188 protein-coding genes, 1 tRNA gene and 3 pseudogenes (1 of these 192 only partly in view) are annotated in these 230686 nt (G+C 33.8%); 70 read left to right on the forward strand and 122 right to left on the reverse strand.

What is annotated here, in order from left to right; genetic code table 11:
• Positions 1 to 126 precede the first annotated feature (126 nt).
• From DFQ03_RS18855 to DFQ03_RS13210, 3 genes are all read left to right on the forward strand, one after another.
• The gene (locus DFQ03_RS18855) at positions 127 to 948 is read left to right on the forward strand and encodes a malectin domain-containing carbohydrate-binding protein (protein WP_166637473.1); all 822 of its coding nucleotides are present in this window, start codon (positions 127 to 129) and stop codon (positions 946 to 948) included.
• A 252-nt stretch (positions 949 to 1200) separates the two neighbouring features.
• A complete protein-coding gene (locus DFQ03_RS13205; RefSeq protein WP_133673652.1) occupies positions 1201 to 2292 on the forward strand; it encodes a GNAT family N-acetyltransferase in 1092 nt (363 codons plus the stop codon).
• Between the two features lie 177 nt (positions 2293 to 2469).
• Positions 2470 to 3609 carry a glycosyltransferase family 4 protein gene (locus tag DFQ03_RS13210; protein ID WP_133673653.1) on the forward strand — a complete coding sequence of 380 codons (1140 nt, stop codon included), beginning with the start codon at positions 2470 to 2472 and terminating at the stop codon, positions 3607 to 3609.
• On the opposite strand, the gene DFQ03_RS13215 is transcribed toward DFQ03_RS13210, so the two are convergent.
• The 9 genes from DFQ03_RS13215 to DFQ03_RS13255 all read right to left on the reverse strand — a co-directional run bounded on the left by DFQ03_RS13215 (position 3606) and on the right by DFQ03_RS13255 (position 14112).
• On the reverse strand, positions 3606 to 4742 hold the full coding sequence (locus DFQ03_RS13215; RefSeq protein ID WP_133673654.1) for a glycosyltransferase family 4 protein: 1137 nt from the start codon (positions 4740 to 4742) through the stop codon (positions 3606 to 3608). The two genes, DFQ03_RS13210 and DFQ03_RS13215, sit on opposite strands and share 4 nt — an antisense overlap.
• On the reverse strand, positions 4739 to 5389 hold the full coding sequence (locus tag DFQ03_RS13220) for a sugar transferase (protein ID WP_133673655.1): 651 nt from the start codon (positions 5387 to 5389) through the stop codon (positions 4739 to 4741). Before DFQ03_RS13220 ends, DFQ03_RS13215 begins: the two co-directional genes overlap by 4 nt.
• Positions 5390 to 5393: 4 nt before the next feature.
• Entirely contained in the window at positions 5394 to 6458 is a 1065-nt protein-coding gene (locus tag DFQ03_RS13225; protein ID WP_133673656.1) for a hypothetical protein, read from the reverse strand.
• Between the two features lie 108 nt (positions 6459 to 6566).
• Positions 6567 to 7724 (reverse strand): glycosyltransferase family 4 protein, encoded by a 1158-nt coding sequence (locus DFQ03_RS13230; protein WP_133673657.1) that lies wholly within the window; start codon positions 7722 to 7724, stop codon positions 6567 to 6569.
• A 31-nt stretch (positions 7725 to 7755) separates the two neighbouring features.
• Entirely contained in the window at positions 7756 to 8808 is a 1053-nt protein-coding gene (locus DFQ03_RS13235; RefSeq protein ID WP_133673658.1) for a glycosyltransferase, read from the reverse strand.
• Positions 8809 to 9876, reverse strand: coding sequence for a glycosyltransferase (locus tag DFQ03_RS13240; protein WP_133673659.1), 1068 nt, complete (start codon positions 9874 to 9876; stop codon positions 8809 to 8811).
• Between the two features lie 44 nt (positions 9877 to 9920).
• A complete protein-coding gene (gene asnB / locus DFQ03_RS13245; RefSeq protein WP_133673660.1) occupies positions 9921 to 11771 on the reverse strand; it encodes an asparagine synthase (glutamine-hydrolyzing) in 1851 nt (616 codons plus the stop codon).
• 74 nt (positions 11772 to 11845) lie between these two features.
• Entirely contained in the window at positions 11846 to 12934 is a 1089-nt protein-coding gene (locus DFQ03_RS13250; protein WP_133673661.1) for a glycosyltransferase, read from the reverse strand.
• A gap of 11 nt (positions 12935 to 12945) precedes the next feature.
• Positions 12946 to 14112 (reverse strand): O-antigen ligase family protein, encoded by a 1167-nt coding sequence (locus tag DFQ03_RS13255; protein ID WP_133673662.1) that lies wholly within the window; start codon positions 14110 to 14112, stop codon positions 12946 to 12948.
• An 88-nt stretch (positions 14113 to 14200) separates the two neighbouring features.
• On the opposite strand from DFQ03_RS13255, the pseudogene DFQ03_RS13260 reads away from it, so the two are divergent.
• A pseudogene (locus tag DFQ03_RS13260) lies at positions 14201 to 15435 on the forward strand (IS3 family transposase).
• A gap of 51 nt (positions 15436 to 15486) precedes the next feature.
• On the opposite strand, the gene DFQ03_RS13265 reads toward DFQ03_RS13260, so the two are convergent.
• Positions 15487 to 17331, reverse strand: a complete 1845-nt coding sequence (locus DFQ03_RS13265) for an Ig-like domain-containing protein (protein ID WP_133673663.1) — start codon at positions 17329 to 17331, stop codon at positions 15487 to 15489.
• Between the two features lie 519 nt (positions 17332 to 17850).
• On the opposite strand from DFQ03_RS13265, the pseudogene tnpA reads away from it, so the two are divergent.
• A pseudogene (gene tnpA / locus DFQ03_RS13270) lies at positions 17851 to 18311 on the forward strand (IS200/IS605 family transposase).
• A 62-nt stretch (positions 18312 to 18373) separates the two neighbouring features.
• Here the strand turns inward: tnpA and DFQ03_RS13275 are convergent.
• The 10 genes from DFQ03_RS13275 to DFQ03_RS13320 all read right to left on the reverse strand — a co-directional run bounded on the left by DFQ03_RS13275 (position 18374) and on the right by DFQ03_RS13320 (position 30438).
• The gene (locus DFQ03_RS13275; protein WP_133673664.1) at positions 18374 to 19483 is read right to left on the reverse strand and encodes a hypothetical protein; all 1110 of its coding nucleotides are present in this window, start codon (positions 19481 to 19483) and stop codon (positions 18374 to 18376) included.
• Positions 19483 to 20385, reverse strand: a complete 903-nt coding sequence (locus DFQ03_RS13280; protein WP_133673665.1) for a glycosyltransferase family 2 protein — start codon at positions 20383 to 20385, stop codon at positions 19483 to 19485. The genes DFQ03_RS13275 and DFQ03_RS13280 overlap by 1 nt, the downstream gene beginning before the upstream one ends.
• 14 nt (positions 20386 to 20399) lie before the next feature.
• A complete protein-coding gene (locus DFQ03_RS13285) occupies positions 20400 to 21938 on the reverse strand; it encodes a lipopolysaccharide biosynthesis protein (protein WP_133673666.1) in 1539 nt (512 codons plus the stop codon).
• A 1-nt stretch (position 21939) separates the two neighbouring features.
• Entirely contained in the window at positions 21940 to 22956 is a 1017-nt protein-coding gene (locus DFQ03_RS13290; protein WP_133673667.1) for a glycosyltransferase, read from the reverse strand.
• A gap of 35 nt (positions 22957 to 22991) precedes the next feature.
• The gene (locus tag DFQ03_RS13295) at positions 22992 to 24272 is read right to left on the reverse strand and encodes a nucleotide sugar dehydrogenase (protein ID WP_133673668.1); all 1281 of its coding nucleotides are present in this window, start codon (positions 24270 to 24272) and stop codon (positions 22992 to 22994) included.
• A 183-nt stretch (positions 24273 to 24455) separates the two neighbouring features.
• The gene (locus DFQ03_RS13300; protein ID WP_133673669.1) at positions 24456 to 25448 is read right to left on the reverse strand and encodes an SDR family oxidoreductase; all 993 of its coding nucleotides are present in this window, start codon (positions 25446 to 25448) and stop codon (positions 24456 to 24458) included.
• Between the two features lie 124 nt (positions 25449 to 25572).
• Positions 25573 to 26493 carry a hypothetical protein gene (locus DFQ03_RS13305; protein ID WP_133673670.1) on the reverse strand — a complete coding sequence of 307 codons (921 nt, stop codon included), beginning with the start codon at positions 26491 to 26493 and terminating at the stop codon, positions 25573 to 25575.
• Between the two features lie 3 nt (positions 26494 to 26496).
• Positions 26497 to 27930 (reverse strand): MBOAT family O-acyltransferase, encoded by a 1434-nt coding sequence (locus tag DFQ03_RS13310; RefSeq protein WP_133673671.1) that lies wholly within the window; start codon positions 27928 to 27930, stop codon positions 26497 to 26499.
• A gap of 88 nt (positions 27931 to 28018) precedes the next feature.
• Positions 28019 to 29044, reverse strand: a complete 1026-nt coding sequence (locus tag DFQ03_RS13315) for an NAD-dependent epimerase (protein WP_133673672.1) — start codon at positions 29042 to 29044, stop codon at positions 28019 to 28021.
• Positions 29041 to 30438, reverse strand: coding sequence for a UDP-glucose 6-dehydrogenase (locus tag DFQ03_RS13320; RefSeq protein ID WP_133673673.1), 1398 nt, complete (start codon positions 30436 to 30438; stop codon positions 29041 to 29043). The genes DFQ03_RS13315 and DFQ03_RS13320 overlap by 4 nt, the downstream gene beginning before the upstream one ends.
• A gap of 288 nt (positions 30439 to 30726) precedes the next feature.
• Here DFQ03_RS13320 and DFQ03_RS13325 point away from each other — a divergent pair, with 288 nt between their 5' ends.
• Genes DFQ03_RS13325 through DFQ03_RS13340 form a run of 4 tightly spaced genes read left to right on the forward strand, consistent with a single transcriptional unit; the run spans position 30727 to position 36968 of the window.
• The gene (locus DFQ03_RS13325; RefSeq protein WP_133673881.1) at positions 30727 to 31815 is read left to right on the forward strand and encodes a DegT/DnrJ/EryC1/StrS family aminotransferase; all 1089 of its coding nucleotides are present in this window, start codon (positions 30727 to 30729) and stop codon (positions 31813 to 31815) included.
• Positions 31812 to 33749 (forward strand): polysaccharide biosynthesis protein, encoded by a 1938-nt coding sequence (locus DFQ03_RS13330; protein ID WP_133673674.1) that lies wholly within the window; start codon positions 31812 to 31814, stop codon positions 33747 to 33749. The genes DFQ03_RS13325 and DFQ03_RS13330 overlap by 4 nt, the downstream gene beginning before the upstream one ends.
• 38 nt (positions 33750 to 33787) lie before the next feature.
• Positions 33788 to 34567, forward strand: a complete 780-nt coding sequence (locus DFQ03_RS13335) for a polysaccharide biosynthesis/export family protein (RefSeq protein WP_133673675.1) — start codon at positions 33788 to 33790, stop codon at positions 34565 to 34567.
• Between the two features lie 34 nt (positions 34568 to 34601).
• Positions 34602 to 36968, forward strand: coding sequence for a GumC family protein (locus DFQ03_RS13340; RefSeq protein WP_133673676.1), 2367 nt, complete (start codon positions 34602 to 34604; stop codon positions 36966 to 36968).
• A 9-nt stretch (positions 36969 to 36977) separates the two neighbouring features.
• Here DFQ03_RS13340 and DFQ03_RS13345 read toward each other — a convergent pair whose 3' ends face one another.
• Positions 36978 to 37718, reverse strand: coding sequence for a tyrosine-protein phosphatase (locus DFQ03_RS13345; RefSeq protein ID WP_133673677.1), 741 nt, complete (start codon positions 37716 to 37718; stop codon positions 36978 to 36980).
• Positions 37719 to 37912: 194 nt separating this feature from the next.
• Complete coding sequence (locus tag DFQ03_RS13350; RefSeq protein WP_133673678.1) at positions 37913 to 38665, reverse strand: helical backbone metal receptor; 753 nt, start codon at positions 38663 to 38665, stop codon at positions 37913 to 37915.
• Between the two features lie 322 nt (positions 38666 to 38987).
• On the opposite strand from DFQ03_RS13350, the gene DFQ03_RS13355 reads away from it, so the two are divergent.
• Both DFQ03_RS13355 and miaE read left to right on the forward strand, forming a co-directional pair.
• Entirely contained in the window at positions 38988 to 42365 is a 3378-nt protein-coding gene (locus tag DFQ03_RS13355) for a methylmalonyl-CoA mutase family protein (protein WP_133673679.1), read from the forward strand.
• Positions 42366 to 42474: 109 nt separating this feature from the next.
• Positions 42475 to 43056 (forward strand): tRNA-(ms[2]io[6]A)-hydroxylase, encoded by a 582-nt coding sequence (miaE, locus tag DFQ03_RS13360; RefSeq protein WP_133673680.1) that lies wholly within the window; start codon positions 42475 to 42477, stop codon positions 43054 to 43056.
• A gap of 14 nt (positions 43057 to 43070) precedes the next feature.
• On the opposite strand, the gene mnmE is transcribed toward miaE, so the two are convergent.
• On the reverse strand, positions 43071 to 44468 hold the full coding sequence (gene mnmE, locus DFQ03_RS13365) for a tRNA uridine-5-carboxymethylaminomethyl(34) synthesis GTPase MnmE (RefSeq protein WP_133673681.1): 1398 nt from the start codon (positions 44466 to 44468) through the stop codon (positions 43071 to 43073).
• Between the two features lie 111 nt (positions 44469 to 44579).
• Between mnmE and DFQ03_RS18860 the strand changes: the two genes are divergently transcribed.
• Positions 44580 to 45008 (forward strand): hypothetical protein, encoded by a 429-nt coding sequence (locus DFQ03_RS18860; RefSeq protein ID WP_166637474.1) that lies wholly within the window; start codon positions 44580 to 44582, stop codon positions 45006 to 45008.
• 73 nt (positions 45009 to 45081) lie between these two features.
• Positions 45082 to 45450: a DUF4870 domain-containing protein gene (locus tag DFQ03_RS13375; protein WP_133673683.1), complete on the forward strand. Its 369-nt coding sequence runs from the start codon at positions 45082 to 45084 to the stop codon at positions 45448 to 45450.
• Positions 45451 to 45516: 66 nt separating this feature from the next.
• On the opposite strand, the gene dnaN is transcribed toward DFQ03_RS13375, so the two are convergent.
• Positions 45517 to 46635: a DNA polymerase III subunit beta gene (dnaN, locus tag DFQ03_RS13380; protein WP_073246393.1), complete on the reverse strand. Its 1119-nt coding sequence runs from the start codon at positions 46633 to 46635 to the stop codon at positions 45517 to 45519.
• A 277-nt stretch (positions 46636 to 46912) separates the two neighbouring features.
• A complete protein-coding gene (locus tag DFQ03_RS13385; RefSeq protein ID WP_133673684.1) occupies positions 46913 to 47743 on the reverse strand; it encodes an SAM hydrolase/SAM-dependent halogenase family protein in 831 nt (276 codons plus the stop codon).
• 129 nt (positions 47744 to 47872) lie between these two features.
• Between DFQ03_RS13385 and DFQ03_RS13390 the strand changes: the two genes are divergently transcribed.
• Positions 47873 to 48826, forward strand: a complete 954-nt coding sequence (locus tag DFQ03_RS13390) for a PhoH family protein (RefSeq protein ID WP_133673685.1) — start codon at positions 47873 to 47875, stop codon at positions 48824 to 48826.
• A 7-nt stretch (positions 48827 to 48833) separates the two neighbouring features.
• Entirely contained in the window at positions 48834 to 49790 is a 957-nt protein-coding gene (locus DFQ03_RS13395; RefSeq protein ID WP_133673686.1) for a phosphoribosylaminoimidazolesuccinocarboxamide synthase, read from the forward strand.
• A 2-nt stretch (positions 49791 to 49792) separates the two neighbouring features.
• On the opposite strand, the gene DFQ03_RS13400 is transcribed toward DFQ03_RS13395, so the two are convergent.
• The 3 genes from DFQ03_RS13400 to DFQ03_RS13410 form a co-directional block, all read right to left on the reverse strand.
• On the reverse strand, positions 49793 to 50449 hold the full coding sequence (locus DFQ03_RS13400; RefSeq protein ID WP_133673687.1) for a 3'-5' exonuclease: 657 nt from the start codon (positions 50447 to 50449) through the stop codon (positions 49793 to 49795).
• A complete protein-coding gene (locus DFQ03_RS13405) occupies positions 50449 to 52374 on the reverse strand; it encodes a DUF294 nucleotidyltransferase-like domain-containing protein (RefSeq protein WP_133673688.1) in 1926 nt (641 codons plus the stop codon). The genes DFQ03_RS13400 and DFQ03_RS13405 overlap by 1 nt, the downstream gene beginning before the upstream one ends.
• 89 nt (positions 52375 to 52463) lie before the next feature.
• A complete protein-coding gene (locus DFQ03_RS13410; protein ID WP_133673882.1) occupies positions 52464 to 53888 on the reverse strand; it encodes an L-serine ammonia-lyase in 1425 nt (474 codons plus the stop codon).
• A gap of 186 nt (positions 53889 to 54074) precedes the next feature.
• Between DFQ03_RS13410 and dnaK the strand changes: the two genes are divergently transcribed.
• Positions 54075 to 55976, forward strand: a complete 1902-nt coding sequence (dnaK, locus tag DFQ03_RS13415) for a molecular chaperone DnaK (RefSeq protein WP_133673689.1) — start codon at positions 54075 to 54077, stop codon at positions 55974 to 55976.
• Positions 55977 to 56078: 102 nt separating this feature from the next.
• The gene (locus DFQ03_RS13420; protein ID WP_133673690.1) at positions 56079 to 57008 is read left to right on the forward strand and encodes a hypothetical protein; all 930 of its coding nucleotides are present in this window, start codon (positions 56079 to 56081) and stop codon (positions 57006 to 57008) included.
• Positions 57009 to 57017: 9 nt separating this feature from the next.
• On the opposite strand, the gene DFQ03_RS13425 is transcribed toward DFQ03_RS13420, so the two are convergent.
• Positions 57018 to 57569, reverse strand: a complete 552-nt coding sequence (locus DFQ03_RS13425; RefSeq protein ID WP_133673691.1) for a GNAT family N-acetyltransferase — start codon at positions 57567 to 57569, stop codon at positions 57018 to 57020.
• Positions 57566 to 58210 carry an alpha/beta hydrolase gene (locus DFQ03_RS13430; protein WP_133673692.1) on the reverse strand — a complete coding sequence of 215 codons (645 nt, stop codon included), beginning with the start codon at positions 58208 to 58210 and terminating at the stop codon, positions 57566 to 57568. Before DFQ03_RS13430 ends, DFQ03_RS13425 begins: the two co-directional genes overlap by 4 nt.
• A 64-nt stretch (positions 58211 to 58274) precedes the next feature.
• Between DFQ03_RS13430 and DFQ03_RS13435 the strand changes: the two genes are divergently transcribed.
• From DFQ03_RS13435 to DFQ03_RS13475, 9 genes are all read left to right on the forward strand, one after another.
• Positions 58275 to 58697: a PaaI family thioesterase gene (locus DFQ03_RS13435; protein WP_133673693.1), complete on the forward strand. Its 423-nt coding sequence runs from the start codon at positions 58275 to 58277 to the stop codon at positions 58695 to 58697.
• 1 nt (position 58698) lies between these two features.
• A complete protein-coding gene (locus DFQ03_RS13440; protein WP_133673694.1) occupies positions 58699 to 59811 on the forward strand; it encodes a chorismate-binding protein in 1113 nt (370 codons plus the stop codon).
• A 49-nt stretch (positions 59812 to 59860) separates the two neighbouring features.
• Complete coding sequence (menD, locus tag DFQ03_RS13445) at positions 59861 to 61612, forward strand: 2-succinyl-5-enolpyruvyl-6-hydroxy-3-cyclohexene-1-carboxylic-acid synthase (RefSeq protein WP_133673695.1); 1752 nt, start codon at positions 59861 to 59863, stop codon at positions 61610 to 61612.
• A gap of 34 nt (positions 61613 to 61646) precedes the next feature.
• The gene (locus DFQ03_RS13450) at positions 61647 to 61991 is read left to right on the forward strand and encodes a DUF2853 family protein (RefSeq protein WP_133673696.1); all 345 of its coding nucleotides are present in this window, start codon (positions 61647 to 61649) and stop codon (positions 61989 to 61991) included.
• A 95-nt stretch (positions 61992 to 62086) separates the two neighbouring features.
• Positions 62087 to 62923 (forward strand): CvfB family protein, encoded by an 837-nt coding sequence (locus tag DFQ03_RS13455; protein WP_133673697.1) that lies wholly within the window; start codon positions 62087 to 62089, stop codon positions 62921 to 62923.
• 169 nt (positions 62924 to 63092) lie between these two features.
• Positions 63093 to 63701, forward strand: coding sequence for an SPOR domain-containing protein (locus tag DFQ03_RS13460; protein ID WP_133673698.1), 609 nt, complete (start codon positions 63093 to 63095; stop codon positions 63699 to 63701).
• The gene (gene menA / locus DFQ03_RS13465) at positions 63702 to 64610 is read left to right on the forward strand and encodes a 1,4-dihydroxy-2-naphthoate octaprenyltransferase (protein WP_133673699.1); all 909 of its coding nucleotides are present in this window, start codon (positions 63702 to 63704) and stop codon (positions 64608 to 64610) included. It begins immediately after the preceding gene.
• Positions 64611 to 64642: 32 nt separating this feature from the next.
• A complete protein-coding gene (locus DFQ03_RS13470) occupies positions 64643 to 65404 on the forward strand; it encodes a LytR/AlgR family response regulator transcription factor (protein WP_133673700.1) in 762 nt (253 codons plus the stop codon).
• Between the two features lie 411 nt (positions 65405 to 65815).
• The gene (locus tag DFQ03_RS13475; protein WP_243834500.1) at positions 65816 to 67768 is read left to right on the forward strand and encodes a sensor histidine kinase; all 1953 of its coding nucleotides are present in this window, start codon (positions 65816 to 65818) and stop codon (positions 67766 to 67768) included.
• 1 nt (position 67769) lies between these two features.
• On the opposite strand, the gene DFQ03_RS13480 is transcribed toward DFQ03_RS13475, so the two are convergent.
• A complete protein-coding gene (locus DFQ03_RS13480; protein WP_133673702.1) occupies positions 67770 to 68555 on the reverse strand; it encodes an SDR family oxidoreductase in 786 nt (261 codons plus the stop codon).
• Between the two features lie 54 nt (positions 68556 to 68609).
• Between DFQ03_RS13480 and DFQ03_RS13485 the strand changes: the two genes are divergently transcribed.
• The 5 genes from DFQ03_RS13485 (at position 68610) to DFQ03_RS13505 (ending at position 74922) form a co-directional block, all read left to right on the forward strand.
• Positions 68610 to 69662, forward strand: coding sequence for an o-succinylbenzoate synthase (locus tag DFQ03_RS13485; protein WP_133673703.1), 1053 nt, complete (start codon positions 68610 to 68612; stop codon positions 69660 to 69662).
• Complete coding sequence (locus tag DFQ03_RS13490; protein WP_133673704.1) at positions 69653 to 70600, forward strand: CPBP family intramembrane glutamic endopeptidase; 948 nt, start codon at positions 69653 to 69655, stop codon at positions 70598 to 70600. Before DFQ03_RS13485 ends, DFQ03_RS13490 begins: the two co-directional genes overlap by 10 nt.
• A 4-nt stretch (positions 70601 to 70604) precedes the next feature.
• Positions 70605 to 71675 carry an AMP-binding protein gene (locus tag DFQ03_RS13495; protein ID WP_133673705.1) on the forward strand — a complete coding sequence of 357 codons (1071 nt, stop codon included), beginning with the start codon at positions 70605 to 70607 and terminating at the stop codon, positions 71673 to 71675.
• Positions 71676 to 71715: 40 nt separating this feature from the next.
• Positions 71716 to 73065, forward strand: coding sequence for a M24 family metallopeptidase (locus DFQ03_RS13500; RefSeq protein ID WP_133673706.1), 1350 nt, complete (start codon positions 71716 to 71718; stop codon positions 73063 to 73065).
• A 114-nt stretch (positions 73066 to 73179) separates the two neighbouring features.
• Complete coding sequence (locus tag DFQ03_RS13505) at positions 73180 to 74922, forward strand: carboxypeptidase-like regulatory domain-containing protein (protein ID WP_133673707.1); 1743 nt, start codon at positions 73180 to 73182, stop codon at positions 74920 to 74922.
• 124 nt (positions 74923 to 75046) lie between these two features.
• Here DFQ03_RS13505 and DFQ03_RS13510 read toward each other — a convergent pair whose 3' ends face one another.
• Complete coding sequence (locus DFQ03_RS13510; RefSeq protein WP_133673708.1) at positions 75047 to 76675, reverse strand: acyl-CoA carboxylase subunit beta; 1629 nt, start codon at positions 76673 to 76675, stop codon at positions 75047 to 75049.
• A gap of 72 nt (positions 76676 to 76747) precedes the next feature.
• Here DFQ03_RS13510 and DFQ03_RS13515 point away from each other — a divergent pair, with 72 nt between their 5' ends.
• The 3 genes from DFQ03_RS13515 to ettA all read left to right on the forward strand — a co-directional run bounded on the left by DFQ03_RS13515 (position 76748) and on the right by ettA (position 79729).
• Entirely contained in the window at positions 76748 to 77719 is a 972-nt protein-coding gene (locus DFQ03_RS13515) for a Gfo/Idh/MocA family protein (protein WP_133673709.1), read from the forward strand.
• A 76-nt stretch (positions 77720 to 77795) separates the two neighbouring features.
• A complete protein-coding gene (locus tag DFQ03_RS18865) occupies positions 77796 to 77972 on the forward strand; it encodes a CAL67264 family membrane protein (RefSeq protein ID WP_091605214.1) in 177 nt (58 codons plus the stop codon).
• 65 nt (positions 77973 to 78037) lie between these two features.
• Positions 78038 to 79729, forward strand: coding sequence for an energy-dependent translational throttle protein EttA (ettA, locus tag DFQ03_RS13520; RefSeq protein ID WP_133673710.1), 1692 nt, complete (start codon positions 78038 to 78040; stop codon positions 79727 to 79729).
• Positions 79730 to 79800: 71 nt separating this feature from the next.
• Here ettA and DFQ03_RS13525 read toward each other — a convergent pair whose 3' ends face one another.
• Together DFQ03_RS13525 and DFQ03_RS13530 are read right to left on the reverse strand one after the other, a co-directional pair.
• Positions 79801 to 80622: an MBL fold metallo-hydrolase gene (locus DFQ03_RS13525; protein WP_133673711.1), complete on the reverse strand. Its 822-nt coding sequence runs from the start codon at positions 80620 to 80622 to the stop codon at positions 79801 to 79803.
• Between the two features lie 10 nt (positions 80623 to 80632).
• Positions 80633 to 81091: a GNAT family N-acetyltransferase gene (locus DFQ03_RS13530; RefSeq protein ID WP_133673712.1), complete on the reverse strand. Its 459-nt coding sequence runs from the start codon at positions 81089 to 81091 to the stop codon at positions 80633 to 80635.
• 153 nt (positions 81092 to 81244) lie between these two features.
• On the opposite strand from DFQ03_RS13530, the gene DFQ03_RS13535 reads away from it, so the two are divergent.
• Entirely contained in the window at positions 81245 to 82132 is an 888-nt protein-coding gene (locus DFQ03_RS13535; protein WP_027066541.1) for a hypothetical protein, read from the forward strand.
• A gap of 171 nt (positions 82133 to 82303) precedes the next feature.
• Here DFQ03_RS13535 and fumC read toward each other — a convergent pair whose 3' ends face one another.
• Positions 82304 to 83704, reverse strand: a complete 1401-nt coding sequence (gene fumC / locus DFQ03_RS13540; protein WP_133673713.1) for a class II fumarate hydratase — start codon at positions 83702 to 83704, stop codon at positions 82304 to 82306.
• 172 nt (positions 83705 to 83876) lie between these two features.
• Between fumC and DFQ03_RS18870 the strand changes: the two genes are divergently transcribed.
• A complete protein-coding gene (locus DFQ03_RS18870) occupies positions 83877 to 84050 on the forward strand; it encodes a hypothetical protein (protein ID WP_091609002.1) in 174 nt (57 codons plus the stop codon).
• A 60-nt stretch (positions 84051 to 84110) separates the two neighbouring features.
• Here the strand turns inward: DFQ03_RS18870 and DFQ03_RS13545 are convergent, their stop codons facing one another.
• The 7 genes from DFQ03_RS13545 to DFQ03_RS13575 all read right to left on the reverse strand — a co-directional run bounded on the left by DFQ03_RS13545 (position 84111) and on the right by DFQ03_RS13575 (position 92078).
• Positions 84111 to 86603: a TonB-dependent receptor domain-containing protein gene (locus tag DFQ03_RS13545; RefSeq protein WP_133673714.1), complete on the reverse strand. Its 2493-nt coding sequence runs from the start codon at positions 86601 to 86603 to the stop codon at positions 84111 to 84113.
• A 4-nt stretch (positions 86604 to 86607) separates the two neighbouring features.
• On the reverse strand, positions 86608 to 87120 hold the full coding sequence (locus DFQ03_RS13550; protein WP_133673715.1) for a hypothetical protein: 513 nt from the start codon (positions 87118 to 87120) through the stop codon (positions 86608 to 86610).
• Positions 87121 to 87207: 87 nt separating this feature from the next.
• Positions 87208 to 87552 carry an arsenate reductase (glutaredoxin) gene (gene arsC / locus DFQ03_RS13555; protein WP_133673716.1) on the reverse strand — a complete coding sequence of 115 codons (345 nt, stop codon included), beginning with the start codon at positions 87550 to 87552 and terminating at the stop codon, positions 87208 to 87210.
• Positions 87553 to 87613: 61 nt separating this feature from the next.
• Positions 87614 to 88715, reverse strand: a protein-coding gene (prfB, locus tag DFQ03_RS13560) for a peptide chain release factor 2 (protein ID WP_133673717.1) whose coding sequence is annotated in 2 segments (ribosomal slippage) — positions 87614 to 88648 and positions 88650 to 88715 — 1101 coding nt in all. Because the reading frame shifts where the segments join, the coding sequence is not laid out codon by codon here.
• Positions 88716 to 88778: 63 nt separating this feature from the next.
• Entirely contained in the window at positions 88779 to 89630 is an 852-nt protein-coding gene (locus DFQ03_RS13565) for a transglutaminase-like domain-containing protein (protein WP_133673718.1), read from the reverse strand.
• Between the two features lie 27 nt (positions 89631 to 89657).
• Positions 89658 to 90605, reverse strand: coding sequence for an alpha-E domain-containing protein (locus DFQ03_RS13570; RefSeq protein ID WP_133673719.1), 948 nt, complete (start codon positions 90603 to 90605; stop codon positions 89658 to 89660).
• Between the two features lie 9 nt (positions 90606 to 90614).
• Positions 90615 to 92078, reverse strand: a complete 1464-nt coding sequence (locus tag DFQ03_RS13575; RefSeq protein WP_133673720.1) for a circularly permuted type 2 ATP-grasp protein — start codon at positions 92076 to 92078, stop codon at positions 90615 to 90617.
• Positions 92079 to 92272: 194 nt separating this feature from the next.
• On the opposite strand from DFQ03_RS13575, the gene DFQ03_RS13580 reads away from it, so the two are divergent.
• Positions 92273 to 94681 (forward strand): zinc-dependent metalloprotease, encoded by a 2409-nt coding sequence (locus DFQ03_RS13580; protein ID WP_133673721.1) that lies wholly within the window; start codon positions 92273 to 92275, stop codon positions 94679 to 94681.
• A gap of 20 nt (positions 94682 to 94701) precedes the next feature.
• Positions 94702 to 95724: a threonine aldolase family protein gene (locus DFQ03_RS13585; protein WP_133673722.1), complete on the forward strand. Its 1023-nt coding sequence runs from the start codon at positions 94702 to 94704 to the stop codon at positions 95722 to 95724.
• On the opposite strand, the gene DFQ03_RS13590 is transcribed toward DFQ03_RS13585, so the two are convergent.
• On the reverse strand, positions 95717 to 96031 hold the full coding sequence (locus DFQ03_RS13590; RefSeq protein ID WP_133673723.1) for a YegP family protein: 315 nt from the start codon (positions 96029 to 96031) through the stop codon (positions 95717 to 95719). The genes DFQ03_RS13585 and DFQ03_RS13590 overlap by 8 nt on opposite strands.
• A 185-nt stretch (positions 96032 to 96216) precedes the next feature.
• Between DFQ03_RS13590 and DFQ03_RS13595 the strand changes: the two genes are divergently transcribed.
• Positions 96217 to 97317 (forward strand): OmpA family protein, encoded by a 1101-nt coding sequence (locus tag DFQ03_RS13595; RefSeq protein WP_133673724.1) that lies wholly within the window; start codon positions 96217 to 96219, stop codon positions 97315 to 97317.
• Positions 97318 to 97770: 453 nt separating this feature from the next.
• Here the strand turns inward: DFQ03_RS13595 and DFQ03_RS13600 are convergent, their stop codons facing one another.
• Positions 97771 to 98223 carry a thioredoxin family protein gene (locus tag DFQ03_RS13600; RefSeq protein ID WP_133673725.1) on the reverse strand — a complete coding sequence of 151 codons (453 nt, stop codon included), beginning with the start codon at positions 98221 to 98223 and terminating at the stop codon, positions 97771 to 97773.
• Positions 98224 to 98264: 41 nt separating this feature from the next.
• Positions 98265 to 98591 carry a YbaB/EbfC family nucleoid-associated protein gene (locus DFQ03_RS13605; RefSeq protein WP_133673883.1) on the reverse strand — a complete coding sequence of 109 codons (327 nt, stop codon included), beginning with the start codon at positions 98589 to 98591 and terminating at the stop codon, positions 98265 to 98267.
• Between the two features lie 126 nt (positions 98592 to 98717).
• On the opposite strand from DFQ03_RS13605, the gene DFQ03_RS13610 reads away from it, so the two are divergent.
• From DFQ03_RS13610 to DFQ03_RS13620, 3 genes are all read left to right on the forward strand, one after another.
• Positions 98718 to 100775, forward strand: coding sequence for a S9 family peptidase (locus DFQ03_RS13610; protein WP_133673726.1), 2058 nt, complete (start codon positions 98718 to 98720; stop codon positions 100773 to 100775).
• 79 nt (positions 100776 to 100854) lie between these two features.
• A complete protein-coding gene (locus DFQ03_RS13615; protein WP_133673727.1) occupies positions 100855 to 101895 on the forward strand; it encodes a PLP-dependent cysteine synthase family protein in 1041 nt (346 codons plus the stop codon).
• Positions 101896 to 102011: 116 nt separating this feature from the next.
• Positions 102012 to 103271, forward strand: coding sequence for an aminotransferase class I/II-fold pyridoxal phosphate-dependent enzyme (locus DFQ03_RS13620; RefSeq protein WP_133673728.1), 1260 nt, complete (start codon positions 102012 to 102014; stop codon positions 103269 to 103271).
• A gap of 67 nt (positions 103272 to 103338) precedes the next feature.
• Here the strand turns inward: DFQ03_RS13620 and DFQ03_RS13625 are convergent, their stop codons facing one another.
• Both DFQ03_RS13625 and DFQ03_RS13630 read right to left on the reverse strand, forming a co-directional pair.
• On the reverse strand, positions 103339 to 104457 hold the full coding sequence (locus DFQ03_RS13625; RefSeq protein WP_133673729.1) for a GTP cyclohydrolase: 1119 nt from the start codon (positions 104455 to 104457) through the stop codon (positions 103339 to 103341).
• An 88-nt stretch (positions 104458 to 104545) separates the two neighbouring features.
• On the reverse strand, positions 104546 to 105631 hold the full coding sequence (locus DFQ03_RS13630) for a transporter (RefSeq protein ID WP_133673730.1): 1086 nt from the start codon (positions 105629 to 105631) through the stop codon (positions 104546 to 104548).
• Between the two features lie 87 nt (positions 105632 to 105718).
• Here DFQ03_RS13630 and DFQ03_RS13635 point away from each other — a divergent pair, with 87 nt between their 5' ends.
• Genes DFQ03_RS13635 through DFQ03_RS13650 form a run of 4 tightly spaced genes read left to right on the forward strand, consistent with a single transcriptional unit; the run spans position 105719 to position 111166 of the window.
• Entirely contained in the window at positions 105719 to 105973 is a 255-nt protein-coding gene (locus tag DFQ03_RS13635; RefSeq protein WP_133673731.1) for a DUF4834 domain-containing protein, read from the forward strand.
• A 32-nt stretch (positions 105974 to 106005) separates the two neighbouring features.
• Positions 106006 to 108441, forward strand: a complete 2436-nt coding sequence (locus DFQ03_RS13640) for a YfhO family protein (protein WP_133673732.1) — start codon at positions 106006 to 106008, stop codon at positions 108439 to 108441.
• Complete coding sequence (locus DFQ03_RS13645; RefSeq protein ID WP_133673733.1) at positions 108441 to 109712, forward strand: glycosyltransferase family 4 protein; 1272 nt, start codon at positions 108441 to 108443, stop codon at positions 109710 to 109712. Before DFQ03_RS13640 ends, DFQ03_RS13645 begins: the two co-directional genes overlap by 1 nt.
• Entirely contained in the window at positions 109712 to 111166 is a 1455-nt protein-coding gene (locus DFQ03_RS13650; protein ID WP_133673734.1) for an oligosaccharide flippase family protein, read from the forward strand. Before DFQ03_RS13645 ends, DFQ03_RS13650 begins: the two co-directional genes overlap by 1 nt.
• On the opposite strand, the gene DFQ03_RS13655 is transcribed toward DFQ03_RS13650, so the two are convergent.
• Positions 111167 to 112204: an AI-2E family transporter gene (locus DFQ03_RS13655; RefSeq protein ID WP_133673735.1), complete on the reverse strand. Its 1038-nt coding sequence runs from the start codon at positions 112202 to 112204 to the stop codon at positions 111167 to 111169.
• A gap of 142 nt (positions 112205 to 112346) precedes the next feature.
• On the opposite strand from DFQ03_RS13655, the gene DFQ03_RS13660 reads away from it, so the two are divergent.
• Entirely contained in the window at positions 112347 to 113210 is an 864-nt protein-coding gene (locus DFQ03_RS13660; protein ID WP_133673736.1) for an RluA family pseudouridine synthase, read from the forward strand.
• 78 nt (positions 113211 to 113288) lie between these two features.
• Here the strand turns inward: DFQ03_RS13660 and DFQ03_RS13665 are convergent, their stop codons facing one another.
• Both DFQ03_RS13665 and uvrA read right to left on the reverse strand, forming a co-directional pair.
• Positions 113289 to 114497: a hypothetical protein gene (locus DFQ03_RS13665; RefSeq protein WP_133673737.1), complete on the reverse strand. Its 1209-nt coding sequence runs from the start codon at positions 114495 to 114497 to the stop codon at positions 113289 to 113291.
• Positions 114498 to 114661: 164 nt separating this feature from the next.
• Positions 114662 to 117442: an excinuclease ABC subunit UvrA gene (gene uvrA, locus DFQ03_RS13670; RefSeq protein ID WP_133673738.1), complete on the reverse strand. Its 2781-nt coding sequence runs from the start codon at positions 117440 to 117442 to the stop codon at positions 114662 to 114664.
• 243 nt (positions 117443 to 117685) lie between these two features.
• Here uvrA and DFQ03_RS13675 point away from each other — a divergent pair, with 243 nt between their 5' ends.
• From DFQ03_RS13675 to DFQ03_RS18880, 4 genes are all read left to right on the forward strand, one after another.
• The gene (locus DFQ03_RS13675) at positions 117686 to 118267 is read left to right on the forward strand and encodes an RNA polymerase sigma factor (RefSeq protein WP_073246503.1); all 582 of its coding nucleotides are present in this window, start codon (positions 117686 to 117688) and stop codon (positions 118265 to 118267) included.
• A 74-nt stretch (positions 118268 to 118341) separates the two neighbouring features.
• Positions 118342 to 118485: a hypothetical protein gene (locus tag DFQ03_RS18875; protein WP_166637475.1), complete on the forward strand. Its 144-nt coding sequence runs from the start codon at positions 118342 to 118344 to the stop codon at positions 118483 to 118485.
• Positions 118486 to 118883: 398 nt separating this feature from the next.
• Entirely contained in the window at positions 118884 to 119465 is a 582-nt protein-coding gene (locus tag DFQ03_RS13680; protein WP_133673739.1) for an RNA polymerase sigma factor, read from the forward strand.
• A 72-nt stretch (positions 119466 to 119537) separates the two neighbouring features.
• Entirely contained in the window at positions 119538 to 119681 is a 144-nt protein-coding gene (locus tag DFQ03_RS18880; protein ID WP_166637476.1) for a hypothetical protein, read from the forward strand.
• A 12-nt stretch (positions 119682 to 119693) separates the two neighbouring features.
• Here the strand turns inward: DFQ03_RS18880 and DFQ03_RS13685 are convergent, their stop codons facing one another.
• Positions 119694 to 120359, reverse strand: coding sequence for an endonuclease III domain-containing protein (locus DFQ03_RS13685; RefSeq protein ID WP_133673740.1), 666 nt, complete (start codon positions 120357 to 120359; stop codon positions 119694 to 119696).
• A gap of 55 nt (positions 120360 to 120414) precedes the next feature.
• On the opposite strand from DFQ03_RS13685, the gene bcp reads away from it, so the two are divergent.
• A complete protein-coding gene (bcp, locus tag DFQ03_RS13690; RefSeq protein ID WP_133673741.1) occupies positions 120415 to 120867 on the forward strand; it encodes a thioredoxin-dependent thiol peroxidase in 453 nt (150 codons plus the stop codon).
• A 77-nt stretch (positions 120868 to 120944) separates the two neighbouring features.
• Here bcp and DFQ03_RS13695 read toward each other — a convergent pair whose 3' ends face one another.
• A complete protein-coding gene (locus DFQ03_RS13695; protein WP_133673742.1) occupies positions 120945 to 122399 on the reverse strand; it encodes a TonB-dependent receptor in 1455 nt (484 codons plus the stop codon).
• 170 nt (positions 122400 to 122569) lie between these two features.
• Here DFQ03_RS13695 and DFQ03_RS13700 point away from each other — a divergent pair, with 170 nt between their 5' ends.
• Both DFQ03_RS13700 and DFQ03_RS13705 read left to right on the forward strand, forming a co-directional pair.
• Positions 122570 to 123346: an MBL fold metallo-hydrolase gene (locus DFQ03_RS13700; protein WP_133673743.1), complete on the forward strand. Its 777-nt coding sequence runs from the start codon at positions 122570 to 122572 to the stop codon at positions 123344 to 123346.
• 2 nt (positions 123347 to 123348) lie between these two features.
• Complete coding sequence (locus DFQ03_RS13705) at positions 123349 to 123843, forward strand: hydrolase (protein ID WP_133673744.1); 495 nt, start codon at positions 123349 to 123351, stop codon at positions 123841 to 123843.
• Here DFQ03_RS13705 and DFQ03_RS13710 read toward each other — a convergent pair.
• The 5 genes from DFQ03_RS13710 to DFQ03_RS13730 form a co-directional block, all read right to left on the reverse strand.
• Complete coding sequence (locus DFQ03_RS13710) at positions 123840 to 124499, reverse strand: alpha/beta hydrolase (RefSeq protein WP_133673745.1); 660 nt, start codon at positions 124497 to 124499, stop codon at positions 123840 to 123842. The genes DFQ03_RS13705 and DFQ03_RS13710 overlap by 4 nt on opposite strands.
• A gap of 4 nt (positions 124500 to 124503) precedes the next feature.
• Complete coding sequence (locus tag DFQ03_RS13715; RefSeq protein ID WP_133673746.1) at positions 124504 to 124833, reverse strand: hypothetical protein; 330 nt, start codon at positions 124831 to 124833, stop codon at positions 124504 to 124506.
• A gap of 1 nt (position 124834) precedes the next feature.
• Positions 124835 to 126094 carry a dihydroorotase gene (locus tag DFQ03_RS13720; protein ID WP_133673747.1) on the reverse strand — a complete coding sequence of 420 codons (1260 nt, stop codon included), beginning with the start codon at positions 126092 to 126094 and terminating at the stop codon, positions 124835 to 124837.
• 26 nt (positions 126095 to 126120) lie between these two features.
• Entirely contained in the window at positions 126121 to 128037 is a 1917-nt protein-coding gene (locus DFQ03_RS13725) for a BatA domain-containing protein (protein WP_133673748.1), read from the reverse strand.
• 82 nt (positions 128038 to 128119) lie between these two features.
• The gene (locus tag DFQ03_RS13730) at positions 128120 to 129127 is read right to left on the reverse strand and encodes a glycosyltransferase family 2 protein (protein WP_133673749.1); all 1008 of its coding nucleotides are present in this window, start codon (positions 129125 to 129127) and stop codon (positions 128120 to 128122) included.
• A 158-nt stretch (positions 129128 to 129285) separates the two neighbouring features.
• Between DFQ03_RS13730 and DFQ03_RS13735 the strand changes: the two genes are divergently transcribed.
• Positions 129286 to 129370 (forward strand) — tRNA-Ser (locus DFQ03_RS13735).
• Positions 129371 to 129455: 85 nt separating this feature from the next.
• Here DFQ03_RS13735 and DFQ03_RS13740 read toward each other — a convergent pair.
• From DFQ03_RS13740 to DFQ03_RS13835, 20 genes are all read right to left on the reverse strand, one after another.
• Complete coding sequence (locus DFQ03_RS13740) at positions 129456 to 132713, reverse strand: RNA-directed DNA polymerase (protein ID WP_133673750.1); 3258 nt, start codon at positions 132711 to 132713, stop codon at positions 129456 to 129458.
• A 125-nt stretch (positions 132714 to 132838) separates the two neighbouring features.
• Positions 132839 to 133672 carry a hypothetical protein gene (locus DFQ03_RS13745; protein WP_133673751.1) on the reverse strand — a complete coding sequence of 278 codons (834 nt, stop codon included), beginning with the start codon at positions 133670 to 133672 and terminating at the stop codon, positions 132839 to 132841.
• A 42-nt stretch (positions 133673 to 133714) separates the two neighbouring features.
• Entirely contained in the window at positions 133715 to 136681 is a 2967-nt protein-coding gene (locus tag DFQ03_RS13750; RefSeq protein WP_133673752.1) for a type I restriction endonuclease subunit R, read from the reverse strand.
• A complete protein-coding gene (locus DFQ03_RS13755) occupies positions 136671 to 137366 on the reverse strand; it encodes a nucleotidyl transferase AbiEii/AbiGii toxin family protein (protein WP_133673753.1) in 696 nt (231 codons plus the stop codon). Before DFQ03_RS13755 ends, DFQ03_RS13750 begins: the two co-directional genes overlap by 11 nt.
• Positions 137360 to 137878 carry a hypothetical protein gene (locus tag DFQ03_RS13760; protein ID WP_243834501.1) on the reverse strand — a complete coding sequence of 173 codons (519 nt, stop codon included), beginning with the start codon at positions 137876 to 137878 and terminating at the stop codon, positions 137360 to 137362. Before DFQ03_RS13760 ends, DFQ03_RS13755 begins: the two co-directional genes overlap by 7 nt.
• A gap of 121 nt (positions 137879 to 137999) precedes the next feature.
• Positions 138000 to 138956: a hypothetical protein gene (locus DFQ03_RS13765; protein ID WP_133673754.1), complete on the reverse strand. Its 957-nt coding sequence runs from the start codon at positions 138954 to 138956 to the stop codon at positions 138000 to 138002.
• A 9-nt stretch (positions 138957 to 138965) separates the two neighbouring features.
• The gene (locus DFQ03_RS13770) at positions 138966 to 139784 is read right to left on the reverse strand and encodes a GIY-YIG nuclease family protein (protein ID WP_133673755.1); all 819 of its coding nucleotides are present in this window, start codon (positions 139782 to 139784) and stop codon (positions 138966 to 138968) included.
• 29 nt (positions 139785 to 139813) lie between these two features.
• Complete coding sequence (locus DFQ03_RS13775; protein ID WP_133673756.1) at positions 139814 to 141772, reverse strand: hypothetical protein; 1959 nt, start codon at positions 141770 to 141772, stop codon at positions 139814 to 139816.
• Positions 141773 to 143494, reverse strand: coding sequence for a hypothetical protein (locus tag DFQ03_RS13780; RefSeq protein WP_133673757.1), 1722 nt, complete (start codon positions 143492 to 143494; stop codon positions 141773 to 141775).
• A 7-nt stretch (positions 143495 to 143501) separates the two neighbouring features.
• Entirely contained in the window at positions 143502 to 143861 is a 360-nt protein-coding gene (locus tag DFQ03_RS13785; protein WP_133673758.1) for a hypothetical protein, read from the reverse strand.
• A 4-nt stretch (positions 143862 to 143865) separates the two neighbouring features.
• Positions 143866 to 145149, reverse strand: coding sequence for a 5-methylcytosine restriction system specificity protein McrC (locus DFQ03_RS13790; RefSeq protein ID WP_133673759.1), 1284 nt, complete (start codon positions 145147 to 145149; stop codon positions 143866 to 143868).
• Complete coding sequence (locus DFQ03_RS13795; protein ID WP_133673760.1) at positions 145150 to 147060, reverse strand: AAA family ATPase; 1911 nt, start codon at positions 147058 to 147060, stop codon at positions 145150 to 145152.
• 2 nt (positions 147061 to 147062) lie between these two features.
• The gene (locus tag DFQ03_RS13800) at positions 147063 to 148244 is read right to left on the reverse strand and encodes a restriction endonuclease subunit S (RefSeq protein ID WP_133673761.1); all 1182 of its coding nucleotides are present in this window, start codon (positions 148242 to 148244) and stop codon (positions 147063 to 147065) included.
• Entirely contained in the window at positions 148245 to 149702 is a 1458-nt protein-coding gene (locus DFQ03_RS13805) for a type I restriction-modification system subunit M (RefSeq protein ID WP_133673762.1), read from the reverse strand.
• A complete protein-coding gene (locus DFQ03_RS13810) occupies positions 149703 to 151226 on the reverse strand; it encodes a type I restriction-modification system subunit M (RefSeq protein ID WP_243834502.1) in 1524 nt (507 codons plus the stop codon). It lies immediately after the preceding gene.
• A gap of 1009 nt (positions 151227 to 152235) precedes the next feature.
• Positions 152236 to 153453, reverse strand: coding sequence for a primase-helicase family protein (locus tag DFQ03_RS13815; protein ID WP_243834503.1), 1218 nt, complete (start codon positions 153451 to 153453; stop codon positions 152236 to 152238).
• Entirely contained in the window at positions 153450 to 153779 is a 330-nt protein-coding gene (locus DFQ03_RS13820) for a hypothetical protein (RefSeq protein WP_133673763.1), read from the reverse strand. The genes DFQ03_RS13815 and DFQ03_RS13820 overlap by 4 nt, the downstream gene beginning before the upstream one ends.
• Positions 153776 to 154072, reverse strand: a complete 297-nt coding sequence (locus tag DFQ03_RS13825) for a helix-turn-helix domain-containing protein (RefSeq protein WP_166637477.1) — start codon at positions 154070 to 154072, stop codon at positions 153776 to 153778. The genes DFQ03_RS13820 and DFQ03_RS13825 overlap by 4 nt, the downstream gene beginning before the upstream one ends.
• 190 nt (positions 154073 to 154262) lie before the next feature.
• Complete coding sequence (locus DFQ03_RS13830) at positions 154263 to 155000, reverse strand: hypothetical protein (protein ID WP_133673765.1); 738 nt, start codon at positions 154998 to 155000, stop codon at positions 154263 to 154265.
• Positions 155001 to 155008: 8 nt separating this feature from the next.
• A complete protein-coding gene (locus DFQ03_RS13835) occupies positions 155009 to 156262 on the reverse strand; it encodes a tyrosine-type recombinase/integrase (RefSeq protein WP_133673766.1) in 1254 nt (417 codons plus the stop codon).
• Between the two features lie 898 nt (positions 156263 to 157160).
• On the opposite strand from DFQ03_RS13835, the gene DFQ03_RS13840 reads away from it, so the two are divergent.
• Positions 157161 to 158633 carry a cryptochrome/deoxyribodipyrimidine photo-lyase family protein gene (locus DFQ03_RS13840; protein ID WP_133673767.1) on the forward strand — a complete coding sequence of 491 codons (1473 nt, stop codon included), beginning with the start codon at positions 157161 to 157163 and terminating at the stop codon, positions 158631 to 158633.
• Between the two features lie 484 nt (positions 158634 to 159117).
• Here the strand turns inward: DFQ03_RS13840 and DFQ03_RS13850 are convergent, their stop codons facing one another.
• From DFQ03_RS13850 to DFQ03_RS13860, 3 genes are all read right to left on the reverse strand, one after another.
• A complete protein-coding gene (locus DFQ03_RS13850; RefSeq protein ID WP_133673769.1) occupies positions 159118 to 159639 on the reverse strand; it encodes a glutathione peroxidase in 522 nt (173 codons plus the stop codon).
• A 289-nt stretch (positions 159640 to 159928) separates the two neighbouring features.
• Positions 159929 to 160630 carry a GTP cyclohydrolase I FolE gene (folE, locus tag DFQ03_RS13855; protein WP_133673770.1) on the reverse strand — a complete coding sequence of 234 codons (702 nt, stop codon included), beginning with the start codon at positions 160628 to 160630 and terminating at the stop codon, positions 159929 to 159931.
• Positions 160593 to 161003: a 6-pyruvoyl trahydropterin synthase family protein gene (locus tag DFQ03_RS13860; protein ID WP_133673771.1), complete on the reverse strand. Its 411-nt coding sequence runs from the start codon at positions 161001 to 161003 to the stop codon at positions 160593 to 160595. The genes folE and DFQ03_RS13860 overlap by 38 nt, the downstream gene beginning before the upstream one ends.
• A 419-nt stretch (positions 161004 to 161422) precedes the next feature.
• Between DFQ03_RS13860 and DFQ03_RS13865 the strand changes: the two genes are divergently transcribed.
• On the forward strand, positions 161423 to 162754 hold the full coding sequence (locus DFQ03_RS13865) for a GAF domain-containing sensor histidine kinase (RefSeq protein WP_133673772.1): 1332 nt from the start codon (positions 161423 to 161425) through the stop codon (positions 162752 to 162754).
• On the opposite strand, the gene DFQ03_RS13870 is transcribed toward DFQ03_RS13865, so the two are convergent.
• From DFQ03_RS13870 to DFQ03_RS13955, 18 genes and pseudogenes are all read right to left on the reverse strand, one after another.
• A complete protein-coding gene (locus DFQ03_RS13870; protein ID WP_133673773.1) occupies positions 162741 to 163760 on the reverse strand; it encodes an adenosine deaminase in 1020 nt (339 codons plus the stop codon). The genes DFQ03_RS13865 and DFQ03_RS13870 overlap by 14 nt on opposite strands.
• A gap of 111 nt (positions 163761 to 163871) precedes the next feature.
• Positions 163872 to 164255 (reverse strand): DUF3037 domain-containing protein, encoded by a 384-nt coding sequence (locus DFQ03_RS13875; protein WP_133673774.1) that lies wholly within the window; start codon positions 164253 to 164255, stop codon positions 163872 to 163874.
• On the reverse strand, positions 164245 to 165024 hold the full coding sequence (locus DFQ03_RS13880; protein WP_133673775.1) for a HipA family kinase: 780 nt from the start codon (positions 165022 to 165024) through the stop codon (positions 164245 to 164247). Before DFQ03_RS13880 ends, DFQ03_RS13875 begins: the two co-directional genes overlap by 11 nt.
• 43 nt (positions 165025 to 165067) lie before the next feature.
• Positions 165068 to 165403 carry a hypothetical protein gene (locus DFQ03_RS13885; protein ID WP_133673776.1) on the reverse strand — a complete coding sequence of 112 codons (336 nt, stop codon included), beginning with the start codon at positions 165401 to 165403 and terminating at the stop codon, positions 165068 to 165070.
• A gap of 29 nt (positions 165404 to 165432) precedes the next feature.
• Positions 165433 to 166110: a hypothetical protein gene (locus DFQ03_RS13890; RefSeq protein WP_133673777.1), complete on the reverse strand. Its 678-nt coding sequence runs from the start codon at positions 166108 to 166110 to the stop codon at positions 165433 to 165435.
• 308 nt (positions 166111 to 166418) lie between these two features.
• The gene (locus DFQ03_RS13895) at positions 166419 to 166733 is read right to left on the reverse strand and encodes a hypothetical protein (protein WP_133673778.1); all 315 of its coding nucleotides are present in this window, start codon (positions 166731 to 166733) and stop codon (positions 166419 to 166421) included.
• Between the two features lie 56 nt (positions 166734 to 166789).
• A complete protein-coding gene (locus DFQ03_RS13900; RefSeq protein WP_133673779.1) occupies positions 166790 to 167263 on the reverse strand; it encodes a hypothetical protein in 474 nt (157 codons plus the stop codon).
• 6 nt (positions 167264 to 167269) lie between these two features.
• The gene (locus DFQ03_RS13905) at positions 167270 to 169567 is read right to left on the reverse strand and encodes an aminotransferase class III-fold pyridoxal phosphate-dependent enzyme (protein ID WP_133673780.1); all 2298 of its coding nucleotides are present in this window, start codon (positions 169565 to 169567) and stop codon (positions 167270 to 167272) included.
• Positions 169568 to 170017: 450 nt separating this feature from the next.
• A pseudogene (locus tag DFQ03_RS19265) lies at positions 170018 to 170451 on the reverse strand (prolyl oligopeptidase family serine peptidase).
• 223 nt (positions 170452 to 170674) lie between these two features.
• Positions 170675 to 171445: a methanethiol S-methyltransferase gene (gene mddA, locus DFQ03_RS13915; RefSeq protein WP_133673781.1), complete on the reverse strand. Its 771-nt coding sequence runs from the start codon at positions 171443 to 171445 to the stop codon at positions 170675 to 170677.
• An 11-nt stretch (positions 171446 to 171456) separates the two neighbouring features.
• Entirely contained in the window at positions 171457 to 172038 is a 582-nt protein-coding gene (locus tag DFQ03_RS13920) for an OsmC family protein (protein WP_133673782.1), read from the reverse strand.
• 102 nt (positions 172039 to 172140) lie between these two features.
• On the reverse strand, positions 172141 to 173007 hold the full coding sequence (locus DFQ03_RS13925) for a helix-turn-helix domain-containing protein (RefSeq protein WP_133673783.1): 867 nt from the start codon (positions 173005 to 173007) through the stop codon (positions 172141 to 172143).
• A 162-nt stretch (positions 173008 to 173169) separates the two neighbouring features.
• Complete coding sequence (gene rsgA, locus DFQ03_RS13930) at positions 173170 to 174231, reverse strand: ribosome small subunit-dependent GTPase A (protein WP_133673784.1); 1062 nt, start codon at positions 174229 to 174231, stop codon at positions 173170 to 173172.
• 40 nt (positions 174232 to 174271) lie between these two features.
• The gene (locus DFQ03_RS13935; protein ID WP_243834505.1) at positions 174272 to 174994 is read right to left on the reverse strand and encodes an acetolactate decarboxylase; all 723 of its coding nucleotides are present in this window, start codon (positions 174992 to 174994) and stop codon (positions 174272 to 174274) included.
• Positions 174995 to 175262: 268 nt separating this feature from the next.
• Positions 175263 to 175877: a hypothetical protein gene (locus DFQ03_RS13940; protein WP_133673785.1), complete on the reverse strand. Its 615-nt coding sequence runs from the start codon at positions 175875 to 175877 to the stop codon at positions 175263 to 175265.
• Between the two features lie 236 nt (positions 175878 to 176113).
• Entirely contained in the window at positions 176114 to 176602 is a 489-nt protein-coding gene (locus DFQ03_RS13945; protein WP_133673786.1) for a hypothetical protein, read from the reverse strand.
• 185 nt (positions 176603 to 176787) lie between these two features.
• The gene (locus DFQ03_RS13950) at positions 176788 to 177207 is read right to left on the reverse strand and encodes a hypothetical protein (RefSeq protein ID WP_133673787.1); all 420 of its coding nucleotides are present in this window, start codon (positions 177205 to 177207) and stop codon (positions 176788 to 176790) included.
• An 81-nt stretch (positions 177208 to 177288) separates the two neighbouring features.
• Positions 177289 to 178125 (reverse strand): helix-turn-helix domain-containing protein, encoded by an 837-nt coding sequence (locus DFQ03_RS13955; protein ID WP_133673788.1) that lies wholly within the window; start codon positions 178123 to 178125, stop codon positions 177289 to 177291.
• Positions 178126 to 178597: 472 nt separating this feature from the next.
• Between DFQ03_RS13955 and DFQ03_RS13960 the strand changes: the two genes are divergently transcribed.
• The 3 genes from DFQ03_RS13960 to DFQ03_RS13970 all read left to right on the forward strand — a co-directional run bounded on the left by DFQ03_RS13960 (position 178598) and on the right by DFQ03_RS13970 (position 183182).
• The gene (locus tag DFQ03_RS13960; protein WP_133673789.1) at positions 178598 to 180100 is read left to right on the forward strand and encodes an ankyrin repeat domain-containing protein; all 1503 of its coding nucleotides are present in this window, start codon (positions 178598 to 178600) and stop codon (positions 180098 to 180100) included.
• Between the two features lie 52 nt (positions 180101 to 180152).
• Positions 180153 to 180638 carry a DUF2271 domain-containing protein gene (locus DFQ03_RS13965; RefSeq protein WP_133673790.1) on the forward strand — a complete coding sequence of 162 codons (486 nt, stop codon included), beginning with the start codon at positions 180153 to 180155 and terminating at the stop codon, positions 180636 to 180638.
• A gap of 348 nt (positions 180639 to 180986) precedes the next feature.
• Positions 180987 to 183182 carry a PepSY domain-containing protein gene (locus DFQ03_RS13970; RefSeq protein WP_133673791.1) on the forward strand — a complete coding sequence of 732 codons (2196 nt, stop codon included), beginning with the start codon at positions 180987 to 180989 and terminating at the stop codon, positions 183180 to 183182.
• A 108-nt stretch (positions 183183 to 183290) separates the two neighbouring features.
• On the opposite strand, the gene DFQ03_RS13975 is transcribed toward DFQ03_RS13970, so the two are convergent.
• From DFQ03_RS13975 to DFQ03_RS14030, 12 genes are all read right to left on the reverse strand, one after another.
• Complete coding sequence (locus DFQ03_RS13975) at positions 183291 to 185258, reverse strand: heavy metal translocating P-type ATPase (RefSeq protein ID WP_133673888.1); 1968 nt, start codon at positions 185256 to 185258, stop codon at positions 183291 to 183293.
• 44 nt (positions 185259 to 185302) lie between these two features.
• Positions 185303 to 185719, reverse strand: a complete 417-nt coding sequence (locus DFQ03_RS13980) for a Fur family transcriptional regulator (RefSeq protein ID WP_133673792.1) — start codon at positions 185717 to 185719, stop codon at positions 185303 to 185305.
• A 393-nt stretch (positions 185720 to 186112) separates the two neighbouring features.
• Positions 186113 to 187084 carry a succinylglutamate desuccinylase/aspartoacylase family protein gene (locus DFQ03_RS13985; protein WP_133673793.1) on the reverse strand — a complete coding sequence of 324 codons (972 nt, stop codon included), beginning with the start codon at positions 187082 to 187084 and terminating at the stop codon, positions 186113 to 186115.
• 106 nt (positions 187085 to 187190) lie between these two features.
• A complete protein-coding gene (locus DFQ03_RS13990) occupies positions 187191 to 189128 on the reverse strand; it encodes a sialate O-acetylesterase (RefSeq protein ID WP_208295926.1) in 1938 nt (645 codons plus the stop codon).
• A gap of 35 nt (positions 189129 to 189163) precedes the next feature.
• Positions 189164 to 190183 carry a glycoside hydrolase family 43 protein gene (locus tag DFQ03_RS13995; protein ID WP_133673795.1) on the reverse strand — a complete coding sequence of 340 codons (1020 nt, stop codon included), beginning with the start codon at positions 190181 to 190183 and terminating at the stop codon, positions 189164 to 189166.
• A 2-nt stretch (positions 190184 to 190185) separates the two neighbouring features.
• Positions 190186 to 191637: an MFS transporter gene (locus tag DFQ03_RS14000; RefSeq protein WP_133673796.1), complete on the reverse strand. Its 1452-nt coding sequence runs from the start codon at positions 191635 to 191637 to the stop codon at positions 190186 to 190188.
• A gap of 23 nt (positions 191638 to 191660) precedes the next feature.
• Positions 191661 to 192815, reverse strand: coding sequence for an endo-1,4-beta-xylanase (locus DFQ03_RS14005; protein WP_133673797.1), 1155 nt, complete (start codon positions 192813 to 192815; stop codon positions 191661 to 191663).
• Positions 192816 to 193025: 210 nt separating this feature from the next.
• The gene (locus DFQ03_RS14010; protein ID WP_133673798.1) at positions 193026 to 197186 is read right to left on the reverse strand and encodes a hybrid sensor histidine kinase/response regulator transcription factor; all 4161 of its coding nucleotides are present in this window, start codon (positions 197184 to 197186) and stop codon (positions 193026 to 193028) included.
• Positions 197187 to 197250: 64 nt separating this feature from the next.
• Entirely contained in the window at positions 197251 to 199425 is a 2175-nt protein-coding gene (locus tag DFQ03_RS14015) for an alpha-glucuronidase family glycosyl hydrolase (protein WP_243834506.1), read from the reverse strand.
• Between the two features lie 209 nt (positions 199426 to 199634).
• Entirely contained in the window at positions 199635 to 202943 is a 3309-nt protein-coding gene (locus DFQ03_RS14020; RefSeq protein WP_133673799.1) for a VCBS repeat-containing protein, read from the reverse strand.
• A 113-nt stretch (positions 202944 to 203056) separates the two neighbouring features.
• Positions 203057 to 204541: a RagB/SusD family nutrient uptake outer membrane protein gene (locus DFQ03_RS14025; RefSeq protein WP_133673800.1), complete on the reverse strand. Its 1485-nt coding sequence runs from the start codon at positions 204539 to 204541 to the stop codon at positions 203057 to 203059.
• A 20-nt stretch (positions 204542 to 204561) separates the two neighbouring features.
• Positions 204562 to 207555, reverse strand: a complete 2994-nt coding sequence (locus tag DFQ03_RS14030; RefSeq protein ID WP_133673801.1) for a SusC/RagA family TonB-linked outer membrane protein — start codon at positions 207553 to 207555, stop codon at positions 204562 to 204564.
• 341 nt (positions 207556 to 207896) lie between these two features.
• On the opposite strand from DFQ03_RS14030, the gene DFQ03_RS14035 reads away from it, so the two are divergent.
• The 3 genes from DFQ03_RS14035 (at position 207897) to DFQ03_RS14045 (ending at position 212078) form a co-directional block, all read left to right on the forward strand.
• Complete coding sequence (locus DFQ03_RS14035) at positions 207897 to 210023, forward strand: thioredoxin domain-containing protein (protein ID WP_133673802.1); 2127 nt, start codon at positions 207897 to 207899, stop codon at positions 210021 to 210023.
• Positions 210024 to 210089: 66 nt separating this feature from the next.
• Complete coding sequence (locus DFQ03_RS14040) at positions 210090 to 210845, forward strand: sulfite exporter TauE/SafE family protein (protein WP_133673803.1); 756 nt, start codon at positions 210090 to 210092, stop codon at positions 210843 to 210845.
• 39 nt (positions 210846 to 210884) lie between these two features.
• Positions 210885 to 212078, forward strand: coding sequence for a DegT/DnrJ/EryC1/StrS family aminotransferase (locus DFQ03_RS14045; protein ID WP_133673804.1), 1194 nt, complete (start codon positions 210885 to 210887; stop codon positions 212076 to 212078).
• 4 nt (positions 212079 to 212082) lie between these two features.
• Here the strand turns inward: DFQ03_RS14045 and ribB are convergent, their stop codons facing one another.
• From ribB to DFQ03_RS14100, 11 genes are all read right to left on the reverse strand, one after another.
• Positions 212083 to 213219, reverse strand: coding sequence for a 3,4-dihydroxy-2-butanone-4-phosphate synthase (gene ribB, locus DFQ03_RS14050; RefSeq protein WP_133673805.1), 1137 nt, complete (start codon positions 213217 to 213219; stop codon positions 212083 to 212085).
• 2 nt (positions 213220 to 213221) lie between these two features.
• Entirely contained in the window at positions 213222 to 214709 is a 1488-nt protein-coding gene (locus DFQ03_RS14055; protein ID WP_262711594.1) for an LptF/LptG family permease, read from the reverse strand.
• 26 nt (positions 214710 to 214735) lie between these two features.
• Positions 214736 to 215380 carry a LolA family protein gene (locus DFQ03_RS14060; RefSeq protein WP_133673807.1) on the reverse strand — a complete coding sequence of 215 codons (645 nt, stop codon included), beginning with the start codon at positions 215378 to 215380 and terminating at the stop codon, positions 214736 to 214738.
• Between the two features lie 12 nt (positions 215381 to 215392).
• On the reverse strand, positions 215393 to 217771 hold the full coding sequence (locus DFQ03_RS14065) for an FtsK/SpoIIIE family DNA translocase (RefSeq protein WP_133673808.1): 2379 nt from the start codon (positions 217769 to 217771) through the stop codon (positions 215393 to 215395).
• A 64-nt stretch (positions 217772 to 217835) separates the two neighbouring features.
• A complete protein-coding gene (locus DFQ03_RS14070; RefSeq protein WP_133673809.1) occupies positions 217836 to 218201 on the reverse strand; it encodes a diacylglycerol kinase in 366 nt (121 codons plus the stop codon).
• 15 nt (positions 218202 to 218216) lie between these two features.
• Positions 218217 to 218720 carry a thiol peroxidase gene (gene tpx / locus DFQ03_RS14075; RefSeq protein ID WP_133673810.1) on the reverse strand — a complete coding sequence of 168 codons (504 nt, stop codon included), beginning with the start codon at positions 218718 to 218720 and terminating at the stop codon, positions 218217 to 218219.
• Between the two features lie 119 nt (positions 218721 to 218839).
• On the reverse strand, positions 218840 to 219097 hold the full coding sequence (locus tag DFQ03_RS14080) for a DUF6952 family protein (protein ID WP_133673811.1): 258 nt from the start codon (positions 219095 to 219097) through the stop codon (positions 218840 to 218842).
• Entirely contained in the window at positions 219078 to 219392 is a 315-nt protein-coding gene (locus tag DFQ03_RS14085) for a thioredoxin family protein (protein WP_133673812.1), read from the reverse strand. The genes DFQ03_RS14080 and DFQ03_RS14085 overlap by 20 nt, the downstream gene beginning before the upstream one ends.
• 71 nt (positions 219393 to 219463) lie before the next feature.
• Positions 219464 to 220108, reverse strand: a complete 645-nt coding sequence (locus DFQ03_RS14090; protein WP_058105832.1) for a peroxiredoxin — start codon at positions 220106 to 220108, stop codon at positions 219464 to 219466.
• A 223-nt stretch (positions 220109 to 220331) separates the two neighbouring features.
• On the reverse strand, positions 220332 to 221810 hold the full coding sequence (nhaC, locus tag DFQ03_RS14095) for a Na+/H+ antiporter NhaC (protein WP_133673813.1): 1479 nt from the start codon (positions 221808 to 221810) through the stop codon (positions 220332 to 220334).
• A gap of 75 nt (positions 221811 to 221885) precedes the next feature.
• A complete protein-coding gene (locus DFQ03_RS14100; RefSeq protein ID WP_133673814.1) occupies positions 221886 to 223106 on the reverse strand; it encodes an aminotransferase class I/II-fold pyridoxal phosphate-dependent enzyme in 1221 nt (406 codons plus the stop codon).
• Between the two features lie 150 nt (positions 223107 to 223256).
• On the opposite strand from DFQ03_RS14100, the gene DFQ03_RS14105 reads away from it, so the two are divergent.
• Together DFQ03_RS14105 and lpdA are read left to right on the forward strand one after the other, a co-directional pair.
• Entirely contained in the window at positions 223257 to 223715 is a 459-nt protein-coding gene (locus tag DFQ03_RS14105) for an Lrp/AsnC family transcriptional regulator (RefSeq protein ID WP_133673815.1), read from the forward strand.
• A gap of 48 nt (positions 223716 to 223763) precedes the next feature.
• On the forward strand, positions 223764 to 225170 hold the full coding sequence (gene lpdA, locus DFQ03_RS14110) for a dihydrolipoyl dehydrogenase (protein WP_133673816.1): 1407 nt from the start codon (positions 223764 to 223766) through the stop codon (positions 225168 to 225170).
• Between the two features lie 70 nt (positions 225171 to 225240).
• On the opposite strand, the gene DFQ03_RS14115 is transcribed toward lpdA, so the two are convergent.
• Complete coding sequence (locus tag DFQ03_RS14115) at positions 225241 to 226425, reverse strand: heparan-alpha-glucosaminide N-acetyltransferase domain-containing protein (protein ID WP_133673817.1); 1185 nt, start codon at positions 226423 to 226425, stop codon at positions 225241 to 225243.
• 128 nt (positions 226426 to 226553) lie between these two features.
• Here DFQ03_RS14115 and DFQ03_RS14120 point away from each other — a divergent pair, with 128 nt between their 5' ends.
• The 5 genes from DFQ03_RS14120 to DFQ03_RS14135 form a co-directional block, all read left to right on the forward strand.
• Positions 226554 to 226937 carry an NADPH-dependent FMN reductase gene (locus DFQ03_RS14120; protein ID WP_243834508.1) on the forward strand — a complete coding sequence of 128 codons (384 nt, stop codon included), beginning with the start codon at positions 226554 to 226556 and terminating at the stop codon, positions 226935 to 226937.
• Positions 226938 to 226940: 3 nt separating this feature from the next.
• Entirely contained in the window at positions 226941 to 227090 is a 150-nt protein-coding gene (locus DFQ03_RS19110) for a hypothetical protein (protein WP_243834509.1), read from the forward strand.
• A gap of 77 nt (positions 227091 to 227167) precedes the next feature.
• Positions 227168 to 228478, forward strand: coding sequence for a tRNA lysidine(34) synthetase TilS (tilS, locus tag DFQ03_RS14125; protein ID WP_133673818.1), 1311 nt, complete (start codon positions 227168 to 227170; stop codon positions 228476 to 228478).
• A complete protein-coding gene (locus DFQ03_RS14130; protein ID WP_133673819.1) occupies positions 228475 to 230439 on the forward strand; it encodes a protein-disulfide reductase DsbD family protein in 1965 nt (654 codons plus the stop codon). The genes tilS and DFQ03_RS14130 overlap by 4 nt, the downstream gene beginning before the upstream one ends.
• A 107-nt stretch (positions 230440 to 230546) precedes the next feature.
• On the forward strand, positions 230547 to 230686 hold the 5' end (the start) of the coding sequence (locus DFQ03_RS14135) for a penicillin acylase family protein (protein WP_133673820.1). It continues 2254 nt past the right edge of the window; the window shows 140 of its 2394 coding nt (coding positions 1-140); the start codon lies at positions 230547 to 230549; its stop codon lies off the right edge, out of view.

Here is a 230686-nt window from a genome sequence, read left to right on the forward strand (position 1 = left end):
GGGGGTCCAAACAACGACGGTCTATATCCTGTCGCGATAACGGTGGAAAGAGGAACGGAAACGGTAACGACCGGTTTTGTCTGGACAATACTGCCCCAACCTCCCGTATCGGCCTACCATTACCGGTTGAACGTAGCTGGTCCGTCGGTCGCATCCACAGATGGCGGTCCTGACTGGGCTGCAGGGGCAACGTCCAACGGTATGTTCACTGGCGGCGGTTACACGGTAACCGCGGGCAACGTTGGCGGTACTAACCCTGTACTCGATTATGGTCTTCGCGACGCTTCCATACCCTCTTGGATGGATGCGGGCACGTATGCATCGATATTCACGAACGAAAGATGGGATCCGGGCAGTGCGCCCGAAATGGGCTATCGCTTTACCGTTCCCAACGGGTCGTATACGGTGAACATATTTGTGGCGAACAACTGCAGCTGTACCGAGAATCCGGGCGAGCGGATATATTCCATATCGATGGAAGGTTCTGTCGTAGAGGCCGACCTGGACCTTGCCGCACGCTACGGGCACCGGGTAGGCGGTATGTTGAGCTATGATATCAACGTGGCCGACGGCGAACTCGATATTACCTTCCTTCACGGAACGGAGAATACACTAATCAATGCTATAGAAGTAAAAAGTATGACTAGTGTCAGTGCCAAAACTAGATTCTTAATAAATGATCCAAGTACCAAGTTTGAATTTACGATATCTCAGAATCCAGTGTTGCAGAATAAGCCAATTCAATTAATGATCACCAGCCCTAATAAAGTTAATGGCGAAGTAACAATTTTTAGTTTAAATGGTAAGGTGGTTAAGACGTTTACTACAAACCTTGAAAAGGGTGCAAATGAATTGCTAATTGTTGATTTGTTGCTTCAAAAAGGGTTCTATTTGGTGCAAGTTGAAAATAATGGCGATGTAGTGCTTAGAAAATTATTAGTGAACTAATATAGATTGTCAGGTACTACAAATTTAACATTTGTCGCATTTATTTACAATTAATGGACTATTAGTGACTATCTTGATAAGAAATTTTATATTTGTTTCGAATTAAAAATTAGGATTTACAAAGTTTAATTTGTGCTATTTAATAGTAATATTTTTTCTTTATAAATACTAAGTTTTAATTCTGAGCTTAAAAGTAATTGTAGTAACAATTCTTTTCTATTAAAAACGTTCTATTTTACAAATTAACCATACATGCAGTCTACTCAGACCTACAAATTAACTGTACAAGCGTTAGATTCTGAAGAAACATTAGATTTATATTCGAAATCTTTAGATAGTCTAAATTGTATTTGCCCATATTATGCTTATGAACTTTTATTAAGTGATGAAAATGAAATTCAAAAACTTCATTTTTTTTCATTTAATGATAATGATGGTACGTTGGTGGCAATTATGCCTTTCTTGATAAGGGATATTATTATCCATAATGAAAATACGGGCCTTAAAGATGTAAGTAGTCCTTGGGGTTATAATGGTCCTTATTTTAAAGAAAATACTTCTTCAGAAATTAAAACCAATTTCTGGCTGCAAGTTGATGATTGGTATACAAGCGAGAAAATAGTTTCTGAATTTGTTCGTTTTAATTTGTATGGTCATTATACAGAATATACTGGAGAAACAGTACATACGCTACTTAACGTAAGAGGGAATATTACAGATTGGGAGCAGTTTTGGTCTAACCTTAAATCAAATACTAGAAATCAATTTAGAAAAGCTGAAAAATTGGGTCTTTCTTTTAAATTGGTTTATAAGGATATTGAAAAGGAGCATATTGCTGCATTTTATGATTTGTACATAGGTACGATGGATCGTAGAGATGCAAAGGATTTTTTCTATCATAAATTAGATTACTTTGTTCATTTATGGGAAATGAATAAAGATAAATGTGCTATTGGTTTGGTATACAAAGACGGAGTAGCTATTTCTACAGAATTATTCCTATTAACAGATGATACGGTTTATTCTTTCTTAGGGGGTACAGACGCAGAATATTTTAAGTTAAGACCTAATGAATATCTAAAAATAAATGCCATTCAATGGGCTGGTAATGCAGGTTTTACTTATTATAATATAGGAGGAGGCTTGTCTAACAGTAAAGAGGATAATCTATACTTGTATAAAAGAAAATATTTTCCACTAGATGAAGATGTGGACTTTTATACGGGAAGAAAAATTTTAGATGAAAAAAAATATAGGTTCCTTTTAGAGCAGACTGGTAAATGGACAAAATCTCAAGAATCATTGCCGAATATCGCTACAAATTTCTTCCCTTTATATAGATGATAATATTACTCTAATCAATAATCATAATTATTCTAATAATTACAAGGTTATTTTTTAATAAAAATAATTGTTAAACGAATAACTTTCAGAAAAGTATTTCATTATAAATTTTTATATTTCTTTTAAGACTGCGATATTATTTAATACTTTCCCCGAATGATAAATTTTCCCGTTTAAATGAATAATAAAAAATTAAAAATAGTAATGCTTTTAAGTAGAATTGATCAAAGTGGTCTTACTAAACATACTATTGATTTAGCCAAGGGTTTAACAGATTTAGGCCATCAAATTTTATTGATAACAGGTGGCATTTCAGAAGATGAGAAGAGTGAACGCGTTTTTGCTTTTTATAACATGTTCGAAACTATGGGTGTTGAAGTTAAAACTTTTAAAAAACCAAGTGGTAGTATAATTAAAAAGGGTTTTAAAGGAGTTTTAGATTTAATACGAATGTTGATATGTATTAAAAAATACAATCCTAACGTAATTCATTCACAATCACCTTATATGACTTTCATACCATGGTTGATGGGGAAAAAATTTACGACTACCATACATCAAATGGGTTTAAAGCGAAATATATTTTATAAAAATCCAACTCATATTATTGCTATTAGCGAAGAATCAAAACAAGATAGTATTGATAATTATGGTATTCGTGAAGATGAAGTTACCATAGTACATCATGGAATACCAGATGAATATGCCCAAACGATTTCAGAAGGTGAGAAACTCAACTTAAAAAACGAACATAATATACCTCATGATAAGTTAATTTTGGGTAGTGCCAGTATTCTATCTAAAAGAAAAGGTATAGATCTTATCGTTAAAGCTTTAGAGGCTTTAAGTTGTAAGGCAAAATCAAAAATATATTTTATTTTTCTTGGAGATGATGTTGATTCTGAAAGAACAAAAAAATTACATAAAATGATTGAAACTGCGAATATAGAATCTATTACGACTCATATACCATTTCAAAATCCAAAACCTTTTTATGATATCATGGATGTGTTTGTTTTACCATCTAGACAAGAGTCATTTCCTTTAGTAGCTTTAGAAGCAATGATGAGTGGTTGTTGCCCGATAAGAAGTAATACAGAAGGTTCTTACGAGCAAATTAATCATGGAACGAATGGTTTGTTATTTCAAAATAAGGATATTCTTGGTCTTAGGGATGCTTTTGAAAAAGTAATTTTAGATGATGATTTAAGGCAGACTTTTCAGAAAAATGCAAAGAAAGATGCATTAGAACGTTTTACAATTCCTAGAATGACAAAAAATACTTTAGAAATATATGAAAAGATTAGAATTCATTAATTCATGTTTATTAGTTCTTCATAAACCTTAAGTGTATTGTCTACCATTGCTTTCTGAGTAAATTGAGTAAGTGCTTTTTGTTTACCGTTTACAGAAAGTTTATTCCTTAATTTTTTATTGTTTAATACCTTATCTAAGTAACTGGCTAAACCTTTCGCGTCATCCATTTCAAAAATGAAACCATTTTCTCCGTGATTTATTTGGTCATATGCTCCGTTAGAATCAGAACGAATAGTACAGCAACCACTCATCATGGCTTCAACGGCCACCAAACCAAAAGTATCTGATCGGGAAGGAAGCACAAATATGTCGAACATTTGGTAGTACGGTTTAGGGTCTCTAAAAGATAATATCGTGATTTGGTCTTCTACCTGGTTAGCTTTGATAAAATTATCTAACCAAGAAACGGTATGTTTAGATTCATAATCTCCAACAAGAACAATATGTATTTTTTGCTTTAAATCAGGGGAAAGATATTGGCCTATTGCATTTAGTAATACATCTTGCCCTTTCATTGCTATTATTCTTCCAACTGCCCCAATAATCAATTTGTCTTTTGGTATGCCATTTTTTTCCTTAAGTGATAAAATAGATTCTTTTGTTTCAGGTATTGAAAATCTCTTATCTATACCGTGGTAAACCATACGTATGGTTTTTTCTGGCGAATGCATAACACGTTTGGTAAATTCTTTTGATCCTTCACTAACAGCGATTAAAAGTGTGGGGTGTTTGTATCTAAAATTTGGGGTAATGGTATCGGCATGTACGGTAGATACAAATTTTTTACCCATTAAATAGGGAACAAAAGTCATATTAGGGGAATGAGAATGAATAACATCTGGGTTTATCTTTCTTATATAACTTATAACTTGAACAAATCCTTTTATGGCGTTATATACTTTTTTTAAACTATTTCCCGTAGGGTTTGCCATATAATGAATATGTACTCCTAAATCCTTAAATTCTTTTTTTAGATCATCAAAAAAACTAGTGTCTGTTACATCCTTTCCCCAAAAACCGGTTGTTACGATATGCATTTCATGACCATCTTCAATCATACCTCTGGTAAGATCTCTAATATTGGTAGAAAGGCCATTTTTAGCAAAGCGCATGTTCAAATATAGAATTTTCATGAGATAGGTTGTATGTGTTGAAATTCTGGTTGTCTTTGACGAATAAGATCCATGGCTTCGGTAGTTGGGTTTGCATTAGGATCTACTTCAATGTCGGCAGATTTCAATACTTTTTGAAAAGTCATCCATAAAATTTTCACGTCATTGGCAAAGGTTAAATTTTCAACATAAGTAACATCGTTTTCAAATTTGCTTTCCCATGTAATTAAATTTCTTCCAGAAACTTGAGCAAGTCCGGTAATACCTGGTCTAGCTGAAAATCTTTTACGCTCTTCTGTCGTATAGTAGGGTAGGTACCTAATTAAAAGTGGTCTTGGGCCAATTAGGCTCATTTCCCCTTTTATTACATTCAATAATTGTGGTAATTCATCTATTGAAGTTTTGCGAACAAAAATACCTAATGGTGTTAAACGTTCACTATCTGGCAATAAATTGCCTTCGGCATCACGTTTGTTATTCATTGTCTTCAATTTTAGAATTGAAAATATTTTTTCATGTCTGCCAGGTCTTCTTTGAATAAAGAAAGGACTTTCTTTAAAACTAATGGCCAAAATAACGGCGGTTATAAAAACAATGGGTAAAACCAAAAGAAAGCCAAATAGGGCAAGAAAAAAATCTAAAGGTCTTTTAAAGTATTTTTTGTACATGATATTATTTATTAGAAGTAATCCAATTATTAATTGTTGTTATAATGTAATCTAAATCGTTAGTGTCAAACCTATAATCCATATGAATGTTAAGCAAATAGGTGTATGTTGTGGTCAAATCGTTTTTAGGCCATAATAAAGCCGGGTAAATTTGATTTGTTACTAAGTGTTTTTTTAATTCATTCAGAGTATCTAAGCTTTTAAATGCCAGTAATAACCCAAAAGGAGCCTTTGTCTCGTGCCTAACTATTTTAAAAGCATTGTTTTTATGAAGCTTAGAGAAGGTATAATCCGCATTTCTTTTTTTGAAACTATTAAAGTCGGTATGTATATGTTGATTGATGAAATCTGCATGTGGGGCAGAGACTTCATATACATCATAAATAGACCTAACCATCAGTTCTCCATTCATGTATTGTTCTAAGTAACGTTCTTTTTGATGGTGCTCAGAACAGTTCTCTTTTAATTGCATAGAACCTACAATAGTATTCCAAGCATTGTTCATTGGGTTTACACCAGCGTAGCCATCAAAAATATCAGATTTATTTAAGCAGATATTACTTTTAGATGCTTTAGGTTTCCATGCAATACCGCCCATAGGTATAGGTAAGGTTTTTCGTAAGGATGCAAAACAAAAGTCGGCCTTACTGTTTAAGCTGCCTTCGCTTAACCACCCGTGAGAATGGTCTTCAATAATTATCGGTCTATCGCCATCTGGTATGTCCGTGTCTTTCAAACCCCAATAATTATTCACCATTACAACATCATTTGTTGATTTAAATTGAGACCAATCAATTTTCGATGAAGCATCAAAGGGATCTACATAGTAATATTTTATGGTATCAAATTCATGATGCATCCATTCTTTAACAAATGGGCAGTAGTATTGAGGCATCCAAATAGTATCAATATCGGTATCGGCGCTAATACGTTTAATCAAATATTTAAGCGCATATCTGCCAGCATAAAATAATATGGTTTCACCAAAATCTGGTTTAGTTACTTGAGGTAGTTTTCTACCATAAGTACCTTCAATAAAAGATCCATAACCGATAATATCTTTTTGCATAGTACAAAGAAACCAAATTCAAATGATAGTTAATGCCGTATTCGAAGAAGTTCTAATTTAATTGTTGAAAGTTATAAATACCTATAAAACTATAAAAGTGTAGCTGCTTTAATTGTCTTTCAGTAATGCTTCATATTCACTGTGCAATAGTTGCCAAATCAACTTCTGATCATACCTATCTATAATCATTTGCCTACATTTTTCAGGTGAATATGTATTTAAATCTCTTTCAATAAATTCAGCCATTGCTTTTTCAAGTAATTGGGTGTTTTTAACAGGTACTATGACTCCATTTTCACCAGAAATTATAATTTCATTGCTACCATTAATGTCACTGGCAATGACAGGAACACCCATAGATCCAGCCTGCATTACTACATTGGGAAAGCCTTCTCTGTAACTTGGAAAAACCATAGCGTCAGATATAGCTAAATAGGGTCTAACATCTTCGATCCAGCCTGCTAATTTTATTTTTGGGTGTGTATTTAATATTTCTTCAGTCTTTGGTTTTATAGGGTCTAGCTCTTTTTCTGGAGTACCACCAACAATTAAAGTGACATTTTTAAACTTTTTTGCAACATTTACAAAAGCATCAACCAATTCGTGAATTCCTTTATCATTGACAATTCTGCCCAAAAAGATTAGGACTATTTCATCGGCACCAATGTTTAGAGAATTTTTTAAAATGTTTTTATCATTTTCAGAGAACAGGGCAGGGTCAAAGTGTTCAATACTTACACCGTTAGAACTGCCTTCACCTATAACTTTTAGTTTGCTAGGTTTGGTAAATTTTTCTTGTTTAACAAAAGTGTCTAAACCTTTTGAATTTGGGTATACTTTTGTAGCACAGGCATAGGTTATTTTTTCGACAGTGTTTAATAATATTCTCTTTTTTCCAGTAGCTTCCATTAATGGTAGACCTGCAATGGTATGTAATCTATTAGGTACACCTGCGAATAGTGCAGCTAGAAGCCCTAATGTACCAGCTTTAGGTGTGTGCGTATGCACAATGGCTGGTTTTTCTTTTCTAAAAAAAGTGTATAGTTGCCAAACAGCCAATAGATCTTTGATAGGGGTGATCTTTCTGGTCATGTCTATGCCTTTTGTTCGTACACCCTCTATTTTAGTAACTTCAGCTAATACCGGGTCTTTTGATGATACACCAATAATATCATAAAACTGGTTCATGTAAGACAGCTGCCCCTTAAGTAATATTTTAAGAGATGATGCTACTGTAGTAACTCTAATTATTTTTTTATTGGACATGTTACTTTATTCTAAATATTTAAAACTTAATCTAGCACTGGGAATATAGCTGTTGGTGGCGATCGTAAATTTTATCGATGTCAAATTCTGTATGTACCTTAATTTTAAATTTCTGAGCTTTTTGTTGTGCTTTTTGATAATCAGACATCAAATCTATTACTTTTAAGTGGAAGCTATCTAAGTCAGCTAGATATCCGGTAGACTCATCTAAAAAATCTGGAATACTACCAACGGGAGTAGTAATAACGGGTAGACCTACCGATCCTGATTCTAATATGGAAATAGGCATTCCTTCCCACAAAGAAGGCATAATTTGAGCACTAAAATCTTTTAGTATTTCAGGTACATCATTTCTAAAACCCATAAGCTCAATGTGGTCTTGAACCTTAAGCGTATCTATTTTTTGAACCAATGAATCTTTGAGCGGACCACTACCAAGAAAATAAACCTTAAAATTAGTGTGTCCACTAACTTTTAATTTAACCACCAAATCTGGTATAAAAAGAGGATTTTTTTGCTCCGTTAAACTTGCTAGAAATAAAAATTTAAAAATTTTAGGTTGGTCTATTACAAGCTCTTTATTACTTTTAAATTTAACAAGATTAATACCATTAGGTAGAACCACTCCTTTTTTTAAATACCATTTTTCGCCTCTTTCAGAGAAAATAATGTCTTTGGCTCTAAGTGGTTTGGTTACGAACAATAGCCATCTGCGAATAACACTACTTACTATATTGTTATGTAAGGTAAATATAATCTTCAACGAAAAACCAGTAAGCTTTAATAGTATTGCCACCCATAAAGCATGGAACATATGGCAATGAACCACAGGTTTTGGTTGAAAAGGCGTTAGAATTGTTTTTAGTTTTTTAAGACCTTGACCTAGTTGTGAAAAAGAATCAATGTTTAAAAATTGGCATGTAATGCCTAATTTATTGAACTTATGTTCAATATCATTTAAACTGGTAACAGAAATAACTACAACTTTTTTATCGTCGTTTTTAGCTCTTTGACTTAAGTCTAAAACTAAATGCTCTGCGCCACCACCAGATAGACCAGTTATGATATGAATATTATAGGTCATTTAGTTATTTGTTTTACTTAGAAATAGATTTTCATAATCTGCAATAATCTTACTTTCATTATATCTAGAAACTACAGCATTTCTTATTTCTTGAATATTCCAATCTTTGTTTGCCGATACCGTTATTTTATCTAAATATTCCTTTTGATCTTCTGCAATAAAACCATTTACATCTTCAATTATGATTTCATTTATACCACCAGGAGCATTAAATGCGACAACTGGTGTGCCTACTGCGCAACTTTCTAATAACACATTTGGAAAACCTTCTACAAAAGAACCTAAAAGAAATATATCGTGTTGCTGTAGTAAAGTAGAAACTTCGTTAGAAAAAGGAATATGGCTTACTTTTTCTGTTAAACCATATTTTTCTATAACACTAAAGATTTCATCTTTTAGTTCTCCATTGCCAACAATAGTATATGAGAAGGGTATTTTCAAATCTTTTAGAACTTCTAAAATTCTCAAATGCCCTTTCCTACCAGAAAGACTACCTACAGTTATTAGTTTGACCGGTTCACTTTTATCCCGTAATTCTTTTTTTAATTGGTATTTATCGGAAATAGGATTGTTAATAATTGCTATTTTAACTTCTGGAAAATTAGATAACTGCTTAATATCTTCAGCCATATCTATAGATTGGCAAACCATTACATCTAATTTGTGCATTAAATATTTATTGATCCAAGGCGGTAAAGTGGCTTTTATGTGCTGAACTTCTGCCAACTTACTAATTACGTTTACTTCCCTGCCAATAAAAATAATTCTTGAGAAGAATATTTTACAAAGACCAAGCATAATATTTACATGACCAATGGTACCAAAGACAATATCTGGTTTCCCTTTTTTTATGGTTTTGAATACTGTACCAAAGCTTCTTGATACTCTATCATGATTCAAAAATTCAATTTTAACATCAGGTACTTTGAACGTAGCATCTTTATCAGATCCTATGACAAATAGAGTAGTGTCAAATTTAGATTTATCAATTTTTTGGGCAACAAAAGATACTACGCGCTCAGCACCGCCAGCTCTAAGCGATGGGATGAAAAAGAATATTCTTAACAAATCTATTTTTTTTAAATCATTAAAATTAAAAATATCTGAATCAATTAAACGATTCTTAATCCATTTGCATTCTTATCTAACCATTGTTTTAATACTAATAAACTCCATATCATTTGATAATGATTCCATTTACCTAGCATATGTTCATCAATCATCTTACATACTTCTTTAACATTAATACCAGGAATGTTTTTGAGATTATTATGTGATAATTCACTTAAAACGTAATCCTTTAATTCATTTCGAAACCATTTTTCAAAAGGCATGGAAAAACCTGATTTAGTACGATTAAATAATTCCTTTGGAACATGATCATATAAAATGCTTTTAAGAATTCGTTTTTGATTGTCTTTTTGAAATTTATACTCTAATGGAAGACCTCTAGCAAATTCGATTACTCTATAATCTAAAAAAGGTGACCTAGCTTCTAAAGAATAAGCCATTGTAGCTCTATCAACCTTGGTGTTAATATCCCAACTTAAATATGTTTTTAAATCAAAATCACTTACTTGTTCATGAAAATTTTTATTTGGATTATTTAAATATTTTAGTTCTGGAATTTTATGGATATTTAGATTTGAAAGAAACCAGCTTGAATTAACATCAGAAATTAAATCTAAATAAGCATCACCTGATGACTTCGCTGAAATTAAGGCTTTTAAAGCATTAAATCTTTTATTATTTGTGCAGGAAATTAATTCTGAACTTAATTTCCGCGCCGAATACGGAATTTTAAGAGTTCTTTTGATTTTATCCAACTTAGCATATCGCCTGTATCCCATAAATGCTTCATCAGCACCGTCACCTGATAATGCAACCGTTACATGTGGTTTTGTATATTTTGCAAGTAACATTGATGGTATGGCAGAAGCATCGGCAAAGGGTTCATCATAAAATTCACTAAAATTTTGAATTAGATTTAAGCCTTCTTTATAATTACAATCAATTATATGATGGTCTGTGTTTAAATGTTGAGCAACTTTTTGGGCATAAATACTTTCGTCGAAATCTTTTTCACTAAATCTTACAGAAAATGTTTTTACTTTTGTTGATGAACTTTTGGCTGCTAATGCGGCTATAAGAGAAGAATCAACTCCGCCGGAAAGGAACACACCTAATGGTACGTCAGCAATCATTCTAAGCCGTATGGAGTCTGTTAGTAAATCTTCCAACTGTAATTTAGCTTCATTAAATGAGAGATTTAAATTGATATTGGAAGTGTATTTTATATCCCAATACTGCCAATCTGAATACTTTTTACTAATTAAATCAAATTTAAAACAATATCCATCTTTTAATTTTTTAATCTCATTAAAGATGCTTTGCTCACCCGAAACGTTGTACCAAATAAAAAAATTTTTAATAGATTGGGAACTTACAGTTAAATCTTTGTTAAATAATTGAATTGAGGATATCTGGCTGGCAAATTCAAAACCTGATGGGCCTAAATAATAATAAAATGGCTTTTGACCTAAACGGTCTTTAGCTCCGAATAATAAATTTTTATTATAATCGTAAATAACAAAGGCAAACATGCCATTAAAATATTTAACACATTCTTCACCATATTCTAAATATGATGCACATATAACTTCGGTGTCGCTCTCTGTACTAAATGAATATCCCTTTGAGATTAACTCTTTTTTTAAATCTAAATAATTATAAATTTCGCCATTAAATACAATGCTAATTTTATCGAAATAATTGAAAGGTTGATTTGATCTTTGGTCTAAATCAATAATAGATAATCTATTATGTCCTAATATTACATTACTATATTGATTCCTATATATTTGTATACCTGATTGATCAGGACCCCTAAAATTTGTTCTTTCTAATTTTTTTTTTACTTCTTCTTTGCTATATCCTATAGTAGATCCATATATTCCACACATAATTTTCTCAATAAATTTAATTACAACATTTAAACGTAAGTAAACGTTAAGGATTGTATTAACTGATATTTTCTTTACAATTCAATGGATTTTATTAAATCATGCCATTTAGTTCCAATGTTTTTAATTTCGTATTTTTTACTTAATTCAATGGCTGCAGTTGAAAATTGTTGTCTAATTTTTAAATTATTAATTAAATATTCCATCTTGTTTTCTAAAACTGTTTGATTACCTACAGGTATCAAGTAACCATTTTTACCACAAGTTATTAAGTCTTTAGGACCATGTGGGCAATTAGTAGAAATTGTAGGAATGCCAAAATATAAAGCTTCTAATAAAGCATTGGGAAACCCTTCATGCTCAGATGTGAAAACAAACATACCTGCTATATTATAATATTTAGCAACATCATTTTGTGCTCCTAAAAATTCTATTCGATTACTAACTTTAAGTTCTTTTGCAAGTTCAATACATCTGATTAAATTTGGGCCTTTTCCAAGAAAAACAAGTTTCCATGTTTTATTTTTTAAATTTGCAAATGCTCTTATTAATAAATCCTGGGCCTTCCCTTCTTTAAAACTACCAACATTTAAAATAATATTTTCGCGTGAATTCTTTAGTGTCCTTTGTCTTTGTAAATTTTCTCCGATAGCATTGGGTATTATGTCTATCTTTAAATTGTTAAAATATTGCGAATAAAAATCTTTATTGCCTTGAGTTTGTACTACTAATTTTTGGGCATATTTATATGTTAGGTTTCTTGCTATTTCTTTTATTTTAGATAATTTAAAAACAGCGTGATTTGCTCGTTCACTAACCACAATAGGTTTATTTAAAATTTTACAAGCAATAATAGAATTAATATTAGCAATGGTCATAAAACTGATAACTACATCAGAATTTTCGTTGTCAATAATTTTTTTGAGCTCATTTATTCTATAAAAGCTATCATGTAGACTTTTAAAAAGATTTGTTTTAGTTTTTATTTTATCAAAACAGTATTTTAAGTTGACTATTGGGTCAATTTCATAGAAAGACTCCCCCTTGTTTAATGTAATTATTGTTGTATCATGATTTGAACATAAAAAGTTAGCTAAACCGGTAACGGCACGCTCAGCACCACCGGAAGCATTTAATCCATATATAACTAAGGCTATTTTCATCGCTTAAATGTTTATGTTAACTTAGAATCTAAATTAGTTGTATCACTAATGATTTTGTATTGTAACCACATTGAGAAAAATAGAAGGTACTCATTTGTCCAATAACTATGATTGGTTGATATAAAAAGACAAAATGAGACAAGCATTAAAAATAGACTAGGATATTCTTCAAACTTACTCCATGCTTTTTTTATTAATACTCCATAAAAAATTAACATTATAGAAATTGGGATAATACCGCTTTCACCCCAGGTTTTAATATATGCATTATGAGGACCCATGGTTGAAACTTTCGCTCCGCCATCAAAAGCTAAATAACCATTTCCGAAAAATGGTTTAGAGAAAAGTGCAGGATAATAGACTGCCCAAGTTTGTGTTCTGCTATCCTTTTTTAATGCATTGGAATTATTTGACTTGCCATTGCCAGTAACTAAATTGCTCATAGCTTCTAACCGAACATTTTTTTTCGGTAAAAATTCATTATAAGTCAAAAGAGCAAGGAAAAGACCTAGTCCAATAGCTAATACCCTGATGTTTTTTATCGAAATTTTAATGGACAACAAATTTATTAATAACCATACAACTAAGAATGTCCTTGAAAAAGTTATAAAGCCAATAAAAGTAAAACTAATTTGTGATATTAATTTCCATTTTTTACTAACACCAAAACTAAGAGCATAACCCATCATGCAAATAAAGCCTAATGAATTGGGATTCAAATAAAAACCACTATATCTTCCTCCGTCTTTATACGGGTCTATAAAAAAGAACATTTGAATAAACACTGTGAAGGCTCCAATCAATAATGGTATAAGTAATTCCTTGTTAGTAGTATTTTTTACCACTTGGTACCCTCCAATGATTATAATGAAATACTTAATTATGGCAACATAATAATCTCTGTCTCCAACAAGATATGCTTGATCGGATAAACTGCCAATTAAAAAGTATGATATGCCTAATATTAGCATCCATACATTAGTTGATTTATTTTTCTCTATAAAAAAATAAATCAACATTAATAGAAAAGAAAAGTAACTTAAAATACTAGAAATAACTGGACTTATATGCTTTAAAATAAATCCAGGTAAATTTAGCATCACTAATATCAGTAGTGTAATTTTTATAATTTGTTTAATCAATATGGATTTTTTTTCAAAATTAGTTATTCTACTCAACTATTTTGTTTTTTTAAGATAAAAGAATCATTTTTATCTTTAAAAAGTGTCCCGTCCTGAAATAAGTTGACACAAAATCGACTTATTTATGAAACATTCAATTATTACGGTAAACAAGCGTACTCAACGCGATTATAATCTGGGCTTTAAATTAAGTGTTGTCCATCAGGTCGAAAAAGGCGAGATGACCTATTAGCAGGCTCAAAAGGCCTATGGTATTCAAGGTAGAAGTACTGTTTTGGTTTGGCTGAGAAAACATGGTACATTAGATTGGAGCAAACCTATACGCCGTCAAATGCCAAAATCAAAAGAAACACCAGCCCAAAAAATCAAACGCCTGGAGAGAGAGCTTTCCGATGAAAAACTGAGGAACAAGATTCTCAACACCATGATCGACATCTCCGATAAACAGTATGGTACCGCTATCAGAAAAAAGCATTTGCCCGATCAATCCAGCGCATCCGACAAGAACAACGATTAAGTCTATCTCGTTGTTGTCGATTGTTTGGGATAAGTAGACAAGCTGTCTACCAAGCAGAAAAACGTATCATAAAAAGAGAAGAAGAGCTTGTAAAGGTAAAGAACCTGGTCGAAGGTGTTCGCAAGGATATGCCCAGGATCGGTACACGAAAGTTGTATTACCTGTTAAAGCCCGAATTCGCAAAGCACAACTTAAAAATAGGAAGAGATGCCCTGTTTGGATATTTACGCTCGGAATCGATGCTGATAAGGCCAAGGAAGAATTAAACCAGGACAACAGACTCCAGGCATTGGCTTAGAAAACATCCCAATCTGATGAAAGAAATATAGGTTTCCAGACCGGAGGAGTTCTTCGTCAGTGATATTACATACATTAAAAGCAGGGAGCGGACACATTACTTATCCTTGGTGACCGATGCCTATAGTAGAAAAATAATGGGGTATCATCTTAGTGATGACATGAGTGCCGAGAATGTGGTAAAGGCAGTAAGAATGGCGAACGGCAATAGACTGACGAGCGAAGAGCTAATTCATCATTCCGATAGAGGATTGCAATATTGCTTCGCCATATACCAAAAGGAACTACGGCAAAGTAATATGACCCCATCAATGACGGATGGGTATGATTGCTACCAAAATGCATTGGCGGAACGAATCAACGGCATATTGAAAGGGGAATTCTTGATATATAAATGTAACAGTGGCAAAGAATTGAAAAAGCTCATAGCAGAATCCATAAGAACGTATAATAACAAAAGACCGCACTTGAGCCTAAAATATAAAACACCTAACTTTATACATAACAAAAAACCAGAGAAGCTAGCTTCTCTGGTTTTTTGTTAATTATTTAAAAACTGTCAACCTATTTTAGGACGACTCATAGTTCTCAAGTGATTAATTATCAACTTGATTCATATACTCCTCAATATTTTCATATCCATCACCGTCATAATCACCTCTATATGATTCATTTAGGCTTCCAAATTCCCGTAATTCCCACGAATCAGACATTCCATCCATATCTGTATCATATGATTCAGGGCGCATGTTAGAGGGTATACTAGGAAGTGTCCAATTATTTTCTGATTTGGTTTGATACTGTAAGTTTTTGGAAACTATTTCTAACTGTGAAGTGTCAAAACTATCTCTGAATTGATTTATTCGACCATTGTTATCTAAATACTTGAACGCACCAACATTACCGTTTTGAATCAATTCTGTATATGTTTCTTGCGGTGTTAAAGGTTCTATGGGGTTCGGGAAACCAATATGTGGATTGTTAGTAAAGAAATTTGATGGCGCGGGTATATGACTATCTTTTAATGACCAAATAACAGAATTATCTTCATTTAAATCACCTGTCAATAATTTTTCAAAATAATTTTCTCTAGTATACACAGAAGGGGATTCATAACTATATTCTACATTTATATAATCCAGAATTTTATTTGGGGAATCATCTCCACTATAATAATTTCCTATTTCATTTAAATTTAAACCCATAAATATGCTTGATTGCTTAGAAGGTATACTTTGTATGACATTATTAACCTTTTCAGCTAAACCATTGAATGAAAGATTGGGTGTTCTATTTGATCCAACGATTACATTCTTATTAAACGATATTAAATTTACTTTATCTTCTGGATTACCCGGTCTTCCTGGATTAATGGCTATATATGCTGCGGTATGGCTATCTTGAATAAAATTATGTGAAAAAGTAAAATTTTCAATTCTATCCACATTATCATGTATGTATGCACCAATAGCTTTATCTTGAGCAAAGGATACAGAACAATGGTCGATTATTACATTATAGCCACCATAAAATAGAAATCCCCAAGTGTAACTATCATCTTCCATTGATTTTTGACCTGTTTTGTTATAAATAGGTCTGCTTCTTAAATATCTTATAATTAAGTTATTAGAGCTATTATTTTGACCATTAATTCTAAATGCACCACCAGTTAAGGTAATGCCCCCTAGTGGTGCAGATTGACCAAATATAGTTTTTTGGTTTACATTCGGAATGCCGGCGCTACCAAAACGATTTTCCGTACCGCCTTGTCCTAATTCAATATTGCCTGAGACATTAAAAATGATGTAACCAACATTTTCATTTTGTAATGCTGAATATAAGCCTCCAACATAATATTCGTCATTTTCATCGGACTTTTGGTAATAAGTTAATTCTTGGTTTACATTTAAAGTATTAATTATTGCCAAAACTTTTCCTCTACCTCCAGTAGAGTTTGAACCACCTCCATAAGCGCTAGGAAAGGCTTTTACTGGTCCATTATCACTAATAGATATAGTAACTGTTGCTTGTTCTTCAGTTTGTTCACCCGTTTCTTCATTAACAACTTCAGCAGTATACGTAAAGGAATCTTCTTCGGGTGTTGTTTCATCTGGAGTTGCTTCTTCAGTTCCTATTTTATACGTTAATGTATTGTCGTCATTAATAGTGACAATACCATTAATTGGTGATGAAGTTTCTATAATAGTTATATTACTATTGGAACTTACATTATCATTATTTAAAACATCCATTAATATGGTAGTTTGACCTTCAGCCATGTAAAAACTATCATTGATTAGTAATGAATTTTCAAATCGAGTATCATCGGTAGTAATTACATACTCAGATAATAAATCGGCATCTTTACTACAAGAAAAAAGAAAAATGGTGGCGAAAATTGACAGCGTCAATTTAGTGGAGAAACGAATAAACTTGGACATAAGTAGGTAAATTGCTTTTGAATTAAAAAAAATACTATTTGGGTTACAATAATAATCTATTAATTTAATTAGTCGATGAAATAACCAATATTTTCGATGAACTGCACATGTTGTTTTGGGGTACCTGATGTTCAACGTTGTATGTCATATTTTATTTCTTGATATTTTACTTTTTCTTTTAAAGTTAAACCGACTTTTTAATGTTAGATTTTTATTTATAACCTTATGGTTACGTAATTATAAAGACGATTGGATGTTTTTAATCGATGAAACGCACCATTTTTCTAAATAAATCGTTGAAATACCACTTTTAAAAACAATTTACATGATAATTACATTAAATAATTGATTCTATTGCTTGTTTTTTTAATTCGAAAATTATTGATAATAAACAATCAAAAACCATTAATTTCTTTGAAAAATTTTAAATGCATAAATTTTTTAATATGATATTTTATCCTAGGAGGGTAAATGCCTTGAGGCTTGCTTCGCGTGAAAAAAAAATAGTAATTTTTGAGCTTGAGCTCAAGTAAACACCTTCACAAAAGTCAAAATGCATCTTTGTTGCTGTATCATCTGGTATGTTCAACCAAGTATCGTCGTTTTGTATAAATTCCTAAAGTTAATCGAATACTGAAGAAGACTTGTATTGCAATTGAAGTTAGATATGAAATACATTTTCTAGAAATAGGCGATGACAAAAATCACGTACATTTTCTTTTACAGAGTGTGCCGACTTATAGTCCTACGAAAATCATGAGAATAATAAAAGTATTACGGGAAGGGAGATTTTCGCTCAGGCTCCTGGCGTTAAAAGAGCTTTTTGGGGTGGAGCATTTTGGGGCAATGGCTTTTATATCAATACTGTTGGTAGGCACGGTAATGAAAAAATAATCGCCGCATATGTAAAAAATCAAGGTTCGGAAAAGGATTATGAGATTTTGCACAAAACTGATGATATTCGATTTAACCTGTTCTAAATAAATGCCTCGGGGCTTGCCCCGAGGATTATTTACTAAGTCTATATGTAAAATAGAATTTTTTAATCTAAAACCTTGTCAATTTGGGTTAGACTCCAATCAGAAATAATATGTTGTTTATTAATAGTATCTGAAATTACATTAAATTTTCCATCGTTAAACAAGGTAATTTTATGCGCTACAATATCGCTATATTGAAGATACTTTGTCCCATTAAAACAACAAGGGTCATACTTATTTAAAATTTGTAATTGACTTCTGTTTGCTCCTGTTGAACCAAGGATATACATATCTAAGTAATTGATTTGGGATAGAAGTGGTTGGTAAGTTTGTTCAAAATCACCATAATTTTTTGAATATTCTTGAAATTTTATAAAAAGTGGTAAAGAACCAGCAACAGGAAAACTATTCATGATTCTATTATCAGAAGCTGCCGCCAAGGTAGTTGTCCATCCCCCTCCACTAATGCCTATCATATTAATTTCTTTAAAATGAAACTTTTCAGAGTAATCAATCATTATTTTGACTGGATTTAAGAAATATTGAATAGGATTATTTAGATATTTTAATTCTTCGTGATTGTTGAGTTGTACTTTACCTAAATTTTCAATATTTACAATTGGATTATTGTTAGGTCCATCAAGCGGCATTGAAAAGGCGTAAATTGTGAAACCCTTTTCTAAAAAGTGTGAAATTGTATTCTTACCTAATAAAAAGTCACCATCATGCCCTTGATGATAAAGTATTAGTCTGCTGTTATTATTTTTGGGATGGAAAATATAACCTACAGACTGAATATTATATTTTTGCGTTATATTAAATTCTTCAATCTTTTCAAGATTTTTTAAATCAGAGTAATTATCATCTATTATTTTATTTATAATCGGATTTATATTTTGTATTAATGAATCCTCGCCATATATAAGATTTCTTAATATTGATTGAATAGAATCTCTGTTAGAATTATTTACATGTATTAAGTTTTCAATTGACTTAGGATTATACTCAAATTCGGATATAGGATAGTCAAACTTTTCCTCTGTTCCGTCTTGTAACTGTTTCAAATAATTGTATGGAAATAATTGATATTTTCCAATTAGAATGCCATAAGCTAGACAGATTAGAATTAAAGAAAAAAAGAAGAATACCTTTAATATTTTTTTAAAAATCATTATTTTTTTAATTTAAACTTCATTAATAAATGCTTCGGTAGCTTATATAGAAAAAGAATTAAAACAATAATTTTTTTCAATCCCCTCAGTCTTAATTTTTTATCTGTATATTTTAGAGATGAACGAATATAGCTGAAAGCCATTTCTTGATAATAATTATATTTTAAGATGTCTTTTATTTTACCATCATTAATTTCAAAAAAGGAACTGTAGTAAACTCTTTTTAAGATTTTTAATTGGGATTTCTTTTGATGACTAATACCTTCAGAATTATGGAAATAAGTTCTATGTATTAAATTAACACAAAGAAAATCATAATCTTTATTAATTCTATTCCAACTAATACTTGGACTAACTCTAGAATTAGGGTTAGTGTATTTTTTATATTTACGTAAAACATCTGTTCTCCAACTATGCCATTTTTCACCTTCTATATTTTTTTTTCTTAACAATACACGTTCATTGAATCCAACCTGCCAGAAATTTTTCGGCCATTTTTCTCCAATTAAGTTATTTTGTTCATCTTTTGTTAAAGTCCAAATTGATCCAATTTTCTCAGGATTAATGCCTCTGTCTATCACATCCCATAAATGTTTCAGATCTGAAAGTGTACTTTCTGAAAAAGTGTCATCAGCATCAGCATTTATAGTTATTGGTCTTTTGCATAAATCAATACCGTAATTGATGCATGAAGCCTTACCTTGATTTCTAGGCATTTTATAATAGATTATTTCAATATTACTTTTACTCTTCCAAAGGTTTATTAATTCCTCTGTATTATCAGTACTTGCGTCATCTATAACTATCCACTCAAAATCTAGATAGGTTTGAGAATTTAAGGATTCGTAAACCCTATGAATTAAATTTTCACAGTTATAGGTTGTTGTTAAAATACTAAACATATATAGTTTTTTAATTATTTTTTAAAAAATTGATTTTTAAGTCTTTTAAGCACAGCTCTGTAATAAGAACTACCGCTGTATAAACAAGTTATATAGCAAATACCCGTTATTAATATTATCTTAATGGTTGAAATCATTAAGTCAATGAAGTCATGAAATTTTAGATTAAAAAATTGATCGGTTATAAATTTGGAACTTAAAAAAGCTAGTGAGGCAAGTATCATTAATTTTATAAAACCTAATATGTAGCCAGCGATTGGTTTTTTAAATCCATCTCGGTAAACATAATAAGGTCTCCAGATGGCAACAATAAAAAACAAACTAACATTTGTTCCGAGCAATATTCCAATTAGACCATATTTTTTTGCAAATAAAATTGATATTATTAGGTTAAGAATTCCTTCAGTAATTGGAGCCCAGGTATCATCATATAAGCCATAAGCTTGTTTAAATGCTTCTATTGGATTTACGATTTGTTTAATAAAAAATATTGAACAAAATAAAGCTACAACTATTGGGTTAAGTATATATTCTTTACCTAACCATAACTCAATAAATGGATTTATTAATAAAATTATACAACTAACAGTAAAGCCGCCGATAAAAAATCTTAAAGCCATCATTTCCCATAATACTTGATGAATTGATTTCTCGTTATTTTCAGCAACCAAATTACCAACGCTAGCTTTACTGCCTGCAAATAGTTTTTCAACTAAAGTTCCAATGTTTAAAATTATTAATTGATAATTACCGAAAAAAGCAACACTTTGAGCATTTATAAAATAGAAAATTAATATATTATCTGTTCCAGAATTTAGAAAGCCACCTAATTTATGTATACTTATTTGTTTTATTTTAGCTAGTAATAAAATTCTATTTTCGAAATCGATTCTCTTATTTAAAGAAAGAAAATTTAGTTCAAGCCATGGATACATTTTTTTAACTTTTTTTCTAATTATTATAGAGAATAGTGAACTTGATATCCATTCTAAAGATATCCATATAATAAAATTTTGAAAAAAGTAAACGGAAAGTGCTTGTAGAACTATTTTTGAAATTGCAAAACTTTGGTAATACTTTGAAATTACGTAATCTTTTTGGTCAGCTTGTATTAAAAATATATGATAGTTAAAAAAATATCCTAAAATAGAGCTAAATAAAAATGTATAAAATGCATAATATATTATGCCTATATTTATGTAAGATTCATTAAAGATGAGCGGAAAAAAAAATGATAATATAAGTCCTGCAATTATAACTATTATTCCAATTTTTTTATAAAGATTTCCGACAAATTGTATAATTAAATTTATTTCTTTATAATCTTTTTTAAATATTGGTTTGTACAAAGCAAAACCTATTGCAGACCCGATACCTAGTTCAGCAAGGTTTAAGAAGCCTAAAAAACTTTGTAAAGTTGAAGTTGTACCTATGAATTCATCACCTAGATTCTCTAAAAATATTTTCCTAGAGAAAAACTGAACTAATATAAATATAACGTGGAATAAAACACCAATTTTTGCATTCTTTATCGTATTAGATAATCTAGACATTTTAGAATCTTTGTTTGTATTTTATTCTTAATTCATTTATTTGGAGGAAAAATTTATAAATAATTATGGGGGTATAATTCACTAACAATGCCTTATACCAAACAAAATCATGCTTAATATTCATACCATTTGCAATCTTAAATTGAGAAATAACTTCTTTTTTAAACTTTTTCCTATATGAATTATTAATATCTAAATCTCCATGAAGCAAAATTCTTTGATAGTGATATATTAAACCTCTTAAAAGCAGGTAGTTGGCTCTTTTTTTAATTTCTAAGTTATATTTTTTTGTTTCTGAAACGGGATAAAACAACGCATCTTTTGCAGCTATTTTTTTTAAACTGTATGGACTTCTAGTAATACTAATGTTTTCGGTATTATATACATATAAAGGCTCTCTTATGCAACCTTGTTTATCTATTTTATTTATGCAATCTATTGTGAAAAAGACATCTTCACTAATTTTGCCAGGTATGAAATACAAATTATTTAATAGCTCTTTTTTGTAAATTCTTCTCCAAACTGAAAAATTAGTTTCTTGTAACAATCTAAACATTGCTTCCGATTGAGACTCAATAAAAGACAAATATGTATGATTGTTATCTTCCTTCTTTAAATCTTGGCTTTTGATGACGCCACACTCAACCATACTTAGATTATTTGCAATTGCAAATTGCAAAAGCTGTTCTATCATATTTGGTTTTAACCAGTCGTCACTATCAACGAAGGTGATAAAATCACCAGAACAATGTTTTAATCCGGCGTTTCTAGCTACGCTTAAACCTCCATTAACTTGATTAATTAAGTTAACAATTTTAAATTGACTCCTAAAATATTCACATATGTCTCCACTAGAATCAGTAGACCCGTCATTAACTAAAATGATTTCTAAGTTATTGTAAGTTTGATTTAGAATGCTGTTAATACATCTTTCCAAATAATCTTTTACATTATATACGGGTACAATAACGGATACTAGTGGTGAATTATGTTTTGATTCTATTATTTTTTCTGGCATAATCCAAGTTGATGTTTTTATGGGAGGTTAAATTTTTATAACCTAGCGTCTACATCTTTTGTAAGAATGCCTTTAACGTCGTATAAGACACCATCTGGTTTCAATAGACTCTTTAATTCCATTTCTAAAAACTCTTTATGTGCTACGGTTAAAACAATGGCATCGAATTTATTAGTAGGTAATTCTTTAACTACCTCCATTTTATATTCATGTGCTACTTCTTTTGCGGAGGCCCATGGATCATAAATGGTTACATTGGTGCCGTAAGATTTTAAGTTACTGATAACATCTACCGCTTTTGTATTTCTAACATCGGGGCAGTTCTCTTTAAACGTAATGCCTAAGACCAGTATATTACTTCCTTTGATCTTAATATCTCTTTGAACCATCAATTTTATGACCTCTGAAGAAACGTATTTTCCCATGGTGTCGTTCATACGTCTACCGGCCAAGATAATTTCTGGGTGATAACCAAATTCTTGTGCTTTTTGAGCTAAATAATAGGGATCAACTCCAATACAGTGACCACCTACCAAACCTGGTTTAAAAGGTAGAAAGTTCCACTTTGTCCCTGCGGCTTCTAAAACATCATGCGTATCAATACCCATTAAATTAAATATTTTTGCCAACTCATTGACAAAGGCAATATTAATATCGCGTTGCGAATTCTCTATTACCTTTGCAGCTTCCGCTACTTTAATAGTAGGTGCTAAATGGGTGCCGGCGGTAATGACCGATGCATATAAGGCATCCACTTTCTTGCCAATTTCTGGTGTAGAACCAGAAGTGACTTTAAGTATTTTTTCTACGGTATGTTCTTTGTCACCCGGGTTGATACGTTCTGGCGAATAGCCGGCAAAAAAGTCTTGGTTGTATACCAAACCACTTTCTTTTTCTAATACCGGAATACATTCATCTTCTGTTACCCCAGGATATACGGTAGATTCATAAATAACGGTATCTCCTTTCTTTAATACTTTACTTACAGTTTCAGAAGCTTTGTATAAAGGAGTTAAAATTGGTCTATTGGTACTGTCAACAGGTGTAGGTACGGTAACGATATAATAATTACAATCTGCGATATCCTCTAATTGGTTACTGCAAAATAAACCAGTTTCCATCTTTGGACCATCTTTTAGTACCGCTTGTAAAACGTCATCTTCAACCTCTAATGTGCTGTCATGACCTTTTCTAAGTTCCTCTATACGATCGGTATTAATGTCGAAACCTATAACGGGATATTTGGTTGCAAACAACCTAGCAAGTGGTAAGCCTACATAGCCTAAACCAATAATAGCAATTTTAATGTCTTTCATAATCTTATTTCTTCGGTTATCAACAGTAACCTTAATTTATTAGAGTGGTTGCGAAAGGCAACCATAATATTTATATTTTAACTCCTAACTCCTAACTCCTAACTCCTAACTCCTAACTCCTAACTCCTAACTCCTAACTCCTAACTCCTAACTCCTAACTCCTAACTCCTAACTCCTAGTATATTACTTCAAATTCTCCCAATACCATTTCACCGCTTCTTTTAGTCCGGTTTTAATATCATACTGAGGGTCATAATGTAATAATTCTTTGGCTTTATCTACAGAAGCTAAGGAATGTGGTACATCACCAGCTCTTGTTGGCCCGTAAACATTTTTCACTTCTTTAATTTTTGGGTCGTATTCCCCTAAATACTCTTTTAACAGTTCTGTTAATTCGTTTAAATCTGTTCGCTCACCGTAAGCGGTATTATATACGGTATTCATAGCATTTTGGTTGTCGGAAACCATGGCGCGAACATTCATTTGAATAACGTTATCGATATAAGTGAAATCTCTTGAAAAAGAACCGTCACCATTAATGACAGGAGATTCATGCTTCATCAGTTGCATTACGAATTTTGGAATTACCGCGGCATAGGCTCCGTTGGGATCTTGTTTTCTGCCAAAAACATTAAAATAGCGTAAACCTATTGTCTCTATACCATACGTTTTACTGAAGACATCTGCGTATAACTCATTAACATATTTTGTAATAGCATAGGGGGAGAGTGGTTTTCCTATGATATCCTCTACTTTGGGCATATTGGTAGAATCGCCATACGTAGAGGAGCTTGCTGCGTAAATAAATCGTTTTACTTTGGCATCACGTGCCGCAACCAGCATATTTAAAAAACCAGATACATTAACATCGTTACTGGTGATAGGGTCATTAATTGACCGTGGCACTGAACCTAGGGCAGCTTGATGTAAAATGTAATCTACACCTTCACATGCTTTTTGGCAATCGCTCAAATTTCTGATGTCACCTTCAATCAATTTGAACTTTGAATGATCTGCTAAAGGACCCACGTTTTCACGCTTTCCGGTGGCAAAATTATCTAAACAAGTGACTTGATTGCCATTTTGTAATAAGGCGTTACACAGATTAGAACCAATAAAGCCGGCACCACCTGTAACTAGAATGTGAAAATTTGAATTAAGATTGAATAAACTCATGAACTGTTTTTGAAATTGCAAATATGTTAATTAGAACTTTAAAACATCATTATTATTATATGAAATTCATATATATTCGATGAATAATTTTTTTGATTTACTAATCTAAATTTTTATCTGTAGTTTATTTAGAATTTAATATGTAGTTAGATATTTGTTTGGCGGCTTCTTCATGACCAATACAGGTCCAATGTGGGTCGTGCTTAAATGACCATTCTTTTTGTTTATTGTCTTTAAGTAATAACATATTAAAGTTTAGATCTTTTAGAATGGTAATTATTTTAGGATCAGCATTAGGTCTAAAAACTAATGTTATATTTTTATGGTCATAGTTATTTTTAGAATAAGTTAATAACTTAGTTAATTCTGTTATTTGTTCTTCTGTTAATTTCGGTTTGTCAGAAACTTGTACTTCAGGTTTTGTGGTTGTATTTTCTTTTTTTGTAAATGAATAATTTATGTAGAGGTAGTATATAAATTTCCAGTTATATAAAAATTTTTTAACTAAAGGAGAGTTCAGTTTTCCTGGAATAATTGAATTTGTTTTACTGTTAAATTGAGTAATATCTCCCATTTTATGAATTATAGAGGAGCTTTCTGTGAAATCTGCATCGTGAACATAAATTAATTGATGAATTGGATTTAAAGAGTCTAAGCTAGCAGCTATTTCCATTGCCCCAATAAACGAGATACCAGATCTAGATGCTTCGTAATAATTAAATGAAGGAGAAAATTTATCTAGAAAATTAGATTGATGGCAAGAATCTGGATTCATGAAATTTTCAATGTAAGAATCACCTATAATGGTAATTAAATTTTCTTTTGATTTTGGTAAATGACCAGGCCATCCATCTTCATTAATAATCCATGTATGTGTTCCCCCTGTCCAATGACCTTTTTGATTTGGGTTGTATTTTTGAATGCTGTTACTATCAATTATTCTGCTAGGTATATCAGAGGTAACATAGGCTAAACGGCAAATGACTTCACCAAAAAATAAGCCAACAATGCAAAATAAGACGATGTTTTTAATAAATGAGCTCATGATTTAAAATTGAAAATATATAAATTCTTGTTCTTCTCCTGCAAACATGAATAGTAGTAAGATTAGTGCTAGATAAAACATCCACCTAAGAATTTTAGGTATAAATTGAAGTTTTTCAATTGCAAATTTTGAAGACCTTCCTAACCACTCAATAACAAGGAATAAAGTGATTAGATAAAATATTTCATTGGGAATTGATAATGATATAGCATTTATGTAGTTAATAAAAATGCTCGAAATGTAATTGTAGGCATGGGTGATAGAATCTGCTCTAAAGAAAATCCAAGCGAATACAGTCAATGAAAAGGTAAATAGCATCTGAATCGTTTCCTTTAAATTAGGTAACCATTTTCCTTCGGCAACAATATTAGTATTTACACGATTTTTGCTTCTTAATAGTAAGGGAAGAAAATAAAGAGCATTTAAAAAGCCCCAAAAAACAAACGTCCAATTTGCACCATGCCAAAAGCCACTAACTAGAAATATGATAAAAGTATTTCTAATTTTCATCTTCATGCCTCCTTTGCTGCCACCTAAGGGTATATACAAATAGTCTCTAAACCATGTAGATAGCGATATATGCCATCTTCTCCAGAATTCAGCAATATCTCTGGAAAAATATGGAAATGCAAAATTCTGCATTAGGTTAAAGCCAAACAAACGAGAGGTGCCTATTGCAATATCTGAATATCCGCTGAAATCACCATATATTTGGAAAGTGAAAAATAATGCACCCAAAATTAGGGTGCTTGTATCATAGATTTCATAATTGTTGAAAATGATATTCGCATATTTAGCACAGTTATCTGCGATGATTACTTTTTTAAATAAACCCCATAAAATTTGCCTTAAACCTAAAATTGCTAAGGAATAATCAAATTTTCGTTTTGTGTAAAATTGAGGTAAAAGATTTGTAGCCCGTTCGATAGGCCCGGCAACCAACTGAGGAAAAAAACTAACGAATGCTGCAAAAGCTATAAAATCAGTTGTAGGCTCAAGTTTCTTTTTGTAAACATCTATTGTATAGCTAAGCGTTTGAAAGGTGTAAAAACTAATACCAACTGGCAGAATAATATTTAAAGTATTGGGTTTTATTTCTTTACCCAAAAACAAGAACGCTTCTGTGAAACTTTCAATAAAGAAATTGTAGTATTTAAAAAAACCTAAGAAGCCTAAATTAATTGTAATACTTATCCATAAATAAATTTTTCGTTTTAAAGCAACTTGTTCTTCTTTTAATAAACTGCCAATTGTATAATCAACAAGGGTGCTGAAAATAATTAAAGTTAGAAATCGCCAGTCCCACCAACCATAGAAAAGATAACTGGCGCAGACGATTAATAGATTTTGAAGTCTTATCTTTTTTTGGAAAATGAACCAGTATAAAACAAATGTAACTGGTAAGAAAATCGCAAAATCTAAAGAATTGAAAAGCATTTAATGTTAACAGGTATTATATAGTGAGAATGAATTTACTTCAAAATGTAAAATAAATAATGCGTGGGTTAATTATGTATGTTGATTGTTATGGCTGGTAATAACCTTTATACCATTCGATAAATTTTTGAACACCTTCTTTAATAGGTGTATTGGGACGGTAGTCATAATCAGCAATTAAGTCATCTACATTAGCCCACGTTTTTTCAACGTCACCAGGTTGCATTGGGTACATGTCTTTTTTAGCTACGGTACCTAAACTTTCTTCTATAGCGGTAATAAAATCCATCAGCTTCACAGATTTACTATTGCCAATATTGTAAATTTTAAAAGAACCTTTTTTCTCTAATTGTTCAGTAACCGGTTTTTGAATAATACGCACTACACCTTCTGTAATATCATCGATATAGGTAAAGTCACGTTCCAATTTACCGTTATTGAATACCTTTATGGGCTTGTCATTTACAATGGCATCTGTAAATAAAAACATGGCCATATCTGGTCTGCCCCAAGGGCCATATACCGTGAAGAATCGTAACCCTGTTGTTTTAAAACCGTAGAGGTGACTATAGGAATGTGCCATAAGTTCATTGCTCTTTTTAGTGGCAGCATATAAACTTACAGGGTGGTCAACTGCATCAGTAGTTTCGAAAGGTATTTTTTCGTTTAAACCATATACACTAGAGCTACTGGCATATACTAAATGTTTGATCTTGTAATTACGGCAACATTCTAAAATATTCAGAAAACCGACCAAATTACTATCAACATAAGCTTCAGGGTTTTCTAGACTATAACGAACACCTGCTTGTGCGGCTAAATTGCAAACCACATCAAAATTTTGAGCTTTAAATAACTTTGGTAGGTTTTCACGATCTTCTAGAGCTAGCCTGATAAATGAAAAAGCAGCACTTGTAGTGCTTTCTGCCAAAACATTAAATTGTTCGGCATTCGCTCTTTCTATACCCAGTTCTTTTAACCTGGCATATTTTAGATTAATATCGTAATAGTCGTTGATATTATCTAAACCAACAACCTCATGACCTTTTTCTACTAAACTTTTTGAAACGAAAAAGCCAATAAAACCAGCAGCTCCAGTTACTAAAATTTTCATGATTGCCCTATTTTGTAATAATTGAACCCTATTTCTTGCATGGTGTCATTATCTAATAAACGTCTACCATCGAATACAAATGCAGGTTTAAGCATTTGCTTATAAATTGTTTTCCAGTCATAGGTTTTAAACTCGTCCCATTCGGTCAAAATAGCAATGGCATGTGCATCTTTCGTAACTTCTACAGGATCTTTGGTTACTTTTAATAACCGTCTATTTTCTTCTGGTGATCGCGTATTTAGATAGTCTAAATCTGCATAAATACGTTCTTCTGAAACCTTAGGGTCATATACTATAATTTCGGCACGTTCTTCTAATAATGCATCTGCAACAGCAATGGCAGCAGATTCCCTGGTATCATTGGTGTCTTTTTTAAAGGCCCAACCATATATGATGATTTTTTTACCAGAAATGGTATTGTAAAGACTAGAGATGATGTTTTCTGCAAAGCGGCTTTTTTGATAGTCATTGGCAATAATAACCTGTTCCCAATAATCGGCAACCTCATTTAAACCATATGACCTAGCAATATAAACCAAGTTTAAAATGTCTTTTTGAAAGCAAGATCCACCAAAACCAACAGAAGCATTTAAGAATTTTGGACCTATTCTGCTATCGAAACCAATGGCTCTCGAAATTTCTTGAATATTGGCATCTGTTTTTTCACATAATGCCGAAATGGTATTAATAGAAGAAACACGTTGCGCCAAAAAAGCGTTGGCAACTAATTTTGATAACTCTGAAGACCATACATTGGTTTGTAATATGCGTTCTTTGGGTAGCCAATGCTCATATACCGCACTAAGGGCGTCTTTTGCCGCTTGACCACTTGGGGTGTCATTACCACCAATTAGTACACGGTCTGCATGAATTAAATCTTCAATAGCGGTACCTTCTGCCAAAAACTCTGGATTCGATAAAATTTCAAACTTAACTGAGTTGCCAGTGTTATCTAAAATATTTTGAATCGCTTGTGCTGTTCTTACAGGAAGTGTAGATTTTTCAACAACTATTTTGTCGTCTTTTGCCACTTTTGCAATATTACGGGCACAAAGTTCTATAAATTTTAAGTCTGCGGCTTGCCCTTTACCTTTACCATAGGTTTTGGTAGGGGTGTTCACAGAGATAAATATCATTTGGGCTTCGTCAATAGCTTTGTCAACTTCAGTAGAGAAAAAAAGATTTTTCCCACGTCTTTCGCCTACAATTTCTTTTAACCCTGGCTCATAAATAGGTAAGGTATCTAAATCGTCTGTGTTCCACTGGTCAATACGGTCTTGGTTGATGTCTACAACCGTAACCTGTATTTCTGGACATTGTTTCGCTATAACCGACATTGTTGGGCCGCCAACGTAGCCAGCACCAATACAACATATTTTTGTAATCTTCTTCATTTATGGTTTATTGGGATTAAAAACGCAAAGATTAAAAAATAACGCCCGATTAGGAAATATATTTTAGATGAAGTCGTTATTTACAGGGTTAAAAAGCCTGTAGGAACGATAAATGACGTATGCCATTTCCTTTAACCGATAATTTACACGTATTAAACGAATTATACTATTAATTCAATGATTTGGTTAAATGTATAGTTAATTTTGAATCTTATATTTGTAATCCTAAATTGACAACTATTGAAAACCGTTTCAACTCCTACTAAAATATGGCTATCCTCTCCGCACATGGGAAGTACAGAGCAAGACTATGTTAATGAAGCCTTTGATACGAATTGGATTGCGCCCTTAGGGCCAAATGTGAATGCTTTTGAGCAGGCTATAAAAGATGAACTAGGCAATGCCGTTCATGTAGCCGCCTTAAGTTCTGGGACAGCAGCCATTCATTTAGGGCTTGAGTTATTAGGTGTAGGCAAAGGAGATGACGTTATATGTCAAAGCTTTACTTTTTCTGCGTCTGCAAACCCGATTTCTTATCTAGGTGCAGCGCCAGTATTTGTAGACAGTGAAACCGATACATGGAATATGTCTCCTGGTTTATTAAGAAAAGCAATAGAAAGTGGTATCGAAGAAGGTAAGAAACCTAAAGCCATAATTGCAGTACACTTATATGGTATGCCTTATAAGATTGCTGAAATAAGAGCTATTGCCGATGAGTTTCAAATTCCTATTTTAGAAGATAGTGCAGAAGCATTAGGTAGTTCATATCATGAAATACCTTGTGGAACTTTTGGTGATATAGGTATTTTGTCATTTAATGGAAATAAAATTATAACGACCTCTGGAGGAGGCGCTCTGGTTTCTAAAAATAAGACCTATGCTGAAAGAGCTATATTCTTAGCGACACAAGCAAGAGATGAAGCCCCACATTATCAACATTCTAATATAGGTTACAATTATAGAATGAGTAATGTCCTAGCAGGTATAGGCCGTGGTCAAATGGAAGTTTTAAAAGACCGAGTAAACGCACGTAGAGCCAATCATCAATATTATCTAGAGACATTAAATCAATTTGAAGAAATTGAATTTCTTTCTGAGCCAAAAGGGTATTTCTCCAATAGATGGTTAAGTTGTATCTTAACACCATCTTTTGAAATGAGAGAAAAACTTAGGTTAGCCCTTCTAGAAGAGAATGTTGAGTCTAGACCTTTATGGAAACCACTACATCTACAACCGATTTTTAAAACTTCGAAGCAGTTTGTAGATGGCACCTCGGCATCATTATTCGAGAGAGGTCTTTGTTTGCCTAGTGGTTCTAATTTAACAAATGAAGAATTAGAACGAGTTGTAACAACCATCAAAAACGTTTTATCATGATTCAGAAATACCTAAATTACAATGCACAGCGCTATGCCTCTAAATGGCTCGTGTTAGGCATTGATTTACTTACGGTAGTTTTCTCTTTTATTCTATCTTATTTTATTCGATTCAACTTAACCTTAAATTTTGATGTTCATAATTTTTTGGTTCAAATACCTTTAATTGCACTAGCTGCGCTATTGGCCTTTATTATTGTAGGTTCTTATAAAGGTGTGGTACGACATACAGGTGTTAGAGATGTATACAACATTTTTAATGCGGTGTGCTTTTTTAGTATACTCGTCATTTTTGTGGTTTTGGTGAACAGACAATTAGATGTGTTGAGCCAATTTACCATACCATTGTCTATTATCATTATTAATAGTCTTATCGCTTTTATAGGTTTAGTTGCCTCTCGTTTTGTTTTTAAATCTTTTTATAACAGAATGAACAGCAATATTAAGGTGACCAAAAATATTATCATTTATGGTGCAGGTGATTCTGGTGTACTTACGCACAGTGCTATTGCTAACAATACCAAGAGTAGATATAGGGTTATTGGTTATATTGATCGCGATGTAAAGAAAATAGGAAAAAATATTAACGGTGTACCGGTTTTTGGAAGAAAAACTTTGACAGAAGCTTTCATTGTTAAGAACAATATTTCAGAAATTATTTTCTCTATTCAGAATATAGATTCTAGAAAACTAAGGAAGACCGTTGAAGGTTTGGTCGATTTGCCTATTGTGGTTAAAATAGTACCGCCTATTGAAGATTGGATCAATGGAGAATTAAAAGTTTCTCAAATAAAACAAGTACAAATTGAAGATCTGTTGGATCGTGCCCCAATTACTATTAAGAATAGTAAAATTGCAATGGAGTTAATGAACAAGACCGTAATGGTAACTGGTGGGGCTGGTTCTATTGGTAGTGAGATTGTTCGCCAAATATGTAACTACGGATATAAATCTTTAATTGTTATCGATTCTGCAGAATCGGCATTATATGATCTACAACAAGAATTAAAGCAAAACGGATTTCATAATTTTATTCCGATCGTAACAGATATTCGAGATAAAAATAGAATGAATGCTCTTTTTGGAGAACACAGACCAAACGTTGTTTTTCATGCAGCAGCTTATAAGCATGTGCCATTAATGGAGTACAATTCTTATGAAGCCATAAAAATTAATATTGGTGGTACTAAGAACGTAGCAGATCTATCTATTATACATGGGGTTGAAAAATTTGTTTTCGTTTCTACTGATAAAGCAGTGAACCCAACCAATGTAATGGGGGCTACCAAGCGTATTGCAGAACTTTATATTAGCTGTATGCAAAAAGAAAACAAAACTAAATTCATTACCACCAGATTTGGTAATGTACTTGGGTCTAATGGCTCAGTAATACCATTGTTTAGAAAACAGATAGAAAATGGTGGTCCGTTAACGTTAACTCATAAAGATATTACACGATATTTTATGACCATACCAGAAGCTTCTCAGTTGGTTTTAGAAGCCGGTGCAATGGGTGAAGGAGGTGAGATATTTATTTTCGATATGGGTGAATCGGTGAAAATATTTGATTTGGCAAAGAATATGATCAAACTTTCTGGTTTAAGATACCCAGATGATATCGATATTAAGATTACTGGTTTACGACCTGGTGAAAAATTATATGAAGAATTGTTGGCCAATGGTGAAAATACCTTACCAACCTATCATCAGAAAATTAAGATCAGTAAGGTACGTGATGTAGAATATGCCAAAGTAAGATCGAAAATTGATGAGCTGTGTATTACCAATATGTTTTTTAGTGGTAATACGGTTAAGTTAATGAAAGAGATCGTGCCAGAATATGTTTCTAAAAATTCTGATTTTTGTGAACTGGATAAATCAACTGACAGTACAGACGGTCAAGATAAAGCGCCTCTTAAAATCGTACAACCTTAATTAGAATAACATTAACCATTATTAACATTATTATAAAAATGAATACATTGAAAACGAAATTCAATCACTACGGATTAGTAGTATTTTTAGGAGTTCTTATTGCTTCTTGTGGCTCAAAAAAGGATGTGGTATACTTTCAAGATGCAGCAGACTATGAAACCATTGTAAGTGATAATACACATACAAATACTTTTAAAGTAGATGATGTTATCGGTATTAATGTATCAACCTTAGATCCTTTGGCTAGTACACCTTTTAATTTATTTTCGGGAACGCAAGAAGGAGGATTTGGGAGACCCCAACAATTAGATTACATAGTAGATAAAAACGGCGAAATTGATTTTCCGGTAGTTGGTAATATTAAAATTGTTGGACTTACCCCAGAAGAAACAAAAGACTTATTAAAACAAGAATTACAACCATATTTAAAAGATCCAATTATTAATATTCGTTTAAGAAACTTTACGGTAACCGTTCTAGGTCAAGTAAATAGACCTGGTACATACCAAGTAAATGGTGAGCAAATCACCGTTTTAGAGGCTATTGGTCTTGCGAATGACTTGAATATTAAAGGAAAGCGTGATAATGTTTTGGTGATCCGTGATTTTAACGGAACCAAAGTATATACGCGTATCGATTTAACCAAAAAATCAGCATTGAATTCACCTGTGTATTATTTAACGCAAAATGATGTGGTTTATATAGAGCCAAACCAGTCTGCCGTTACGCAATCTACCTTAGATAATAGAGCAGGTTTAACGGTGTCTATTGCATCTTTAATCATTACTACAGCTGTAATTATTTTAACTAGAAACTAGAATTCTATTTTAATTACCCAAATCAATATATTTTATGAATATTTCTGATAGAAAAGAAGATATTAAAAATGTGATTTCCACCTATGCAAAGCAATGGAAATGGTTTTTACTCTGTGGATTTTTAGCGCTGGTTGCAGCCTATATTAATATACGTTATACGGTACCAGAATATGCCGTTAAATCGCAAATACAAATTGTTCAAGAAAAGAATGCCCCAACTGGTATGAGTGTGTTTCAAGATTTGGACATGCTTGGCGGTGGTAATAAGCAAGTGGAAGATGAAATCGAAATCATCGCTTCTAGATCTAATTTTATTGACGTTGTCGATGAATTAGGAATCAATAAAAAAATAATGGCTTTAGGGAACGTTATTAATTCTGAAGTATATAAGAACCCGCCATTTAATTTGAATTTTATAGCATCTGATTCTATTGTTAAAAATGCCAATTTTAGTTTTTTTATTGAATTTTCATCTGCCAGTACTTTTGGCTATGTAGAGACGGAGGGGCAACCGGCCAAAATATATTCTTTTGGTAACGGTATAAAAACACCAGTAGGTGATATGGTTATTACCCCAAACGTAAAAGATGCAAAAACCTTAATTGGTAAGAAATTTCAAATTGTTATGAGTCCGGTAGAAATGGTTGCTAGGTCATTAAAGTTTGCGGTTCAAATTTCCGTAACGGACGAATTTTCAAATATTCTTGATGTTACCATGACCAGTGCGATACCAGAAAAAGCAAAGGATATTATTGATAAGTTAATTGAAATCTATAATAGAAATGCCGTAGAGGAAAAGAAACGTATTGCAGATACCACATCAGATTTTATTAATAATAGAATACAATTAATATCAGGTACCTTGAGTAATGTTGATAAGGATGCACAAGAGCTATTGACCGAAAAAGGAATGACTGGTTCTGGTCTTGAGGTCGGTGCTGCCGTACAAGTTAGTGCAGGTAGCCGTCAAAACCTTGAGAATGCCAAGGTGCAATTGCAAATGGTTAGTGGTTTAAAAGATTATGTTAGTGGTGAAACGGGTTATGATGAAATGCCTGTGGTTGATGTGGGTAGTGGTGCATTAAGTCAAGCGACCGTGCAATACAACACCTTAGTTGCCGAGCGTAAAAGATTGTTGAAAAGTGCAGATGAGCAAAACCCAATGATCGTAAACTTAGATGAGCAATTAGATGGTTTAAAAAATACCATGTCATCTAGTTTGAATTCGTTAGAGCGAAATGTTGGTATGAACGTAAGTACCCTTCAAAATCAATTAGGAAGAATACAAGGTACTATATATTCTGCACCACAAAATCAACGTGAATTAAGAAATATTACTAGAAAACAAGAGACTACAGAAGCATTATACTTGTATTTATTACAAAAACGAGAGGAGTCTCAAATTACATTTGCCTCTGCTGCACCAAAATCTAACGTGATAGATACGGCCTATGTTTCTAGCCCTACACCTGTAAAACCTAAAAAAGCAATTACCTATTTAGCAGCTTTAATGCTAGGTTTGTTATTGCCGTTTGGTGTTATTTATGGTAAGGGTCAGTTAGATACTAAGATTCATAATAAGCATAGTCTTGAGAAATATACGAAAGATGTGCCTGTTTTAGGGGAGCTGCCCAGACTTTCTAAAAAAGATAGTAAGATTATTATTAACGATGACCGCTCTGTATTAGCAGAGGCATTACGAATTATAAGAGCTAACCTCGACTTCTTGATTAAAACGAAGCGTGCCAGTGATAGTAACAAGAACAATGTAATTTATGTTACCTCTAGTACACCTGGGGAAGGTAAAACATTTGTTTCCTCTAACCTGTCAATGATTTTGGCAAGTACAGATAAGAAAGTGTTATTGGTTGGTGCGGATATTAGAAACCCTAAATTATATACGTTCTTTTCAGGAGATTCTGTAGATAAGTTAAAAACACCATCTAGAAATAAAGATGCTGGTTTGACAGAATTCTTATTGGACGATTCTATTGAAGTTAAAGATATTATTAGACCGATGTTGGTTCATCATAATACTATAGATGTTATATACTCAGGAAAAATACCGCCAAACCCAGCAGAACTTTTAATGAGTTCTAAAATTGAGGATTTATTGGCAGAAGTTTCTGAAATGTACGATTATGTAATTGTCGATACAGCACCAATGATGGTAGTTAGTGATACTTTATTGATTGCGCCTTTTGCAAATCATATTATATATGTAACTAGAGCAGGAGTAACCGATGAAACCGCAGTGAAGTTTCCTTTAAACCTTCGTGACGAAGGTAAGTTGAAGGGAGTTTCTTTTGTAGTGAACGATGTTACCTTAGACGAGTTAGGTTATGGAGGTAAGTACGGTTACGGTTATAGCAAGACAAGTAAAAAATGGTGGAAATTCTAAATCATTAGTTTACTTAAAATTATAAATTGTCTTTTCAATTATAGGCTTAATAAGCATCAATGTTTTTTCATTGATGCTTATTTTTTTGAGGTAATTCAGTTGTGTAATCTTATGTACGTCACTGGCAACAAAATCTATTAGGTTATTCTTTAATAACCAAAGCGCTGTTTGTTTTACTTCTTTACCGTAATATTCACCTAAGGATAAAATGTTCAACTGAAATAATAATCCTTCATTTTTATATCTTGAATATGCATTAAGTTTTTTATGCAAATACGCATACCGCTCTGGATGTGCGAATATTGGAAACAAGCCGGCGCTTTTTATTTTTTGAACCGAGCTGTCAAAATTAATGGACGCCTGTAAATACGACATTTCTATTAAAAGATAGTCTTTAGCTAAAGGCATGATGTTTTTATCTTCTAAGATTTTTTCAAAACCTGAATCGATCATATGTTCTGCAGCCGCTTCAATATGTACATGCTCTAGATTGTTTGTTTTTAAAGCATTCTGAAGTAGCGATAACGAGCTATTTATAGTATTAGGATTGTTAGGATAATAATTTTCCATTATGTGAGGAGTACAGATAAAATCTGTTACTCCGAATTCATTAAAACCTTTAATAAGTTCAATAGAATCTTCAACAGTTTTTGCTCCATCATCAATACCAGGTAAAACGTGATTATGAATATCTATAAAACCATCTAAATGGTCAATTAAGAAATGTTTTTTAGAGAAAAAGCTGAACATAAACTGAAATTAGGTTTTAGTTATCTGAGGAAATAATATGTGTCAAAGTTACTATTTATTACCATTGTAAGATTTACAAATGCTACAAATGGAATCGCTTAACTTTTATTACCTGTATAATACAGTATCTTCAAAGTGGATAACTATAATAGATCTTTATTATTTTTCTATTTGTACCTATTGAAAAATATAATTTAAGAGTTCTTGGGCGAAAGATGTAATAGCCTAGAGCCATACCAAGAAAAGAATTCTCCGTCAGCTAATCTTACTTCTGTATTTTTTAGAACACTCTTAATAGTTTTTAGATGTTCTTTTTTGAAAGGGTAGGGTTCAGATGATAATAGTACTACATCAGGATTGTAATCGCTAATTTGTTGTAAAGTTACAACAGGGTAGCGATTTTGCTCGGAGAATACGTTTATGTATCCGCACCTATTTAACATGTCATTGATATAGGTGTCGCCACCAACAGTCATATATGGGTCTTTCCAAATAAGATAGACGACTTTTATTGATGGATTTTTCGGTTTTAAAGTACTATTTAGTTGATTGACAACCTCCGCCGCTAGTTTAGTACTAGCTGTAATTTGACCAATTTGTTCTATCATTCTAAGACTATCATCAAAGGTCTTAACATCACTTATCCATACTGGAGTAGATTCACTTAAAAATTCAATTTGCTCTTTAATATTTTCCTCTTTGTTGGCAAGAATCAAAGCTGGCTCAAGTTGTAGTATCTTTTCCAGCTTTAGGTCTTTTGTACCACCAATCATGCTTTTTGTGAGATATGGTTTATTGGGGTGTGCACAGAACTTAGTACAACCAACTACTTTGTCCCCTAGTCCTAAATCGAACAATAATTCTGTAATGGACGGAACAACAGATACTATTCTAGAGGGTGTGCAACTAATTTCAATTTGATTTCCTAATTGGTCATTATATATCATGAATATAGCAGTAAAAAAGGTCGTAAATCTACCCTTTTTTATATAAAATAGGTATTAAAGAAACTTAATTCCTAATCTCCAAAATATCAATTCATCAAATTTCAGGTAAATATTTATCAATAAATTATAATCTCAGCTCAAGATTGAAGAAAACTGAAATAATACTAATTAAAATCTTTATTTTCGTATCAGCCTAAAATTGATGTTGCAACAACAATATTGATAAATGCTGTAACGGTATGAATGACGATTTGTTAAAACGAATTGATTCATCGTATCTTAAAAAAAATAGCTTGTCAAAAAAATAATTTGAACATATAAAATGAACGATATCCTACAAACCCCTTACAAACCTCAAAACCATATTCGCATTGTTACAGCGGCTTCCCTTTTTGATGGTCATGATGCAGCAATTAATATAATGCGTAGAATTATTCAATCTACAGGTTGTGAGGTTATTCATTTAGGTCATAACCGATCAGTTCAAGAAATTGTTGATTGTGCTATTCAAGAAGATGTGCAGGCAATCGCTATTACTTCTTATCAAGGCGGACATGTAGAATACTTCAAGTACATGTATGATTTGTTGAAGGAGCGTGGAGCTTCGCAAATTAAGTTGTTTGGTGGTGGTGGAGGAACAATTCTTCCTGAAGAAATCAAAGAATTACATGCCTACGGTATTGAGAGAATTTATTCGCCAGATGATGGTCGTGAAATGGGACTTCAAGGTATGATAAATGACCTAATTCAGAAAAGTGATTTTCCTGTTGGAGAACATCTTAATAGTGAATTAAATAATGTAGAAGAACTTAGTTATGCAGCTATTGCAAGACTTATTTCATCTGCAGAAAACTTTCCAGAAAAGCATCAAGAGGTTCTAAATACAATTCGGAAAAAAGTTGAAACAAAAAAGGTAGCTCCAGTATTGGGAATTACAGGAACAGGTGGCTCAGGTAAATCATCTTTAGTAGATGAATTGGTGCGTCGTTTTCTTGCTGATTTTGATGATAAAAAAATTGCCGTTATTTCTGTTGACCCATCTAAAAGAAAAACAGGCGGTGCATTATTAGGAGATCGTATTAGAATGAACGCTATTTTTAATGATAGAGTTTATATGCGTTCTTTAGCCACGCGCCAGTCTAATTTAGCATTATCAAAATATGTGAAAGATGCCGTTGATATTACCAAAGCTGCGGGTTTTGATTTAATTATTTTAGAAACCTCGGGTATAGGTCAATCAGATACTGAAATTACCGAGCATTCAGATGTTTCGTTATATGTGATGACTCCTGAATATGGTGCGGCCACGCAGCTAGAAAAAATTGACATGCTAGATTTTGCCGATTTGATAGCTCTTAACAAGTTTGATAAACGAGGAGCATTAGATGCATTGCGAGATGTAAAAAAACAGTACCAGCGTAATCATCAATTGTGGGATACTCCGGCAGAAAAAATTCCCGCTTACGGTACTATCGCTTCCCAATTTAATGACCCGGGGATGAATCAATTGTACAGGGCGGTTATAGATACCTTGGTTGATAAGACAGGGGCGGAGGACTTAAAATCTTCCTTTGAAAGTTCTCGAGAAATGTCTGAGAAAATTTACATCATTCCACCAAAGCGAACTAGATATCTTTCTGAAATAACAGATACTATTCGCGATTACAACGAAAGGGCAGAACATCAAAAAGCGGTTGCTCAAAAACTATTTAGTCTTAAAGAATCTTCTGAAATTTTAAAAGACAAGGAAGATGTTTTAAGTGCCATAGAAGCTGCAAAAAAAGAATTGCAATTAGACCTTGATCCACATAATAAAAAAATAATAGATGAGTGGAATGAGAAGAAGTCTAATTATGAGGGTGATTTTTTTGCTTATGTAGTTAGAGGTAAAGAGGTGAAGGTAGAAACGACGACCAAATCTTTATCGCAGACACAAATACCAAAAGTAATTTTACCAAGATATGAAGGCTGGGGAGATATTTTAAAATGGTCTTTGCAAGAAAACGTACCAGGAGAGTTTCCTTTTACGGCAGGTGTATTTCCATTTAAAAGGCAAGGTGAAGACCCAACCAGAATGTTTGCTGGTGAAGGCGGACCAGAAAGGACTAATAAGCGTTTTCATTATGTATCTAAGGGATTGCCCGCAGCTCGCTTATCTACAGCTTTTGATTCGGTGACCTTATATGGTGAAGACCCGGGTGATAGACCTGATATTTATGGAAAAATCGGAAATTCCGGAGTGAGTATTTGCTGTTTAGACGACGCTAAAAAATTATATTCCGGATTCGATTTATGTGCTCCTACCACTTCGGTCTCAATGACTATTAACGGTCCTGCAGCAACTATTGCCGCATTTTTTATGAATGCCGCTATTGATCAACAATGTGAGAAGTATATTAAGGCAAACGGACTTACAGTTGAAGTAAACAAAAAGATTGATTCAATTTATAAGAAGTTAGGGGCAAAGCGCCCAACCTATGCCGGTGAATTGCCAGAAGGTAATGATGGTCTTGGTTTGTTTCTTTTGGGTGTAACCGGTGATCAAGTATTACAGGCTGATGTCTATGCAGAGCTAAAGTCTGATGCATTGTCCAAGGTAAGAGGTACGGTACAAGCTGATATTTTAAAAGAGGATCAAGCGCAGAATACCTGTATTTTTTCAACTGAATTTTCATTACGCTTAATGGGTGATGTACAACAATATTTTATAGATAGGAAAGTCCGTAATTTTTATTCGGTGTCCATTTCTGGGTACCATATTGCCGAAGCAGGGGCGAACCCGATTAGTCAGTTAGCCTTTACGCTAGCCAATGGTTTTACATTTGTAGAATACTACTTATCTAGAGGTATGCATATTGATGAATTTGCACCTAACCTTTCTTTTTTCTTTAGTAACGGACTTGATCCAGAATATGCTGTAATCGGTAGAGTAGCAAGAAGAATTTGGGCAAAAGCCATGAAGTTGAAATACAACGGGAATGAACGTTCACAAAAACTGAAATATCATATTCAAACATCGGGTCGCTCTTTACATGCGCAAGAAATTGATTTCAATGATATTAGAACGACATTACAGGCGCTCTATGCCATTTACGACAATTGTAATTCATTGCATACCAATGCGTATGATGAGGCAATTACCACGCCTACAGAACACTCCGTAAGAAGAGCTATGGCAATACAATTGATAATCAATAAAGAGCTTGGGTTGGCTAGAAACGAGAACCCTATGCAAGGATCTTTTATTACCGAAGAGCTAACAGATTTGGTGGAAGAGGCTGTAATGGTAGAGTTCGATAGAATTACAGATCGCGGGGGAGTGCTTGGAGCTATGGAGAGCATGTACCAGCGTAGTAAAATTCAAGAAGAGAGCTTGTATTATGAAACTAAGAAGCATACTGGGGAGTTGCCGATTATAGGGGTAAATACCTTTTTGTCTTCTAACGGGTCACCTACTATTATACCAGAAGAGGTAATTCGTGCAACGGTAGATGAAAAGAAAGCACAGATATATAATCTTGAAGATTTACAGAAAAGAAATGCAGCTATAGCAGAAAAGTCTTTAAAAACATTACAAGATATTGCCTTAAAAAATGAGAATACTTTTGAGCAATTAATGGAAACAACTAAATATTGTTCTTTAGGTCAAATTACACATGCCATGTTTGAAGTAGGAGGGCAGTATCGTAGAAATATGTAGTTTTTTTAAGGATAAAGGTTAAGCTTTAATTTCTTATTTCATAAATATATAAGATGTTGATTGTTGTAGTTCCTTTGCTGAAACCTATTTTTACAAAAAGAAATAGCCCATGCTCCATTTAAAATTAGCAACTGACCCACGTTGGGTTAATATTGTAGAAAAGAATTTAGAAGAGATTTTAACGGATCACGCATGTTGCGAACAAAAGGCGGCAACTAATGCAATTACCATAATTACATTAAATTCCGAATATCCTGATTTAGTAACTGATTTACTTCTGTTGGCTCAAGAAGAATTAGTGCATTTTCAAATGGTTCATGATATTATTAAAGAGCGCGGTTATACACTTGGTAGAGAGCGTAAGGATAGTTACGTAAACGAACTTTATAAATTTATGAACAAAGGTGGTAACAGGTTACAATCTATGGTAGATAGGCTATTGTTTTCTGCCATGATAGAAGCAAGAAGCTGCGAACGTTTTAAGCTACTTTCAGAAGAAATTAAAGATCCAGAACTATCTAAGTTTTATCGAGATTTAATGATTAGCGAAGCGGGGCATTACACCACATTTATTGGTTTTGCTCGTAAATTTGGTCAGGATGTTGATGTCGATAAGCGCTGGCAAGATTTGGTTGAGTTTGAAGCAGAAGTAATTAAAAACTACGGTAAAGATGAAACCATACACGGCTGATATTTTTGTTATAGTTATTTGCCGATACAAAAATTAGCGAAAATATTCCCTAGCAATTCATCATTGGTCACTTGACCTGTGATTTCCCCTAGATGGTATAAAGCTTCTTTAACATCAATTGCCATGAGATCGCTTGAAAGTTCTGCTTTCATTCCGAATTGTACCTTTTCTATTTCTTCTAATGCTTTTAGTAATGAATTGTAGTGGCGGGTATTGGTTACAATAGTTTCGTTGTTACGTAATGCTCCGGTATTTACAAATTCTAAGAGGCTGTTTTGTAATTCCTCAACACCTTCGCCTGTTTTGGCTGATAGATATTTTACATCGTCTAAATAAGTACCGATTTTGTTTTTATCGTCTTCAGAAAGGGTATCTGCTTTATTAACCAATAAAACTAATGGTTTTAGCGGATTCTGGTTTTTTATTTTTTCATAATCGATGACAATATTCTTCAGCTTTTTATCGTCGCTTAAAAGTTTAGATCCATCAACCAATAACAAAACTACTTGGGCCTGCTCTATCTTTTCAAAAGTTCGTTTAATTCCCATGCCTTCTACAACATCTTGTGTCTCACGAATTCCTGCGGTATCAATAAATCGAAACCCTATTCCGCCAATAGAAATTTCATCTTCAATTGAATCACGGGTTGTTCCTGCAATATCTGATACCAATGCGCGCTCTTCATTTAAAAATGCATTTAAAAGTGTTGATTTACCTACATTGGGTTCACCGACAATAGCAACCGGAATGCCGTTTTTAATCACGTTTCCTACTGCAAAAGAATCTATTAAGCTTTGCAATACTTTTTGAATACGAGTAAGTAGTTCTTTGAATTGAGTACGGTCTGCGAATTCTACATCTTCTTCAGAAAAATCGAGTTCTAGTTCTATTAGAGAAGCAAAGTTTAGCAACTCTGTTCGCAACTGTTTTATCTCATTACTGAATCCACCACGCATTTGTTGTACAGCTATTTGATGGCTAGCGGCATTATCACTAGAAATTAAGTCGGCAACAGCTTCTGCCTGACTCAAATCCATCTTACCGTTTAAAAAGGCTCTTAGAGTAAACTCTCCTGCATCGGCAGTTCTACAGCCATTTCTAAGAAACAACTGAATAATTTGTTGTTGTATATATGGCGATCCGTGGCAAGATATTTCTATAACGTTTTCTCCTGTATAGGAATGGGGATTCTTAAAAATAGATACAAGTGCTTGGTCCAGTATATTTTCGCCTTCCTTAATAAATCCTAAATGAATAGTGTGACTTTTTTGATTTTCAAGAATTTTACCTGAAACCGATTCAAAATGCTTGGAAGCAATTGTAATTGCATCGTGACCTGAAAGTCTAATAATTGCAATGGCTCCCGCACCTGCCGGAGTTGCTAATGCTATTATGGTATCGTTTTGAATCATGCTACAAAAATAATCAATTATTAACTGTTGTAGTTTTCTTAATTTAATGACAATTTGTTTTCAGTATATAATTATATAGTAATTTCGCGTGGTATAAAATGTAATTAAAAAATGAAAAAAGTAGTTGTATTGTTGGCGTTTATGTTCGTTTCTTCTTTTGGTATCGCTCAAAGTGATACTCCTGAAACTACAGATGAGATTTCTGTAATGAAAGAGAAAGAAATGGAAGAAGTCAAGAAAAAAGTTGATAAAGCTGAAGCTGACGCGAAAAAAGAAAAAAAAGAAGCTGCCGAGCAAAAGAAAAAGGATGCAGCGAAAAAGAAAGAAGAGAAGCTTCAAAAACAAATAGATTCTAAAACCAAATCTATTTCTAAAGAAGAAAAAAAGGTTGAAAAGTTAAAAGCTCAGCTTGAAAAAGGAAAACTAAAAGGAACACTTTCTCCGGTAGATATTCAGAAAATAGAAGATAAGGTTGCTAAGAGTCAAATGAAGATTATGAAGGAGCAGGAGAAGCTTACAAAATTGAACAGAAAACTATAATTTCTCTAAAAGCTGTAACAATTTGCGACTTTATGCGTCTTATTTGTAGTATTCATCATTAAATCAATCAAAAATGGAACTAGTAAATAAAAACGCAGTAGCTGTTCGTGAAGACCGTAATTTGTTGGTCATTACTCATTTGTCTCAATATTTAGATTTTGTAACAGGATTTGGGGGGCTCGTAGTACCGTTGGTAATTTGGTTAACGACAAAAGATTCGGTTGTTGGTATGGACGAGCACGGTAAATCGGTAATCAACTTTCAGTTAACGTTAATCTTATATCTAGTAATTGGAATTCCCGGAATCTTATTATTCGGACTCGGAATCTTATTATTAATATTTGCAGGAATTTTATCAATTGTAATGCCTGCAGTAAATGCTATAAAAGCTAGTAACGGAGAATCACCTAGCTATTTTGGAACCATACGGTTTATATCATAAACAGATTATAAAACAAAAAAGGGTCAGTTTAATAACTGACCCTTTCTAATTTATGATTAATGAGTTCTAGCTGTTAAGCATAACAGGCATTACTAACATAGTTACAAATTCGCCTTCATCTAAACCATCGGTTGGGGTAAGTATACCTGCACGATTTGGTAAGCTCATTTCTAAAGAAACTTCATCAGAACCTAAGTTGTTCAACATTTCAGTTAAGAACCTTGAGTTGAAACCAATTTGCATGTCATCACCTTGGTAAGAACATGTTAATCTTTCTTCTGCTTTATTAGAGTAATCAAGATCTTCTGCAGAAATATTCAATTCTGCACCCGCTATTTTTAAACGTATCTGGTGTGTAGTTTTGTTAGAGAAAATAGAAACCCTTTTTACCGAACTCAAGAACTGATTCCTGGCGATAGTAAGTTTGTTCGGGTTCTCTTTTGGTATTACCGCTTCGTAGTTAGGGTATTTACCATCTATTAATCTACAGATTAGTTCAGTTTCTTCAAAGCTGAATTTTGCATTGCTTTCATTGTATTCAATAAGTACATCAGACTCACTACCTGCCAATATCCCTTTTAACAAAGTCAAAGGTTTTTTAGGCATAATGAACTCAGCTACTTGAGAAGCTCTTACATCTGTACGTTGGTATTTTACCAATTTATGTGCATCTGTTGCTACAAATGTTAAGTTCTCTGGTGAGAACTGAAAGAAGACACCGCTCATTACAGGTCTTAAATCATCATTACCAGCAGCGAAAATTGTTTTGTTGATGGCTGTTGCTAAAATATCTCCTAGTAAGGTTGTAGAACTAGGGCTAGTTAATTCAACTGCTTTCGGAAATTCTGCACCATCAGCGTATGCTAAGGCATATTTACCGTGGTTAGAACTAATTTCTACCGTATTGTTATCCTCAACAACAAAAGTTAGTGGTTGCTCAGGAAAAGTTTTTAAAGTTTCTAAAAGTAATCTTGCCGGTACAGCAATGGTACCTTCATTATCAGAATCTACTTTTATAACAGAACTCATGGTGGTTTCCAAATCGGAAGCTGACACGGTTAGTTTGTCCTTCTGCAAATCGAACAGAAAATTATCCAAAATTGGTAACGTGTTACTGTTGTTGATTACACCTCCTAATATTTGAAGTTGCTTTAGCAAATAGGTACTTGAAACTATAAATTTCATTCTTTAAATTTTATTGATAGTAATCTTGAATTCACAAGAGAAATAGGTTTAAACTCCTTATTGTTGGCAGTTTTCGTTACCAACAAAGATATTTTAATTGCCCTTTTTAAGGAAACAAACTTATTAACAGTTTGTTGTCGGTCAAGGTAGTGTATAACACTAGGTATTACTAACTTAAGCTTTTAATATTTGTATTTGACCATTAGTTATTAACTTTTGCTGATTTAATATCATTTAAAAATACGCTTAAATTTTCAAGAAATTGAATTTGCTATCGCTATTCGAAATCTACCATAATGGTATCTCGGTAATCTAGCCCTAATAGGGTAGAGGCACCGCCAACTGTGGTAAGATTACTTTTGTAGATTGCCAATTCAATATAGTCTGATGAATTAAATATAGCCAAAAGGTCACCGGCACTTTTACGGTGGTTTTTTTCTAAGCTATAATCTATAAAATCATTATATGCTTTGTGAATCTTGTCTAGCTTATGATTACGTGCTATGAGGGTATAATTACGATCTTTTCGATAGGCGTCAAATAGATTTTTACGAATATTGGTAATAACGTTACCATAGTTATCAATATAGATCACACTGCCAATAATCTTTTTACCGTCCTCTACAATTCTTGGAGCAAACTCTCTTAGGTCATTTAGTTCTGTAAACGGTTTGCCAACAATTTCTAATGTGCCACCACGAGCTATATGACAGGCAACTTGTATGAAAACATTCAACACAGGGAATGAGTTTGCAATAGAGTCCGGTAAATTTATTTCAAAAACTTTTTCCGGAGTCATTTCAGAGGTAATGAGCCCAATGACACCGGTATTTGCGCTAATAAAGTAATGTCCGTTAACAAGGGCTACAATATGCTTGTTGTCTGGCGTCTCTTCAGAATCTACACCTACAATATGTATCGTCCCTTTTGGGAAGCTTTTATAAGAGTTGGAAAGTATGTATGCACACTCATGAATGTTGAACGGCATGATGTCATGCGAAATATCAACAATTTTGGCATCGGGCAGTTCTGTATATATAGAGCCTTTCAATACAGCTACAAAGTGATCTTTTAATCCGAAATCTGTTGTTAGGGTAATTATTGCCATACAGCAATGTTGATATGTTTTTGGTTAGTCGAACTTAAAATTTGCTTAAATTTGATATACAAAACTAAACAAAAAACAGCGATTAGAAACTAATCTACGCTAACTATAAATCATTATAAAACCGACTGTTTGAACGAGATAATTCTAGAACTTACCGAAATTAGCCCGAGAGAGTTTTTTGGCCAGCAAAATGAACATATTGATTTATTAAAAAAGTACTTTCCGAAATTGAAAATTGTTGCCCGTGGCAATAAGATCAAAGTCTTTGGAGATGAAGAACTACTGGAAGAGTTTGAGAGGCGTTTTGATATGTTGACCCAGCATTTCATTAAATACAACAAATTAGATGAAAACAGCATAGAGAGAGTTTTGACAAGTTCTGAAGATGATGAGTTGAAATCATCGAAGAATAGCGGAGAAACCTTGGTTCATGGTGTAAGCGGGCGGTTGATAAAAGCTCAGACTGCCAATCAACGTAGATTAGTTGATGCCTCTAAAAAGAACGATATGGTTTTTGCTATCGGTCCTGCTGGTACGGGTAAAACCTATACTGGAGTTGCTCTTGCGGTAAAGGCTTTAAAAGAGAAGCAGGTAAAGAAAATTATTTTAACGAGACCAGCCGTTGAAGCAGGTGAGAACCTAGGTTTTTTGCCTGGGGATTTAAAAGAGAAACTGGATCCTTATATGCAGCCATTGTATGATGCGCTTAGAGATATGATCCCTGCAGAGAAATTGGTACATTATATTGAAAACGGTACCATACAAATTGCCCCTATGGCATTTATGCGCGGTAGAACTTTAGATAATGCCTTCGTGATTTTAGATGAAGCTCAGAATACTACGCATGCACAAATGAAAATGTTTCTAACTAGAATGGGTAGAAATGCAAGGTTTCTAATCACCGGAGATCCCGGACAAATAGATTTGCCTAGAAGAACAATTTCAGGTCTAAAGGAGGCTTTGCTAATTTTGCAAAACGTACCGGGTATAGAAGTCATTTACCTAGATGATAAAGATGTTATTCGTCATAAACTTGTGAAAAAGGTAATTGAAGCTTATAAAACTATAGAACACCACAATTAAAATATAGATGTCAAATAATACTATTTACGAAACAGAATTCAATTTTCCAGGTCAGAAGAATGTCTATAAAGGCAAAGTTAGATCTGTATATACTCTAGAAAATGATATGTTGGTCATGGTGGCGACTGATAGGTTGTCAGCTTTTGATGTGGTGATGCCAAAAGGTATACCTTACAAAGGGCAGATTCTAAATCAGATTGCGACCCAAATGATGGCCTCTACAGAAGATATTGTTCCGAATTGGTTAACTGCTACGCCCGATCCTAATGTAGCTGTTGGTGTAGCTTGCGAACCATTCAAAATTGAAATGGTTATACGTGGGTATTTATCTGGTCATGCTGCTAGAGAATATAAATTAGGTAAAAGAATACTTTGTGGTGTTGCAATGCCCGACGGAATGAAGGAGAATGATAAATTCCCTAGTCCGATCATAACCCCTGCAACCAAAGCTGAAATGGGTGATCATGATGAGGATATTTCTAAAGAAGATATTTTAAGTAAAGGAATAGTTTCTGCCGATGATTATGCTGTTTTAGAAAAGTACACTTACGCACTTTTTCAAAGAGGAACAGAAATCGCTGCCGACAGAGGATTGATTTTAGTGGATACTAAATATGAATTCGGAAAAACAAAAGAGGGTAAAATCGTTCTAATTGACGAAATACACACACCTGATTCTTCCAGATATTTTTATTCTGACGGATATAAGCAGAGACAGGATGCTAACGAACCTCAAAAGCAACTTTCTAAAGAGTTTGTTAGGCAGTGGTTGATCGCTAATGACTTTCAGGGTTTAGAAGGTCAGACGGTTCCAGAAATGACTGATGAGTATATAGAATCGGTTTCTGAGCGCTATATTGAACTTTACGAGCATATAACTGGTGAGCCATTTGTAAAGGCTGATACTACTCATATTAATGATCGCATTAATAGAAATGTTTTGAATTATTTAGAAAGTCTTTAAGGCTATCTAAGTAAATATTTAAGTGAGAAATCTTTCTTTTCTTTTAAGCGAGAAATGATTTTTAAAAAGGCGACTGCTGTAATGTAGGCGTCGCCTAATGCTGTATGCCTATCTTTTCTTGAGATAGAAAATTTTTCGGCGAGTTCATCTAATGTATAATTAGATTTTGGTTGCACTAAGTAAGATTTAATAAGCGTTTTTTTATAGATAACGCCTGTATCTAATACCGTGTTTTTTAGTTTCGATAGACCATTTCTTTCCAAAGCGGTATTGAGCATTCCCATATCAAAACCGGCGTGATGTGCTACTATGATAGCATTGCCTACATACTCAAGAAATTTCTCCAGTGCTAAAACTTCACTAATACATTCTCGTTGCCCATTCTTCAACAGTCCATGTACATGAACAGTTTCTTTATTGAATTTTTCTTGCTCTAAATAGATATCGAAAACTTCTTGTACTGAAATAGTTTCTTTCTTGATTTTTACAGCGCCAATTGACAGTATACGATCATCTTCAAAACTGAAGCCTGTAGTTTCTGTATCTAATACTACAAATACTAAATCAGAAAAGTTTTTACTGGTTGACTCTTTAAAAAGGTCGGCATATCTTATCCAGTAATCGGGTAAGTTTTTAGGTGTTCTATTGAATAATCCCATTATCCTAAAATATTAGTGACCTTAAAGCGAAGTGTTATCAATTCTTGAATTTCCTTAATGGCTTTAAAGGTGCGCTTTAATTTCATTTTTTCTTGTTTAGTCAATTGTTCCAGTTCAATAAATCTACCAGAATCATGATTAGCCAAACCTTGTCGCGTTCTAAATTTCAATAATGCCTTGGTGGCATAAGAGCAAGCCAAGTATAACTCTTGATTATTGGGTTCAAGTTCTGCTAATTTCTCATAACGTTCCCAAGTGTTGCTAATCGCCTTTACAGAATGCGATAAAATTAAGACACGAGCAGCATCAATCAACGGTCTTAATGCCCTACTTTTTAGGTCGAAGAAATCTTTGTGTTGCCCATCTTGTTCTACTACAAATTGTCTAAAGAATCCTGTTGGTGACGGACTCTGTAATGCTCCTTTTGCCAAATGCACTAAGAAAATAGGGTATTTCTCAACGGTTCTAAATATATGGTCAGACATACTATCTAACAACCTGCGTTCGCCATAAGCTAAGCTGTAATCGAAAAATATGGAGGACATTAATACCTCGTTCGGTCCGGGGTTGCCGATCCAGTACGATAGTTTGCTTTTCCATTCTTGCAGGCTTAAGCACCATTGTGGGTTAGAAGCCATCATATCTGCGGGGCAATATTCGTATCCTATCGTATTTAGTCCTTTGGTAATAAGTTTTGAAAGTTCAAGAAAGTAAGTGGTGGTCTTTGGTAAATCTTCTTCTGGTACATCTTCAAATACCAGGGCATTATCTTGGTCGGTATGCAAGAGCTGCTCACTTCTACCTTGGCTTCCTAAAGCCAACCAGGCAAATTTTACTGGTGGTGGTGCATCCATTTTAGCAATAGAAATTTCCACTACCTGTTTAATGCAAGTATCATTCAGTTCAGCAATAATCTTAGCAATTAATCCTAAAGGAATATTTTGTTCTAAATATCCAGATAACAGCACCATCACACTTTTTCTAATCTGTTTTATTTTTTTAATACGAGAGGTACGTTTAATCGCTTTTACTAAAACGGCAGGGTTATCGCCCAAGGAGACCATTACGTCATGCTTAGATAAAATACCTAATGCAGAAGAATTTGGCGTACCGTCTTCAGTAATAATTAAATGGCTGATGTTACTTTTCATCATGGCCATTTGTGCCTGGGTAATGGTAAGGTTCTTTGGGTAAGTGATGACGGGAGTTGTCATTATTGATTTCACTGAAGCGGTGATTGGTTGCTCGCCAGATATCACTTTATTTCTAAAATCTTTATCAGTTATTATACCTACAGGTAAATCTTTGCTTGTCACTAGAATAGAACCAATTTTCTTTTTAGACATTATATCAGCGGCCTTCTTTATAGTGGTTCTTGTAGAACAGGTCACTAATTTTTTTGAATAGCTGGCTAGTTGTAAATCTGGTAGTACCACCTCTTTATTAACTTCTTCTTCCTCTTCACCTTCGTTGTCAAAGAGCTGCCCTTTTTGGCTTTTGGCATACGGATTTCGGGTATTGGAGGCAAAACTCTCCATCAGAAAAATAGTTACTTGTTCGTTCTTCTTTGCAATAGGTTTAAAAATGTCGATTGGAATGCCGTAGAGAATACACTCTTCATGAGCTCTAGCTTCAAGCTTATAATTTTCATTGGCAAAAAGTGGTCGTAGTCCAAATATGTCACCTTCATCGCAATAGTCAAGAATATTTGAAGTAGAGGGATTATTCAATGTTACAGCGCCCTTATGAACCAAATAAAAATGTGAATGCTGAGGTTCGTCTACGTTGAAAATAATACTATTTTTTTCTTTGTAAACGATAAGTACTTGCTCAGCTAACTGGAATAATGATTTGCTATCAAGAACATTAAAAGGAGGGTAGTGTTTTATAAAGTCGGCTACCCTTTCTGAAATCAGGTTTTTCATAAATTAAAGTTAGCGGAATATACGCGTATAACAAAGGGTACTTCATTTATACAACTACAAATGAAAAGAAACTTCGTTTTGAAACAGATTTAACAATCACTCAAGAAAACACCAACCGCTAATCCGCCTTCAGAGGTTTCCTTATATTTAGAACTCATGTCTTTTGCAGTTTCCCACATGGTCTGTACCACCTTGTCCAATGGTACTTTTGCTGCTGATGGGTCAGAGCCCAATGCAAGTTCAGCGGCATTAATAGCTTTTATGGCACCCATAGAGTTTCGTTCTATACAAGGTATCTGTACCAGTCCGCCAATGGGGTCACAGGTAAGTCCCAAATGATGTTCCATGGCAATTTCTGCCGCCATAAGTACCTGTTCAGGTGTGCCACCTAATAGTTCTGTAAGTGCACCGGCGGCCATAGCCGACGATACGCCTATTTCTGCTTGGCAGCCACCCATAGCGGCCGATATGGTAGCTCCTTTTTTAAAGATGCTTCCTATTTCGCCTGCAACCAATAAAAATTGTTTTACATGCTCAAAATTACCTGCATGGTTTTCAATAACCATATAATACATTAATACAGCAGGTATAACGCCAGCACTACCATTTGTAGGTGCAGTAACAACTCTACCTAAAGATGCATTTACCTCATTTACGCTTAAAGCAAAACAACTTACCCATTGCAATATTTGACGAAATTTCACTTCTGTCTGTCGAATGGTCTGTAGCCATTCTTGGGGTGTGGAGTAGGGCAGCTCACTTTTGAGCTTGTTGTGCATTTCAAAAGCCCGACGTTTTACATTTAATCCGCCAGGTAACGTGCCTTCTGTATGGCATCCGGTATACATGCATTCTAACATGGTAGACCAAATGCGATTTAATTCATAATCTATTTTCTCATCGTCTCGTAAGGATCTTTCATTTTGTAATACCAGTTCAGATATTTTAAAACCTTCCTTATTACAAAAATCCAGAAGCTCGGTTCCTTTCTGTACAGGAAAAGGAAACTTATTGAACATGTCAACTTTGCGTTTGGCATTTTTTCGTTCTTCGCTAATGACGAATCCGCCACCGATGGAATAATAGGTTTTCGATATTTTTCTGCCAGATTTCAATTTCGCCTGAAACTTTAATCCGTTTGCATGAAAAGGAAGAAATTTTCTGTTGAAAATAATATGTTTGTTTGGGTCGAAGTTGATGCTGTATTTACCATCTAAAAGTAATATATGCTCCTTTTTGATTTTATTAATTAAAGGGTCAATAGTATCAATTGGCACTGATTCTGGATCGGCACCCAATAGACCTAGCATAACGGCATAATCAGTGGCATGCCCTTTACCTGTTAGAGATAGCGAGCCATATAAGTGTACTTCTACTTCTTCAACTTTTTCAAGATTGTCTTTAGAGTTTAATCGAGCCAACCACCTTTCGGCAGCGCGCCACGGACCAAGGGTGTGGGAACTTGAAGGACCAACGCCAATTTTTAGCATATCGAAAATGCTTATACTCTCTATTTCCAAATCGATCTTATTTTAAGGCTAAGGTACAATGTTTCATAGACCTATTAACTATACTAAAATGGCATAATTTTCATCATTAAATGACGATTAATGACATCATGTCAGTTTTTCTTGCTTGGCATATTGTTTGTCATTTACAAAACGATTGTAAAATAAAGCACTTAATTTAAAACATATAAAATGAGTAAGATTATAGGAATAGATTTGGGTACTACCAACTCCTGTGTTTCCGTAATGGAAGGTAATGAGCCAGTAGTAATTCCGAATGCAGAAGGAAAAAGAACAACACCATCTGTTATCGCCTTTGTTGAAGGTGGTGAAATTAAAGTTGGTGACCCAGCTAAAAGACAAGCAGTAACAAACCCTACCAAAACCATTTATTCTATTAAAAGGTTTATGGGTAACAAATACTCAGAGTCTAGTAAAGAGGCTGGTAGAGTACCTTATAAAGTAGTAAAAGGTGATAATGATACACCAAGAGTTGATATAGACGGTCGTTTATATTCTCCACAAGAATTATCTGCAATGATTCTTCAGAAAATGAAGAAAACTGCAGAAGATTATTTAGGTCAAGAAGTTACTCGTGCGGTAATTACTGTACCTGCATACTTTAATGATGCGCAAAGACAAGCTACGAAAGAAGCTGGTGAAATTGCAGGTTTAACTGTAGAGCGTATTATCAACGAACCAACCGCTGCTTCTTTAGCTTACGGTATGGACAAAAAAGATACAGAACAAAAAATAGTTGTTTTTGATTTTGGTGGTGGTACGCATGATGTATCTATCTTAGAATTAGGAGATGGTGTTTTTGAAGTATTGGCTACTGATGGTGATACTCACTTAGGTGGTGATGATGTTGATCAAAAAATTATCGATTGGTTAGCCGATGAGTTCAAGTCTGAAGAAGATATGGACCTTAGAAAAGATGCGATGGCTTTACAACGTTTACGTGAAGCTGCTGAAAAAGCTAAGATTGAATTATCGTCTTCTGCACAAACGGAAATCAACTTACCATACGTTACAGCTACTGCTTCAGGACCTAAGCACTTAGTAAGAACATTGACTAGATCAAAGTTCGAGCAATTAATTGCCGACTTGGTAAAAAGAACGATTGAGCCATGTGAGACTGCTATGAAAGCAGCGGGACTTTCTAAAAGCGATATCGATGAAATTATATTAGTTGGTGGTTCTACTAGAATACCTGCAGTACAAGAAGCTGTTGAGAAGTTTTTCGGTAAAAAGCCTTCTAAAGGTGTAAACCCAGATGAGGTTGTTGCAATTGGTGCAGCGATACAAGGTGGTGTTTTAACTGGTGATGTAAAAGATGTATTGTTATTAGATGTTACCCCGCTTTCATTAGGTATTGAAACTATGGGTAGTGTAATGACTAAGTTAATTGAGTCTAACACAACAATACCAACTAAAAAGTCTCAGGTATTCTCTACTGCTGCTGATAACCAACCGTCGGTTGAAATTCACGTATTGCAAGGAGAAAGACCAATGGCAAACGATAACAAAACGATCGGTAGATTCCATTTAGATGGTATTCCACCAGCGAAGAGAGGTACTCCTCAAATCGAAGTAACTTTTGATATTGATGCTAACGGTATTATTAAAGTATCTGCAACTGATAAGGCTACGAACAAAACTCAGGATATTCGTATTGAAGCTTCTTCTGGTTTAACTGAAGAAGAAATCAAAAAGATGAAAGCTGAAGCTGAAGCAAATGCTGAATCTGATAAAAAAGCGAAAGAAACTGCAGACAAGTTGAATGAAGCTGACGGAATGATCTTCCAAACTGAATCTCAACTTACTGAATTTGGAGATAAATTATCTGATGACAAGAAAAAACCAATTGAAGATGCTTTGGCTGAATTAAAAGCTGCATATGAAACTAAAGATTTGGCTGTTATTACACCGGCTTTAGATAAAATCAATGAAGCTTGGAAAGTTGCATCTGAAGAAATGTACAAGGCGCAAGCTGATGCACAAGGTGGTGCTGCTCAAGGTGAGCCAACTGCTGATGGCGGTGCTTCTGAAGGTGATAACGTTGAAGACGTTGATTTCGAAGAGGTTAAATAATATAACTTTTAGTTATTATAAAAAAGGGACGGTATATACCGTCCCTTTTTACTTTTACATCATATTTTTTTAAGCTTAGCTTTAATAAAGTAATTTTACATTATGAATAAAAAATACTTTTACATACTAATTCTGTTTTTTATTGCTATTTCTAATGTAATGAGAGGGCAAGAAATTCAAATATTCACTCTTGAAGATTTCGACTTAAAAGGAAATGTAAAATTCTGTTTGGTAGGTACCGATTACGGAAAAGAAGAATATGACTTTAATAGAAACGGATTATTGACCAAATCGGTAACTAGGTATAATGAAACAGATTATGATGTTATTTATTATAAATATAGCAATGGAGAACTTTTAGAGAAAAGAGCAGAATCTTATAGGAACAACACCTTTGACCCAAGCACGTCAATTGCCCATTTTTATGAGATTGACTCAACCGATAATTTAAAAATTCAAGAGCGTATATTTTCTTATGACAAGCAGTTTTTAGATCAGTATATATACGGTTATGATGAATATGGAGATTTAGCCAGTATTCAAAGAACTAATAATGACGGTACAGATGTAACCCAAATAGAGCACAAGAAATTTAAGGGAGAGAATACAATTACGTATTTATTGAATGAGGTTCCATTAAAATCTATTCGTACATCTACCCTAAAACCTAAAAATAAGCCAGCGCAAAGAGTTGTGTTGACCAAAGAGTATTTAAAAGGTGAAGAAAATGATGCTTTTGAAGAAGTATTTAGTGTGGACGGTAAATTAATGGCACAACAAGAATTTGAGTATAATTCAGAATTGAAAAAATTTGAGCCAACTACGCGTACAAGTTTTGAATATGATGAAAAGGGTATGTTGATTGCTGAAACTGCTAAAAGAGGTGCTGGAATTATAAAAAAGGAATACATTTATCAATATGATAATTCTGAAGTTGGTAATTGGATCAAGCAGATTGTAACTCCTGATAATACCTATACTACTAGAAAAATCACCTATTACTCAGCTGAGGCGAAAGTTATTGAAGAGTAAAAATTATTCTTAATTACTTTGCCATTCTTCTCTCAAAAGACCATAACAGCAGGTGTTTCTTTTAAAACCATTTAGTAAGTAAACATCTTTACGTAGAATACCTTCTAAGGTGCAGCCTAGCTTTTCAACAGCCTTTCTAGAAGCTAAATTTCTTTCATCTACACGGAATTCTACTTTTTCAAAATTCATGGTAGTAAATGCATAATCTAGCATTAATTTTTTCATTTGGGTATTAAGCCCTGTACCTTGAAATTCACGACCGATCCAAGTAGAACCAATATGTAGGATTTTATTTTTTGTGTTGATATGCATAAACCGGGTGCATCCTGCAAATGCGTTATGCTTTCTATCATAAATAATAAAAGGTATACTTGTGCCTGCTTTTTGTTGTTCTAATGCGATTTCCACATAGTTTTTTAAACTTGCAGGTGTTGCAATATCAGAAGGGGAATATTGAACTAATTTATCTTGTGATGCAATAGAAATAAGCTTTTCATAATTATCTAATGTTAGCGGACTCAATATAACCCGCTCATTTTCTAAAGTTGGTGTGTTGTTCATTGTGCCAATTGGGTTATAATTTCTTTTTTTACTTCGTGTCCGCCATCAAAACTTAAATATCGAACATTATCTCCAAAAAGGATTTTAAGTTTATTGTTTTCTTCTATTAATCTATCAGGAGTGATGAATTGATCCTGGTTTCCAAAAACTGAAATAATTTCAGTATCTTTTTTAAAATGGGTGAAATCTGACTTTTTTAATTCCTTTGGTATTCCGCCTGCGTAAAGAATCAATTTCGAGCAAGTTAATTTTGAATACGCTATATATCGTAACGCTATAGAAATGCCTTGAGAAAATCCGAAGAAAACAATTTTACAATCCAACGGTAGGTTTTCATGTGCTAAAACGGCATCTAAATAATTATAAAGGTTAGCTGTTTCAAGTGCCGTATTTTCTTTTGTTAACCAACTTGCACCTACATGCTTATATTCATTTTTTAAATAATATTTAGAAGGAGCTTGTGGTGCAATAATATAATTTTCTTGCTCTGGTAGTTCGTTAAAATATTTCAGAAAAAAACGACTCAAAAAACCTATGCCATGAAAAACTATCCAAACGCGTTTTGTTTGGCTAGTTAATTCATTTAAAGTCTCATAGGTATTCGTAGTTTTATAAGTGACATTTTTTATTTTGTTTTCCATAAATCGATCATTTGGTTTAGGCTTTTCTTTTGGTAATGTAATGCTTAATTTTACAAAAAAAAGGATGAACGACTACAAAGAAAAAATTCTAAAGATTTGTAACGAAACTTCTAAGAATACCTTGATGGAGACCTTAGATATTGAATACATAGATGTAGGGGAAGATTTTCTGTTAGCCAAAATGCCAGTAACACCTAAAGTTCACCAGCCTGACGGAGTTTTACATGGTGGTGCAACAGCTGCTTTGGCAGAAAGCGTAGGTAGTGCCGCGTCTTATGTTTTTTTAGACGGAAATAAGTATTTTGTTAGAGGATTAGAAATCTCTGCAAATCATGTTAAAAGTGTAAAAGAAGGATTTATTTATGCAAGGGCTACTATCTTACATAAAGGTAGAACTACCCAATTATGGGAGATTAGAGTTACAAACGAAGATGATCAATTGGTCTCTCTGTGTAAATTAACTACTATCGCATTACCTAAAAACTAGTATGGTACAAGAACTTTTTGATCGAGCAGCAAATTGCTTGAAAGAGCAGTTGCCGTTTGTATTGTATTGCAGACCTAATGAGACAGAATTGGTCGGAGTTTTTCAAAACAACGATGAGGTGCATAAGGTTAAGGATTTTACTGAAACCGGATTCGTTTTTGCTCCGTTCGATTTGAGCTCAGAAGCTATACTATTGAAAATGGATGCTGTCGAAAAGGTTCCTTTAAGTTTGCCTCATGAGGAGCTGACTGCATCGAATAATTCAATTAAAAACAACATTGAAGAGAAAGCGAGATATACTAAGTTAATATCGAATGCTATTGATAGCATCGATAAAGGCAATTTCAACAAAGTTGTTTTGTCAAGAAAAATTGAAGTTGATTTTAAAGAAAATCACTTTCAAGTTTATCAGCGAATTCTTAACGTATATAAAAAGGCATTCTGTTATTTCTGGTACCACCCAAAAATAGGAACTTGGATGGGTGCTACACCAGAAATCTTAGTAAAAAGTAACGGTTCTCAATTTACAACAATGTCTTTGGCAGGCACACAGAATTCAGTAGGTAATGATGAACCAAGATGGACAGAAAAAGAATTACATGAGCAACAATTGGTCACCGATTATATTTTCGATGCCTTAAAAGATAAGGTGATATCGCTAAATAGTTCTGAGCGAGAATCGGTAAGAGCTGGTCAGCTTTGGCATTTACGCACAGAGATGAAGGGTACTTTTGCCCCGAACAAATTTGGTGAAGTATTGAAAGCACTACACCCAACGCCTGCTGTTTGTGGTAGTCCGTTAAAAAATGCAAAGAAGTTTATTTTAGAAAACGAACTTTATGAGCGATCTTTTTATACCGGATTTTTAGGGGAGCTGAACACAAAATCAGAATTGTCAAGAAATCGAAACCGAAGAAATCAAGAGAACAGTGCCTATAGAAGTGTGATGAAAACTTCTGAGCTTTTTGTAAACCTGCGTTGCATGCAATTGTTTAAAGATAAAGCTGAAATATATGTAGGTGGCGGAATCACCAGTGATTCTATACCTGAAAAAGAATGGGAAGAAACGGCTTTGAAAAGTAATACTATGTTTCGTGTTCTAGCGGGTAAATAGATAGCTAACTTTTGGGTAATAACCGGGTTTGGTCGTATTTTTGAACTACATGAAATACTCCGCAATACCTACCGCACAATCTATTGTTCTACATTGCCAGGCAAAGAATATTTCTAATATAGTGATATCGCCAGGATCTAGAAATGCACCGCTGACAATAGCTTTTGCTGAGAATCCTTTTTTTACTTGTTACAGTATTGTAGACGAGCGTTGTGCCGCCTTTTTTGCTTTAGGTATGGCACAACAATTAAAAGAACCTGTTGTAGTTTTATGTACATCTGGTAGTGCGCTTTTAAATTATTACCCAGCAGTTGCAGAAGCATATTTCAGTAATATTCCGCTTCTGGTTATTTCTGCGGATAGACCGGTTTATAAATTAGGAATAGGGGATGGGCAAACTATTAATCAGCGAAATGTATTTGAAAACCATATTAGATATTCAGTTAACCTAAAGCAAGATGTTAGTCACGCTACACCAAAGGTTCTAAGATACAGATCAGAGTGGCTTTCTGATAGAGATGTAAATGATGTACAACAAGAAGTGCAGAATTATAATGATGGCGAATTAAACCTTGCTTTAGAAATTGCGTTGACTACAAATAGTCCTGTTCATATAAACGCACCTTTTGAAGAGCCATTGTATGAAACGCTTTCAAAACCGTCTATATCTCCACAAATTAGTGCAATACCTACTAATATAGATAGTGTTATAGATTTAGAGCAGCACAGAAATATATGGAAAACTTCGGTTCGAAAAATGGTATTGGTAGGGGTTAATACTTCTAATGCTATTAAAGATGTTATTTTAGAAAAGTTAGCTAATGATCCTAGCGTTATGGTGTTGACCGAAACAACATCTAACATTCATCATCCTAATTTTTTCAATAGTATAGATTCTCTAGTTGCGCCCATTGAAATGCATGCCGATACGGAATTGGAATTTAAAAAATTGAAACCAGAAGTACTAATTACTTTTGGCGGACTAATAGTTTCTAAAAAGGTAAAGGCATTTTTAAGAAATCATGCACCAGAACATCATTGGCATATTGGTGGTCAATTTGCAAACGATACTTTTTTCTGCTTAGAAGAGCATATTAAAGTTTCTGTCAATGATTTTTTTGATGAAATGTATTCAGATAATATGGGATTAAAAAGTGATTATTTTTCCCATTGGAATTTGGTAAAACAGAATTATGAGGTAAAAAGAGAAGCTTATTTAAGGGAGATACCGTTTTCAGACTTCTTGGCTTTTGAACATATTTTGGCGTCTGTACCCAATGACTATATGTTACAATTAGCTAATAGTTCTACCATAAGATATACCCAGTTGTTCAATGTCAATCCTACACTAAAAGTATTTTGTAATAGAGGTACAAGTGGTATAGACGGTAGTACATCTACAGCTATAGGCGCTTCTATAGTAAATAGTACACCAACACTTTTTATAACAGGTGATTTAAGCTTTTTTTATGATAGTAATGCACTGTGGAATAACTTTTTAAAGCCTGATTTTAGAATTATTGTTATTAATAATAATGGTGGCGGAATTTTTAGAATACTTCCGGGAAAGGAGAATTCTGTAGTTTTTGAAACCTATTTTGAAACCAGACATACCTTATCGGCAGAGCATCTTTGTTCGATGTATGGTTTCAATTATTTAACGGCAAATTCATCCGAAGAACTTGAAGAAGAATTAAGTACATTTTTTAATGAAACTGGTCGTCCGCAATTACTGGAAATTACTACGCCTACATTAAAAAACGATAAAATTTTGATTGATTATTTTCGTTTCATATCTTAGTAGGGTATTAACCATTAATTATAACCCATTTAACATGAGTAAAAGAGACGATTTAATCGAAAAGTATGCTGCTGACATTAAAGATAAATTTGGTGAAAATGCAGATATGGACTTGCTTAAAAAAGTAACTGTTGGTCTTGGACCATCTATTTACAACATCGATGCTTCTAAAGTATCTGGTAGTGATCAAAAAGAATTGGATACTGTAAAGAACAATTACTTAATCAAAAAGTTAGGTCTTCCTGACAATGCTAAATTGGATGAGGCGATTGCAACTGTTATGGACAAGTACGGTTCTTCTAACAGAAACAAGCATAGAGCTGTTATCTATTACAAGCTTTGTCAACATTTCAAAAAAGAATCTGTTTACGATAAATAGTCAGATGATAAATAAATTAAAGACCGTTACCATTTTTGGTGACGGTCTTTTTTTTTACGCGAAGATTTTTAATATATAAAATGTAATTTTGCAACATGATAGAATTAGGACGTATAAACAACCTTGAGATTTTAAGAGACACCAGTGTAGGTCTTTTTTTGGGTGATGAAGAAGGAAATGATGTATTGTTACCAAATAAATATGTGCCAACTGCATATGAAATAGGAGAGAAAATTAAAGTTTTCTGTTATTTAGATTATGATGAAAGACCTGTTGCAACTACTTTAGAGCCAGACATCATGCTTGGTGAATTTAGATTGTTACAAGTTGCAGAAGTCAATGAGTTTGGTGCATTTTTGCAATGGGGACTTGAGAAACATCTTTTAGTTCCTTTTCGTGAGCAACGTGTTAAGATGAAAGAAGGGCAGTGGTACGTAGTTCACTGTTATTTAGATGAACGTTCTGGAAGATTGGTTGCTTCAAATAAGCTGGACAAATTTTTAAGTAATGATATCATCGACCTTAAAGAATGGGAAAAGGTTGATTTAGTCGTTACCAGACAAACCGATTTAGGTTGGGAGGTTATTGTTAATGAAAAACACAAAGGACTAGTTTATTTTAATGAAGTTTTTAAGCCAATTAATATCGGAGACGTTATACCTGGTTGTATTAAGACCATTAGAAAAGATAATAAATTAGATATTTCGCTTCAGCCATTAGGTACAAAGGTTTTAGAACCTGCTGCTAAAAAAATATATGAAGTTTTAGTAGAAAGTGGTGGTTTTTTACGGCTACATGATAAATCTGCACCAGAAGAAATTAGAGATGTTTTTCAAATGAGTAAGAAAACATTTAAAAAAGGTTTAGGTACCTTATATAAAGACAGAAAAATAAAAATAGAGTCTGACGGAATCAGTCTTTTAGATGACTAAAAAAGCTGTAGGAAAATTCTTTTGCTGTTTGATTTTCAGCTGAATATCTTAAATAAAGGTCTAGTTTTTTGTAATACTTTACTTTTAATTTTATTTTTGTGTCAATTGAAAAGTTATTAACAAATTTTAACTTACATTTAGGTTTTAAGCGTAAAAATAACCCCTGTATATGCCCTTTATAGAAGAAAGCGATTTACTAGAATTACATAAAGACGTCGATAAAGCACAGATTATCAATGAGCGTTTATTAGATCAAATAAAATTCAAGAACAAAGAATTAAAAAAGAGTAAGATCCAGCGTAATATTTTGGCAGGAATCACAGGTCTTTTTTTAATAGGGGGTTTGGCATTCACCTCGTTTACAGCAGGGTTGTCAAGTTCAGGTGGGTTTAATAGAAAGGCTTCAAATGATTTGGTTTTGACATCTATAGACAGTGTTGATGCGTATAGAACTCGTTTAGAGAACTTAAAAGAACAAAACGAAGAACTTAGTTTGGTGAAGGAGTTTTATTTGGCTAAAGAATTCTTGCAAAAAGAAAAAATATATTCGGTACAAGTAAAATCATTCGTAGATAACAATGTCACTTTGGCTTCTGAAGCTTTGACAAATACACTCTTCGTTAAAACCAATCCTTTTTACTCGTATTCACTAGGTAATTTTGAGACTTTGGAAGAAGCTCAATCTTTTAGAAAACAATTGGTAAATATAGGTTTTGGCGATGCTTTTGTAGCTTCTTACCAAGACGGTAAAAGAATTCAAATAGAAGATCCTTTTTAAGTGACAAAAGTTAAAGCTTGGCTCAACGCAGCAAGACTTAGAACGCTTCCCTTATCAATTTCAGGAATACTTGTTGGTACTGCTATGGCAGCGTATTATGGAGTTACGAATGTCAGTATCTTTATTTTGGCAATCTTCACTACTATTGGTTTACAGGTAACCTCTAATTTTGCCAATGATTATGGTGACGGGGTCAAAGGTACTGATGGTGATGATAGACTAGGACCAAAACGAGCATTACAAAGCGGACTTTTAACTGCTGCGCAGTTAAAATCTGGAATCTATATCAGTATTGTTTTAAATGCGATTCTCATTATTGCTTTAATCGTAACTTCTTTCGGTTTAAAAGACATTCTATATCCAATCTTATTCTTATTGTTAGGTGCCTTCGCTATTTGGGCTGCAATCAAATATACCGTAGGTAAATCTGCTTACGGGTATAACGGTCTTGGCGATATTTTTGTTTTTATTTTCTTTGGTCTGGTCAGTGTTTTAGGTTCCATGTTTTTGTACCTAAAAGCAATTTCTATTATTACAGTGTTACCTGCAGTTTCTGTGGGATTGTTAAGTGTCGGTGTTCTGAATCTTAATAATATGAGAGACCTAAAATCTGATGCTGCAGTTGGTAAGAATACTATGGTGGTAAAAATGGGTTTACCTAAAGCAAAGAAATATCACTATGCACTGTTAATTGTTTCGTTTTTGTGTCTGTTTTGTTTTTTACTTACAACAAATGGATCGCAGTTACGTTATGTATGTCTTGCAGGCTACCTACCAGTTTTTATTCATTTAAAAAAAGTAGCCAACACTAATAACGAGGCAGAACTTGATCCAGAGCTAAAAAAATTGGCTTTAAGTACCTTTTTTATCGCCTTGTTGTTTTTTATTAGTTATTATTATTTTTTGTAATTTTGAGTATAACCCACAAACCAATTTAAATCTTGGAACAACCCATAAAAATTCTAATTGTTGAGGATAATGTAATCATCGCAGATGATATGCAGTCTATGCTAGAGGAAATAGGATATGAAATAGTTGACAACGTAATTGTTTACGAACAGGCTGTTGAAGTTTTGAAAACGCAACAGGTAGATTTAGTTCTTATCGATATCATCTTAGCTTCAGATAAAACGGGTATAGATTTAGGTAAACACATCAGAGATAATTACGATATTCCTTTTATTTTCGTAACATCGAACTCTGATCGTGCAACGGTTGAAAATGCTAAAACAGTAAAGCCTAACGGTTACCTGGTAAAGCCTTTTGAGCAACAAGATCTATATACTTCTATTGAAATTGCATTGTCGAATTTTATTTACGGAAAGCAAAATGCCAGCAATGGTGTAGCACCTGAAAGCAATACCGAAGATGTTGCAATGTCTAATTCAATATTGAAGGACTCTATATTTGTTAAGAAACAGCATCTTTACTACAGAATACAATTTGGTGATATTCAATTTATCAAAGCTGATAACGTTTACTTAGAAGTAAATACGGTAGATAAAAAGTTTTTGGTTCGTTCTCCTTTAAAAGACTATTTAGAGAAATTGCCACAGAACAAGTTTTATAGAGCGCACAAATCATATATCGTAAATGTGGATCATATTGATGCCATCAATTCTAAAGATATTATGATTAACAATACGTTGATTCCAATTTCAAAAGATTTTAAAGAGTTTATAATCTCGGCTATGAATTCTTAATCCAAGTTATCATATTTAAAAAACACCTTTTTAAGGTGTTTTTTTGCTTTTACCTCAGATGAAATGTATTTTTTCATCGATAAAGTGTGTTTTATTATAGATGAAATACACAATTGTCTAGTCTTAATTCGTTTCACAACAATAATTGAGAGTTACACAACAAATAATCCTAATACTTATGGCTTATTTATAATTTTGAGATATTATTAATTGAATGGATTTTAATCTAGAATTTGATTTTAAGTCAAAATAAGGTTCAATTTTTAATGAAATAGCAAAAAGTACGTAGAACACGCTTTTTGGGCTTTTGATTAATTGATAATCATTTAATGATGGCTCACAACAAAAATTTAGTAGAATCGCTTTTAAGTTTGATTCTACTTATATTGAGATATGAAAAAACCTTTTATTTTGAGAATAATATGCACTTTGTTTTTAAGTGTATTTACGTGCCTTGTTTTTGCGCAAGACGATGTAGAAACTCAGAATGAAGATTATTACAAGCAATTTCAAGATTTAGAGAACGGCGAATTACGTTCTTTCTTCTTTTTTAATACCCCCAATCGCTACAATCAAAATTCGCCTTACGATTGGTTAGATACTGTAAAAGTTTATTTAAACAGTTCTGAAAAAACAAAAGATTCCATTTCAATTAGAAACTACCAACTTATAGAATCTCAAATCTATTACGATTTGGGTAACTACGAGAAGAGCTTGGCAATTGCAAGACCTCTATATGATATTCTATTAAATTTAGATTTAGAGTCTAAACAGACTATTCTAAACATATTAGATAATAATTATGCAATGCTCGAGTTGTATGACAAACAAATTGAGATAAGAAGGGTAAAACGTGAATTAGGATTAACTGATAAAGTAGCCTTTTATGATATTTACGCAAGTCTAGGTCAGTATAGAAAGGCTATGCGTGATTATATGACCGAAGAGAAAAAAGAGCTTAAAGACGATGATTACTATGGTCAGGCAATTTATAACAACACCATTGGTAATTATTTAAGGTTAGATAAGTCTACGCCAACTGCATTGAGTTATTTTAAGAAAGCAGAAGGGCTTATAAAAGTTTTTCTAAGCGATGTTACTAACGAGCATTCTGATAAGGAAATTGCAGACGGCAGAATTCTAAATGGATTGATTATTGGTAATATTGGGAAAAGTCACGTACAGCTTGGTGAATACGAAAAGGCCATTCCTTTTTTAGAAGAGAGTAGAGAAATCATTAAAAAATATAATAAGAGTAAATTTTCTTCAGATATTATTGAGAACACGCTTGCCTTAGCAGAATGTTATCTGAAATTAGATGATTATGCTAAAGCAACAGATTATTTAAGCGACGATCTTAATCCGATAAAATCAGAAAATATTTTAAAAAGAAATAGAATCTATGCAGATTATTATTTTAAAACTGGTGATTTCAAAAATTCCACGGTTTATCTTAAAAAGAATATTAGAATTAGAGATTCTATTGATGCAATGGCGTCAAATATTAAAAATCAACAACTAACTTCTGTTGTAGCCCAAGATTTAGAGAATTCTAGAAAAACAATGGAGCAACAAAAAGTTCAGTTAGAAGAATCTAGAAAAGATATTAAGGCAAGAGATGATAAAATTAGTTTAGTGTTTGTATCCTTGATATTTACACTAATTGGTTTTGCAGGTTTAGTATACGCTTACTTAAAGAGTATTAAAAATCAGCGTTTAATTGCTGAGCAGAAATTCATAATCGAAAATTCATTAGTAGAGAAAGATTCGCTGCTTAAAGAAATTCACCATAGAGTTAAAAACAACCTGCAAATGGTTTCTAGTTTGTTGAGTTTGCAAACTAAAAACACTCGAAGTAAGGCAGCAATAGCGGCATTAGAAGAAGGTAAGAGTAGGGTGAAAGCAATGGCATTAATACATCAGAAATTGTATCAAAATGACGATTTATCTGTTATTGAGATGCAGGGCTATATAGAAAGTTTAATCAATAGTATTCAGTCGGTTTATAAAAAAGGCGGACATAATATCAATATTACTATTGATGCCGAAGGTGTAGAATTAGATATTGATAGGGCGATTCCGTTTGGTCTTATATTAAACGAGTTGGTTTCCAATTCATTTAAGTATGCTTTTCCAAATGATGATAGCGATGGTAAAATATATATTCATTTACGTAAAATAGCTGGTCAAGAAGGCTTCTTTGAATATACCGATAACGGTATTGGTCTGCCAGAAGATTCAGATGAACGAGCAAGTTCTTCTATGGGTATTCGTTTAATGAGTCGATTGGCAAATCAGCTTCAGACTTCTTTGAATACTGATAAAACACAAGATGGAGTTCGTTTTTGGTTTAATTTTAAATAAGTTATCTCACTTTACTTTTCAACACAACCTTATGCAATAGTTTAGGGAAAAATCGTTTCAGATAAATACCGAACTTTTCTTTTCCACCTATATAAGTTTCAAAACGTTTCTTTCTAATTGCCGATATAATTTCACGGGCACATTTCTCAACCGGCATTCCGTTTTCCGTAGCACTGTCTTCTTTTTGTAAAGCAGATCCGTCACCCGTTAATGCATTTTTTGCAACATTGGTCTGTATAAACCCTGGACAAATGATAGATACATCAATATTGTCTTTTTCATGTTCCATTCGCAATGCATCAAAGAAGCCGTGTAATGCATGTTTTGCTCCGCAATAACCAGAACGATACGGAGAGGAAAATTTACCCATTAAACTCGTAACAGTTACAAAATGACCACTTTTTTGAGCTATAAAGTGTGGTAATACATGTTTTGTTAGCTTGATAGTACCCAGATAATTTACATCTATCATTTGTTGATATACTTCAAATTTAGTGTCAATGATAAGTGAACGCTGGCTTAGACCGCCATTATTGATTAAAACATCAATTTTCCCAAATAATGAGAAAGCTTTTTCGGTGATTCTTACCAGGGATTCAAAATTGGTTAAATCAAGCGGGAGTACGGTTACATTCTCTGGTGATTTACAGTTTTTCTTTACGCATACTAGCACTTCTTCGCGTCTTGCCGAAATAATAACTTTTGCACCTTTCGCATTCAATTGATACGTTAATGCTTCTCCAATTCCTGAAGATGCGCCTGTAATCCAAATTACCTTATTTTCCATTCTTTTAAATCCATCGGTATTAAAGTGAAAATATAGCTAAATTTGAAGGATTATATGAAAGCATCATTTAAAAAGTATATTCTCAATTTTAAAAACCCTAGCGGAACCTCTAGAGGGGTATTGCGAACGAAAGAGACTTGGTTTCTAATTTTAGAGGAAAATGGAAATTGGGGAATTGGTGAGTGCGGACTATTCAGAGGGCTTAGTTTTGATGATGTACCTGAATACGAAGAAAAATGTACTTGGGTTAAAGAAAACATTAATTTAGGAGAAACGGAGTTATTGAAACAATTGCAAAATTTTCCTAGCATTCAATTCGGGGTAGAGCAGGCCTTTTTGTCAATTCGGTCAAATAATCCCTTTCAACTATTCGACTCTTCTTTTTTGGACGCCCAAAAACCGATTTCAATTAATGGCTTGGTCTGGATGGGCGATAAAGAATTTATGTATCAACAAATTGAGCAAAAGCTAAAGGATGGCTTTTCATGCATAAAAATGAAAATTGGTGCTATAGATTTTGATACGGAAATTGCGCTGCTTAAATCTATAAGGGAACGTTATTCCAAGGAAGAAATTGAACTTCGTGTAGATGCTAATGGTGCCTTTTCTACAAATGAGGCTCTCACTAAATTAGTAGTGTTGTCTAAACTAAATCTACACTCTATAGAGCAACCTATAAAACAAGGGCAATGGAAAGAAATGCAAAATCTGTGTAGAGCTACACCATTGCCAATTGCCTTAGATGAAGAATTAATTGGGGTGGTAGATGTAACAAAGAAGGAAGAATTGCTACAAACTATACAGCCACAGTATATAATTTTGAAACCAAGTTTAGTAGGTGGTTTTGCTGGAAGCAATGAGTGGATTGAAATTGCCGAAAAGAATAATATAGGGTGGTGGGTAACCAGTGCATTGGAAAGCAATATCGGCTTGAACGCTATAGCGCAATGGACGGCAACTTTAAATAATAAAATGCCACAAGGTTTGGGAACCGGAGCTTTGTTTACAAATAATATTGATAGCCCTTTAGAGGTACAAAATGGAGGCTTGTTTTATAACACCTCTAAAGAATGGAATTCAAATTTAATTGATAGTTTATGTATATAGAACAGGCGTATAAAGGTCTAATTGACAATTGGAGATACTTAATTGGAATACTATTAATCATTGGTGTTTGGCAGTTTCTAGGCTCATTTCCTTTGTTGGCGGCCTTGGCTTTAAAAGAAGGGGGCATGTCCGCAATGATGAGTGGTAGCATTGGCAAAATGTCTGAAGTACTGGGTTCTAACACGTTTTTGTTCTTTATGCTCCTAACTTTTGTTTTCGGACTCATTGCTGTTTTTCTAGTGGTTAAATTTTTACATAAACAATCGCTTACCGATTTGACCACTTCAAGACCTAAAATTGATTGGAAAAGAGTTGCTTTTTCATTTTTTCTATGGGGTTCAATTTCTGTGCTATTTATTTTTATAGATATTTATTTTGCACCTGAAGATTATGAGTATAATTTTCAGTTGGTACCTTTTTTAATTTTAGCGGTCATTGCTATAGCTATGATTCCGTTACAGACTAGCATGGAAGAGTATTTTATGAGGGGGTATATGATGCAAGGGCTGGGTATTCTTACTAAGAATAGATGGTTCCCACTTTTATTTACATCGCTGCTATTCGGTCTATTGCATATAATGAACCCTGAAGTGGATAAATTGGGTTATGGCATATTGATTTTTTACATAGGAACAGGGCTCTTTTTGGGCATCATTACACTAATGGACCAGGGTTTAGAATTGGCGTTAGGTTTCCATGCCGCTAACAACTTAACCGCAGCACTTTTGGTAACTGCAGATTGGACAGCGTTTAGTGTAGATTCTCTATATAGAGATATTTCAGAACCTGTACTTGGTTGGGATATGCTTGTTCCTGTATTCGTTGTATTTCCTATCTTACTTTTAATTTTTTCTAAAAAGTATGGCTGGACCAATTGGAAAGAGAAACTAACGGGGAAAGTATTATCTGAAGAAGAGTTTTTGAAGCTAGATAATTAATGTAATGAATAAACTTTCTTTGCACCAAGATTTTTCCATTCATGGTAAATCAATTTCTTATGATGATTTAACAGAAGTAAGTTATAGCTTAATTAAGGAAGGTGAAGAATTTGAAAAATATATAGGTGAATTCCTTTTAGATTGGATCGATGATTCGCAAACGTTATTCGTAAAATCTTCTGGTTCAACGGGTCAACCAAAGACTATTTCCTTAAAGAAAGAGCACATGATTAATAGTGCTCTGGCAACAGGTAGCTATTTTGACCTGAAGCCTAAGTCCACTGCTTTACTCTGTTTACCAGCTTCATACATTGCAGGTAAAATGATGTTGGTCAGGGCTATGGTTTTGGGCTTGAATATTCATTTTTTGCCACCAAGTTCGTACCCATTGGAAGGTATCTCAGATTTTTTTGATTTTGGGGCTATGGTGCCTTTGCAGGTGGGTAATTCTATATCTAAACTACATCAAGTACATAAATTAATTATTGGTGGTGCACCCATTTCTAATTCAATAAGAGAGAAATTAAAGGGTGTTGATAATAACAGTTATGAAACCTATGGTATGACGGAAACCATAACTCATATCGCTGTAAAATCATTAAACAATATAGAAATAAAAGATGCTCCTTTTACGGTTCTGCCAAATGTAGAACTTACCAAAGATGATAGAGGTTGTTCGGTAATTAACGCACCAAAAATTACAGATGAAATTGTTAGAACTAATGACGTTATTGAATTGGTGTCAGATAGTGAGTTTAAATGGCTAGGGAGAATTGACAATGTTATAAATTCAGGTGGAGTAAAATTACATCCTGAGCATATAGAAAACGTACTTTCAAAGTATATTGATACACCCTTCTTTGTAACGGGAGTTCCAGATGAGGAATTAGGCCAAAAAGTAGTATTGGTAGCCGAAAATGTGAATGAACAAAGAATTCAAAAAACAATAGATTCCATTATCGATTTCAAGAAATTTGAGAAACCTAAGAATATTTTGGTTTGTAAAGAATTTATAAGAACCGAAAGCGGAAAAGTTCAGCGTGCTAAAACTCTTGAACAAATTTTGAGGGCATAATTAATTCAGCTATTTTCATCATTAGAAAAACCACAATCTAATGACCAAACAACTAATTATTCTATTTATTTGTGTTCAGGGCTATGTGTTGAACGCCCAACAAATTCTCAACGAAAAAGAAAGAGCACAGGTAATCGATGAAATTTTAGATGACCGCTTTAATAATCTGCTACCAGAGCTTATGGATGCTTCGGGTTTAGATATGTGGGTGGTCATTTCTAGGGAATACCATGAAGATCCTGTAATGAAGACTATGCTTCCGGCTACGTGGTTGAATGCACGTAGAAGAACTATCCTATTGTTTTATAGAGACAAGGCAAAGAATACGATAGAGAAGTTAGCTGTTGCCCGCTATAATGTTGGTAAAAACATTATTTCTGCATGGGATAAGGAGAAAGAACCTAATCAATGGGCACGGTTAATGCAATTGATATCAGAAAGAAATCCAAAGAAAATCGGACTCAATTTTTCAAAAGACCACAATATTGCAGATGGCTTGGTAAAAACCGATTATGAAGAGTTTATGTCTAATCTGCCTAAGAACTATACTTCAAAAGTGACTTCTGCTGAACAACTTGCTGTTCGCTGGATCGAGACTAGAACAGAACGTGAAATGGTTATTTATAATCAATTGGTAGATATTACTCATGACATTATTGCTGAAGCTTTTTCTGAAAAGGTCATTACTCCGGGAGTTACCACAACTTCAGATGTTGTTTGGTGGATGAGACAAAAAGTTACCGATTTAGGACTGGAGACTTGGTTTCACCCAACTATAGATGTACAAAGAACCCAGAATAATGAAAAAAGCGAATTTTATTCATTTGCAGATAAACCAGAAGATATGGTAATACTACCAGGTGACTTGGTACATTGCGATTTTGGAATTACATATCTGCGTTTAAATACTGATTGTCAAGAGTTGGCCTATGTACTAAAGCCAGAAGAAATATCAGCGCCTGACTTTTTAGTGAACGGATTAAAAGATGGTAATAAAGTCCAAGACTTTTTGACTGCCAATATGATAAAAGGAAGAACCGGAAATGAAATCTTGGCGAAGTCATTGAGCCAGGCAAAGAAAGCAGGGTTAAGACCTTCAATTTATACACACCCTTTAGGTAGTTACGGTCATTCTGCTGGTACTACAATTGGTATGTGGGATTCTCAAGGTGGCGTCATGAAAGATGATGGAGAGTACTATCCGTTAAATCCAAACACTGTTTATGCAATTGAATTGAATACCACCATTAATATTTCTGAGTGGAATAGAGATATTCGAATTATGCTTGAAGAAGCCGGTTTTTATGGTGAAGATGGATTTAGGTACGTAAATGGTAGACAGACCGAATTATTATTGATTCCACGTGTAAAGAATAATCAAGGTAATTAATATTCGTTACGTTTACATGATTAGTATCTATTTTTCTTAAAATCAGTTGATTATGTTGTTTTTGGAATAATTTTTGATACCATTAGTATCGTATAACCATTAAAATTCTATTTAATGAAAAATTTTCTAATTCTCATATTATTAGCATCTTTTGCCTCTAATCTTCAAGCGCAAGACAGAACTATTAAAGGAAAAGTTAGTCAATTAGAATCTCCTTTGGCAAATGTTCAGATTTCTATTATAGATTCTGATATAGCAACTAGAACAGATGCAAATGGATATTATCAAATAATTGCTGAACCTAAAGATATGTTACTATATGAATATCCTGGTCTTAGCGATGTTCAGATAATGGTTGAAGATGTAACACGAATCTTAAATTTTGAAATGACTCAGAAAATTGAGCAATTAGATGAGGTTACTGTAAAGGGGAGCAATAGAAAATCACAGAATGAATTGTTGCAAGAATATGCGTATAATCCAAATCTTATAAAAACAGCCTATGGTATATTAGATAGTGAGACAGCGCCAGGTAAAATTAGATTTTTACAAGAGAATCAGATTAATGATGTTGGTGTTTGTATCCTAGATTTGATGAGAAATGAGTTTCCTGGAGTAAATGTAGTAGGAGATTGTGTGTATGGGGGACTTATATATATTAGGGGGCTAAATTCTGTTAGTCAAGCACCACCTGCAGTTTATGATGTTGACGGACAAGTATTGACCCAAACACCTACTTGGATTGCACCCGCCGCAATTAAACGATTGGCTGTATTAAATAATCTAGCTATGACTACAAGATATGGCTCAATTGGTGCTGGTGGCGTAATTGTTATTAATACTAAAGCTAGTGAATATTCTAGAACTGTAGATGGTAAACCTATTGACTATGCAAAAGTTAAAAATAATAGGTATGATAACTCAGCATTAAGTTCAATACAATTTAAAGAAGATAAACCTTCGTACTTGAATGAACTTTTAAATGCGAATACCGAAGAAGAGGCAAAGATGATTTACGCAAATCAAATCAAAAAATACAGTAGTTCATATTACTATGTTTTAGATGCCTATGATTATTTTTCTAATAGATGGAAAAATCAAGAATTCGCAGAAATGATTATTCATGAGAATGATAGAGTTCTAAGCGGAAATCCTAATGCATTAAAATCCCTAGCATACATTTATCAAGCTGAAGGAAAGTTTAAAGAGGCAAACAAACTTTATGAAGATGTTTATACACTTAGAGCAGATTATGCACAATCGTATTTAGACTTGGCAAATAGTTATAGAGAATTAGGTTTAAATCAAAAAGCTGCCGCTATGTACTTGCGTTATGATTACTTACTGGCAGAAGAGCTATTGGAAAAAGAAGAGCCAGTGAAAGTTATTATGGATCGGGATTTAAATAATTTGATTTCTCTAAAAGGGGCTGATTTAGTTTCAACAGATAAGGTGAATGAAATTAAACTTGATGATGATTTTAAAGGAACACGTTTGGTTTTCGAATGGAGCGATAGTGAGGCTGAATTTGTGTTACAATTTGTAAACCCAGAAAAGCGATACTATAAAAGTGAGCATTCATTAGTTGCAGATGCAGAGCGAATTCAAAGCGAAAAGCGCTCAGGTTTCTCTAGTGAAGAATATTTAATAGATGATACGCTTCGTGGTAATTGGTTGGTGAATGCAACTTACTTAGGTAATAAAAGTTTAACTCCAACATATTTGAAAGCTACGGTATATTATAACTACGGTAGTGCTTCACAACGTAAAGAAACGAAGGTTTTTAAACTTGGTTTGCGTAATGTGAATCAGCAATTGTTTACCGTTTCAAATGCGGTTAGTGTTGTTTCCAACTAGATTTCTAAATATTTATTAGGTGTTAAAGAGAATTGACAATGCCCATTAAATACGCTAAGTATATAATGGGCATTATTTTATACCTTTTTTTATGCAATCATTTTCTTAGTACCTAATCTTGAAATTAAACCTGCAACACCCCCATATTAAAAGGCTTCTCGATAGGCGCATGATCAGCGGCTTCTATACCCATTGAAATCCATTTACGGGTGTCCTTTGGGTCAATGATAGCATCGGTCCATAATCTTGACGCTGCATAGTATGGAGAAACTTGATTGTCGTAACGCTTCTTGATTTTATCGAATAGCTCAGTTTCCTTTTCTTCGGTAATGGTTTCACCTTTCTTTTTTAAAGATGCCTTTTCAATCTGTAATAATACCTTTGCTGCCGAGTTTCCGCTCATTACGGCTAATTCTGCGCTTGGCCAAGCAACAATTAACCTAGGGTCATAAGCTTTACCGCACATGGCATAATTTCCTGCGCCGTAGCTATTTCCGATTACAATGGTGAATTTTGGTACGACGGAGTTACTTACCGCATTTACCATTTTTGCGCCATCTTTTATAATACCACCATGTTCACTTTTACTGCCTACCATAAAACCGGTAACATCTTGTAAAAATACTAACGGAATTTTCTTCTGATTACAGTTTGCTATAAAACGGGTGGCCTTATCCGCAGAGTCAGAATAAATTACTCCGCCAAATTGCATTTCGCCTTTTTTGGTTTTTACAACTTTTCTTTGGTTGGCAACAATACCAACTGCCCATCCGTCTATTCGTGCATATCCCGTTAAAATAGTTTGTCCGTAACCAGCTTTGTATTCTTCAAATTCAGAATCATCTACCAATCGCTTTATGATTTCCATCATATCATACTGCTCAGCTCTTGAGCTTGGTAGAATTCCGTAGATATCATCCGGATTTTCTTTTGGCTTCAAACTTTTCTTACGGTTGTATCCCGCTTTAGGGAAATCACCGATTTTATCCATAATATTCTTTATGGTATCTAGAGCCGCCGCATCGTCTTTCGCCTTATAATCGGTTACGCCACTTATTTCACAATGTGTAGTAGCTCCGCCCAACGTTTCATTATCTATACTTTCACCTATCGCCGCTTTTACCAAATAGCTACCCGCCAAGAATATACTGGCAGTTTTATCTACTATCAAAGCTTCATCGCTCATAATAGGTAAATATGCGCCACCGGCAACACAGCTGCCCATCACTGCAGATATTTGGGTAATACCCATACTGCTCATTACCGCATTGTTTCTAAATATGCGACCAAAGTGTTCTTTGTCAGGGAATATCTCATCCTGTAATGGCAAGTACACTCCTGCGCTATCTACCAAGTATATTATTGGAAGCCTATTTTCTATGGCTATCTCTTGTGCTCTTAAATTTTTCTTTGCAGTAATTGGAAACCAGGCACCGGCTTTAACCGTAGCGTCATTTGCAACGACGATACACTGTTTTCCTTTTACGTAACCAATTTTTATAACTACTCCGCCAGAAGGACATCCGCCATGTTCTTCGTACATACCATCACCTACAAAGGCTCCGACTTCTATTTGTTCAGATTTAGGATCTAAAAGATAATCAATACGCTCTCTGGCGGTCATTTTACCTTGATCGTGCTGTTTGGTTATTTTGGCTTTTCCTCCGCCTAAATAAACCTCATTAAGCTTTCTTCTAAGGTCTGATAGTAGCAACTTATTCCTATCTTCGTTTCGATTGAATTTTAAATCCATTCTATATAATTTCTTTTCTTTCGATAAAGATAAGGAGTTAATTTTGGTGTTTATGCAACAAAAACAAAAAGTATGATTAAGTGGGGTATTGTAGGGGCAGGGAACATTGCTCATAGTTTTTCAAAAGATTTAGCCTTGGTAAGTGGCGGTGAGTTGGTCTCTGTGGCTTCAAGAAGCTTAGAGAAAGCTAAAGATTTTGCTAATGAATATGGCGCGCCAAATGCCTATGGTAGTTATGAAGAGTTATTTAACAGTAATACGGTAGATGTTATTTATTTAGCTACACCACATACTTCTCATGCAGATTTAAGCATTACAGCGATGAAAGCTGGTAATGCTGTACTGTGCGAAAAGCCAATGGGTGTTAACAAAAGAGAAGTGGAGCAAATGGTTGCTGTTGCTAAAGAAAATAATGTTTTTCTGATGGAAGCATTATGGTCTCGTTTTAATCCGACAATTAAAAAGGCGAAAGAATTGGTAGATAATGGTGCTATAGGAACAGTAGTGTATGTGCATTCAGATTTTGCTTTTTATGCACTTGATAGGGATGAGGAAGGAAGATTGTTGAACCCCGATCTTGCCGGTGGATCTTTATTGGATATCGGTATCTACCCTATATTTTTGGCTTATTTGATGTTAGGTAAACCAAAGGATATTAAGGCAACGGCCAACTTCTATAAAACGGGAGTGGAGATACAGTGCAGCATGATTTTTAATTACGAAAATGCCCAAGCAATCTTATATAGCGGACTCAATTCAAATTCAGAAAAGAAGGCGGAGATTTCTGGTAGCGAAGGTACTATATTTATTCACCCTAGATGGCATGAAACTACGGGGTACACTTTAGAGAAAGATGGTGAAAGTACCGCAAATGAAATCGGTAAAATGGGTAAAGGCTATGTTCATGAAATTGAGGAAGTGCACGATTGTTTAAATTCAGGTAAGAAAGAAAGTGATTTATGGAGCCATCAAAATAGTCTGGATTTAATTGAGATTATGGATTCCGTTCGTAAAAAAACGGGAATTGTGTTTCCGTTTGAATAATAGCAGGGGTAATTATGGACAAATATCTTAAAATTTACGATATTTGATGTTCGCTTAAATTTTAATTGATTCGACAATGAACAAGAATACAGTGCTCACTTGGGCAACTTTTATTATGATTTTTGTAGGTCTGGCCCTAATTGCATTAGGTGCTTTTCGCTATGATGATGTTGCCGGTTGGGGTTTTGCATCCGTAGGTATAGGATTTTTTGCCATTGCATGGGTGTTTAACGCACTTAAAGGTAGAGTATAATATATTTTTAGAACCGGCAGTGAATTCTTCTGTTCGGCTTTAATTTCACTAAAAACTATAATTTTATGTCAGACGATAAGAAGGTAATCTTCTCCATGTCAGGAGTTACGAAAACCTATAAAAATGCGAATACCCCAGTTTTAAAGAATATATACTTAAGTTTTTTCTACGGTGCCAAAATCGGAATCTTAGGTTTAAACGGTTCGGGTAAATCTACTTTGCTGAAAATCATTGCCGGAGTTGATAAAAACTTTCAAGGCGATGTTGTTTTCTCTCCTGGTTACAATGTTGGTTACTTAGAGCAAGAGCCAGAATTGGATGAGAATAAAACTGTGCTTGAAATTGTAAAGGAAGGGGTTGCGGAAACTGTGGCAATTCTTGATGAATACAATAAGATAAATGACATGTTCGGTCTTCCTGAAGTATATGAAGATGCCGACAAAATGCAGAAGTTGATGGATCAACAGGCTGTATTGCAAGATAAAATTGATGCCGCAAATGCTTGGGAATTAGATACCAAGTTAGAAATTGCTATGGATGCCTTGCGTACTCCTGATCCAGATAAGAAAATTTCAGTATTGTCTGGAGGTGAAAGAAGAAGGGTCGCATTATGTAGATTGTTACTTCAAGAGCCAGAAATCTTATTATTAGATGAACCTACCAACCATTTAGATGCAGAATCTGTACATTGGTTAGAGCATCATTTAGCGCAGTATAAAGGAACTGTAATCGCCGTAACGCACGATAGATATTTCTTGGATAATGTTGCTGGTTGGATTCTTGAACTGGACAGAGGAGAAGGTATCCCTTGGAAAGGAAACTACTCTTCTTGGTTGGATCAAAAATCGAAACGTTTAGCTCAAGAAAGTAAAACTGCTTCTAAGAGGCAGAAAACTCTTGAGAGAGAGCTTGAATGGGTGCGTCAAGGTGCTAAAGGAAGACAAACTAAGCAGAAAGCGCGTCTAAAGAACTACGATAAGTTAATGAGTCAAGATCAAAAACAGCTTGACGAAAAACTTGAAATCTATATTCCGAACGGACCGCGTTTAGGGACTAATGTAATTGAGGCGAAGGGTGTAAGTAAGGCTTATGATGATAAGTTGCTTTATGAAGATTTAAATTTTAAATTACCTCAAGCAGGTATTGTTGGTATTATTGGTCCAAACGGTGCTGGTAAGACTACAATCTTTAAAATGATCATGGGCGAAGAAACGCCAGATAAAGGTGAGTTTGAAATTGGTGAGACTGCTAAAATCGCCTACGTAGATCAAAGTCATTCTAATATTGACCCTGAAAAAACCATTTGGCAAAATTTCAGTGATGAGCAAGAGATGGTGATGATGGGTGGTAAGCAGGTGAATTCTCGTGCATATTTAAGTAGGTTCAATTTTACGGGTAGTGAGCAGAATAAGAAGGTAAGCATGTTATCTGGTGGTGAACGTAACCGTTTACATTTAGCCATGACATTAAAAGAAGAAGGAAACGTTCTTCTCTTAGATGAGCCGACCAATGATTTAGATGTGAATACATTAAGAGCCTTAGAAGAAGGTCTGGAAAACTTTGCAGGTTGTGCAGTAGTAATCTCGCATGATAGATGGTTTTTAGATCGTATTTGTACTCATATCTTAGCTTTTGAAGGTGATTCTCAAGTTTACTTCTTTGAAGGTTCTTTTTCTGATTATGAAGAGAATAAGAAGAAAAGATTAGGCGGAGATTTAATGCCGAAACGAATCAAGTACAAGAAACTGATTAGATAATAGAGTAGTTATAAAGAAAAAGCCCGCAATCGCGGGCTTTTTTATTTTCAGCTAACAGCTAACAGCTAACATTAATATTCATCATTTGGATACCAGTCTAACTGCACAACTTCAATATCTTGATTACCTGCATCGACCAGTTGCTTGAATTTTGCAACATCGCTTACATCTGGTTGACCTCTATAATGATATGGATAAACTTGTTTTGGTTTAAAATCCAATACGGCAGAAGCAGCGCTTTCAACCGTCATGGTGTATGGTAAATTCATACATACAAAAGCTTTGTCAATATTTTTTAATGAACGCATTTCAGGAATATCTTCCGTATCGCCTGAGAAATAGATTCGCTGATTGTCAATGTTAAGAACATAGCCGTTACCACGTCCTTTTTCATGAAATTTTAAAGCTTCTTTTCTAAGGTTGTACATTGGTATGGCCTCAATTGTAATTCCGTTAAGTTTCTTGCTAGCTCCATTTTCCATAATTTCTAAGTGCGTTGCATACTTTTCAGGCAATTCATCGGCAACTGCTTGTGGTACTATAAATGTAACGTTTGTGGTGTCTAGAGCATCTAGCGTTTCGGTACTTAAATGATCACCATGAATATCTGTGATCAATATTAAAGTCGGATTTTTTTGACCTTCAAAAGCGGCTGCTCCTCCTGTAGGATCTATGTATATAACAACATCGTTCCATTCGATTATTGTGGTTGCATGTTCTATAGGTGTTATTTCAATTTCTTCAGCTTTGCGCTCTTTGATGATATCGGTTACTGACATATTATCTTCCATTTCTTCAGAAGTATCAGTTACGGTATCAGATTTTTTTACCTCTTTGCATGAAAAAGCCATTGTTGCAACGAATAGTAAAACAAGCAATTCTTTTATTTTCATTATGTTATGTTTAAAGTGTTAGTTCCATTTTAATATCAGATCGAAGGTACTCTAAATTATCTTCCAGTGGCACATTTTTAAATCCGAATTTCTTATATATATGCAGTGCGGTGTCTAATTTAGTACTTGAGTATAATTCAAGAGTTTTCCATTTTTTGTTTTTAGAAAAATTAATGGCATACGTTAACATTTTTTGACCGATCTGCAAGCCATGATGTTTTTTGTTAACGGCCATCTTACCTAACTCAAAACGATTATCAGTCTTTTTTATCAAAGCAAAGCATCCTACTGGCTCATTATTCCATAATCCCATGAAAATATATCCACCTTTATCGATAATAATAGATTGACTGTGATTTAATAACTCCTTATCTTTCGTTTCAACCTTGAAATATTCAGTAATCCAAGCGATATTCAAGTCTCTAAAGTTTTGAGTATATTTAGGCTCGTAAGGTACAATGCTAAGCATGATCTCTAATTCATATTTAATATGTCATCTAAGTTATATCATATTATATAGTCCCTACCAAGGTTTAGAAATTATTTTAACATTAAAAAATCTAAAATTTGAATTACCACGTATATAAACTGAACAAACAGACACTTTATTAAATTTACAATTATGACTGAAACAAAAAACAACAATGGTTTAAAAGTTTTGACCGCTCTTTTAGGTGTTGTGCTTTTAGGTACTATCATTTACACAGTAAGTCTTTACCAAGATAAAAAGAAGACCGAAGTTGTTCTTTCGAAAGAGAAAGAATTGGTAGTAGAAGATTTAAATAGCTTAAAATCTGAATATGATAAGGCTATTTTAGAAAGCAATGCTACTAACGAAGAGTTGGTGAGCGCAAGAGATAATATTGCAAAATATATTGACTCTGTAAAAACAATGAAAGCTGATATCGGATCTTTATCTAGATACAGAAGACAAGTTGGTGTTCTTAAAGCTGAGAGAGAACAATTATTGAAGCAGGTTGATTCGTTGACTCGTTCTAACTCTATGATTGCTATGCAACGTGATAGTACGTATGTTGAATTAGAAAAGCAAACTGTTTTTAATGATTCATTAGTAGTACAAAACACAAACTTGGCACAAGTAGTTGAGAAAGGTTCTGCTTTGAACTTGTCGAAATTCAATGTTGATGCAGTAAAAGAACGTAACAGTGGTAAATTAGTTTCTACACAAAGAGCTAAAGCGACAGACAAGTTTAAAATTTGTTTTACCGTTGCCGATAACGTAATCGCACAAGCAGGTGACAGAGAATTTTTCTTAGAAGTATTGGATCCTCAAGGCAATGTACTTGGCGGTAGTAACTCTATGACAAATGATAATGGTGCCTCTATTACTTATAGCAAGCAAACAGGTTTCTACTATGAAAACAAATCTTTAGATGTATGTGATTATATCAGTAAGCCTTCTGGTGATTTCAAAGATGGAAATTACATGGTAAACGTATATGATGACCAATTAAAATTATTGGGTACGTCTAAATTCATGTTGAAATAAGACTTACTTATTACATATAAAAAATGGCGACCAATTGGTCGCCATTTTTCGTTTAATCAATAATCGAGATTTAAATGCTTTAAAGCTTATATCGAAACCCTAATTTAATTTTAAATTAATTGATTCATGAGCTTATCCCGAGGTTGTCAGGTTGTCTACTACTAATTGGTCTTAGTCTTTTAAACTACCTACCATGTTTTCTGGTTTTACCCATTCATCATAATCCTCTGCGGTAACATAACCTAAGTTTACTGCTTCTACTTTCAGAGTGGTACCGTTTTTATGCGCGGTATTTGCAATTTCAGCAGCTTTGTAATATCCTATTTTAGTATTTAAGGCAGTAACCAACATTAAAGAGTTATTCAATAATTGTTTTATTACTTCGTGATTTGGTTCTATACCTGCAGCACAATGCTCTTCAAAACTTACACAGGCGTCACCAATTAATTGTGCTGATTGTAAAATGTTGGCAGCCATCATTGGTTTGAAAACATTAAGTTCGTAATGACCTTGCGTACCACCAACGCTAATAGCGACATCGTTACCCATAACCTGAGCACAAACCATCGTAAGGGCTTCACACTGCGTAGGATTAACTTTTCCAGGCATAATTGAGCTACCAGGCTCATTTGCAGGAATAACGATTTCACCGATACCTGAACGCGGACCAGATGCCATCATTCTAATATCATTGGCGATCTTATTTAAAGAAACAGCCAATTGTTTTAATGCGCCGTGACTTTCAACAATTGCATCATGTGCTGCAAGTGCTTCGAATTTATTTTCTGCAGTAATAAAAGGTAAGCCAGTAAATTCTGCAATATATTTTGCTACCAACACATCATATCCTTTTGGAGTATTTAATCCGGTACCTACTGCGGTACCACCTAAAGCCAATTCACTTAAATGCGACAATGTATTGCTCAAAGCTTTTAGACCATGATCTAATTGTGAAACGTAACCAGAAAATTCTTGACCTAAGGTTAGGGGAGTGGCATCCATTAAATGGGTACGACCAATCTTAACAACATTTTTAAACTCAACTGACTTTTTGTGAAGTGCATCTCTTAATTGGGTAACTCCTGGTATAGTTACTTCTACAATCTTTTTGTAGGCTGCAATATGCATACCGGTTGGGAAGGTGTCGTTTGATGATTGCGATTTGTTTACATCATCATTTGGCTGAATGGTTTTCTCCCCTTCACCGATTACCTTACCGGCAATTTCATGAGCTCTGTTTGCAACCACTTCATTAACGTTCATGTTGCTTTGTGTGCCCGAACCCGTTTGCCATATTACTAATGGAAATTGGTCATCAAGCTTACCCTCTAAAATCTCATCACAAACCTGCGCAATTAAATCTCTTTTTTCAGCAGCTAAAACACCTAGCTCACAATTCGCGTAAGCTGCGGATTTTTTTAAATAGGCAAAGCCATAAACAATGTCTAAAGGCATAGAAGCCGACGGACCTATTTTAAAATTGTTTCGAGAACGTTCTGTTTGTGCACCCCAATATTTGTCTTTGGGTACCTCTACATTACCCATAGTATCTTTTTCGATTCTGAACTCCATAATATTATAATTTATATGAATCTTAAGTTAACTTATTAATCTAGCATCAAAAATAAGGTTTACATTTATTTTTCTTGTGACAAGAATGTGATCAAAAATGAAATTAATTTTGCAGAACGTTTGCAAAAAATAATTCGTTTATGGTATCTTTGTAATATATAAGTAAAAAGATATGTTTGATTTTGACCAATATTTAGGATTTTTAGCGTTTTTAACCATATTAACCATTGGTTTTTGGCTAATGATGTTTTTGTTATTATTTGTTGTTCCTTACTGGTTAGGTGGTAACATTATAGAGTTATTAAAAGAAAGACGCGACAAGAAAAAAGCTGCAAGAGAAGCTTAAAATAATATCATATAAAAAAAGGAGCCTATTGGCTCCTTTTTTTATGTCTTGTTTTCTGTTTTATCCTTCTATTTCATCACCACCATCATCACCACCATTTCCTCTAGAACCTTTATTACGTTCTTTTGGTTGGTTGAAACGATATACAAAGCCCATTGTTATTTGTCGTCTTCTCCATTGAAACTCACTATCTGAAGTAAAAAATTCTGTTTCTGTATATGAACTTCTTTTTCTAGAGTTCAATAAGTCACTTACATTTAAAGAAATTGTTCCATTGTCTTTCAATATATCTTTACTGAAAGCTAAGTTTAAAGAGAATATACCGCTATTTTCTGTTTGGGCAGTAGATGAGGGTCCTCTATAAAAAGCATTCGTTTGCCAATCTATCTTTGCTGGTAAAGATACCTTTGAGCTGAACCTTGCAAACCAGCTGTTATTTGTGGTGCCATAATCTACACCGTTAAATATACCTTCTGTTGAAAACCTGAAAAAGTTGAAACTAGAATTTAATCTTAACCATTTAGTAGGATTATACATTAAACCAGCTTCTGCACCAATTCTGTTGTTTGTAGAAAGGTTGATAGGAATAGTTCTAATAATCTCTATACCGTCTGTAGTAGTTTGCCCTGTTTCTTCTTGTACACGCTCAAAAGAATCAGTTTCTCTTTGAAAGTAGATAGATGAGGTTAGGGTTATTTTATCCCATCTTTTTAAGTATCCTAAGTCAAAGGCATTAGAGAATGCAGGATTCAAATCTGGATTACCTTGAAAAATGTTTGTTCTACTTGATCTAGACGGAAAAGGATTTATGAACCAACCTCTAGGTCTGTTTATCCTTCTGTTGTAGCCCAATGAAATATTCTCATTTTCGGCTATTTCATATATGAAATTAACGGTAGGGAATAAGCCTAAGTAATTTTTATCAAAATTGACATCAACATCAACCCCTAATTGTTCTTCTAGTTGACTGGTGTCAAACTCAGAATCTAATTGGCCTTTTAACTGCGTATTTTCTAATCTAAGTCCTAATAAAAATGAAAACTTTCCAATTTTGTTTCCGTATTGGGTATATAAAGCATTTACATTTTCATTGTATGTGAACTTATTGGTCAAGTCTTCATTGATGTTAAATTGACCTGTAGCTTGGTTTAAAGAATCTAACCTATAATCTGTAACTTCTTCTTCAAATGTGCCTCTATAACCTATTTCAAATTGGGCGTCTCCCATTGGCAGTACATAGTCTGCCTGAACTAAATACTCATCTTGTAATTCAGTTTCAAAAACATTCTCTAAAACTATTAAGTTCTCATTTGGGATAGTGTTGTTTTCTTCAATGATCGATGTTTTTATTTCCTCTCCTTTAGAATATTGAAGGTCTACCGTAAGTTTTTGTCCATCGTCATTTAAATTGTTAACATAGTTAAGTGAAAATTGATAATTATCATCATCTTCACTCTCATCTTCAGTTCTAAAGGTTTCGCTATTTAGAGAATTATTAATAAATCTTTTGTTGGTATTTTCGGTGATATCTTCACTTTTAGATGTTCTATAAAAAATACTACCTGTTAAGGAAGATTGTTCGGTCAAGAAATATTCTAAACCTAAGTTGGTGTTGAATCCTTTACGTAATCTATTGTATTCTCTATCTTCAAAAATTCTGTCAAAAGATCCTGAAGAATAGGTGTTATCGAAAAAGGCATTTCCAGGAGCATCTCTGTAGCTGTATCCCGTAGTATTAAATAAGTTGAATTTATCTGTACGTAGATTTGAATTGACAGAAATACCACTATTAACAGGGTAACCTATAGTAGTGTTTACTGAACCATTAAAACCAAGTGTTTTTTCTTTTTTAAGTACAATGTTTAATATACCGGCAGTACCTTCAGCATCATAACGCGCAGACGGACTAGTAATTACCTCAACTTTTTCAATGGCGTCTGCGGGTAATTGCGTTAAGGCGTCGGTAGAACCAAAACCGGCAAGGGCAGATGGTTTTCCATTTATTAATATTCTAACGTTTTCATTACCTCGCAGACTGATAGCACCTTCAACATCAACATCAACAGATGGTACGTTGTTTAGTGCATCAGTAATGGTGGCACCACTATTAGTTAAGTCTTTACCAATATTGTAAATCTTTTTATCTAAGCGAACTTCTACGGTAGTTTTTTCGCCAACGACCTCAACAGCTTCTAATTGAGCCACATCTAAAGCCAATTTTACGGTGCCTAAATCTTTAGACGCTGTTAGCGTTTGGTTAGGTAATTTGTATGTTTTATATGAAATATATTCTATGGAAACATTATACTTGCCAGGTGTAGTTTCTACCTTGAAGTTTCCATTTATATCAGTAATACCCCCAGTAATTTGATCTGGGTTATTTACACTTTGTAGTACTAGTGTAGCATATTCTAGAGGTAGGTTATCATCTTTGTCTACAACCTTACCTGTAATAACAATTGGACCGCTTTCCCGGTTTCCTCCCGGTCTTTGACTATATGTGTAATTGAATGATAGTGCTAGGATTAGGAGTAAAGGGAAAAGTTGTTTCATTTAATTAGTTTTTAGTTTTCTTTCGTTTGTCTTTTTTCTTCTTTTTATTCTTCTTGATAGTTTTTGAAACACCATCTTTTTGTAGTGCTACAAAAGCTTCATACTTTTCTAGTGGCAAGCCTGCTTTCAATTCTTCATCTTGCCTTTTAGTAATATTCTCATAAACTTCAGCCATTTTTTCTGGCGGTAGCTTTAATATTTGAGCTTCTATGCGCTCTTGTACATATTTCTTTAAAACAGAGCTTAATACAGCCTGTTCAAATTCATTTAGTGCAAGTGCTTCAGAAATTTTTGGCATTTCGTCATCGACCAATTCTTCGGCAGTTTTAGGTTTTGGTGGTTCCGCTGGTGTTTGAGCCTGCGGTATAGAGCTTCTTTGTCTTCCATAACCGTAGCCGCCACGTGACCCATAACCGTTATTACCATAACCGTATTGTGCGTAAATTTCAGAACTTCCTAAAAGAATAAATAACAATGCCAATATATTTAGATTGCTATATTTTATTACTTTTTTCATATGTTTAGATTATAAAGTTATACTATGGTTTAACCGAAAATGGTTAATTGTTTGTTAAGAAAATTTTCTAAGCAATTATAGTGAATTCTAATTAATTAGAGAATCTATGTTAGATGCTGGCCTACCAATGACCGCTCTATTACCATTTAATACAATTGGACGTTCTATTAATTTAGGATATGTTACCATGGCATCTAATAATTCTTCATCTGATAGTGGCAGGTTTTTAAATTTCTCTTTCCAGATTGCTTCAGATTTTCTAATAAGATTTATCGGCTTTATATCTAAGCAGCTAATAATATTTCTTAGTTCATCTTTAGTTGGTATTTCTTCCAAATACTTTACTACTTCAAATTTCTTGCCAGAATCTTCAAGAACTTTAAGTCCTTCTCTAGATTTACTACATCTAGAATTATGGTATATTTTTATCATAATATTTAATTTTAAAACTAGAAATTCCAATTCATTTATGAATGAATTGAGATATTCTATATTATTCTTCATCTTTCTGACCCATCATCATTAGAAAGGCTTTAAGAAACTGATCAATATCGCCGTTCATTACATTATCGACATTTCCGGTTTCTTCACCTGTTCTTACATCTTTCACTAATTTGTAAGGATGCATTACGTAGTTTCTAATTTGAGAGCCCCATTCAATTTTCATTTTAGAAGATTCAATTTCTTGTCGTGCTTCCATTTTCTTACGCAGTTCTATCTCATACAATTGCGACTTTAGCATTTTCATTGCCGTAGCCCTATTGTCGTGTTGACTTCTACTATCAGAACAAGAAATTTGAATACCTGTAGGGTGGTGGGTCAATTGTACTTTGGTTTCTACTTTGTTCACATTCTGTCCACCGGCACCACTAGATCTAGCAGTTGTAATAGTAATGTCGGCAGGATTCACATCTACCTCTATACTATCATCTACCAAAGGGTACACATATACAGATGCAAAAGAGGTATGTCTTTTTGCATTACTATCGAAAGGAGAAATTCGTACCAATCTATGTACGCCGTTTTCACCTTTTAACCATCCGAAGGCATACTCACCGTCAATTTCTAACGTAACCGTTTTAATACCTGCAACATCACCTTCTTGATAGTTGAGTTCTTTGATTTTATAACCGTTCTTTTCTGCCCACATCATATACATGCGCATAAGCATCGCCGCCCAATCGCAACTTTCAGTACCACCAGCTCCTGCAGTAATTTGAAGTACAGCTGGTAATTCATCACCTTCTTCAGAAAGCATATTTTTGAATTCCATCTTCTCTAGAGTGTTCAGAGCCTTTTCATATTGGCTTTCAACTTCAGCTTCTGTTACTTCTCCTTCTTGTTGAAACTCAATGAGCACCTCTAGATCTGCAATCAAAAGTTCTGCCGCATTAAAATCGTCTACCCATTGTTTTTTAGATTGGATAAACTTCATATGTGCTTGTGCTTCTTGAGGATTGTCCCAAAAATCAGGTGCTAAGGTTTTTTCTTGTTCGTTCTCTATTTCTATTAATTTGGCATCAATGTCAAAGATACCTCCTTAACGCACCAAGGCGATCTATAAGACCTTTGTAATGGTCTAAACTTATGTTCATACAATTCTATTTTGGGTAAAAATAATACTCTTTTAATTAGGATCGAAGATATTTTAAGAATACCTATTGTTGGCTTTCAACAGATACAGAATGTACTGTCTTATGCTTGCCATGCGAGTGTATTATACCTTTTAAAGGTGCGCAATCATTGTAGTCTTTGCCGTGACAAACTTTTATATGGTTCGTATTGGCTAAAATATTGTTTGTAGGGTCAAAACCCTTCCACCCGATACCGGGTACGAATGCCTCTACCCATGCGTGCATTTGAGAATCGCCCATATAGCCACTTTCTTGGTCAAGATAACCAGAAACATATCTTGTTGGTACCCCGTTAATACGTGCCAATGCAGCAAACAAATGAGCAAAATCTTGACAAACGCCTTTTTTCTCAAAGATTACGTCTTTGAGCGGTGTGCCTACTTCGGTTACACCAGTGGTAAATTTAATGTATTCAAAAACCCAGTGATTCAGTGCTTCAAGATTATCGAAAATTGAAATTGAATTATTGAATTTAAATAGTCCTTTTTGTTCACTATCTAACGTTGTAAACGAAGTAAACTTTAAATAGCGTTCATGCGTTATTTTAAAATCTAAACTCTGCATTTCATTGTAGGCTATCGAAATATCTGGATTTATATAAAAATTATACGGGTCAACTTCTTCCTTTTTAAATTTGAACTTTGCTTCAAAGGTGATTTTCTTAAATTTCTTTTTTGGATGTATACGAAGGGTTTTAAAACCGAACCCATTAATAGATTCTTCGGTATGGGCAAATAATGAGTTTTCGAACTCGATTTCGACCTCGTACTGACTTTCGTTTTCTACGGGAATTATTAAAAATTGCCAATGTGCATCATGCACCCAATCGTCATAAACATTTTCCGCATTATAGGTAATCTCAAATTCTCTGGGCATAGAACAAATATACCTTATTTAACCCGTCTAATAGTTAAAAAATTCCTCATCTACCTTATCACTTATGTCCACAAGACTTCTAAGAATATTCTCTATAAATGATTTAATGTCTTTGTCTATTTCTTCAATGTATTTAAACTCATATTCAGACCTGACCCTGCCAATTAAAAAAGCCGTTGAATCTTTATTATATCTCTTTTCTGGATTAAGCATTTTTACATGCTGATTAACTTGATTTAAGGAATTCATTACAGATCTAGGGCAATTAGGGTTTAAAATTAAGAACTCTAATGTCGAGATACTTGTTGGGGTCTTTTTGTAGAACCTGCGCATCATATCATAAGACTCTGCACATTTCAATAATGTGGTCCATTCAAAACTTTTACTGAACCTATCGTTTTCACCATCTTGAGAAAGTAATGCATCATTGTATTTTGCATTGATCATTCTAGTAATTTGAGTAGCTCTCTCGATATTAATGCCCATAGAAATAACAGCATACGTAGCATCATGTAAAAGGGTACCTCTTATTTTTCCTCTTAAAATATCTGTCATTTCTGCCACATGTGTCGTAAAATCATGCAGTCCATTTTTAACAAATATCTCTTTAGGGTAGTTTATTACAAAATGATAAAATTTGTTGATGGCCTCATATAGCTCTGTAGAAATTAAATCACGTGCGCTATTAGCGTTTTCTCTTGCAAATTTTATGTTACTTATTATAGAGGCACCATATGTTGGGTCAAGCCCAATTTTATAAAGTACATCTTCTTCTTTTAAATTTTTTTTTGCATCTTTTTCTGGATCACCTACCATAAATAACATGGAACGCAAAACAAACTGCCTGTCTTGAGATTTTAGATTCGGCGCATCTAATGATGAAAAATAATTTACATTTAAATATCTTGCTACGTGTTCTGAACGTTCAATATAACGTCCCATCCAAAATAGGTTATTGGCTACTCTTGCTAACATATAGTATCTTTATTTTTTTAGTACCCAAGTATCTTTTGATCCTCCGCCTTGTGATGAGTTTACAATTAAATTGCCTCTTTTTAAAGCTACACGAGTCAATCCTCCTTTTAATACAAATTCTTTATCCTTTCCTAAAACAGTAAATGTTCTCAAATCTACATGTCGTTGTTCAAAAGACTCTGTGTCGTCTATATATGTAGGGTGTACAGATAAGGACATTATAGGTTGGGCAACATATTTTCTAGGATTTGCTTTTACTTCGGCTTTTACCTTTTCAATTTCTGCTTTGGTAAGTTTGTTTCCTATTGAAATGCCATAACCGCCAGCCTCATCAACCGGCTTAATGACAAGTTCATGAATATGATCAAGAACATACTGTAATTCATCTGGTCTACTACAGTGATAGGTATGTACATTGTTTAAAATAGGTTCTTCGTCCAAATAGTACTTAATTATCTTTGGCATATAGGTGTAAACCGCTTTGTCATCGGCTACACCTGTACCAGGAGCATTTGCCAAAGTAACATTGCCTTTTTTATAGGCAGCAAATAATCCAGGTACGCCAAGTACAGAATCGGGGTTGAATTCTAAAGGATCAATAAATTGATCATCTATTCTTCTATAAATAACATCGACCCTTTCTGGTCCTTTAATGGTCTTCATATATACAAAATCGTTTTCTACAAAAAGATCACGACCCTCGACCAATTCAACACCCATTGTTTTCGCTAAATACGAATGCTCGTAAAATGCCGAGTTATACATGCCAGGGGTAATGACTACTACATTAGGTATATCGACTCCTTTAGGTTTAACCGATTCTAAAAGCTCTAAAAGGTTTTCAGCGTAATTGGTGACTGTATGAGTTTGATAATGATTGAACACCCCAAAAAGTGCTTTTTTTAGTGCAGTACGGTTGCATATAACATAGCTTACACCAGAGGGACATCTAATATTATCTTCTAATACATAATACTTACCGTCTTTATGTTTGATAACATCTGTGCCAGAAATATGATTGTAAATTCCGCCAGGGGGATTTACTCCGTTCATTTGATCTAAGTAATTTGCAGAAGATGTTATAAGGTCTATAGGAACAACTTTATCTTTTAGAATTTTCTTGTCATGATAAATATCCCATAGAAATAAATTTAAAGCTTTACTTCTTTGTATAGATCCACGTTCTATAATATCCCAATCTACCGGATCTATTATTCGAGGGAATAAATCGAAAGGAAAAATCTTCTCTTGTACATTATTGTCGCCATATACTTGAAATGTAATTCCTTGATTAAAAAAAGAAGATTTGGCTTTATTGTTTAATGAAACATAATCAATTATAGAATGTTCACCATAAAGCTTAAATAGCTTTTGGTACACCTCCTTGATTTTTCCATTCTTATCGTAGATTTCATCATATAACTCTGGATTTCTTTGATAGGAAGAAAAAATTTGATTTTCAATGTTGGTCATAGATATTCTTTTGTTAAAAGGTACATGATAAAAAGCAATAAACAAATGACATTTTTATAATAATCGACAGTATTTTTCTTTATTCTGTAAATATTCGATAGCTTTTTTAACAAGTATAGTATTTATAATTTAGTTAGCTATTGCTGTTTTACGTTCGTTAGTTTTTCTATACTTTTAAGCAAAAATTATAGAAAATGAGAAAGAATTACGCACTTCTGGTCGGGTTGGTATTACTATCCTATAATATATTATCGGCACAATTTAATGATCAAAAGAAAAATTTTGTCAAGTATGAGGGCCTTTATGATTTTTATTATGATGGCGATACCGACAAAATATATTTAGAAGTCGATAATTTAAATGAAGAGTTTTTATATGTCTATTCATTAAGTAGTGGTATCGGTAGTAATGATATTGGTTTGGATCGCGGACAATTAGGAGATGAACAAGTAGTATTTTTCAAGAAAGCAGGTAACAAACTATTGTTAGTTCAGCCGAATATGAAATATAGAGCAATTACCAATAATGAATTAGAGCGTAAATCTGTAGAGCAGGCTTTTGCCAAATCAGTTTTATTCGGTTTTCCTATAGTAGAAGAGAAAGGTGGTACGTATATTATTGATATTACCGATTTTTTAATGCAAGATGCGCATGGTGTGTCTAACCGCTTAAAAAGAACAGAACAAGGTTCGTATAGTTTAGATAAATCTAAAAGTGCATTTGCTCTTGATAGAACTAAAGCGTTCCCTAAAAATGTGGAGTTTGATGTCACCATGACTTTTAAAGGTGAAGCTAAAGGAAGTTTTATTAGAAGTGTTGCACCAAATGCTAATTTGGTTACGGTGGCCGAGCATCATTCTTTTATCGAACTACCAGATGATAAATATGAAAAACGTGAGTTTGATCCAAGATCAGGTTCTTCTCCTTTTAATTATTACGATTATGCTACACCGGTAGAGTCTAATATTTTAAAGCAATTTATAAGAAGACACCGTTTAGAAAAAAAAGATCCTTTGGCAGAAGTCAGTGAAGCGATTGAACCTATTATTTATTATTTAGATAATGGTACACCCGAACCTGTTCGTTCTGCACTTTTAGAAGGTGGTCGTTGGTGGAACCAAGCATTTGAAGCAATTGGTTATAAAGATGCTTTTCAATTAAAAATGTTACCAGATGATGCCGATCCTTTAGATGTGCGTTACAATGTCATTCAATGGGTACACCGCTCTACAAGAGGATGGAGCTATGGTAGCAGTATTACCGACCCAAGAACTGGCGAAATAATGAAAGGTCATGTAAGTTTAGGTAGTTTAAGAATTCGTCAAGATTTTTTAATCGCCCAAGCATTAATGAACAAGCCTTTTGCTGAGCGAGACGATAATTATCAACCTATGTTAGAAATGGCAATTGCACGTATTCGTCAGTTATCGGCTCATGAAATTGGTCATACATTGGGTTTTGCACATAATTATGCAGCTAGTACGACAAACAAGGCATCGGTAATGGATTATCCGCATCCGCAGTTTTCATTAATAAATGGTGAAGTTGATTTTGCAAAAGCCTATGAAGTCGGTATAGGGGATTGGGATAAGGTAACGGTAGCTTATTCATATCAGAATTTTAATGAAGGTGAAAATGAAAAAGAAGGTCTGAACAAGATTTTAGATAAAGCCAAGGCTGACGGACTCCGTTATATTACAGATCAAGATGCTCGCCCACAAGGTAGTGCTCATGTATTAGCTCATTTATGGGATAACGGAACTGATGTTAGTAAAGAATTAGATGATATGTTGAAGTTACGAAAAGTAGCAATAGCTAATTTTTCTGCGGATAATATTCAGGATGGTACTCCATATTCAGTTTTAGAAGATGTATTTGTACCACTTTATTTCTTTCATAGATACCAAACGGAAGGTGTAGCAAAAGTTATCGGTGGATTAGAATATAACTATGCTGTGAAAGGTGACGGACATGAAGTTGTTGCAATTGCAGATAAAGCGATGCAAGAACAAGCGTTAAAAGTTGTTTTAAAAACTTTAGATGCCAGTGAGATTGCCATACCAAAAGATAAATTAAGCTTGTTTCCGCCACGTTCTTTTGGTACGCCAAGAACAAGAGAATCTATTAATGGTAAAGCAGGGGTTTCTTTTGATGCCTTGTCAGCTGTTGAAACTGCTTCAGATATGACATTGAAGTTTTTGTTACACCCAGAGAAAGCATCGAGACTAATTCAGCAAAAGGCAATTGACACCGATAATGTTGGGTTAGATGAGGTGTTGGAAAATTTGATAACATCAACTATAAATAAGAAACAGAAAGATGCTTACCTAAAGGAAGCACAGACTATTATCAATTTCAGAGTATTATTTCATATCATGAACTTGGCTGGGCATACTAACGTGCATCCACAGGTAAATGCTATTGCATCTCAAAAATTAAAAGAGTTGAGTCTTCAATTTAACAAAGATTCAGGGTCAAATGCAATTAGTGCAGAAATAGTGAAAAGAATTAAAACATTTAGTGATCATCCAGAATTGTTCAAAGTAATACCTTCGCCTAAGATTCCTGATGGTTCGCCTATTGGAACAAGTTGTTTTCATTAATTCAATTTTTATAATTTTTTATGCTAATTAATCTTATCAGTGATACGGTAACTAAGCCTACACCAGGCATGCTAGATGCAATGATGTCTGCAGCTGTGGGTGACGATGTTTTTAAGGAAGACCCTACAGTAAATGCCTTAGAAGAAAAAGCTGCCAAGCTATTTGGAATGGAATCTGCGTTGTTTTTTCCAAGTGGTACTATGACGAACCAGACTGCCATAAAATTACATACACAACCGGGCGAACAATTGATTTGCGATAAATATGCCCATATATATAATTATGAGGGTGGAGGAGTCAGTTTTAATAGCGGAGTTTCGTGTAGATTGGTAGATGGTAGTCGAGGTACTATGACGGCCGCTCAGGTTACTTCAGCTATCAACCCTCCAGATTTTTACCATAGTCCGCTATCAACATTAGTATGTGTAGAGAATACTGCAAATAAAGGAGGTGGTACTTGTTGGGATTTTCAAGAGCTTCAAAAAATAAGAGAAGTTTGCGATGAGCATAAGCTTGGTTACCATTTAGATGGAGCACGTTTATGGAATGCCATGGTTGAAAAGAATGAAACTACACATCAGTACGGTCAGTTATTTGATACAATTAGTGTCTGCTTAAGTAAGGGATTGGGTTGCCCGGTAGGTTCGTTGCTTTTAGGTACAAAAGAGCATATGGATAAAGCCCTGCGAATTCGTAAGATTTTTGGTGGAGGTATGCGCCAGTCTGGCTTTTTGGCTGCTGCAGCGATATATGCCTTAGATAATAATATCGATAGATTGGCTGAAGATCATAAAAGGGCTAAAGAAATAGGAAAGACTTTAGCGGCAAAATCTTTCATAAAAAAGGTAGAGCCTATTGAGACCAATATTGTCATTTTTGAGATAGATGAATCTTATATGACCAGCAATCAATTTGTAAATACCTTAAAAGAAAAAGATATTTTAATTATTGGAATGGGGCAGGGTAAATTGAGGATGGTTACTCATTTAGATTACACAGATGACATGCACGAAGAACTGTTGAGACAATTAGCTGCTATTTAATGGCTAAGTCGATACTGTTAGAAATATTCAATATTCCATTTTCCATACCGGCTTCAGAAGAGTAAAGTCCGCTGGAGCCAATTATTTTTCCAGTTGAATTTTTTAATTCTACTAAAAATTTACCATCGGTATTTGTTCTGCGTTCAAAGAATTTGCCGTTGGCATTTTTCAACGCTTTAATATCTTTTATGGTGTTATCTAATTCGTTTTCAGTGCTGAACGATACACTCTTCAATAGAATACTACCATTGTCAGACTTCAATATGAACTGATAAAACCCATCTTCCTTCTTGTTAATTTTAATCATATCATTAAAGATAAATAATATTTTCTCTGCTTTTTAGTGACTTTTTAAATAATTGTGTGTCTTAATTATTGAGGCGTTATACTAGTTGGTTTCAAATTAGAGCTCGACACTAAGATGAAATTGCTAAACAGGAAACCTCAAACAAAATATTATAATAACCAATATTAATTTTAAACACTATCAAAATGAAAAAAGTATTATTTCTAGCAGTTGCATTTTCAGCTTCTTTTGCAATGGCACAAGACTTGCCGTCAAATCCAGAACCTGGTAAATGTTATGTTCGTTGTACAACTCCAGATGTTTATGTAAACGAGTCAACAACAATTACAACAAACCCGTCTTACAAGATTTTAAAAACGGTTCCTGCTACATTCAAGACAATTACAGAACGTGTATTAGTGAGAGAAGAAGAAAAAGTACTTACAGTAGTTCCTGCTAAGTGGGGAACAGAAACTGTAACGTATGTATCTAAAGGAGGTGGAAATTCTTTACAGGTTATACCTGCTTCTTTTTCTCCTAGCACACAAACATTAGAGATAAAGCCAGCTTATGCACAATGGGAATTAGGAGTTGCTGCTCCTGATTGTGAGTCAGGTAATCCTGATGATTGTAGATACTGGTGTTACAAAGGGTATCCTGCACAATTTGAGACTGTTTCAACTCAGGTTCTTGCAAGTGCTGCCTCAACAACTAGTACTCCATTAGGTTCTAAAAATGGATCTTATACTAAATCTGTTTTAATTTCTCCTGCACAAGTTGTTGAAAAAATTATTCCTGCTGAGTACAGAGAAATTACTAAAACTGTTTTAGATAAAGATGCTTACACGGTAGAAGAAATAATTCCTGCTAAAACCACTACTATCTCCAAAGAGGTATTAAAAGAAAAAGGTGGATTAACTACTTGGAAAGAAGTAGAGTGTGCATTAGTTGAATATCAAGCTTTACCTATCAACTGGGATTCTGGTAGCGCAACATTAACTTCAGAGGCAAAAAGTATTATCGATAACAGATTGTTGCCTGTATTAGCTCAAAACCCAGGAGTAAAAGTTGAATTAGCTTCTCATACAGATTCTCAAGGTGGTGCAGCATCTAACCAAGACCTTTCTGAAAGAAGAGCAAAGGCGGTTGCAGATTACTTGATTACTAAGGGGGTTAACTCTAGTCTTTTAGTAGCAAACGGTTATGGTGAAACTAAATTATTAAACAGATGTAGTGATGGTGTTTCTTGTACTTCAAGAGAGCATGCTGCAAACAGAAGAACTCAATTTAGATTAATTAATAACTAGTAATTAGGTTATTTTTTGAAAAGGGCTTACGTAAAGTAAGCCCTTTTTTTATGCGTAAAACTTAAGACCAAGAATCTTAAAAATACGTTTTAGGGCATGGGGAGGGTCTCTAAGGTTGCAGTGTTTAATATTGATGTTGCATGATTTAATAGAGGTTGTTGCTAATTTGATAGAGCATTAAACTCTTCTCCATTTAAATATCAACTAAACGACTGCTTACTTCGCACTGTTAATAATGAGTGATGAATTTTTTAAGACTAAAGGTGTTGAGGTTGGTATTGGAGGTAGTTGTTATAGGCGACTGCTTATAACTGCTGGGTTTTCTGTCTAACTGTTGATGTTGGTTTTGTAAACACCACATACTATTGAATCACAATAATACAGCAGTGTATTGAAAGTAAAAATGGCTTACATCATGTAAGCCATTTTATATAATACTGGTAATTATTTAAATTATTTATTCTTTTCTAAAAGCTTTAGATGAGAATCTATAACACCGTTCATGCTATAGCCTGATAATTTATCTAATTCGTTTCCTTTTGCATCTATTACCTTAAACATCGGAAATACCTTTTTCTTATTCAATTTGGTCAACAATTCTTTGTTATGAACCATTTGCTTCTCAGATATTAAATCTCTATTTCTAGGAACATCAACATACAGAAGTATATAATTACTTGATAATTCTTGAAATTCGCTTGTGTCAAATAAATCCGTTTTTAGCATTTTACAAGGCGGACACCAGTCACTACCCGTAAAATAAACTAAAACGTTTTTATGTTGCTTTTTCGCTTTTGAAATAGCAGAATCATAATTTGTAAGCCATTTAGAATCATCTACACTATTAAAATCTGCTTGAGCAGAAGCAAATAGCGGAATCATGAATAATAAAATAATATACTTCATAATTAAAGTTTAAAAGGTTAACTACAAATAACTTGCCAATCTTACTTAAATAACGAATCCATACCCGGAATATTGGGCATACCGTCTTTTGCGACAGCAGCTAATTCTGTTTCGTTAACGTTAGTTGCATTTTTTATAGCCTTATTTAAAGTTAGTATTAAATAATCTTCTAACTGTTCTTTGTCTTGCAAAAGACTGTCATCTATTACTATTTTTTTAATTTCTCGGTTCGCAGTTATGGTAACTGATATTGTACCGTCATTTGACTTTTCTTCTAATGTTACAGTATCTAATCTGTTTTTAGTTTCTTCTACTTTTTTTTGGGTCTCTTTAAGTTTTCCCATCATACCCATCATATCTCCAAACATAATTTCATTTTTAGATTTAGGTTGTAAAAATACTAAAAATAGCAGCATTTCAGTTTTTCACCCTAATAAAACGGGTGTCTATGAATTAGTCTTATTTTTGCCGTCTTATTAAATAAAGAAGTTCATATGGCTCTTAAGCATCCGCCAAAGGCGAAAAAAATTCCTAAAGAATTAGTTATACATGATGATGTTCGATTAGATAATTATTATTGGCTAAATGATAAGGAGAATAAAGATGTTATTTCATATTTAGAGGCAGAGAATACGTATTACGATTCTTTAACAAAGCATACCAAAGATTTTCAAGAGTCTCTATTTCAAGAAATGAAGGGTAGAATTAAAGAAGACGATTCTTCGGTGCCTTATAAACTAAATGATTATTGGTACAGTACCCGTTACATAATAGGTGGGGAATATCCATTATATTCTAGATTTAAGCAAAATTTAGAGGCAGTTGAAGAAGTTATGTTCAACTGTAATGATATGGCTAAAGGTCATGACTATTTTAGTCTTGGTGGTATAGCTATTAGTCCTGATAATAAATTGGCAGCCTTTGGGGTAGATACGGTATCTAGAAGGCAATATACACTTCAAATTAAAAATCTTGAAACAGGTCTTATTTTAGATGATAAAATAGAAAATACTACTGGTGGTGGTGTTTGGGCAAATGATAATAAAACGTTGTTTTATACCCGTAAAGACCCTGTTACTTTACGTTCAGATAAAATTTACAAGCATAAATTAGGCACACCGACGTCTGAAGATGTCTTGATCTTTCATGAAAAGGACGATACATTTAGCACATTTGTATACCGAACCAAATCTAAAAAGTATTTGGTAATTGGCTCATTTAGTACCTTGACTTCTGAATTTCAAATTCTGTCAACGGATAACCCTGATGGGAAGTTTGAAGTATTCTCGCCTAGAGAAAGAGGGTTGGAGTATACCATTTTTCATTACGAGGAAAACTTCTATATTTTAACGAATAAGGATAAAGCAGAGAATTTTAAGCTCATGCGTACTTCAGAAGAAAAAACGTCGTCTGAGCATTGGCAAGAATTTATAGCCCATCGAGAAGAGGTACTTTTAGAGGATATCGATATTTTTAAAGAGTATTATGTGCTTTCTGAACGTGAAAACGGACTTAATAAAATTAGAATTATCAGGTGGGATGGAGTAGAAGAGTATTTTTTACCTTTTAAAAGCGAAACATACACAGCTTATGTAAGTAGCAACCCTGATTTTGATACCGAGATTTTGAGATACTCTTATAACTCTATGTCAACACCTAGTTCTGTCATTGATTTTAATATGCGAACCAAGGCGAAGGAAATCAAGAAAGAACAAGAGGTTCTTGGTGGTCTATTTGATAAAGAAAACTATAAAGAGGAACGTTTGTGGGCAACTGCTAGAGATGGTGTAAAAGTGCCAATGTCACTTGTGTATAGAAAGGATACTGACTTAAATGTAAATACACCTATTTTGCAATATGCCTATGGTTCGTACGGTTCAACAATTGATCCGTATTTTTCTACTGTTAGGTTGAGTTTGCTAGATCGCGGATTTGTGTTTGCCATTGCCCATATTAGGGGAGGGGAGTATTTAGGTCGTAGATGGTATGAAACAGGAAAATTGTTGAAGAAGAAAAATACGTTTACAGATTTTATTGATTGTTCTAAATTTTTAATTGCACAAAACATGACAAGTGCCAGTCATTTATATGCTATGGGCGGTTCTGCAGGAGGTTTATTAATGGGCGCGATTATAAATATGCAACCAGATATCTATAATGGTGTTATAGCCGCAGTGCCTTTTGTAGATGTTGTAACAACTATGTTAGACGATTCTATACCGTTAACTACGGGTGAGTATGATGAGTGGGGCAACCCTAACGAAAAAGAATACTACGATTATATGAAATCGTATTCCCCTTATGATAATGTTGTTGCTCAAGAATACCCGAATATGTTGGTAACAACAGGACTGCATGATTCTCAAGTTCAGTATTTCGAACCTGCAAAATGGGTTGCCAAACTAAGAGAGTTGAAAACTGATAATCATATATTACTAATGTATACCAACATGGAAGCTGGTCATGGCGGTGCTTCGGGCAGGTTTGAGTCTTTGCGAGAGGTAGCTAAGGAATATGCATTTCTTTTAGATTTAGAAGGAAAAATCGCATAGTGGAAAAAAAACTGTAAATTTGCATCAGAAATTTTAACAAATTTCGTTCATATAATAACTTAACATTGATATCCCCCTTATGAAAAATGAGATCAGGGCTTACAACAATATATTAGAACTAGTTGGTAATACACCACTAGTTAAGTTAAACAAAATAGCAGAAAACCTTACTGGTAATTTTTACGCCAAGGTAGAAGCATTCAACCCAGGTCACTCTTCTAAAGATAGAATTGCGATCCATATTATTGAGCAGGCGGAGAAGGCAGGTATTCTTACCGAAGGAAGTACAATAATTGAAACGACTTCAGGTAATACTGGTTTTAGTATTGCAATGGCAAGTATCATCAAAGGATACGATTGTATACTAGCAGTTAGCTCTAAATCATCTCCAGATAAGATAGATATGCTTCGCTCTATGGGCGCAAAAGTATATGTATGTCCTGCGCACGTTAGTGCAGATGATCCAAGATCTTATTATGAGGTTGCTAAGAGATTGCATAAAGAAACTAAAGGTTCCATATATATTAATCAGTATTTCAATAAGCTGAATATGGAAGCACATTATAAGTCTACCGGTCCTGAAATCTGGGAACAAACTGGCGGACAAATAACGCACCTTGTTGCTTGTAGCGGTACAGGTGGTACTATTTCAGGTACAGCTCGTTTCTTAAAAGAACAAAATCCGAATATTAAAGTTATCGGTGTAGATGCTTTTGGTTCTGTATTGAAAAAATATCACGAAACAGGCAAATTAGATGCTAACGAAATCTATCCGTACAGAATAGAAGGTTTAGGCAAAAATCTAATTCCTGGAGCTACAGATTTCAGTACTATAGATGAGTTTATAAAGGTAACTGATGCCGAAAGTGCACATACTGCTAGAGAAATCTCTAGAACAGAGGGTATCTTTGTTGGGTATACTAGTGGTGCGGTTATGCAAGCTATTAAGCAACTTGATGAACTTAATACATTTGACAAGAATAGTAATGTAGTTTGTATTTTTCCTGATCATGGTTCTCGCTATATGAGTAAAATATACAGTGACCAGTGGATGGAGGATCAAGGTTTCTTGAATACTGAAACAGTTGAAGAGGCACAAGAGATTCAATATATAAAGTAATTCTTAATATCATAGTGTATATAAAAGTGGGTTTATAGCCCACTTTTTTGCGTAATAAATAATTTATGAACTTTTATCAAAATTATTTACTTTTGCAGACAGATCCAAATTAAACAATGAAAGACTTATTTGATAGAATTTTAGCGAATAAAGGCCCTTTAGGTAAATGGGCTTCACAAGCAGAGGGGTACTTTGTGTTCCCTAAATTGGAAGGTCCTATTTCTAATAGAATGAAATTTCAGGGGAAAGATGTTATCACCTGGAGTATCAATGACTATTTAGGCTTAGCAAATCTTCCAGAGATAAAGAAGGTAGATGGTGATGCTGCAGCTGAATATGGTTCTGCATACCCAATGGGAGCAAGAATGATGAGTGGTCATACTGAGTTTCATGAGCAATTAGAGCAAGAATGTGCTGCTTTCGTTCAAAAGGAAGCTTCTTACCTTCTAAATTTTGGTTACCAAGGGTTTATGTCTGTAATTGATGCCCTTGTTACTAAAGATGATATAATTGTTTACGATGTAGATTGTCATGCTTGTATTATTGATGGTGTGCGTTTACATATGGGTAAGCGTTTTACGTTTGTACATAACAATCCTGAAAGTTTAGAAAAGAACTTAGAGCGTGCTACTAAATTAGCTGAACAAACTGGTGGAGGTATTTTAGTTATCTCTGAAGGTGTATTTGGTATGCGTGGTGAGCAAGGTATCTTAAAAGAGATTGTTGCTTTAAAAGAAAAATTCAATTTCAGACTTTTAGTTGATGATGCTCACGGTTTTGGTACTTTGGGTGAAACTGGTGCTGGTGCAGGTCAAGAACAAGGTGTACAAGATGGTATAGATGTTTACTTGGCTACTTTTGCTAAGTCTATGGCTAGTATTGGTGCATTTGTTGCTGCTGATCAAGAAATCATAGATTATTTAAAATATAACCTACGTTCTCAAATGTTCGCTAAATCATTACCAATGGTTTATGTAAAAGGAGCATTGAAACGTTTAGATATGTTGCGTACTCAACCAGAGCTTAAAGCCAAACTTTGGGAGAACGTAAATGCATTACAAAACGGACTAAAAGAAAAAGGTTTCGATATTGGTACAACAACAAGTTGTGTTACGCCAGTATATCTTAATGGTAGTATTCCTGAGGCAATGGCGTTAGTGAAAGATTTACGTGAAAATCACGGAATCTTCTGTTCTATCGTAGTGTATCCGGTAATACCTAAGGGATTAATTCTTTTACGTTTAATACCAACTGCTACGCATACTTTACAAGATGTAGAAGAAACGCTAACGGCTTTCTCTGCAATACGTGAGCGTTTGCAAAATGGTACTTACAAAAGATTATCAGCGGCAGTTGCTGCTGCAATGGGAGAATAAAGTCTCATTTCTACATATTAAAAAAGCCCGAAATCAAATGATTTTGGGCTTTTTTATTTGTGCTTTATTAAAGTGATTTTCTATACGTTCTTCTTCGTTTGTACACTACAGGGTCAAAATGTTTCCACATTTGCTTGATAGCCAGGTTTTCTTCTAATTCAGGAGTTCTATAACACATATCGATACCTTTTTCGCTAAATGTTTTATGGTATTCGTTGAATATTACAGCCGTGACACCCTTATTTTGATATTCGGGGTCTATGCCTATCAGATAGAAAATAACGTCTTTGCTACTTTTCTTTGCCTTTAGTAAATGATACAGACCAAAAGGGAATAACTTTCCTTTTGCTTTTTGTAATGCTTCTGAAAATGATGGCATAACAATGGCAAAAGCAATTAGCTTATCATCTTTATCCTTAACAAACTTTATATATTCAGGATTTATAAAGCTGATATATTTTTTCTTGAAGTATGCTTTCTGTATTTCAGTAATAGGTACAAATGACGAAAGGTTGGCGTAAGTTGCATTAAAGAGGTCGAACATTTCGTCTGCCATAGGCATTACCTCTTTTGTCTTTGTGAAATTTACTTCTTTAAGTCCGTAGCGTTTTTTCACCAAATCGTTCAATCTTGTAAACAAAGCTGGATCGGCATTTTTTGCAGGGAACTTATTCTCCATGTATTCCTTTTCCTTTACAAAGCCTAAATTTTCATAATGACCTTGATAATAAGAATGGTTATACCAAGTAATCATGGTGCCAATATGGTCAAAGCCTTCTACTAGAACTCCAACCTTATCTAGGTTTGAGAATCCAACAGGACCTTCCATGTATTCTAGGCTGTGTACTTTCCCTATTTCGGCAACTTTGTCTAAAAGTGCTTTTGAAACTGCTGGGTCATCAATAAAATCGAACCAGCCAAATCGCATTTTCTTTACATTTTGTTGATTGATTTCTAGGTGATTAATCACTGCAGCTACACGACCTACAATTTTATCTCCGTCTTTTGCTAGAAAGAACCATGCCTCGGCATCTTTAAAAACCGAATTTTTATCTTTATCGAAGCTTTCTAGCTCATCATTGATAATGGGTGGTACCCAATACTTGTTGTTTTTATATAGCGAAAACGGAAAGGTTACAAAGCGTTTTAAGTCTTGCTTTGTTTTAGCTTCATGTAGTGTGATCATTGAACTTCTTTAGAAGTGCCAATATTAGTGATATTAATCAACAAATTAAAGTTGTTCAGAATGAAAAATTGGGTGGAGTAGTAGTTCACTAAAAGTCTATCTCGCTACTCTCTTTCTTTTTCTTCTTTTCTGCTTTCCTTAATTTTTTAAGTTGCTTTTTAGAAGGTCCAAGGTCGATATCTTCTGCACCGCTTCCTTTTTCTTTGTTTTCCTTCTTTTTCTTTTTCATAGCCTTCTTGTCAATAGCTCCACCATTTTGGTCAGCTTCTTGATCTTCAATTGGTTTAAGGCTATCTTTATGAAAATCCATTCTATATGAACCTCCTATTCCGAAGAAAATACGGGTTGGAGTATTTTTTAAACTAGCACCCATATTAAAATCTAATTGAAGATTTTCTTTAAGCAAATGTGCGATACCACCACGAATTAATAAATCTGAATAGCGATCGCTGCCTATACCTTGGTGCTCAACAAAAACACTCCATTTAGGGTTTCTAAAGGCGTGAGACAACGAAATTGTATAACTCAATTCTGGGTCTTCTGTGCTAATACGGTCATATGCCGTATTTGTAATCAAAACAAACCTTGGTGTTAATCTACTCTGAGTAGCAATCATACCTCTATAAGAAATGGTTGGTTCACCAATGTAAAACGGATTATCACCTAGTACGAAGTTTGCGCCACCATAAAGTGATACCGCAGGTAAAAGGTTTTTAAATTGAAATTTGTTATTTGCTCTCCAGCTGTAAAGATTTGGTTTATTTGCTTCCGGATTTTTAAATGGATCATAAACAAGAAACTTCAATCCTAATCTATTTCTAGAAAAATCTCTGCGCTTTGCAACTAAGTCAAAATTTATATAAGTAAGGTTCTGGTTTTGGAAAGTACCTTCGTAATTCAATTCTAGTTTTTCAAATAGTAATCCGTATCGTAATGAAATATCGGTTCCCCAAATATTTGATTCCGTATTTAATAGCGTATGATCTTTCTGCTCATAAAACAAGCCCATTTCTGCCTGTACCACATTTTTACCAACAGCATAGGCACTTACAGAAACACCAGGTCTGTTAGAGTTAATAACATCTGTGTATTGAGAAATAGCTACAAATGGTAGAAGAAAAATTAAGCTTAATATATATTGATATGATTTAGAGTAGGCAAAAAGACTATTCATGAACACGATTTTATAATTTTTTTAATAGTATGATTCTTTATATACAACGTGATAATTGTATTTTTGATATATCTTAAGTAAGAATAAATGGCTTTTTTAAAAACTATATTAATTATTCTTTTGGTGTATTACTTGCTGAAATTTTTGGCAAAGTTATTTGCGCCGAAAATATTGAACTACGCCGCCAAAAAAACTGAATCTCATTTTAGAGAAGCTTTTGATAATCAACGTCCCTTTAATCAAGAGGAAGATGAAAGTGTAATTATCAATAAAAAACCATCTCGAAAAAAGAACGATTCTGAAAAAGTAGGTGAATACATTGATTTTGAAGAGCTAGACTAGTTATCTTTGTCAAAACACTACTTATTTAGCAAATGAAGCAAGGCTTAAAATTCTTTTTCATCCATTTTTTTGTTGTCGTATTTTTTATCATTGCTGCATTAGCATATTTCAGCCCAGTACTACAGGGTAAAGTAATGTACCAGCATGATATTGCCCAATATACGGGTATGGCAAAGGAACAGAACGATTTTAGAAAATCTAATGATCAAGAACCGTATTGGACAAATAGTGCATTCGGTGGTATGCCAACATACCAACTTGGGGCAAATTATCCACACAACTATATTAAAAAACTAGACCGTTTAATTCGGTTTTTACCAAGACCTGCAGATTACCTCTTTCTATATTTTATAGGATTTTATATTCTTCTTTGTTGTCTTAAAGTAGATTATAGATTAGCTATTGTAGGTGCTTTGGCCTTTGGTTTTTCTACATACCTCATTATTATTTTAGGAGCCGGCCATAATGCAAAGGCACATGCTGTGGCATATTTACCGGTGATATTAGCGGGTATTGTTCTGGTTTTTAGAAAAAAATATCTTTGGGGCTTTGTTTTGACAGCCCTGGCAATGGCTCTTGAAATTACTGCAAACCACTATCAAATGACGTATTATTTCATGTTATTAGTGCTCGTTTTGGGTGTGGTGTATTTGGTGTATGCGATTAGAGATAAGCAATTAAAACATTTCTTCTCTGCTGTTGGTATATTATTTTTGGCTGTTACTTTAGGTATTGCTGCCAATGCCACAGGGTTAATGGCCACTAAAGAGTATGCTGATTGGAGTACACGTGGTAAAAGTGAATTGACCATAAACCCAGATGGTTCACCAAAAGAAGATACTGGCGGTTTGAGTAAAGCCTATATTACAAATTGGAGTTACGGCATTACAGAATCTTTAAACTTATTTGTACCAAGGCTTTTTGGCGGTGCAAGTCAAGAGAATTTGGGTGAGAATTCTAAATCTTATAATTATTTAATTGATAAAGGCTTGGCTAGATCAAGTGCTTTAGATTTTGTTGGCGGTTTACCATTGTATTGGGGCGAACAACCGGGTACTTCGGGTCCGGCATATTTAGGTGCAGTTATATTTTTTCTATTCATTTTAGGACTATTTTTAGTAAAAGGCAAACATAAATGGTGGCTGCTTTTCGGTTCACTTATGTCTCTGGTATTATCATGGGGTAAAAACTTTAGTGTGTTAACCGATTTCATGATAGACTATTTTCCTTTATACGATAAGTTTAGGGCGGTATCATCTATACAAATCGTTTTAGAACTTTGTGTACCTGTATTGGCAATTTTAGCTTTAAAGAAATTATTTAAGGATAAAGTTCCGCAAGCGGATAAATTGAAATCGTTAACCATGGCAGCGGCAATCGTTTTAGGCTTAGGCGTTGTTTTATTCATATTTAAAGGTGCTTTCCACTTTATAGGTGTCAATGATGATAATTTAAGAATGACCGGTCTAGAAGAATTGCCAGAAATGCTTCGTTTAGATCGTAAGAGTGTTTACACCAGCGATTTATTACGCTCATTAGGTTTTGCACTTGGTACAGCCTTATTGATTTGGTTGTATTTAAAAGAAAAATTGAAAATGAACCTGTTGATAATAGTTATTGGTTTGTTGGTTGTGGTTGATTTAGTAGGTGTTGATTTACGATATGTAAACAATGACAATTTTGTGTCTAAACGTAAAATGTTAGAACCTTTTAAAGAAACTACGGCAGATAAAATTATTGCTAAAGATGACGGAGTATTTCGTGTTTTTGATCAAACGGATGGATTTGATTCAGCTAAAACAGCCTATTTTCACCAGAGTATAACCGGGTATCATGCGGCTAAACCTGCTGGTATGCAAGACTTGTTCAATTTTCATGTGTACAATGGCAACTTGTCGGTTTTGAATATGATGAACATTAAATATGTTATTAGGCAAGATCAAGAGGGTAATGCTTTTCCTATTGAAAATCCCAATGCTAATGGTAATGCTTGGTTTATTTCTGAATTACAACCAGTTGCAAATGCCAATGAAGAAATAATGGCTTTAGATAGTTTAGATACTAAGAATGTAGCGGTTGTCAATTCTTCTAAGTTTGCTGGTATTTCTCCATTTACTTATCAGGTAGATTCTACGGCTTCAATTGCTTTAATTGATTATGAGCCCAATCATTTGACATATACATCTAAGAATAGTAATGAAGGTGTTGCTGTATTTTCAGAGATGTATTACGAAAACGGATGGAATGCTTATATCGACGGTAAAGAAAGTAATTACTTCAAAGTTGATTACGTACTAAGAGCACTTAAAATTCCATCAGGTGAACATAAGATTGAATTTAAATTTAAGCCTGAAGTAGTAGTGACTGGAAGTAAAATAACTTTAGCTAGTACTATTTTATTAGGTCTTGTTATCGTTGGCGGATTTGGTTTCTCTTTTTGGAGATCTAAAAAAGAAGAGGAAGCATAATGAGAAAGGTGCTGGTCATTACTTATTATTGGCCACCTGCTGGCGGACCGGGAGTTCAACGTTGGCTGAAGTTTGTAAAATATCTTAGAGACTTTGGTGTCGAGCCAGTACTGTATATTCCAGAGAATCCTCATTATCCACTTTTAGATGAATCTTTTTTACAGGATATTCCCGATGATTTAAAAATCTATAAGCATAGTGTAAAAGAGCCATATCGTATTGCGGCCATATTATCTAGTAAGAAAACAAAGCGTATTAGTTCTGGAATTATTCAAACTAAAAATCAGTCTTTTTTAGAGAAAACTCTTTTATGGATTAGGGGTAATCTGTTTATACCTGATGCCAGAAAGTTCTGGGTAAAACCTTCCGTTATTTTTTTAAAAGGTGTTTTAGAAAAAGAGGGTATTGATACCATAATAACTACAGGTCCACCACATAGCGTGCACCTTATTGGATACTATTTAAAAAAATCTATATCATTAAAATGGATTGCAGATTTTCGTGATCCATGGACCACGATAGGGTATCATAAAAAACTAAAATTAACATCTTCTGCAGAAAAGAAACATAAGCAGCTGGAGTTTGATGTTTTAAATACAGCCGATAAAATTATTGTAACTAGTAATACTACGAAACAAGAATTTCAGCAGCTTACGAATAAACCAATTAAAGTCATTACAAACGGATTTGACGGTGATATAGCTGCCAGTGATAATCTAGACTCAAAATTTACTATTGCTCATATAGGGTCATTATTAAGTGGGAGAAACCCTAGAAATCTCTGGAAGGTATTGTCAGATTTAGTCAATGAAAATATTGACTTTAAAAATGCTATGCAGTTACGTTTTATAGGTGTTGTTAGTGAAGAAATACTTGCATCGATTGCTGAATTTGGTTTGCAAGATTTTATTGAAATAGTAGGTTATGTTTCGCATCAAGAGGCTTTAGCTTATCAAAAGTCTTCGCAAGTTTTAATATTGGTAGAAATAGACTCTCAAGATACTATTGGTATCATACCTGGTAAGTTATTTGAATATATGGCGGCAAAGCGTCCTATTTTAGGTGTGGGACCTAGAAATTGGGAAGTTGCAGGTATCATTGATGAAACTGAAACAGGTAGAATATTTGACTATGCTGATGATATTGCGTTGAAAAATGTACTTTTAAATTGGTTTCAAGATTTCCAGAAAGGAGAATTACAGATAAGTTCTGGTAGTATTGAGCAATACAGTAGAAGGGAACTCACCCGAAAATTGGTCGAATATATTTAATGGGTATAGTATTAAAACAATCGTTGAATAATACAATTGTAACCTATTTTGGTTTTGCAATTGGGGCGGCGAACACCTTATTTTTGTATACCAATTTTATGCTGCCAAGTAATTACGGATTAATACAAGTAATCTTATCTGTATCAGCTGTGCTAACGCCTATTTTAGCATTTGGTGTTCCTAACAGCTTGGTGAAATTCTATTCTAGTTTTAAAAACGAAAAATCTCAAGATTCTTTCTTAACCTTAATGCTGTTACTACCTTTGGTGCTAATTATACCGGTAGCTTTAATAAGTTATGTGGCAAATGACGCAATCGGAAATTTACTTTCAAGACAAAACGATATCGTTCGAGATTACGTTTGGCATATTTTTTTAGTGGGTATGGCGATGGCATATTTTGAGGTTTTTTATGCTTGGGCAAGAATTAGAATGAAATCTATGTTCGGCAATTTTATGAAAGAGATTTTTTGTAGAATTGGTCAAACCATTTTGTTACTCCTTTTATATTTTAAAATTATTGATATTGAGTTTTTTATCAATGCATTGGTCGGTTTTTACTTAGTGCGTACCTTAATTATGAAACTGTATGCATATTCTTTGCGTAAGCCAAAGTTAAACTTCTCCCCGCTGCAAAATTGGAAAACTATTGTAAAATATAGTGCTTTAATAATACTAGGTGGTTCTACGGCAATTGTACTTATGGAGGTTGATAAGGTAATGTTGAACAACTTTCTAGAATTGGAGAATGTGGCTTTTTATGCGGTCGCAGGTTTTATTGCATCGACTATAGCAGTGCCATCAAGAGCGATGCATCAGATTACGTACCCACTTACGGCAAAGCACATCAATGAGAATGATAGAGCTGCACTTTCGCAATTGTATCAAAAAAGTTCACTAACCTTATTTATAGTCGCCGGTATTCTTTTCTTGCTGATATTATTGAATTTAAATGAACTGTACGAGTTGTTGCCAAATAAATATGCAGGCGGATTCATGATTGTCTTTTGGGTAGGATTGATAAAAGTATATGATGCGCTGTTGGGTAATAATAATGCTATCTTATTTAATTCAGATTACTACCGTTCTATCTTGTTTTTCGGAGCTTTATTGGCTGTAATGGCTATAGTATTCAATCTTTGGTTGATTCCGAAATATGGTATCGATGGTGCTGCTATTGCTAGTTTTAGTGCTTTTTTTATATACAATACACTAAAATTAGGGTATGTAAAATCGAAATTTAAAATGTTACCGTTTACCAATGAAACTCTGAAGGTGCTTGCGTTGTTGATAGCTCTTGGAGTTATTTTTTCAACTTTTTCATTTTCTTTTCATCCTATGCTAAACATAGTGTTAAAAAGTATTTTGATGATTGTTTTTTACGTTGGCGTTCTTTATCGTTTCAAAATATCTGAAGATGTCTATGGGGTTTTGAAAAAGTTCTTAACTCGTTAGTTACATTTGTTGCTCTTTTGGTTTGCTAGATTTTTGAATGCCATATTGTTGCTTGTAAATTTTCACAATTATTAGGAAAAGATTTATAATTAAAGGACCAAAAATCAATCCTACAAATCCAAATAATGGAATACCGATCAATACTCCGATCAAGGTTATTAATGGATGTGTACTATCTAATTTGTTAAGCACGAATAATCTAATCACATTATCGGTCATACCTACTACTACAATACCATAAATTAAAATTCCCCAGGCTTGAAAATCTTCTCCGCTAGCTAGGCTCAAAACAAATACAGGGAAAATACCTATAAATGTTCCTATAAACGGAATCATAGAGCCTATAGTCACTATTACAAACCAAAAAAGAGGATTTTCTACACCGAATATAAAGAACCCGATAAGTGCAATGATTCCCTGCGCTATTGCTACTAAAGGAATTGCAATCGCATTAGATCGAACCACATTATCTATTTCTTTACCTAACGCAACGAGGTTTTTATTACTTAGAGGAATATATTCCAGCAAAGATTCTTTTAATTGTTTCGGGCTTTTTAGCATGTAATAAAGTAGAAATAATAGTATACCAAATGAAATCAAAATATTAAATGTACCACTTGCAAAACCTGAAAGATTATCGGTTAACCAACCAGAAGCTTGTTCTGGATCGATAGTTGATGAAATATCATATTGGACATATTTTTCCACTTGAAATAACTGATCTTTTAAGGCTTTTGTAACTTGTTCAGATTTATCTGCGAAATCTCCTAATTGTGAACTTAGCATAAGACCTGCACCGGTCAATGGAATAAAAATACCAATGAATGCCGCTATAATTAATAGCATGGCTGCCCATGATCGCTTTAATCCTTTTTCGATAAGTTTCAGCATCCACTTTCTTAGTACTACATATAATGTTAGCGCTCCAAGTACACCAGAGATGTATGGTAGCATGTATTTTATAATCAACCCGCCTAGAAAAATAATCAATGCCAATATGATTAGCTGTCTAAGGATTTTGTGGTTTATCTTTTTCATTATGGTAGTTGCTATAGGAATTTAGAATCGGTTGAAATTTAGGAGTATATGATTAGGATCATTAACTCACTTCAGTTTTTTAATAGTCCTATAGTATATCTAGTAGAAATCACCTAAAACCTAATTAACTTTGAGGGGTACTATGCAGCAAAAAGAAATACATATAGTTAATGAAAATGTAACTCCAATGAGACTGCAAGAATATGGGGTAGGGGTGTTTCAGCGTATTTTGACAAAATCTGCTTTGAAGAAAGCGATAAAGAAAAAGTTGATTTTAGTTGATGGGGTAATTGCTACTACCGCAACTATGATTATTGGAGGAGAAACTATTATATATCAACATCCTCAAGAGAATGAAAATAATACTCGGCTTATTTTAAAACTAGATGTGGTTTATGAAGATGAATATTTGGCGGTTATCAATAAACCAGCAGGGATTTTAGTAAGTGGTAACGGATTTAAAACCGTAGCAAATGCACTAGCCCAAAATTTAAAAAAGAGTTTAGCAACAGATGCCGTTAGCCCGCAACCTGTTCACCGTTTAGATTACGCCACAACGGGTTTGCTATTAGTAGGTAAAACAAGTAGCGTTATTACCGACCTTAATCAGTTATTTGAAAACAAGAAAATTCAAAAGGAATATTTTGCGGTGACTATACGTAGTATGGATACCGTTGGAACTATTAAATATAATATAGATGATAAGCCAGCTAAGTCTTCGTTTGAAGTTTTAGAATCAATTGTTTCTGAACGCTTTTCATACCTAAACTTGGTAAAACTGAGTCCGCATACCGGTAGAAGGCATCAATTAAGAAAGCATTTGTTATCTATAGGGAATCCTATTTTAGGAGATGCCACTTATTTTTTAACCGGACTCCAATTAAAAAGGAAAGGATTGTATTTACATGCGAAGACACTTTGCTTTCAACATCCTGTTACTAATAAAGAAATATATATTGAATCTAAGCTGCCTAAAAAATTCACTAAACTTTTTCCTGACCAATAAATCTAAACTAATAGAAAAAGCGCCGCAATGAATTAAATCACTACGGCGCTTTACAACTAACCAACCTAAAAACTTATTTTAATTTCTTCTACTACTTCTAGTCGCTGAACTTGTTCTTGAACTTGAGCTTCTAGCAGGAGCTTTACTCACTGATCTTGAACTAGAACTTCTACTTACAGTACTTCTAGACGGACTACTAGTCGCTTTTTTAGATACACTACTACGTTGAGTTCTTGTATTTGTTGCAGTTCTAGTGTTTGCACTTCTGCTAACTGGTTTTTTATACGTAGTAGTACTTCTTTTTACAGTAGTACTTCTAGGTGTACGTGTAATTTCTCTTTTAGTAACTGTTCTACTAGGTGTGTTACGAACCGATGAGCTATTGCTTCTCTTTACCGTACCGTTATTAGAAGAGCTTCTTGTAACTGTTATGTTTTGAGTAGTTCTACCGCTATTCGTATTGCTACGTTTTACTGTAGTTGATCTATTTACAGTTGAGTTTCTATTTGCTCTTGTTGTATTATTAGATGCCAACGTTCTGTTTGTTCTTAAACCATTATCTCTCTTGGCAACAGTTCTATTACTTCTATAGTTGTTGTTTCTTACCGCAACACGCTTATCATTTCTGTAAATGGTAGATCTGTTATTTCTAACCTTGTTGTATCTATGTTGATTTCCAACATTTACATAAGCCTTTCTATAGTTATTTCTATAAGGACTATAGTAAGAATATCTAACAGGAGTGTAATATCTTCTGTAAGGGCTATTGTATACAAAGCTAAATCCTATTGCAGGTCTTACGAACCATCTATGAAATGGACGGTAAACATATCTTCTGTTGTATATGTTGATATAACCTGTATGGTAATCATAAAAACCACGGTTGTTATAATAAACATTCATGTTACCTACACTACGAACTCTGTTGTTCGCATAATTGATATTTACATCACCTATTTCACTTACACGACCATAATAGTCATAAAAGATAGGCACATTCTCTACCTGAATTACTGCACCATAATCATCGTACTGAGCAAACGGACTATAATCGTAACCAGAGTTAAATGTTACTCCGTTTTTTCTTCCCGATACCTGATTTTCGATATAAAAATCGAATTCACCATCTGGGTAAACAGAAAATGTAATTCCGTTTTCTATAAAAATAAATGAGTTGTCGTATCTATAAGAATTGCTGGTTGCAACCTTATCTTCGTTAATACCTGTAGCGAATACACCTGTGGTGCTAAAAATCATCGCTGTAAAAAGTAGTACTAAGTTCTTCATAATATAAGGTTTTAAATCTGCCCCCTTAGGCAGTTGTTCTAAATGTAATTATTCACATTCTCTTAGTGTATTACAAACAGCGTGCCAAAAAATGAAACCCTTGATTATACTGTTGATAATCAATGGTTTATATATAAATGTAATATTTTGTTTATTGAGTTGTTTTATTTTAATTTCTCTTTTAGGTAGCTAGCGGTATACGATTTTTTATTTTTTGCAACCTCTTCTGGTGTGCCCTCGGCTAATAACTGTCCGCCATTTTCACCACCACCTGGTCCGAGGTCGATAATATAATCGGCACATTTTATTAACTCTATATTATGCTCGATGACCACAATCGAATGTCCTTTTTTAATAAGGGCATTAAATGATTTTAATAATTTCTGAATATCGTGAAAGTGTAATCCGGTTGTTGGCTCATCAAAAATGAAAAGCGCTTTATCTTTGGTGCTACCTTTTATTAAGAACGATGCCAATTTAATACGTTGCGCTTCACCACCAGATAGGGTAGAAGAAGATTGCCCTAGGGTTACATAACCTAAACCTACATCTTGTAATGGTTTCAGTTTGGTAACTATTTTAGTCTGCTCTCCGGTTTCAAAAAACTGAATTGCATTGTCAATGGTCATATTAAGAACATCATCGATATTGGCATTATTGAAAGTAACTTCTAAAACTTCTTTCTTAAATCGTTTTCCACTACAAGTTTCACACTCTAAGTGTACGTCGGCCATAAACTGCATTTCTACAGTAATTTCACCTTCGCCTTTACATTTCTCACAACGACCACCATCAACATTAAAAGAAAAATGCTTTGGCTGGTAGTTTCTAATTTTACTTAGTTTTTGCCCAGCATACAAACTTCTAATATCATCATACGCCTTTATATAAGTAACAGGGTTAGAACGTGATGATCTACCAATAGGGTTTTGATCTACAAATTCTACATGCTTAATGTGTTTAAATTTACCTTCTACAGAAGTATGCTGACCTGCTTTCTCACCATAGCCACCTGTTTCTTTTAATATAATAGGATATAACAATTTCTTAACCAAGGTACTCTTTCCACTACCGGATACTCCTGTAACTACAGTAAGCATATCTAGCGGAAAAGTAACATTGATGTTTTTAAGGTTATGCTCTCGTACACCATTTATGGTAATATGATTTTTTGATGTTCTTCTTTCTTTCGGAACTTTAATCTCCATCTTACCATTCAAATACTGTGCGGTAAGCGATTTTGATTTTAGTATTTCTTTTAATGTTCCCTTCGCCACAACTTCACCACCATGTGTACCAGCTTCCGGACCTATATCGATAACCATATCTGCAGCTTTCATGATATCTTCATCATGCTCTACTACAATTACAGTGTTGCCTAAGTTTCGCAACGATATTAAAACTTCTATTAAATTTTCGGTATCTCTTGGGTGCAAACCAATGCTAGGTTCATCTAATATGTACATAGACCCCACCAAGCTACTACCTAATGAGGTAGCCAGATTTATTCGCTGACTTTCTCCACCAGATAAAGTGTTCGATTTTCTATTTATGGTCAAGTAGTTCAAACCTACTTTGTCTAAAAATCCTAGTCTTGTATTTATTTCAACTAAAAGTCTCTTCGCAATTGTAGCATCATTTTCATTTAGTTTAAGCTCATTAAAGAAAACAATCAATTTTTCAATAGATAAACCTACTAACGATGAAATAGATGCTCCGCCAACTTTTACGTAATCGGTTTCTGGGCGTAGACGTTTTCCATTACAAACATTACATTTTGTTTTACCTCTATACCTAGAGAGCATCACTCTGTTCTGAATTTTATAGCTTTTCTCCTCTAACATTCCAAAGAACTTATGAAGACCTATAAAATGGGCATTGCCATCCCAAACCAATTGTTTTTGCTCTTCAGAAAGTTCAAACCATGGTTTATGAATAGGAAAATCATACTTGTAAGCAGAGTTTACCAATTGATCGCGATAAAAACTCATGCTTTCACCTCGCCAAGGGAAAATGGCATTTTCAAAAACAGATAAAGCAGTATTAGGCACCACTAAATCTTCATCTATACCTATGACATCGCCATACCCTTCACATTTAGGACACGCACCATACGGATTGTTAAAACTAAAAAGGTGAACATTAGGCTCAAGAAAAGCCATACCATCCAACTCAAATTTATTGCTGAAAGGTGTTTGTTTGCCATCTGCTAATTCTTCTATGATACATTCGCCCTTTCCTTCAAAGAAAGCAGTATCGACGGCATTTGCCAAACGATTGTAAAAGTCCTCATCATTTTTGGTGATAATTCTATCGATAACCAGATCGAACTTTTTACCAATATCCTCAGGAGCTTGGTCTATACGTAGTACCTTATCATTATACTTAATACGTGCATAACCTTGTTTAGAAAATAACTCTAAAGACTTTAGAGCATCTCGGTCTTCACGAATAACTATTGGTGCTAGTAATAGTAGTTTGGTTCCCTCATCATATATTTTTACATGATTTACGACATCTGTGACGGTGTGCTTTTTTACTTCTTCACCAGAAATAGGTGAGAAGGTTTTACCAATACGTGCGTATAACAGCTTTATGTAATCATAAATCTCGGTTGTGGTACCCACGGTAGATCTTGGGTTGGTAGAATTAACCTTTTGCTCTATGGCAATTGCTGGCGCTATACCTTTTATATAATCTACTTTTGGCTTGTCAAGCTTACCTAAGAACTGCCTGGCGTACGAAGACAGACTTTCTACATATCGTCTTTGACCTTCGGCATACAGGGTGTCAAAAGCTAAACTAGATTTACCAGAACCGGATAAACCAGTAATTACGACAAGTTTATTTCTAGGGATTACGACATCAATATTTTTAAGATTATGCAATTTTGCACCTTTAATTATGATGTTTTCTTTCGGATTTACTTCGGTGAGTGTAGGCATACAAATATCTAAGGATACAAAGATACGCTTTGCCTTTTTTCTGAACTAAAAAATGCGGTTTATCTAAAAATAGTAGAAGAAATTTTCACATTTTTATAAGAGTATTTATTTTTTTATATCTTTGGAATCTCATTAAAATTCAATTAGCCTATAACGCAACATTACTTTTAAAAGTTAGAATTTAACCATTAGACCCTTATTCATTAGAATTTGGGGCTGCTTTTTAACCCTACAAGTAACGTTATGGTAGTACAAATTGAAGATTCCCAATTAGTAAAAAAATACATTCAAGGAGACGAAAGAGCTATTGAAGCTCTAATTAATCGTCATAATTCTCGTCTTACAGGTTTTATCTATTCTAAAGTAGGTGACCGCGAACTTACCGAAGATATTTTTCAAGATACATTTATGAAAGTTATACGTACTCTGAAAAGAGGTGCATATAATGAAGAAGGTAAGTTTTTACCATGGGTAATGCGTATTGCGCATAATCTTGTAATCGATCATTTTAGAAAACATAATAGAATGCCAATGTATAATAGCAAAGAAAGCTATAATATATTTTCGTTATTAGGTGATGATAAGTTGAATGCAGAAAAGCAATTGATCAAAGAACAAATAGATTCTGATTTGTTACGTATGATCAAAGAGTTGCCAGAAGATCAGCAAGAAGTTTTAGAGATGCGTATATATAAGGATATGAGCTTTAAAGAAATTTCTGATAATACAGGTGTAAGTATTAATACTGCTTTAGGTAGAATGCGTTATGCATTAATTAATCTTAGAAAGCTGGTAGAGGCCAATAACATAGTTTTAACGAATTAATAGGTCGCAGGTCGAGTGGATCTACTATCTTCATGCATCTGTCGTTCTTTAGATGAACCTAAACAACACGTAGCATGGAAAAATTATACACGAAAGACCAGAATAAAACTAAATTAGTAAAAGCTAAGTCAGAAACTATTCAGTTTTTGCTTTCTTATTCTAAGTCTTTAAATATTACAGAAGTTGACGGTTTGCAGTTTGAGAGTAATTTAAACTAGAACAATCTTTAATTATATATAAACCCTTAGGCGATGCTTGAGGGTTTTTTTTGTTTAAAATGGGTTTAATGCCGTTATTTAACCTTTGTAGATACCTAATTACGTGTAGGAGAACAATGTTTTCTATACTACCTTATATATAGTTATAGTAATGCCGGGCTAATAATTAAGGGCTTTTAGGTCATTTTTACCTTTCCTACATTTTTCTGCCGAACTTTCTGAAATTGTTTTTATTGTGTCGAAATATACTTTTTCGATGTTTCACATCATAAATACGTGTTTTGACAACATACTTTTTCCTACAGCGACCCTTTTATCTAGTTTTATATCAGAAATAAAAAACAAACCAATTAACTAAAAGATTTCCCAATCTTAACCAATTAAAGAAAGTAACTCGTATGAAACTACAAATTGAAGACTCAGAATTAGTTAAAGATTATATCAGCGGTAACGAAGGGGCCCTTGAAATTTTAATTAACAGACACAATCAGCGTATTACTAGTTTTATCTATTCTAAGGTTTTAGATAGGGATATCACAGAAGACATTTTTCAAGATACCTTTATTAAGGTTATTAAAACTTTAAAAAGAGGTAAGTATAGTGAAGAAGGTAAATTTTTACCATGGGTAATGAGAATTTCTCACAATCTTATTATCGATCACTTTAGAAGAAACAAAAGAATGCCAATGTTTGAAGGTAGCGATGACTTTAATATTTTCTCTGTAATAGGTGACGATAAGTTAAATGCCGAAAAACAATTAATAAAAAATCAAATAGATTCTGATCTAAGACAATTAGTTGAAGAATTGCCAGATGATCAAAAAGAAGTTCTTTTAATGCGTATCTATAAAGATATGAGTTTCAAAGAAATCTCTGAAAACACTGGGGTTAGCATTAATACTGCTCTTGGTAGAATGCGTTATGCATTAATCAATCTTAGAAAAATCATAGAAAAAAACAATATAGTTCTAACCAATTAAGATGGAGTAGAATTTAGAATAAACAATATTTCCAATTTTGCGGCGTTATTTTAGTGTAACAACGTAGGAAGTATGGAAAAAATTTACTCTAATTACCAAGAACAGACCGGATTTAACAAAGTTTGTCCGAAGACAATCAACTTCTTATTAAGCTATTCACAAGCTTTATTTGAATTTGAATACGAAGATTTAGAATTCGAAACATTTTTGAATTAATAAAAAAGCCCGCTATTTGCGGGCTTTTTTATTCTTATAGTATTCGTTAAGTACTGTTTTTCTTCCAATTGTCTTTGTAATAATGTCTTTCTCCAAATCCCAGCCTCTTGCTGGTGAATATTCACGACCATACCAGATTATTTGTAAATGTAGATCGTTCCATATTTCTTTAGGAAATAAACGTTTTGCATCTTTTTCTGTTTGTACCACATTTTTTCCGTTCGTAAATCCCCATCTATATAATAATCTATGAATATGAGTATCTACAGGAAAAGCCGGTATACCGAAAGCTTGTGATATTACAACACTTGCCGTTTTATGACCAACAGCTGGTAATTCTTCTAAATATTCTAACTCTTGTGGTACTTCACCATTATGTTTATCAATTAAAATTTGCGATAAACCATGAATACCTTTTGCTTTCATGGGCGATAAACCAACGGGCTTTATAATTTCACGTATTTCTTCTACGCTTAATTTAATCATATCATACGGGTTGTCAGCTTTTGCAAATAGGAGGGGAGTGATTTTATTTACCCTCACATCTGTACTTTGTGCTGACATCAAAACTGCGATTAATAAGGTATACGGATCTTTATGATCTAAAGGCACAGGAATTTCTGGATAAAGCTCTTGAAGTGTAGAAATTGTAAATGCTATTTTTTCGGCTTTCGTCATTAATTGTTTAATTTTGATTCAAAATATTTAAACACAAATTTATAAAACTTCATTTATGAATACGTTAAAAGTTGGTGATAAAGTTCCGTCATTTTCTGCTAAAGATCAAGATGGCAATACTATTAAATTGGAAGATTATGCTGGTAAAAAACTAATTGTTTTTTTCTATCCAAAAGCAAGTACACCCGGTTGTACGGCTGAAGCATGTAATTTAAGAGATAATTTTAAAGAATTGCAATCTGAGGGCTATGACCTTTTAGGGGTTAGTGCAGATTCAGAAAAGAGACAGGCTAAATTTAAAGAGAAATATGAATTTCCTTTTCCTTTATTGGCAGATGAAGACCATACCGTGATCAATGCTTTTGGAGTATGGGGATTAAAGAAATTTATGGGTCGCGAATATGATGGAATTCATAGAAAAACCTTCGTTGTAGATGGTGATGGTATTGTTGTCAAAGTGATTGACAAGGTGAAAACTAAAGATCACGCAGCACAGCTACTAGACTGATATTTAGCATTTGTAAAAAACAAAAAAGCCCATTTAAAATGGGCTTTTTTGTTGCTAATATTTTAAGAATCAATTATTTATTCCGTTTCTTGGTCTTCAGTTTTTCTAGTAAATAATTGCTTTTGTTTAATGATTTCAGCAATTCCTTCTGGTAGCATTTTTTCCCAACCTTCTTCATTGTTCATTAATTTCTTAAGAACATCTCTAGAGAAAATATGCATTACTTCTGGTTCGTAATCTATAATATCCATAACCTTGCCGTTGTACTTAAAGAACTTGTATAATTCTTTCATACGCGGGTGAACCTTAACATTGTTACTTGTCATGATCTGACCAGTATCGGCATTTTTCATTGGGTATAGATACACCTGTAAATCTTTAAAGAATAATTTACCGAACGCCTCTAATATACCACCACTCAAATGACGGTAATATTTTTCATCGAATATGTCTACCAGGTTATTTACACCCATGGTCAAACCAATTCTGTTTTTTGTATAATTATTAAAATACTCTACTAGTTTATAATATTCTTGAAATTTAGAAATCATTACCGAATGACCAAGAGAACAAAGCAATTCTGCCCTATCCATAAAATCTTGCTCGTCAATTTCACCAGATGCTTTTAAATTCGAAAGCGTTATCTCGAAAATAACAATAGTATTGTTTTGGTCAACGCCTTTATCACGAATGAATATATCGTATGATTTCTCAAACATATCTAAATTCACCTTGGTTACAGGTCTAAAACTACCACGTAATGCTAAAATGTTCTTTTTGTAAAGTATAGCTGCAGGCAAAAGGTTATTACCATCAGGACCGAACATTACAGCATCTGTCATGTCATTTTTAATAAGCTGTAAACTCATTAAACGGTTATCTACTTCTTTAAAATTTGGTCCAGAGAAGTTGATCATATCGATTTCCAAAGTATCCTTATCTATATGGTCATATAGATATTTCAACATTTTCTTTGGCTTATGGTACTTGTAAAATGCACCGTATATTAGGTTAACACCAAGAATACCTAGAGTTTCTTGTTGTAATCGTGCTTCGTTTTGCTTAAAACGAATATGAAGTATAATTTCATCGAATTCTTTCTGGTTTGGGTCCAATTGATATCTAATACCGATCCAACCGTGACCTTTGTAGCGTTTAGAGAAATCTATGGTAGCTACTGTATTTGCATATGAGAAGAACAATCTATCAGGGTGGTTTTCGCGACTAATACGCTCTTCCATCAATTGCATTTCATAATCAAGCATGGTTTTTAATCTCGCTTGGGTTACATATCGCCCATCTGTTTCAATACCATAAATTGCATCACTAAAATCTTTGTCATAAGCACTCATTGCTTTTGCAATAGTACCCGAGGCACCACCTGATCTAAAGAAATGACGTGCGGTTTCTTGTCCGGCGCCAATTTCTGCGAAGGTTCCGTATATATCCGGATTCAGATTTATACGTAGGGTTTTTGCTTTAATAGAGGGAATATTTTCAAAAACACTATCTCTTTTTAATACCGATGCCATTTTTTACCTGTTTAGCTTTTAACAAAGTTATAAAGAATGGTTGTGACAAAGGGCAATAGCGCTAAAAAAATGGCATAAGTTTCGGTTATTGTTTTTATTCCCTTTTAAATACGGCAATCTTATAATTTTCAATCACCGATTTTATTAAAAAGGAATTAAATTTGTAGCACATGACGAATAAATTACGTGTAACATTTTTAGGAACGGGAACTTCTCAAGGTATTCCAATTATTGGTAGTACGCATCCGGTTTGTTTAAGTGATAACCCAAAGGATAAAAGACTACGGGTATCAGTTTTACTTTCTTGGGATGATTATAACTATGTTATTGATTGCGGTCCAGATTTTCGTCAGCAAATGCTTACCCAAAATGTTAGGCATCTTGATGGTATTTTATATACGCACGAACATTCTGATCATACCGCTGGTTTAGATGATATTCGCCCTTTTTTCTTTCGACAAGGTAATATTCCTATTTATGCCCATAAAAGGGTAGTGCAGTCTATAAAAACCCGTTTTGCATATATATTCGAAGAAAAGAACAAGTACCCTGGCGCACCAACGGTCGATATCAATCTTGTTAAGAATAACGAGCCTTTTACCATAGGTAATAGTGAGGTTACACCTATTAATGTCTTGCATAACCAGCTTCAGGTATTTGGTTTCAGATTGGGTGATTTTACGTATCTAACTGATGTAAAATCTATTGATCCAAAAGAGTTAGAGAAAATAAAAGGCTCTAAAGTTATTGTTGTTAATGCATTAAGACTAGAGCCCCATATTTCTCATTTTAACTTAGAAGAGGCACTGGATTTTATAAAAGTAGTAAACCCAGATAAAGCATACTTAACACATATTAGCCACTTGCTTGGTTTTCACGAAGAAGTTGAAAAAATACTGCCGAAAAATGTACATTTGGCATTCGATAATTTAACAATCATTATTTAACTATGAAGAGCAAAATATACCTTTACTTATTTCTATTTGTATCCTTAATCTGTTTATACCTAGTGGTTAGCAGTGGTAATATGACTAAAGCTAATGCTGAAACAATTACAAGGCTAGAAAGTAAGGTTGAAAATTTGAAAGACTCTGTTCAGAAATCTTCTTTGAAAGTACTTGATATGCAATATTTTTCATTAGAGAATAATGACGATGCACTTGCTTATTTTGAGCATTTAAATTTGAACGATCCTGCAGGCTATGTTGCTGATAAATTATTGGAAACCAATGCTCAGAAAGGTGATAATCCTTTGGTTCCATATGAAGGAATGCAGAACGAATTTAAAATCAATAAAATCAAAGTATTAAACCATAAATGGATACTTACCGATTTCTCTGACGGAAAATATTGGGGTGAGCTATTGATCAAGTATGAATTAAAAGATGATCTAGGCGTAGATTTTACCTTAATTGATCACCTACTATATACACAAAGCAATTAGATTTTATCTGAAATCCATTTTTTAAGGGAATAGAAGTTCTGCGGTGCAACACCATGCCCTGCCGGAAATTCTTCGTACACATGTTTTATACCTAACGCTGTCAATAGTTCTGGTGATTTTCTAGCCCAGTCTACCGGTATAACTTGGTCCATGTCACCATGCGAGCTGTAGAAATTAAGGTTGTCAAAATTATTATCCTTATAAGAATTTATCAGTATATCCTTATTAATGTATCCGCTCAAAGCGATAATATTCTTTACTTTATCAGGATACGATAATGCCACTGCATAACTAAGAATAGTACCTTGGCTAAAGCCTAAAAGGTTAACGTTATTTTCATCTAACCCATAAGTAGAACAGGCTTCATCTATGAAATTCTTGATTTTGTCGCGAGATTCAATGGCTTGATCATCATCGCTCCATTTTCCGTTTTCATCATCAAAATTAATGGCATACCATGCATAACCATAAGGCTGTAATATATAAGGAGCACGAACGGCAATTATGCATAGTTCTTCTGGTAATTCTGGTGCGAAAGAAAATAAATCTTCTTCATTACTACCGTAACCATGCAGCATAAAAAGTACAGGTGGTTTTTTATCGGTTAAGGTAGAAGGTCTAATAATGTGTTCTAAAGATAGGGGAGCTGTTGTCATTATATTATTTTATGAAAGTAAACCATTTTTGAAAATACGGACCTACAATAGGTACAATTTGTTCTTTGTTACTCAATGCACCAATAAAGCCATATACCCAAAGTACAATGTAACAAAGGTATAAACCGTAAAGTCCATATTGATTGAACCATACGCTTGAAAATAGGGCGAAACCATGAAACATTAAATGCAGACCGAAGGCTTGGCGTGTATGTATTCTTGCAAAACGATATTGTGGCTCGTTATTCATTGAAAGTGCAATAATTGCACCTAAAATGGTTAAATAAGAGATGATTGCTATGTTTTTTCCAGGTATTTCGGGAGATTTCTCCATGTTATTTATTTAATACTAATTGGTTATTTGCAATTGTTCCAACTACTTTTCCTTTCATTGGTTTGCCGATTGCGATGGAGTTTTTACTGGAGCTAAGAATTTGATCTTCTGAAAATTCATAAACGTCATCTGTAGTAAAAAGAGAAAGGTTTGCTGGTTGCCCAACTTTTAATTCTGGCTCTTTCATTCCGAAAACTGATCTTCCTTTCGTAAGCAGTTCAATGGTATCTTCAACATCTAATAGTTCGTTCAGCATACCAAAGGTGCTTTCTAGACCAATCGTACCAAAATCTGCATTATCGAACTCTACATGCTTCAATTCTACATTCAATGGTGTGTGATCAGATGTTACAAAATCTATAGTTCCGTTTTTTACACCTTTTTGTAGTGCCTTCATATCTGTTGCTGTTCTCAGTGGCGGCATTACTTTATATTGTGTGTCAAAATCTTCTAAGGTACTATCGGTAATAACAAGGTTGTGAGCTGCTACACTACAATAAACTTGTAATCCTTTTTTCTTGGCATCGGATATTAGTTTTACAGAACTTGCCGTTGAAATGGTCGGTATAAACAATTTTCCACCAGTGTATTCCAATATAAATAAATCTCTTGCTATCTGTAATTCTTCCGCCAAGGCAGGTATTCCTTTTAAACCTAATTTGGTACTCGTAATACCTTCATTAACGATGCCTTTACCAGATATGCTTTTATCCGAAGGAAAAGAAAATACTAATCCCTCAAAATTCTGGGCATATTGTAATGCTATTTTCAATAGGTTGGCATTTTGCATCGGGTGTTTGTAGTCATAAAAGCCTAATGCACCTGCATTCTTCATGTCAAAAAGCTCTGCGAGTACTTCGCCGTCCCCTTTTACAGTTAGGTTAGCTAAAGGATGCAAACCTGTCAATTGATTTTTGGCTGCATTTTTTAGATAGACAATATCAGAAGCCGAATCTGGTGTAGGGTAGCTGCTGGTATTTAAGATGACATCTGTAAATCCGCTTTTGGCAGCAGTTAACAATCCGTTTTCAATGGTTTCTCTCTCTTCATACCCAGGCTCACCAAAACTAACTCCGCTATCGAACCATCCTACTGAAACATGTAAGTTTTTTATATCGATAACCTTTGTATTACCACTTGGCTCAATTTTGGTATCAATAGCATCTATAACTCCGTTTTTAATAAGAATATCCCTCCTCTTTAAATGAAGACTCTTTGTATTCCCATTTACTATCGTAACTGATTTTAAAAGTATATTCATAGGGTTATGGCTGGTTCATTACTAGTTTATTTTAAGAATCTTTGAAGTAGCGTTTCTATTAAAACAAATGCCAACGCTAAAATAGCAAACCATTTCCAAAACTCGTTTATGGTATTGTTTTTTTGACTTTCTAAAAAGAAATTCGATAGTGATGTGTCGCTGTTGTTTTCTGGTAATGGAGTGTAAATTAATGCACTCTCTTCTCTGTTATTATTAAAACTGATGTGTCTGATGTTTTTCTCATTATGCATAATTTTATAGATGCCGGCTTCTTTCGGGTTCTCTATAAAATTGATCTGTACTTTTTTGGGCAATACCCGCTGTTGCGGTATAAACTCATTGGTTTCGTTGGCGATTTTAATAATATCATCTTGTTGTAATGTGATCGGTAATTCTATTTCTACGTCCGAGCCTATAGTTGCATACAGCGGCGGAAGCTTTAAGCTGTTCATGCCCATATTGTAAAAGGCGGGTACTATTAACGGTGAATTTTGAAAATTTGAATTATCGCTACTGATAGCGGCAGTAAAAAAATATCCATTCTTATTTCCCACTAAAAAAGGCTCTTTATTCTGAAAAGAAAGTGCTGTTGGTGCTTTGGAGTTTATTTTGAAATATTTTTTTACGGTCGGAAATTGAAAATCGCTAACCTTCTTATCAAACACATTTACAAATAACGGATGTACTGTTTGTACCCCGGAAATTGCAATCTCTTGAGTTACCCCGTTTGAGAATTTGCTATTGAAATATGCGGATGCTAATTCGTTATAAGAAATTATGTCGCCATCAACTGACGGAATCAAAACAAAACTACCGCCATTGGTACTTAGAGATTTAAGAGCTGTTATAAGTGAGCTAGGTATTTTTTGTACCTCGTTCAGTATCACTAGATCTTGATTCTCAATAGTGCTATAGTTTAATCTTTCTAAAGTACTTACGGTAAAGTCAAAATCATCTTCGGTATAAATACGAGATAAAAAGTTTGCCGATGTATCACCGATCCCTAATACTTTAATTTTTGATTTCTTATCAATATTAAAGAAGAATTGGTTGTCATAATCCAATCCGGTATCTGAAATGGTGATTTTCCCTAAAATAACATCGTTTGCGTTGATGGTAAACCGGACTTCAGCGGTACCACTAGTATCAAATTTTGCTGATGTTTTAGCGATTAATTTTTTATCGTTGAATAAAGAAACAGGTATAGTTTCATCTTTAGCATTTGTCGATAAAAGTGCTACCAATTCTATATTGTCATTAGTGCGATCGGCAATAAAGATAGAATCAATTGCCGTATTCGTAATTGTTTCGTTAAAAGGCTTTATGTACTGAATATTGATATTCTTTGTCGAATCAACCTCGCTAAGGTCTCCCATACGTTGCTGAAAATCAGAAATAACCACTAGGTTTTTTTGAGATGCAGCATTATCGCTGAAATAGGTGTTTCCTTTTAGAATAATTTCTGTAACGCCCAATTGTTCGGCAGCTACATTAAGGTTCAATAACTCGTTTTGAATATCTTTTACTTCAACATCTTTATACACTTGCTTGTTCGTGAATAACGTAAACCGTTGATCGTTGGGTATGTGCTTTATGAAATCTTGTATCGTATTTTTAAAGAGATTGCCGTTTTCAATTTGCCCGTTCATACTAAAAGAATCGTCTAAGTAGAAAACAGTTTCTTTTTCTTGAAGTGCAAGGTCATTGGCTATAAACGGCTGTGCAAATGCAAATACTAAAGCTGCTAACAAGCCCATTCTAGTAAAAAGTAATAACCATTTTTTTAATGTGCTGCTTTTTCTTGATTCAGAAACTACTTGTTTTAAGAACTTTACATTGGTAAAGGGCGTTTTCTTAAATCGACGTAATTGAAAAAGGTGAATAATGACAGGAATAAGTAGTAGTAAAAGACCCCAAAGAAGTTCTGGATATTTAAATTGCATTCCTGATTTTGCTTATGCCAAAGATAATTATTTTGAAATTAGAAGCTTGTGAGAATATAACTATTATTTTTATTAAGGTTCATTAGCAAAAGAAGAAATAATCTACAGCTGGCTTTAAATTCAATTCCTTGAAAAAAGCGGTAATACTCATTTGGTCTCTTTCATTGGCTACGGTTATAATACATCTTATGTTTTCTATATTTTGTAGTTCTGAGAAATGTTGAAGTCTTACACCATAAATATCTTTACCTATTTTCTTTTCGTTATCGCAAACCCAACTAAAGGGAATATTTTTCTCAACTAATGAGTTAGCAATAGTTTTCCCTTTTTTGCCAGCGCCCCAAACCACTAAGTCGTTACTTGGTTTGAACTCTAATTTTAAAAAGTAATGTAATTTTATATCTAAAAAATAATTTTGGGCATAGTGTTCGCTGGTTCGCGATGTTCTGTTATCGTAATCTCGCCAATAGTGCAGGGTAGTGGAGCAGGGTATACATGTTAATCCGAATTCATAGAAACGGAAAGCAAGGTCATAATCTTCAGGATATCGGTCTGGCATAAACGCTCCGCATTTGTCGAAGTCACTTTTATGTACCATCCAACATGGCGATGGTATTACACACTCTTTATAAATCTCTTTAAAATTTTCTCCGGTAGCAGTCAATTTGTTTAACCACTTCTCATAGCGCTCGTAGCCATCTTTTACTCCTGCTTTAGAAAAATATTTTACCTTTCCAACGGCAAGAGTTCCTTGACCTTCATTTACTAATGATTCGACCATTACTTTAATACGGTCTTTGGTCATATGGTCATCGGCATCCATACGAGAGATGAAGCCACCTGTACTATGTTGGCATGCTTTTCTAAGAGCAGTTATAATGCCTGATTTATCATTAGAGAAGATTTTAAATCGATGATCTTCAGTAGCAAATTGGTTTGCAATTTGTACGCTATTGTCACTAGAATTATCATTTACGGCAATTACTTCCCAATTTTTATAGGTCTGGTTTTGGATGGATTTTAGACATTCTTCAAAATAATCTTCGACATTCTTAAAAGGAATCAATATGCTTACTAGCGAATTTACCATTGCGGCAAGGTAATAAATAACTGAATTTCAACCTTTTCATTTCCTTTAAAAAGTATAGAAATACATAGGATGAAAAATAATTAAGAAAAGGCTTTAATAGATAAGAAAACCTTTCTATATTTGCACCCGCATTCAGGGAATACCTGATGAGGCACTCAGGAGAAATGGCAGAGTGGTCGAATGCGGCAGTCTTGAAAACTGTTGAGGGTCACACCTCCGGGGGTTCGAATCCCTCTTTCTCCGCAGAAAAGCCCCGTAAGCTAATGTTTACGGGGCTTTGTTTTTTAGGTGACAATTTAGGTGACAGTGTTGTTGTTTTGCTTAATCATCAATTCTTTCTAAAAGATTTATTTTCTTGCCTTCTTCTTGCATCTTCATGTTTGTAATCAGCGGGGGTAGGTTTAAATTCTTTATCATCACGTTGTAAGCCGAAACCCTTGTATTGAAATGCTCTTAGTTTTTTAATATCTAACTCATCAACCAAAAGAGTTGTGTTTAAACCTCCTTTAATTCTTAAGCTATCTCTACTTTCGGTTTTTTTGGGTCTAGTAACTCTTGAGTCGCCATAATCACTTGTATTAACCTGTATAAAATAACAATGTAAATCTCTACTTGTAGTTTCCGTAATATTAGAGTAGAAATTAACATCCTTGTTCCATTCCGATGCTATTAAAAAATCTATTTTCGAACGAAATATAGATCGGTGTATGATATCAGCTAATTCAAAACAGTAGTAGTTGGTGAAATACAAACCTTTCCATCTTAATAAATGATATCGAAAAGGGGCTGGCTTAGGAATAACTCTTCTATACTCATTAATCCAAAACTCTTCTGAGGGTGCGTAGTGATTTTTTAATCTTAGAATTGGTACTGTATCTTTAATTCCTCTTATCTCACAAGGAAGTAACGTTAATATGAAATTAAATACAACATTATTATGAGTCCAGTGTTCAATACCAGAAACAATAGCCCTTTGGTGATTCCAGGATTCTTCCATAACTGTTTTTACTAATCCATGCGGTAGTGATAATTCCGGTAATACAACCAAATCGCACTTTTCAGCTTCTGCTTCATTTAAGATTTTTGCAAATTGCAAATACCTATTTGCTAGTTTTGGTTTACCAAGCATACTGGATTCATAGTTTGAGCTTTCAACTTTCATATTAGCTAAGCCAACTTTTAATTTTTCTAGCTTTTCATTTTGATTGACCGAAATTTCGTGACCCAATAACTTCCAATCTTTCTTGTTGTTTGTTTCTTCAGAAATGTGAAATGCTTCTCCATAATTAAAAATTTCTTTTTTCAAACATTCTTTAAAAGAAATGTCTCCCAACTTGTACCAATAATTTATTTTGAAGTAAATTTCAAATGATTCATCGAGATACTGGTTATTACCTTCATCTTCATTATATAAGGAATCATTATTAATTCTATTTTGAAAAGGAGTAACCTCTCTTGTATTATGAACTCTTTTTATACATTCCATCCAGGCCACTTCGCAGAATCTCACTCTTCGCGGAGAGTATTTAAGTAAAATTTCAGAAAAATCAATTTCATCCATATTTATTTTTGAAAAATTAGTTTCAAGAAGCGTGGTTTCTATATTAACTTTTGTGTAATTCAGTAAAGGAATGTTTACATAATTATGTCTTAACATGTTAGATAGGCGATATTTTTGCCAATTACTAAAGATTTTTAGTGGTCTTGTGTTACTATGGTTGAAATCATGATAGAACCTCTTGAATACCTTTAATATTCTATCTTCTACTGGTTTGTAGAATGTAGGATTTAATGCAATAGCCATTTCCATTGCAATCGAATAATGTTCCAATAAATCTACAGCTATTCTAGTATAGTTTAAATTATATCGTTTAAACCTTGTTCCCATAGGTAAATTGAAAATTTGCTCAAAAGTATTAACTGAGAATTCAATAAACTCTTCCTTATTATCATTAACTACAAAGTATGTTAGTAGCCTTTCCCATTGTCTAAAATGTTCTAAATTAGTTGTGCCTTTGAAAAATTTCAATATTTTTTTAACATCTTTTTTATTATCTGTTTTACCGTTTCTTAAGCTGTAAAAAATTTTTTTCGATAAATGAGAAGCAATACCATACCTATTTTCTTTATAATCCTTTAGAGTTTTTACTTTGTGTAGTGAATCGTCAAAGACTAGTTCATAAGCTTCGTCATCAAAACCATTTTCAGCTAGTTTTTCATCAGGTAAAAATCTGAATTCACTAGATCTCTTTTCTATTTCATTTTTAAATTTTTCTAAAAGTGCTAATGAAGAGTTATGGTCAAAAAAGTACACCAAAGTCTTAGAAGGTTGTATGTAAAGGTTTTTGTAACATTGTATTTTAAATATTTTATTGCCAATAGTTTTATCTATTCTTAATAATTCTTTTGGGGTATTTTCTAAAGTTATTACTGGGTGTAATGTTTTTATTATATGTTTTTCCTCTATAGTTAAATTTTCAAAATATGAATCGGGAAATTTTTCATCAAAACCAATTTCAGCATTTTTGCAATTATCTTCAGAATCGAATTTGGGGTCTGGATTAGCAGTAATAATAAAAATATCATCTACATATCTACTATAGTAGATAGGTCTTATGTTCTGATGTACTCTTGAATCAAAATCTTTTAAATACCAATTAGCCAAAATATATGAAGATGCTAATCCTATAGGAAGAACAGTTTCATTATCCGCTACATCTTTTATAAAATCATTTGGATATTTGGTTTTCTTTAATTTTTCAGTGTAAACAGTATGAATTTTTTTAAATACATCTGACAAAGTAGAGTAATCTTCAAGTTGTTTGTTTTCTAATCTTTTTTCTAAATCATTAAAATTAAAACGAATGGAATAATAGTAATCTTTTATATCAATATTTAAAAAAAGTACATCTTGTTTATTTTCTAAATAACTCTTTGCTACGGAAATACCTTCATCCCTCCATTTTTGATATTGATTATAATATGGTTTAAAAAGACTAGAATCATCCGTAACTTTGTTCTCAGTACTATTTGCTTTCTTTTTATTTAAGATTAACCTATTGCCATAGCATTTTTCATGTAAGTCAGTTTCCAAATGATAGCCAAGTTTCATAATCCATAAAATAGAAACTATGTGAATTTCTACTGGTGCTTCGAAAAAAAAAGTTAGCTTATCAAATTCGTAATTTTCCTCATCTTCAATTTCTCTAATATTTGTAAATACACTTTCAATCAGGTGCTCTTCATTTTTTCTTTTTTTATTATTGTAATCGTTATATGATTTTACTTTTTTCGGTAGTATTCTATAATCTATTTTATTGTATAAATTCTTCCAATATTCTATAAAATTCTCTTGGACATTTGAAGTTAGGGCTTGATGTAAATTATCTAACTTTTCTTGAAAATCTATCAATTCATAATTTAAAGCACCTGAAGCCCGTAGTCCGAGTTCTATACCTGTTTCAAATGATGCAATTCTTGATTTAAGATATAAATCATGTGTGTCGTAATAAGCCATAGATTTTAATTTTCTATATGCTGTTTCTATATCGTTAATAGTTAAATCATTTTCTAATATATTTATCATTTGATGAGAATTTATTTACTCCGTTTAAAAGCTATTGACTCAATTTTTTTTTAAAAAGTTTTTATATTTTATTAAATATTTTTTGGCAATTAGTTTTTGGTAACTAAGCCTTTTTTGAAATTATTTTATTTTTTCAATACATCAATCAAAGGGTCATATGAATCTACTTTTTCCTTAGACCATTTAACCCAGTTGGAAATTTCTTCTTGGTTGTCATTCTCTGATGTCATTTTTTTTTCAATAGCATTTATATAATTTCTGATAATTTGAGCTTGTTGCCAGCGATTTGCATCGTCTACTAAATCATTAAATTTTTTCAGATCTAATTCACGCTCTTTAATTAGCTCTTCTTCCTTTTTCCTTTTTAATTCATATTCCTTGTGCCAAGCTTCTCTTCTGATTTTCTCTTTAATTTCTTTTTTTGCCCTTATCTCACAATAAGCTAAAATTGTAGACAACTTGTCTTCCAACTTCAGGATTTTTGCATCGCTCCATTGGTATTTATTTAATTCTTCAATTCTAAGTGATAAAATCCCTGTAGGTTCATAAACTGAATAATACCAACTAGCTGTAGACTTGACTTTTACCCTTTTTCTAGTTTCTCTGATACAGATGTTAAAAACTCTGCCTTCTACAATAATTTTAGTTCCGTTATAATTCTCATACTTTTCATTAGTTCTTACTTCAATCTTGTGACCTCTATGAATGAAAAGTTTGATTAGGCTGTCAGTAAAGATTAATGCCCGTTTTATTAATTGCTTGGATACATAGATGTTAAAAATATCTTTGGAGGTATAAATTAATTGGTCCTCTGATTGAAATCTTTTATCTCTTGGTTTTGAAAGGTCTTCTTTAGCAGCTGTAATTAGTTTATGTGGCTTTATTAACTTTTTAGGTACTTCTATATATTCGGGTAGTTCGCTTTCTATTTCTTTTATTAAACTTTTAAGTTCTGACATTGAAATAAACTTATTTTGTTACTTCTGGTATAAAAGAATCTATTAATAATATTCTTTAATATAAGCATATGCTCTATCAAATAAAACTTGATCTTTAATCTTGTATTTCACCCATAGTATCTTCCTTAAAGAACTTTGAACTTCACGTTCTCCTTGATTAGATTGTTGCCAGCCAGGAAAGCTTACCATTCTTACGATGGTATCTATATCTAATACAATTCGTTCTACTACGGCTGGAGTTTTATCTGTTTTAAGGTCTAAGAACAATTCTGTCAACGCCGCTTGGGGTGTTTTTTCTTGAATAAGTTCTTCCAATTCCTTTTCTGCTTGAACAGTTTCCTTAGCTAACTTGCAAAGTTCTTTCACAAATTCAATAGAGGTAATTAGTCCCTGTTCTGCTTTATCTCTTAATTCTTCAAGGCGATCACTTAATTTTTTGAACTTAGGGTTTCCAGCGTGTTTCTTAAATCTTTTTGCTAAAATTTTTTCCAGTTTTTTAGCGTTTTTCGGGTCTGGATTATTGAATATTTCTTCAATTACATCGGCATCTAGAACAAATTCATCTAATTGATGCACATCGCCTACATGAATATTTTCATGTATTAATTTAGTTGTTTGGGCTCCTAATGAAAACCATAAAAATTTGCCCAAATTATCACCTGCCGGTTTTACAGATTCAAAAACTTGAGATAACCATTTGTAATCTTCATTGTAAATATCTAAAATCCTATCTGGGGATAATGATTCCCAAAGTTTTGATAGAAATTTATAATCTCTTGCAAATGCATCTTTTTTGACATCAGTGTTTATTGCATTTTGGGCAGCTTCAAGACCTTCAAAGCCACTTATTTTTCTGTTTACATCGATAAAATGACCTAAGGTGTCACGCATAGCTTGCGGTAACTTTTCTTTTAATTCAGATAGGTTTGATATTATTGTTTTTACACTTTCTTCATCAAATTGTAAAGCTTTTGCAGCATCATCAAAAACCCCAAAATAATCTACAATTCTACCGAAATATTTCTTCGGAAAAAGTCGATTGGTTCTACAAATTGCTTGTAGTAATGTGTGGTCTTTTATTGACTTATCCAAATACATGGTTTGTAATATTGGAGCATCAAAACCAGTTAATAATTTTGCTGTAACAATAATGAATTTTAAATCTGATTGCCTATCATTAAATTCATCCACCATTTTTTCTTGTTGGCTTTTGTCCATTCCCCACTTTTGCTTGAATTCTAAAGCGTCATTGGCAGAAGTTGAAATGACAACTCTACTAGCTTTTTCTGGAAAATAGTTATCTAATTCTTCTTTATATTGTACACAGGCATAGCGATCTGGGGTTACTATCATACCTTTAAAACCATGAGGATTTACCTTTTCATTAAAATGTAAGGCAATATCAGCTACAATTTTTGAAACACGTTCTGGAGATTTTAAAAAAGCAGCCATTTTTGCAGACTTTTTATTTAGTGCATCTGCTTCTTCATCTGTTAGAGCAGCACTTTCTTTAAACTCTTTAAATGCCTTGTCAATATTTTCTTTATCTACATGTACATCTACTAACCGAGGTTCAAAGTGGAGTGGAAGAGTAGCATCATCACGAATGGAATCTTGAAAGGTATAACGTGACATATATCCTTCTTTATCTTCTTTTGAACCAAAAGCCCAAAAAGTATTCTTGTCTGCTTTATTTACTGGTGTTCCGGTAAGTCCAAAGAGGAAAGCATTAGGAAGGGCTGCACGCATTTGTCTCCCTAAATCTCCTTCTTGTGTTCTGTGTGCTTCATCTACTAACACAATGATGTTTTCTCGTGCATTCATATTAGGTTTGGCATCCCTGAATTTGAAAATCATCGAGACTATAATTTTACGGGTATCCCGTTCTAACATCGTTTGTAATTCCTTAATGTTATCTGTGGTTTCAACGTTTGCTATATCTGCTGCATTGAAAGTGCCGCTAATTTGAGTATCTAAATCGGTTCTATCGACTAGAATGATTACTGTTGGACTTTTTAATTCTGGAGTACGCCTTAGTTTCTGTGCTGCAAAAACCATTAAGAAAGATTTTCCTGAACCTTGAAAATGCCAGATCAGCCCTTTTTTAATCTTACCTTCTTTTACGCGTTCTACTATTTTGTTAGCCCCTTCATATTGCTGAAAGCGGGGTATAATCTTAATTCTGCGTTTTTTCTTGTCTGTAGAGAATAAAGAAAAATTTTGTAGAATATCTAGTAATCGTTCTGGACTTAATAAATCTGAAAGTTCTTTGCCAACTTCACCTAAGCCCAATCTTTTTGCTAAAGTATCATCATCGTTTTCTAATCTCCAAGGTGCCCAGAACTCTAACGGACAACGTATGGCTCCGTAATACAATTCTTTTCCTTCTGTGGCAAATGAAAGAATATTTGGCACAAATAATTGAGGTACATTATCCTCATAGACATCGTGTATTTCATGAGCGCCATCTAACCAACTAACTGAAGGTCTAATTGGAGTTTTTGCTTCGCCGATAACAACAGGTATACCATTTATCATCATTACGATATCGGGAATTTTGGTTTCACGATGACGAATACGATATTGGTTAGTTATTACATATTTGTTATTTGTTAAATCATCAAAATCTAATAATCTAACTGGTACATGTCGGTTGTTTTCCCCAAAAGGCATTGTTTTTTCACCTGTAAGCCACTTAAAGAACTCTTCGTTTGCTTTCACCAACCCTACTTGGTTAACTGCTAATAGAACTGCTCTTAATTTATAGATGACTTCATCTGCTAAATCTGGATTAGCAGTAATCTCTGGATTAAGTCGAACTAATGCAGCTTTAAGTTCGTTTTCAACTAAAACTTCGTTGATACCCCTTTCTATTTCTGTAGAAGTTTGAAATTTCCAAGATGCTCCATATTTTATTTTGGTTTCATCAAGTCGATTTTCATTTAAATTAACTCCGCTAAGTTGGTGAATGATATAATGCTCTACGCTATTGAGTTCGTTAAATGCCATCAATTATATTTTGAAAACGTTCTTTAATAATTTCCATACGTTCATCTGCCTGTTCATAATACAAGCTACCGCTAATTGCAGTCATGACACTACGGTTTTCCGTAAATGCCTTTAATTTTTCTGCTAGGTATAATTTTATATCGCTATTAGAGGCTAAAACCTGAGCATCAATATCTGAGGTATAGTTAAATAAATACACTAAATCTTCTAGGTCATGACTTGCATACAAGTCCTTTATACCTCGATCAAGAAAAGCTTCGATTTTAGTAGCTAAGAAGTAGGGTAGAGGTAATACTTTAATAATGATGTCCTCTAGATTTACTGCTATACTCTTATCAAATCCTTTTTCAAACCAAGGGTTAGAAGGTGCCCACCCAACAGATTGAGTTGACATAACGTCAATTTTTAAATCTTCATATAAAAATCTACAGATAACATCTTCTTCTGAGCTTTGGTAAAACCCTTTTGCATTTAAATCTTGGCGTAATTCTTCCAACTTGCTTGGTGTTGCTATCTGAAAGGTAAGGTCTATATCTTTTGTAGGGCGAACATCTTCTGCTGCTGAGTCATTTATATAAAGACTTACTACTGCACCACCTACATAAACTACTTGTTCGTTTAAACTTCCCAATGCTAAGGCGACTTTCTTTGTTGCCTCCTTATTTATTAAGGTATATTTTAACATAATTTTTGTTCTAGAATTTCTAATGCTTTGTTTTTCTCGCGCGCACGACCAACGCGAACGGCATCAAATAACGCTAGTAATTTATGAAGGTTTGAATCTAAATGGACAGCTTTTGGTACTGTTGGATATAATGGAATTATACTTTGACCTCTGTCTTTACCTTTTGCATATGGCCATACATATTTTTCATCACTTAAAAATTCCTTGTCTAATGGAGGTGCACTATGAGCTGTTAAAGTACCTCGTACAATCGCTCCTGGGTGTTGTGGGAATGAGACAGCCAAGCCATATTTTATAAAATCGAAAAATAGCTTTCGATTAACTTCTTTTCCATTATTAACTAAAAGACCCGCATAAGTGGACCGGGATAAAGAACTGCTTATTTCTGATTGACTCATTTCTAAGCTTAACGCTAGATCTATTTGAGTATACGAAGGGTCGTTTAAAGAAATTAACTTTGCTAATACCACGATATCTTGTGGTTTCATTTGATGTAAATTGCTTTTTTTCATAATTATCGTGTATCGCGATATGCAATAATATGATATAACTTTCATAAATACAATTTATTATGAGTAAATATTGCATATCGCGATATGAGATATTATTAAAGGTTTTACACTTTGGTATCGTTTAATTCCAGCAATTTTGGTAAGTCAGTTCTTCAATTTTCCATAAAGCTTCGCGGGCGTTTAATTGGTTAAATTCCCGTTTTTCGTATTCGGTTAAAGATTCCCAATCCCTTTCATACTGTTTCCATACTGGAATATTTTCTGGATTTACATTTGGATATATGTGAATAGCATCTCCATTTATATCTTTACCTGTGATTCTGTGATTGTCAATTGAGATTTTTGAAAAACCAATCACTAAGGGTGTGTGGTCGTAGTTTTTTATGGCTGAAACCACATCCTTTAATACGGGTTGAATAAATACCAGAGTAATCTCTACGCTTCCCAATTTTAGAAACTTTGTTTGGTAAATAGTTGTAAAAAGGATTTTTCTTTGAGTCAATTCCAAGATAAAAAGGCCATAATCGAATTTTTTAATTTTTTCTTGCAGCTCCTTTTGTTTGCTTGCTATTTGGGATAACTGCTCATTAGACATAAAGAGCTTATTGATAATATTGACAAAAAGCTTAGCATTTCTATGAGGATAACCTATTGGGCCGCTTACGGTATGTTTTTTAGGATGCATTTTGGTATTTCTCCATTGCCTGGCCCTGTTTAATTCGGGTTCTAGAAAAGAGAGTTCCTTTTGTTTACAAACTTCGCGGATAAGGGTATTTAAGGATTTGTCATAAACCACTTCTTTCTTATTAGGTTTTTGCTTTAAAGGAATTTTCAGCTGATGCGCTTTTAGTTTCAATGCTAATTCCATTATAAGTAGCGCTTTTTCCACCGCAACATCCAACATCTCATAATGGTAATACGCATGAGCCATAAGGTAGGTTACCGTTTCAAACGCCTCAATTACATCTTTTGGTACCTTATCGTGAAATTTGCCTGGTACCACATATTTATCTACAAATTCTTCCTTGGTAGTTATACCCCAAATTTCCCATCTCTTATCTGGCTGGTACCATTTCATTTGTTATTTCTATTTTATGCCTCTGGCAATTCTCTTACATTCATTACGCAAATCAATTACTTCATTAAGCTTGCCGGGGTTTCCTGCTATATTTAATAAAGGTGAATACGCATTAAGTAATTTGCTTTCTGTTTCGCTTAAGTGAGTCTCAACAGCTACCCAGTTAATAATTAAGTTAGTGTTTATCCAAGAGATAATTTTTTGCTCATTCGCTTTGGAAAACTTGTAATTATTTTGATTTCTCATGCCCACTAAGGAACCTGTTTCTGGTCTATACCCTAGAACGGCACCTAGACTTCTAAAAAAGGTACCATGACCTTTTGCACGTAATTCTTGCCCTAAAAACCTTTTCTTTAAACTTTTTGAGGCTAAACCTATGTATATAATATTATGATTTCTTTCGTGTAGGATTTTAGTGAAGTTAGAACTCAACGCTTTTATATTTTTTATTCTAATACAATATAAGCCAGGTTTGTCGGGAATATTAATTTCACTCTCTTTAATTGGTTTGAAGTTTTTTTGACTCATTAAAACTTTCATAAATAAATTTGAGTTAGACAAAACTCTATTTGCAGAAACTTTATTTAATTTTTTTACAGCCTTTTTAGGCAAAATACCTGTCTTACTTTTTAAGTTAATTAGACCATCTATTTTACTAAATAAATGTGGATAGTTTTTAACTCTTGCACCAATTTGACTGCTAGCTATTTGTGAACCATTTTTTTTAGTATACCAACTATTCTTATTCAGAATAGTAGCAATATCCTTTGCAGATAAAGATTTATTTGACTTTACTAATACTTGTTCAATGGCTTCGTGTAATGTCATATGCTAATTATATAAATTTAGAATAGTAATCAAAATCTAAGATTATGGTTAGTCTCAAAATTTCTCTCTTGTTCAATCAATAAATCAAATTTGGCAGACATTTTTGAGGAAAAAACCCGTACTTCTTCTAAGGGATGATTGCTCAGAGTTTGAACCAGTTCTTTTCTTCTCAAATAAAGTAATTCAGCACTGTTTGTGTGAATAGTATATGATGTTAATGATTCCTCCAACTTTGCAAGCATTTTTCGATTATTTCCATAATTATCAATTAAAGAGATTACTTCAGGTTCAAATTTTAATTTACTGTCGTCTTGGTTATATTTTTGAAAAATTTTAAGGCAATGCATAGCAACTACTTCTCGGTTCCCAGGTTTTTCTTTAACCCACTCTAAAAGTTTTGAATTATCAAAAGAAATAGATGATAAGAGGTAGCTAAAGGTAAGGGGTACGTTTTGTTTTTCAATAATATAATCTCCAATTAACGGCCAGGATTTATCCCAATATTGGTCTAGAAAAAAATATACTAAAGAATTTAATAAGGTGCTATTTTGGAAGCTAAAGTCTTCATAGCATTCAAATATCTCGCTAAGAATAAAATTAATATTTTTTATATTTGGATTATCAATAACGGACACCTTAATCAGTTCTTCGATGTGTAAAGAATTGTTTATAAAGCTTGTGTTGTATAGTATTTCCTTTTGATATATTAATGGATTAACAATCTCTTTTAAGGCAATCCATCGTCTAGGTTCGTTTCTTATTACTCGATCTAAAATTTCTAATGTAAATGATAAATTAATATTATTTAACCAAGATGTTAGTTCAATTAATTCATCATTAGTTAAGTGCAGAATATCAATGTATTCTAACAGTCTTAAGTAATTTGGATTTTGAATTAGGAAAGGTTTTATAAGTGCTAAATCGCTTAGTAGAATAGGTTTTAAAAATCTTGTTAAATGAATTCCAATTTCAATCGTATTTTTATTATTTAAAGCTAGGTCGATTGCTTTTCTGGTAAAATCATCATTATCGACTCCATGTACCAAACCATTTATAAATAAAATATTATGCTGTTCTTTATCAATTCTATCCAAAAAGGAGAATGCGTTTTCAAGCAAAGAATGATGGTTGTAATCTGATTGTCCTATTTTTTCTGCAAAATGATATGTTTGCTTTTGTTCATTAACTAACAAATTAGGAAGTGAAGTTTCCCAATCAACCTTATTTTCAATATACTTTTTCGCAAGGTCCTTTGCTCGCTTTTGAGATAAATCATTGTAACTGCCATTTTCATTTCGCTCACTTAAATACGGAGCATCAATAATAATCGTTTTAAGTTCTTCTTCTGTCGTTTCTATTTTAAACTCTTCTAGGAATGCTTTAAGGCTCAAAATATCTTCTTTGATTAATTTAGGTTGTGATATTATTAAGGCATCAATATTACTTCTCAACTTAATAGGGAGATTTCCTTGTTTAACAACTAGTTTCCTTATTAAACTAAATATTATTTCATAATTGCCGTATCTATATTGTTCTTGTAACCTTTCAATTATTTTTTGTTCTATTAATTCTAAAAGATAAGAGTCATTGGTGTTTAAAGCGTCAATTAAAGCTTCAAAAGCATATTTATAATATTCTTTAATTTCATTATAATTTTTAATATCAACATCCTGGTAATTGTCAACTTCTGACTCACCGTTTGTTGTACCAAAAAATCTTTCTGTTTTTAAAATTGAACCATATATATGGATTAGAGATTCAGTTATGCCAAAATCTTTTTTTAGACTATCTAATAGTTCTATTCGCTTTTCTAAATTTAATGCGTTGTTAGATAGATATATATAAAACTTGTTTCTAATACTAATTAAAGCATCGTGCTTATAATCACCGTCAGAAATGGATAATTGGTATAACAAGGCTATAGCTTTGTAGGCAGTTATTTTATATCTCGCAAGCTTATTAAGTATATCTACAATATCATCATTCATTTAAATATGCTTTTTAACTATTGACTCTGATAGGTTGAGAACTTTTTCAGGAAAAATATGGGCAAAATCATTTAGGAATTTTTGTCCTATAGAGGTTTCGTAAAAGTTGTTTTTAGTAAGAAATTTATCATTTCCAAATAAGTTGTGTTCAAGTGATGGTATTGGAATTCTTTTATGTGTTTTAAGTAGCTTATCAATTAATCTATAAAAAAGACTATTGCTTTCTAAATTATGAATCTGATCAATTTTTGTTGAATCAATATCTTTCCACCATTCGTAAGTTAATTCCTCATCGTCTGTATTAACTTGAATAAAATCACCCTTGCGATTAATTAATTTATGTTCTATTAATAAATCAAGGATTTGTTTAACTTCTTCTGGTTTAGTGTCGGGGTAAAATATCTTCAATAATACATTTAAATCATGCTCATGACCATTTTTAATGCCTATATATTTAAATAAAGAAATATTAGTTAATAATTCGACAGCACCTTTTCCAACATTACCTTTTCCAATCTCCTGTTTTATCAATTCTAGAGAAGAAGTTTGACCTTCAAAAGAAATTTTATCACTAAGATTTAGTATTGCCATTTTAATATTGCCATTTAGCTTATTTGCTAATTCAACTGATTTGTTATATGAAAATTTTGTTTCAAGTATTTCGGTACACATATCAATTTGATCACCTTTTGTAATAATAATTTCATTACGGCTGTTCTGGCTATTGATACTAGTAGTAATAAGTTTTATTCTTGAACCCATGAAAAGCTCCTCTAGACTTTCGATTTTATGTTCAGGACAATTATCCAAGATTAAAATTGTATCGATATTTCGTTTTTTTAGAATATCTAATTTTTGAGCGATATCTCCATCCAAAGCGCCGTTATAGTCATGGTATACCATCCTGTTTTTAGACTCGGTAATTTCTTCTAAATCGTCATTTTTTCTAAATAGTTCAAATAAAAGTCTAGACTTACCACTTTTAGCAGGTGCGATGATTCTTATAGGTTTGTCATCTTTAGATATTGTAAGTCTTAACCTCTTTATTATTTTTTTCATTGTTTTTATTAAAATATATGGCGGTCGACTTATTTCTGCTAAAGAGGTATAAAGTTGTAAAGGGCTTAATATATCTGACTGATGATTAATACTTGACTTAATTGAATTTCGAATCGCTATTTCGAATGCTTTCACAAGATTTTTTTGTTCTTCTGATTTGATATCTGATTGATTTGCTCTCTCTTCTGATAAATTATAAGTAATGGGGTATCTAAGACCTTTCATATCTACAGGTAGCATTTCTGGCTCACCAAAAGCAGTATTCATAACCAAAATAGTTCTATCAAAATTTTTAAGTCCCCAGGAATAGCCTGTTTCTATGAGCACATTAGGATTAGGTGCGGGTTTGAGATTTGAAATTGGTTTGTCAATTTCGATTAAAATTTGTTTGCCATCATCATGGAAGCTAACTCCTTTTGACTGCCAAATTTTTGAAGAGGTAAAGGTCACATCACCAATAAACACATCTGCATTAGAAGAATGTTTAAGCATGGTTTCAAGTAAAGGCGGATTTCCACCTACCTCCCCAAACCCATCAATCAAAGGTTCAATATCAAACTCCTTAATATTCCTAATTGCTTTTTTGATTGCATTTTTAATGAAACCTAAATTAAGTTTGGAGTTAATATCAGTTTGAAATGAATAAAAAACTTTATAACCCATTTTTTCTTTAAAATTTTATAATCTCTTTTACAAACTTGTTAAAATCAAACCCAGTACCGCCAGATTTAACATCCCGTAAATACATATAACTTTTATCTGCTGAAATCTCTAAATCAACGGCATTCCTATCTGGTCTAATTTTAAAGCTAGCGTTTATATCTTTGGTGAATTTATTGGTTAGATAAATCCAAATAACTTCTTGGTCAGTTTTTAAAAGTAAATGCACATCATCATGAAATTTATGTGTTTTAATGTTCAACCACCAGACTTCTTTAGATTTATTAATCTTGGAATAACTAGTATTACTATTTGTTAGCGTCGTATCATATTTACTATTAATACGGTCGATTAAATCTTTTTTAGTCATATAATTAATTTTCACCAACTTTAGTTTGAATACTAGGCACGTAAAGACCTAAACTATAGAACCCGTTATATTTATTAATTGATACCTTTTGTTCTAAGTTTAATAAACCATAATGTTGATTTTCTTTATCTCTAATAGGATATATGATTAGGCAGTCAATAATTTCATTTTTTTGCTTCCTTAGTTTTTCATAAACTTTATCCATTCTAGCATATCCTGCTAGTTGTCTAATATCTTCCTTATTATTTTTACCTCTTCCATATTTTGTTTTATACTTGGTGTCAATTACCATTTCTTCACCTTTAAGAGTCAATAAGAAATCTAACTCTTGATAATTTGACTTGTATTGATAATGTATATCAATACCATACCTTTTTCGTAGAAAGGTAAATGCATATAACTCAAATAATAGAGGCATATTAATCCAAAATGGTTGTGTTTGAATTTTACTGGCTTCTATGGCCCTTACGTTATGCCCAAAACGTTTTAGAATTAGTTTTACAATATTAATTGCTTCCTTATAACTGCTAAAAAAAGGTGAGGTTTTAAAGTTTTGTAAGCTTGATATGTTTTTGGGAACTGTAACTTCTTCAAAAGCAGGCAGGCAAAATTGCAAAGCGTTTGATGCTAAAGCAGCATATTCCGGATAAGAGCTTAAATATTTTTGAACAAATAAAAGTCCAGCTTTTAATAATTGATTCTCAGGATGATTTAAACCAAATGTATCAAATGCGCATATTGTTTTTAACGGCTCATTCTTATAAGTATATTTTTTAAGAGTTTGTGAAACTAACAGCTTCCCTTTTATACGAGCGTTTAAATGTTTCTCTTCGCGATAATATGATTTCTTCAATCCTTTTTCTACTAATTGTTTTACTAAATTCAGAAATTGAATTACTAATAGAGGTGATAATAGGTCTAACGATTGATTGATTTCTATAGGGTCATCTTGACTTTTAATTTCATAAATACTATTAATATGTTTGGATGCTACCGCATCATTTAAACAGGTTAACAGCATTTTTAAGTAATCAGTTTCAAAACCATCATTATTTAGTTTTGGTGAAATACAAATGGCACGATTACTAGTTTTGCATAACCAATCTACACCAATAAAATAATGAGAGGATACTACATTATTGTAAATTGAAAAGCAGGGTTTATTTTGAGATTTATATTTTCCAAATTTTTGGTTTTTGAAATAGTATGTATTTAGAGTTTCACTATCAATGATAGCGCAAGTTCCTTTATGCTCTCCAATTGTTATTATTTCAGTTGTATTCGGCATTTATAATTTCTCTATCTCTAATATTGCATCTTCAGTCAAAACCCCATCCTTTACATATTCTTTAAGAATAGGAACAACTTCAAATTTTATTTTAATCTCCAATTCTTCAATAGTATTTGCCATAAAATAACTATGACCTATTTGAACATCATCTCTTTTAAATTCGGAAGACAAAAATTCCTTTTCAAATAAATTACTAACGCTCTGAAATTTGTCTTTGGCAAAATCAGGTACATACATTTCATTAGGTAACACATCTATGAAAGAAAATCTACGTCTAATAGCATAGTCAATATGACCTACAGAACGGTCTGCAGTATTCATAGTGCCAATAATATATAGGTTGTTTGGTAGTTTAATTTTACGTTCACCTTCATATTCATATAATGAATTAATAGTTTTACCTCTATACTCGAGTGCATAAATTAACTCTCCTAAAACTGCGGGTAAATTGGCTCTATTAATTTCATCAATGATTAATACAAATTTTGCTTTTGGATTATCTATAGCCTTTTCTGCAAATTTGGCTAGAATCTTATTCTTTACGGAAAACATTGGTTGCTTATCTATTACTTCTGCAACTATACCTCTCACAAAATCTTCATAAGAGTAAGCAGGATGAAACTGAACCAATTCGAAAGCACCTTTTGTGACAACCTGATTTGCATCTAGTTTTTCACCTTCTTTTATATTGAAGTTTTCAAATAAAAACCGCATAAACTCATGAGGCTCTACATCTGTGTTAAACTCAATATTCTTTTGTTGGTGTAATGCTAATAATCGTTGGTTAAGCTGAACAAAATTTAAATTTCCTAGTTCAATACTAAAAAGAGACAAGGCATTTTTTATATAGTTTGCAGCGTTTATAGGGGCATACTCTTCTGGGTAGTATGTGTTTAAAATTTTTAAAATATAACTTTCACCAAAATATTTTTTTGCTTCATTATAATTTTTTGATTCAACAAGATTATATATAGCTTCTGCTATAGCTTTCATTGCCTCAGATTCATCTGTAATATCTTTTACGAAACCACTTTTTACGTATTCGTCTTTAGATTTTGACCAATATAAACGATAAGATAAAGAGCTGCCTGGAAAATAGTAACCAAGTATTTTTAAACCACGTTCAATCCACCAACAAAAATTATCACGTTCTCCTGTACCAATACAATAGTTTTCTAATGATAATTCTTTCAGGTTTTCCTTAGGGAATTCATCTAAAAATTGCTCTCTTAATTTTTTTCGTTCAATTCTGTAATTAACTACTTCTTTATTCTCACGATTAAAGTTTTTATAGAACTCATCCAACATTTCTTTTGGATTACTAAAAGTTTCAACTTCTGTTAGTTGTTTTGCAATAGCTTCTGCGGAATAAGTTTTCCCTGTACCCGGTGGTCCTTGTAATATAATCTGTTTTTTGTGTTCTAAAACGTTTATAATGTTTTCAATTTCCATTTGATTATTTTCTTTATTGCTAGAATTAACAATGAAATTATAAAGTGGGTGAATCTGGTTAATTTCTTTTATTTTTTGAACTGCAAATTTTGTAGAAATAGTTTTGACAGTTCCATATTTACCACCTGCCTCAGTAGCCTTGTCTATTCCGTAACGTGGTGTGCCATCAGTAAAGTCTTTATCATCTTTAAAAATCCATTCTTCAACAGATGCCCAGTGATTAAAACCATCTTCATTATTAATAAATCTGTTCTTTACTTTGCCATAAGCAACAAAATTTCGATGATATTTTAATATCAAAATGTCTCCTGTGGAAATATCAAAGTAGCTTCCCTTTTGATTTGTATTTTCATGTAAAACAAAAGCCTTTTTTTCAATTATCCTTTTAAAGTTTTTCTCTATGTAATCTTCGTCAGGTTGACCAGCACTTACTACATGAAATTTTAAATGACTCATATTTAAAACAGCTGATTAATTAAACTTTTTTGTAGGGCTTTGGAACTTGAGATTTTTGATTTGACAATTTTTGTAGAATCATCAAGTTCTTCTAATTTTTCAGCTTCTTCTGAAATTAAATCTTTGTTTTTCGGTAAAGCAACTTTAAACTCTTCTACATCTGTAGGTGTAATTGCTGGATAGCTAGTTCCAGTCATTCTATCTTCACAATATCTAGTAAATTTTTTGGAAAAAAATTGATGAAAAATAATTTTAGAATTAATATCATCAGAAACATTAATGACAGCTGTTCCTGTTGAAGCAATAATGTCCTTTCCTTCATCTATGTAAGCAAATGCTTGTTGGTAAGGTCTAACCATAGCTAGTATTATAGAATTATCATTTACAACTCTTTTTGCTCTACTTGGTGCATCAGAAAATTTCATTTTTTTTAGTTCACCAATAACTTTTGGCTCAATTATACCCGCTAAATCTAAATACCTAAATTCATAGTCTGGATTCGTGTTAGATTTCAGAGAACGAGCATTTATTTTAGCAATTTTATCAAGTCTTATATATTCCCAATTCTCTTTTTTCTTCGAGAACAAATTATCAACTAATGTAAAATATGCATGTTCTATTTTATTCAAAACCTCCTTCTCCCCCTCAATAACATCATCCATAGCCCAAAGTAATTCAGCAAGTTTGACTTGTTGGTCTTTTGGTGGTAGCAGAAATTCGTACTTAGCAATATCCTTCCAATTTATATATGGATTTACAGAGCCTTTAGAGTTTTTAATTGAGTTTTCGGTAAAACCTTCCGACATCATAACAAATGGAAGTAATCGTTTGTCTATCTTTTCCTCATTAGCCTTAATGACTAATGTTGTATTAGAAGTTATTCCATCAAAATCTGCAATAGCAACCTTTCTTAAATATGTTCTTCGTGAACCATAAAGAATATCTCCTTTTTCAAACTTTCGTATAAATGCAGGACCTAAATATTCATCTGTCAAATCTCCCCATTTTCTGATATGAAGGTCCTCCGAGCCCATGTGCTCACCTTTAATATATCGTGTTAGCGTAGTATTATCACGATCTACTTTACCTTTTTCCTGAATAGCAACGTCACCAAACTTAGTTAGCTTCCACTTACTTTTATCTAAACGAAGCTCTTCAATTGTATTTTCTATTATTTCACTCATTTAGTTAAGGACTTCAAATAGGTTATTCATAGATTTTTTCAGTTTTTCCCCATCTTCATTCCATTTTTTAAATGCTTTAGGAAATGAAATTTCATTTTCTGAATTATCTCTCTTCACATAAAAATTGATATTCATATTACCATCAAACCCAAGAATCTCTTCAGTTGTTGCAACTTTTGCATAATGAGGTATGTCTACAAAATCTTTATAAGTTTTATATATTTTATTAATATGATTTTCTTGGAGATAAGCCAAACCTTTATTATCTATAACATCGTCTTTTCCGTTTACAAACAATATTTTGCCTTTTCTTTCTTTTGACTTATTAGTTTTACCGACGAGTATCATTGCCTCCATTGGCGAATTATAAAACAAATTTGCCCCTATACCAATTACCGCTTCAATCTGATCTTCGGCAACCATTTTACGTCTCATTTCTGCTTCCATATCTCTAAATAAAATTCCATGTGGCCAAAGAATAACAAAGCGACCGTTTTTCTTATCTAAACTTTTATGAATATGCTGCTGAAAAGCATAATCAGCACAACCTTGTGGTGGTGTGCCCCAAAGATTACGTCCATAGGGGTCGTTGACGAAACTTTTTCGATCCCATGCTTTTATACTGTATGGTGGATTAGCTAAGATTACATTGAAGGTTTTTAATTCGTCATTTTGTAAAAAAGCAGGGTTTGCCAATGTGTCGCCACGTACTATACTAAATTCTTCTATGCCGTGCATAAACATATTCATTCGGGCAATGGCACTGGTAATCAAATTTATTTCTTGACCATATAATTTTAAGGTTCTGTATTCCTTGCCTTCATCACGTAAATGCAGAGCACAGTTTAGTAACAAACCTCCAGAACCACAGGTTGGGTCGTAAACAGATTCTCCCGATTGTGGGTCCATAATCATGGTCATTAGTTTTACTACGGTTCTATTAGTGTAAAACTCTGCTGCGGTATGTCCGGAATCATCTGCAAACTCTTTAATAAGGTACTCGTAAGCATTACCTAATTGATCGTCAGGTACGTTTTCTAAACTTAGTTTGTGTTGCGAGTAATGTTCAATTAAGTTCGTTAAGGTTTCATCACTTAACCTATTCTTGTTGGTCCAAGAAGCATCACCAAATATGCCGTACAAGGTTCCTGGGTTTGCCTTTTCAATGCTACGCATGGCATCTTGTATAGCAATACCAACGTTTGTTGTGGTTTCACGAACATCGTTCCAATGTGCACCATTTGGCACCAAGAAATGGTGGTGTTCTGCAAAGGCAGCGTATTCTAAATCTCCATCGCCTTCTTTTAGAGCATTTTCAAACTCTTCGTCATAGACATCGCAAATACGCTTAAAAAACATCAGCGGAAAGATGTACTGTTTGTAGTCTCCGGCATCTATTGTTCCGCGTAATTGCGTAGCAGCACCCCAAAGGTATTTTTCTAATTGCTGTTGGGTCATTTATATAAAATCTTTCAAAATTGTTTTAAATTTCTTTTCAGCTTTTAAGCTTTCATTCCAAGCAGTTTTTAAATCTGCCAAAGCCTCTTCAATAGAAGGCAAGTTGTCTTCAATGTTTTTTTCTACGTATAGAGGAATGTTTAAGTTGTATCCATTTTCTAACAAATCTTCTTTTGTGGCTACTTTAGCATAATTCTCAACATCTTTATAAGATATTAGCCAATTAAAAATTTGATCTATATGTGTAGATTCTAAATGATTCTGTGCCTTACCCACACGAATATGCTCTGAGGCATCTATAAAAAGTACTTTGTCCTTTTTGGTTTCGTCTTTATTCTGTTTGAAAACCATAACGCAAGCCGCCAATTGAGTGCCATAGAAAATATTTGGTCCTAAACCTATAACAGCCTCCAATATATCTTGCTCTAATAGTGCTTTTCTAATTTTTCCTTCTGCACCTTTTCTAAATAGAGCACCATGTGGTAATACTACGGTCATGCGCCCGGTACTATTCATAGACTTAATCATATGTTGTACCCACGCCATATCTCCGTTGCCAGAAGGAGGAACACCTGCAATGTTTCTACCAAAAGGATCATTAGCCCAATTTTCGGCTCCCCATTCTTTTAAAGAGAAAGGTGGGTTGGCTATAACACAATCAAAGGTTTTTAATCCGTCCGCTTCAAAAAAAGCAGGGTTGCGTAACGTATCTCCACGAACTATCTGAAAATCTTCAATACCATGAAGAAACATATTCATTCTGGCAATAGAACTAGAGGTCAGGTTTTTCTCTTGTCCATAAAGCTTTAGGGTACGGTAATCCTCATTATTGTCTTTTAGGTGATCTACACATTCTAATAACATACCACCCGTACCACAAGCGGGATCATAAATGGTTTCTCCTTCATGTGGGTCTAAAATTAAACCTAGTAAATGCACTACAGACCTAGGAGTATAAAATTCTCCTGCCTTCTTATTGGTTAAATCTGCAAAGTGTTTAATTAGGTATTCATATGCATTACCTAACAAATCAGAATCAACTTTACTATTGCTTAAATTAAATTGTGAGAAGTGTTCTATGAGGTCTATAAGCAAATGGTCAGGCAGTTTGTTCTTGTTGCTCCATTGCGCATCACCAAAAATGCCATATAAGTATTCTTGATTATTCTGTTCAATACCGCGTAACGCTTTTTCTATTGCTAGACCTACATTCGTAGTTGTTTCCCTAATATCGTTCCAATGACAATGTTCAGGAATAATAAATCTGTGAAATTCAGGTAGATTGGCATAATCTTCATCACCTTCAGATTCTTCAAGAGCTATTTTGTATTCTTCATCATAAACATCAGAAATACGCTTGAAAAATAGAAGAGGGAAAATATAAACTTTATAGTCAGACGCATCTACAGGACCTTTTAAAATCCAAGCTGCTTTAGCTAAATATTGTTCTAATTGAAAAAGGGATAATTTTGTTTTGGTCATTGAATATGTAAGAAATTCTTGTTGATGTGTAAAAATGTTCAATTTAAGGATTTGGCTTTGCTATTACATGCTTCATTGTATAAAAAAAATCTAATATTCTAAATATTTTACTATAGATTATTGAAGTATGTCATAGCATATAAAAACCCTCTATTTATATTTATAGTTAACAATTACTAAAGTCTTAAAACATTTTCTATTTGATTTACGGATAACCGTAATGCACTTAGATTATTTGTCAGTAATAGCTTAATCAGGTACTAGTCCTCTATAATAATATTCTAGCCAATTAAAAACATTGATATGAATGCTCAAGATGTTAATCATTATTTGCTTAAAACGGTATTTAATAAATAAAATTGGTCGACCCTTACAATCAATATTCGCAAATAGCTTATTTGGTACGATTAAATTTATTTCGATTGTTATTTATATTAAATATGAAAGGGTAGCACTTAGGGTAGGCTAGGGTTAGTGATGGTTGTATCAGGGTAGAATTTAGGGTAGGTAATGGTTATTTTAGGGTAGAACTTAGGGTAGGCTAGGGTAGGTGATGGTTGTTTTAGGGTAGAACCTAGGGTAGGCTAGGGTAGGTGATGGTTATTTAAGGGTAGTACATAGGGTAGGCTGGGGTTGGTGATGGTTGTTTTAGGGTAGAACTTAGGGTAGGTGATGGTTATTAAAGGGTAGTACATAGGGTAGGCTGGGGTAGGTGATGGTTGTTTTAGGGGTGAACTTAGGGTAGGCAATGGTTTTCGAGCGTGAAAACTAGGGTAGGCTTTGATTGTTAGAAAGAAATTGTAAACATGTGTGTCACGTACTTAATTATAATAATGTGAGTTTAAAGTTTAAGATTTTATTGTCGAATTGTTGAATAAGACAATGAGAGTAATGAGATAAGGAGTTTTTAGATAAACTTTAAGTCAACAACTTGTCAACGCACAAATTATTAAAACGTGTTTTTGGTTGTTGATTCATTGTTGACTAAAAGTTATGTTTTAAGTATTTGGCGTACATAGTTTTAAGATTTAATTCAACACTGCGACAAGTATTATTGTTGCATTTCTTCTAACTCTTTTTTCAGGAAGGTAAAATATCTACCTTTTGACTTATCTGCTACTACGATATATTCATTTTTGGTGTTCAGTATCAAACTGTATTTGTTATAAGAACCGTTCGTACTTGTAAGCCCGAATTTTGTTTTTAACGCATCTGAAATTTTAAAAGTAGATGTCCTTATATTATTTTTAGAGAGTTTGTCCACTAAATCACCAAGTGAATAACTTATCTCATCAACTTCATATCTAATAAAGTCATCTAATACTATCTCTTGTATTTCTTTATCTAAATACGTTCTGTTTCCATTTACAAGTTTTTCTAGAGCAGCAGTGTGTATCTGTTGTTTTGTAAACCACATTCTAGTTTTATTAGGGGAGGAAATTTTTCGCTTGTTTAGATGGTCGATAAAATGTGGCAACTCTAAACGAAGCTTATCCAAATATTTTGGGTCTCCATTAACCTGCGGTAGGGTGTGGACTTTAATCACCCAATATCTAATTTCTTTTTCATCAACTTGAATAAAATTTGTCTCATTATTAGAACATAATATGAATTTACCGATGAAGAACGATTCTACCTTGTCTACACCTTTAGACTCTGTCTTGTAGCTAACTGCTGTTGATAGGTTTTTAATACGTTCACTGTCCTCTTTTTTGTCCAGGAGTACTTCATCTACTGCGACTATTGATTTAGACGCCCAATCAGCATTAAATCGACTTCTAAAGTCTTCATTTTTATTAATGGTCATATTACCTTGGAAAATGAGTTTTAGCCAATTGAGAAATGTTGTTTTACCGGTATGTCGCTCATCGCTAACAAGGCATAGAATGGGTAGTATTTGTGTGGGATGACGCCATATAATTGTCAAATAATCCAACCCTATTTCTAATTGATCTCCAAAAATATGTGTTAGAAAATTTATTGTCTCAGTGAAATCCCCCGGTTTAGGTTTTATGTCTATTTCCTCATACTGATTGTAAAAATTCTTAATTTCTTGCTGATAGTTTGTATGTGAAGGAATAAAACAAAAACCGTCATACTTTTTAATACTGCTCAATGCATCTCTACCTTCGTCAGTAATGATTTCGGATTTTTTCCATTTTTTAATGGTTTTTAAACTATCACCACTAAATAATGGGATTTCAACTATTTTGTAATATTCAGTGCCAATACGTATATATGTTGGCTTTTCTGTAATTTGCTTATTCATAATTTTAAAAAATTTCTTTCTATTAATGCTCTTTTAGGTTTATCGGTGTCTACAAAATCTAAATTCAATTGAAATCCTGTCAAGCCATTGTCTAATCGAAATAACCTGTCCATTTCTTTTTGAATTTCCGACCATCCAAATCTTGGATTAAATCTTACTAGTCCAATTATTATATCAAATCTTTTAAGACACCAGTCAAAGAATAGATTAGCTTCAACATCCAATGGGTATTTAGCTTTATTATATTCGATTTGACCGTTGATTTGTCTTAATTGGATTTCAATGTTTTCAATTGAAAAACCGTTCTGCTGGAAAAATGAATTCATAATCTCTTGTATTTAAGTGATTTGATTTCGGTTAAGGATTTTTCAAGCTCAGAAGCATCAATAAGTACTCTTCTACCAATTTTGTCAGCTTTGATATAACCTTTCTGGATATAATTCCTGGTAGTTAATTCTGTGACATTGAGTTTTTGAGCAACCTCCTTGACGGTAAGTTTTTGTTTTGAAGGATTTACTTTGTTCATGATGAGCTCTCGTAATCCGTCTAATTTTTTACTAACGGACTTATCAATAATAAGCGTTAGTTCTTCCTGTGTTGTGATAATAAATTTGTGCATAAATCTTATATGTTTAAAGTTCATACAAAGAATGCAAGACCACGTCGGAGGATAAAACGGGTAAAAGTTAAATTTTAAGCTAACATAAATTACTGGTAATAAGAGCTTTAGATGTGATATGAAGTGATTTTAGGAAGATTCGATGGGTAAAAAGTGGGTATTTCTAAAATATCCTATTAAAATTTCTGATTTAATGATGCCGCTTAGCGATATCTAAAGCTATTTGATTAATTTCCTCAAGCTTCAAATTAGTTGGAATATCACTTTTTTTATAGCCACATATACGTTTTGTTAAGAAATTATCATCTAATACTTTTCCATTAAGTAAGAATTTTCTTTTAATAATAGCGATATATCTCTTGACGGTATTATTAAATTCACTTAAGAAGAATGGTTTAATTGTATAAAATAGATAACCTAAATCTTGCTTAGAGAGTACACCTGTATTTAAATTTATGACTTCTGTATTCCCATAGTTCATAAGATTAGTAAAATGACTCCAATTAATATTAAGACAATTCATTTTTTGTAAGTAATCGAAAAATACTTTTAGAGAAGGATAATTGTCTCCCCATAGTAACTTGTCAAATTGATTTACATATACATAGTCTACTTCACGCACCAAAGTTTCATATTGCTTTTTATGAAAATCACTATCTTTTAAGGTGTCTTTAAGTTTGCGAATAATAGATAAAACTTCTTCTACGTTTGTCGCCTTAACTTCGTCTTTTATAATTTCAATTTGTACTCTTAGTTTACCATTTTCGATAAAAATTTCATTGTACTTATTTTGTTTTAATTCAATTTTTTCTAGTAATTCCTCATTTATTTTATTTTGTCCTTCTATATCAATTTTAAGCATTGTATTCTCAAGGATTATTTTAGCGATGTTGGTTAAATCATCTATTTTTTTTTGTTCGTTATCCATTATTTATTTTAGTTATTCCAAACAGAAGACATAAAATCATTTTTATCTTCCTCGTTAGGTTTGTAGTATTTATTAAAAATTTCTAGGCTCTTATGCCCTGTAAATTCCATAATAATTTTATCAGGAATTTTTTTGTTTTTCATAATAGTAATAAAACTTCTTCGTGCTGTGTGGCTAGATATCCTGTCGCAGAACATTATGTCTTCCTCAATTATTTTATTGCCAATTTTTGTAGTTTTCTTTATTTCTTCTTTATATGAGTCATCTACATCCCCAATTGCTTCTTTGATGTAAACATTAAATTTTTGACTTGAAATTACAGGAAGTTGATAGTTATACTTTTCAAGTATAGCTTTTGATATTTTGTTTAGCGGGATTTTTAATTGTTTATTTTGGTCTTTGTTATCTATAACTGAGATACAATTATCAATTATATCCTTAGCTCTTACTTTTGAATAGTTACCGTATCTCATTCCTGTAGAACATCCAAACACAAATAAATCTCTTACTTTTTCTAATTTTTTATTCTTGGAAAAGTCTTTCTCATAAATCTGATTAACCTGGTCCATTGTTAATGCTACTTCATCCGTGACAAAAGCAGTTGGCGTTTTGAAACTTTTAAATGATATATTATGGGTGTAGGCATTCTCTAAAGCCCAGTTTAAAAAAGTTTTTAATAAACCTACATTTCTTCTAAGTGTGTTAGAGGAATGATTTTTAACCGTAATACAATAGTCTAGGAATAAATTATACGTATTACTGTCAAACTTATTTAAGTTTAAATTTCTCTTAGTGTGGGCTTGAAAGGTTATTAGCAAATCCTTATTGTATTCATATCTTTTAATAGTACTAGAAGTATTTGCGTCACCTGATTTATCACTCTTCTTAGATTCTAAGAAAATTTCATAGACTTCGAAAAATCTATTTGATTTAGGCTTAGTCTTCTTAAAGTATTTGTCAAAATGATTTCTAGTGGTTTCTATATCTAAAGGCTCGTTAATATTCTTGTATCTGCCAACGAGGTCTAAAAAGTAACTAGAGTATCTGTCTAATTGTTGTTTTATAGTTCTATGTTTTTCAGCTTCGCTAGACCTTCCTGTGGTGTTATTTGGAATTCTTAACTTGAAGTCCCATTCTTTTGGGTTAATCTTTTCACCAGTAGAATAAACAAATTTTCTTCCCTCATCTTTGAAATAAGTGGAAAAGAAAATTGGGGTGTCACTTGATGATTTCGAATTTTTAAGATTAAATGTATATCTCATATTACGTTATTAGGTGACATTTTAGGTGACAGTAAAGATATATTTAATTATGTTTTAAGCTTATAATTTAGATATAAATATTTTGGATAATCATTGGTATGTACTGTATTTATTGTGATTAAGTGTGTTTTAGTATAAAAAGGTTCAATAACCTCTTTCTCCGCTTAGAGCAAAGCTCAATATCGTTAAGATATTGGGCTTTTTTCTTTTACGACATGTTGAAAACATAGTTTTCATAAATCGAGTGAAAGAAAAAAGACCTAAAATTGTTTTTACAATTTGAGCTTTATTGTCATGTTCGGAGATTGAGGGATGCACGGGGTGAATCCCTCGTTAGTAAGATTTAAAGTCAAAAGCAAACTTTTGTAAAGGTGGAAAAAGAAAAAGCTCAAAGGCTGCAATAGTAGACTTGGGTTTTATTATCAAGTTCGGAGATTGAGGGATGTACTGAGTAAATCCCTTGTAATAGCGTTTTAAGGTTAAAATCTATCCTTTATAAGAACTTAAAAAGAAAAAGTCCATATGGCTGCGGGAGCAGACATAAGCCTTATTTTCAGTTTCGGAGTTTTACATTAATACTTACTTGTAGCTCATAAACTTCACTTTTCTAATATTCCTTACATCAAATAACTATTTCGTGTAAAAAACTACGTCATCGTTCGATCGTTTTATTAGTTTCTAAAACTAAGCTTTCAAATTACGATTGTTTTAGTCTGACTTTTAATTGTTATCACATACTTCATACACTAAATAATAAAATTGTCTTATTATGGAATTTTCAATTAATAATCCTAATCTTTTTAAAGTATAATTGAAACTGAAAAATTATTTAAAAGATTAGTTGAATGGTATCTTTACCAAAGCTATTTCTTATTAAATAAATAAAATTAAAGTAATCTTGCGTAAAAAAAAGCTAAATATTGTATGGTTAAAACGTGATTTACGTTCACAAGATCATGAACCATTATTTAATGCGGAAATAGCAGGTATTCCTTACCTAATTATCTACTTATTTGAGCCATCTCTAATTCAATATCCAGATACAAGCATAAGGCATTTACAATTCATTTATAAATCTATTTTAGCTTTAGATTTAACTTTGAAACCATATAATAGAAATGTGGTACTATTTTATGGTGAAGTCGAATTTATTTTTGAATATCTTAATGATCATTTTGAAATTAATTCACTTTTTAGTTATTGCGAAAGTGGCATAAAATTAACATGGCAACGAGATAAAAAAGTAAAGGAAATTTGTAATACATACGGTATAAATTGGCAGGAATTTCAGCGTGACGGTATTCTAAGAGGTATTAAAAATAGAGAGGATTGGAGTAAACAATGGCACTTGAAAATGCATCAACCTATTATTAGTAATAAGTATTCGGTATCTGATTTAGAGCCATTAAAACATCCTTTTTTATTACCACAAGAGTTTCAAACTAATTTAGAAAAAACCAATAGTAATCTTCAACCTGGTGGCGAACAGAATGCCTTACGATATTTAAAATCTTTTGTCGCCAAAAGGGGGAGTAATTATCAAAGACATATTTCGAAACCAACTGAAAGTAGAAAAGGGTGTAGTAGACTATCGCCATATTTAGCTTGGGGAAATATAAGTGTAAAACAAGTCTTTCAATTTATAGGTACCCATCCCAACGGAACAAAAAATGACCGAGCATTTTCAGCCATGTTAACTAGATTATTTTGGCATTGCCACTTTATTCAAAAATTTGAGGTGGAATGTAGATACGAAACAGCGTGTATTAATAAAGGTTATGAATTATTAGTACATGAAAAAAATGATGCATTTATTAAAGCATGGAAGTTAGGGGTAACGGGTTACCCTTTAGTTGATGCTTGCATGCGAGCTGTAAAGCAAACTGGGTGGATAAATTTTAGAATGAGGGCAATGTTAGTTTCATTTTTGACACTAAATTTAGATCAAGATTGGAGAGAAGGCACCTATCATTTGGCAAGGCAATTTTTAGACTACGAGCCTGGTATACATTATCCTCAATTTCAAATGCAGGCCGGTACAACAGGTATTAATACTGTACGTTTATATAACCCAGTAAAGAACTCTCAAGAACATGATGCTGAAGGTGTTTTTATAAAAAAATGGGTTCCAGAGCTTACAAACGTTCCTATGGCCAATATTCACGAACCCTGGAAAATGACAGTTATGGAACAATCGTTTTGTCAAGTGATAATTGGAGAAGATTACCCGTTACCAATTGTTGATTTGCAAGAAAGTGCAAAGCTTGCAAGAGAAAAAATTTGGTCACATAAAAACCATCCTGCCGTTCAAAAAGAAAAGTACCGTCTACTAAAAACTCATGTAAATAATTCAAAGACTGATTTAAGGTGAAAATAGTTAGTGTTGTCAGCCATTTGCCGTAACTCAGTTTTAAATTTTTGATTGTTATTTTTTACACTTTTTAGCTTCTAAATAAATACGCATTCTATAAAAAGTATAACCGTCCACAATGTAGTTCTTGACCAATTCTTTTGAACCAGAGATAAGATTACTTTATGGTCAAATTCATTATTGGTAATACGGTTGTGTAGTGGTACAAATTGTAACATTGTAATCACCCAAACAAAGATTATTAATATCAATTTTATTAACTGATAGGGTTGGGCTTCAATCATACAATGGTAAATCGATAGCGCTAATTGACCAACCATCAACGGACCAACGATATAGGCAATTAACCTAGTATATTTTTTATGCCATAAGACTAGATTCTTATGATTGTAAAACGTAAAACTCGGATAAATGATTAATTGCACTATCCAAATGAGTACTACTAATACGAAATCAATAAGTATCCCTATAATATTAATTGACATTATAAATGCTTGATGATTTTTGAACTAAAAGGTTTCGTTATAGAATAAAAATAATCAATTAAGTTCCCTTCTTTGTTTATCAAATATTTTTGAAAATTCCACCTTACAGTAGAATTGGTTTTACCATTTAGTTCTTTATTGGTCAACCATTGATATAAAGGGTGCTGTTTGCTACCTTTTACATCTATTTTTTCTGTGAGTAAAAAATTAACGCCGTAATTGCGCTCACAAAAAGTTTTAATTTGAGAACTATCACCAGACTCTTGACCCCCAAATTGATTACAAGGAACTCCTATAACCGTTAAGTTTTTATAAGTATCGCTTAGTTTTTGTAAATCTTTATATTGAACTGTAAAACCACATTCTGATGCCACATTCACAAATAAAATATGGTTGCCATTAAATTTATATAGGTCAATAGCCTCGCCCTCAAGTGAATTTATTTTTATATCATAAATAGAAGTTTTGGCGATCGTTGTTTTTTTGATGGGAGCCGTTTTTGCTTTCTCTATTTTTTTCATTGATTAAATTTTAAAAGAAATTATCTAACACTAATTACCCGACTTGTTGTGATGAAAAATTACTAGTATTCATAGGTTTTTAAATTATCAAGCCAGCACTAATCACCTCTACAATAAAATTAACTAATCTATTTAATACAAAAATTTATAACTAATTATTTGACTACACTTTTCAAACATTTTTTGAAAGTATGTAACTTAATACCATTCTTATATGAATGGTATTAAGCTAAAATAATATAAGATTGATTCTGTTTGGTTTATGGTAATGTTTTACGATTGAGCTTATTTAGTGATTTAAATAATTTTGTAATTCTGTGATTTTATTTGATGTATTAAATACACCACCATAGAAAGAAGTTACAGTCGCTGAGGTATCATCTTTAATGCCACGCGACGAAACGCACAAGTGCTTTGCATCTATTATTACGGCAATATCATCAGTTTCTAGTATTTGTGAGAGTTCGGCAGCTATTTGATTTGTAAGTCTTTCTTGTACCTGCGGTCTTTTGGCGTAATATTGAACAATTCGATTAAGCTTTGAAAGTCCAATTACCTTACCAGAAGATATATATGCGATATGAGCTTTGCCTATAATCGGAACAAAGTGGTGCTCACAATTTGAATAAAAGGTTATATTTTTTTCTACCAGCATTTGATTATACTGATATTTATTATCAAATAATGCTACTTTAGGTTTGTTAGCCGGATTTAAACCTGAAAAGATTTCATCTATGTACATTTTTGCTACACGATTAGGGGTCCCTTTTAGAGAATCATCTTCAAGATCTAGACCCATAACATCCATTATTTCTGAGAATAAATGTGCTATTTTATCTTTTTTTTCTTCATCAGATATCTTAAAAGCATTCGATTTCATAGGGGTTTCAAGACCTGTGTAGATATGATCATCACCTATTTCTTCTTCTGAAAATCCATTTAATTTGTTTGTTTTAATAAGGGTATTCAACATAATTTCTTGGTGTTTCATATAGTTTAATCTTTAATTCTAAATTTGGTTCAATCTCAGTTTTTAAAATATCGTAAATGACTATTGCAATATTTTCAACAGTCGGGTTAAGAGTTTTAAATTCTTCTGTGTCTAGATTTAGATTTTTATGGTCAAATCGATTTAAAACTTTTTCTTCAATTAAATCCGATAAGACTTTGGTATCTATTACGTAACCAGTATCCTTATTACAAAATCCAATAACTTTTACTTCAAGTTCGTAGTTGTGACCGTGATAATTTGGGTTGTTACATTTTCCAAAAACTTCTTTATTTTTTTCATCGCTCCAATTTACATTGTGCAATCTATGTGCTGCATTAAAATGTTCGCATCTTACAATGGCTAGTTTATTCATGATTTAAAGAAAGTTTTTTTGAAAATTTCGTTATTCAAAGGTATTTAATTTTGTTTAAGTAATTATGTTAAATATTAAACAAAATTTATTTTTTTGTAAAACGTTAAAACCGAATAACAATTTCGGTAAACCATATTAGGTCAACTTTGGTTGTTGAAAACATAGTTTTCAGAAAAGGAGTGAAAGAAAAAAGATCTGAAATTGTTTGCGTAATTTGGTCTTTCTTTTCAGGCACGAAGTTTGAGTGATGCTCAAAGTGAATACTATGTCGTTCTATTTATATCTATCATAATTCCATTTTATTTTCAAGACTATATCCTAGGCTACATATTTTATTACGATTATATTATATTTAGCTTATCAAAAGTAGCAAGCGCCTTATATTTGCAGCTGTTAAAACCACTTCTCTTAGATAGACTATGATAAAAGCCAAAATTCATGATAGGGAAAAAGAACGTCTAGCGCTTCTTAATTCATATTCCATTTTAGACACATTGCCTGAAAAAGATTATGATAACCTTACCAAACTTGCGGCAGAAATTTGTCAGACACCAATTTCATTAATTACATTACTTGATGATAAAAGGCAATGGTTTAAATCTCATTACGGACTAGGAGTTTCTGAAACGCCGATCGAGGATGCCTTTTGTGCACATGCTATTACTGGCAATGATCCTATTTTTACAACAGAAGATGCTCGTAAAGATGAGCGATTTTATAATAATCCACTAGTGACCGGTGATCCTAACATTGTTTTTTACGCTGGTATTCCTTTAAAAAACGCAAGTGGTCTGCCTTTAGGTACCTTATGTGTTATTGATAATAAGCCAAGAAAACTAACTGAGAGTCAAAAAGAATCTTTGAATATTTTATCTGAGCAGGTTATAAATTTGTTGGAGCTTAGAAAGAATAAATTAGAACTTGAAAGGGCACATAAAAAATTAAAGAAATTCTCTAAAAAACTAGAGAGAAAGGTTTTTCAACGTACCAATCAATTAGAAATCAAGACTATAAAGTTAGAGTTAATGATTAATGATTTGGAATCTTTTAATCATATCTGTAGCCATGACTTACAAGAGCCTTTACGTAAAATTCAAATGTTTATTTCTCAGGTTAGTGATACTGAATTCAATAACTTATCTGACGGCGGCAAACATAAATTAGAAAGAATTGATCGGTCTGCAGCTCGTATGAGAGATCTTATCCAAGATTTATTGACTTATGGTGCTACCGAAACTATTGACAATAGTTTAACCACTGTTTCGCTAAAAAAGTTGGTCTTAGATGTAAAAGATGTTTTATGTGAAGAGCTTAAGCAGTATAAAACAGTTCTTAAAATACCTAAAGATTGTGAAATTACGGTTAGACCAATACAGTTTAAACAATTGCTGTTCAATCTATTCACTAATGCAATTAAGTTCACTAAAAAAGAAGATAAACCTGTTATAAAAGTAATGGGCAAAATTGTGGATGGTGCAGATTACCCTGAAATGGATTTAGCGGAAGACAAACGTTATTCTCATATAATGGTATCTGACAATGGTATTGGTTTTGATCAAAAATATGAAAGTAAGGTTTTTGAAATTTTTCAACGATTACATAGCGATGAAGAATACCAAGGCACCGGAATCGGACTCGCCATTGTAAAACGTATTGTGACTACCCATAACGGACAAGTTAGGGTAGAAAGTTCTCTTGGCAATGGTGCTTCTTTTGAAATTTTTATTCCGCTCGCAGTTAAAGCGATTTAAAATAATCTTTTACTTCTTGGATATGCTGTTTTTTAGATTCATCGCTCAACCAACTCGCTTCAAAACCATTGATGGCTAGTTGCTCTATTTGTTCTAAACTTAAATTCAAGGCTTTTGCAGTTTGATAGTAGTTCTCGTTCATATACCCACCAAAATAAGCAGGATCGTCTGAGTGTATGGTGGCTACGATTCCCTTATCCAACATTTTAGCGACCGGATGCTCATCCATATTCTGAATTACTTTTAGAGCAACATTGCTAGTAGGGCAGAGGGTCAAAGCGATTTTTTCGTTTACCAATCTTTTTACTAAAGCCTCGTCTGTTAAACAGCGATTGCCATGATCTATACGTTCTACTTTTAAAATATCTAGTGCTTCCCAGATGTAATCTGCCGGACCTTCTTCCCCTGCATGAGCAACTAGTTTATAGCCTTGTGCAGCAGATGCTTTAAATACTTTTTCAAATTTACTTGGCGGATTTCCCATTTCTGATGAATCTAAACCTACGCCATCAATAATGTCTTTAAAGGGTAATGATTCTTCTAAGGTTTTAAAAGCGTCTCCTTCACTTAAATGACGTAAATAGCTCATTATGAGTTTGTAAGAAATATTTAATTCGTTTTTTCCTTTTTCTAAAGCACGGTGAATTCCTTTTATCACAACGTCAAAAGCAACACCTCTTTCGGTATGTGTTTGTGGGTCAAAAAATACCTCTACATGCTTTACGTTTTCACTGTGTACTTTGGTTAAATATGCCCAGGTTAAATCAAAGAAATCTTGCTCATGTAACAGCACTTGCGCGCCGGCATAATAGATGTCTAAAAACTCTTGAAGGTTGTTGAATTTGTACGCTTCCTTAACCGATTCAATAGAATCATAAGGTAAGGTGATGTTATTTCTCTTTGCAATTTGGAACATTAATTCTGGTTCAAAACTCCCTTCTAAATGTAAATGCAGTTCCGTTTTTGGAATGCCTTGAATTATTCGTTGTAGTTCTGATGATTGCATATTATTGGTTTTTTTTAAAAAAAGTAATCTCTTTAATTATTGTAGATATTAGCCTGTCTGATTAACGTAAATTCTAATAATTTATATAACAGTAAGGTAAAGTAATTAACCTTACAATACGTACTTATTAAATATGTCTTCAAGCTCTTTTTCTGGATCTGTACTTAGTCCGGATCGGGTAGTGGAGCTTTGTATAACTGTGCTTCTGCATGCTGTTAACCAACCAAATCGGTCAGGTAAATCTAACTTTCCTATCGGTCCGCTAGCTTCCTTACCTTCACAAATCAATTTCCAGGCTTTTAGATAATCATTCAGAATTTCATATTCTATTTCCGGGGAAAAGGCTTTTAACTTATCCTCATTAATATGATATTTGATATCTAGAAATTTTGTCCGCTTACAGAATAAAATAACACCTACATTAAAAAACTCTTCTCGTTCCACTTTGGGTACAATTCTAACTATCGCAAATTTGAAGGTATGTCTATCTTGCATCTTCCGCTTCTTTTACTAAAACATCGATCATAGATAGCTTAGTGTTTATAAATTTGATATAGGCTGCTCTTTTTTCATTCGCATTAATTACATCAGATTCACTTGTCAACCAATCTTCTGGTATTTTAGTCACAATCTCTGTTATTTTTTCTAATGTGATGATTTTTTGTATTTCTTCTGCAGCTTCGGGTAGGGCAGTGGCTTGTTGTAAAAGCACATGGTCTTTTATAAACGGAAATGTTCTGGTTAGGTGACTCTCCCAAGTCTCCCAATTATGATGAAAATAGAAACTTGCACCGTTATCTATCACCCATAATTCATTATGCCAATATAATAGATTTGCATTTTTAGCGGTACGGTCTATGTTGCTTATTAAACTATCGAGCACCACAACCTTTGAAGCTGTCATGGCATCGGCTCTTGAAATTAAAGGATCGAAAGTGATAGCACCAGATAAAAAGTGCAAACCGAGGTTAAGCCCTACACTAAACTTCAACAAATCTTGAATTTCTTCGTCAGGTTCGGTCTGCCTAAAAGAATCTTCTAAATTCATAAATACCAACTCAGGCACTTTTAATCCAATGGCTCGCGCCAATTCGCCACCAATGAACTCAGAGATAAGAGATTTTTTTCCTTGCCCTGATCCTCTAAACTTCAATACATAGAGAAAATCGTCATCGGCTTTTACTATAGCAGGCATTGAACCACCTTCTCGTAAAGGCTGTAAATATTGAACAACGTCTACTGTTCTAATATGAATTGTATTCATTCTGCTAAGATAGTATTTGTGGTAAGATCATTAGCATACCGTCTCATACGACGTTTGCAATTTTTTCTAAAAAGTAGTGTGTTGAGCCAACAATAATGGTAATGATAGTGATAATAATAAATCTAAAAATAGTTGCTTTGTTATTGTTTTGAATCTTTTTGTTGAAATAGAAAACATCGAACAAAATAAAAATAACTGCAATGATACTGCCAATTATTGTCCCTACATACAATAGCACAAAGTCATGAATTCCATTTAAAAATTGAATTCCGTTATTGTCAGATTTTGGACTTGGACCTAAAACTATGCGCATGTGTAGAAACCCCAATAGAATGGCTACAATATACCACCCAAGGTAATTTAGTATTCGTTTGATCATTTATAATGAATAATTTTTGGTTCAATTTTTTACTCTATTGCATTTTCTAATGGAGAAATCATAATATGTGCTCTGTGCGTACCAGGATTCATAATCCAAGGGTGATTTGGTGCAGACGGAGTTTCTGGTAAGCCAATTGATGCTGATGTTGCAAAAGGTGTGTATATCACATAACGTAGTTTTGCGCCATCTACTTTTGATGTTTCTACATCATAAGCAGAATTCGGACCGTAGTAAATATGTAATGCAGAACCGGGAGTAATTTTAATTTTACCAGATTTCACTTCTGCTTCTCGAACAGCAAATATCTCATCGGCAGATTTACCTTCGGCACGTAATGCTCTACCTCTTGCCATAAAAGCATCTAAGTCTTTATGGTAGCAAGCAGCGTTGAAACCATCTTTCTTTGGGTCATCTGCAAGTACAATATATTCGCTATCACCTTCTTTTAAGGTAACAAACTCACCAGCCATATTATAGCCTATTACTTTACTTGTAGCCCTGCTTTCTGCAGGTGCCGCCATTAGTGCCGTAGCAATAAGGTCTTCATCTGTTTCTATCTTTTTTAATTGCTTTTCAATTTTCGCAACGGCTTCTGTTGTTGTGTCTACATCTGTACTTTCTGCAGATGCTGATTTAGATTTATCAGATGAATTACAGGAACCTAATAGTGCGGCGATAAGCAATGTGGAGAGTACATGTTTCATGTTTTTGATCTAGTTTAGATTATGTTAGAGATAAAAGGGTGGAGAACTTCTTTTAAAAATACGAAATCTTGCTAGAAGAATATCGCTACATGCTTCATAAGAATAACTTATTCTCAGGGTTCGGTATATTTTCTTTTTATACGTCTAAATTAATATCTAAAATCATCATCGCATATACATGCCGATATTATAAGTGCACTAGTAATTAGCGTTTTCAATTTTAAGTTGAGTTTTAGTTAAAGAAATCTGCCGATCATTCCTCCGAGAAAGAAGAAGTACCCAAAAAAGCAAAACAATTTAGTTGGTTTTTACATCAAGTATTTAAGTACTTCTATTGAAGTAGATAGTAATAATAATCCAAGTAAAATTGTAATTACCGAATTGATTATCAATGCTGTTATTTTCTTAATACTATTGGGCTCTCTAATACCTATTATGGATTTTACTAAACCAATTACAGCAATAAAAGTACCTGCAAGAATTAAAAAACCTAGTATTATTGATTTAAGACCTGCATCTTCTACATCTAAAACTAAGTCAGCAAATATGAAAACAATAATAAATGCTATTGCTAGTATAGCATATTTAAATGCACTGTTAGATGTTAGCTTTGTTGATGACATATTTTTTTTCAATTTCAAGAAATACTATAATTCGTACTTGCTTATGATGATTTCTTTTATTCCCAATCGGTAATTTCTAATTCGATACCTCCATTATTAAGTGTAACTATTTTGAGCTCCATAGCATTATATTTTTCGGGTAAGCCGAAGCTATTAAAATCTTCAGGATTTTCTTCTTTAAATTGTTTTAAGAATATTTCAGAATGATAGATATTGATTGTGCCTAAATCTTTGTCAAGCGACCAACTGTAATCTTTAAATGCTTCGTTGCCACAAAAACCTGAGGTTCTATCGTAGTTGACCTTGCATTGATCTAACTCAAGTAATATCACTATTATATTTAATTTCTCCTCTTGATTCTTTGATGATTTCTCCCTTTCGAAAGTGTATATGTCATCATCTAAATCAAATTTATTGAGGTCTAATACCCAAGTGCCATAGACGTCAGATTTAGTGTAGGTTTTATTCTGAGCCAAAGCTGTCAATGCAAAGGCAAAGTATATAAGAGTTATGCAGATCGCTTTTTTCATAAATATTTAATCATAAGAAATTGCTCCATCAGCATAATATGCACCTAGAATATCACTGACTGTTGTAACTACTGTTTCTGCATTTTTTTTACTAAAACATAAAGGTGGTTTTGTCTTAATTACATTATCGAAAGGTCCATCGGTACTCACTAAAATATGCCTGTTTCTTAATTCATTTTTGATATGGCTAGCTAGAGCCGTGTTAGGTGTTTTGCTATTATCTTCAACGATGTCAAAACCGATAAATAACCCAGATCCGCGTACATCGCCAATGCAGCTATATTTTTTCATCATATCTTTTAAAAGAGACATGTAATAATCGCCAACAACTTTTGCGTTTTCTTGTAGTTTTTCTTCTTCTATAACATCTAACATGGCACTTGCAATGGCACAAGAAACAGGATTGCCACCAAAAGAGCTGAAAAATTCTACACCTTTCTCAAATGATTCTGCAATTTCTTGTGTGCAGACAACCGCTCCCATTGGGTGACCGTTGGCTATGGGTTTTCCTAAAATCACCATATCTGGTATGACACCGTGGGCTTCATATCCCCAAAAATGGTCTCCTAATCTTCCAAAACCCGTTTGTACTTCATCACTTATACAAACTCCGCCTTGAGCTCGAATAGCAGGGTATACTTCTTTTAAATATCCATCCGCTAAGGGAACTTGTCCTGCACATCCTAAAATTGGTTCACTTATAAAAGCAGAAATTGGTTGTTTAAATTGTTCTATTTGAGCAATGGCATCTTTACCGTATAATGTTCCAGCATTTGGATTATTAGCACTGTATTTACCTCGGTATGTATCTGGAAGCGTCGTTTTGATTATATGGTTTTTTTGACCATCCCCTTTAGGGTTATTAAACTTGTAATCACTAATATCTATGGCTATTTGGGTATTGCCATGGTAACCAGATTCCATTACCATCATGGTATTACTTTTGGTGTGATTGTTTGCCATGCGTACCGCTAAATCACTTGCTGCGCTACCTGAATTCACAAAAAATACTTTATTCAACTGTGACGGAAAATGTTTTAATAATTTCTCTGCATATTCCGATAACTCATCAAAAATATAGCGTGTATTGGTATTTAGTTTCGCTAGTTGCCGTTGGGCTGCTTCCACGACTTTAGGGTGCGAATGCCCAACATGTGGAATGTTGTTATAAGCATCTAAAAATGTATTTCCTTCTGCATCATACATATATTGAAAGGCAGACCTTACCATATAAATGGGGTCTTTGTAACTGGTGGATAAAATAGGACTAATATGTTTGTGCCTTCTTTTTAGAAGACTCAAGGTTGATGCTGGTTTTTCAATAGGAAGATTAGCTGCTTTTTTAAATTCTTTTTCTACGTGTATAGGGTTTATTGCCAACCATCGGTATAGCATTTTCCAGGCAGATTGCTCGCTTACAGATGCATAGCTGTTATCGGGATTCACCTTTTTTGCATGTGCCGAATTACAAACACTAGTACATAATCTGGCAGCTATTAAGTAATATAATATACTTATTTCTTTAGCTTCAAGCGGAAGTTTTTGATGGTAAGACTTTAGTAATAGTACAGCCCACTGTAAGGGATTTTCCTTATTGTAGCACGTATAGGTGATGGCAATAGCCAATTCATTAATAAGGAAAGAATGAGCCAGGTCTCCGAAATCTATAATGCCTGTAACTTTGTTTTGTTGCACTAGAACATTCCATTCGTTGGCATCGTTATGTATAATCTGCTTTCTTAATTCAGGAAAGAGCGGTCTAACATTTTCTTCAAATTGATTGAAAAAGTAGCGGACAATATTTCTATCTGTGGCATCGGTAATATCAGTTAGATACTTTCTGTTAAAATCAAAATATTGAAGGTCCCATTCCCACTGTCTGCTCTGTATGGTGTAATTTTTAAACTCTTTGAGTTTTAGGTCTAATTCGGCTAGAAAAGTACCCAAAGATTCCATTATTTGCGCTGAGTGTGATACATCGCCTAAAAAGTCACCTTCTAAAAATGAAAGCATACGGCATATTGAAGGTTGCTCGTCTATGGAAAATGTAGCTAGATAAGAACCATCTTTAAACGGAATCGGTTTTGGAATTTCTTTCTCAAAATCGCTTTGTAGAAATAGTAGAGTATCGTTCTCTGCTTTAACCAAATCAAATGATATATCAGAGTATTGATAGGTTTTATAAACATAAGAGTCATCTGAAGTGGTAATGCGGTAATTTAAATTATCGTATCCATCAAGTTGTTTGCGGTCAACAACTTGAAGTCCGAATTCCTTTTTTAAAAAACTATTCAACTTAGACATATTATCAACTTATATTCTCGTTAAAATTCAATCAGGGTCTAGCTACCTTATAAATATACAAACCCTAGGGTTACCATTGATTGAGATATATATTATATGATTTTATGAATTTGTACGATTTTCTAAATAGGGTAATACCATAATTTCAATTTTAAAAATGTGCTTAAATTATGGGGAAAGAAGTAGTCTGTAATGAAAAATTTGAAATAAAAAAGCAGCAAAGGCATGGAGCTCTTGCTGCTTGGGATAACAGTTTGATAAATCAACCTATTTCCTAAATTATTGGAGAAAAAGCTTTTTTTTAATACAGTACTTATGAGTAGTTACGTGGATTAGCACTTAATTTTGCATGTGCACACCAAACTGAAAATCTGCGAGAACAAGCAAATACTTATAGTGATTCATAAGTGAGTGTTCTATTATTTTTTTAAGTAGTTAATTGCTTTTCTATTACTTCAACTTCATTAACAAATATGAAAAAGTTAAAGCATTTGATTTTGCGCTTTGTTCGTTGGTTGCCGAACCTGCGTGACCACCTTCGGTATTTTCGTAATAGTAGATTTTATAGCCCATGTCATTCATTTTAGCTGCCATTTTTCGCGCGTGTCCTGGGTGTACTCTATCATCACGGGTAGAAGTATAAAAGAATACTTCAGGATATTTTCTTCCTTCTTTAAGGTTATGATAGGGCGGGTATTTTTTATGTATGCCCATTCTTCAGGAATATCTGTATTTCCGTATTTATCTTTCCAACTGGCACCTGCCAATAATTTATTATACTGTTGCATGTATAATAGAGGTACTTGACAGACTATAGCATTAAACAAGTCAGGTCTCTGTTTGAAAGCAACGCCAACCAACAAACCACCGTTACTTCTACCCATAATTCCCGGTCAAATTGTTTTTATAGCAGCTAAACATCCAATGGCGCTTTACTTTGTCGCTTTTTTGCATTCTTCCAAGCTTAAATACTTTCCAAGATTACCTTTTTTTATTATTCCATTTTCCACAGGAATTTGCCCTGCAGCATAAATTAGGTTTACAGTCCGTTTCGCAGGTATGTAATTGGCAACGGGTTTCTTTGCTGCTGGCAATTACATACCCAATTCAATTAATTTTGACGCTATTATCCTCATTTGCCCTTGAATTTGTTTTTGTAAAAGGAATAATCATAGGCACTTCTTTTTGGTACGTTTCATATTTTTTTCCGATAGCTTTTTTTAAGTCTTTTTCTTCTAAATATTTTACGGCAACGAAAATATAGGTGGTAGTTACTATGGCAAACAATAAATGACCTGCAGACATGGATGGTGTTGCCCAAAAAGCGATTAGAAACCCTAGCATTAGCGGATGCCTTACAAAGGCATATAAATAGTTGGTTTGAAATTCGGGATTCGGTGTCTTTTTATTTTTTAGATTATCAAAAATTTGGGCTAGACCAAAAAGTTCTAAATGATTGATCATGAATGTAGATAACAGTACAATACCCCAACCTAGAAAGAAGATTGCCCTCAGTACATAAATTGCAATTTTGCTTTCGGTTTCCCATACGATAGTTGTCATGGGTTGCCATTGCCAATAAATGAAAAGCAGAGCTAGACTTGATAAAAGTATGTATGTACTTCGTTCCATTGCTGGACTAAAAATAGTAGTAAACCATTTTTTGAATTGCGGTCGAGCCATTATGCTATGTTGTAAAGCAAATACACTTAATAAAAGCACATTGATTAATAGGGAAGAAAACAATGTCGATTCTGCACCTGAATCTATCGATTTCGGAACAATAATATTACCTACAAAACCTATCGCATATATAAAGGCTATTAGAAAAACGATATATGATATTATACCGTAAATAAAGATGATTGATTTTTTCATAATGTATGTTTTTAGTTATTAATCTTAATGTCTGCATTTAATGTAATTGGAGTCCCTTTTTTTATAGTTTGATACACAATACAACTATGTTTTGCTCCTTTTAACAAGGTATTGAGGAGTTTTTCATTTGTGTTTTTAGCAATAATTAATGCATCTATGTGCAAAGATTGAAATCCAACAGGTACAGATTTATCAATCATTAAAGTGCCTCTTACATCTACTTGGGCATTCGCTCTTATTTTTGTTTCTATGAGTTCTATCCCTAATTTTTCACAAATCAATCTAATAGTACTTTCAAAACAAGAAGCCAAAGAAGCACATAGTAAATCGCCCGGATTTGGAAAATCGTGATCGCCACCAACAGCTTTATGAACTCCAATTTTGAATGGAACTTTCATTTTATCATTGATGGCAACTGTTGTTCTAAATGGATCTTGTAGATTTAATCCAATTACTTCTGCACTATCAGTAATCCACGCTGATGCAGGATCGGCATAATATTTTTCATTTAAAAGTATATGTCTTTGGTGAACGACAGATCCGCCTTTATTGGAGTTTGCATTTTTGGTTGAATAATCTTTTCGAGACATCATATTAATTCGTTATTAATTAATGATGTAAAGGTTGGATATATAATGCCTTTCAAGATTTCTTAAAAGTCCAAATAATGTTCTTAGAGGTTCAAAAAAGTAAAACTATGCTTCCTTTTTAAATGTTCTAAATTTATTGGGAGTAACGCTTACCTTCTTTTTAAAGGCTTGAATAAAATGCGAACTGTTTTTAAAACCACATTCATAACCTATCTCACTTACAGTTAGGTTTGTGCCGAGTAAAAGCATTTTGGAGTGCTCTAATCTCTTATTGATTAACCATCTATTTGGTGTTGTGTTGAAACAGGCTTTGAATTCACGTTTAAAAGACGATAAACTTTTGCCACAAAGTTTAGCAAAATCAACTATTTTCAAATCGTATTGAAAATTTTCTGTCATTATGTATTCAATGGTTGCTTTGGTGTTTTGAGTCAATGAATTGAAAAAAAAGAGTATTTCATTATTGTTTGAATTTAGAACTATATTAAAGAGTAGTTCTTTAAATTTAATTTCGACTAGTTCTTTCGGAATTTCTTTTCCTTGTTTTAAATAATGAAATATACTTTCTATTAATGTTTTAAATACATCATTTGTAGTAATGTCGAAAATTTGATTATGTTCTATCTTTTGATTTAATTCCCTTTTAAAAGATGGATTTTCTGTAATAAATCTTTTGATGAATTCATCATTGATAAAAAACAGCATCACGCAATAATCACTTTCTAAATATTGCCTTGTAGTGTATACACCCTTTCTAACAAACAATGCGTCTCCTGTCGAAAGCTTATGTGTTTTTTTTGATGTAATCCAATCCTTCTTACCACTTATAACATATGTTATTAAATGATTCTCTATCCATAATTGATATTCTTCAATATTTATAGGACATTTATATTCTACGAATAAAAATTCATTGCCAACGAGTTTGTTGAATTTTGGATGATTTTTAAAGTATTCGTATGCATTAATCACTATGTTGTTTTTAGTTTTAAATTATTGCCAATGTGCGGTATATGATTAGTTGTATCCGCTAGGAACTAATTTAGTTAAAGGAAACCGAACGTTAAGGAGATCTTAAGGATTTTCTGAGTACACACAGACCCAAACAATTAATAATACAAGTTGTTGTGTTCACTACTTATTTGATTTTCTTGTTTTCTTGAAGTGTTTTATCATTTTTCCAAAATCTTTGTCTTTTTTACGTTTTTCAGCAACTGTCAATTCAAAATGCTCTTTTTCCTTTTTCATTTTTAGGTAGTTTTCATAAGAGTCCATGTCAATTTCTCCTTTGCTAACAGCTTCTAAAATGGCACAGTCAATTTCTGTTGTATGGGTACAATCCTTGAATTTGCAATTTTTGGATAACTCAATTATGGATTTAAACGTCTTTTCCAATCCACTAGTCGAATCAGCAATTCCAACCTCTCTCATTCCTGGGTTGTCAATTAAGATACCATTTTGAAGAACTAATAACTCTCGGTGACTTGTAACGTGTCGTCCTTTGTTCGTACTTGTACTAATCGTATTCGTTTTCATCAATTGACTTCCTGACAGATTATTTAAAAGGGTAGATTTTCCTACACCTGACGAACCTAACAAACAGTATGTTTTTCCTTTTTGCATAAGTTTTTTGAGTTTTTCAATACCTTTTTTGGTCTCATTACTTATTTCAATTAATGGCACTTGTTTTACCCTGTCTTGCACTTTAGAAATCAACTTTTTTAACTCAATCTCATTTATCAAGTCAATTTTATTTAGAACGATAATGGGCTTTACATTGGCTGTATTGCAAATTATCAGATATCTTTCTATTCGGTTAATGTTAAAATCCCTGTCAACCGACTGTACAATAAAAGCAAAATCAACATTTGTTGCTATGATTTGTTTTTCTCCTTGTTTTCCAACAGCATGTCTTTCAATGATTGTCTTTCTTGGGAAAACAGAATGTATAAGTACTTTTTCTTCATCATATTCTGAAATCGCAACCCAATCCCCAACGGCAGGAAAATCGGACCTTTTTTGTGCTGAAAATCTTAAATTCCCAATTATCTCCGCATCATATTCATCTTCTGTGGTTTTTACAACATATCTTTCCTTGTGTTCAGAAATAACTCGTCCCACTCCGAATGACTCAAGGTTTTGACTTCTTCGGTAGCTTTCCAAATCTTTATTATATCCTAAGTCTTCTAGTGTCATTAGACTTTTTTTGTATTATAAACTGTGTTGCCAGCAGTTTTTATTTTTTAGGTAAATACAATTTCATATTCTCAATTTCCAGCTCGTCCAAATGCCCCATTTTACTTTCGTCTTTCGTTATCAAGTGCAAATGGATGTTAGAATCGTGATGAGTAAAAATTCCTTTATGTTCTGTTGAGAAAAAACCTATTATTTCTACAGATTCATTATTTAATTCGTAATTCATTTGTCCTTGATGCGCCTCGGCTGGTGAAGAAACTTTTGTTCTTTTTGGTAAATTTTGAATGTGAATTATAGCTTTAGATACTTTTCCGCTCAATTTGAAAGCAAAAGGTCTTTTTGAGTTAGTTGTTTTTTCGTCAACAAGTTTCTCTAAATCTTGAATAGTTTTAATTTCTGACGTTAATTCAATTTCGTTCCATTCGTTCACGTTTGCATAAACAAAGAAAGGTGCGGAAACGTTAAAACTTTTTTTGACTACCATAGTTGAATCTGAAGTCACCTTTGAAACGTAACTCATTCCATTATTAATCAATAATTCGCCTGTCAGATAACTAACAGGTCCTATTCCATAAAGTCCTTTTTTGTTCGAAATAGTGTCTAGATTAATTATTTCGTTTAATTCTCCTTTCCACATAACATTTTTCATTGAACCTACAATATTAATGTCAGGATAAGTTTCATTCAAGTTATTTTTCTTTTGCTCAGAATTGCAACCAAATATTCCGATTATTAGAACTCCAATTATTATTTTTTTAATCATAGATTTCGTTTTTTTCAAATTGCTGGCATTGTTTTAGCTACGAACAGTACGGGCGCAAACTAGCATTTGCTTTCCGCCACGCACATAGCGAAATCTTTTTGTTTTGTTTTTTCTTTTCCTGTTTAAAGCAAAATCTCAAAGATTTTGCTGTCACTATAAAATACGCAAACCATTCGTTTATGCCCGAAGCCCTCATTGCTTATAGGTTTTGATGTAAAACGTTTTATATGGTTTTAAGAGTATTTTTATACTTATTTAAGAAAGGTCTTTAACGAAAAGTTATATCTTTTACCTTTTGGCAACCATAATAAAGAGAAGCTTTTTTTATTCCCCTAGGAACTAAGAAAATTAAATTAGCTTTCCTCTTTTTAAATCCTCTGATTTCATAATAATACTTGATTTTCTTTGCGTTTTTGGACCTACCCCATTTATAAGAGTGTGTAACGTTTTCATAGTCTTTATAAGTGTAGTTTTCAAAAGTGTCTATTATTTTAGGGTCATAAACATAGCCTGCTAAACTAACAATATCTTTATCGTACTCCATTAGCACTCTGTTCATACTGCTATTCAAATGTGCTATTGGATAATCAAAATTTGTTGGTCTAATTCTTTTTTTGCTATCATCTAAAATAAATGAGATTGGATTAGGGTCAAATTCAGCTTTCTTACCATTTTTGGATGTTAATCTAATTCGAACATTTATAAATTTAGCTTCACTTGATGTACGATGCTCTGTTCGATGTGCAAAGTTTGAATTATTCTTTGTTCTAATGAATTCGATATTAAAAGGACTGTCATCTAAGTTTAGATTTTGGCAAATTATGTGATTATTAAAAAATAAACCAATTATAATGCTGGTAAAGTATAATTTTCTTGTTGCCATCTGGATGTTTTTGATTAATTCAAAATATTGACCTAAATGTAGCACAACGGTTGGGCAAAGCGTAGTGCGGAGGCAAGGAAACTTTTCTTTTCCGTCTGCGCACGAAGCTATAGCTTATAGTTTAGTTTTATTTTTTCTTGTCCAAAGCTAAATCCCAAAGATTTTGCGACCTCCTAAACCTGCCCGCAGGCAGGCAGGTATACACAGACCTTGGCGTAAAAAACCTAAACCCCGCATTAATTATAGTTATTGTTGTGCCTCGTTTTTATTTCGATGGTTTTTGTCAATTTATTCAGACCAGTTTTTGAAATAAAGCGAAAACTTAATTCTATAAAAACAAACCTTATAAAAAGTAATACTGTTATATGAACTGGCAGGAATATTATTCCCTCTTCAAATCCTTGATTATATGTAATTAAACCAAAGCCAATAAGCGGATATGATAAAAGTATAGAAAACATTACTTTAAAAGCATTATGAATTCTTATTTCTAATTCTCCTACAGAATCTTGAAGTTCTCCAGTAAAAACACAAACCGCTCCACGTCCAATTTCAGATGATATTATTTTAAATCCGCTTTCATTTACTTTTCCAATAAATTTTTTGTCAGTATAACTAGAAATTAGATTATCAGTCAGTTTTGTGTTGCGCTTTAATTCATTCAACGTAGCTACTCTATCTTCTCTTAATTCTACCGTAAAGTATTTACTTGGGAATAATTTCATACAGTTTTCGTTGTTATTGTCAAATGACGCAAAGCGTGTTTGTGTATGATTTCGTTGCGTGTTTCTGTACTAAATTTAGTAAATAAATCACAGATAGAAAGTCTGCGGGCCTTCGTAAGTAGGCTAAAACAAGCAATTAATTTAATACATTGTTGGGGCACGTTTTCTTCAATATTAGCTTACAACTAATAGAAGTTACCACCCTTTTTAAGGTAAAGATTTAAGATTGCTAAAAATAAAAAAATTCCAGGAATATAAGGAGGGCTAATTTTCAAAGGTAAGACTTCTGATGGCACATTTGGATGAAGATGTACATAAAAGGCTATAACCATAATTATTACTATGCTTAGATTGCTTAATGTGAAAATTCTTTTGAAATTCTTTTTTGAAGTTTTAGAGTCGAAAAATAAAACAAAAAACAGTGATAATCCTATAAGGATTTCTCCCATTTGTCCACTCCAATATGAAAGTGTAGGAAAGGGTAATTCACTTTTTATTATTTGTGTTGAATACCAGTATTTGAATGGGTTTATAAATTTTAGTACTCCAAACGTAAACATTGATAGTCCAAGAATTCCAGTTATAATTTTATTTGCTTTAGTCATTATATTGAATTGTTTAATATTTACAAATATCTATTAAATCAAAACAGACAAAAAGGATAATTAGTCCATTATCTAGTATAATTAGCTTTGCTTCTTTCTGAAGGAGGAAGGTGTAATTCCCACCTTTTTTTTGAAAAAACGGGTGAAATATTGAGGATCTTGAATACCAATATGAAATGAAATTTCGCTAATAGAATAATCTGATACTTTCAGAAGTTCTTTAGCTTTTTCAATTCTTCTATGATTGATATAATTGGTAGGACTATCTTGAAATATAGTCTTGAATTGTCTTTTAAAAGAAGATAGACTCAGGTTACATAATTTTGCCAATTCTTCAAGAGATAGATTTTCATATAAATGAAGCTTTATAACTTTTTTTATACTCACAACATTTGGTGAATATAAGTCAGAAATAATCTCCAATATAGATTCGGAGTTTTTTGTTTGAACTAATAATAAAATAAGTTCTTTAATTTTTAATTCTAATAAGTCCTCATTAACCAATGCTGGATTCTGAAAGTAAAAATTGAGAGAGTCTACAAATTTGGAAATGGTATTATCTGGATCAATTTTTTTAATTTGATTTTTTCTGTTTTTTTGGGTTAGTGATTTAGGTAATTCTTGCAGATATATTTTCTTTAGAATTTCTGGGTATAAATGAAAAGCTATGACTTCAATAGTCTGCTTTGATTTTTCAAGCCATTCTACAAAATAGGTTCCGCAATTTAATAAGACTGCTTGATTTTCGTTCAGGTTAAGATTGTTTTCGGAAGATAAAAACTTACTGTCTGATCCTTTTACATAAATAAAACATCCTTCATTCTGGAATATAGCTTCATATTTATATGGAGGATTGATAGTAACTCTTTCAATCAAGGTTTTGTTTTGATATTCAAATTTCTCTCTTTTTAATATCATATTATTCTTGATTTCTAATGTGCCCTAACAATTTTATATATAACATATGTTATAGATCTTTTATAAATTTCCGAATGTGTCAATTTAATTTCATATAAATACTTTACCAGTCGTTGAACCATAGTAATAAAGATATTGATCAAACTTAAAATTTGTCTATAAAAATTAGAATTAGCGTAGACTATTGAAAAAAGCAATGTATTTATTTTGGCTATACTCATGGTTCAATTTTAACAAGGGTAGTTGTACCAAGTTTAATTTCGGTATTTAGTAAATAAATTAATTCTTGAATTAAAAAAAACAACTCAATTCTTATTTAGAATAAATAAAAATAATTATTTTTGTTAACTAAATTAATTAATGATATGACTAGTTAACTAGTCATTTTTAATTGTACTGCTAATATTTAGGAGTGTTATTTCAAAGAAGATTAAAAATAAAAAAACCACATCATTTGTTAAAAAATAAGAACATGAAAACCGTAAAACAAATAGCCCTAACTGCACTGTTGTTTATTAGCTTCACTGGTATAGCACAGCAGAAGAATGAATTGTTGGATCGTAAATTTTGGAAAAGTAACCCCGATGTTGCTGCCGTAAAGCAAAAAATTGCCGAAGGTAACGATCCATCTGCATTAGACAACAACTCTTTTGATGCCACGACATTGGCAATTACCACTAAACAAGATACCGAAGTAATTAAGTATTTATTATCTCTTGAAGGTAACGGGGTAGATAAAAAAACTCACGACAGCCGTATTTATTTACATTGGGCCAGTTACTCTGGCGATGCCGAATTAGTTCAATATTTATTGGACAACGGTGCTTCGGTTACGGCTTTAGATAGTCACCGTTTTACACCACTTGCTTTTGGTGCAAATGCGGGACTAACAAACCCTACGGTTTATAACGCCTTTGAAAAAAAAGGCGTGAATTTGGCTGACGAGAAAAATGACCATGGGGCTAATGTATTACTACTTGCTTCAGCATCGTTAAAAAGCGAAAAAGAATTAGATTTCTTTTTAAGTAAGGGTCTTGCCCTTGATAGTAAGGATAATGACGGTAACGGAATTTTCAATTACACTTCTAAAAAAGGAAATATCGATTTTTTGAAATTGCTTGTTGAAAGGGGAGTTGATTATAAATCTTTGAACAACAATGGTGGTAATGCCTTTATGTTTGCTTCTCAAGGCGGACGCGGATTCAGCAATGGTCTACCGGTTTATACCTATTTAAAAGGTTTAGGGTTAGAACCTAATATTATAGAAAAAAATGGAAGCACCCCTTTACACCGTTTAGCTTATGGTACTAAAGATGCTGCCATTATTGAGCTTTTCTTAAATGCTGGTGCAGATGTAAACCAGGCAGATGAAAAGGGGAACACTCCGTTCTTGAACGCTGCTGCGAGAAACGAGCTTGCTATGGTTCAATTATTGGCAAAAGATGTAGCCGATGTTAATGTTGCTAACAATAGTGGTGAAACTGCGCTTATGCTTGCAACTCATGACAATTCAGCAGATGTAGTAGCATTTTTAATAGAGAAAGGTGCAGATATCAATGCGAAAGATGCTACCGGAAATACTGCGGCTTTTTTCTTGGCAGATTCATTTAGCAAAAGAAATGCAGCTGCTTTTGATGCTAAATTGGCTTTGTTGAAGTCTAAAGGATTAAAATTTAATACTGTTCAAGGCGAAGGGAACACCTTGTACCACGTTGCAGCTAAGAAAAATGACCTTGAGTTATTGAAAAAGGTATCTGATTTCAATATCGATATCAATGCTAAAAACGATGAAGGGATAACGGCATTGCATTTGGCGGCTATGAAAGCAGAGAATGATAAGTTACTTAAATTCTTGTTAGCTAAAGGTGCAGACGCAAAGAGTACAACTGATTTTGAAGAAACGGTGTACGATTTGGCAAGTGAGAATGAAGTGTTGCAGAAAGAGAACACATCGCTAGATTTCTTAAAGCAATAACTTAATTAACCGATAATTATACATATTTATTAGATTACAAACTTATATATAGATGAAAAGATTTTTAAAATACATTCCGGCAGTGCTATTGGTCTGGGCTTTGTTAACAGCATTTACTCCGGTAGATAAAACTCCTGTAAAGTGTCTTATTCAATTAACAAATTATTCTGGCGAAGGTGCTTACTTGATCGTATCTATTGTTGATGCCGATAATGAGTATGTAGAGACCATATACGTTCAAGGTAAAGACAGCGAGTGGTACAGTGAAATTACCGAATGGTGGAAATTTTATGGAAAAAATCGTCCAAATATAGATGCTATTTCTGGTGAGACCATTAGTGGTGGAGAACGCGCATTGAATGTTTTGCAAATTCCTACGGATAAGATAGATAAAGGATATAGCCTTCGTTTTGAAACTTCTGTTGAAGATCAAGGGTATTATGCAGATGATATTCAATTTCCGTTGACCACAGCGAACTTAACAACAAAGGTAGAGGGTAAAGGATTCATTCGTTACGTACGTATGCTACCTCAGTAATAGCTTTAAATTGAAAACGTCATTGCGAGGAGCTTTTTCGCGACGAAGCAATCTGTTGAAAAGTGGCAATATTTAAGTTTAAGGTTACCATTTAGCAGAATGACGTCTTTGCGATGAGCTTTTTCACGACAAAGCAATCTGTTGAGTAGAGTCAGTATGTTAACGTGTCACATTAAGCGCAGTCAAAATTCAAGGTTTGCGAGATACTAACTTAAGAGTTCTCTACTGCGCTCAATGTGACGTAGGTGTGTTTATTTTTACAATCACAATCAATCTTCCAGAATGTCTTAGTACAGGTGTTCTGGAAGTTTTTAAATAATATAAGGTTACATAATTACATTACTTCGTATGACAATTTCTATTTGGCGCTATAGTCATCTTACCCTCGCTCTGGTTTCTTCGTTATTCTTAATAGTGGCTTCGGTTACTGGAATAATTTTAGCGGTTGAACCCATTTCTCACCAAACAAAAGGCTATGCAGTAGAAAATTTAGAAGAGGTTTCATTGGCTACTACAATTGATGCTTTAAAGAATACTTATGACGAAGTGTTGGGCCTAGAAGTAGAATCGTCAGGGTTCGTAAAGGCTTCGGTACTGACGATGGATATGGAAACCTTAGATGTATATGTGAATCCCATAACTGGTAAACAGTTGGGTGAAGTGGAAGAGCGCCCGTCAATTTATACCTTTGCGACTAATGTACATAGGTCTTTGTTTTTAAAAAGTATAGGTCGATTCTTTGTTGGTCTTATTTCACTACTCTTGGCTATTATTGCTATTACAGGTTTGGTTTTGTTAGCTAGGCGCCAAGGAGGATTCTTGAAATTATTCTCAAAAGTTCAGAAAGATTATTTTGAATTACGATACCATGTGGTGTTGAGTCGTTGGTTCTTTATTCCTATTATAATTCTTGCCGTAACAGGGGTTTATTTGTCTGCCGAAAAGTTTAATCTTTTGCCAGATGCAATTGTTGAAAAACAAGAAGTTGTAGTCAATGAAAATGCCAAGGCGTATGACGACATAAAAGAAGTGCCCTTTTTTAAGGAAACTACATTAGCAGCTGTTCGACAAGTTGAATTTCCTTTTTCAGATGATCCAGAAGAATACTACTTAATTGCTTTGCAGGATAGGGAAGTAGCCGTGAATCAGCTAACTGGAGCCATAGTGCATAGTGGAGATTACCCTTTTGTGACATTGGCATCGCGTTTGAGCTTGGTATTGCACACGGGCGAAGGCAATGTTATTTGGTCCATCATATTATTGCTTGCCAGTGCATCTATTTTGTTTTTTATGTATTCTGGCTTCGTAATGACCTTGAAGCGTAGAAAAAAAGGAGAACGAATTACCCAATTATTAGACAAAGATGAATGTGAGTATATAATCTTAGTAGGGTCGGAGAGTGGTACTGCATTCGATTTTGCACAACGATTTTATAATGGATTAACACAGGTTGGTAAGAAGGTCTATTTAACTGAGCTTAATACATATACCGCCTACGAGAAAGCAAAAAATATACTAGTATTTACATCAACCTACGGAGAAGGAGAGCCGCCAACGAATGCTCGAAAATTTCCAGCACTATTTTCGACCATACAACAGCCGAATAAAATTGACTTTTCGGTTATTGGTTTAGGGTCGTTAGATTATCCAGATTACTGTAAGTTCGCTATTGAACTAGATAATCAGATAGCATCGGCAAAGAATTTTCAACAGCAGTTGCCACTTTTTAAAATTAATAACTCCGATTTTGATTCTTTTGAACTGTGGATGATTCAATTTTCTGCTAAAGTCGGATTTACAATTCCCCTAGAAAGACCACTCGTTAAGAAAAAGAAATATAAGAAAGTAGATTTCGAAGTTGTTGAACGAACAGAATTGAATTGTGATGATACTTTTCTGTTGAGATTGAAACCTAAATCTAAGATTGTTTTTACATCGGGAGATCTGTTAGCTATTTTTCCGAATGCAGATGATACGGTTCGTCAATATTCCGTAGCTCGAATTGAAGATGAAATTTTATTGAGTATTAAAAAACATAAACTAGGAAGAGGTTCTAATTTTCTCTTCGGGTTAAAAGTTGGTGAAACTATAAAAGCAGCCATAGACCGAAACGAACATTTCCATTTTCCGGAAAAATCAAAGAATTCAATTTTCATCTCAAATGGCACCGGCATAGCTCCGTTCTTAGGGATGATCTCAGAGCATACAACTCAGAATATATCGATGTTCTGGGGAGGGCGATCAGAGGCTTCTATGTCGATTTATAATTCTGTTTTACAAAAATCAGGAGCATTCAATGAAAATATTAATGTATTCGCCACCTTCTCTCGAGAAGGAAAAAAGCAATATGTTCAAGATGTCATTTTAGAGCAAAAAGATTTGGTTTTGGAAACCATCACCCAAGGTGGTACAATTATGATCTGTGGTTCATTAGCCATGCAACATAATGTTCTCGACATAATAGAAATAATATTAAAAGGAAACCAAACCATCACTTTCGAAGCCTTTGAAAAAAGTAATCAGCTAAAAACGGATTGTTATTAAACGAAATTGCGAGGAGCTTTTTCGCAACGAAGCAATCTGCCGAATTTCTACACCAAGTGAGTTTTAGTTTATCAAAAACAGATTACTTCACTACGTACGTAATGACGGTTAACTCCACTGCATTTTCTGCAATCGTACCGCATTCAAAATCGCCAATAGCGCAACACCCACATCGGCAAAAACTGCTTCCCACATGGTTGCTAGTCCGCCGGCGCCCAATGCTAGAACAATAAGTTTTACTCCGAATGCCAAGGCAATATTCTGCCAAACAATTTTTCGTGTCGAATTTCCGATTTTAATAGCCGTGGCAATTTTAGAAGGTTGGTCGTTCTGTATAATGACGTCGGCAGTTTCAATGGCAACATCACTGCCTAATCCGCCCATGGCAATACCGACATCACTAATGGCAAGTACGGGAGCATCATTGATTCCGTCACCCACAAAAGCAATTTTGGTATTCGGTAGTTTCTTGAGTTTTTCAATCTCTTCCAGCTTTTCTTCTGGTAGTAATCCGCCTTTTGCCCAATCGATTCCCAATTGCTGTGCTACTTGTTGGGTGATGGAATTTTTATCGCCAGAGAGCATAATAATTTTATCAATTCCCGATTTACGAATATTTGCAATGGCTTCTAGGGCATCGTCTTTTAATTCATCGGCAATGGTAACATAACCAGCGAATTTTCCATCGATAGCCATCATTACAATAGATTCTACAATGCTGTCGGTCTCTGATGGAACATTGATTTGATTCGCAGTCATCAGCGCTTTATTGCCGACCAAAATCGATTTTTGATTAACTGTTCCTTGTAGTCCCTTACCGGCAATTTCGATGACATCTGTTGCTTTAAACTTTTTTCCTTCAGTCTTATATTCTAAAATTGCCTTAGCGATAGGATGTGTAGATTGTGATTCTATAGCGATCAAGTACTTCATGAAATCTGCCTCGGTAAAGATCTGATCTTTAACAAGATCCTTAATTTTAAAAACACCCTTGGTAACGGTGCCTGTTTTGTCCAGAACCACTGTATTTACTTTGGTCATGGTGTCTAAAAAAGATGCGCCTTTAAAAAGAATTCCGTTACGTGATGCAGCTCCTAATCCGCCAAAATATCCTAACGGAATTGAAATAACTAAAGCACACGGACAAGAAATTACAAGGAATATTAAAGCACGATATAGCCAATCTTGAAAGACATAATTCTCCGTAAAAAAGTAGGGTAGAATAGTCAATGCAATAGCCAGATAAGTAACAATTGGAGTATATACCTTCGCGAATTTTCTAATAAAGAGTTCAGTCTTCGATTTTCTAGCTGTGGCATTCTGCACCATATCTAGAATACGGGCAATAGAACTGTCCTTAAAAATTTTTGTGGTTTTAATTTCAATTACTCCGTCTAAATTGATACTGCCTGAGTATATAGGTTCTCCTTTTTTAAGGGTATTTGGCTTGCTTTCTCCTGTTAAGGCAGCTGTATTGAATGACCCTTTTTCTGAGAGTAATATTCCGTCTAGCGGCACTTTTTCGCCTACTCTTACTTGTATGATTTCTCCAATTTTGACCTCTTCTGGTGAGACTGAAATAAAGTTATGATCTCGGAAAACCAAGGCTTGATCCGGTCGTAGATCAAGTAAAGCTTTAATATTGCTTTTAGCACGCTGAACCGCAGCACTTTGAAAAATTTCACCCACTGCGTAGAAGACCATTACCGCCACACCTTCTGGATATTCGCCAATACCGAATGCCCCGATCGTGGCAATGCCCATTAAAAAGAATTCTGTAAAGAAATTTCCTTTTTTGATGCTTTCCCAACCTTCTTTTAAAACTGGCAAGCCAACGGGAATATATGTCGCGATATACCAAGCTAAACGTATGTAGTTTTTGAAGAATGGTACTGCATTAAAATAATCTAAGGTAATACCAATGACCAGCATGATAAAACTGATAATTGCCGTTACGTATAATTTAATACTGGTTGAAGGTGCAGCTGTTTCGTGTGTATGTTCTTCGTCGCTACAATGAGCGCAAGTACTTTGGGGTGTTGTAAAGGCTTTTAAATCTATTTTCTTCTTCTTCATAATACCTGCAAGGTCTGAAAAGAGATCGTGCAACAGAAGTGCATTTAATGCTGGCTACACGAATCGCATATACCTTTAATGACCAAATTGGCATCTTCGGCAATATAACCTGCCGGTAGATTTATATGCGGAATTTTATGTTCGGTCAAACATACTGTTTTGTCGCAATGGCTACAATGAAAATGTAGATGTAGGTCTTGGTCTATTTCACAATTACAACCTGGCTGACATAATGCATATTTGGAAACATTTGTACCATCATCTATTTGATGAACAATACCTTTTTCTTCAAAGGTTTTTAATGTTCTGTACAACGTTGTTCGCTCAGCTTTCTCGAAAGCGTTCTCGATATCGGTAAGTGCGACCGCATTTTGCTTGCCTGCCATAAATTTGTAAATAAGTATGCGCATAGCAGTGGGGCGTACACTTTTTTTATCTAATTTTTTTTCTATTTCGGTCATGCAAAACGGAGTTTAAAAATTCTCTTAACACTAATGTAATCAATGTTTTAGAAGATTTCAACTTGAGAGGATCTTTAACTTTTAAATTATGCAGTTTGACCTAGTAAAAAGTACTTAGTTTTTGTTATAAAGTGCTGAAAGTTTGACAAATAACGTGTTGAAGATTGATTTTTTGAAAATAACGATCGTCGATTATAAAATATGCAATCTATAATCTTTCTTTAGCTAAGAAATGATGATGTTTTATGTGTAGTTACTTGAATTTTAGTAATAATCAACTTGTTTTTTGTTGAAAGGTTAATGATCCTTCAGTCAGTAAGATAGCTAGTTTTAATTGCAGGTGATCTTTAACTTTTTAGCCTGTAATTCTTAAAATTTAAATGTCTTGGAAACCTATTCTACTTCGTATGCAATATGGAAGATTGCGTCGCCTTGATTCACGATCGGTGATTCGTTGATGCAAATTATATATCCGGTTTCTTTTGCTTTTATTTTCTTTTCAAAATACCCGAACGGACCAGAAATACTTCCTATTTCTTCTCCTTTTTTTACTGCTTGTCCAATTTTGATTGTAGGGTGAAACATACCTGAATGTTTTGCTCGAACCCATTTAGAGGCATGAACCAATTTCGGAACTGTTTCTTTTAAGGCATAGTGAGAAAGTTCTTCTTCAAAATTTCGCATGCCTAGATGATGCATCATCCGCAGTGCACCAACAATACCTGTATCGGTTATTTCGCTATCAATATGAAGCGATTTTCCGCCTTCGTATAACAATACTTTTTTGTCAAGTTGATGTAACGTCTCACGAAACGATTTTTCTCTTCCGGCAGATTTAACAATGAATTCTGCACCAAAAACTTTGGCTAACGCCAACCCGTCTACATCATCACTGTCAATTCTAATCTGCGGAGCATTAAAACGGCTGTCACCACCTGTGTGATAATCTATACAGTAATCTATAACCGGAGCAATGTCTTTCACCAAATGATGTGCAAAACGGCTCGCTAAGGATCCTCTTAAGCTTCCGGGAAAAACTCTGTTCAAATCTCGACCGTCAGGAAATTGACGGGTCTGGTTCAAGAACCCGAATATGTTTACTACTGGAATACAAATAACCATACCACATTCTGGACGGTTGAATTTTTTGGAAACAATTTGTCTGACAATTTCTACACCGTTAATTTCATTACCGTGAATACCACCAGTAATCAATAGGGTAGGACCGTCTTTTTTACCACGCTGTACTATTACCGGAACTTCAATTTTGGTTCTGGTATGTAGTTTCGCGATATCTAAATTCAATTGGGCACCTTTGCCTTTCTGAATGGTTTCACCTAAAACTGTATATTTTTTATTAAACATCTCGTATTACCTATATTAAGATTTCTACTATAACCTAAAAGGTTGCAGTTTGGTATATTTCAATCGGTAAAATTAGTGTTTAAAATTGCATTTAATTGGTGATTCTTTATTCTGTAGTAAATGGACTTGCAGGTAAGCCTTCTTTATTATATAAGTTTGGATTGTCTGGGTTATCTGCCCAAGCATAGCGTGCGTATTTCGGATTTGGGATATTTTCGTTCCATATCACCACTTTGTTGTCCTCGATTTTTGCATCTGCCCAAACCCATTTTTTATCTGAGCCAGCAATAGCGAAATGGTGAGGAGCCAAATTATCTTTAGTAATTAGTGCTGACCCAATATGAGAAAACGATATAATTATCTTGTTTCCTTTGATTGTATGGCTTTTATACAAAGGTCCGGAATAGACTACATCTTCATTATAAGCTAGTCTAAATGCCGCTAATGCCATACGTTCACCAACATCTTTTTTGTTGTCAGGGTGAATATCGTTCCATTCACCAAGGTCTATATTTATTGTCATTGCCGTATTTGGTTGATGTAAACCATGCATTTGTGCGGCTCTAAATTCTGCCCATTTGCTTTCTTCAGGTGTATAGTTAACATCCATAAAGTTTGGTAACTGTGCGTATATAAACGGAATATTTGGTTGTTGAAATTGCTTACGCCAATCTTTTATCAATGTTTCTTGAAATGCACCATACTTTTCTGGTTCACCAGTATTAGATTCACCTTGATACCAGAGCAACCCTTTAAAAGTGAGTTGGGTGTAAGGGGCTATCATCGCATTATACAATGCTGCTGGTTGGTTCTGAGTATTAATAGGGCTATCGAAAGATGGTATAGGTTTTGGTTCAAATACTTCACCGACCTTGTAGTGCCAAGTTCCTTTTAAATCAACCGTATCATTTCCTGCAAAAAGGTAATAGGGTTTATCTGGTACAAATCCGCCTTTGTTATTGTAATTGGTGACTTTAATCACAAAGGTGTTTTTTCCTGGTTTCAATACATCTGAAGCAATGGGATACCTACGCTGTGGATATTGGTAGGTCGTCTCAGCTATTTTTTTGCCGTTGATATATAAGGTGTTGGCATCTATGATTCGTCCTAAAAATACTTTTGCTTGTTTACCGACCATTGTTGCCGGAATATCAATTTCTTTTCTGTACCAGACCGTTCCATCTAGGTTTCGAATTCCCTGGTCTTCCCAGTAACCAGGAATGTTTATGCTTCGCCAATTTTTTGGTATAAAATCGGACTCATACCATTTTACAGGTGCGGCTATGCCTTTGTCTATAGTAGTTTTAGGGTGTTGAGTTTCAAATTCTTTATTCTTTCGAATTAAGTCATTTAAAAACGTGGTGTCCTTATTTCTATCGATAGTCTTTAAAACATCAGGGAACTCTTTGAATCCTTCTTCGCTAATCCAAGATTCAATAGGTGTTCCCCCAACGCTGGCATTTATGAGTCCGATAGGTACTTTATTTTTCTCATAAATTTTCTTGGCAAAAAAATAGGCAACAGCAGAAAATGAACGGACTTCTTCTGAAACCGCTTTATTCCAAGCACCGCCTTCAAAATCTTTTGCCGGGGCATTTAAATTTGTTTGAGTAGGTATTTTAAAATGCCGTATTTCATAATAGTTTGCATTCTTTATCTCATCGGCATAGGTAACATCGTGAATATCTAATTGATGCACCATATTAGATTGCCCTGCACAAAGCCATATATCGCCAATTAATATATTATCTAGAGTAATTTCATTGGATGCCTTTATGACCATTTTATAAGGTCCACCTGCTTTCATTTTAGGGAAATCTACTTGCCAATCGCCTTTAGAAGATGCTACCGTAGAACGTGTTTTTCCATTAAATTTCACAGATATCTCTTCACCTTGGTTAGCCCAGCCCCATATTCTAATCGTATTATTGCGCTGTAATACCATGCTATCGCGAATAATCTGAGGTAGCTTTACCTGTGCCTGACATACTTCTATGGCTGAAACCAGTAGTAGTACTAACAATATTGTTTTAGAGATTTTCACAGCTATCTGTTTAGACATCAAATTACTAGAGATGGTTATTCTTTGTACGGAGAAAGTGTTTTTATGTGACCATCTGCCAAGTGTTCTATTTCTGCCATTTTTACAGAGCGTAGGTGTGTTACACCTTTAGATAAGCTACTGTCGTGATAGAACAAATAGAATTTACCTTCTACCTGACAGATAGAATGGTGGGATGTCCAACCCACTACAGGTTCTAATATTCTACCACCATAGGTAAATGGTCCGTAGGGGTTATCTCCAATGGCGTAGCATATAAAATGGGTGTCTCCCGTTGAATACGAGAAGTAGTATTTTCCGTTGTATTTATGCATCCAAGAAGCTTCAAAGAATCTGCGGTCATTATCGCCTTCTAGCAATAATTCTCCGTTTTTATCTAAAATTTGAATTTCTTTTGGAATCTCTGAAAACTCTAAAAGGTCATCGGTCATTTTTGCTACTATGGGTAGTAGTGCGACTTCTTCTGGTTTTGGAAGCTCATTGTTGGCACCATATTCATTTTTACGGTATTTCTGTAGCTGACCGCCCCAAATACCACCAAAATACATGTAAAAGCTTCCGTCTTCATCTTCAAAAACAGCTGGATCAATAGAGTAACTTCCTTTTATAGCCTCTGGTTCTGGTATAAAAGGACCGGTAGGACTATCAGAAACAGCAACGCCTATTTGAAAAATACCATCGGCCTTTTTCGCTGGAAAATACAAATAGTACTTGCCGTTTTTATGGGCCGCATCTGGTGCCCACATCTGCTTCTCTGCCCATTCAACATCTTTGACGTGAAGTGCAACCCCGTGGTCAGTGGTTGTTGAATCTACATCATCCATTGAAAGTACATGATAATCTTCCATGGCAAAGTGACTACCTAAATCATCGAACGGAATATCGGACTCTATATCGTGCGACGGGTAGATGTAGATTTTTCCATTAAAATAATGGGCAGATGGATCTGCGGTGTATATATGATTTACTAAAGGCTTTGAAATAGCCTTTTCGTTTAACTCATCAAAATCTATATGTTCAATACTATCTTCTGGCATGCTTATACTTTTCTTCTTGTTATTAAATCTTGTTCTATCTGGTTCTCCATTTTTTTATTTATTTCATAAAAAAACAATAATCCTATGGCTGCAAAGAAGGCTAATGCTGGGTATACGCTTACCAACATTTTGGTGCCCTCAACAGCGTTATCTGGTTGAATAATAGCTTCTGTAGTTGCGAATTTTTTTGGTATGTAATCATATAATCCTAAAATCCAAGTAACCAATGAACTACCAATGGTGAGTCCTAATTTTAAGCCTATCATCATGGCAGAAAATATAATGGCCGTTGCTCGTCTATTATTTTTCCACTCAGAAAAATCGGCAACATCGGCAATCATAGCCCATAATAAGGGTATGGTAATACCATAGAAAAACCCGTGTAATATTTGAGATAGAAACATCAGTTCTACAGATGTTGGTGCAAAAAAGTAAAACACAGCGATGAACAATGTCGATACAAATAATGCTGAGCCAAATACATCACGTTTTCCATATTTATCTGCGAGTCCTTTAGATAAAGATATGCCTACGATCATAAAAATGATTCCGCCAGCATTAAAAAGTCCGAAACCAGCAGAGATAGGGTTGTCTCCAAAGAAATCTACACCTATGCTTTTCAATCCGTTTAAAATTGGACCTATAAAATCAGCTAAACTATTGGCATCTACATAATTTTCAAAATAGTATACATACGAACCACCCTTCATAGCCAACGTAATAAAAACCAAAGTGGTCAAAAGCAACATGATTATCCATGGTCTGTTTTTAACCAAATCGCCCAAATCTTCTTTGAAGCTAGATTTTTGTTCAATGGTAGGTATGACCCTCTCTTTGGTAGTAAAAAAGGTAATTAGTAACATTATCGTACCTATAATGGCTAAATAGGTCATGACAACTTCAATACCCATTGCCTTGTCTCCGTCACCTGCATATTCTATAATAGGCAACATGAAAACCTGAACAAAGAACTGCGCGAACATTACCGCTACAAAACGATATGATGAAATACTGTTTCGCTCTTTCATACTGCCCGTAATTACTCCGCTTAAAGCAGCGTAAGGCAGATTGTTCGCAGCATATAACAGTAATAATAGGGTATAGGTGATAGCGGCATAAACGACTTTACCGGAATAATCAAAATTAGGAGTACTAAAAGCTAGTAATGCTACTATACCCAGCGGAACAGAGGTAAACAAGATCCAAGGTCTGAATTTTCCCCATTTACTACGGGTTCTATCTGCCAATGCACCTATTATTGGGTTGAAGGCGAATGCGGCTATCATACCAACTATGAAAATGATTAAAGAGGCATCGTTGGTTTCTAGACCGTAAATATCGGTGTAGAAGTATGCTAAATAGGTAACTAAAGTTTGAAAAACCAAGTTTGCGGATAGATCTCCTAAAGAATATCCTATTTTCTCTTTTAAAGATATTTTAAAATCGTTGCTCATGTAAGTTAGATTTGGTTAATTAATTATAATGTACTGTCATTGGCAACTTCCAATACGCTGTAATAAGCTGCTTTTGGTTGATAATTTCTGTCAAATAGAAGAGGGTAGTTGGTTCTGTTTCTAATAGGCCAGTTGTTTAACCATGAACTGTTATCGTTAACACCCCAAAAGGTAACCCTGCTAATTTTATCGCTATGTTTTTTAAATAGCTTGAAAATATCTTTGTATCTATTGGCAAGTTGGGTAGCTACAGAATCGGGCATTTCTTTGGGATAAGGATTCATGTATTCACTTCCCTCAAAGTTTTGACTGACCTCGGCGCCTACTAGGTCCCAAGGGTTTGGTAAAACCGTTATATCTAATTCAGTAATCATTACTTGAACACCTAAAGCAGAATACTCTAAAATACTTGTCTCTATTTCTTCTAGAGTAGGGTCAACCAAATTCCAATGTCCTTGCATACCGATAGCATCAACTCTAGCGCCTTCCTTTTGCAGTTTCTTCACCAATGCTATAGCACCTGCTCTTTTTTCGCTATTCGTCATATTATAATCATTATAGTAGAGCTCTGCATTGGGGTCGGACTCCTGTGCCCACTTAAAAGAATTGACCAAATACTGCGGACCCAATTTTTCTAAAAATAATGAGTTTCGTAACGTACCATCCTCATTTAATGCTTCATTGACTACATCCCATCCGTGTATTTTACCTGCATATCTAGAAGCAATGGTCTGTACGTGATTTTTTAAACTAGTATTAAGCTCTTCCTTGGATTCTATTTCTTCTACCCAACTCGACAACTGACTGTGCCAAACCAAATTGTGGCCAATAAAGGCGATATTGTTATTTTTGCTGAAATCAACATAGCTATCTGAAGTTTTAAATTCAAATACACCTTGTTCTGGTTCCATATGCTCCCACTTCATGGAATTCTCAGGTGTTATGGTATTATATTCTCTTTTTACAAGTTGAGCACCAATACTGTCACTTTCAAAAATAAGATAATCATTTACTGCAACTCCAATCAAAAATTCATTTTTAAACACATCTTTCATTGTAGCAGGTTCACTGTGTTCTGTTGATACTTGTTTTTCACTACATGCTACCATCAAGAATAATGCGGTTGTGTAAATTAAACTAAACTTGAATTTTGGGTAAATAGATAAGCTGTTTTTCATATGATCGGTCTATAGTTTTTATTTAGTAGAGTGGGTGTTAAAATTACAATCTACCTCTATGTTGAATTAGCAGATTTGACGCATTCGTTGAAAATTTTGTTGCATTTTAGAAGAATAAAACGTCTAAAAATGACAATCTGCTATTTTGGTAGCTGTTATATTGAAGAATTGAAAACTTATGACCTAATATAAGAACTGTTTTGTAGTTCTTTAATTTGTGGTTTTAATTTCAGTCGGAAGGATGCCAAACTCGTTCTTAAAGCATTTGCTAAAATAAGATGCAGAAGAAAAACCAACCTTAAAACCAACTTCACTAATAGATTCGCTACCACTTTCTATCATCTGTTTTGCTTTTTTTAAGCGTATTTTTCTAATGAGTTCATTTGCGGTCATACCTGTTATCGCTTTAATTTTACGATATAGTTGACTTCTACTTAAAGACATGTCGTCTGCTAAATGTTCTACTTTTAAATCTGGTTCGCCTAAATTTTCGTTTACATAATCTAAAACCCTTTGCATGAAGGTCTTATCTAGACTTGTGGTATTATCTAATAGGGTGATTTTGTTTTTATCATTTATATTTTTTTCTATAAACTGTTGACGACTCTTAATAAGACGGTTAATGTATGACTTTAGTAATTTCATCTCAAAAGGTTTGTTGAGGTAGGCGTCTGCGCCTGAGTCAATACCCTTAATTTTGTCACTGCTCATAGCTTTTGCGGTAAGCATTAAAACTGGAATATGGCTGGTCTTTAGGTCTTCTTTAATTTGTTTACAGAATTCAAATCCGTCCATCTCTGGCATGATTACATCGGTAATAATTATATCTGGAATTCCCTTCAATGCTATTTGTAATCCTATTTTACCGTTCTCAGCTTCTACTACGGTGTAATCAACTCTCAGTTTATTCTTTAGATAATTTCTTAGTTCAGTGTTATCCTCTACAATGAGTATGGTCTTTTTGTTTTTAGTTTCTAAGTTTAAAAGTTGATTTTTAGATTCTTCATCTTCAATGGGTTCTTCTGTAATATCCTTATTTTCTTTTCCCGTTGGGATTGATAGTTCTGATGATTCTAAATGCTCTTTTCCTAATGGAAATAACAATGTGAATTTTGTGCCTTCACCTATTTCACTTTTGACTTCTACGATGCCTTTATGTAATTGAACAAAACTCTGAACCAATTCTAGACCTATGCCTGTACCAGAACTACCAAAATACTGTTGGGTCTTATCGGATGCCTGATAGAACCTTTCAAAAATATGTTCGATATCCTCTTTATTAATGCCAGACCCTGTGTCTTCTATACAAATTTCTAATGCATGATATGGAGTTGCATCATCTATTAGTGGAAAAATAATTTTACTGTTATGGGCATAAACACCTAAAGTGATAACTCCGTTCTCTGGTGTAGCCTTAAAAGAATTGGATAGCAAGTTGAAAATGACCTTCTCCAATAACCCTGGATCTCCCCAGAATTCTATTTCATTGTTGTCATCTGTTTCTATGTTAAGTAGAATGTTTTTCTCAAAAGCTTCTTCTTCAAAGTGTTCGGTAATTTCTTTCACGAATTTATGAGCATTTATTCGTGAAGTATTTAAGGTCATCTTATGTAAATGGAGTTTTCTGAAATCCATTAATTCATCGATCAAGTTTTTAAGTCGATTTGCATTTCGGAATATAATTCTATGTTTTTCTTTTAGCCCTTTATTTAATTTATAATTATTGGTGTCCATGATATCCATAATGGGATTCATAATCAACGTTAAAGGTGTTCTGAACTCGTGAGATATATTAGTAAAAAATTGAATTTTCTTTTCGTTTAACATCTCTTCTTGTTGACGTTGAGATCTTTCAAATTGAATGGTTCTACGTTCTTCTCTTTGTTTATTCAAGAACCAGTTGATTAAAAAGATAAAAGTTATGAATGCTATTATATAACCAAATATAGCCCATGTGGTAGCCCACCATGGTGCTAGTATGGTAATAGGCAAAGCAAGAGGTTTTTCCGTCCAAACACCATCATTGTTAGATGCTTTTACATGAAAGGTATAATTACCTGGAGATAGATTGGTATAAGTTGCAGATCTTGAGTTTCCCACATAATTCCAGTCATTTTCAAACCCTTCTAGGTAGTAGGCATATTGGTTATTGTTAGCTCTGGTAAAATTTACCGCAGCATACTCTAGTGTAAATACAAATTGTTTAGGTTTTAAGGTCAGATGGTCGACTTCTGAAATATTTTTTTGAATAGGCACCCCTTTTTCTGAAGGGATTACTGATTTGTTAAATAGTTTTAAATCAGTAAAATAAACTAATGGTTTGTTTGTGTTTCGTAAAATATTATTAGGATTGAAATAATTAATCCCTTCATAATTACCGAAGTAAAGAATGCCATTTTTACCCTTAGTGACAGCATTGTAGTTAAAGTTATTGGCTAGTAATCCATCTTCTTTGTTATAGTTTAAAAATTTCTTGGTTCGGCTATCGAGCATAGAAAGTCCTGTTTCACCACTAACCCAAATATTCTTATTATCATCTTCTATAACAGATGAGATATTATCTATTAATAAACCATCATCAGAATTAAACCAGTTTATTGTATTTTCTGCGATATTGATTTTGCCTAATCCCATTCCGTAAGTGCCTAACCAAATATTGTTGACACTATCTTCATATAAAGATCTGGCATCGATGGTACCCTGAATATTTGAGTCTTCAGAAATAATATTGGTGAATACTACAGTTTTGTGTTCATCATTTGAAAAACTTACTCTTAATATACCGTCGGGTCCACCAATCCATATTTGATCTTGGTGATCTACTAATAGCGTTCTAATATGCCCTTCTTTTCCTAAAAGTTTAGTAAAAGTATCACTAGAGTGGTGGTGAAATTCTCTTGTTTTAGGATTGTACGAATGTAAACCGCCATAGTACGTGCCGATCCAAATAGTACCCTTAGAATCTTCAGAAAAGGTAGTAATGCTGTTAGAGGTAAGAGTTCGGTTGGTCGTTTCTATTGAAAAGTTTTTAAACGATTTATCCCCTTTGGGCAAATAAAATATACCGGAACTCCAGGTGCCTACCCATAAGTTTTCTTTTTTGTCTAAATGGATGGTTTGAACATCTAAGTTTTTTAGTTCTTCAGAATTAGTAGTGACGATATCGGAGATATGTATGAATTCTTTAGTTTCTAAATTGTATTTGTCAATACCACCACCGTCCATTCCAATCCAAAGTTGATTGTCGCCTCCTTCTGCAATGCCGGTTACAGATGGGGATTGTAAGGAATTCTCGCTATATGGTAGACTTTCTAAATCTGAGAATTTATCATAATACTTGTCGTAAACACTAATGCCCTTATTGTAATAACCTAGCCAAATGCGTTCGTTATTGTCTATAAAAATTGACCAAATGGAATTTGAACGAATTCGTTTTGGGTCAGATTTGTCATAGGTGTAATTATGAATCGGATTTCCTTTGATGTCTAAAACAAAAAGCCCATCATTCTCTGTAGCACATATGACGGTATTGTTTGCTAATATTTTTACTGCAAAAATACGTTTGTTGGTAAAATTAAAAACATCAACAGCATAGTGTTCGTCTATATCGTTTCGTACTTTTAATAAGCCCTTCGTAAAAGTTCCTATCCATATATTATTATCGGTATCTATGGTTATTGATTGTATGGCATAATCAACAAGTAAAGTTCCATTTTTAGTACTTATTTGTTGTGGCTTTAATTGGTTATCTCGAGTGTCGTATTTGAATAAACCATCGGTAGAACCTACAAGCATATCGCCATTTTTCAACGGAACAATGACATTTATAACTGACTGTGTTCCATTTGAACCTTCTTCATCTTTTATTTCTTCTATTGAATAATCAGTTACGTCTAATTTATAAAGTCCGTTGGCAGGTGTGCCAATGAAAATAGACCCGGTACTATTTTCACTTATTGCAAAGACGGGTATATCTTTATTGGTTAAGGTATTCTTAGAAATACTTATGCTGTGGAATATGTCTAATTCTTTATCGTATTTATTTAGGCCTTCGTTTGTACCTACCCAAATATTATCATTGGAATCTATAAATATGGTATTGACTATAGAAGTATTTATTGATTTGCTATCGTTCTCATTTTGTTTGTATGCTTTTAAGTCTGTACCATTATACTTGAACAGACCTTCGCCATTGGTAGCTATCCAAATAAGCCCATCTTTGTCTTGAACAATTTTGGTAATTGCACTTTTAGGTATGCCATCATCAATAGTCACAAAATTATATGCATCAGCAACTTTTTGAGCAGTAGCGGTAAACACTAAGCTCAAAATAAATTGTATCACTAGTATGTATCGTAGACTGTTTTTCATACTACCAAAAATCCATGTTTTTGTAATGCTATAATTATCCCATTTGCTTTAGTAAAAAAACACACTAGTCCCATTTTGGTTTAATGCCAGGGGCAAAGGGGAATTTAAGCGATTGATAATATTCTAAAGTATGGGTAGGTTTTTCTACTTTGTCAGGCAATGGTAATTTAGAGAATGTCTGAAAATACAATAGGCAAGCATCTCGCCACCATTGAGCTTCTTTTAATTGAATTTGCAATAACATTTTTACATCGTTGTACTCTTGTTCGCTCACATATGATTTTGAAGCATCCCAAGTTTTTATCATAGTCTTTACCTGATCAACCCCTTCTTGATATTTAATGGCTATTCCATCCCATAAAATTTCTCCATTTTTTAATTTATAGTTCCAAGGTAAATGATGGAACCAAAGAAGGTACTCCTCAGGTATGGCGGTAACATCATTGTACATGTCTTGTACATGTGGAGCATATTGCTCTGTTGCATTACTACCTGATGTTGTACGGTCAAAACCAATACCTTCGGTGTCTGTTTGGTGGTAATAAACGGGGTTCCAATCTGGTCTTCCTAAATTATCTACCCAAGGACCAGGACCATAATGATGTCCGGTATCAAAAATATGGTGTAACCCGATCGGATTCATATAATTTACAACTGCTTCACGAGAGGTAAGCATCATTCTTTTAACAGGCTCAACAAAAGCATCGTCAGTATTATAAGTTAAGCGTAGCCATTCATCTGCAATTTGCTCTGAACTTATATAAGGATCCCATGCTAATCGTCCAAAACCATACCAGTTTGCTTGTGCAAAAGGATGTCCTGTCCAGTTTATATCTGTTCCAATGTTAGAAACACCAGCCATTACAGTGATTTTATTACGATACAAACTACCGTCTATAATTTTTGCTATAGTAGAGCCTTTTCCTTTTTGGTAGGTATCGGTATCTAATACTTCTTCAAATAATTTAGGCAAGAAAACCAAATGACTGCTAAACCCTAAATATTCTTGCGTAATCTGAAACTCCATCGCTAAGGGAGTTTTCTTTAAAGCGCCGAACATAGGGTGAAAAGGTTCTCTTGGCTGAAAATCTATAGGTCCGTTTTTAACCTGTACTACTACATTATCCTTAAACTTTCCGTCATAGGGCAGGAATTCATCATAGGCTTGTTTAGCTCTATCTGTATCATCATGCTCTGAGTACACAAAGGCTCTCCAAATTACATTTCCGCCAAAAGGCTCTAAAGCAGTAGCCATCATGTTGGCACCATCCACATGGTTGCGACCGTAGTTCTGAGGACCAGGTTGTCCTTCGGAGTTTGCTTTAACCAAGAATCCACCAAAATCAGGAATTCGCTTATATATTTCAGAAGCTTTATTTGCCCACCACTTTTGTACTTCTGAATCAAGTGGATCAGCTGTTTCTAAGTTTCCAATTTCAATAGGTGCGGAAAACCTTGCTGTTAAATAAACTTTAATTCCGTAGCCTCTGAATACATTAGCCAACGCTTCTACCTTCTCCAAATACATAGGCGTTAATACCAATGCGTTGGCATTTACGTTAGTAAGAACTGTAGCATTGATACCTATGGATGCATTTGCCCTAGCATAATCTATATAACGCTGATCTATATGTTCCGGTAGTTTTTGCCAATTCCAAAGTGAAAATCCTGCATAGCCACGTTCTACGCTACGGTCTAGATTATCCCAATGATTAAGCATTCTTAGTTGGATTTTAGGACTATCAACCACATCAATGTCAGTTAGTGGTTTGTGCAACTGCATAAACTCTAAAAGCTTGAAAGTACCATACAATAATCCGACCTCTTTTTTTGCAGTAATAATGGTCAACTGTTTATTATTAAATGCTATGGACTTTATAATAAAGCCTTCTTCATTTACCGAATCTATACTCTTCTGAATTTTAGGTTTTAAGTCTGTGGGTAGATTTTTGAAAGTATCAATTAAAAGCGTTGTCTCATTTGTAAAGCCATTTTGAAACTTGGTTTTATTATTTAGTATTTTCGGTAATGCTAGGGATAATTCTTTTTTCAAATTTTTAAATACCTCACTTTCAGAAGAGATACTAATGGAGTTTGTTATCTTAGAATAAGAATCTGATAGTTCTGAGTTTTCTATGAGGTTATACTTTAACCAAAGGTCGTAATCACTTAGCTGTTGACTTTGTGCAACAGTAATCATTAAAAAAAAGAATAGAACTAATACGTTTCTCTGTTTCATATATGATAATTGTGTTATAAGGGGCTACCTTTAAAAATAGCCATATTTCTACTGAAATGCAGCTGATTTAACTATCATGGAATGATGCAGACCTTCATGAAAGTGTACACACTTCTTCCGTGATTTTTAAATCAGTCACGGTATACAATAGGCTAGGGGCATAATTCTTTAAATATTTTATCGATAAAGTAATTACGATAACCTTTTCGTCAATTCCACCTTACAAATTGCAGGTAGTCATTGTTTTTAGCAGCAATTAGGTAAGGTGTTTTCTTATTTTTATGAATAATGCTCATTGTTTTTACATCACCAGGAATAAATAATCCGCTTTCGTCGGCAGTAACACTTTTAAAATCTCCTTTACCGTTACCTTTTAATAGCAATCCATAACCCGCATCGTTTCTTGGAGTTTCTACCTCAGAAACAAATAAGTTACCTGCAATAAGGATGTCTAAAAATCCGTCTTTATCATAATCATTCACCAAAATTGCATTGATGCTTGATATTTGTGCTTCTACAGGTAGTTTGTGAATAATTAATTTTCCGTCCTTGTTTTCCAAATACACACTTGCAAAAGACTTCACTTGATAATGCAAAGCGGACTCAAGCGATTTTTCTGTGTATACATCTTCAAGTGTAGCTTCTGCAAAGCTTTCGTAATTCTGGAACTTTTGTTTTATTGCCGGTATTTGTTGAGAAGAGCATTCACGCCCTCTTAATGGATATTGTTTACCATCATTATAATAGCTTAACACAATATCTTCTTTACTATCCTTATCAAAATCGTTTACGAAAATATCGAAGGTTTCATCTTTGGTTGCCTTGTATTTGTAGTTTAATCCATTATTGCCAACGATGTAGTCCATGTCACCATCTTGATCAAAATCACCTTGTTCTATACTCCACCACCAGCCGGTAGTGTCTGTAGTTAAGCCCATGTCTTTAGAAACTTCAGTAAATCCTGTTGCGCTATTTTTAAATACTCTAATAGGCATCCATTCACCAACTACAATAATATCTTGCCAACCATCATTGTTGTAATCTGTAACAACAGCGCTGGTAGCCATACCTAAGTTTTTAAATGCTGTAGGTTGTAATTTTTCATTTATTTGAAACGCCAATTTGTCCTTAGTGCTGATGTTTTCTAGTATGTAACTATCAGTTGGGCTAGGATAATTACCTGGTACTTGTCTGCCTAGAACCAATAGGTCGTCATCACCATCTTTGTCAAAATCTGCATTATAGACTTTAGAGCCGCTAATGGTCAAATTTGGCATGTTTTCATCAGTTACTTTACTGAAATTACCTGTGCCATTGTTGACATACAATCTATCTTTCAATTTTTTGTCGTTTAGAGTAAATTCATATCCGCCGCTTGCTATATAAAGATCATTGTCACCATCACCATCTGCATCAAAAAATAAGGCACCAGTATCTTCGCTTAATATATCTTCATCTAAAAAAGAGGTATCTGCTTTTATAAATCCGTTAGATTCTTGTAGAAAAAGACTACCGGTTGAACTTACAGAACCGCCAATGAAATAATCTTCTAAACCATCTCCATTTACATCGCCAACCGCCAAAGCCGGACCAAAAGCTGACATTTGATGGGGCAGTAGTACTTGGGTTGCAAAGTCATCATAATAATTTTCTTGGTGTCTATAGTTAGGAAAGACTTGGGTAGTATCTGTTTCAAAGATTCTAGCAGCATTTGAAACTTCGGTCAGGTTCGCGTTGGCATCTGTACGAGACAATATTAACTCTTGATTACTATCTATATTATTTAGCTTTTGAACACTGCCATCTGTCCAGACTATTTTTATTTCGTCAACTTTAGCATGTTTTCCTAAACCAAAGTGCAATTCAGGTGCAACAGATGATTGAAAACCTCTAGAAAGGGTTAACTCTTGTGTTTGGGTTATACCTTCTGTGGTAACAAAGACCCTATTGCCCAAGCCAGAAGTGTTTCCTTTTTCACCTGTGAATTTGATTGATAGATAATTATTTGTTTCTGAGCTTTTATTCTCAAATAGAGATGCTTTGTCGTCAATATTATTTGTGATTATTTCAAGATCACCGTCATTATCCAAATCGGCATAAACAACTCCGTTAGAAAATCCCTTATATTCTATGCCCCAAGTTTTATTGGCCATTTCAAAATCTAAATTGCCATTATTCTTAAAGATGAAGTTTTCTATTTTTTCAGACGGTATGCTCTTACTTAGTTCTAATAATGTGTCTTTTTCAATTTTAATATCGTCTAGTTTATTGAAATAATCATTGTTATTGATTTCTTTTCTAGTTCCGTTTGAAACAAATAGATCTTTGTTTCCATCATTATCAAAATCGGCAAATAAAGGTCCCCAGCTCCAGTCGGTCGAAGAGGTACCCGTGATTCTTGATATATTAGAGAAGTGGGGAATGCCATCAGTAAATATTCCGGAATTTAATTGCATGCAATTGTGCATGTATTGATAGTGAAAACCAGCATTTACAACATCCCAAAATAAACTAGGATTCATACTTGCCATGTTTGCCTTTTTTCGCCTATTGCTTCTGGCATCCATATCAACTTGAAAAATATCTAAGTTTCCGTCATTATTAATATCCGCAATATCAGTACCCATGCCGTAGAATGCTGTATGCGCCGTTGCCTCTTTTATAACCTCTTTGAATGTACCATTTTGGTTGTTGAGGTACATGAAATCTGGAGAATTGAAATCATTTGAAACATAAAGATCTGGCCAGCCGTCATTATTAATATCGCCTACTGTCGCACTTAATGTAAGTCCGAAATTCTTTAGACCTGCCTGTTCTGTAACATCTGTAAATTTGTTTCCGTCATTTCTGTATAAGTGATCAGAATCATTATTCTCTAAATTATTCATCTTAAAAGAATAGTAAAATGTTGGTGACTTAAAGTTTGTAGGCGGGTAATTGGCAACATACATATCTATATCACCATCTTTATCGTAATCTAAAAATGTGGCTTGTACGCTATTGCCTGTATCAGCTATACCGTATTCTTCTGCTCTTTCTGTAAATGTGCCATCTGTATTATTAATATATAATTGATTTTCTTTTGGTTTGAACTTACCGCCAACAGAGCAATAAATATCCAAAAATCCGTCTCCGTTTACATCTGCCATGGTAACACCTGTATACCAGCGATTATCACCAGAAACGCCCGCTTTATCAGATATATCTTCGAATTGCAGATTACCTTTGTTGAGGTATAATTTGTTGGGTACTTGATTTCCTGTGAAGAATAGGTCGAGAAGGCCGTCATTATTGATGTCACCCGTGGCAACACCGCCACCCATATACAAGTACGAGTAAGTGAAGTAATTTAATGAGTCGTTTTCGGTAAGAATATTACTGAAATCGATACCGGTTTGGTTAGCAGCTATACTTGTGAATATTTTACTGTTTACCGGTTCTGTTTTTTTTGAGCAATTGATGAACGCCAATAAAACTATTGAGAATATTAATGGTCTAAGCACAATTGTAAATTTCATGTTTTATAAGTTTGATAGTTAAATATACCACACTAATTGTTATTATTGAAAAAGCAGCATGACTGCACATGCTGCTTAATGTAATTCAACTAAACTAACTTAATAATAAAATTTTAATAACCAGGGTTCTGGTCAGCAGCAGATACATTTTCATTAGATGTTATTTCTCTATCTGGAATTGGCCAAAGCTCATTTTTACCAACTTGAAAGTTGGTTCCCGCCAATTCAGTTGAAACTAAGTTCCATCTAAGAATATCGTTAAAACGAACTTGTTCACCAGCTAATTCTACTTTTCTTTCATGAACAATAGCATCAAAAACTTCAGCTTTTGAAAGTCCGTAAGGCAAATCGACAAGACTTGCTCTTTCACGAACTTCGTTGATAAGATCTACGGCATTATCTTGCGTGCCGATCTCATTTTCACATTCTGCCATCATTAATAGAACATCGGCATATCTTAAGTATTTAAAATTGATACCAGACTCTTGATCTTCATTAGCATCTTTGTAGTAATTCTGATATTTTTTCCAGCCGGCACGTCTCTCATCACCTGCAGTTAGCATTTCTGCGGTTACTGTACCACCTCCAAAGGTGTCACCAACAGAATAAAAGCTATCGGCATATCTTGTATCTCCAACTTCAAATTCATCTAAAAGATCATCAGAAGGAAAAACATTGAACCAGTCATTGAAACCATATTCTTGACCTCTAAATGTTGCTTCGTTTGGTCCGGCACCCGTAACAGACGAGTCCCATTTTGCACCAGCTCCAAGCGCATCATCATATTCGATTTCGAATATTGATTCTACACCGTGCTCTGTTTCTTCAGTAAAGTTGTAAAAATAGTTAGGCTCTAAAGCATAACCAGAAAGTTTATTAAACTCGGTTAACGCCAATGAATGCTCCCCTAAAAATAAATATACTTTACCTAGCAAGGCAATAGCTGCACCTTTTGTAGCTCTACCATTATCTTCGTCACTTTTATTGAATAAGCTTGAAGAAGCTGATTGAAGATCAGAAATAATCAAAGCATAAACTTCGGATGCCGAAGACTTGGCAATACCTTCTGTTGTAGTTGGTATTTCTGTTATTAAAGGTATATCTCCAAATCTAGTGACCAATAAGAAGTTATATAGTGCACGTAAAAATTTAGCTTCACCTATAAACTTTTGCTTGGTTGCATTGCTCATTATCGATTCTTCGATTTCGTTGATCAACTCTTCGTTACCAATAACGAAATTAGCTTTATTGATACCTCTGTAGCAACTTTCCCAATAGTCGGCAATAGGGCCATGACTTGAATCAAAAGAGAAATCTAAATATTGTCTCTTATCTGCTTCTAATTGAGGGTTACCATCATTCTCGTGAGACATGTTGTCTTGTGAGAAAAACATGTGTCTAGAATACAGTCCTCTAGTTTGTAAATTGGCGTAAGCTGCATTTACAGCGGATTGTACTTGTGCTTCTGTCTTAAAAAATGTTTCTGGAGATAACCCATTTGGGTTTACCAACTCCAAATCATTTTCGCTACATGCATTTACTATTACCATTATGGTAAAGAGCATAAACATTGAAAAAATTATTCTTGTTGCTTTCATATTTCTTTTCTTTTTAGCAATTAAAATGATACTTGTAGACCTATTAAATACGTCTTAGGTTGTGGGTAGGCACCTCTATCGATACCAAATTCGAATAAATCGCCATTACCCACTTCTGGATCTAAACCAGAGTAATCAGTAATGGTAATCAAGTTTTGTCCACTAACATAAACTCTGAATTTTGAGAATAAATCTTGACCAAACGTATCACTAGGTAGTGTGTACCCTATAGTTAGGTTCTTAAGTCTTGAGAAAGATCCATCTTCTACAAAACGATCAGATAATTGAATGTTCTGTGGTGCGCCGCCAGCTCTTGGTACTGTAGTAGATGGGTTACTGGTAGTCCATCTATCTAACACACCAACACCTGCGTTGAACAGTCTTGGCATACCTTCAAGGTCATAAATATTTGTGTTATATAAATCTCTGCCATAAATACCTGTCCAGAACATATTGAAATCCCAATTTTTATAATCGGCACTTAAATTAAGACCGTATGTAAAATCTGGTAATGGGTCACCAATAATGGCTCTGTCTTCTGATGTGATATCGCCATCGTTGTTCAAATCTTTAAATCTAATATCACCTGGTTGTACAGTTGTTTGACTTGGGTTTGCGGTAAACACAGCGTCAACCTCCGCTTGGTTTTGATAAATACCATCTGTAACCAAACCAAAGAAATGGAATAGCGATTCACCTTCGGTGACTCTTGTAATTTGTTGAGTTTCAAAACCACCACCGTTTAATTCGTCTACACCACCTAAAGATAGCGCCTCGTTAGTGCTAGTAGATAAATTTAAGTTGGCAGACCATTTGAAATCACCTTCAAAATCGTTGTATCCTAAGCTCAATTCAAAACCTGTTGTTTCAACTGCACCTACATTTCTTACTTGACTACCTTCATTAATACCTAAAGATGTGGAAGTAGGTACACTAATTAACAAATCATCACTTCTATTTTCATAGTATTCTAAGGCAGCAGTGAATTTATCATTTGCAAAACCTAAATCAACACCAACGTTCATTTGTCTTGTTTCCTCCCATTTTAAATCAGGATTGGCCAAACCGAAAGCGGTCGTTCCTACAGCGTTAGACCCAGCTATTGGATATAAAAAATTGTTGACCAAGGTTGCACTATATAGGTAATTTGCTATTCTGTCATTACCGGAATACCCTAAACTACCTCTTAGTTTTAATGTACTTACATTGGTATCTAACATGAAGTTTTCTTTGGCAACGTTCCATCCTAACGCATAAGAAGAGAACCATCCCCAGCGATTATTAGAACCAAATTTAGAAGAAGCATCACGTCTTAATGATACCGCAGCAATATACTTGTCATCATAGTTATAGTTTAACCTTCCTAAGAAGCCTAATCTATTGTATTCAAATGATGTACTCTCTAAGCTCGAGTCTTCATTAGACAATTCATCAATTTCGTCAGAAACCGAATTTCTACTATTGGCATTTAAACTTGTTCCTTTACTTTCGAACTTTTCTGCTAATAATAATGCTTCAAAGTTATGTACATCAGCTATTGTCTTATTATATGTTAAACTATTTGTAAATATTATAGTTTGACCGTCAGAAGAGTTCTTGGTAATAGCTGCAAAAGCTTGTTGGTGCGTACCGCCTAAACTATCATCGTTATATGAAGGTATAAATTGGTTGCTGTTACTTTTAAAATAATCTAAACCAACTTGAGACTTAAATTTAAGACCGTCTATTATAGAATATTCTGCAAAAATATTACCTACTAAGCTAAAAGTGTTGTTAACGGCATTACCATGCTTTAGTACCCTTACCGGGTTTTCAGCATCTTGTCCATCACCCGCACTATTTGGACCTTGAAAACCACCAAGATTGTTGGCGTTATAAACTGGTAAATATGGAGCAGCTTTAATTGCATGCTCTAATAGTGAACGTCCGCCGGAGCCATTATCCGGATTTTGTTTGTTAAAATTGATAGACATATTCTGTCCTAACTTCAATTTTCCAAAAGTAAAATCGCTATTTGCTCTAAAAGAGTATCTCTGAAAACCAGTTTCGATGATGATACCTTCTCTTTCAAAATATCCTCCAGAAATTCTGAAATTGCTGGTTTCGCTACCACCGGAAGCTGCCATGTCGTAACTTCTTATAAGTCCCGTAGTGTAAATTTCATCTTGCCAATTGGTATTTAAGCCAGAAGAAGATAAAGGAGTGTTTGGTACAATACCAAAAGCATCACTGGCATATTGTAAATATTGCTCAGTGTTCAACACATCATATCTCTGGGTATTTTGCTGAAAACCTGTGTGTGCGTTAAAAGATAATTGGGTTTTACCACTTTTTCCTTTTTTTGTAGTTACGATAATTACACCGTTAGAACCTTGTGCACCGTAAACAGCTGTTGTTGATGCATCTTTAAGTACGTTAATGGTTTCAATATCATTTTGGTTGATACCAGAAAGATTACCAACGATCACTCCGTCAACTACAAATAGGGGAGAGTTGTTACCAAAAGTACCTAAACCTCTAATTGTTATAGAAGGTTCTGTTCCCGGTGCACCTGTGTTAACTACAGAAATACCTGCAGCACGACCTTGTAGTGCTTCTGTTGCATTAGCTACGGGCACAGCATTTAGATCTTCAGATTTTACACTGGAAATTGCGCCAGTTACTGCAGCTCTACTTTGAGCACCATAACCAACAACGACTACTTCGTCTAGAGCTTGCGCGTCTATTTCCAAAGTTACGTTGATAGATGATTGTCCGTTAACCTGTATCTTTTGTGATTGATACCCTATGTAGCTAATCGATATTGTTCCATTGGATGGTACGTTTGACAGTGAAAAATTTCCATCAAAATCGGTTTGTGTACCATTTGTTGTGCCCGATACCACAACAGATGCTCCTGGAAGAGGTGCACCGGTTTCATCAGAAACAACACCTGTTACGGTAGATGTTTGTGAGTAGGCAAATTGCCCCAACATTGCAATAATTGCAATGAATGTCATTTTGAGTTTAGTCATAATTAATTAAGTTTTAAGTTGTTATTTGTAGCGAATGAGTTTTGAAAAACACTACGTAACAAATATAAAATGAGGGCTTTGTAGAGAATAAAACAAATGAAGCGAACACTGGTAATTATGATGCATAATCATTGTGAACAATAGTAATACGGTAATTTTAGGGTGTAAAATTTGTCATTGTAGTATTTTAAGCTTTAGTGAAGTGTGTATTTCTTAATATTGTTTGTAAATATTGTTTATTTCATAATTTCTAGTGTTGTTACTTTCTGTGATTTTGAAAGAATTATAGAATTATGAGATAGATAAATTAAATATATCTTTGAATCTATTATTTGAGACTTATGAAAATTAATAGCTTATTTTTTGTTCTTATCGGTATACTGGTTTTCAGTTCTTGTAATGATCAAAATAAGAAGGAAGGTGATGTTTTAGCGCAAGATGAACATAAATACACCAATGAATTAATCAATGAGACCAGCCCTTATCTTTTGCAGCACGCACACAACCCTGTTGATTGGAAAGCATGGTCAGATGATGCATTCAAGAAAGCAGCAGATGAGAATAAATTGGTCGTTTTAAGTGTAGGGTATTCTACGTGTCACTGGTGTCATGTTATGGAAGAGGAATCATTTGAAGATGTTGAAGTGGCAAAGCTTATGAACGATAAGTTTGTCAGTATTAAGGTGGACCGCGAGGAACGACCGGATCTTGATATGGTGTACCAAACAGCACTACAATTAGTAAACGGAACAGGTGGGTGGCCAATGAACGCCATTATTATGCCCAACGGGAGTCCAGTTTTTTTGGGTACGTACTATGAAAAAGAAGAATGGAAGAGTATACTGGTCAAATTTAGTTCTGAATATGAAAAGAACCCTGAAAAAATGAAACAGTACGCCACAATGCTCGCAGATGGCGTTCAGGAGGTTTATGAACAGCCAGCAAAACAATTGGCAGATGCCATTACACCAAATAAGTTTGTAAACGGAATTACGGAGTGGGCTACCGTGTGGGATAAGCAATGGGGCGGTAACCTGGGTCAGCAGAAATTTATATTACCTGCCAATTTAACCATGTTGTTAGATTATGCCGTGCTTCAGCAAGATAGTGAGGCAAAAGAGCATGTGCTTACCACTTTGGATAAAGTGATGCATGGGGGAATTTACGATTACGTAGATGGCGGATTTTTTAGATATAGCACTGATAATACATGGAAAGTTCCGCATTTTGAAAAGATGTTATATGATAATGCACAACTGGTGTATCTGCTTTCGAAGGCATATAAATTGAATGAAAATGAGGAGTACAAAAAGAAAGTAGAAGAAACACTCAAGTTTTTGAAGGCTGAAATGCGAAATGAAGATGGTGGTTATTTTAGTGCTATGGATGCTGATACCAATGGTGAAGAAGGAGTGTATTATGTTTGGAAGAAGCAAGAATTAGGATCATTGCTTGCAGATGATTTTGCTATGTTTTCAAAATACTTCAATATTGAGGATAGTCAAGTATGGGAAGATGAAAATTTTGTATTGAACAATACCATATCTAAAGGTGAATTTTTAAAGGAGTTCAAATTAAGTGAAGAAGGCTTTGATGAGAACATGACAAATTGGAAATCAATTTTGTATCAAGCGCGGCAAAAAAGGGAGAAGCCCACCAAAGATTATAAGATTTTAACATCTTGGAACGCACTTTTAGTTGACGGACTATTAGAGGCCTATAAAGCTTTTGGCGAAGATGCATATTTAAGCGAGGCAGTGTCGGTATTTAATTATTTAAAAAATAATAATTATAAAGATGGAGAATTAGTGCATTCTTATACCAAAGATAGTAAGCGTAAAGAGGTATTTTTAGAAGATTATGCTTTTCTTGCCAAAAGTGCTTTTAGCTTGTACGAGGTTACACTAGATGTTTCATATCTAAAGACTTCAAAAGAGTTGATGAATATAGGCTCAGAAAAATTTAAGAGTACTTCTGAGTTGTTCTATTATAATGTTTCTAGTGACTTGGTGCCGAGTATAATTAATACTTCTGACGGGGTGGTGCCTTCTGCTAATGCTATTATGGCGCAGAATTTTTTACGAATTGGTCATTTAGAATACAATATCGATTATTTGAAAAAGGCTGAGGCAATGGGGGCATTGATTACAGGTGATTTTGAAAGTCACGCCATAAGCTACGGGGCATGGGGGTCGTTACTTTTACAGCAAGCATATCCTTTTTATGAAATAGTGGTTGTTGGTAGTGATGCTGAAGAATTAATGAGTGAAATACATAAGAAATATATAGTTAATTCGATTATCGTTGGTTCTACTGTTGAAAGTGATATTTCTCTTTTTAAAGATCGTTATAATGCAGATGATACTTTCATTTATGTTTGTCAGAATAATACCTGTAAATTACCTGTTAATACTACTCATGATGCATTTGATCAGATGAAATCTTTTGGTTACCAAGGGTTTAAGTAGATTTATGAGTAGTTGATCTTTAATAGCTTTAGTTTTTATTTTATTTAAGCTTAAAGAGCTTGTTATATGGAAGAGTGGTATGCCTATCCTTTATTGATATTAGTTGGTTTCGTTGTTGGTTTTGTCAATACGGTTGCAGGAGGTGGTTCTCTTCTTTCATTACCTATATTAATCTTTCTAGGACTTCCTTCAACTTTAGCAAATGGTACAAATAGGGTTGCTGTAATTTTTCAAACAGCTGTAGCTACTGCAGGGTTTAAAAGTAAAGGTGTTTCTACATTTCCATTTAATATATACTTAGGATGTTCTGCATTTTTTGGCTCTATTCTCGGAGCCCGTTTAGCGGTTGATATTAGTGGGGCGCTTTTTAATAGAATTCTAGCCATTGTAATGATTTGTGTAGTGCTTATTGTAGCATTCGGACCAAAAATTGGAATGAAAGAAATTCAAGAACGACTTACTGGTAAATATTTATGGCTTGGAATCATTGCTTTTTTCTTTTTCGGAATTTATGGCGGATTCATTAATGCGGGACTTGGCTTTATAATCATTCTATTTCTTCATTATGTTAATAGAATGACTTTAGTGCGTTCTAATGCGACCAAAGTTGCTGTTGTTTTTATGTATATGGTTTCGGCATTGATCGTATTTGCGTGGAACGATCAGGTGAATTGGAAAATTGGTTTAATACTGGCAATCGGTAATGCTAGTGGAGCTTGGGTAGCCAGTAGAGTGTCTGTAAATATGGGTGATGGCTTCGTGAAAAAGTTCTTGATTTTTATGGTCTCGATACTAGCCGTAAAACTTTGGTTTTACCAATAATTTAAGCAAAATTTGTAATACAATATAAAATAAGATAGCATGCCAGGTTTTGAGTTGTTTGGAGAGAGTGAGAAAAGTCAAGTTCAAGATGTTTTAGATTCTGGGGTGTTGATGCGTTACGGCTTTGACGGTATGCGAAATAACCACTGGAAAGCTTTAGAACTTGAGGAAGCTTTATCTAAAAGAATGGAATCTAAGTATGCACAATTAGTTAGTAGCGGTACTGCCGCTTTAACTGTTGCGCTTGCCAGTGCTGGTGTTGGTGCTGGGGACGAGGTAATTATGCCAACCTTTACATTTGTAGCCAGTTTCGAATCTATTTTAGCAATTGGTGCAATACCAATTTTGGCAGATGTTGATGATTCATTGACTTTAGATCCAGCTGCTGTTGAAAATGCTATCACCGATAAAACTAAGGTTGTAATGCCGGTCCATATGTGCGGTTCTATGGCTGATTTGGGTGCTTTGAAGGCTATATGTGATAAACATGAGTTATTGCTTATAGAAGATGCCTGTCAGGCAATAGGAGGTAGTTATGATGGTAAACCATTGGGTAGTTATGGTGATTTAGGCTGTTTCTCGTTCGATTATGTAAAAACCATAACTTGTGGCGAAGGCGGAGCAATCATTACCAATGATGAACTGTATAAAATAAATGCCGATCATTATTCCGATCACGGTCATGATCATGTGGGCAACAATCGCGGAACGGAAACACACCCGTTTTTAGGGTATAATTTTAGAATATCAGAATTGCATGCTGCCGTGGGTTGTGCGCAAATAGCGCGTTTAGATGATTTTTTGTCTATTCAAAAGAGAAATTACACGGTTTTGAGAAAAGCCTTATCTCCACTTTCTAATATTACGTTTAGAAAAGTGCCTGAAGGTGGAGTGGAAAATTATTCATTTATTTCTTTTTTCTTACCAACTACAGAAATAGCAAAAAAAGCGCACACAGCTTTAGGTGAAGCTGGTGTTGATGCCTGTTTTTATTGGTTTGATAATAACTGGCACTACTACAAAAAATGGGAGCATTTGACCCAAAAAAGATCTTTAGGTAAATTGCCGCAAGAGGTAATAAATCAGTTGCCTGACTATTCGCAATCAGACTTTTCAAAATCTGATGCATGGATCGGTAGAACCATTTCATGTCTTGTAAAATTAAGCTGGACAGAAGAAGAGGTTTCTGAACGAGCAACTAAAATGAAATATGTTTTAGAAAAGTTTATTTAGAGCATTAATACTTCACGTATTCTAAAATTTCTAATCCGTATCCGACAATACCTACGCGTTTCGCTTGGGTACTGTTGGTCATTAATTTCATTTTATGAATACCTATGTCGTGTAGTATCTGAGCTCCGATACCGAAGTCACGATTATCCATTTCAATTTTAGGTGCTTTGTGAACGCCTTGTTTTTGCAATTCTTTCAACTCTTTTAATCTTGAAAGTAGATTAAGTGATTCTGAATCTTGATTGATGAAGACAATTGCTCCTTTACCTTCTTTATTAATCTTGTTGAACATATCCTCTAACTTTTCGTCAGGGTTATGTGTCAACGTTCCTAAAATATCATTATTGATCAGGGTAGAGTTGATACGGGTCAATATTTTTTCTTCAGATGACCACGAACCTTTTGTTAATGCAATATGTATATGGTTGTTTGTAGTCTGCTTATAAGCTCTTAATCTAAATTCACCAAAACGCGTGGTAATATCAAAATCAACTTCTTTGTCGATTAAGCTATCATGCTCCATTCTGTAGGCAACAAGAGATTCAATAGAGACAATCTTTAAATCGAATTTTTTAGCAACATCGACCAATTGAGGTAGGCGTGCCATCGTACCATCTTCATTCATGATTTCTACGATAATTCCTGCTGGCTGTAGTCCAGCTAATCTTGCAAAATCAATGGCAGCTTCTGTGTGCCCAGTTCTTCTTAATACGCCACCTTCTTTAGCAACTAAAGGAAAAATATGCCCTGGTCTGGCTAAATCATGGGGTTTGGTATCACTTTCGGTTAATGCAATGACAGTTTTAGATCTATCACCGGCAGAAATACCTGTAGTAACTCCTTTTCCTCTTAAATCTACAGATACCGTAAAAGCCGTTTCTAAAGGATCGGTGTTGGTGCTTACCATCATATGTAACCCTAAATCTTTACAACGACCTTCGGTTAATGGAGCGCAAATAAGACCTCTGCCATGAGTGGCCATAAAGTTGACCGTCTCAGGTGTCGCTAGTTCTGCAGCTGCCAGAAAATCTCCTTCATTTTCACGATTTTCATCATCAACTACGATAATTACTTTACCGGCGCGAATATCTTCAATCGCTTCTTCAATGCTATTCAATTTTATTGTACTAAGATCTGTCATGGTTAAGAATCAGCTTTATCTTTTTTCTTAAATAATTTTTTGAAGAAATCGGCTATAAATCCGAAGTCCATCAATCCTTTATCTTCAGTTGCTCTTTTGGTTAATACAACACCTAAAGGTAGCATAATCAGCGTTGCTAGCCATGCACCTAACATTGGGTGTATATTACCTTCTTTGGCGTAGTTTCCTGCAAAAACACCTATAAAATAATAAATTAGGAAAAGGACTATGGCGATTACCATAGGCAAACCTAATCCTCCTTTCCTAATAATAGCACCTAAAGGGGCGCCTACGAAGAAAAGAATGATACAGGAGAACGCTAATGCATACTTGTTATGAAGCGAAAGAATATGCATATTGTAGATTTTATATCTCTTCTGCATTTCTTCTTTTTTGCCGCTAACGGTTCCTAAAATACTAGTCGTGGCATTTTTAGCGCTACTTAATATCTGAATTTGTTGCCAATCTGGAAAAAGGACAAGAAAATTGTCATTGATGGAATCTTGCAGTGCTATATTTTTTTTGGCAATACCTGCCTTAACATTTAAAATGGAATCTTTTTTACGAGCCATGTCCGTTTTGGTAGAATCATTTTTGTTTGGTACCAAAGGGATGAACATGCCTGTTCTACTTTCTATGTTTTTTGAAAACGCACGAACAATACGGTAATTATCGCCACGTAACGAATCTATATCTTTTGAGAGTCGCGATATATTCTTCATTTTATCGGTACTGATATCTCGCTCTTCCTCTAGATCATCATTATTGATTTCTGGTATTTCAATGTTCATGGTGTACTCGTCGAAATCTGCCTGAGCGAAAGGAAATTTCATTTTATTGTCATTACTTTTTGAAGTAACATCTTCATAATAATGCCCGTCTGTTAATACCAATTGTATTAGGTCAGAGTCTTCACTGCTTATTAATTCTCCAGTTTTAGATTTAATAACTGTGGTATTTAGGTTATTTGCAGATTTTCTATGGATGATAACATTTCTAAGAAAGCGGTCATTTTCACCATACTTCTCGTCCACTTTAATATTCATACCCTCGAAATCACTAAATACACCTTCAGACACTACTGCCGCAGGTTTTACCTTGGCAATATTTCTACGGAGGTTGTATATTTTTCGTTGTGATAATGGAATGACGTTGTTGGCAAAGAAAAATGTTACTCCGCCTAAAATGGTCACGAATATGATTAAACTCAACATAGAACGTTGTAGTGAAATCCCTGATGCTTTCATTGCAGCGAATTCATAATTTTCTGCAATAGAACCAAAAGTTAAAATAGAAGATAAAAGTACTGTTAGCGGTAATACTTTTTCGGTAAGGTCTGGCATTAAATAGAACAAGAATTTACCGATAATGATAATGTCTAAACCTTTGCCCGCAAGGTCATCAATAAAAAGCCAAATCGTTTGAAATATGAAGATGAACATCAATATTACAAACGAACTGACAAAATTAAAAACGAACCTTGATAGGATATATCGGTCTAGTATTCTCAATAGTTCTAATTTCTTAGAATGAAATATCCTTCATCCTTATATTTAGCTTCATCAAAAGTAAATAAGGTTTTGGACAAAGTTTGATCTGTTTTAAAAGAATTAACAGTGATGGTCGTTTTTGTACCGTTCTTACCAGTTTCAATTAAGTTATAAATGTGCTTTGTGCCCATATCTATGCCTAATAATCTTGATTTTATTTCGGTATCAGAATCGATAGGAGTCAATTTTACGTATTGTATCTTTCTTCCTTGAATATCCTGTAAAATATCCCAAGCATAGTTATGTCCTTCTTTGTAGAAGGTCAGCATTTTAGAGGGAGTCATCGCATTTTCGTCTTCAGACTTATCCTCTATCGTTACTTCTTCATTTTCTGGCACAATAGTGTATACTTTATTACCGTCAAATATTTGTTGAGAACCTAAATAATTGAACATGTATTTATTTCCGGCGAGGGTAACATCGCCTCTTGTCTCTTGGTTGATACCTGCTTCGGCATTCTTTAAATCGAACTTGAAGTCTACAAAGATGTTGTCGTAACTCTGTACTTTGTTATAAACTTCATCAAGTAAGGCTTTCGCTTTATCTGAACCTTGAGCGTTAACAAAGGTTGCGGTAAACATAATCGTCAAAACAATAATAACTTTCTTCATCTCTTTTTAATATTATTCATTATCCAATATTTGTTGAAGGGCAACCATGTCAGATACATAAACCTGTCGTGCTTTACTACCTTCAAACGGACCTACAATGCCTGCGGCTTCTAATTGATCAATAATTCTACCGGCTCTATTGTACCCTAATTTCAACTTTCGTTGAATTAAAGAAGCAGAACCTTGTTGGGCAATTACGATAACTTCAGCAGCTTCGCGAAACTTTGCATCTCTGTCAGACACGTTATTATCAAGACTCGTGCCAGAATCTTCACCAACGTACTCTGGTAATTCGTGTGCATCTGGGTAAGCACGCTGACTACCAATGAATTCCACAATTTTTGCTACCTCTGGGGTGTCTACAAAAGCACATTGAATACGAGTGACATCGTTACCTTGTGTAAATAACATATCTCCTCTACCAATTAATTGATCTGCACCTGCGGTATCTAAAATTGTTCTTGAATCTATTTTAGAAGTTACCCTAAAAGCTAACCTTGCAGGGAAGTTGGCTTTAATGATACCGGTAATAACGTTTACAGATGGTCTTTGCGTTGCAATGATCAAATGTATACCAATTGCTCTCGCTAATTGCGCTAATCTAGCTACAGGCGTTTCTACCTCTTTACCAGCTGTCATGATCAAATCGGCAAACTCATCAATTACTAGAACTATATAAGGTAAAAATTTATGACCGTCATTCGGGTTCAGTTTTCTAGCCTTAAACTTGGTATTGTATTCTTTTAGGTTACGAACCATGGCTAATTTCAACAGTTCGTATCTATTGTCCATTTCAATACAAAGTGAATTCAGTGTGTGAATTACTTTTGTATTATCGGTGATAATAGCTTCTTCTGAATCAGGAAGTTTGGCTAAGAAATGACGCTCAATTTTATTATAAAGTGTAAGTTCAACTTTCTTTGGATCGACCAATATGAATTTTACCTCTGCCGGATGCTTTTTATACAATAGCGAAGTAAGTACAGCATTTAAACCTACCGATTTACCTTGACCGGTAGCCCCTGCCATTAATAGGTGAGGCATTTTTGCTAAATCTACTACAAAGGTTTCGTTACTAATAGTCTTACCGAATGCGATTGGTAATTCCATTTCTGCCTTTTGAAATTTACTAGAAGCGATTACAGAACGCATAGATACTATCGATGAATTCTTGTTCGGTACTTCAATACCAATAGTTCCTTTACCAGGAATAGGGGCAATGATACGTATTCCCAAAGCTGCTAATGATAGTGCAATATCATCTTCAAGGTTTTTAATTTTCGATATTCTAACACCAGCCTCTGGTACTATTTCGTATAAGGTAACGGTCGGACCAATGGTTGCCTTAATTTGGGCAATTCCGATTTTATAGTTTTTTAGAGTTTCAACAATTTTATTCTTGTTTTCTTCTAATTCTTCTTGATTAATAGTGATACCGCCGGTTGCACCGTGTTGGTCTAGAAGATCAATGTGCGGAAATTTATAATTTCCTAACTCCAACGTAGGGTCAAATTCGCCAAAATCATCTACAAGTTTGTTGGCAAGAACATCAATTTCTTCTGGTTCTTCAATAACCGATTCAACCTCCATTGCCAAAGTTTCTTCAGGCTCTGGCTCAGGTATAGTAACTTCAAAATCGTTAGTTTTTTCTTCTTTTTCTAAATGTGGAATTTCGGTCTTATGGGTATACGTATCTAATATAACCGGAGTTTCTTCTTCTAGCGAAGTAGTAAGAATGTCTTCTTGTTCTTTCTTTTTGCTTGCCTTGCGTTCTTGGTTAGCTTTAAACTCTGTAGAAATAGCTTCTTTTCTAGATTTAAAAAACGATAAAATACCTTCTGGTGTAACATCGAACAATCGTACTAGAATAAATATGAGACCGAATACCAATAAAAGAAGTACGCCAATTTTACCAGCGTAATCTTGTAAGAAATCGTTCATCTCAAATCCAACCAATCCGCCTAATAACGGGCTAGAGGTTGCAAAGAAACCTAAGGTAATTGAAATCCAGATAATGAATAACAAACCCCAAATCCATTTTTTGAACAAGGCTTTTAAAGGTAGTCCTAAAAAGAGATAGATACCTGTAATACAAATAAGAAAAGGAACAATAAGAGAAGCTACACCAAAGCCTTTATACATGAAAAAGTGACTAATACTAGCCCCGAATTTGTTCAGTAAGTTTTTAGCAAGTTCATTACGGTCTTTAAACTCTGACAAAAGACTTTGGTCATCTTGCCAGTTAAAGTAAAATGAAATAAACGAAAAGAACAATGCAATACTAAAGAGCATCAATAAACTACCCAAAATAATTTTATTCTGTTTGGATAATCTAAACGGTGTTCGCTTTTTAGTAGGTTTCGGCTTTGATTTAGTTGCCTTTTTTGCCATTAAAACTTAATTCTGATGCTAAATTACAAATTTACGATGAGCTACGCGGAAACTAAAAACTAACCTATAGAATCTTAGGTAAGTAGATTATGAGTCCGACAATGGCAGATGCTATTGAAACCAGCATTACGGCACCCGCAGAAATGTCTTTTATGAATCCGATTTTGACATCAAATTCTGGTTGAATATAGTCTGCAATTTTCTCCACAGCGGTATTCATACCTTCAATTCCTAAAACCATTGCTATTGCAAATATTTGAAGTATCCATTCAGTACTCGAAATATCATGGTAGAAACCTACGGCGGTCATTACTATGGCGATGAACACCTGAATTTTTATACTTGCTTCGGTTCGTATCAAAAGAAATGCGCCTTTAAGGGCAAAGCCTACACTTTTAATACGATTTACCAAAAAGGATTCTTTGGGCATGAGTGTCCTTTGTTTTTAGTTCATTAATGCCTCTAAAGCAGCTTTGTAATTTGGCTCTTCTGTAGTTTCTGCTACTTGCTCTGTATACAATACATTACCTTTTTCATCAACTACAACCACTGCTCTAGAAAGTAAGGGAGCTAATGGTCCGTCAGAGAATGCTACATTGTAACCTTTACCGAAATTACCATCTTTAAAATCGGAAAGCATTTCAACATTTTCAATCCCTTCAGCACCACAAAATCTTGCTTGTGCAAACGGTAAATCTTTAGAAATACATAAAACAATGGTATTATCAAGCTCAGCAGCTTCTTGATTGAATTGGCGAACAGATTGTGCACAAGTACCAGTATCTACGCTTGGAAATATATTTAATACTACTCTAGAACCTTCGTAATCTGAAAGTTTTACTGTAGATAAGTCATTCTTAGTTAATTGAAATTCTGGAGCTTTTCCGCCATTTGCAGGTAAAGTTCCTAATGTGTGTATTTCGTTTCCTTTTAGTGTAACCGAAGCCATAACTTTTGTCTTTTTATAATTGAGAATGTGAAATTATAAAATATAAAGCTGAAATGAGCGGGAATATGATAAAAAAAGTCCTTTCATAATTGAAAGGACTTTGTGTTTTGTAAAAGCCATTATTTATCTATGGAGCCTAAAACACGCTGCATAAATTGATTCATAGCTTCTTTCTTTGGTATGCCTTGCTGAATACTGTTTGCAACATCTAAGGCACCGTACATATTAGAAATCAATTCGCCAATTACATCAAGCTCTTCATCTTTTAATGAAGGAAGCTCGGTCAAGGCTTCTAAAGTCTCAATGGTCTCTAGAACGTAATCGCTATCTTTTTCTTCAATGAACTCTGTCAGTAATTTAATTAGGGGTAATCTCACTGATCAAATCTTTTAATAGGTCGTACTTATTAGTTTGAACCTGATTTTTAATTTTTCCTTTCTCGAAAGATGCGAACGTTGGTAAGTTGCTTACATCTGCTAGCTTTCTTGATTCAGGAAATTTTTCTGCATCTGCCAATACAAATGTAATATTGTCATTTTGTGAAGCTTCTTTTTTGAATTTAGGCTTCATGATTCTGCAGTTACCACACCATGTTGCAGAATATTGAACTACAACATTTGGATTATTATCTATGATTTCCTGTAAATTATCTTGTTCTAATTCTAATAACATAATTAAAAATGTTTAAAGATTAATACAATGAACATGAAGTCAATAACTTCATGTTCATTAAAAAAATATACTTAGTTGGCGTGTGCAGAAAGGTAGCTAGCAACACCGTCTCTATTTGCAGACATAGCTTCTTTACCTTCTTCCCAGTTTGCTGGGCAAACCTCACCTTTTTCTTGAACGTGTGTTAAAGCATCTACCAAACGTAAGTACTCACCAACATTTCTACCTAAAGGCATATTGTTGATGCTTTCGTGTTGTACAACGCCTTCTTCATCAATGATGTATGTAGCTCTGTAGGTAACATTGTCACCTTCTACTTGAACTGTTTCTGTTTCTTCGTCGTAAACTTCATTTTGGATATCTAAAATACCTAAAACGCTAGATAGGTTACGGTTGCTATCTGCCAATATTGGGTAAGTAACACCTTCAATACCACCGTTATCTTTATCTGTGCTTAACCATGCAAAGTGTACTTCTGGAGTATCACAAGATGCACCGATTACCAAAGTGTTTCTTTTTTCGAATTCACCAATGGCTGCTTGAAAAGCGTGTAATTCTGTTGGACAAACAAAAGTGAAATCTTTTGGGTACCAAAATAAAACCACTTTCTTGTTATTTTTTTGTGCTTCTTCTAAAACATTAAGTTTAAAAGTATCGCCCATGTCGTTCATTGCGTTAACACTAATGTTTGGGAATTTCTTTCCTACAAATGCCATAATATGTTTTCGTTTTATAATTTATTAAAACACAAAATTAAGACTTGATAAAAGGATTACCGACTTTCTAAATTAGAAATTTCAATGCTAGGATAACTATTTTGAATAGCTAAGTTAATAACGCTATTTAGATAAGAATGACGTAATTTAAACGCATTAAAATTATCAGATCAATAGTGTATTATTGTCTAATGTGTAGATAAAGTAAAATAGGTGTTTCACTTTATTTTGAAGTAAGCCTTTTGATCTTAATATTAAATCCGGCGAATATAAATGTCATTATCGGACTTAACCAGTTGAAGATGGCGTATACAAAGTATTCAGCTACACCAACTCCTAAAACACCGCTATGATAGGCTCCACAAGTGTTGTAAGGAATCAATACAGATGTTACCGTACCAGTATCTTCTAGTGTTCTACTTAAGTTTTCAGGTGCCAAGCCTCTGTCTTTAAATGCTTTTGAGAACATTTTTCCTGGTACAACTATTGCCAAATATTGATCAGATGCCGTTCCATTTAAAACAATACAGCTTATACCTGTACTAAAGAATAGACCAAATGTAGATTTAGCCATTTTCAAAAGCGATTTTGTAATTCTTGATAAAGCACCTATACCATCCATAATTCCTCCAAAAAACATAGCGCAGATAATTAGCCAGATAGTACCTAGCATACCTGTCATTCCTTTAGAAGAAAATAAATCGCTTAACGCTTTGTTGTCTGTCGGTATATCGGTACTTACCGTAATTGCTTTTAGTATACCTTGATACCCAGATTGAAAAGTTAATTCTGATGATCCTGTAATACCGGCAACTATACCTGGTTGAAAAATTAGGGCAAAAAGAGCTGCTAATAACGTACCTACAAGCAAGGCTGCTAATGGTGGTGTTTTTTTAACGATTAGAGCTATAACTGCTATCGGTACTAAAAATAACCAACCATTGATATCAAAAGATGAATCAATAGATGCTAAAATTGCATCAACATCTGCTTCACCATTGGTTTCTAGACTAAAACCTATTATTAGAAATACAATAAGGGTGACGGAAATTGTTGGTACTGTAGTCCATAACATATATTTAATATGAGAGAACAGTTCGCCACCTGCCATTGCAGGTGCTAAATTCGTGGTATCACTTAGTGGAGAAAGTTTGTCTCCAAAATATGCTCCAGATAAAACGGCACCAGCAGTCATTCCTAAAGAAATGCCTAATGCTTCACCGATACCTATTAATGCAATACCTACCGTGGCAGATGTTGTCCAACTACTTCCTGTGGCTACTGATATAATAGCACAGATAATTACACATGCCGCCAAAAAGATGGTCGGGTTCAGAATTTGAAGTCCATAATAAATCATCGCAGGTATTATGCCACTGACCAACCAAGTTCCTGCTAACGCACCTACCATAAGTAAAATAAGCAATGCACCTGTTGTAGATCGAATGTTTTCTTCTACTTCGGCTATCATTTGCTTGTAAGAAACCCTGTTCATGAAACCTACAATTGCGGCTACTGCGCCACCTAATAATAGTATGAATTGATTTGAGCCACTTAAGGCGTCATCACCAAATACATACACATTATATGCCAACATAGCTACTAGGGCTATAACGGGAATTAAAGCGGCAATTATGCTTAATTCTTTATTGTCAACGATATGTTCGTTTTCCCTGTGTTCGTTGGTGTTCTGGTCTGACATTAAGTGCAAGTTTGGTTTCTACGTAATATTACGATTTCTGTTACTGATGTGCAAACCCATTTTAGAATTGAAAGATTATGCTTTTATACTTTTGACATCCAGTATATTAAGGTCTTCAAGACATTTTTTCATTAGTGTGTACGTTCTTTGAATGTCATCATCCAATCCTATTGAGAATCGAATTAATCCGTTTCCAAGTCCCATTTCTTCTTGTTCTTCTAACGGAATTTCTGAAGATGTGGAGCTTCCGGGTGCGCTGAATAATGTTTTATAAAACCCGAGGCTAACTGCTAGGTAACCTAGTTTTCTTTCTTGCATTAGTTCCATCAAAGCATTGGCATTTTCAAGAGTGCCTACATCCATAGTTATTAAACCGCCATATCCGTATTCCGGATTCATCTGATCTTCCATAATCAAATGTCCTGGGTGAGAGGGGAGTCCTGGGTATACAACTCTTAATCCGTCCTTTTCAAAATTTTCAGCTAAAAATTGGGCATTTTGGCTATGCTGTTTCATTCGAATGTGTAGCGTACGCATGTTCTTTAAAATCGATGCTGCTCTCATGCTATCAAGGGTGCTTCCTAAAAGCATTCCTGCTCCATTATTTACATCTTTAAGACTAAGGCAGAATTCTGTTGTGCCACAAACGACACCGGCAACACAGTCACTGGTTCCATTAATAAATTTGGTAAGGCTATGAATAACAATGTCAGCACCTAATTTGGCAGGTGATACGGTTAATGGAGAAAATGTATTGTCAACAATTAATGGTAGCTGATTTTTTTTTGAAATGCGTGAAAGTGCTGAAATATCTGCAACCTCTAAAAGCGGATTACTTACACTTTCGCAGTATATCATCTTAGTATTTGGCGTAATAGCTTCGGCTACGGCATCAAGATCGGTGATATCTAGAAATGTTGTTTTGATTCCGAATTTAATCAAGAAGTTTTTCATGAAGGCGTATGTGCCACCATAAATTGTTCTACTACTGATGATATGGTCGCCAGAATTACACAGCTGTAAAATAACCGTTGTTATCGCGCCCATGCCGCTAGCCGTTACATTGGCGCTTTCGGTACCTTCTAAAGCAGCTAAAGCTTCTCCTAAATATAAGTTTGAAGGTGAAGAATGTCTGCTGTATAAATAGCACCCTTCTGTATTTCCCTCAAAAGTGTCGAACATTGTTTTTGCCGATATAAAAGTATAGGTAGATGAATCTGAAATGGACGGGTTGACTCCACCATATTCGCCGAAGTATTGTAAATCTTGTAGGTCGTTGCTGTTTTTTTGGCTCATGATTTGTTGTTTTCTGTAAAAATACCTTTTGAATGTAAAATTGTCAATAGGTTAGTATTTTATTAGAATTTAAAACTATAATTAATATAATAATAGATTTATATTCTATTATTGTGTATTTTGTAACAACTGAACAGAATTATATTCGTTATGAAACTTGATCAAATAGATAATAGACTCCTAGAGTTATTACAAGAAGATAGTAAGAAGACCACTAAAGAGTATGCTTTAAAGTTAGGACTTTCTACGACTGCCATTTATGAACGTATAAAAAGGTTAGAGCGTGGAGGTGCAATTAGAAGTTACGTAGCCTTAGTAGATAAAGCTATTGTAAATAGGAACTTTACGGTATTTTGCCATGTGAAATTAGTACAGCATGTTAAGGATAATATTGCACAATTTGAAGCGCAGGTTATGCGTTTGCAAGAGGTAGTTGAGTGTCATCATTTAAGTGGTGATTATGATTACCTTTTAAAAATACACGTTCAAGATATGGATGCGTACCGAAATTTTATGGTCAATAAATTAACGACCATGAATCATATTGGTAGTACCCAAAGCTCTTTTACCATAAAAGAGGTGAAGCATTCTACTGCTATTCCTCTTTAAAACTAAAAATAGTATTAATTTTGTAAGACATTAGAAAACAAATATTTTATGGATCAATATGATGTAGCCATTATAGGCTCAGGACCTGGAGGATACGTAGCGGCAATACGTTGTGCACAACTAGGAATGAAAACAGCGATAATCGAAAAATATTCCACTTTGGGTGGAACATGTTTGAATGTTGGTTGTATTCCTTCAAAGGCGTTGTTAGATTCTTCTCATCATTACGAAGATGCTACCAAGCATTTCGAAGAGCATGGTATTGAAATTCCTGGTGAGATTAAAGTGAATTTAGAGAAAATGATTGCACGTAAGCAAGGCGTTGTAGATCAGACAACCAAGGGAATTGAGTTCTTGATGGATAAAAATAAAATTACCGTTTATGAAGGTGTTGGTAGCTTTAAAGATGCTACTCATGTTAACATCAAAAAAAACGATGGTAAGACAGAAGAAATAGAAGCAAAGAATATTATTATCGCAACTGGTTCTAAACCTTCAACTTTACCTTTTATAAAATTAGACAAAGAACGCATCATTACTTCTACCGAAGCTTTAGAGCTTAAAGAAATACCAAAACATATGATTGTTATTGGTGGTGGTGTAATTGGTCTTGAATTAGGACAAGTATATAAGAGACTTGGAGCGGAAGTTACAGTAGTAGAATTTATGGACCGTATTATTCCTGGTATGGACGGTGCGCTTTCTAAAGAGTTAACTAAAGTGATGAAAAAGCAAAAAGTAAAATTTGCGTTATCTCATAAAGTGAAGTCGGTTGAAAGAAAAGGTGATCAGGTAATAGTTAAGGCTGATAATAAAAAAGGCGAAGAAGTAGTTTTTGAAGGTGATTATTGTTTAGTTGCCGTAGGAAGAAAACCATATACAGACGGATTGAATGCTGATGCCGCTGGTGTTAAACTTGATGAAAGAGGTAAGGTTATTGTTGACGAGCATTTGAAAACAAACGTTGATAATATTTACGCTATCGGTGATGTAATCAAAGGTGCTATGTTAGCTCACAAAGCTGAAGAAGAAGGTACTTTGGTTGCTGAGATATTAGCAGGTCAAAAACCGCATATCGATTACAATTTAATACCTGGCGTAGTTTATACATGGCCAGAGGTTGCTGCTGTTGGTAAAACAGAAGAGGAACTAAAAGAAGCAGGAGTAGCATATAAGGTAGGTCAATTTCCTATGCGTGCATTAGGTCGGGCTAGAGCAAGTATGGATACTGACGGATTCGTAAAGATTTTAGCGGATAAAAAGACCGATGAAGTTTTAGGTGTACATATGGTTGGTGCTCGTTGTGCCGATTTAATTGCCGAAGCAGTTACAGCAATGGAGTTTAGAGCTTCTGCTGAAGATATTTCTAGAATGAGCCATGCTCACCCTACATATGCTGAAGCGGTTAAAGAAGCAGCGTTAGCAGCTACCGATGATCGTGCTTTGCATGTGTAAATAGCATAAATTTTTGATATAAAAAGGCAGCCAACTGGCTGCCTTTTCTGTTTTATAATTATATGTGAATTTAGTTTTTTATTAAACCTAGAACTCGTAATACTTTCTCTGTAGCAGATTTTAAAACTTCAAAAGCGATAATAGCGAATTGTTCTAAGTAAATTCTAGTAGTGGATAAAACGGAATGTATGTTTGCCTTTATTTCAGCTTTATGATTCTCGTATTTTAAAGCAAAAAAGGTGCTTGCGATCATAAATAGAATAGCGCCAGGTACCACTAAATACGGATTTAATGAATGATGAAAGAATCGGTATAAGCCTACTCCCGTAAAACTACCGTATAATATAATGAAATGAATGATGTAGATAGATAAGGTGCTTTGACCTATTCTTAGCCAAGTTGCATTCATTAAGAATTTTCTAAGTACTATGAATATAGAAAAAACAAGTAGCACATCACCCAAACGTATAAATAAGTAGTTGTTGTTAAAAATTGATTGAAACAATTGTATTCCAGTAGCTTCATAAATTGAAAGGAAAAAATCTGAAGAAAGGAATATCAATGTTAGTCCGGTTGCTATGTAAGCTGGTACAATATAATTATACAGGTTTTTACTGTCTTGGTATTTAGAGAAAATAACAGACATAAAACTACCAATAGTAGCATAACCCAACCATGGTATAATCGTAAAAACAGATCCATTGGCTTTTGTTAGGTAATTTGCAAAAACCTGCGGTAAAAACTCAAAACTAGATGCTTTATACATCGGTTCAAAAATGAATAGTAATAGGGTAGTAGTTAAAAGAATTGTTGGGAATATCCATTTTTGTTTTGCAGAGGTTAGTATGTAAAATCCGATAATGAATAATATCGATAACCCTATACAATGTAGAACATCTACCAAATAGAAAGAATCATAAATTTCACCTTTGAACAAACCAAAGATGTTTATTCGTAATAGGTAAGCAATGACCAATAGTTCTAATCCGCGTTTAATTCCCTTTTTAACTCGTGGGTTCGACCAACCGGTTTGCTTGGATCGAATTAATAAGAATGTAAAAATGAATCCAGATACAGTAAAAAATACTGGTGCGGTAATTCCTCTAAAATATTTCCAAGTACTGAACAACATATTAGAGTTGTCTCTAAAGGCATTATCAAGTAGGCCGTCTATAAAATGACCTTGTAACATCATTAAAATAGCCCATGCTCTTATGGCATCTAAAAAAAACAATCTTGACTTAGAGTTGCTCATTATAACAATTATATCCTATATACTTATAAAACAGTATGTTTAGATGTTTAAAACGGCAAAATTAGATAAAATATTCTAAGATGTATCGTAATTGAATTAAATTCGCAATCATACATTAAAATAAGTCTATGAGTTATGTTTTAGCATTTGCAGGTAGTAATTCTTCAGTATCCATTAATTATAAATTGGTAAAGTATACTGCTACTTTAATAAAAGGAGAAGAAGTTAGGTTAAGGGATCTTTCAAAATATCCATTTCCGATATACAGTCAAGATGCAGAAAAGGAAAACGGGTTCTCTAATTCGTTAGTAGAATTCAATAATGAAATTGCCAATTCTAAAGGGTTGCTCATATCGGTAAATGAGCATAATAGCTACCCATCGGCATACTTTAAAAATACGATGGATTGGTTATCTCGATTTGATACTAAATTTCTTGCAGATAAAAAGATTTTATTGATGGCAACTTCAAACGGTGGTCGTGGAGCTATCGGTGCTTTAGAAGTGGCGTAAAAAATGATTGCTAGATTTCAGGGCACGGTTGTAGCATCTTTCTCATTGCCGAAATATAGCGAGAACTTTGATGAAGTAGAGGGAATTACAAATGTTGAGCTTGCTAAGATTTATGCAGACAAAGTAGCTTCTTTTGTAAAGTCTATTTCTTAACTATAGAACGTACTACAAAAGTTAAATAAACCTAAGTCTTCCCTATTAGGTTTAGGGGACTTCGTTACCTTTGTTTCGTGTTTAAAGCTTTTACAAAACATATTAAAGATTCTTTTCCAGAATTGTTAGATACTCACTTCATCATCGCATGTAGTGGTGGTTTGGACAGTACAGTTTTAGTTGAATTGTGCCAGCAAGCTAAATTGAACTTTTCAATAGCACATTGTAATTTTAGATTGCGAGGCGCTGCAAGTGATGGTGATGAATCTTTTGTTCGTGAGTATGCCGAAAAAATTAAAAAGGAAGTCTTTGTAACCCATTTCGCCACCCTTGACTATGTTAATCAACATAAAGTTTCGGTACAAATGGCAGCTCGTGAATTGCGATATGCATGGTTTGAACAATTACTAAAAGAGAATAAAAGTTTTTACTTGCTAACGGCACATCATGCCAATGATAATTTAGAAACTTTTATTATTAATCTATCGCGAGGTACCGGTATTGATGGCTTAACAGGTATTCCAGAAAAAATCAATTATATAAGAAGACCTTTGTTACCTTTTACGCGTCAAGAATTGGAATCTTTTGCGCAGACTGAAAATATGAATTGGCGTGAAGACGCTAGTAATGCCGATACCAAATATTTGCGGAATAAAATTCGACTAGAGATTATTCCGAAATTGAATGAGCTACATCCAACTTTTTCAGAGAATTTTAGAAATACACTGGATTATTTACAGCAGACCGAAGCCATTGCTTCGGCTTATCTCAAGAAATTAAAAGAAGAACTTTTTGTTGCTAAAGGCGATAGGTTTGAAATTGAAATATCAAAATTGAAAGAGTTACGTCCGCTTTCAACTTACTTGCATGGTTTATTCAGTGCTTTCGGATTCAAGGAAATGGATAATCTTGAAGCACTGTTAGACGGACTAACTGGCAAGCAATTGGCTTCTAGTACACATGTTATGGTTAAAAACCGAGATGTATTGATTTTATCTACAAAGGAGAAAAGTAAATTAGATGCTCAGGAGTATGTGATTACGGAAGAAGAAGTACCTTTGAACCTTCCTTTGAACTTGAAATTTACTGTGGTATACGAACGTTTTGATAATACTGATAATGTGATTTTTGTTCAAAAGAATGCATTAAAGTATCCGCTGACAGTAAGAAAATGGAAAACGGGCGACTATTTTTATCCGATAGGTCTAAATCGGAAAAAGAAATTGTCAAAGTTTTTTAAAGATGAGAAAGTAGATGTCTTGTCAAAAGAAGAAACTTGGTTATTATGCTCAGAAGGGCAAATTGTTTGGGTTATTGGTATGCGTGCAGACCACCGTTTTAGGGTTACCGATACCGTTCAAGAGATTTTAAAAATAGAATGTAAATGATTAGATTTTTTGCTTTATTACTTTTTGTATTTGTATTACCACTTGGTACATTCGCACAAACTGATGATGAACCTGTAGTTTGGGAACATCATATAAATAAGATTTCTGATTCGGAATATGAATTGGTAATGCGAGCAAAAATCTTAGATGGTTGGCATATGTACTCTCAATTTACTTCAGAATTTGGCTCTTTGCCAAGTGAATTTACCTATAATGGTAATGGTACAATATATGAACTTATCGACGGTACAGAAGAGAGTAAAACCATAAAAGAATACAGCGAAATATTTGAGGTTGAAGAGACGTATTTTAAAAATGATGCAACCTTTACACAGCGTATTAAAATATTAGACCCGGCAATAAATCAGATTGATGTTGACTTGTTTTTTCAAGTATGTAAAGAGGTATGTATACCTATGGATAAGAAATTTATCTTTACCCTAGATGGTTCTGCAGCTCAAGAAATTATAACAACTGTTGATGACAGAAGTTTAGCATTAGGGCAAAAGTTACGATTAGATTTAAAGAATAAAGAACTGCTTGCCCAAGGTCAAGATAACATTGCAGAGACGACTAATATTTGGGTAATTTTCGGGTTAGGTTTTCTTGGCGGATTAATAGCTCTGTTGACTCCATGTGTGTTTCCAATGATCCCGCTAACGGTATCATTCTTCACCAAACATTCTAAAAATAAATCGAAAGGGATTGTAAATGCATTGCTTTATGGATTCTTTATTATTCTAATCTACTTTTTATTGAGCCTACCATTTCATTTGTTCGATTCTGTAGATTCTCAAATTCTAAATTCTATCGCCACTAATGTCTGGTTGAATTTATTATTCTTTGTCATATTCATATTCTTCGCCTTTTCGTTTTTCGGATACTATGAATTGACCTTACCAAGCTCATGGGCTAACAAAATGGATGATGCATCGTCTAAAGTTGGTGGAGTGTTAGGTATCTTTTTTATGGCCGTAACCTTGGCTATTGTATCTTTCTCTTGTACTGGTCCTATTTTAGGCGGACTACTTGGTGGCACTACTTTGGCGGAAGGTGAAGTGGCTACCAATCTTACCGCTGGTATGACTGGGTTTGGGGTGGCATTGGCATTGCCCTTTGCGTTATTTGCGTTATTCCCTGCATGGTTAAATTCACTTCCAAAATCTGGTGGATGGATGACTACCGTTAAAGTGGTGTTAGGCTTTCTAGAAATTGGTTTAGCACTTAAATTCTTGTCGAATGCAGATTTAGTAGGTCATTGGGATATTTTGAAGAGAGAAGTATTTTTGGTTATTTGGATTGTGTTAGGAATAGCAATGACATTATACTTATTCGGATTATATAAATTTCCGCACGATGGTCCTGTTAAGAAATTATCTTTTGGCAGAAAAGTTACTGCCTTTATAAGTGCAGCCTTTACCATCTATATGATATTAGGTGTTGCTAAAATTACCAACTTGAAATTGTTGAGTGGTTTTCCTCCGCCAGAGTTTTACAGCGTTTTTGAGCAAGAAAGCGATTGCCCGCTAGGTATAGATTGTTTCAAAGATTTTGATGAGGGTCTTGCGCATGCGAAAGAGGTGAATAAACCTATTCTATTAGATTTTACGGGTTGGGCTTGTGTTAACTGTAGAAAGATGGAAGAAAATGTATGGAGCGATGCAGAAGTATTCCCGATTATAAAGGATAATTACGTTCTTATTTCTTTATATACCGATGATCGAGAAGAATTGCCTGAAATAGAACAATTTAATTTTCAATATGATAGTGGTCGAGTTAAAGAAATTAGTAACATTGCTCAAAAATGGGGTACTTTTCAAGATGTAAACTTTAGCTCTATCTCTCAACCATTTTATGTGTTGCTTTCGCCAGATTTGAAAGTGTTGAATACATCTATTCAAAATTCAGATATACCAACCTATAAAAACTGGTTGTTAGAAGGATTACGAAATAATAATTAAATTATAGTTTTGTAGGATGTTGACTACTTGTCAATAAAAAGCAGAGCTGCGAGGCGTTTAATGTAAAAAATAGTTATAACTTGGGGTCAATTCCCCCAAACTGAACTATGAAAGCATTAAAAAAAATAGGAGCATTTCTGTTGGTTGTTATAACCCTTCTGATTATTGTTGTTGGAATATTCGCATACACCTTAAAACCAGATTATTCTGGTGAAAAAGAATTAGCAGACCTACAAAAAGAGGTCAC

It is taken from the genome of Maribacter caenipelagi (genome assembly GCF_004364175.1).
In the GTDB taxonomy this organism is placed as follows: Bacteria; Bacteroidota; Bacteroidia; order Flavobacteriales; family Flavobacteriaceae; genus Maribacter; species Maribacter caenipelagi.

What these genes read in the sequence shown, in the direction of transcription:
- DFQ03_RS13205 (WP_133673652.1), top strand. Translation starts at nt 1,201, where the DNA reads ATGCAGTCTACTCAGACCTACAAATTAACTGTACAAGCGTTAGATTCT.
- DFQ03_RS13210 (WP_133673653.1), top strand. Translation starts at nt 2,470, where the DNA reads ATGAATAATAAAAAATTAAAAATAGTAATGCTTTTAAGTAGAATTGAT.
- DFQ03_RS13215 (WP_133673654.1), bottom strand. Translation starts at nt 4,742, where the DNA reads ATGAAAATTCTATATTTGAACATGCGCTTTGCTAAAAATGGCCTTTCT.
- DFQ03_RS13220 (WP_133673655.1), bottom strand. Translation starts at nt 5,389, where the DNA reads ATGTACAAAAAATACTTTAAAAGACCTTTAGATTTTTTTCTTGCCCTA.
- DFQ03_RS13225 (WP_133673656.1), bottom strand. Translation starts at nt 6,458, where the DNA reads ATGCAAAAAGATATTATCGGTTATGGATCTTTTATTGAAGGTACTTAT.
- DFQ03_RS13230 (WP_133673657.1), bottom strand. Translation starts at nt 7,724, where the DNA reads ATGTCCAATAAAAAAATAATTAGAGTTACTACAGTAGCATCATCTCTT.
- DFQ03_RS13235 (WP_133673658.1), bottom strand. Translation starts at nt 8,808, where the DNA reads ATGACCTATAATATTCATATCATAACTGGTCTATCTGGTGGTGGCGCA.
- asnB (WP_133673660.1), bottom strand. Translation starts at nt 11,771, where the DNA reads ATGTGTGGAATATATGGATCTACTATAGGATATAGCAAAGAAGAAGTA.
- DFQ03_RS13250 (WP_133673661.1), bottom strand. Translation starts at nt 12,934, where the DNA reads ATGAAAATAGCCTTAGTTATATATGGATTAAATGCTTCCGGTGGTGCT.
- DFQ03_RS13265 (WP_133673663.1), bottom strand. Translation starts at nt 17,331, where the DNA reads ATGTCCAAGTTTATTCGTTTCTCCACTAAATTGACGCTGTCAATTTTC.
- DFQ03_RS13275 (WP_133673664.1), bottom strand. Translation starts at nt 19,483, where the DNA reads ATGATTTTTAAAAAAATATTAAAGGTATTCTTCTTTTTTTCTTTAATT.
- DFQ03_RS13280 (WP_133673665.1), bottom strand. Translation starts at nt 20,385, where the DNA reads ATGTTTAGTATTTTAACAACAACCTATAACTGTGAAAATTTAATTCAT.
- DFQ03_RS13285 (WP_133673666.1), bottom strand. Translation starts at nt 21,938, where the DNA reads ATGTCTAGATTATCTAATACGATAAAGAATGCAAAAATTGGTGTTTTA.
- DFQ03_RS13290 (WP_133673667.1), bottom strand. Translation starts at nt 22,956, where the DNA reads ATGCCAGAAAAAATAATAGAATCAAAACATAATTCACCACTAGTATCC.
- DFQ03_RS13295 (WP_133673668.1), bottom strand. Translation starts at nt 24,272, where the DNA reads ATGAAAGACATTAAAATTGCTATTATTGGTTTAGGCTATGTAGGCTTA.
- DFQ03_RS13300 (WP_133673669.1), bottom strand. Translation starts at nt 25,448, where the DNA reads ATGAGTTTATTCAATCTTAATTCAAATTTTCACATTCTAGTTACAGGT.
- DFQ03_RS13305 (WP_133673670.1), bottom strand. Translation starts at nt 26,493, where the DNA reads ATGAGCTCATTTATTAAAAACATCGTCTTATTTTGCATTGTTGGCTTA.
- DFQ03_RS13310 (WP_133673671.1), bottom strand. Translation starts at nt 27,930, where the DNA reads ATGCTTTTCAATTCTTTAGATTTTGCGATTTTCTTACCAGTTACATTT.
- DFQ03_RS13315 (WP_133673672.1), bottom strand. Translation starts at nt 29,044, where the DNA reads ATGAAAATTTTAGTAACTGGAGCTGCTGGTTTTATTGGCTTTTTCGTT.
- DFQ03_RS13320 (WP_133673673.1), bottom strand. Translation starts at nt 30,438, where the DNA reads ATGAAGAAGATTACAAAAATATGTTGTATTGGTGCTGGCTACGTTGGC.
- DFQ03_RS13325 (WP_133673881.1), top strand. Translation starts at nt 30,727, where the DNA reads ATGGGAAGTACAGAGCAAGACTATGTTAATGAAGCCTTTGATACGAAT.
- DFQ03_RS13330 (WP_133673674.1), top strand. Translation starts at nt 31,812, where the DNA reads ATGATTCAGAAATACCTAAATTACAATGCACAGCGCTATGCCTCTAAA.
- DFQ03_RS13335 (WP_133673675.1), top strand. Translation starts at nt 33,788, where the DNA reads ATGAATACATTGAAAACGAAATTCAATCACTACGGATTAGTAGTATTT.
- DFQ03_RS13340 (WP_133673676.1), top strand. Translation starts at nt 34,602, where the DNA reads ATGAATATTTCTGATAGAAAAGAAGATATTAAAAATGTGATTTCCACC.
- DFQ03_RS13345 (WP_133673677.1), bottom strand. Translation starts at nt 37,718, where the DNA reads ATGTTCAGCTTTTTCTCTAAAAAACATTTCTTAATTGACCATTTAGAT.
- DFQ03_RS13350 (WP_133673678.1), bottom strand. Translation starts at nt 38,665, where the DNA reads ATGATATATAATGACCAATTAGGAAATCAAATTGAAATTAGTTGCACA.
- DFQ03_RS13355 (WP_133673679.1), top strand. Translation starts at nt 38,988, where the DNA reads ATGAACGATATCCTACAAACCCCTTACAAACCTCAAAACCATATTCGC.
- miaE (WP_133673680.1), top strand. Translation starts at nt 42,475, where the DNA reads ATGCTCCATTTAAAATTAGCAACTGACCCACGTTGGGTTAATATTGTA.
- mnmE (WP_133673681.1), bottom strand. Translation starts at nt 44,468, where the DNA reads ATGATTCAAAACGATACCATAATAGCATTAGCAACTCCGGCAGGTGCG.
- DFQ03_RS18860 (WP_166637474.1), top strand. Translation starts at nt 44,580, where the DNA reads ATGAAAAAAGTAGTTGTATTGTTGGCGTTTATGTTCGTTTCTTCTTTT.
- DFQ03_RS13375 (WP_133673683.1), top strand. Translation starts at nt 45,082, where the DNA reads ATGGAACTAGTAAATAAAAACGCAGTAGCTGTTCGTGAAGACCGTAAT.
- dnaN (WP_073246393.1), bottom strand. Translation starts at nt 46,635, where the DNA reads ATGAAATTTATAGTTTCAAGTACCTATTTGCTAAAGCAACTTCAAATA.
- DFQ03_RS13385 (WP_133673684.1), bottom strand. Translation starts at nt 47,743, where the DNA reads ATGGCAATAATTACCCTAACAACAGATTTCGGATTAAAAGATCACTTT.
- DFQ03_RS13395 (WP_133673686.1), top strand. Translation starts at nt 48,834, where the DNA reads ATGTCAAATAATACTATTTACGAAACAGAATTCAATTTTCCAGGTCAG.
- DFQ03_RS13400 (WP_133673687.1), bottom strand. Translation starts at nt 50,449, where the DNA reads ATGGGATTATTCAATAGAACACCTAAAAACTTACCCGATTACTGGATA.
- DFQ03_RS13405 (WP_133673688.1), bottom strand. Translation starts at nt 52,374, where the DNA reads ATGAAAAACCTGATTTCAGAAAGGGTAGCCGACTTTATAAAACACTAC.
- dnaK (WP_133673689.1), top strand. Translation starts at nt 54,075, where the DNA reads ATGAGTAAGATTATAGGAATAGATTTGGGTACTACCAACTCCTGTGTT.
- DFQ03_RS13420 (WP_133673690.1), top strand. Translation starts at nt 56,079, where the DNA reads ATGAATAAAAAATACTTTTACATACTAATTCTGTTTTTTATTGCTATT.
- DFQ03_RS13425 (WP_133673691.1), bottom strand. Translation starts at nt 57,569, where the DNA reads ATGAACAACACACCAACTTTAGAAAATGAGCGGGTTATATTGAGTCCG.
- DFQ03_RS13430 (WP_133673692.1), bottom strand. Translation starts at nt 58,210, where the DNA reads ATGGAAAACAAAATAAAAAATGTCACTTATAAAACTACGAATACCTAT.
- DFQ03_RS13435 (WP_133673693.1), top strand. Translation starts at nt 58,275, where the DNA reads ATGAACGACTACAAAGAAAAAATTCTAAAGATTTGTAACGAAACTTCT.
- DFQ03_RS13440 (WP_133673694.1), top strand. Translation starts at nt 58,699, where the DNA reads ATGGTACAAGAACTTTTTGATCGAGCAGCAAATTGCTTGAAAGAGCAG.
- menD (WP_133673695.1), top strand. Translation starts at nt 59,861, where the DNA reads ATGAAATACTCCGCAATACCTACCGCACAATCTATTGTTCTACATTGC.
- DFQ03_RS13450 (WP_133673696.1), top strand. Translation starts at nt 61,647, where the DNA reads ATGAGTAAAAGAGACGATTTAATCGAAAAGTATGCTGCTGACATTAAA.
- DFQ03_RS13455 (WP_133673697.1), top strand. Translation starts at nt 62,087, where the DNA reads ATGATAGAATTAGGACGTATAAACAACCTTGAGATTTTAAGAGACACC.
- DFQ03_RS13460 (WP_133673698.1), top strand. Translation starts at nt 63,093, where the DNA reads ATGCCCTTTATAGAAGAAAGCGATTTACTAGAATTACATAAAGACGTC.
- DFQ03_RS13480 (WP_133673702.1), bottom strand. Translation starts at nt 68,555, where the DNA reads ATGGAAAATAAGGTAATTTGGATTACAGGCGCATCTTCAGGAATTGGA.
- DFQ03_RS13485 (WP_133673703.1), top strand. Translation starts at nt 68,610, where the DNA reads ATGAAAGCATCATTTAAAAAGTATATTCTCAATTTTAAAAACCCTAGC.
- DFQ03_RS13490 (WP_133673704.1), top strand. Translation starts at nt 69,653, where the DNA reads ATGTATATAGAACAGGCGTATAAAGGTCTAATTGACAATTGGAGATAC.
- DFQ03_RS13495 (WP_133673705.1), top strand. Translation starts at nt 70,605, where the DNA reads ATGAATAAACTTTCTTTGCACCAAGATTTTTCCATTCATGGTAAATCA.
- DFQ03_RS13500 (WP_133673706.1), top strand. Translation starts at nt 71,716, where the DNA reads ATGACCAAACAACTAATTATTCTATTTATTTGTGTTCAGGGCTATGTG.
- DFQ03_RS13505 (WP_133673707.1), top strand. Translation starts at nt 73,180, where the DNA reads ATGAAAAATTTTCTAATTCTCATATTATTAGCATCTTTTGCCTCTAAT.
- DFQ03_RS13510 (WP_133673708.1), bottom strand. Translation starts at nt 76,675, where the DNA reads ATGGATTTAAAATTCAATCGAAACGAAGATAGGAATAAGTTGCTACTA.
- DFQ03_RS13515 (WP_133673709.1), top strand. Translation starts at nt 76,748, where the DNA reads ATGATTAAGTGGGGTATTGTAGGGGCAGGGAACATTGCTCATAGTTTT.
- DFQ03_RS18865 (WP_091605214.1), top strand. Translation starts at nt 77,796, where the DNA reads ATGAACAAGAATACAGTGCTCACTTGGGCAACTTTTATTATGATTTTT.
- ettA (WP_133673710.1), top strand. Translation starts at nt 78,038, where the DNA reads ATGTCAGACGATAAGAAGGTAATCTTCTCCATGTCAGGAGTTACGAAA.
- DFQ03_RS13525 (WP_133673711.1), bottom strand. Translation starts at nt 80,622, where the DNA reads ATGAAAATAAAAGAATTGCTTGTTTTACTATTCGTTGCAACAATGGCT.
- DFQ03_RS13530 (WP_133673712.1), bottom strand. Translation starts at nt 81,091, where the DNA reads ATGCTTAGCATTGTACCTTACGAGCCTAAATATACTCAAAACTTTAGA.
- DFQ03_RS13535 (WP_027066541.1), top strand. Translation starts at nt 81,245, where the DNA reads ATGACTGAAACAAAAAACAACAATGGTTTAAAAGTTTTGACCGCTCTT.
- fumC (WP_133673713.1), bottom strand. Translation starts at nt 83,704, where the DNA reads ATGGAGTTCAGAATCGAAAAAGATACTATGGGTAATGTAGAGGTACCC.
- DFQ03_RS18870 (WP_091609002.1), top strand. Translation starts at nt 83,877, where the DNA reads ATGTTTGATTTTGACCAATATTTAGGATTTTTAGCGTTTTTAACCATA.
- DFQ03_RS13545 (WP_133673714.1), bottom strand. Translation starts at nt 86,603, where the DNA reads ATGAAACAACTTTTCCCTTTACTCCTAATCCTAGCACTATCATTCAAT.
- DFQ03_RS13550 (WP_133673715.1), bottom strand. Translation starts at nt 87,120, where the DNA reads ATGAAAAAAGTAATAAAATATAGCAATCTAAATATATTGGCATTGTTA.
- arsC (WP_133673716.1), bottom strand. Translation starts at nt 87,552, where the DNA reads ATGATAAAAATATACCATAATTCTAGATGTAGTAAATCTAGAGAAGGA.
- DFQ03_RS13565 (WP_133673718.1), bottom strand. Translation starts at nt 89,630, where the DNA reads ATGCCCAGAGAATTTGAGATTACCTATAATGCGGAAAATGTTTATGAC.
- DFQ03_RS13570 (WP_133673719.1), bottom strand. Translation starts at nt 90,605, where the DNA reads ATGTTAGCAAGAGTAGCCAATAACCTATTTTGGATGGGACGTTATATT.
- DFQ03_RS13575 (WP_133673720.1), bottom strand. Translation starts at nt 92,078, where the DNA reads ATGACCAACATTGAAAATCAAATTTTTTCTTCCTATCAAAGAAATCCA.
- DFQ03_RS13580 (WP_133673721.1), top strand. Translation starts at nt 92,273, where the DNA reads ATGAGAAAGAATTACGCACTTCTGGTCGGGTTGGTATTACTATCCTAT.
- DFQ03_RS13585 (WP_133673722.1), top strand. Translation starts at nt 94,702, where the DNA reads ATGCTAATTAATCTTATCAGTGATACGGTAACTAAGCCTACACCAGGC.
- DFQ03_RS13590 (WP_133673723.1), bottom strand. Translation starts at nt 96,031, where the DNA reads ATGATTAAAATTAACAAGAAGGAAGATGGGTTTTATCAGTTCATATTG.
- DFQ03_RS13595 (WP_133673724.1), top strand. Translation starts at nt 96,217, where the DNA reads ATGAAAAAAGTATTATTTCTAGCAGTTGCATTTTCAGCTTCTTTTGCA.
- DFQ03_RS13600 (WP_133673725.1), bottom strand. Translation starts at nt 98,223, where the DNA reads ATGAAGTATATTATTTTATTATTCATGATTCCGCTATTTGCTTCTGCT.
- DFQ03_RS13605 (WP_133673883.1), bottom strand. Translation starts at nt 98,591, where the DNA reads ATGTTTGGAGATATGATGGGTATGATGGGAAAACTTAAAGAGACCCAA.
- DFQ03_RS13610 (WP_133673726.1), top strand. Translation starts at nt 98,718, where the DNA reads ATGGCTCTTAAGCATCCGCCAAAGGCGAAAAAAATTCCTAAAGAATTA.
- DFQ03_RS13615 (WP_133673727.1), top strand. Translation starts at nt 100,855, where the DNA reads ATGAAAAATGAGATCAGGGCTTACAACAATATATTAGAACTAGTTGGT.
- DFQ03_RS13620 (WP_133673728.1), top strand. Translation starts at nt 102,012, where the DNA reads ATGAAAGACTTATTTGATAGAATTTTAGCGAATAAAGGCCCTTTAGGT.
- DFQ03_RS13625 (WP_133673729.1), bottom strand. Translation starts at nt 104,457, where the DNA reads ATGATCACACTACATGAAGCTAAAACAAAGCAAGACTTAAAACGCTTT.
- DFQ03_RS13630 (WP_133673730.1), bottom strand. Translation starts at nt 105,631, where the DNA reads ATGAATAGTCTTTTTGCCTACTCTAAATCATATCAATATATATTAAGC.
- DFQ03_RS13635 (WP_133673731.1), top strand. Translation starts at nt 105,719, where the DNA reads ATGGCTTTTTTAAAAACTATATTAATTATTCTTTTGGTGTATTACTTG.
- DFQ03_RS13640 (WP_133673732.1), top strand. Translation starts at nt 106,006, where the DNA reads ATGAAGCAAGGCTTAAAATTCTTTTTCATCCATTTTTTTGTTGTCGTA.
- DFQ03_RS13645 (WP_133673733.1), top strand. Translation starts at nt 108,441, where the DNA reads ATGAGAAAGGTGCTGGTCATTACTTATTATTGGCCACCTGCTGGCGGA.
- DFQ03_RS13650 (WP_133673734.1), top strand. Translation starts at nt 109,712, where the DNA reads ATGGGTATAGTATTAAAACAATCGTTGAATAATACAATTGTAACCTAT.
- DFQ03_RS13655 (WP_133673735.1), bottom strand. Translation starts at nt 112,204, where the DNA reads ATGAAAAAGATAAACCACAAAATCCTTAGACAGCTAATCATATTGGCA.
- DFQ03_RS13660 (WP_133673736.1), top strand. Translation starts at nt 112,347, where the DNA reads ATGCAGCAAAAAGAAATACATATAGTTAATGAAAATGTAACTCCAATG.
- DFQ03_RS13665 (WP_133673737.1), bottom strand. Translation starts at nt 114,497, where the DNA reads ATGAAGAACTTAGTACTACTTTTTACAGCGATGATTTTTAGCACCACA.
- uvrA (WP_133673738.1), bottom strand. Translation starts at nt 117,442, where the DNA reads ATGCCTACACTCACCGAAGTAAATCCGAAAGAAAACATCATAATTAAA.
- DFQ03_RS13675 (WP_073246503.1), top strand. Translation starts at nt 117,686, where the DNA reads ATGGTAGTACAAATTGAAGATTCCCAATTAGTAAAAAAATACATTCAA.
- DFQ03_RS18875 (WP_166637475.1), top strand. Translation starts at nt 118,342, where the DNA reads ATGGAAAAATTATACACGAAAGACCAGAATAAAACTAAATTAGTAAAA.
- DFQ03_RS13680 (WP_133673739.1), top strand. Translation starts at nt 118,884, where the DNA reads ATGAAACTACAAATTGAAGACTCAGAATTAGTTAAAGATTATATCAGC.
- DFQ03_RS18880 (WP_166637476.1), top strand. Translation starts at nt 119,538, where the DNA reads ATGGAAAAAATTTACTCTAATTACCAAGAACAGACCGGATTTAACAAA.
- DFQ03_RS13685 (WP_133673740.1), bottom strand. Translation starts at nt 120,359, where the DNA reads ATGACGAAAGCCGAAAAAATAGCATTTACAATTTCTACACTTCAAGAG.
- bcp (WP_133673741.1), top strand. Translation starts at nt 120,415, where the DNA reads ATGAATACGTTAAAAGTTGGTGATAAAGTTCCGTCATTTTCTGCTAAA.
- DFQ03_RS13695 (WP_133673742.1), bottom strand. Translation starts at nt 122,399, where the DNA reads ATGGCATCGGTATTAAAAAGAGATAGTGTTTTTGAAAATATTCCCTCT.
- DFQ03_RS13700 (WP_133673743.1), top strand. Translation starts at nt 122,570, where the DNA reads ATGACGAATAAATTACGTGTAACATTTTTAGGAACGGGAACTTCTCAA.
- DFQ03_RS13705 (WP_133673744.1), top strand. Translation starts at nt 123,349, where the DNA reads ATGAAGAGCAAAATATACCTTTACTTATTTCTATTTGTATCCTTAATC.
- DFQ03_RS13710 (WP_133673745.1), bottom strand. Translation starts at nt 124,499, where the DNA reads ATGACAACAGCTCCCCTATCTTTAGAACACATTATTAGACCTTCTACC.
- DFQ03_RS13715 (WP_133673746.1), bottom strand. Translation starts at nt 124,833, where the DNA reads ATGGAGAAATCTCCCGAAATACCTGGAAAAAACATAGCAATCATCTCT.
- DFQ03_RS13720 (WP_133673747.1), bottom strand. Translation starts at nt 126,094, where the DNA reads ATGAATATACTTTTAAAATCAGTTACGATAGTAAATGGGAATACAAAG.
- DFQ03_RS13725 (WP_133673748.1), bottom strand. Translation starts at nt 128,037, where the DNA reads ATGCAATTTAAATATCCAGAACTTCTTTGGGGTCTTTTACTACTACTT.
- DFQ03_RS13730 (WP_133673749.1), bottom strand. Translation starts at nt 129,127, where the DNA reads ATGGTAAATTCGCTAGTAAGCATATTGATTCCTTTTAAGAATGTCGAA.
- DFQ03_RS13740 (WP_133673750.1), bottom strand. Translation starts at nt 132,713, where the DNA reads ATGATAAATATATTAGAAAATGATTTAACTATTAACGATATAGAAACA.
- DFQ03_RS13745 (WP_133673751.1), bottom strand. Translation starts at nt 133,672, where the DNA reads ATGTCAGAACTTAAAAGTTTAATAAAAGAAATAGAAAGCGAACTACCC.
- DFQ03_RS13750 (WP_133673752.1), bottom strand. Translation starts at nt 136,681, where the DNA reads ATGGCATTTAACGAACTCAATAGCGTAGAGCATTATATCATTCACCAA.
- DFQ03_RS13755 (WP_133673753.1), bottom strand. Translation starts at nt 137,366, where the DNA reads ATGTTAAAATATACCTTAATAAATAAGGAGGCAACAAAGAAAGTCGCC.
- DFQ03_RS13760 (WP_243834501.1), bottom strand. Translation starts at nt 137,878, where the DNA reads ATGAAAAAAAGCAATTTACATCAAATGAAACCACAAGATATCGTGGTA.
- DFQ03_RS13765 (WP_133673754.1), bottom strand. Translation starts at nt 138,956, where the DNA reads ATGAAATGGTACCAGCCAGATAAGAGATGGGAAATTTGGGGTATAACT.
- DFQ03_RS13770 (WP_133673755.1), bottom strand. Translation starts at nt 139,784, where the DNA reads ATGACATTACACGAAGCCATTGAACAAGTATTAGTAAAGTCAAATAAA.
- DFQ03_RS13775 (WP_133673756.1), bottom strand. Translation starts at nt 141,772, where the DNA reads ATGAATGATGATATTGTAGATATACTTAATAAGCTTGCGAGATATAAA.
- DFQ03_RS13780 (WP_133673757.1), bottom strand. Translation starts at nt 143,494, where the DNA reads ATGGGTTATAAAGTTTTTTATTCATTTCAAACTGATATTAACTCCAAA.
- DFQ03_RS13785 (WP_133673758.1), bottom strand. Translation starts at nt 143,861, where the DNA reads ATGACTAAAAAAGATTTAATCGACCGTATTAATAGTAAATATGATACG.
- DFQ03_RS13790 (WP_133673759.1), bottom strand. Translation starts at nt 145,149, where the DNA reads ATGCCGAATACAACTGAAATAATAACAATTGGAGAGCATAAAGGAACT.
- DFQ03_RS13795 (WP_133673760.1), bottom strand. Translation starts at nt 147,060, where the DNA reads ATGAGTCATTTAAAATTTCATGTAGTAAGTGCTGGTCAACCTGACGAA.
- DFQ03_RS13800 (WP_133673761.1), bottom strand. Translation starts at nt 148,244, where the DNA reads ATGAGTGAAATAATAGAAAATACAATTGAAGAGCTTCGTTTAGATAAA.
- DFQ03_RS13805 (WP_133673762.1), bottom strand. Translation starts at nt 149,702, where the DNA reads ATGACCCAACAGCAATTAGAAAAATACCTTTGGGGTGCTGCTACGCAA.
- DFQ03_RS13815 (WP_243834503.1), bottom strand. Translation starts at nt 153,453, where the DNA reads ATGAATAAGCAAATTACAGAAAAGCCAACATATATACGTATTGGCACT.
- DFQ03_RS13820 (WP_133673763.1), bottom strand. Translation starts at nt 153,779, where the DNA reads ATGAATTCATTTTTCCAGCAGAACGGTTTTTCAATTGAAAACATTGAA.
- DFQ03_RS13825 (WP_166637477.1), bottom strand. Translation starts at nt 154,072, where the DNA reads ATGCACAAATTTATTATCACAACACAGGAAGAACTAACGCTTATTATT.
- DFQ03_RS13830 (WP_133673765.1), bottom strand. Translation starts at nt 155,000, where the DNA reads ATGGATAACGAACAAAAAAAAATAGATGATTTAACCAACATCGCTAAA.
- DFQ03_RS13835 (WP_133673766.1), bottom strand. Translation starts at nt 156,262, where the DNA reads ATGAGATATACATTTAATCTTAAAAATTCGAAATCATCAAGTGACACC.
- DFQ03_RS13850 (WP_133673769.1), bottom strand. Translation starts at nt 159,639, where the DNA reads ATGAAAAAAATAGAGAAAGCAAAAACGGCTCCCATCAAAAAAACAACG.
- folE (WP_133673770.1), bottom strand. Translation starts at nt 160,630, where the DNA reads ATGAAACACCAAGAAATTATGTTGAATACCCTTATTAAAACAAACAAA.
- DFQ03_RS13860 (WP_133673771.1), bottom strand. Translation starts at nt 161,003, where the DNA reads ATGAATAAACTAGCCATTGTAAGATGCGAACATTTTAATGCAGCACAT.
- DFQ03_RS13865 (WP_133673772.1), top strand. Translation starts at nt 161,423, where the DNA reads ATGATAAAAGCCAAAATTCATGATAGGGAAAAAGAACGTCTAGCGCTT.
- DFQ03_RS13870 (WP_133673773.1), bottom strand. Translation starts at nt 163,760, where the DNA reads ATGCAATCATCAGAACTACAACGAATAATTCAAGGCATTCCAAAAACG.
- DFQ03_RS13875 (WP_133673774.1), bottom strand. Translation starts at nt 164,255, where the DNA reads ATGCAAGATAGACATACCTTCAAATTTGCGATAGTTAGAATTGTACCC.
- DFQ03_RS13880 (WP_133673775.1), bottom strand. Translation starts at nt 165,024, where the DNA reads ATGAATACAATTCATATTAGAACAGTAGACGTTGTTCAATATTTACAG.
- DFQ03_RS13885 (WP_133673776.1), bottom strand. Translation starts at nt 165,403, where the DNA reads ATGATCAAACGAATACTAAATTACCTTGGGTGGTATATTGTAGCCATT.
- DFQ03_RS13890 (WP_133673777.1), bottom strand. Translation starts at nt 166,110, where the DNA reads ATGAAACATGTACTCTCCACATTGCTTATCGCCGCACTATTAGGTTCC.
- DFQ03_RS13895 (WP_133673778.1), bottom strand. Translation starts at nt 166,733, where the DNA reads ATGTCATCAACAAAGCTAACATCTAACAGTGCATTTAAATATGCTATA.
- DFQ03_RS13900 (WP_133673779.1), bottom strand. Translation starts at nt 167,263, where the DNA reads ATGAAAAAAGCGATCTGCATAACTCTTATATACTTTGCCTTTGCATTG.
- DFQ03_RS13905 (WP_133673780.1), bottom strand. Translation starts at nt 169,567, where the DNA reads ATGTCTAAGTTGAATAGTTTTTTAAAAAAGGAATTCGGACTTCAAGTT.
- mddA (WP_133673781.1), bottom strand. Translation starts at nt 171,445, where the DNA reads ATGAAAAAATCAATCATCTTTATTTACGGTATAATATCATATATCGTT.
- DFQ03_RS13920 (WP_133673782.1), bottom strand. Translation starts at nt 172,038, where the DNA reads ATGATGTCTCGAAAAGATTATTCAACCAAAAATGCAAACTCCAATAAA.
- rsgA (WP_133673784.1), bottom strand. Translation starts at nt 174,231, where the DNA reads ATGACACTAGAAGACTTAGGATATAATAAAGATTTGGAAAGCTACCGA.
- DFQ03_RS13935 (WP_243834505.1), bottom strand. Translation starts at nt 174,994, where the DNA reads ATGATTAAAAAAATAATAATTGGAGTTCTAATAATCGGAATATTTGGT.
- DFQ03_RS13940 (WP_133673785.1), bottom strand. Translation starts at nt 175,877, where the DNA reads ATGGCAACAAGAAAATTATACTTTACCAGCATTATAATTGGTTTATTT.
- DFQ03_RS13945 (WP_133673786.1), bottom strand. Translation starts at nt 176,602, where the DNA reads ATGAAATTATTCCCAAGTAAATACTTTACGGTAGAATTAAGAGAAGAT.
- DFQ03_RS13950 (WP_133673787.1), bottom strand. Translation starts at nt 177,207, where the DNA reads ATGACTAAAGCAAATAAAATTATAACTGGAATTCTTGGACTATCAATG.
- DFQ03_RS13955 (WP_133673788.1), bottom strand. Translation starts at nt 178,125, where the DNA reads ATGATATTAAAAAGAGAGAAATTTGAATATCAAAACAAAACCTTGATT.
- DFQ03_RS13960 (WP_133673789.1), top strand. Translation starts at nt 178,598, where the DNA reads ATGAAAACCGTAAAACAAATAGCCCTAACTGCACTGTTGTTTATTAGC.
- DFQ03_RS13965 (WP_133673790.1), top strand. Translation starts at nt 180,153, where the DNA reads ATGAAAAGATTTTTAAAATACATTCCGGCAGTGCTATTGGTCTGGGCT.
- DFQ03_RS13970 (WP_133673791.1), top strand. Translation starts at nt 180,987, where the DNA reads ATGACAATTTCTATTTGGCGCTATAGTCATCTTACCCTCGCTCTGGTT.
- DFQ03_RS13975 (WP_133673888.1), bottom strand. Translation starts at nt 185,258, where the DNA reads ATGAAGAAGAAGAAAATAGATTTAAAAGCCTTTACAACACCCCAAAGT.
- DFQ03_RS13980 (WP_133673792.1), bottom strand. Translation starts at nt 185,719, where the DNA reads ATGACCGAAATAGAAAAAAAATTAGATAAAAAAAGTGTACGCCCCACT.
- DFQ03_RS13985 (WP_133673793.1), bottom strand. Translation starts at nt 187,084, where the DNA reads ATGTTTAATAAAAAATATACAGTTTTAGGTGAAACCATTCAGAAAGGC.
- DFQ03_RS13995 (WP_133673795.1), bottom strand. Translation starts at nt 190,183, where the DNA reads ATGCCAGAAGATAGTATTGAACATATAGATTTTGATGAGTTAAACGAA.
- DFQ03_RS14000 (WP_133673796.1), bottom strand. Translation starts at nt 191,637, where the DNA reads ATGAGCAACGATTTTAAAATATCTTTAAAAGAGAAAATAGGATATTCT.
- DFQ03_RS14005 (WP_133673797.1), bottom strand. Translation starts at nt 192,815, where the DNA reads ATGAAAAACAGCTTATCTATTTACCCAAAATTCAAGTTTAGTTTAATT.
- DFQ03_RS14010 (WP_133673798.1), bottom strand. Translation starts at nt 197,186, where the DNA reads ATGAAAAACAGTCTACGATACATACTAGTGATACAATTTATTTTGAGC.
- DFQ03_RS14015 (WP_243834506.1), bottom strand. Translation starts at nt 199,425, where the DNA reads ATGAAACAGAGAAACGTATTAGTTCTATTCTTTTTTTTAATGATTACT.
- DFQ03_RS14020 (WP_133673799.1), bottom strand. Translation starts at nt 202,943, where the DNA reads ATGAAATTTACAATTGTGCTTAGACCATTAATATTCTCAATAGTTTTA.
- DFQ03_RS14025 (WP_133673800.1), bottom strand. Translation starts at nt 204,541, where the DNA reads ATGAAAGCAACAAGAATAATTTTTTCAATGTTTATGCTCTTTACCATA.
- DFQ03_RS14030 (WP_133673801.1), bottom strand. Translation starts at nt 207,555, where the DNA reads ATGACTAAACTCAAAATGACATTCATTGCAATTATTGCAATGTTGGGG.
- DFQ03_RS14035 (WP_133673802.1), top strand. Translation starts at nt 207,897, where the DNA reads ATGAAAATTAATAGCTTATTTTTTGTTCTTATCGGTATACTGGTTTTC.
- DFQ03_RS14040 (WP_133673803.1), top strand. Translation starts at nt 210,090, where the DNA reads ATGGAAGAGTGGTATGCCTATCCTTTATTGATATTAGTTGGTTTCGTT.
- DFQ03_RS14045 (WP_133673804.1), top strand. Translation starts at nt 210,885, where the DNA reads ATGCCAGGTTTTGAGTTGTTTGGAGAGAGTGAGAAAAGTCAAGTTCAA.
- ribB (WP_133673805.1), bottom strand. Translation starts at nt 213,219, where the DNA reads ATGACAGATCTTAGTACAATAAAATTGAATAGCATTGAAGAAGCGATT.
- DFQ03_RS14060 (WP_133673807.1), bottom strand. Translation starts at nt 215,380, where the DNA reads ATGAAGAAAGTTATTATTGTTTTGACGATTATGTTTACCGCAACCTTT.
- DFQ03_RS14065 (WP_133673808.1), bottom strand. Translation starts at nt 217,771, where the DNA reads ATGGCAAAAAAGGCAACTAAATCAAAGCCGAAACCTACTAAAAAGCGA.
- DFQ03_RS14070 (WP_133673809.1), bottom strand. Translation starts at nt 218,201, where the DNA reads ATGCCCAAAGAATCCTTTTTGGTAAATCGTATTAAAAGTGTAGGCTTT.
- tpx (WP_133673810.1), bottom strand. Translation starts at nt 218,720, where the DNA reads ATGGCTTCGGTTACACTAAAAGGAAACGAAATACACACATTAGGAACT.
- DFQ03_RS14085 (WP_133673812.1), bottom strand. Translation starts at nt 219,392, where the DNA reads ATGTTATTAGAATTAGAACAAGATAATTTACAGGAAATCATAGATAAT.
- DFQ03_RS14090 (WP_058105832.1), bottom strand. Translation starts at nt 220,108, where the DNA reads ATGGCATTTGTAGGAAAGAAATTCCCAAACATTAGTGTTAACGCAATG.
- nhaC (WP_133673813.1), bottom strand. Translation starts at nt 221,810, where the DNA reads ATGTCAGACCAGAACACCAACGAACACAGGGAAAACGAACATATCGTT.
- DFQ03_RS14100 (WP_133673814.1), bottom strand. Translation starts at nt 223,106, where the DNA reads ATGAGCCAAAAAAACAGCAACGACCTACAAGATTTACAATACTTCGGC.
- DFQ03_RS14105 (WP_133673815.1), top strand. Translation starts at nt 223,257, where the DNA reads ATGAAACTTGATCAAATAGATAATAGACTCCTAGAGTTATTACAAGAA.
- lpdA (WP_133673816.1), top strand. Translation starts at nt 223,764, where the DNA reads ATGGATCAATATGATGTAGCCATTATAGGCTCAGGACCTGGAGGATAC.
- DFQ03_RS14115 (WP_133673817.1), bottom strand. Translation starts at nt 226,425, where the DNA reads ATGAGCAACTCTAAGTCAAGATTGTTTTTTTTAGATGCCATAAGAGCA.
- DFQ03_RS14120 (WP_243834508.1), top strand. Translation starts at nt 226,554, where the DNA reads ATGAGTTATGTTTTAGCATTTGCAGGTAGTAATTCTTCAGTATCCATT.
- DFQ03_RS19110 (WP_243834509.1), top strand. Translation starts at nt 226,941, where the DNA reads ATGATTGCTAGATTTCAGGGCACGGTTGTAGCATCTTTCTCATTGCCG.
- DFQ03_RS14130 (WP_133673819.1), top strand. Translation starts at nt 228,475, where the DNA reads ATGATTAGATTTTTTGCTTTATTACTTTTTGTATTTGTATTACCACTT.